This window comes from Salmonella bongori NCTC 12419, assembly GCF_000252995.1.
GTDB classification, from domain to species: Bacteria; Pseudomonadota; Gammaproteobacteria; order Enterobacterales; family Enterobacteriaceae; genus Salmonella; species Salmonella bongori.
Window position 1 is genome coordinate 1 of the sequence record NC_015761.1, and the last position, 230,686, is coordinate 230,686.

Consider the following 230,686-nt stretch of genomic DNA (forward strand, 5'->3'; position numbering starts at 1 on the left):
AGAGGTTACGTCTGGTTGCAAGAGGGCGTAACAGCGTCTATTGGTCGAAAATAAATATGTCGCCAGCAGTACGTGAGCAGAATGCGGAATGTGATCAATTTAAAAAATTATTGACTTAGCCGGGCAGATACTTTAACCAATATAAGAATACAAGACAGACAAATAAAAATGACAGAGTACACAACATCCATGAATCGCATCAGCACCACCACTATTACCACCATCACCATCACCATCACCATTACCACAGGTAACGGTGCGGGCTGACGCGTACAGGAAACACAGAAAAAAGCCCGCACCTGTACAGTGCGGGCTTTTTTTTTCGACCAGAGATCACGAGGTAACAACCATGCGAGTGTTGAAGTTCGGCGGTACATCAGTGGCAAATGCGGAGCGCTTTCTGCGTGTTGCCGATATTCTGGAAAACAATGCCAGGCAAGGGCAGGTAGCGACCGTACTTTCCGCCCCCGCGAAAATTACCAACCATCTGGTGGCGATGATTGAAAAAACTATCGGCGGCCAGGATGCTTTACCGAATATCAGCGATGCCGAACGTATTTTCGCCGACCTGCTCACAGGGCTTGCCGACGCGCAGCCGGGATTCCCGCATTCGCAGTTGAAAAGCGTCGTTGAACACGAATTTGCCCAAATTAAACATGTTTTGCATGGTATCAGCCTGCTGGGGCAGTGCCCGGACAGCATCAACGCCGCGCTGATTTGTCGTGGTGAAAAAATGTCGATTGCCATCATGGCGGGGCTACTGGAAGCGCGAGGACATCGCGTCACGGTGATCGATCCGGTTGAAAAATTACTGGCGGTGGGCCATTACCTTGAATCTACCGTCGATATCGCTGAATCTACCCGCCGTATCGCCGCCAGCCACATCCCCGACGATCACCTGATCCTGATGGCGGGCTTTACTGCTGGCAACGAAAAAGGCGAACTGGTGGTGCTGGGGCGTAACGGTTCCGACTATTCCGCTGCGGTACTGGCCGCCTGTTTACGCGCCGACTGTTGCGAAATCTGGACGGACGTTGACGGTGTGTATACCTGCGACCCGCGCCAGGTGCCGGATGCCAGACTGCTGAAGTCAATGTCCTATCAGGAAGCGATGGAACTTTCCTACTTCGGCGCCAAAGTGCTTCACCCGCGTACCATTACTCCCATCGCTCAATTCCAGATCCCATGTCTGATAAAAAATACCGGTAATCCGCAAGCGCCGGGCACGCTGATTGGCGCCAACAGCGATGAAGACGGGCTACCGGTAAAAGGCATCTCGAACCTCAATAATATGGCGATGTTTAGCGTCTCCGGTCCGGGAATGAAAGGCATGGTCGGGATGGCGGCGCGCGTGTTCGCCACCATGTCGCGTGCCGGGATTTCGGTAGTGCTGATCACCCAATCCTCTTCGGAGTACAGCATCAGCTTCTGCGTGCCGCAAAGCGATTGCGCTCGCGCGAAAAAGGCGATGGAAGATGAATTCTACCTCGAACTGAAAGAAGGGTTACTGGAGCCGCTCTCGATCATGGAGCGTCTGGCGATCATTTCGGTGGTCGGCGACGGTATGCGCACGCTGCGCGGCATTTCAGCAAAATTCTTCGCCGCGCTGGCGCGTGCGAACATCAATATTGTGGCCATCGCGCAGGGCTCGTCTGAGCGTTCTATCTCGGTAGTGGTCAGCAATGACGATGCCACGACGGGCGTTCGTGTTACCCATCAGATGCTATTTAATACCGACCAGGTGATTGAAGTCTTTGTCATTGGCGTCGGCGGCGTCGGCGGTGCGCTACTGGAGCAGCTTAAACGGCAACAAACCTGGTTGAAGAATAAGCATATCGATCTTCGTGTGTGCGGCGTGGCGAACTCAAAGGCGTTGTTAACTAATGTACATGGTCTGAACCTGGAAAACTGGCAGGCGGAACTGGCGCAAGCAAATGCGCCCTTCAACCTGGGACGCTTAATTCGTCTGGTAAAAGACTATCATCTGCTCAATCCGGTCATCGTCGATTGTACCTCCAGCCAGGCAGTAGCCGACCAGTATGCTGACTTCCTGCGTGAAGGATTCCATGTTGTGACGCCAAACAAGAAAGCCAACACCTCGTCGATGGATTATTACCATCAGCTGCGTTTCGCCGCTGAGAAATCACGACGCAAATTCCTGTATGACACCAACGTTGGCGCCGGTTTGCCGGTCATCGAAAACCTGCAAAATCTGCTGAATGCGGGCGATGAACTGCAGAAGTTCTCCGGCATTCTCTCCGGGTCGCTCTCTTTTATCTTTGGCAAACTGGACGAGGGGATGAGCCTCTCACAGGCAACTGCCCTGGCGCGCGAGATGGGCTATACCGAACCCGATCCGCGCGACGATCTTTCCGGTATGGATGTGGCGCGTAAACTGTTGATCCTCGCCCGCGAGACGGGCCGCGAGCTGGAGCTTTCCGATATTGTGATTGAACCGGTGTTGCCGGGCGAGTTTGACGCCTCCGGCGATGTGACCGCCTTTATGGCGAATCTGCCGCAGCTTGACGACGCGTTTGCCGCCCGTGTGGCGAAAGCTCGTGATGAAGGTAAGGTATTGCGCTATGTGGGCAATATCGAAGAGGATGGCGTGTGTCGTGTGAGAATTGCTGAGGTGGATGGTAATGATCCGCTATTCAAAGTGAAAAATGGCGAAAATGCGCTGGCATTCTATAGCCACTATTATCAGCCGTTGCCGCTGGTGCTACGTGGTTACGGCGCAGGTAACGATGTGACGGCGGCAGGTGTGTTTGCCGATCTGCTGCGTACCCTCTCATGGAAGTTAGGAGTTTAACATGGTGAAAGTCTATGCCCCGGCTTCCAGTGCGAACATGAGCGTGGGTTTTGATGTCCTGGGCGTGGCCGTCACGCCTGTTGACGGCGCATTGCTGGGCGATGTGGTATCCGTGGAAGCGGCAGACAGTTTCCGTTTGAATAACCTGGGGCGTTTTGCCGATAAACTGCCGTCGGCGCCGCGTGAAAATATTGTTTACCAGTGCTGGGAGCGTTTTTGCCAGGCGCTGGGGAAAGCCGTCCCGGTGGCGATGACGTTGGAAAAGAATATGCCGATTGGTTCCGGGTTAGGGTCCAGCGCCTGTTCCGTCGTTGCCGCACTGGTCGCGATGAATGAGCACTGCGGCAAACCGCTAAACGACACCCGCCTGTTGGCGATGATGGGCGAACTGGAAGGCCGTATTTCCGGCAGCATCCATTATGATAATGTCGCGCCGTGCTTTCTTGGCGGTATGCAGTTGATGATTGAAGAAAACGGCATTATCAGCCAGCAGGTGCCTGGTTTTGACGAGTGGCTGTGGGTGCTGGCTTACCCGGGAATTAAAGTGTCGACTGCGGAAGCGCGCGCTATTTTGCCTGCGCAATACCGCCGGCAGGATTGCATTGCTCATGGCCGGCATCTGGCGGGTTTTATTCATGCGTGCTACTCCCGGCAGCCGCAGCTTGCCGCCGCGTTGATGAAAGACGTTATTGCTGAGCCGTACCGCGCGCGTTTACTGCCGGGCTTTAGCCAGGCACGACAGGCGGTGATGGAGATTGGCGCTTTGGCGAGCGGGATTTCCGGTTCGGGTCCAACGCTGTTTGCACTGTGCGATAAGCCGGATACGGCGCAGCGGGTTGCCGACTGGCTGGGTAAACATTACCTGCAAAATCAGGAAGGCTTTGTTCATATTTGCCGGCTGGATACGGCGGGCGCACGCGTACTGGGATAATCAATGAAACTGTATAATCTGAAAGACCACAACGAGCAGGTCAGCTTTGCACAGGCCGTCACGCAGGGGCTGGGCAAACTGCAGGGACTTTTTTTTCCGCACGATCTGCCGGAGTTTAGCCTGACGGAAGTGGATGAGATGCTCAACCAGGACTTTGTCAGTCGTAGCGCGAAGATCCTCTCGGCATTTATTGGCGATGAAATACCGCAGGAGATTCTGGAGGAACGTGTCCGCGCGGCGTTTGCTTTTCCGGCACCGGTCGCGCAGGTGGAAAGTGATATCGGCTGCCTGGAGTTGTTTCACGGCCCGACGTTGGCGTTTAAAGATTTCGGCGGGCGTTTTATGGCGCAAATGCTGACACATATCAGCGGCGACAAACCGGTTACGATTCTGACTGCAACGTCTGGCGATACCGGCGCGGCGGTTGCCCATGCGTTTTATGGCCTGAAAAATGTGCGGGTCGTCATTCTCTATCCACGCGGCAAGATCAGCCCGTTGCAGGAAAAGCTGTTCTGTACGCTGGGCGGCAACATAGAAACTGTGGCGATTGACGGCGATTTCGATGCCTGTCAGGCGCTGGTAAAACAGGCGTTTGACGACGACGAGCTGAAAACGGAGCTGGGGCTGAACTCGGCTAACTCTATTAATATCAGTCGCCTGCTGGCGCAAATTTGCTACTACTTTGAAGCGGTGGCGCAATTGCCACAGGACGCGCGTAACCAACTGGTGGTCTCCGTCCCCAGCGGCAACTTCGGCGATCTGACTGCCGGGTTGCTGGCGAAGTCGTTAGGGCTGCCAGTGAAACGCTTTATCGCCGCCACCAACATTAACGATACGGTGCCTCGTTTCCTGCAGAACGGGAAGTGGGCGCCGAAAGCGACGCAGGCGACCCTGTCAAATGCGATGGATGTCAGTCAGCCGAATAACTGGCCGCGCGTGGAAGAGCTGTTCCGCCGTAAAATTTGGCGTCTGAGTGAACTGGGCTATGCGGCAGTAGATGATGCCACCACGCAACAGACGATGCGTGAGCTGAAAGCGAAAGGTTATATTTCGGAGCCTCATGCGGCAGTAGCGTATCGGGCATTGCGCGACCAGATAAATCCTGGCGAGTATGGCTTGTTCCTCGGAACGGCGCACCCGGCGAAGTTTAAAGAGAGCGTGGAGTCCATTCTGGGGGAAACGCTGCCGTTGCCTGAAGCGCTCGCCGAACGTGCCGATCTACCGTTGCTCTCACATCATCTGCCTGCAGATTTTGTCGCTCTGCGTAAACTGATGATGACCCACCGATAACCGTGATGCCCGGTGGCGTTGCCGCTGACCGGGCCTACGGGGCGTCAATATGCAAGCCGGATAAGGCGAAGCCGCCATCCGGCATTTCAGTTACTGCTCGTAGCGTTTAAATACCAGCGTATCTTGCGTGGAGGCTTCTTCATCAAAGAAATACCCTTCGCTGTTAAATGCGGTAAGTTGTTCCGGCTGCGTTAACCGATTTTCAATGATGAAACGGCTCATCAGGCCGCGCGCTTTCTTAGCGTAGAAGCTTACCACCTTAAACTTGCCGTTTTTTTCATCCAGGAACACGGGCTTAATCAGTTCGGCATTCAGTTTCTTCGGCTTTACTGCTTTAAAGTATTCCTCTGAGGCCAGATTAATGACCACCCGAGCGCCCTGTGCCTCAAGCGCTTCGTTGAGCTTATCGGTAATGGTGTCGCCCCAGAATTGATAAAGATCTTTGCCACGCGGATTCTCCAGGCGAATCCCCATCTCCAGACGATAAGGCTGCATTAGATCCAGTGGGCGTAATACGCCATACAAACCAGAGAGTATTCGCAGATGCCGCTGGGCGAAATCAAACTCCGCGTCACTGAACGTTTCCGCCTGTAAGCCAGTATACACATCACCTTTAAATGCCAGAATCGCCTGCCGTGCGTTGTCCGGCGTAAAATGGGGCTGCCAGTCATGAAAACGTGTGGCGTTGAGATCCGCCAGCTTGTCGCTAATCCCCATCAGCCTGGCAATTTGCGGCGCCGAAAGCTGTCGGGCTTCGTGAATAAGCTGTTGGCTGTGATCCAATAACTCCGGCTGGGTATAACGAGTTGTGACCAGCGGGCTTTGATAATCAAGCGTTTTTGCAGGTGAGATGAGAATCAGCATATCCAGTCCTTGCAGAAAATTTTCTGCGACTTTAGCAAAAAAACGCCACAGAGTTGACCGATGGTTGCGATTGCCAGCTTAATCGCACGATGACGCATCCCAGGTGCCTGGCGCAAGCTGCGGTTCGATATCCGGAAAGCGTTGTGAATCGAACTGCGGTCTGACGCCCAGTTTCCGTTGTCGCAGATAATCGTTGGCGAGGGTATAGACCACCGGTGAAAGCAGTAAAATCGCTGTCAGGTTGGTAATGGCCATACAGGCCATGATCACGTCAGCAAGCTGCCATATCAGCGGAAAACTGAGATGCGTACCGGCGACGATCATGCCAATTGTCGTAAGGCGTAATAACCAGATTGTCCTGGCGTTATGCAGGCGTAGAAAAAATAGATTGTTTTCGGCGTAAATATAGTTGGCGACAATCGAACTGAAGGCGAACAAAATCACGATAAGCGCGACAAAACTAGCGCCCCATCCGCCAGTAAGAGAAACCATGGCGTGCTGGATAAGCTGAATGCCTTCTGTTGAAGCGTGAGATGCGTGATTCCCCGCCAGCAGGATAATCATCGCGCTGGCGGTACTGATGATAATCGTATCGCTGAATACGCCAATCATTTGCACAATACCTTGCGCGACAGGGTGAGGCGGGTAGGATGCCGCCGCTGCGGCCGCATTTGGGGTTGATCCCATTCCCGCTTCATTGGAGAACATTCCCCGTTGAAAACCGCTGGTAATGGCCTGCGTAAGTGTATATCCGGCTGCGCCCGCTGCCGCTTCCTGCCAACCAAATGCGCTTTTCACTATGGAAGCGATAATCGCGGGCATTTGCTCAATATGCCAGAAGCAAATCATTATGCTGCCAGCCACCCATAGCAGCGCAATGAGCGGAATAAACCACTGCATCAGGCGTGCGACGCCTCTTATGCCGCGAATGATAATCAACAGTGAGCAAAACGCCAGCGCGATGCCAGAAATCAGCGGTGGGATATCAAAGGCAAAATGGAGCGCATGCGCGACGGAGTTCGCCTGCACGCTATTAAAAATCAGCCCATAAGCAACAAGCAGAAAGAGGGCGAAAACCACGCCCATCCAGCGCATACCCAACCCGCGCGCCATATACCAGGCCGGGCCGCCGCGGAACTGGCCTGTCGGGTCACGTTCTTTATAAAGTTGGGCAAGCGAACACTCGGCGAAGGAGGTCGCCATGCCAATAATGGCCGAGACCCACATCCAGAATACCGCGCCGGGGCCGCCTGCCGCGATAGCCAGCGATACGCCAGCCAGATTACCGCTGCCAATCCGCGCCGCGAGGCTGGTACATAGCGCCTGAAATGATGTCAGGCCCCCCGGTTGTGGGCTAAGACTCCCCTTCAGGCTACGGCTAAACTGACGAATATAACGAAACTGAATAAATCCGGTGCGCCAGGTAAACCAACATCCTGCGCCGAGCAGCAGGTAAATCATTACCGAGCCCCAGAGTATTTCGTTAATAAAGCTGAAAAACTCAGGCATTAACGTCCCTCTTGTTGATGCCGGCACGCTTTAATGATCCTGTATAAGCGCGCCCTATAATGACGATGACCTTGTCAGGCTAATATTAACGGAAGCTTACCATAAATCCGGCGCTATCTTTTAATTGCGCATAAATCACCGGAAGATACGCAATCAATGCAGAAGGGCAGTCAGGTGCATGTCGGCGGTTGCGCTGTGAGAGCGTCGTGTTATCATCAGGGTAGACCGGTTACATCCCCTAACAAGCTGTTTAAAGAGAAACACTATCATGACGGACAAATTGACCTCCCTTCGTCAGTTCACCACCGTAGTGGCCGACACCGGAGATATCGCGGCAATGAAGCTGTACCAGCCGCAGGATGCTACAACTAACCCTTCTCTCATTCTTAACGCAGCGCAAATCCCGGAATATCGTAAGCTGATTGACGAGGCTGTCGCCTGGGCGAAACAGCAAAGTAGCGATCGCGCTCAGCAGATCGTTGACGCGACTGACAAGCTGGCGGTAAATATTGGCCTGGAAATCCTGAAGCTGGTGCCGGGGCGTATTTCTACCGAAGTGGACGCACGCCTGTCTTACGACACCGAAGCGTCTATCGCCAAAGCAAAACGTATTATTAAGCTCTACAATGATGCGGGTATCAGCAACGATCGTATCCTGATCAAGCTGGCGTCCACCTGGCAGGGGATTCGCGCAGCCGAGCAGTTGGAGAAAGACGGTATCAACTGTAACCTGACGCTGTTGTTCTCCTTCGCGCAGGCGCGTGCGTGCGCTGAGGCGGGCGTTTACCTGATTTCGCCGTTCGTGGGCCGCATTCTTGACTGGTATAAAGCCAATACCGACAAGAAAGACTATGCGCCAGCTGAAGATCCGGGCGTGGTTTCCGTAACGGAAATCTACGAGTACTACAAACAACATGGTTACGAAACCGTCGTTATGGGCGCAAGCTTCCGTAACGTAGGCGAAATTCTGGAACTGGCGGGCTGTGACCGTCTGACTATCGCGCCGGCCTTGTTGAAGGAACTGGCGGAAAGCGAAGGCGTGGTTGAGCGTAAACTCTCTTTCTCCGGCGAAGTCAAAGCGCGTCCGGAACGCATTACCGAAGCTGAGTTCCTGTGGCAGCATAATCAGGACCCAATGGCTGTCGATAAACTGGCGGATGGTATCCGTAAGTTTGCGGTAGACCAGGAAAAACTGGAAAAAATGATCGGCGATCTGCTGTAATACAGCCAGCGCAAGCATGATAGCAGCCCGCTTTTCTCTGGAAAGCGGGCTATTTTTTTATTAATGCTGGCATGAAGGACACTCTTCTACACTAACGCCGGTTATTTCGAGGATATTGGCCGCAGGAATGCCTTTTTTAAATATTGCCCGGGTAATTTTACGCGGGGCCTCACGTTCGCCGGTTTGTATACCTTGTTGTATTCCTTCGATACGACCTTCCTGCTTCAGTGGGTCTGTTAATGTCATCAGTTTGTCTCCATATTGCGCCATTTCATACAGCAATGTGCAGGCATCCTGTGTCTCTCCCGCCTGAAGCATATCGTTGACCAGCGCAATAACCTGTTGTCTGCTAATGTAACGTGTTGGCGAATTTGTCAACAAATCGAGTGAGCTCACGCCCGGAAATCCGCTCGTTAACCCGTTCGGGATTTAGTATTACTGCCTATTCACGTGTATGATTCTGCATAACGCGACAGTTTTAACGGAATAATGATGAACACCTTACGTATTGGCTTAGTTTCTATTTCTGACCGCGCCTCCAGCGGCGTTTATCAGGACAAAGGAATCCCGGCGCTGGAAGCCTGGCTGGCAACGGCCCTGACTACCCCTTTTGAAGTGCAAACCCGTCTAATCCCGGACGAGCAGGCGGTCATCGAACAAACCTTGTGTGAACTGGTGGATGAGATGAGTTGTCATCTGGTGCTGACCACGGGGGGCACTGGCCCGGCACGCCGTGACGTGACACCGGACGCGACTCTGGCCGTCGCCGATCGTGAGATGCCGGGCTTTGGCGAGCAGATGCGCCAGATCAGTCTGCACTTTGTGCCAACCGCGATTCTGTCCCGTCAGGTAGGCGTTATCCGTAAACAGGCGTTGATCCTAAACTTGCCGGGGCAGCCTAAGTCGATCAAAGAGACGCTGGAGGGCGTAAAAAGTGACGAGGGTAAGGTGATTGTCGCGGGGATCTTTGCGAGCGTACCGTATTGTATACAGTTGCTTGAAGGACCGTATGTCGAAACCGATCCGCAGGTGGTCGCCTCTTTTCGTCCTAAAAGCGCAAGGCGTGAGAGTATGTCGGCCTGAGTGGGAAAGCGGCTTCACCCCACGTTTTTACGTTTCGTACAACACAGGCCTGATAAGTGAAGCGCCATCAGGCATTGCAAACTGGCGTTATTCCTCCCCGTGCAGGGAGGAATAAAAGCGATTTAGTGTGCCTCACCAATAGGCAGGATAGTACGGCCAAATTGTTCGTTTAGCACTTCCCCCATCGCCAGATAAATAGCGCTGGCGCCGCAAACCAGACCAACCCAGCCTGCGATATGGATAATCGCTTCGTTACCGCTGATATTGCCGACCGCCAGCAGAGCGAACAGTACGGTCAGGCTCAGGAAAACAAATTGCAGAGCGCGGGCGGCTTTCAGCGTACCAAAGAACATAAATAACGTGAACACGCCCCACAGCCCTAAATAGGCGCCGAGCAGCTGGGCGTCAGGCGCGTCCGTCAGCCCCATTTTCGGCATTAGCAGAATAGCGACCAGCGTTAGCCAGAATGAACCGTATGAGGTAAAGGCGGTTAAACCAAAGGTATTGCCTTTTTTGTACTCCAGCAGACCAGCAAAAATTTGCGCGATACCGCCATAGAAAATCCCCATCGCCAGAATAATACCGTCCAGGGCGAAAAAACCAGCGTTGTGCAGGTTAAGCAGAATGGTGGTCATGCCGAAGCCCATCAGACCCAGCGGCGCCGGATTAGCCAACTTAGTGTTGCCCATAATTCCTCAAAATCATCATAATTGAATGGTGAAATAGTTTCCCAAAATAACAAGTTCCGTATTCGGGCGCGGCATAATAATCAGGGGAAAAGGGGCTGTCTATGATCTGATGAGGGGGAAAAGAAAATATTTTCCCCTTTGAGGACGTTCACGCCTGAACAGCGACCATCATTCGTCGCAGGCAGGCGATTTGCAACACCGCCGGAATGGTTACCCGATACGCACTGCCGCTCATCGCTTTGACACCGTTTAAGGCCGCGCCAACCGGACCGCCAAGCCCCGCGCCGCGTAGCAATCCGTGTCCCAGGATGCTCATGGCGGCATGGGTACGCAAAATGCGAGTAAGCTGGGTGGAGAGCAGGTGGGAAACCCCTTTCGCCAAATGACGATCTTTCATCAGCAGCGGCAGCAGATCTTCCAGTTCAGAGACTTTCGCATCCACGGCTTGCAGAAATTCCTGCTTATGTGCAGTGTCCATCTTCTGCCACGTATGACGTAAAAAATGTTCCAGCAGTTGCTGTTCTATTTCAAACGTCGTCATGCTTTTATCCGCTTTGAGTTTTAGCCGTTTTGCGACATCCAGCAAAATCGCACGGTATTGCTTTCCGTGCCCGCGTAATTTGTTGGCGATACTGTCGCCGCCGTAATGCTGGAACTCACCGGCAATCAGCTGCCAGTTGCGTCGGTGTTGTTCCGGATGCCCCTCCATCGCTTTGAATAGTTCGTTATGGCACAGTACGCTCGACAAGCGAGTTTTGCCCTTTTCGTTATGCGTTAGCAAACGGGCGAAATCGGCGAGTTGTTCTTCGCTACAATGCTGAAGAAAGTCTAAATCCTCGTCGTGTAAATAGGTGACATTCATTTTCGATCTGGCTTTTTGAATAAAATAACGGGAATTAATCGTCGCCGATGACTTTAAGTCTCGCCATGTCGGAAGAGTTCACCGTATGGCCTGAGAAGGTCATTTTTGATACGCAGCGTTTGTTGTCATTATCACTATTAATCGCGATCCAGCCGGTGGTCTGGCCCTCTTTTATTGAGGACGGGACATTCAGGTTTTGGCTGGCGCTATGCGCGGTTTTAAAATAAACAGAAGCGCCGCTAAGCTCTACGTCGCCGTGATCTGCCGTAAGTTGAATACGCTTTACGATGCGGCAGACGGGTATTTTCAGTGTGAGATCGTTAGTTTCATTTCTGGGCATGACAATGACGCCCAACACTTTGTGATCGTTAGCGTGTGCGACGCTACTTAATGCCAGACCGAGAAACAGACTGGCGGAAATCGTTAACACAGATCGCATGGAATTTCTCTTTGACGGGTTCAATAATCAATGGTTGTCTATCATACTCTGCCCATGACAAGGATTCAGGTTTGTAATCTTTTCTTTTTATTACAATTTTTCCATGAATGATATTCATGGTTTGATATTTTTTGTGAATATATATCTGCCTGGTTTTCCGCCGCACCTTCTCACCTATAAAAAATTTTTTCATCTCCCCCTTGATGACGTGGGTTACGACCCCATCTTGTAGTCAACCGCAGTGGTGAGTCTGAAAAAAAACGATTCAGGGTAGTTGAAACCTTATGTTTCGCCCCTATTACAGATTCACAACCACATGATGACCGAATTTTTAGTGGAGACGTTTAGATGGGTAAAATTATTGGTATCGACCTGGGTACTACCAACTCTTGTGTAGCGATTATGGATGGAACGCAGGCACGCGTGCTGGAGAACGCCGAGGGCGATCGCACTACGCCTTCTATCATTGCTTATACCCAGGATGGTGAAACTCTGGTTGGTCAGCCGGCTAAACGTCAGGCAGTGACAAACCCGCAAAACACCCTGTTTGCGATTAAACGCCTGATTGGCCGCCGCTTCCAGGACGAAGAAGTTCAACGTGACGTTTCTATCATGCCGTACAAAATCATCGGCGCCGACAACGGCGACGCATGGCTTGATGTGAAAGGTCAGAAAATGGCACCGCCGCAGATTTCTGCCGAAGTGCTGAAGAAAATGAAGAAAACGGCAGAAGATTACCTGGGCGAGCCGGTAACTGAAGCGGTTATTACCGTACCTGCATACTTTAATGACGCCCAGCGTCAGGCCACTAAAGATGCTGGTCGTATCGCGGGCCTGGAAGTCAAACGTATTATTAACGAACCGACTGCCGCAGCGCTGGCTTATGGCCTGGACAAAGAAGTGGGTAACCGTACTATTGCGGTTTATGACCTGGGCGGCGGTACTTTCGATATTTCTATTATCGAAATCGACGAAGTTGACGGCGAAAAAACCTTCGAAGTTCTGGCAACCAATGGTGATACCCATCTGGGTGGTGAAGACTTCGATACCCGTTTGATCAACTATCTCGTTGACGAATTTAAGAAAGATCAGGGCATTGACCTGCGTAATGATCCGCTGGCAATGCAGCGCCTGAAAGAAGCGGCGGAAAAAGCGAAAATCGAACTTTCTTCCGCACAGCAGACCGACGTGAACCTGCCGTACATTACCGCAGACGCGACCGGTCCGAAACACATGAATATCAAAGTGACGCGTGCAAAACTGGAAAGCCTGGTTGAAGACCTGGTCAACCGTTCTATCGAGCCGCTGAAAGTTGCGTTGCAGGATGCTGGCCTGTCCGTCTCTGATATCAACGACGTTATCCTCGTTGGTGGTCAGACGCGTATGCCAATGGTTCAGAAGAAAGTCGCTGAGTTCTTTGGTAAAGAACCGCGTAAAGACGTTAACCCGGACGAAGCCGTGGCTATCGGTGCTGCCGTTCAGGGTGGCGTATTGACCGGTGATGTGAAAGACGTACTGCTGCTGGACGTTACCCCGCTGTCTCTGGGTATCGAAACGATGGGTGGTGTGATGACTCCGCTGATTACCAAAAACACCACCATCCCGACCAAGCACAGCCAGGTGTTCTCTACCGCGGAAGACAACCAGTCTGCGGTAACCATCCATGTGCTGCAGGGTGAGCGTAAACGTGCGTCTGATAACAAATCACTGGGTCAGTTCAACCTGGATGGCATCAATCCGGCGCCGCGCGGTATGCCGCAGATCGAAGTTACCTTCGATATCGATGCTGATGGTATCCTGCACGTTTCCGCGAAAGACAAAAACAGCGGTAAAGAGCAGAAGATCACGATCAAGGCTTCTTCTGGTTTGAACGAGGAAGAAATTCAGAAAATGGTTCGCGATGCCGAAGCGAACGCTGAATCTGACCGTAAGTTCGAGGAACTGGTTCAGACTCGTAACCAGGGTGACCATCTGCTGCACAGCACTCGTAAACAGGTTGAAGAAGCAGGCGATAAGCTGCCGGCTGACGACAAAACCGCTATTGAGTCTGCGCTGAGCGCGCTGGAAACGGCTTTGAAAGGCGAAGATAAAGCGGCTATCGAAGCGAAAATGCAGGAACTGGCGCAGGTTTCTCAGAAACTGATGGAAATCGCTCAGCAGCAGCATGCACAGCAGCAGGCAGGCAGCGCTGACGCTTCTGCAAACAATGCGAAAGATGACGATGTTGTCGACGCTGAGTTTGAAGAAGTGAAAGATAAAAAATAATCGCCCTTTGAACGGGTAATTACTGGCACGGGCGAAGAGGTTTCCTCTCCGCCCGTGCATGCATGTTAAGGGCAGATAAAAAAAGATGGCGAAAAGAGATTACTACGAGATTTTAGGCGTTTCCAAAACAGCGGAAGAGCGTGAAATCAAAAAGGCTTATAAGCGCCTGGCCATGAAATATCATCCAGACCGCAACCAGGGTGATAAAGAGGCTGAAGCCAAATTTAAAGAGATTAAAGAAGCCTACGAAGTGCTGACTGATGCGCAAAAACGCGCAGCCTACGATCAGTACGGCCACGCCGCGTTTGAACAAGGCGGCATGGGAGGCGGATTCGGCGGCGGCTTTAATGGCGGTGCTGATTTCAGTGATATCTTTGGTGACGTTTTTGGCGATATCTTTGGCGGCGGGCGCGGTCGTCAACGTGCGGCGCGTGGGGCAGATCTACGTTACAACATGGATCTCACCCTGGAAGAAGCTGTGCGTGGCGTGACCAAAGAGATCCGTATCCCGACGCTGGAAGAGTGTGACGTTTGCCACGGCAGCGGCGCGAAAGCAGGCACGCAACCGCAAACCTGCCCGACGTGTCACGGTTCTGGTCAGGTTCAGATGCGCCAGGGCTTTTTCGCCGTACAACAGACCTGCCCGCACTGTCAGGGACGCGGTACGCTGATTAAAGATCCGTGTACTAAATGTCACGGTCATGGGCGTGTTGAGAAGAGTAAAACTCTGTCCGTTAAAATCCCGGCGGGCGTGGATACTGGCGACCGTATTCGTCTGGCTGGTGAAGGCGAGGCGGGTGAGCATGGCGCGCCGGCGGGCGATCTGTACGTTCAGGTCCAGGTGAAACAGCATCCTATTTTCGAACGTGAAGGCAATAATCTTTATTGCGAAGTGCCTATCAACTTTGCGATGGCGGCGTTGGGCGGCGAAATCGAAGTGCCGACGTTAGATGGCCGCGTGAAGCTGAAAGTGCCGAGCGAAACGCAAACGGGCAAATTGTTCCGTATGCGTGGGAAAGGCGTGAAGTCTGTACGCGGCGGCGCACAGGGCGATTTGCTGTGCCGCGTAGTGGTTGAAACGCCGGTTGGCTTGAGCGAGAAGCAGAAGCAGTTACTGAAAGATCTTCAGGAAAGCTTTGGCGGCCCGACGGGCGAGAAAAATAGCCCTCGTTCAAAAAGCTTCTTTGATGGCGTAAAAAAATTCTTTGATGATTTGACCCGCTAACTGTTTTTCGTTGTACTTTTCTTCAGCCCGGATGTTTATCCGGGCTTTTTTGTGCCTTTATGCGCCAGAGCTTCTGCTAAACGCATCCTACGCTTTCATTTGTTGATGTTTTGTTTTTACTGATAAAGAAATTGATGTTAATCAGCAGCATTGCATCCACTCACTTTTAAAAAAATGTTATGCGATGACTTTAACGATTGCTTTTTTAGATACTGTGAATTGATTTATCTTGAGTATTAACTATATTGCTTTTTTCAGTTTCCGGAGGCAGGCAGCGCATGGGATCGAAAGGTGCCAACAAGAGCTTTGATTATAATTTAATCAAAATTCTTGATGCTGTTATTTTGTCTGGAAATGCGGCTATGGCGGCAAAAAAGCTAGGCATTACACCAGCCGCTGTTTCACTGGCTTTAAAGCGCTTGCAGAGTTATTACCCGGAAGAGTTGTTTAGCCGGGGGAAAGGGGGACTCATCCCTACGGCGAAGGCGGTCGACATTCATCAAAATTTCAGGCAGGTTATGAAACTGGTGGATGATACGTTTCTCAGTAAAAGTAAAAAAGATGAGGCATTACAGATCACGTTGTTAGGCAGTGATCTTGTTGAAAGCTATTACCTTTCTCAAATTTATAACAGCGACATTTTTGACCGTATTTTGATAAATCATTTCTCTGTCAGGAACATGAGTCGGGAGCATATCAGCGAGCTTCTGTTTACTGCCCAGGGCGACTTGTTGATTAGCGCTGAACCCTTGCTGGAGTCCGGTATTGAAAGTCAAATTATTGATAATTTCAAAACATTTGTTTGCATCTGTAGCAGTAACCATATGTTGGGTACTCTCTCACAGTTGTCGTTACATCATTTTTACTCTTCGCGCCATGCCTTATATCAGCCGGGTATAGGGTCTCCGGTAATATTTCATGATAGTGAATTATTTAAGAGTGAATTTTATTATACTGGCACGCGTCTTGTGGGATATCGCAGTGATTCACTTAATGGTTTAATGAGCATGATCGAACGAACCTCATTGATTGCGTTAATGCCATTAAAACTAGCGCTTTTCTATAAAAATCAACGAAAATATGATATTAAATTTATTCAGCCTCCGCCTGAACTGGCTTTTAAGTCAATTCAGGTCTATGCATCCTGGAATAAGAATAGTAGAAATATATCGATGATTAATGAGATGGTGAGTATGCTGCAAACGCTTTTCTCTTTTCGTCGCTAATACTCTTCATGTTGTCATCTTTGATGTAATATGGTTTTAAATGATGTACTTTGATTTCCTCCCCCCTGACAGGGCGCTTACACTCCTCTTGTTAATTATACATTTATAATGATTCAGGAGTGTTAAAATGTCTATTCCAAACCATGTCTCGACAACGGAAGTTGTGCTACTGGAGCTGGAAATCTTACTCACTATTATTGCGATAGGTGCGTGGGGGGGCTTTGTCAGCTATCTTTTACGTAAAGATAAAACAGAATATAATAGTTCACATCAAAGTATTAAGTATTGCCTGGCACAGATCATTATTTCCTGCTTTACCAGCTTTTTGCTAAGCGCGATTGCGATTGAAAAAGAATTCAGCTTTAATATCGTTCTGCTGGCGGCAGGCTTAGGCGGTGTTTTCGCTGGCCCCATCTTAAAAATTCTTGGCCAGCGTATTAAAAAAATTATCGAAGAGCATAATTCGGATTAATTATCCTTCGCGATATCAGGCTCATCCGTGAGCCTCTTATGCGCTTTTCTCCACCTGGGCTCAGGTCACTCTATTCTTGATCCAGCCATAAATAAATTGTTCGTTATTGTGGTTCTTCTCAGCAATATTTAAATAGTACGCACCCTGACTGCAATTGAGCGCTTTTACCAAAACGGTTTCCCCTTCCTGGCCTCGCCAGCTCAGATAATGTTCGAGAGCGGCAACCGTCCGCGGACCAATATTGCCATCTACATGAATATCCGGATAACGTTTACCTTCTTGATTAAAGACGTTCAACCACCGTTGCAGCCATACGCTGGGGTAGTAAGCGCCTATATTGACTGCCGCATCACACAGTTCGAATGAGAGTGGCCATGATAACGCAGAGATGTCATCAAAGCCTGGTTTTATCCAGTAATCTTCTTCGAGAATCGTGTAGGCTTCGGCGCGGGTGAGATCTCGCATATCGCCAGCATAACCATGTGCTCGCGCCGTTGCTTCGGTAATTCCCCAGTGGGTCGCGCCGCCTTTATCTTCAGGATTAAATACGTAACCACCTTCAAGCGCTATAATTCCATCTATAATTGGATTCATCTTCCTTTTCCTTCACTTAATGAATATGCAGATACATGAATGAACCTAACGTTACAGAGAATACGGTCGTCAGAGCGGCAATAGTTTGTCTTACAATCTGTTTTTTTCTTCCTTTTGTTTCGCTGTCCATCGCGGTAATAGATATCTCATTATTAACCTTGAGACCTTGTCTTGGAATAGTAATAAAAAGATCATGAATACCAAGTGTTTTAAGGTCACGTCTGATTAAATAGAGTATCTGCGTTAGATTGGCATCATTAACATAGTGGCTTCGACTTCCCCATAACGCGTTGGTTATTTTTTGTCGCTCGATAATCTCCAGATGAGCATTCTCGATGATGAAACTGAGACATTTGGCCCTCATCGCAGTCATCTTAATAACCTGTGAGTTTGAGGCCGTTCTCAGCTCATATTTACCTTCATTGTAAATGCAAGTGCTATTAATGATATAACTTTTCATAACGTCTTCCTTTAGAAATATACATCCTGGTTGTCTGTGGTGACTATATTGTATGAGAAATGTCTTAATCCAATAAATGTCACAGATTTTATTGTATTGTCATTGTCTATAGCGAGCGTAGTCACATTATTTCATTGTAATTAAATGATATTTAATTACATGATAAATGGTATTTAATATGCTTCCGTCAGGCTGAAGTAAAAGCATAGTGATATGTGCTGCTTTCTCTTTGGAAGACGGTGCTGTTAGAACTGATAAATCTCGTTTTTATAATTTTTATATCATCTAAAAACATGATGTTTTGTGATTAGCCATTTTTTGCGTCTGTAGCGATTATGAAGTCCGCAGAACGAGCTGCGACAATTTTTTAATGTAAAAGGAAATTTGAAAATGGCTACAAGTAAACTGATTCAAGGCGATACCCTTACTGAAACCAGTAATGCAGCAGATGGTTTTAACCCAGCTAAGGAAGACAGTAAATTTAGTTATACTTCTGCTCGTGTCGCGAAGCCGGTTTATAACAAGTACAAAGAGTCCGCCACCAAACCGAAAGTTTTCGGTTATTACACTGACTGGTCGCAGTATGACAGCCGTCTGCAGGGCGATGATGTGCCTGATCATCGCGGTCGTGGTTATGATTTAACCAATGTCTCTCCAACTGCCTACGATAAATTGATTTTTGGCTTTGTGGGTATTACCGGTTTTAGAAAAATTGATAAAGAAGATCGTGATGTGGTTGCTGAAGCGGCGGCCGCCTGCGGTAAAGTGAAATACGAACCGACTTTCCTCGATCCGTGGGGCGACTTCCAGTCTTATGTGAACCTGGGCTTTGATGTCAGCGGCTGGGATGTTGATCCAATGACGGTAACGCAGGCAAATGCGAAAGGTCTTCTGGGCGCGTTACGTGATATGCAGGCGAAAGCCAAAGCGGCAGGTCATACGCTGGCGCTATCAATGAGTATCGGTGGCTGGAGCATGAGTAACGGTTTCCATGAAACGGCGGCCTCTGACTCCTCCCGTAAAATCTTCGCCAAAGGCGTGGTGAAACTGTTCAAACAGTTCCCGATGTTCAGCGAAGTGGATATCGACTGGGAATACCCAAACAACGAAGGCGCGGGCAACCCGTTTGGCGAAGAAGATGGCGCTAACTACGCGCTACTGATAGGCGAACTGCGTAAACAACTGGATTCCGCTGGTCTGAGCAATGTGAAGATTTCTATTGCAGCCTCTGCTGTTACCAACATCTTTGATTACGCGAACGTGAAAGATCTGCTGGCTGCTGGTCTGTACGGTATCAACCTGATGACCTATGACTTCTTCGGTACGCCGTGGGCGGAAACGCTGGGTCACCACACTAATCTGAAAGCGCTGGAAGAGGGCGGCTGGTCTGTGGAAACCATTGTTGATCACCTGCTGGCAGAAGGTTTCTCCGCTGAACGGATCAACATCGGTTATGCCGGTTATACCCGTAATGCCCGTAATGTAGAAATTGACACTTTATCTCCTCTGAAAGGCTCTTATAACCCAGGTAAAAAACTGGCGAACGGCGAATATGAAACGACTACTGGTTCGTTTGAGTCTGGTACCAACGAATGGTATGACGTGATTTATAACTACCTGGATCTGGAAAACCAGAAAGGGCGCAACGGTTTTAATGTCTATACCGACCAGGTCGCTGACGCTGACTATCTGTATAACCCTGAGTCCAAACTGTTTTTATCTCTGGATACGCCACGCACAGTAAAAGCGAAAGGCGAATATGCGGCGAAACTGGGGCTGGGTGGTGTGTTTACCTGGACTATCGATCAGGATAACGGCGTGTTGGTTAATGCCGTGCGTGAAGGTCTGGGTTATGAAATCGAATCTGAAGTCATTGATATGGAGCCATTCTACTTCGACGGCATCAACGTAGAAGATGGTGAAGAGCAGAGCGACAGCGACGACGCGCAGAAGGTCAACCATGCGCCGAAAGCGGCGATTGAACTGCTGGTGGTCGGCGGGTCTACCGTACAACTGTCCGGCGCTGGTTCTTCTGACGAAGATGATGATGAGATCTCTTTTAGCTGGGGCGTACCTTCGCAAATCACAGTGGCTGATAAGAGCGCGGAAATCATTGAATTTGTCGCTCCGGAAGTGAGTGAAAAAACGATTTTCCAGTTCACACTGTTTGTGCGTGATTGCTACAACGAACCGTCTTCTCAACAGCGTTTTGTACTGACCGTTGTTCCTGCATTGTCTCCGGTGCAGCCTGAGCCGGAAGAGGACGAAATCGTTGTTCCGGTCGATCCTGAAGACGATGAGGCTCCGGCAGAAGATGATGTTCCGGCAGACGATAAAGTTGCGCCTTATGCACAGTGGGATGCTTCCACCGTTTATGGCGCGACCTGGGGTACTTTCGAAATCGTGAGCTGGAAAGGCCATAACTACCAGGTGAAATGGTGGTCTATGGGTGACCAGCCGGATTTGAACTGCAGTGCCGGCGGTGCATGGACCGATCTTGGCGCCTACTAATACACGCTATTAAACACGATGTATTGGGCTTCACGATTCAAGCCCCGGTTTTCCGGGGCTTTTTTCTACCAGGGACAGAGGAAGATTGACCATGACCATTTCCATCCACGCCAGCACATTTGACGTCAATAGCTGGTATCAAAAAATCACCCTAACCATGATCAATGAGAGCGGCAATCCGGTGGATATGAACCATGCCGCGATAACGTTTATGGCTTCCGGGCATGTTGATCCATGGGGAAATGTTGGCGGGACGCTTAAAGGGAATCAGCCGCTTACGCTGAATGATGTTGCGCAAGGCACGCTGGAGGCGAATGAGATCATCATTAATAACAGCGACAAATTACCGCTTTATCCAGGCGAAAGCGGGACGTTCTCTTTTAGCTTTGCGGCCACGCAGGTACCAGTAAAAATGTCCGCCATCACATTGACGCTGGCGTCATCCTCATCTGAAGATGCCGGGTCTGAAGAGATAGCTGATGGAGACACACCGGTGATACCCGCGGCAGAGGAACAACCTGCCGACCCCGATGAGCCGGAAAAGGATAACGATCTTCAGGAAGACGGTCTTGCGCTTAGCATAAGTGAGTTGAATACGACGAGTTGGTATCAACGTGTGATCTTTACGTTAACCAACCTCTACGCCCAGGCGGTAGATCTTAATCAGCTTATACTAAATTTTACGACCAGCGCGCACCCTGATCCCTATAGCCCGTTTCAGGGAGCGATGCTGGGCAACCAGGCGGTAACGCTGGCCAGTGATGGGGGATGGCCCATTGAAAAGAATACTCTTACCATTAACCATGATGGCGCATTGATGCTGGCGGCGGGGGAGGTTGCCGAACTCCAGTGTTATCTGGCCGCCACGCAGACGCCGGTTTTTGTCAGCGATTTGAGCGCGACGTTGGCTCATGACCCCGCCCGTCAGGGAAAAATCTGTGTTCACTTTCCTGCCATGGCACCGGGCATAATGCTAAAACCAGCCATTGAGGTGCTTTTTCCTTCCGGCGAAACTCGCTGTTTTGTCGGCGAATGGGACGACGTTCTGACGATCGGCGATCTTGGCGCGGGAATATATCAGCTTACTGTACCGGTACTGGCGAATGATGAGATGCAAATCGCGCCTGTCGACGCCTCTTTTACCGTCATACTGCAATCCAGCAAGGATACCGCGCAGATCCAGATACCTTATCTACCGCTTGTCCGTTATGCCCGCGCGCGCCTGATGATTGACGCGCCGGCGTTTGGCAATGCGAAAGTAACCGTTAATCTCACTGACGTCACACAAACGGATGCACATACCGTCACACTGATTGCCAACCAACCGCAATTCATTAATCGGCTACTGGCGGGGCGTCGTTATACGGTCAATCTGCAACCTGTGATGATTAATAATCGCGTTGTATCGACGCCCGTACATCCCACCGCTTTTAGCCCTGCCGCGGAGCAGATTGCTGAGGTTGCTGTCGCTTACCAACAGTCAGCGATCGACACCACGGGTTTCGTGACGGTGGACGTCACTATTCTGGGCCTGCCGGAAGGTGTTGCGCCGCAGCGTTATCTGTTCAGCAACGGTAAATATCAATACACATTAATGCTGGAGAGCGACAGCAAACAGCAGACGTTAGCGCTACGCTTCGCGCCCGGGCTGTATGAGGTTCAGACGGACGCTATTTTCATCAATAGCGTGCTGTGGTGCTGTGAACAGACCGGGCCGCAGCGGCTATTACAAAGCGTCAACCATGTCGCGCTGGAGTTTCAGCCAGGTGTGACGCTACAGGTAAAAGGCTGGCCTGATTACCTTGCGCATGGCGGTGTAACGGTTAACGCACCTGAGACGATTTCACGCTATCGCGATGTGCCGTTTAGCGCGCTATTTAAATACGACGGTTTTGACGGGGCCGGCGACTCGATTCCGGCAGCAGATGTTGATGTTAACAGAGATGGCTTCCTGGACTACGAGACATTACCTATTCATAAAACGGTGGCTCTGGTGCGGCAAATAGAAAAAGAAGCCGGTCGCGGCATAATGCCGGTCATGGTTATTTATACCGTGAACGCCAGTGGCGGTAGCGCGCTTGCGGATTTACAGGATGCGCAAAAATTGCGTAACCATTTTGGGCACTTTATTACCCAGTGTCTGGCTGCGCAGTCTTACAAAGATGAGACGCATCCAGTCCCGGCCACTTTTGTACTTAATCCAGATTTTCTGGGGGCGATACAACAGGAACCGTATGGCTACACCGCAGTACGGCAAAAAAACAGTGTGCAGGTCAATGTTCAGCTGGCGGCAGCTATACGGGAATTACCGGCTATGCCTGGTCTTATCGTGCCTTCATTGCCTCCGTTTAGCGATGATCTCTACGGCTACATTCAGGCCGTGAACTATCTTGTTCGCCAGTTTGCCCCTGATGTGGCGTTTGGCTGGCAGACGAATGTCTGGGCGACGGGGACAGCGGATTGGGTGTTGCGCGATACTGCTGACCCGGTTGCTGAAGGGCAGACGATCGCTGAATTTATTCATGAACTGGGTGTTTATAGCGGAGAATATGCGCCAGATTTTATTGCGTTTGATAAATTTGAACGTGACTGTTTTAGCCCTGATGCGCGTGCGCACTATAGCTGGAATGCAACTTGCTGGCTTAACTACCTGGCCATGGTGAAACAGGTGACGAAAGCGCTGCTGAAGCCCGCCATGCTTTGGCAAATTCCTGGTGGACATATGCCTACGGCAGAAGAGGGAGAGAGTAAAATCACGCCAGCGCATTTTGCCTCGGGCGGGACCTTTTTTATGGGGGACGCCCGCATTGGCAGCGATCCTGACACGATTTCTTTGCAGTTACTCAATACGGCATTACATCGTGCGACTTATGGTGTTCCCACCGTTGGCGATTTTTTGCGCAAAGATAAGGGGTATGACTGGAGTCAAATGCAGGCGCTGAATCTGCCGGACTTTAACGTCTTTTCTATCTTGTGGGGCGGCGGTTCCACTATCAGTATTACCACAATCCACTCGAACGGTGAAGACGGCGGCTGGCTGGCGGATAAAATGAGAGAGTATTATGCTGCCCCACGATACTTCAGATAATACCGCCACTTAGCAGTGTTTATCCGGAATATAGGTTTGAGATTCGCAAGCGATTTCTTTCGAATCTCTTTTCCTGCGCCTCTTCGTCTCTCATTCTTTTTATGTAATTTGTCATCACATACCCATAATCATTTTGTGTTAAGAATTATCTTAATCATAAAAATATTGCGTATTAGTGCTTTGTGGATACAGAAATACTGCATAGTGATGTTATTTATTATTAATTTAAGCGCTTTTTGAGAGGTTATACTGTGGCGCTACATTGGGTAGACAACAGTTAATGAAAAAATGATGAACGAATCTTTGGTTAAAGATAATAATGAGAATTTATTACATTCCTTTCTTTTTTCCCAACAGGCTAAGCCTTATGCAGCAATTGATGCCTTATTTTCGGCATTGTTGCCATTTGGCCAGCCGTTTGCGCTGGGTATCGGCGATGAGTTTTATTTACAGGCAAATGAGGAAAACTACATTGTATTACTGGAGTCAGGAATCGTTTCTTACTGCCGTAATGACAACCGACTCCATATAAGTTCAGCGTTTTCGCCATCAATTGTGGGGATGGTTGATAGTTATGGTGCCACCTATAATGTCCCGACGCGACCAGCGCATTTTCTGCTCGCAGAAACGGTCTGTACGGGTCGATTTGTCCGTTTACCTGATTTTATAAAAATTGTTAATGAATGCGATTTGTGGCACGACGTGGCTCGCTGTCTGGCTTATCGACTAATGGTGATGAGCGCCCGCGATCGGGAATTGGTCGGTGTCGATTCTTATCTTAAAGTCCGGGCGTTACTTATTGAAATCTGGGCTTATCCTCAGGTCTACCGGGAAAATATTATCGTACTGAACTTTATTCAGCAGCGAACGGGGATATCGCGTAGCCGGACCATGAAAATTTTGTCTGAACTGAAAAAAGGCGGCTATATCACTATCGATAATGGCCGACTGACAGCGCTTGGAAAACTGCCTGTAGCATATTGATTTACTTTTCAAAACTAAATTTTTACATATTTTAATGACGTGTGGTTTTTTCTGTTAATAAAATGTTTTAATATCAGTAGGGTTAAAGATTATTTTTAGAAAGTCAATACTGCTAAAGGTCGTAAGCCAGGTGGCTGATGTAAAGTTAATATAAAACAACGAGTTAAATTGGGTCCTTTAAAACCAAACGTCGATGATTGCAACTTGCCTTTGACTTACTAATAATTAATAACATCGTTATCTCATTATAGCGTAAAGATTAACGTATGACGCTGAGCGCTATTTTATTGATGTCTGAGATTTATATCAGAACAAAAAAATGCTTTTTTCGCATAAGAAAAAGTCGTGATATTGCTGCGAAGCAATATCTGCAGTCGTTTTGTGAAAAAACTGAGTACCCTCATTTTTATATTTAAAAGGAGCTTGAATGAAAAAGCATGTATTAGCATTAATGGTCTCTGCTATTGCCTTTGGCGGAATGATCTCTACTGCGCAAGCGGATACTGCGACCGTCTCTGGTGGTACGGTAAATTTTATTGGGCAGGTGGTGGACGCGGCCTGCTCTGTTTCCGCTGATTCTGTCGATCAGACTGTTACATTAGGTCAGGTTCGCGCCAGTAAATTAACCGACGCTGGCATGGTGGCGAATCAAAAAGAAGATTTCACCATAAAGCTGGAGGACTGCGATTCCCAGACCAGCCAGAATGCGGCAGTTATTTTTAATGGACAACAGGACGGTAACCAGCCGGGAGCGCTGGCGAATACCGCCGGGGCTGGTTCGGCAACGAACGTGGCATTACAGCTCTATGGGCCTGATGGTCAGGCACTGAACGTCGGTGAAACGTCCAGCACCGTTACCCTGAATGATGGCGAAAACGTTGTTCCGCTGAGTGTAGATTATATTGCTACAGGCGCAGCGACCGCCGGTAATGTTACGGCGACGGCAACGTTTAGCATGGTTTATTCCTGATTCCGCATCAGGTTTATTTCTTCGTCTATTGGGGGACGAGGAAGGGGCGTTACGCGCGTAATGGCGCGTAACAAACCAACGGCATCAGGATATTAAATAGATGAAAAAAACAGTATCGGTTTTTCTTCGACTATTGCTACTGCTGGTGGCGGCCGGTCTGACACCGGTTGCTCAGGCGGGAGGCATTGCGTTAGGCGCGACAAGAGTCATTTATCCGCAGGGAAGTAAGCAAACCTCTCTGCCGATTATTAATTCTTCTGACAGCAATGTCTTTTTAATTCAGTCATGGGTTGCGAATGCCGATGGCTCACGCTCAACAGACTTTATCGTCACGCCGCCCCTCTTTGTGATACAACCCAAAAAAGAAAATATATTACGGATTATGTATGTCGGACCGTCATTGCCGACCGATCGCGAAAGTGTATTTTATTTAAACAGTAAAGCGATACCCTCTGTCGATAAAAATAAACTGACCAGCAACTCTCTGCAAATTGCGACGCAAAGTGTAATTAAGCTCTTTATTCGCCCGAAAGATCTGGCGGAGGGGGCAACCCATGCCCCGGCGACGCTTCGCTGCCGCAACGAGAACGGCCAGTTAACGATCATTAACCCTTCGCCGTACTATATTTCGTTGGTAGAACTGTACAGCGCCGGGAAAAAACTGCCAAATACCATGGTACCGCCAAAAGGTGCGATCTCTATGCCCGCGCCCATCGGCCTGGTTTCTTTCCGCACGGTAAACGATTTTGGCGCCACAACGCCCTCCCGTGCCTGTTCCGCTTCATGATGTTATGCGAAATAAGCTGTTCATGACGCGATATTTCTTCGGGGGGGTGAAACCCGTGCTGACCGGGCTGGCGCTGGCTATGGCATGGGGGCCTGTGTCTGGTCGGGCGGAAAACTATTTTAACCCGGCATTTTTGTCTGACGACCCGTCGGCAGTGGCCGACTTATCGACTTTTTCCCGTAATGCCCAGGCGGCGGGAACGTATCGTGTCGACGTTTATCTGAATAATACGTTTCTCGCTGCCAAAGATATTGCTTTCCTGGCGGTGAAAACGTCAGGAAAAGGCGCAAAATCCGATGATAGCGGCTTGCGCGCCTGTCTGACGCCTGAAATGCTAAAAAGTATGGGGATAAACACCGGGGCGTTTCCACTGTTGGCTAAGGCAACTGCGGGAAGTTGCCCGGATGTTGCCAGGGCGATCCCCGCCGCCTATACGCGTTTTGATTTTGCGCAGCAACGTCTTGATATTAGCATTCCGCAGGCGGCGCTGATTGCCAGCGCCAGAGGATATATCCCGCCGCAATACTGGGATGAGGGTATTAACGCACTGTTATTGAATTACACGTTTACCGGGGCGAATAGCCGGGATCGCAGCGCAGACGACAGTGCGGAGAACAGCTATTTTCTTGGACTAAATAGCGGCCTTAATCTGGGGGCCTGGCGGCTACGCGACTATTCCACATGGAACGCAAATAGCGGCGATCAGAATAGCAACAGTGACTGGCAGCACATCAGTACCTATCTGGAACGTGATGTGGCCTTTTGGCAGGGAGAATTAACAGCAGGCGATAGCTATACCTCCGCCGCATTATTCGACAGCCTTCCTTTCCGCGGGCTACAGTTAGCGTCTGACGATAATATGTTGCCAGACAGCATGAAGGGGTTCGCGCCGACTATTCACGGTATTGCCAAAAGCAACGCGCAAGTGACCATCCGGCAAAATGGCTACATTATCAGCCAGCGTTATGTGCCGCCCGGTGCCTTTACTATCAATGATCTCTATCCCACTGCCGCCAGCGGCGATTTGACGGTTGAAGTCAAAGAGTCCGATGGCGCTATTAACCGTTATAACGTGCCTTATTCCGCAGTGCCTATTCTGCAACGAGAAGGACGGGTGAAATACGCGGCCACAGTTGCTGAATATCGCGGTGATAGCAGCCAGAAAGAGAAGATAAAATTTGGCCAGGCAACCCTGATATGGGGATTACCGCAGGGTTTTACGCTGTATGGCGGCACGCAACTTTCGAGTGATTATCAGGCGCTGGCGATCGGTAGCGGTGCGAATTTAGGTGACTGGGGCGCAGTGTCGCTGGATGTGACGCAGGCCGCCAGTACACTGGCGGATGGCAGCACTCACCAGGGGCAATCGTTACGTTTCCTGTATGCCAAATCGCTTACGCAGTTGGGAACAAATTTTCAGCTACTGGGTTATCGCTATTCAACATCAGGATTTTATACGCTGGATGATACGGCGTGGAAACACATGAGTGGCTATGACAATGACGATCGGACGGAGAGCGATAAGGCCAGGCCGGAATGGGCAGATTATTACAACCTGTACTATACCCGACGGGGTAAAGTACAGCTCGATATTAATCAGCAGTTAGGCGGGCTGGGATCGCTTTTTATTACTGGCAGTCAGCAAAGCTACTGGCACACTGATGAAACGGCTTCTTTGTTGCAGGTGGGGTACAGCGATACGCTGGCAGGCATTGCATGGAGCATTTCCTATAACAACAACAAATCCGCAGGTGATTCGGCGCGCGATGAAATTTTTGCGTTGAATATCTCGGTGCCGCTAACTCAATGGCTGCAGCACGACGATGCCGTCACGCGCCATCACAATATTTACGCCACCTTTAGCACCAGCACGGACAAACAGCATAACGTCACGCAAAATGCGGGGCTTAATGGCACGTTACTGGATGAAAATAATCTTAGTTACAACATACAGCAAGGTTATCAGAATCAGGGTGTTGGCGAAAGCGGCTCCGCCAGCCTGGAATACGATGGGGCGAAGGGTAATGCCAACATTGGCTACAACGTGAGCGATAACGGCAATTACCAGCAGGTGAATTATGGTCTGAGCGGCGGTCTGGTGGCGCATTCGCATGGAGTAACGCTAAGCCAACCGCTGGGCAATACCAATATCTTGATTGCCGCGCCAGGTGCAGCCAATGTCGGCGTTGTCGACCAGCCGGGTATTCACACGGACAGGCGCGGTTATGCTGTGGTTCCGTATGCGACCACGTATCGCCAGAATCGTATAGCGCTCGATGTCAATGCAATGGCCGATGATGTCGATATCGATGACGCAGTAACCCGTGTTGTGCCTACTGAGGGCTCGCTGGTTATGGCCCGCTTTAAAGCGCGAGTCGGCGCAAGAGCATTATTGACGCTGGATCATGAGGGTAAGCCGGTACCTTTTGGCGCGACGGTAACAGTGAACGATCGCCATGCGGAGGCGATCGTTGACGAGGCCGGGGAAGTTTATCTCTCCGGACTGGCAGCACAGGGTGTTCTGTATGCTCGCTGGGGTAACCTGCCGGATCAACACTGCGTCGCACACTATCAGCTTTCTTCCTCCCGTCAGACGCTGAGTCGACAACGTACGGAGTGTCATTAAATGAAAAGACTTTTTTTATTCGCTCTGCTGACGGGAGGGGGCGTATCGCAGTACGCGTTAGCTGACGTGTGTAAAAATGTTAATGGAACGCCTTCCAGCGTGAATTACGATTTAACGACGACTCTGACGGCAGAACAGAACCAGGTGGGGAAGACGGTCCAACTGGAAAAAAGCCAGGAGGTGAATGTGCAGGCGGTTTGTCCGGCAGGCGCGGCAACCTATAGCCAGACTTATCGCTCTTATGTGTCGCAGTATCCTGTTGTGGAAACGAGCGGTAACTGGAAATATTTAAAGCTGGACCCGGACTACCTTGAAGGCGGAATGCGGATTGTGGACTCCGCAGTAGGCGATATCTATCCGCCAATAAACAATGTCCTAATGGGATATGATGAAAATGTGAAAGCGGGTCAACCATTCTACGTTCGTGACTCAAATCTGGAGTTTCAGCTCAAAATTGTTAAACCGTTCGTCGGCACGGTGAATATTAGTCCTAAGACCATGTTCAATGTTTATGTCACGACTGCCGCAGGCGATCCGTTGTCAGACGTGGTGTACAGCATTATGTATAGCGGAACGGTGACGGTGCCGCAGAGCTGTGAAATTAACGCCGGGCAAACCATTCTTGTCAATTTCGGTTCTTTATACAGCGGCAGTTTCAACCATGCAGGACAAAAACCCAGGGGAACACGGGCGAAAAAATTCAGCGTACCGGTAAAGTGCAGCGGCCTGGATTCGCAGGTCAATTTAACGATGCGTCTTATCGCCATACCGGATAGCCATTTTCCCCAGGCAATCGCTTCGGATAATGCAGATGTCGGCGTGGTGGTCGAAACCGATGAAGGGAGCGCGCTTATTCCAAATGATGCGCAGAGCGTCGCGCCTTTTGTCACCGATAGTGCCGGACGCGCTAACCTCATACTGCAGGCCTACCCGGTGAGTACAACAGGGGAAACGCCCGCGGAAGGCGCGTTTACCGCCTTAGCCAGCCTGCGTGTGGACTTTGACTAAATGAACCGATCATATTTTGTTCTTTTTACCATGGGATTGATGCTGGGTCTGAACATCAATGCCAGCGCTGACAACCTCGCTTATAACCTGGAGTTTACCGGCGCTATTGTGGCGCAAACCTGTGACATAGATATTTCCAGTCTGAGTCAAAGTATTGATTTAGGGCAATTTTCTGTTGCTGATTTTCCTTCATCGGGAACGACGACAAAATTTAAGCCTTTTAATATCAACCTCAAAAATTGCTCCCGAGGGATTACCGGGGCGAAGATCTGGTTTACCGGCGAGCCCGATCCGGACAATCCCGCGCTGTTAGCGATCACCGATACCGGAATGGGAAGCGGAAGTATGTTGGCAAGCGGTGTGGGAGTAGAAATTCTGAATGATGATCAGGATACCGTCAGTATTAATAACGCCGACTCGGTGGTTTATCCGTTGAAAGCCGGACGCAACACGCTGTCTTTTTATATTCGCTATAAATCGACCCGGCCTACGGTCACGTCCGGGAACGCGACGGCGGTGATGTATTTCGATATGCAGTATGAATGAGGAGTCATTGTAATGATGCGTAACGATATCCTGTACGGCATCGGGATGCTGCTGGCGGCATCCGGCGTCCAGGCGCACGATGGCCGGGTCTATGTCTCCGGAACCATCACGGACAATACGTGTTCGCTCTCTCCTGGTTCGGAAAATATTAACGTGGCGATGGACGCGGTTTCTCAACGGCAGTTTTATCGCGCAGGCGACGGTTCCGCATGGCAACCTTTTGCTATCGATTTACAGAACTGCGGCAGCACTGCCAGCGGCGTAACGGTCAGTTTTAGCGGTGCGTCGGACCGTCATAATACGGATTTATTGGCGCTTACGGCGGGAGAAAGCGACGCTTCAGGCATTGGGATTGCGCTTTATGACCAGAATAAAACGTTAATCCCGCTGGGGCAGGAGAGTGATGTGGTCACGCTTACTCCGGGCCAGGCATCGGCGCATTTGCAATTTTATGCGCGTTATCTTGCCGATGGCGGCACGGTGGCCTCCGGTAATGCCAATGCCTCCGCAACCTTCATTCTTGCCTATGAATAAGTTTTTTTTACGCTGCGCGATATGCTGGCTCTTGCTTCCCGCATCGTTGGCGTGGGCTGGCGTGGTGATTGGCGGTACTCGCTTTATCTATCACGCGGACACCGCCGCATTAAGCATACCAGTCAGTAACCATTCAGACGCGTCCTGGTTAATTGATACGCATATTTTATCCGGCGGCCGCTGGCCCGGAACCAAAAACGAAGGGAATATCACGCCATTCGTGGTCACGCCGCCATTATTTATGCTTGCTGCGCGCCAGGAAAACTCAATGCGGGTGGTTTATACCGGCGAACCACTGCCCGCTGACAGGGAAAGCCTGTTTACATTGCGCATTGCCGCTATTCCCTCCGGTAAGCCGGAAGCGAATAGCGTACAAATGGCGTTCCGCTCTGCATTAAAGCTGATTTATCGCCCGGAGGGACTCGCTGGCACTCCACAGCAGGCTTATCGGCACCTGATCTGGTCGCTTACCCGCGATGGGGTGATGGTACGAAATCCTACTCCCTATTACGTTACGCTCTTTTTATTACGCGCTAACGAGCGCGCCCAGGACAACGCCGGGGTCGTGGCGCCTTTTGCAACGCGCCAAACGCACTGGTGTCGGCAAACGGTTCTCTGCACAGTGCGCTGGCAAAGTATTAATGACTATGGGCGGGTGATGCCAGTGCAGGCTGTGGATTTGACGCGTATGCCATAACGTATTTTTCCCCGAGTCTCCCGATGGCGGGAGACTTTTCACTTTTATCGAACGAGACATTTATTATGTATTACAACGCGTTAAAACTTTCCCGGCTGGCGATGCTGGCACTGGCAGGCATTGCGGTATCCGGCGCGGCAATCGCCGCCGATCCTGTATCAGCATCGCACATTGGGTCGACGGCGGAAGCCTACATTGTCAGTCATCCGGATAAAGTGGGGGAGGCGATGGCGACGTATCTGGCTGAACATCCTGAATTTTTGGTCGCCGCCAGCGAGACGTTGCATCAGCGTCAACAAATTGCTCAACAGCAGGCTTATGTTCAACTGGCATTACAGTATCGTACCGACCTGCTAAGTAACAATAGTCCCTCCGTTGGGCCCGCCGATGCAAAAGCGGCAGTAATCATGTTCTTTGATTATCAGTGTTCGTGGTGCAGTAAAATGGCGCCCGTAGTCGAGAATCTCGTCAAAGCGAATCCGGATACGCGCTTTGTTTTCAAAGAGTTTCCTATTTTTTCCTCCCGCTGGCCGGTATCCGGGCTGGCGGCCAGAGTGGGCGAGCAGGTGTGGCTCACCCAGGGCGGGGCGAAATATCTCGACTGGCATAATGCCCTGTATGCTACCGGCAAAGTGGAAGGGCAGCTTAGCGAACAGGATGTTTACACCCTCGCGCAGCATTATCTGACGCAGAAGCAAATAGCGTTAGTTAAACAAGCGCAACGCCGTGGTGCCATTCATGATGCGTTGTTAACCAACGAAGCGCTGGCTCAACATATGGATTTTACCGGTACGCCAGCCTTTGTTGTTATGCCCCAGCAACCGCAGCAAGAGGTGACGCGGATTACCGTTATTCCGGGTAGTACGTCGCAAGACATGTTGCAGATGGCGATTCAAAAAGCAAAAGGATAGTGTTCACTGGTCAGGAAGCGAAAGCTTCTCGTTATTAACCGCCACCAGAAGTGCAGGAAGGCTTATTATGCATGTCAGACACTATGTGACCCCCGCGTTGTGGTTGCCGCTCATGGTTATCGGTGCGGCGCAGGCGGGAAGCCAGATACGGTTTCAGGGAACGGTTGTTGAAGCAGGATGCTGGAATGAGACGGGGGTGCTGGAAGTGCGTTGCCATCGCCAGGACGGCATTGAGCGCCATATTATCGTGGAGAATATGGCTACGTCGATCGCTTCACCGTATGCGGTGGTGGAACCTCATTACCTGGATGAGGACAAACAGCTGACGCTGCTGCGGATTATTTATGACTGAACATAGTATGCCCATCTGAAGGAGGCATAATAACGGTGGTTACGTGCTCCGTTGCTTAAAAACAGAGATGATAACCACCGAAAATATCCGCTTAGTGATCGCCTTATTCTCTCGTACAGCGCTAGAGGCGTATTGGAAGATAAAATACGGCGAGTATCGCTAAAAGAATATAAATGATTACTGCGATGATATTTTTATGCCGGTGTGGTTTTTTACAGGTATAGGGCTGGGGAAGGTCGCTTGTATCAATAACAATGTTTTCATTTATTTTTATACCTTGCCTCGGTAAGGTCATAAATAATTCCTGTAAACCTATTTTTTTCAGATCGCGGCGTAATAAATAAATTAACTGTGTCAGGTTAGCATCGCTGATAAATTTGCCCCGTTCCCCCCAAACGGCGTACGCGACACCTTCACGGGTAATCAACTCCTGATGTGCGTTTTCTATTAAATAGCTCAGGCACCGGGCACGCATAAATGTCATTTTGACCGCTGCATTGCTGCGCAAAGAAGTGATTTCTCTTAATGATTCATTGTAAATAAACTCATTATTTATTTTATGCTGTCTCATGATTACTCCATTTGTGCTTTCAGGCATGACATCCCACTTGTTCCGTATAGTCAGCATCGTTGCAACGTGTCCGCTATGCTATGAGCAAGGATAGGTTGGGGCGACAGGCCTGAGAAATCAACTGTCATTAAATTGGCTAAATTGTTTAAGTGAGATAAATGTTATTGTTTTTGTGTTCTTTTTATGAGCATGTTGATTCTATTTTATCAATATTTAATGAGATATACATATAACGCGTCATTTAAGGATTCTCAAACCATGTTTTTGGGCGACAAATAATATGCATGTCATTATTTTTTATTCAAGTGATGAGAATTGTCTGTTGCGGTTTATTAATTTAAAAGTGCGGTTGGTCACAAAACAAAAAACATAAAAGCAATATTTTGCTTCCGTTTATGTTTAATTTTATTGAGTGTTGCTATAATTTTAGGTTAAGCGTTTTTTTATGTATTTGAATGATAATTTATGTTACCTGGCGTAACGTTTATTTTGGCCTGTTGGCCGGTCTTATGGATGCTATAGGATATAGGTAAAAAGAATTAGATAAATATTTGATAATGACTTGTTTTCTCAGAATGAAAGTTTATGAACCGATGGCGATGTAAAATATTTTTATGATTTGTTTTGTTATTGCGTTATACGTAATAACTATGCTGCACATCTTCGGAATATTACGTTGGACAGGTAGAGGAATTGTCTCTGCATTACAGAAGTCTCATAACGCATAGTCTGGAGATTATTATGAACGTAAACCAACAGTCCTCACTCACCATGCCTGCACCAAGAGCGCCGGTGAATCAGAAAATTGATACCGATAACGCGATGGTGCAAAACCATAACGCCATATACCAGCAGCTCCTCGCCCAAATTCGCGAGGACAATACCTATACACATGCCGTTATTACCCTTAATCCTTATGGCACCGCGCCGTTAAGCCTTTATCTTGGCGTTTGGGTAGAAACCAGTGAAGCGATTGATATTTGTGTGTTTGACAGTGAACAAACAACGGTACCGATTCTTTATCGATACGATGTTCATTTAGGGGCGAACCTGATTCCCGTCAGCGGGTTAGTAGCTGGAGTCAATAATAAAATCACGCTCACTACGGCATCGGGTGATGTCAATTCCTATGTTGTATTGACAGACCCGCTGCCTGCGTCAGATTCCGCAGACGTCACGCTGGGCTTTCCGATTATCAGAGTAACTCAGGCAGCTACCGACCCTGAGCTATTAGGCGATGGGTTATATTTTTCAACCTATTTTGATCGCTATAACCTCGCATTTGACCGCAATGGCATCGTGCGCTGGTATGTGGGCCAGGATATTCCTTCCTATAATTTTGTGCGTATGAATAACAGCCATTTTCTGGCCACCTCCCAGGCCAAAAACCACTGCAAAGATATGTATGAATTTGACCTTATGGGACGTGTCTATACCGTCTGGTTGCTGGATAACCAATGCCATCACTCTATTTTGCCGATCGAAAATAATCTTATCGTTTGTCCATCTGAATACAGTAACGGTCGTCCTGATGAATATTCGACAGGTAAAGATGGTGTTTCGATAATGAACCTGTCAACGGGGCTGGAAGTCGCTTATTACGATATGCTATATGTCATGGACTACTCGCGTGCTCCGCGTCCCTCCGGCAGTGCGCCGGGTCAGGATGTTACCGTCGACGACTGGTTGCATATTAATCAAAGCTATATCAACGAAACCAACAACCTGCTGGTGTGTTCCGGCCGCCATCAAAGCGCGGTGTTTGGCGTTGATGTTGATAGCGGCGCGCTGCGCTTTATTATGGCGACCCATGAGGACTGGTCGGAATCTTTTGCTGAGTATCTTCTTACCCCCGTCGATGAAGCGGGGATGCCACTGTATGATTTGACAACCGCCGAAGGAATTGAAGAAGCGAATAAGAACTTCTGGACCTGGGGGCAGCATAATATTGTGGAAATTCCGACCAGCGAACCGGGTATTGTGGAGTTTCTGGTTTTTGACAACGGTAATTACCGTTCCCGTGACGATGATAGCAGTCTGCTGCCGCCGGATAACTTTAGCCGTGTGGTTCAGTTCCGTATTGACCTGAAGACCATGACCGTAACGCGACCCTATGAATATGGCAAAGAGGAAGTGGGGAGCCGGGGATACAGCAGTTTTGTCAGCGCTAAACATCTGTTAAGTAATGGCAATCTGGTAATTCACTTCGGCGGTAGCACAGTAGATGAGTTTGGTCGTCCGATCTCCTGTCAGCCGGGATCCAGCGATCTCGTTGATCCGAATGAAGGAACGCAGGCGCTAGGTATTCTTGTCTTACAGGAAATCAACAAAGAGACCAAAGCGCTGTTATTTGAGGCGACGGTGACGTCAGGCTATTATAAAAATCAGGAAACCAATGGCGATAATTATCGTTATGATATTTCTGCCTTCCGGGTCTATAAATTACCGCTTTATGAGTAAAACAGATAAAAATGCGGCCGGGTAACGGCCGCATGAGAGTGTTTTTATTTACTGATGTCGTCAACGCGCATAGTATGATCCGGAACGATGTTTTTTACATGTTCCATATAATCAACGATTGCCTGCGAGGTTTGCAGTCCTTTAATGTATTTGACGTTTTTACCTTTCGTGAAGTCAAAGCCACCACCGCCTTTACCGATAAAGGAATCCAGCGCGACGGTATAGAATGTATTGTCTGCGACCGGTTTACCTTTGATATCAAATTCGACAATACGCTGTCCCAGCGGTTTTGTACTGTCGTATTTGAATTTGACCGTTTTCGACACGTGCAGCATGCCGTTTTTCAGGTCGGCGGCGTGAGACATAATCGCCTTCAGGTCTTTACCGCTAATTTCCACGCTCATGACGTCGTTGGTGAATGGATACATGCTCAGCACGTCGCCGTAAGTAATATTCCCTTTCGGCAGTTCGGTACGAATACCGCCAGCGTTATAGAACGATGCATCGGCATACGGCACTTTATACATCAGCGCATCGGTAATCAGGTTACCGGTTGGCGCGGATTCACCGTAGGAACGGGTCAGAATTTCCGGAGAGGTGGCAACCACTCTGTCGGTAATTTTCTTAACTTTGTTTTCCCACTCGTCAACTTTCGCCTGGGTTTGCGGATCCGGTTTATAGGTATCCTGATACATCGTGATCAGCTTGCCATTATAGCTGTCCACTTTTTTGGTTTGCGGGTTCCAGTCGAGAACCAGTTTACCCAGTTCAATGGTGTAGGCATCGGTAGACACGACCAGCGTATCGCCGACTTTAATCGGTTCCGGCGTGCCTTTGTGCGCATGACCCGTGATCAGCACGTTCAGGCCGTAACCGGAGAGGGTTTTGGCCATTTCAACATCGGTTTTCAGCGCACGGGCAACATCCGCTTCACCGGCGCTGGACTGCATACCCGGCACGCCTTCGTGGGCGAGCAGAACAGTAAGATCGACTTTGCCTTTCAGCTCTTCCAGCTGTTTTTTCACGTAGGGGACAGGATCGCGGCAATCGACACCTTCACGTACACCGGCAGCGATAGCTTCATAAAATGCGGAAACACCGTGCATACCGATTACGCCGATTTTGAAGCCGTCTTTTTCGACGATGGTATAAGGTGTTTTAATTAACGGATTATCGGTGCCGCTATAAAAGACGTTATCCAGCAGTACCGGGAATTTTAGTTTACTGAGCTGTTTAACCAGGTTTTGATGACCATGATCAAACTCGTGGTTACCAACGGATACCGCGTCATAAGGCATGGTATTTAAGATATCGACAATCGCTTCACCTTTAGTCAAGGTGCTGATGAACGGGCCGGTAAAATAGTCTCCGGCATCAAAGAAAAAGACGTCTTTTTCTTTTGCTTTGGCGTCTTTAACGATTTTAGAAATAGGGGCAAAACCACCTACCGGACGTGTTTTTGAAACATAAGGAATAATTTCTGGTGAGACGTGAGCATGTAAATCATTTGTGTAATAAATGGTAATGTCACGCGCATCAGCAGAAAAACTAATTGCAGATGACAACCCTATGCAGAGAGAAAGCAACGAGACCGAAAAGTTCTTTTTCATAACAACCATCCATTTATGCTACATTAAAGAATCACAACACACCTTATCCACAACGAAAAGGGAACCGGTGCAAGGGGAATTATCAGTGTTATATTTACAACAAATAACGCTTAGAACGAAAAGCCAATCAGGTAATTCATACGGTCGCCGTAACCATCATAGCCCAGCTTATTATTGAAATAGCGATAGGATACTGAAGCTGTCCATCTGGGCATAAATTTCCAGGTAAAGGTTACCGCGCCGTTTAGACCCGTATGTCCGCCTTGTTGCTCGGCATAGGCGTCATTACGATCGAATTCAACTTCGTTCCAGTTAGAAATAGCGAATGATTCGTTAAACATATCAAAATTATAGGAGGCCACCCAGCCTGCGACATAACCGTTAAAGCCGGTCGCTTGCCCATAGGTTTTTGACGTGTAGTCATTCGACAGGTTATGTACCGCCAGATATGGCTTGATAAACCATGATTTTTCCACCAGCCCCAGATAGCCGATGCCATATAACATATTCAGCTCGTCGCCAAACTTGTTTTCCATAGACATATAGAGTTTGGTCATCAAGGTAAAATCGTAGCCTTCAATCGGGCGATAATGGCCTAAAAATTGAGTAACGTGGTTACGTCCTTCTACCGGATGGTTAAGCACATTCATTTCATAAAAAGAAGCAAACTCACCTCTGTCGAATACAGCGCCAAAATCAGCTACAGCTTTCCAGACTTCGCCACGATCAACATTCACAAAGCCCTTATTCCAGTCACCGTATCCCAGGCTGATTTTGCCATATACGCGTTTTAACTCTGTTGCCTGGCTGCCGCAACAAGTAGCAAGAAGACATGCGCCAAGTATACTCTTAATATAAAGCTTATTTGCCATGCTCAACTCCATGAGGTAATAAAAAGGACAATGTAAATAGCGCGGCGTAGTCGCGACGCGTCAAAAATCGAAGTTTATGGTTTGCAAATTATTGTTTAGGTGATTGATGTCACAAGAATATCAGTCGTGAAATAATTCGTTCTGGGAATGTCATTTTTTGTTGTTTATGTTATTGCAGGCTTTTGATTTTAGGTGTTTTACGCTGATATAAAAATCACGCGCATTCAATAATACAACTGTTATTTTTGCAGGCTGGGCTTATATAAAAACTGTTGCTTATTATGAGGTTAGCCTTCACATATCAACATATAATGACATACTGATCTACGCATTAAAAAATGACAGGATATTTGCGATCTTCATCACTTGTTACGATTCTTTTTTTTTATACTCTTTTCGCTATTCGAGTTAGTCTCGTGGAAGTATTTATATCATTAATATAATACCTGTGAATATATTGCGATTTATATTCTGTCTTTATGATTTCATGCCTGTATGAACACAGCGGATTTCGTGTAAGTGTTAAAACTTTCGTCTATTGGCAAATATGTCGCAGGAAAGTTCTGCGATAACGCAAAGGAGTTGAAATGAAAAAAACAGTCATTGCCAGCATGATTGGACTGGCGCTTTGTGCGACAAGTACATTATCTGTCGCGCACGCGGCTGCCGAAAAACGCCCGAACTTAGTTTTTATTGTGGCAGATGATCTTGGCTATGGTGATTTGGCGACCTACGGGCACCAGATAGTAAAAACCCCGAATATCGACCGCCTGGCGAAAGAAGGGGTCAAATTTACTGAATACTATGCGCCGGCTCCTTTGTGCTCTCCTTCCCGCGCCGGGATGTTAACAGGCCGTATGCCCTTCCGCACCGGTGTACGCTCGTGGATCCCTGAAGGTACCAATGTTTCTATTGGACGTAACGAATTGACCATCGCTAATCTGCTGAAACAGCAGGGTTACGATACCGCGATGATGGGTAAACTGCATCTCAACGCCGGGGGCGATCGTACCGATCAGCCGCAGCCAAAAGAGTTAGGCTTTGATTACTCACTGGTGAACCCGGCTGGCTTTGTGACCGATGCTACGCTGGATAATGCCAAAGAGCGCCCGCGTTACGGTGTTGTCCACCCAACCGGCTGGATGCGTAACGGCAAACATATTGATCGTGCGGATAGCATCAGCGGCGAATTTGTCAGTTCTGAAGTGGTGAACTGGCTGGATAACAAGAAAGACGACAAACCGTTCTTCTTATACGTTGCCTTTACGGAAGTTCACAGCCCACTGGCCTCGCCGAAAAAATACCTCGATATGTATTCACAATACATGAGCGAATACCAGAAGCAACATCCCGATCTGTTCTACGGCGACTGGGCGGATAAACCGTGGCGCGGTACCGGTGAATATTACGCCAATATCAGCTACATGGATGCGCAAGTCGGTAAAGTACTGGATAAAATTAAAGCGATGGGGGAGGAAGATAATACCATCGTCATCTTCACCAGTGATAACGGCCCGGTAACGCGTGAAGCGCGTAAAGTCTACGAGCTGAACCTCGCAGGCGAGACTGATGGTTTACGTGGCCGTAAAGATAACTTATGGGAAGGCGGTATTCGCGTTCCGGCAATTATCAAATACGGTAAACACATTCCGCAGGGCGTCGTTACCGATACGCCGGTGTATGGTCTGGACTGGATGCCGACGCTGGCGAACATGATGGATTTCAAACTGCCGACCGATCGTACCTACGACGGGCAATCGCTGGTTCCGCTGCTGGAGCAGAAAACGTTAAAACGTAATAAGCCGCTGATCTTCGGTATTGATATGCCGTTCCAGGATGATCCGACCGATGAATGGGCGATCCGCGACGGTGACTGGAAAATGATCATCGATCGTGAAAATAAACCTAAATACCTCTACAACCTGAAAAAAGACCGCTTCGAAACACTGAACCAAATTGGCAAACAGCCTGAAATTGAAAAACAGCTGTATGGCAAATTCCTGAAAATGAAACAGGACATCGATAACGACGCATTAATGAAAGCCCGTGGCGACAAACCAACGCCGGTGACCTGGGGCTAAAAGGATAAGTATAAAAAATATTAAGTATGCCACTTAGGGCCCTGCCCGCCTGATTCAGCGCCTTCGTGCTGAATCAGGTTCTTTTATTTTAGGGATACGGAAAATATGCAACGGAAAAGCTGTCAGGTAATGATCAAACCGACCGGGTCAGTGTGTAATCTTGATTGTAAATATTGCTTCTATCTGGAAAAAGAAATGCTCTATCCCGATAGAAAAAGCCATTACAAGATGACGGAAGAAACGCTGGCGTTGTTTGTACAACAGCATATTGCGGCGCAGGATGTGGATGAGGTGATTTTTGCGTGGCAGGGTGGGGAACCGACGTTGATGGGGCTGCCATTTTACCGCCAGGCGGTAGCGCTTCAGCAACGCTATGCTAATGGAAAAGCCATCGTTAATACTTTTCAGACCAATGGCATTCTGATTGATGATGAATGGGCGAAATTTTTCAGGGCGCATGACTTTCTGGTTGGCATTTCTATTGATGGCGATGCGGCGCTACACGATGAATGGCGGGTAACTCGCGCAGGGCAACCAACCCATCATAAAGTTGAACAGGCGATAAAATGCCTGGTAAAGCATAGCGTTGAATTTAATACGCTCACGGTGGTGAGTCAGAGCAATATGCTGCATCCGCAGCGAGTTTATGCGTATCTGAAATCTATCGGCAGCCGCTATATGCAGTTTATTCCGCTAGTGGAAAGGGCGGCAAATAAAGACGGAATGCTGGCGCATCCGCAGGACGAACAAACTGCAGTGACTCCCTGGTCGGTGGACGGATTACAGTTTGGAAAGTTCCTGAATGCCATTTTTGATATCTGGATCCGCGAAGATATCGGCGATATCGGTATTCAACTCTTTGAACAAACGCTGGCGGCATGGTGTGGACTCCCCCCTCAAGTTTGCGTTTTTGCGCCCGTTTGCGGTAGCGCTTTTGCAATGGAAATGAACGGCGATGTGTATAACTGCGATCATTTCGTTTACCCGCAATATAAGCTCGGCAATATTAACGACACGCCACTGCGTCAGATGAATAATAGCGCGCAAAACCAGCAGTTTGGTCTCGATAAAAGCCGCGCGATGGCGCAGGAATGCCATACCTGCCCGTGGCAATTCGCCTGTTATGGCGGCTGCCCTAAACACCGCTTTTTGCCTTCGGCTTGCGGACCGATGAAGCAAAATTATCTTTGTGCCGGCTATCAGTGCTTTTTCTCTCATACCGCGCCGATGATGAAAGCGATGAAAACCCTTTACGAAAATAATCTGTCACCGGCGGAGATCCGGTCTGTTTTTTTTAAGTAATGCTCAAGGAGGAACGCATGTTTGCCAATATTAATGTGGACTGTTGTAAAACGCCGGGATGTAAAAATCTGGGCGTGTTGAACAGTCCGGATTATGTCCGCCAGGGAAAAGATGTTCTTTGTCGGGAATGTGGTTTCCTGTTTCCTGTTATTTCCGCCGGGGCGCTAAATCTTTTTCGCCACACGGTAAACCGGGGATGGAAAGGTCTGGTCAAACAGTGTCCTGCCTGTGGCAGCACCTCATTAAAGAAATACGGCTTCTCGACCCAGGGTGAACACCGCATGGCGTGTAGTCAGTGTCGGAAAACGTTTATCGTCCCCGAAAAAGCAAAAAGCGATCGCCGACAGGACGAGCTGGCAACCCTGATTGAAGAAGGAACGTCGCTTGCCGGGATCCGCTCACAGCTGAAATTAGACAGCACAGGCCTTAACCGGGCGCTGTTTAAACTATCCCGTCATGCGAACCTTGCCGAGCGATGCCAGCAGTTTCCGGCCTTCGATATCGCACTCAGCACCCGCGCTTTTCGGGTGAACTATAACGGTGGAGACAGCAGCCTGTATGTTCTGGTGACGGCAGAAGAACAAAGCGGAAGGGTGGTGGCGATTTCGTCAAATTATTCAGCACAGCCGCTGGATAAAGCCTGGCAGTATCAGTCGTATTATGAAGAACGGCTACCTCCGGGAACGCTGGCGCATATGGTGCAACGTAAGGAAGCGATTACCGCGCGCCGCGAAACATTATTTGATATCGATTACGGTCCGGCCTTGTTATATAAGAATGACCCCGGAATGATCGTAAAGCCAGTGTTGCCTGCCTACCGCCATTTTGAACTGGTGCGGATACTGACGGACGATCGCTCCTTAAACGTTCAGCATTACCTCGATCATGAATGCTTTATTCTGGGGGGATGCATGATGGCGAATATGCCGCATGTCCATCAGGGCCGTTGCCATATTTCGTTTGTCAAAGAACGCGGTACGACGCCGCCGCAAAAAGATATTCCGCCACGCCTGTTTTTAAGCGGCGGTATCCGTAACAATGTCTGGCGTACTTTTTCTACCCGCGATTATGCTATGGCGGTGTGTAATCTCACCGGTAATAAAAAAATTACCCAGCAACGTCATGCTACGTTACAAGGCGCGACGGCGTTCATTAATTATCTGTATGCGCATCCTTTTTTGGCGCAGCTTAATCGTCTGTCACCGGCAAATGTGACGGCAACGCTGGATTACCTGAAGTATGAATATAATCAATCCCGTAAGGCCGGATAACGCATCACATGCCGTGTGATAGAGCTGAGTTGATGGCTTTTGATTATCAGCCCACCCCTCTCCAGCGTATCTATGTCGTTGTTCCAGCAAGGAGCGACAACGATATACTGGAGAGATCATGGGTTCGTTCAAACATCAAAAGAATACACTTCCTGCTCCACGTCCTGCCGTCAATCAGGGGATTGATAAGCAAAATGCAGTGGTGCTCAACCATACGGCGATTTATGAGCACAGCCTCAGCCAGATTGCAGAAAGTAACACTGTACAAAATGCGCTGATTATTCTTAATCCGTTTACGACCGCGCCATTGAGCGCCTGGGCCGGTATCTGGAGTGCTGGCACCCGACGTCTGACGTTACGCATCGAGGACGTCGCGCAAACCGCCCTGCCGGTAGTACAGAATGTGACCCTGGCGGCTGGGGCAAACCTGTTACCGGTACTGGGGCTGGTGGCTGATACCGACAACCGCCTTACGATTCAGGAAGACGGCGTGGCGCTGGCAAGCTACATCATTACCACCCAGCCTCTGCCAGCCACCGATTCCGCCGAGGTACAGTTGGGGTTTCCTGTCATTAGCGTGACGCAACCGGCGACGGAGGCCGGGAAGATGGCGCCGGGCTGCTACTTTATTACCCACTTTGACCGCTATAACTACGCGCTGGACCAGAACGGTACGGTGCGCTGGTATGTTACCCAGGATTTTCCGTCCTACAATCTGGTGCGGCTCGACAACGGCCATTTTCTTGCCACCTCTGAAGCGAAAAATACCTATCTTGATATGTACGAATTCGACATGATGGGGCGGCTACATACTTTTTACGTCCTGGATAACCAGTTCCACCATTCTATCTGGCAGTGGGACAGCAGTACGATTGTCGCGCCGTCTGAATACACCGCCGGTCGACCTGACAATCTTAACACCAACGAGGATGGCGTTTCGGTGGTTGACCTCTCTACGGGGCTGGAAACCGCGTATTACGATCTGGCCATGGTGCTGGATGTCACCCGTCCATCGCGTCCTTCCGGCACCGCGCCGGGCGAAGATCCTGACGTTCAGGACTGGCTACACATTAACCAGAGTTATGTGAATGACACCAACAATCTGCTGGTGGCTTCCGGTCGTCATCAAAGCGCCGTTTTTGGCGTCGATCTGGAAACGCAGGCGTTGCGCTTTATTTTATCCACTCATGACGCCTGGTCGCAGACATATCAGCCTTATTTACTGACCCCCGTCGACGCAGAAGGGAATCCGCTCTATGACTTCAGCAGGCAGGAAGATATTGATGCCGCCAATCGCGATTTCTGGACCTGGGGTCAGCACAATGTGGTGGAAATCGCCAATGGTAAGCCGGGAATTGTTGAATTTATGGTCTTCGACAACGGTAACTTCCGCTCGCGCGATGACAGTAAAAGCCTGTTGCCACCGGATAACTTCAGCCGGATTGTGCACTTCGTTATCGATTTGAACACTATGACGGTAACCCGACCGTTTGAATACGGTAAAGAGCTTGGCGCGCGCGGCTACAGCAGTTGCGTTAGTGCTAAGGAAATTCAGGCTAACGGTAATATCGTGGTGCACTTTGCGGACTGTACGTTTGATGAAAACGGACGCGCCATTTCCTGCCAGCCTGGCGACAGTGATATGGTTGACCCGCAGGAAGGCACTCAGGCGATGGGCAATCTGATCCTGCAAGAGATTGACCCGACAAGCAAAACGGTGCTGTTTGAAGCCATGATGACGTCGGGCTACTATAAAAATGAAGCGCGCAACGGTGAAGGTTATCGTTACGATATCACCAGTTTCCGGGTGTATAAGATGGATTTGTACGCCTGAGCGTTATCTCGTCTGAGAAGATAGCGTCTACACTAAAGCCCGACACAGGCCGGGCTTTATTTCGTAAAAAGCGAGCTATCCATCATATATAATCTAATTTTAACGATGATTCGAACGGGGTAAGATAGTGGATTCGAAGAATTCACCTGATTGAGAGAATAAAAAGTGAAACATCTGCACCGATTTTTTAGCAGCGATGCCTCTGGGGGCATCATTCTCATCATCGCCGCTGCGCTGGCTATGCTGATGGCCAATATGGGCGCGACCAGTGGATGGTATCATCATTTTCTGGAGACGCCGGTTCAGTTACGGGTTGGGGCGCTTGAGATCAACAAAAACATGCTGTTGTGGATCAACGATGCCTTAATGGCGGTGTTTTTCCTGTTGATTGGTCTGGAAGTTAAGCGCGAACTGATGCAGGGCTCATTAGCCAGTCTGCGCCAGGCCGCCTTCCCGGTGATTGCCGCCATCGGCGGGATGATTGTACCCGCATTGCTCTATCTGGCCTTTAACTATGCCGATCCGGTCACTCGCGAGGGCTGGGCTATCCCTGCCGCGACGGATATCGCCTTTGCTCTGGGCGTACTGGCGCTGTTGGGTAGCCGTGTTCCGCTGGCGTTGAAAATTTTCCTGATGGCGCTGGCGATTATCGATGATCTGGGTGCCATCATTATTATCGCGCTGTTTTATACCAGCGATCTTTCAATGGCTTCGTTAGGCGTAGCGGCGTTTGCTATCGCTGTGCTGGCGTTATTGAACCTGTGTGGCGTCAGACGGACGGGCGTGTATATTCTGGTTGGCGCGGTGCTGTGGACGGCGGTCCTGAAGTCCGGCGTTCACGCGACGCTGGCAGGCGTTATTGTCGGCTTCTTCATTCCGTTGAAAGAAAAACATGGCCGTTCGCCAGCGAAGCGTCTGGAGCACGTTCTGCACCCGTGGGTGGCGTACCTAATCCTGCCGCTGTTCGCTTTTGCGAATGCTGGCGTTTCGCTTCAGGGGGTCACAATTGAGGGGCTAACCTCAATGCTACCGCTGGGGATTATTGCCGGTCTGCTGATTGGTAAGCCGCTGGGAATTAGCCTGTTTTGCTGGCTGGCGCTGCGTCTGAAACTGGCGCATCTGCCGCAGGGGACCACGTATCAGCAAATTATGGCGGTCGGTATTTTGTGCGGGATTGGCTTTACGATGTCGATCTTCATTGCCAGTCTGGCGTTTGGCAGCGTCGATCCGGAGCTTATTAACTGGGCGAAATTGGGCATTTTGATTGGCTCATTGCTCTCTGCCGTGGTGGGGTATAGCTGGTTACGTGCGCGTTTAAACGCGCCGGCATAATGGGGATAAGGGAAAGGGGAGCGATGTATCGCTCCCTCAGTGACTGTGAGCAGGGAGAGAAATGAGCATGTCTCATATTAACTACAACCACCTTTACTACTTCTGGCATGTTTATAAAGAGGGTTCCGTTGTGGGCGCTGCAGAGGCGCTTTTTTTGACGCCGCAAACCATTACCGGCCAAATCAAAGCACTGGAAGAGCGTTTACAGGGAAAGCTATTCAAACGTAAGGGACGCGGCCTCGAACCCAGCGAACTGGGCGAACTGGTTTTTCGTTATGCGGATAAAATGTTTACGTTAAGCCAGGAGATGCTGGATATCGTCAACTACCGTAAAGAGTCGAACCTGCTGTTCGACGTCGGTGTTGCTGACGCTTTATCCAAACGTCTGGTCAGTAGCGTTCTGGATGCGGCGGTGGTGGAGGACGAACCTATTCACCTGCGCTGTTTTGAATCGACGCACGAAATGTTGCTCGAACAACTTAGCCAGCACAAGCTGGATATGATTATCTCTGATTGCCCGATAGACTCCACGCAGCAGGAGGGGCTCTTTTCGGTGAAAATCGGCGAATGCAGCGTCAGTTTCTGGTGTACGAATCCGCTTCCCGAAAAAGCGTTCCCGGCCTGCCTGGAAGAGCGGCGGTTGCTGGTGCCAGGGCGTCGCTCGATGCTGGGACGCAAGCTGTTGAACTGGTTTAATTCGCAGGGGTTACAGGTTGAGATTCTCGGCGAGTTTGACGATGCGGCGTTAATGAAGGCGTTTGGCGCGACGCATAATGCGATTTTCGTGGCGCCGAGCCTTTATTCACTGGATTTTTATGCTGACGAATCGGTCATAGAGATTGGGCGCGTTGAAAATGTCATGGAAGAATATCATGCGATTTTTGCCGAGAGAATGATTCAGCATCCGGCGGTACAGCGGATTTGTAATGCGGATTACACGGCATTGTTTACACCGGTAAGCAAATAGAGCGTCTGTTACCGCTAGCGCGTTCAGTGCTGCCAGTAGATTTAACGCCGATATCCGGCGATATGGTGTTGCCTGATGGCGCTACGCTTATCAGACCTACGGACTATCGCTATTTTCTGTAGGCCGGATTAGGGGATTACGCCACCATCCGGCAGGCATAAAAAAACCCGCTTTCGCGGGTTTTTTCACAAAGCGTCAACAAGCGGCGATTAAGCCAGTTTGTTGATCTGTGCAGTCAGGTTAGCCTTATGACGTGCAGCTTTGTTTTTGTGGATCAGACCTTTAGCAGCCTGACGGTCCACGATCGGTTGCATTTCGTTAAATGCTTTCAGTGCAGCAGCTTTGTCGCCAGCTTCGATAGCTGCGTATACTTTCTTGATGAAAGTACGCATCATAGAGCGACGGCTTGCGTTGTGCTTACGAGCCTTTTCAGACTGAACGGCGCGCTTCTTAGCTGATTTGATATTAGCCAAGGTCCAACTCCCAAATGTGTTCTATATGGACAATTCAAAGGCCGAGGAATATGCCCTTTTAGCCTTCTTTTGTCAATGGATTTGTGCAAATAAGCGCCGTTAATGTGGCGACGCTCGTTACGTAGTGATGGCGCAGGATTCTATCAGCTTGGGGCCTGTGAATACAGCTTTTCCATGATAAAAATTGCATTAATCGCTGTGCTTTGGGGCCGGATTTGTCGCATGGCGATGAAAACCATCTTCTTTATGTTTTATCAGGGCAATCGCTGGTTAACCTTGACCGCTGTACAAGGTATACTCTTGCGATTTTCACTGTTTTGAGCCAGACATGAAGCTGATACGCGGCATACATAATCTTAGGCAGGCCCCGCATGGGTGTGTGCTGACCATTGGTAATTTCGACGGCGTACATCGCGGCCATCGCGCCTTACTGCAGGGCTTGCAGGAGGAGGGGCGTAGACGCGGGCTGCCAGTGGTGGTCATGATTTTCGAACCGCAACCTCTGGAGCTGTTTGCAACGGATAAAGCGCCGGCTCGCCTGACGCGTCTGCGTGAAAAACTGCATTACCTTGGGCAGTGCGGCGTAGACTATGTGCTGTGCGTGAGGTTTGATCGTCGCTTTGCCGCGCTTACGGCGCAAAATTTTATCAGCGACCTGCTGGTGGATCGACTCGGCGTCCAGTTTCTTGCCGTTGGCGATGATTTCCGCTTTGGTGCTGGCCGTGCGGGCGATTTCTTGTTATTACAGAAGGCGGGAGCGGAGTATGGTTTTGCTGTATCCAGCACCCAAACCTTTTGCGAAGGTGGTGTGCGTATCAGTAGTACCGCAGTGAGACAAGCGCTGGCGCAAGATAATCTGGCGCTTGCCGAAAGCCTGCTGGGACATCCCTTTACTATCTCCGGGCGTGTCGTTCATGGCGATGAATTGGGACGCACCATTGGCTTTCCGACGGCGAACTTACCGCTACGCCGCCAGGTTTCCCCAGTGAAAGGGGTCTATGCGGTGGAAGTGACCGGGCTTGGCGAGAAGCCGTTACCCGGCGTGGCAAACATTGGCACCCGTCCTACGGTGGCGGGTGTACGTCAACAGTTAGAAGTGCATTTGCTGGACGTTGTAATGGACCTTTATGGTCGCCATATAGATGTCATTCTGCGTAAAAAAATACGCAATGAGCAGCGATTCGCTTCGCTTGATGAGTTAAAAGCGCAGATTGTGCGTGATGAATTAACGGCCCGCGAGTTTTTTGGGCTATCAAAACCGGCGTAAGCCTACGTGATAAATACGGAAACGAGAATCTGATGAGTGACTATAAATCAACCCTGAATTTGCCGGAAACAGGGTTCCCGATGCGTGGCGATCTCGCCAAACGCGAGCCGGGAATGCTGGCGCGTTGGACTGATGATGACCTGTACGGCATCATTCGTGCGGCCAAAAAAGGCAAAAAAACCTTCATTCTGCATGATGGCCCTCCTTATGCGAATGGCAGCATTCATATTGGTCACTCGGTTAATAAGATTCTGAAAGACATTATCGTCAAGTCCAAAGGGCTTTCAGGATTTGACTCGCCTTACGTACCGGGGTGGGACTGTCATGGTCTGCCGATCGAGCTAAAAGTGGAGCAGGAGTACGGCAAGCCGGGCGAGAAATTCACCGCCGCTGAATTCCGCGCCAAGTGCCGCGAATATGCCGCCACTCAGGTGGACGGTCAGCGTAAAGACTTTATCCGTCTGGGCGTACTGGGTGACTGGTCGCATCCGTATTTGACGATGGACTTCAAAACCGAAGCCAACATCATTCGCGCGCTGGGCAAAATCATCAGCAATGGCCACCTGCATAAAGGCGCTAAGCCGGTACACTGGTGTGTAGACTGCCGTTCCGCGCTGGCGGAAGCAGAAGTGGAATACTACGACAAAACCTCGCCATCTATCGACGTAGCGTTCCAGGCGGCCGATCAGGATGCGGTAAAAGCGAAGTTTGGTCTGCCGGGCGTGAGCGGCCCAATCTCGTTGGTTATCTGGACCACCACCCCGTGGACGCTGCCGGCGAACCGCGCGATTTCTCTGGCGCCGGATTTCGACTATGCGTTGGTGCAAATCGACGGACAGGCGCTGATTCTGGCGAAAGATTTAGTTGAGAGTGTCATGCAGCGCATCGGCGTTGCCGATTACACCGTGCTGGGCACCGTTAAAGGCGCGGAGCTGGAACTGCTACGTTTTACCCATCCGTTTATGGGCTTCGACGTGCCGGCAATCCTTGGCGATCACGTCACGCTGGATGCCGGTACCGGCGCGGTACATACTGCGCCAGGCCACGGTCCGGACGACTACGTTATCGGTCAAAAATACGGGCTTGAAACCGCTAACCCGGTAGGACCGGACGGTGCTTACCTGCCGGGGACTTATCCGACCCTTGACGGGGTGAACGTTTTTAAAGCGAACGATATCGTCGTTGCGCTGCTGAGCGAAAAAGGCGCGCTGCTGCATGTCGAAAAAATGCAGCATAGCTACCCGTGCTGCTGGCGTCACAAAACGCCTATCATCTTCCGTGCCACGCCGCAGTGGTTCGTTAGCATGGATCAGAAGGGGCTGCGTGCGCAGTCGCTCAAAGAGATCAAAGGCGTGCAGTGGATCCCGGACTGGGGTCAGGCGCGTATCGAGTCGATGGTCGCCAATCGCCCGGACTGGTGTATTTCTCGTCAGCGTACCTGGGGCGTGCCGATGTCGCTGTTCGTACATAAAGAAACGCAGGAACTGCTCCCGCTTGAACGTACTCTGGCGGCAATGGAAGACGTGGCGAAACGCGTCGAAGTTGACGGCATTCAGGCATGGTGGGATCTCGACCCGAAAGAGATCCTCGGCGAAGATGCTGATCAGTACGAGAAAGTGCCGGATACGTTGGACGTGTGGTTTGATTCCGGTTCCACAAGTTATTCGGTAGTTGATGCGCGCCCGGAGTTTGCCGGTCACGCTGCCGACATGTATCTGGAAGGATCTGACCAGCATCGCGGCTGGTTTATGTCATCCCTGATGATTAGCGTGGCGATGAAAGGCAAAGCGCCCTACCGCCAGGTGCTGACTCACGGCTTCACCGTTGATGGTCAGGGACGTAAGATGTCCAAGTCCATTGGCAACACGGTGTCGCCGCAGGATGTCATGAATAAACTGGGCGCGGATATCCTGCGTCTGTGGGTGGCGTCTACCGACTATACCGGTGAAATGGCCGTTTCTGATGAGATCCTCAAACGCGCTGCCGACAGCTATCGCCGTATTCGTAATACCGCGCGTTTCCTGCTGGCGAACCTTAATGGCTTCAATCCAGCCACCGACATGGTAAAACCGGAAGAGATGGTGGTACTGGATCGCTGGGCGGTGGGATGCGCGAAAACGGCGCAGGAAGAGATTCTGAAGGCATACGACGCTTACGACTTCCATGAAGTGGTACAGCGCCTGATGCGTTTCTGCTCCGTTGAAATGGGCTCGTTCTATCTCGACATCATTAAAGACCGCCAGTACACCGCGAAGGCGGACAGTGTCGCGCGTCGCAGTTGCCAGACCGCGTTGTACCATATCGCAGAAGCGCTGGTGCGCTGGATGGCGCCGATCATGTCCTTCACCGCCGATGAAATCTGGGGCTATCTGCCGGGCGAACGTGAAAAATATGTGTTCACTGGCGAATGGTACGACGGTTTGTTCGGCCTGGAGGAGAATGAGGAATTTAATGACGCATTCTGGGATGATGTCCGCTATATCAAGGACCAGGTCAACAAAGAGCTGGAAAATCAGAAAGCTAATGGCATCAAATCGAATCTGGAAGCAAAAGTGACGCTGAAATATGCGGACGATGCTAAAGGTACGATCAAGAAGCTGAAACTGTTGGGTGAAGAGGTCAGATTTATCTTCATTACTTCCCAGTTCGTGATTTCTGAGCAAGCGGGGGGGATTGACGATGAGAATATCCAGTACAATGCTGGTAATACGACAGTTCAGGCCGTGGTAACGCGTGCCGAGGGTGAGAAATGTCCGCGTTGCTGGCATTACACTACTGATGTCGGCAAGGTGGCGGAACACGCAGATATCTGCGGACGCTGTGTCAGCAACATCGCCGGTACTGGCGAACAACGTAAATTTGCCTGATGAGTAAACCACTCTGTTCAACAGGACTACGCTGGCTGTGGCTGGTGGTAGTCGTGCTGATTATCGATTTGGGCAGCAAGTACCTGATCCTCCAGAATTTCGCTCTGGGGGATACGGTAGGGCTGTTCCCGTCGCTTAATCTGCATTATGCGCGTAACTACGGTGCGGCATTCAGCTTCCTGGCGGATAGCGGCGGCTGGCAGCGCTGGTTTTTTGCCGGGATTGCGATCGGTATCTGCGTGATCCTTGTGGTGATGATGTATCGCGCGAAAGCGTCGCAGAAGCTGAATAACATCGCGTATGCGCTCATCATTGGCGGCGCGCTGGGTAATTTGTTTGACCGTCTGTGGCACGGCTTTGTTGTCGATATGATTGACTTCTACGTCGGCGACTGGCATTTCGCGACGTTCAACCTTGCCGATAGCGCGATCTGTATCGGCGCGGCGCTGATCGTGCTGGAAGGCTTTTTGCCATCGAAAGAGAAAAAAACAGCCTGAGTGCTACCGGATATCGCTTATCAGGTTTGGTTATTTTGCAGGCCTGATAAGCGTAGCGTCATCAGGCAAACTTTGTGCCGGATAGCGCGAAAGCGCCTTATCCGGCACAAGGTTTTATCGTCCTTTGTGCCTTAGGGCAAAACACGTGAGCAATTTGCATGTCTAAATCCGTACAGAGCAACAGCGCGATCCTCGTTCACTTCACACTGAAACTGGATGATGGCTCAACGGCTGAATCCACCCGCACTAACGGTAAGCCTGCGCTATTCCGTCTTGGCGATACGTCGCTTTCCGAAGGGCTGGAGCAGCAGCTTCTGGGGCTGAAAGAGGGGGAAAAAAAAGCTTTTTCGCTGGAGCCTGACGCGGCGTTTGGCGTACCCAGCCCGGATTTAATTCAGTATTTCTCGCGCCGTGAATTTATGGCGGCGGGCGAACCTGAAGTAGGGGCAATTATGCTTTTTACCGCAATGGATGGCAGTGAAATGCCTGGCGTGATTCGCGAAATTAACGGCGATTCTATTACCGTTGATTTTAACCATCCGCTGGCCGGGCGTACCGTTCATTTTGATATTGAAGTGCTGGAAATCGATCCGGCGCTGGAGGCATAACATGCAGATCCTGTTGGCCAACCCACGCGGTTTTTGCGCCGGGGTAGACCGCGCTATCAGCATTGTTGAAAATGCGCTCGCCATTTATGGCGCGCCAATCTACGTTCGTCACGAAGTGGTGCATAACCGCTATGTGGTGGATAGCCTGCGTAAGCGCGGGGCGATCTTCATTGAACAAATCAGCGAAGTGCCGGATGGCGCCATTCTGATTTTTTCTGCCCACGGGGTTTCTCAGGCGGTGCGTAACGAGGCGAAAAGCCGCGATCTTACCGTTTTTGATGCGACCTGCCCCCTGGTGACGAAAGTCCATATGGAGGTGGCGCGTGCCAGTCGTCGCGGTGAAGAGTCCATTCTGATTGGTCACGCCGGGCATCCGGAAGTCGAAGGGACGATGGGACAGTACAGCAACCCGGAAGGGGGGATGTATCTGGTTGAGTCGCCAGAAGACGTATGGTCACTGAATGTAAAAAATGAAGGCAAACTCTCCTTCATGACACAAACTACACTCTCCGTGGACGACACGTCCGATGTGATTGACGCGTTGCGACGCCGCTTCCCAAAAATTGTCGGACCGCGCAAGGATGATATTTGTTATGCCACGACCAATCGCCAGGAAGCGGTGCGGGCGCTGGCCGCGCAGGCTGATGTGGTGCTGGTGGTTGGTTCGAAAAACTCCTCTAACTCTAACCGTCTGGCGGAGCTGGCCCAGCGAATGGGAAGAACCGCGTTTCTTATCGACGACGCGGCAGATATTCAGGAAGCATGGGTGAAAGAGGCTGCCTGTGTCGGCGTTACTGCTGGCGCTTCCGCACCGGATATTCTGGTACAAAATGTCATTGCGCGCCTGCGAGAGTTTGGCGGCGGCGAGGCTATCACGCTTGCGGGCCGTGAGGAGAATATTGTTTTCGAAGTGCCAAAAGAATTGCGCGTAGATGTTCGTGAAGTCGAGTAAAGATTCATAACTGTAAAGCCAGCAGAATAATTGCTGGCTTTTTTTTGGAGATGGTAAGCCGCATTATTACTGATGCACTATCCGGAGGGCATATTTAACATTTGCTGTCTGGTGATGATGGGTGGTTCCGCAGGGCGCGCCCCGAAAACCCTGCTTTGTGGCGCTGGACATTAACGTGGCCGGATCTCAACAGTGGGTGGTAGAGGTTCTGGCGCTGGCAACGTGATCCCCCCGCGTATAATTATATAACGTGACTCATTGCGTAACGCCATGCCTTTTACTGATATCGCTTGCTGTTTATCATTATTTTCTAATTATCGGCGATTTCAGATGACAGCCTCGTCAGAGGCTGGTTAATCTGAAAACGGTTTACATCATTTGAACGTAAGAGAATAACTATGCATGAAGCACAGATCCGCGTCGCGATCGTCGGCGCGGGAGGGCGAATGGGCCGTCAGTTAATTCAGGCCGCATTGCACATGGAGGGTATTCAGCCAGGCGCCGCGCTGGAACGTGAAGGGTCTTCTTTGCTGGGCAGCGATGCAGGCGAGCTGGCGGGTGTGGGGAAAACGGGGGTTATCGTCACGAGCGATCTGGCGTCGGTCAAAGATGATTTTGATGTGTTGATTGATTTTACCCGTCCGGCGGGCACGCTGGCGCATCTGGCATTTTGCCGCAAACATGGTAAAGCCATGGTGATTGGCACGACCGGTTTTGATGAGGCGGGTAAACAGGCTATCCGTGACGCTGCAAAGGATATAGCTATTGTTTTTGCGGCTAACTTCAGCGTTGGCGTCAATGTGATGCTCAAGTTGCTGGAAAAAGCGGCGAAAGTGATGGGCGACTATAGCGATATTGAGATTATTGAAGCGCATCATCGCCATAAAGTCGATGCGCCGTCAGGAACCGCATTGGCGATGGGGGAGACGATTGCCCATGCGCTGAATAAGGATCTGAAAGATTGTGCAGTTTACAGTCGGGAAGGACATACCGGCGAGCGTGTGCCAGGAACGATTGGTTTTGCGACCGTACGTGCGGGCGATATTGTCGGCGAGCATACTGCGATGTTTGCCGATATAGGCGAGCGCGTAGAAATTACGCATAAAGCCTCCAGCCGAATGACCTTTGCCAATGGGGCGTTGAGATCGGCATTATGGCTAAAAACGAAGAAAAATGGGCTTTTTGACATGCGGGATGTGCTGGAGCTGGATGTATTATAAGGACCAGATACCTTCGTGATGTGGTTATAGTAATCAAGATGAGTTGATTACAAAGGGCAATAATGCTATTGCCCTTATATTTTTTATCAGCGATTATTCAGTTAAATAAATAACACCTTTAGCCAGTAAATTTTCCATTGTTTCTTCGCTCAACATATGTTCTGCGGTAGTTTTAGCGTTGACGATGGTCAACTTAAAGACATCGCTGGCGGCAAGCGCGCTCAGCGAGGTACTTTGAGCAAAATCATCAGGCCCAACGGTAAATTCAGTAATATAACTACCGTTTTTATACAGACGGTAGGTTTGCTCGGCGGCGTCAACGGTTGTCTTAATGCCGTATTGATAATAGGCATAGCCATTCAGCGTTTGATCCAGATTGACCCAGAGCGGACGGGTAAATACAAACGGAACCGCCACCATTTCAATATTATCAATAAACATCGCACCGGCACCGACATCGCCTGGCGCCATAAAGGTAACGATAGCGTCGCCTGCGCTGGCCTGAGTGGAGAATTCCAGCGATTCGGTATACCAGTCGTCGCCGGGCGTCATATTGATCTCGTGCTCAAAAAAGGTAGTCGCGCCGTCTGCGGATTTAACGAAGAGCTTCCCGGCAATACTGCCTTTAATGGAAAACGCGAGCGCGTATGTCATAAACGTTTCAAGCGTAATACTCTGGCTTAATGCGTTTGCGCTGTCGATACGACAAAAATGATTGCTGTCGCTGGCTTCAACTTCTACCAGCGAGCCAATTTGCCATTGCTCGGTTAAGCCGTCTTCAAAAGAACCATCGACGATAATATTAGTAATGTCAGTCATGATATATCTCTTTAGATTAAAATAAATAAAATGGATACGTTATTTATCGTGAAATTATCACGTAACGTTATTCGATATTGCAGACGCCGGCGGCCATCAGCTGCTCATAGGTCAGCTCACACAGTAAATATTCTTTTGTTGTTAGCTCGTCATAAGCGCGAATTTGATATACATCGCCAGCGGCAAAAGCGGAGTAACCGCCCGTCTGGTTAAAATCATCCGGGCCAACCGCATCCATTAAAGCGGCATAACTACCGTTACGATAAATGCGGTTAATCTGGCCTTCCGGAGCATCGGTGCGGGTCATCAGGTTGATCTGGAAAAAATCTTTAGAGGTGCCCACATTGGTCATGTTGACCCACAGCGGCTTGCTGTATTCAAACGGCACCGCAACCAGGCTAATCAGGTCGATATCTACCGCTGCGCTCGCACTGTTCCACGGAATAGTGATCTGAAAGGCGGTACGCCCCGATTCAGACCCGGTTGTAAAGATATATTCCTCCAGATGCCAGTCAGTATTCAGGTTGGCATTGATTGTGGACTTAAAAGACGTTTTTATCGGAGATGGCTGGTAAATTGTGACGGTACCTTTAGCCGCCCCGCGCACGGCAAAGCTCAGGCGATAGGTCATCTCTGCTTCGATGGTAAAATATTGCGTAAGGGTGTTGGTGGGTTCAATGCGACAGTAGTGGTTATCGCCCGTTGCGCCATCTTCGACAAAAATAGCTGACTGGGAGGAGAGCACCCAGCCATCAAACCCATCTTCAAAGCCGCCATCAACAATGATATTACTTTCGGTAGACATATTTTTTCCTTAAATCAGTGGATTGAAAAACATCGTTCTTAAACGAACGGAACGATGATGACCCTCGCAGGACATACCATTTGTGGTGGATATCACGTTTTTTTCTCGTGTGATTTTTATTTATTTATTTAATTTCAATGGGTTATTTATTTTTGTGTGATAAAAGAGTGTGTATGATGGAAGTGATGTGATAAGACCAGGTATTACGTCAGGAAAAATATTTGAGGGGCTAATTCTTTATATGATTGATTATAATGGTTTTTTTGCATCTCACTGGCTGATGGTGTCATTTTTTTATTGGCGGTATTTTTATGTTTATCAATATCATCTTGTTGATTTGTAATATGAAAATATAAAATATTTAATTTATGAGATATTTATTGTTTTCTATATAGAAAGAACTCTTTTTGTTCTATTTTTATTAATATTTTGGTTTGAAAATTGTAAATTTTGACCAGATGGTCCACTTTTTTATCCGTTATTCACTGATTTTAAATTCTCCCTGTCACGCAAGCGTTTACTCACGCTATTAAGATGTTTTTTTTGCCTGTTAACTCACTTTATTTCATCATAAGTGGCAAAAAAAGATAAAAAATACCGCCTTTAAGTTGACTTTTATCTGTGTTGTCTCCAGAATGCCGCCGTTTGCCAGAAATTCGTCGGTAAGCAAATTTGCATTGATTCTCGTCATAGCAATGAATTAATATGCAAATAAAGTGAGTGAATATTCTCTGGAGGGTGTTTTGATCAAGTCAGCGCTATTGGTTCTGGAAGACGGAACCCAGTTTCACGGTCGGGCCATAGGGGCAACAGGTTCGGCGGTTGGGGAAGTCGTTTTCAATACTTCAATGACCGGTTATCAAGAAATCCTCACTGACCCTTCCTATTCTCGCCAAATCGTCACTCTTACTTATCCCCATATCGGTAATGTCGGTACCAATGAAGCCGATGAAGAATCTTCTCAGGTTCATGTGCAAGGTCTGGTTATTCGCGACCTGCCGCTGATTGCCAGCAACTTCCGCAGTACCGAAGATCTTTCTTCTTACCTGAAGCGCCATAATATTGTAGCGATTGCCGATATCGATACCCGTAAGCTGACGCGTCTGCTGCGTGAAAAGGGGGCTCAAAATGGTTGCATCATTGCGGGCGATAATCCGGACGCGGCGCTGGCGCAGGAATTGGCAAAATCCTTCCCTGGCCTGAACGGCATGGATCTGGCGAAAGAAGTCACCACGGCGGAAGCGTATAGCTGGACACAAGGAAGCTGGTCACTTAAAGACGGTTTACCGGAAGCGAAAAAAGAAGACGAACTACCGTTCCACGTGGTGGCCTATGACTTTGGCGCCAAGCGCAACATTCTTCGCATGCTGGTAGACCGCGGCTGTCGCCTGACAGTCGTCCCGGCGCAAACCTCTGCCGACGATGTTTTGAAGATGAACCCGGACGGCATTTTCCTTTCTAACGGTCCTGGCGACCCGGCTCCGTGTGATTACGCGATTACCGCCATCCAGAAATTCCTCGAAACCGACACCCCGGTATTCGGTATTTGCCTCGGTCATCAACTGCTGGCGCTGGCGAGCGGCGCGAAAACCATCAAGATGAAATTTGGTCACCACGGCGGCAATCACCCGGTAAAAGATCTTGATAAAAATGTGGTGATGATTACCGCGCAAAACCACGGCTTTGCGGTTGACGAAGCGACGCTGCCCACTAATCTGCGTGTAACTCATAAATCGCTATTTGACGGTACCCTGCAAGGGATTCACCGTACGGATAAACCAGCGTTCAGCTTCCAGGGGCACCCGGAAGCGAGTCCTGGCCCGCATGACGCCGCACCGCTGTTCGACCACTTTATCGAGCTTATTGAGCAGTACCGTAAAATTGCTAAGTAATCAGGAGAATTAAGACCATGCCAAAACGTACAGACATAAAAAGTATCCTGATTCTGGGCGCGGGACCGATTGTTATCGGGCAGGCGTGTGAGTTTGACTACTCCGGCGCGCAGGCGTGTAAAGCACTGCGTGAAGAAGGCTACCGCGTCATTCTGGTGAATTCTAACCCGGCGACCATCATGACCGATCCGGAAATGGCCGACGCCACTTATATCGAGCCAATTCACTGGGAAGTGGTACGCAAAATCATTGAGAAAGAGCGTCCGGACGCCGTATTGCCGACGATGGGTGGCCAGACGGCGCTCAACTGTGCGCTGGAGTTGGAACGTCAGGGCGTGCTTGACGAGTTCGGCGTCACCATGATTGGTGCTACTGCCGATGCTATTGATAAAGCGGAAGACCGTCGCCGCTTCGACATCGCCATGAAAAAAATCGGCCTCGATACTGCGCGTTCCGGTATTGCGCATACTATGGAAGAGGCATTAGCGGTCGCCGCTGATGTTGGCTTCCCATGCATTATTCGTCCGTCATTTACGATGGGCGGTACTGGCGGCGGTATCGCCTATAATCGCGAAGAGTTCGAAGAAATCTGCGAACGCGGTCTGGATCTCTCTCCGACAAATGAGCTGTTGATTGATGAATCGCTGATCGGCTGGAAAGAGTACGAGATGGAAGTGGTGCGTGATAAAAACGACAACTGCATTATCGTCTGCTCTATCGAAAACTTCGATGCCATGGGCATCCATACCGGTGACTCCATCACCGTAGCGCCAGCACAGACCCTGACCGACAAAGAATACCAAATCATGCGTAACGCCTCGATGGCAGTACTGCGTGAAATCGGCGTCGAAACGGGCGGTTCCAACGTCCAGTTCGCAGTGAACCCGAAAAACGGTCGTCTGATTGTTATTGAGATGAACCCGCGTGTTTCTCGTTCTTCTGCTTTGGCTTCAAAAGCGACTGGTTTCCCAATTGCGAAAGTCGCAGCAAAGCTGGCTGTCGGTTATACCCTCGATGAACTGATGAATGACATCACCGGTGGTCGTACCCCGGCGTCGTTTGAGCCATCCATCGACTATGTGGTCACCAAGATCCCGCGTTTTAACTTCGAAAAATTCGCCGGTGCCAACGATCGCCTGACCACCCAGATGAAATCTGTCGGCGAGGTAATGGCAATTGGCCGTACACAGCAGGAATCGCTGCAAAAAGCGCTACGCGGGCTGGAAGTGGGTGCCACCGGCTTCGACCCGAAAGTCAGCCTCGACGACCCGGAAGCACTGACCAAAATTCGTCGCGAACTGAAAGACGCAGGTGCTGAGCGCATCTGGTATATCGCCGACGCCTTCCGTGCCGGCCTGTCTGTTGACGGCGTGTTCAACCTGACCAACATCGACCGTTGGTTCCTGGTTCAAATTGAAGAGCTGGTACGCCTGGAAGAGAAAGTGGCGGAGTTGGGTATCAATGGCCTCGACGCTGATTTCCTGCGCCAGCTTAAGCGTAAAGGCTTCGCTGATGCGCGTCTGGCTAAGCTTGCAGGTGTCCGTGAAGCGGAAATCCGCAAGCTGCGCGAGAAGTCACAACTGCACCCGGTCTACAAGCGCGTGGATACCTGTGCAGCAGAGTTTGCCACTGGCACCGCCTACATGTACTCCACCTATGAAGACGAGTGCGAAGCGAACCCGTCTGTTGATCGCGACAAAATCATGGTTCTCGGCGGCGGCCCGAACCGTATCGGCCAGGGCATCGAATTCGATTACTGTTGCGTTCACGCCTCGCTGGCACTGCGCGAAGACGGTTACGAGACCATCATGGTCAACTGTAACCCGGAAACGGTTTCTACCGACTATGACACTTCCGACCGTCTGTACTTTGAGCCGGTGACCCTGGAAGATGTGCTGGAAATCGTGCGTATTGAGAAGCCGAAGGGCGTTATCGTACAGTACGGCGGCCAGACGCCGCTAAAACTGGCGCGCGCGCTGGAAGCGGCTGGCGTGCCGGTTATCGGCACCAGCCCGGATGCGATTGACCGTGCAGAAGACCGCGAACGCTTCCAGCACGCGGTTGACCGTCTGAAGCTGAAACAGCCGGCAAACGCCACCGTCACCACGATTGAGATGGCGGTTGAGAAGGCAAAAGAGATTGGCTACCCGCTGGTGGTACGCCCGTCCTACGTGTTGGGCGGTCGGGCGATGGAAATCGTTTACGACGAAGCCGACCTGCGTCGCTACTTCCAGACAGCGGTCAGCGTCTCTAACGATGCGCCGGTACTGTTGGACCACTTCCTTGATGATGCGGTTGAGGTGGACGTGGATGCCATCTGCGATGGCGAAATGGTGCTGATTGGCGGCATTATGGAGCACATTGAGCAGGCGGGTGTACACTCCGGCGACTCTGCTTGTTCTCTGCCGGCCTACACCCTGAGCCGGGAAATTCAGGACGTGATGCGTGAGCAGGTGCAGAAGCTGGCCTTCGAACTGCAGGTGCGCGGTCTGATGAATGTGCAGTTTGCGGTAAAAGACAACGAAGTCTACCTGATTGAGGTCAATCCGCGTGCGGCGCGAACTGTGCCATTCGTCTCTAAAGCCACCGGTGTACCACTGGCGAAAGTCGCGGCCCGCGTTATGGCCGGTAAAACGCTGGCACAGCAGGGGGTGACCAAAGAAATCATCCCGCCGTATTACTCGGTGAAAGAAGTGGTACTGCCGTTCAACAAGTTCCCGGGCGTTGACCCGCTGTTAGGGCCAGAGATGCGCTCGACCGGGGAAGTGATGGGCGTAGGGCGCACTTTTGCGGAAGCCTTCGCTAAGGCGCAACTGGGCAGTAATTCCACCATGAAGAAACAGGGCCGTGCGCTGCTCTCCGTGCGTGAAGGCGACAAAGAGCGCGTGGTGGATCTGGCCGCTAAACTGCTGAAGCAAGGCTTTGAGCTGGATGCCACCCACGGTACCGCGATTGTGCTGGGTGAAGCTGGTATCAACCCACGTCTGGTTAACAAGGTGCATGAAGGCCGTCCGCACATTCAGGACCGGATTAAGAATGGCGAATATACTTACATCATCAATACCACTGCTGGTCGCCGGGCGATTGAGGATTCCAGGGTAATTCGTCGCAGCGCATTGCAGTACAAAGTACATTATGACACCACCCTGAACGGCGGTTTTGCCACTACAATGGCATTGAATGCCGATGCCACCGAGAAGGTAACCTCGGTGCAGGAAATGCACGCGCAGATCAAAAAGTCGTAAACCAAGGGGCCGGCGGATATTGCTCTAACCGAACCTGTAATATAATTTTGAAAGGGTTTCTGTAAAGAAACCCTTTTTTATCTTGCGTGAGGTCATTCCTGGAGAAGTCCGTTTCCGTAACCACATTTTCAATGTAATAAGCACGATATTGCTCACACTAATCAATATTTAAGTCGCATACTATCTTGCATATCCACAATTTTAATATGGCTTAGTTTTTATTAATTTGGACAGGCCGTAGCCAGATTTTTAATTTGTGAAATGGTGTGTTTATGTGTGAAAAATATGTTGAAAGACCGCTTTATTTGTTAATTGCTGACTGGATGATGGCAGAGAACCGATGGATCACTGCCCGGGAGATTTCCCGTCAATTTGATATTGAACATTGCAAAGCAATTAATACGCTCTCCTATATTCTGTCAGAAGTGGGGGAAATTGTTTGTGAAGTGAAGATGATCCCTAACCAGATTGCAGGACGAGGCTGCCAGTGCCAGCGTCTGGTGAAAGTCGTGAGTATCGACTCTCAACTCTATCGCCGATTGAATCATAATTTGCAGGAAAGAAAAGTGAGCGTGGCGAAAACGCCGCGACTGTCTGCCGTTCCCCCAACAGAGCTAAACCGTGAGCAGAAATGGCAGATGATGCTCTCCAAGAGTATGCGTCGATAATTGTCTGTTTACCTGATGGCGGGGTAAACGGTAATTGACGCGTAGGCCGGATTAGCGTGAGCGCATCCGGCATCAATTACTGTGCTGATTTTGGCTTCACGTCCGTCGTGCCTTTCAGGCGCGGCCGGTTTTCTTCGACCTGCGTTAACGGCTTCGTTTCAGATAACCCCGTTCGACAACGGCTCGCAAGATCCTGATATTCTTTGGTGTTGAGGCGTTTCCAGTGCAGCTCCTGGTCCGTAACCTGGCGTAGTACACGCGCAGGTGAACTTACCAGCAGTTGCCTTGCCTCACCCTGAAATCCGGCTTTGACAAAACTCATGGCGGCGACAATGCTCTCTTCGCCAATCACTGCGCCGTCCATAATGACGCTATTCATGCCGACCAAAGCGTCCCGTCCCACCACGCAGCCATGTAGAATAGCGCCGTGGCCGATATGACCGTTCTCATGCACGATGGTATCGGTATCGCAGTAGCCATGCATAATGCAGCCATCCTGCAGATTAGAGCCTGCCTCCAGGATCAGGCGACCATAATCCCCACGCAATGACGCGAGTGGGCCAATATAAACACCGGCACCCACGATGACATCGCCAATCAGCACGGCGCTGGGATGGACAAACGCGTCCGGGTGCACCACCGGGATCAGTCCTTCAAAGGCGTAATAGCTCATGGTTGTACCTCGATTTTTTTGCCGGATGGCGGCATCCGGCCTACGGTTGCGCATGTGCTGTATGCCGGATAAGCGAAGCGCCATCCGGCATAGTCACATTAACGACCTTTCCACACCGGATCGCGTTTTTCGGCGAATGCCTGCGGTCCTTCGAGCGCATCTTCTGAATGCAGTACCGACGGATAATGCTTCAGCACGCCGCTGCGGATGTAGCGGTAGCCTTCTTCAACCGGCATTTCACTGGTCGCGCGATAAATCTCTTTCAGCGCCGCGATAGCCAGCGGTGCGCTATTGACCAGTTGTTGCGCCAGTTCGCGCGCGCTATCCATCAGTTCGCTCTGACTGACAACGCGGTTCACGATCCCCCAACGCAGCGCTTCTTCGGCGCGCATTCGTCTGCCGGTCATTACCATTTCGTTGACGATAGCCGGTGGCAACAGCTTAGGCAGGCGCAAAACGCCGCCGCTGTCAGGCACGATGCCGAGCCTGGCTTCCGGCAGCGCGAAGCTGGTGTTTTCGGCGCAGACAATAAAGTCTGCCGCCAGCGCCAGCTCAAAACCGCCGCCAAACGCGTAGCCGTTCACTGCGGCGATGACCGGCTTATCGAGGTCAAATATTTCAGTTAAACCGGCAAAGCCGCCGGGTCCAAAATCGGCATCCGGCGCTTCACCTTCCGCCGCCGCTTTTAAGTCCCAGCCCGCAGAAAAGAATTTCTCCCCGCCGCCGGTAATGATTGCTACGCGTAATTCCGGATCGTCACGGAAATTAAGGAAAGCCTGGCCCATTGCAAAGCTGGTTTTGGCATCAATGGCATTCGCTTTAGGTCGGTCGAGGGTAATTTCCAGGATCGGGCCGTTACGGGTCAGATGTAATGACTCACTCATAGTTCATCTCCAGATAAATAGTTTCCCGGCGGGAGGGATTCCTGCCGGAAGGTTTATTTCAGATTTTTTTTAATTATTTTTCCTGAACAGTTGCGCGGTAGGTCGGTTCTGATCTCCATAAAAGAGGGAACCTTGAACTTCGCCATATTGTTTTCGCAGAAGCTGAAAAACTCGGCTTCGCTTAATGTTTCACCTTCATTAAGGACAATAAACGCTTTAATGGCTTCATCACGGATCGCGTCTTTAATACCAACCACCACAATGTCCTGAATTTTCGGATGCGCAGAAATAATATTTTCCAGTTCGACGCAGGAGACATTTTCCCCGCCGCGTTTAATCATGTTGCAGCGTCTGTCGACAAAATAGAAATAGCCATCCTCATCCTGGTAACCCGAATCACCGGTATGTAACCAGCCCTCAGGTTCCAGCGCCCTGGCGTTTGCCTCCGGCTGCATGTAATACTCTTTGAAGATAGTCTTGCCGGGGATGCCTTTAATACAGATTTCGCCAATTTCTCCGGCGGGCAGCGGGCGATTTTGATCGTCGCGAATTTCAGCTTCATAGCTAAAGCCCACGCGACCAATGGAAGGCCAGCGTCGTTTGTCTCCGGGACGGTCGCCAATAATTCCGACAATGGTTTCAGTCATACCATAAGAGGTCAGCAGCCTGACGCCAAAGCGTTCGGTAAAGGCGTCTTTTTCCTGCGCGGATAGATTGAGATAGAACATCACTTCACGCAGATGATGCTGCCTGTCCGTTGGCGCGGCGGGCTGTACCATCAGCGTGCGGATCATCATTGGGATGCACTCGGTTACCGTCGCCTGATATTTACGTACCTGATCCCAGAAGGCCCTGGCGCTGTACTTCTCCAGGAGCACAAAGGTGCTGCCGGCGGAAAAGGCTGGCATTGCGGCGGTACACTGGCAGTCGATATGAAAAGCGGGCATCACCGTCATGTACACGTCATCATCGCGCAGGGCGATTTGCCAGGCAGAGTAATAGCCTGCAAAACGCAGATTATAGTGGGTAATCACCACCCCTTTTGGACGCGAGGTGGTACCGGAGGTAAACAGAATTTCCGCCGTATCGTCAGTGGATAACGCGGGCGTATAGCACAGCGTGGCCGACTGACGTGCTTGCAGTTGGACAAAGTGGCTCACGCCATCGTCAGCCGGAAGCTGTCCGCCAATCAGACAGATATGATTAAGCGGAGTGCTATTGTCCTGGCGTATTTCACGGTACATAGGATAAAACTGGGCGCTGGTAACCAGCAGACTCACCTGGCTGTTTTGCAGGATCCAGGCGCTTTCTTCGCCCAGTAAGCGGGCATTAATCGGCACCATAATGGCACCGATTTTTGCCAGTCCAAACCAGCAAAAGATGAATTCCGGACAGTTATCCAGATGCAGTGCGACCCTATCACTCTTGCGGATCCCTAGGGAATAGAAAAGGTTCGCCGTGCGGTTAATCTCTTCATTGAGCGAGGCATAGCTAAACTGCCGAACGATTCCCTCACAGGATTCGAAAATTAACGCCGTTTTATCTCCGTACACCCCGGCCAGGTCGTCCCACATCTGACGTAAGTTTTGTCCGCCAACGATATCCATATTGCTTTATCCACTGAAATCAGGCGTGAGCGCTAACCGGAAAACCGATTAGCGCATCGCGTTTAATCCTCAACTTTGGCCAGGCCTTTGCCGACCAGTTCCTTAATATCTGCTTCGCTATAACCAATGTTTTTCAGAATGGCGGCGGTATCCATGCCGTGTGATGGCATGCCACGCCAGATTTTCCCCGGGTTGTTTTTAAATTTCGGCATGATGTTCGGCCCTTTACAGGTGCGACCGTCCATTGTTTGCCACTGAGTAATCGATTCGCGGGCAACGTACTGCGGATTACTTTCCAGTTCCGGAATGGTGAGCACCTTCGCACAGGCGATATTCAGCTCAGCAAAGCGCGCCTGAACGTCGGCGATGGTGTGTGTTGCCAGCCAGGCGTCCAGTTTCTCTTCGACGAGCGGGCCGTAAGGGCATTCCACGCGATGAATTAGCTGGGTGCCTTCCGGAACTTCCGGCGTACCGAGAAGGTGGGCCAGGCCAATATCTTTAAAACACTCGTTGATTTGCGTGATGCCGACCAACTCCATGACGATGTAACCATCGGCGCATTTATACAGGCCACAGCCGGCGTAGTAGGGATCTTTTCCTTTCGTCATACGTGGACAGATTTCGCCGCCGTTGAAGTAGTCCATCATGAAGTACTGACCCATGCGCAGCATCACTTCGTACATGGCGATATCGATGCTTTCACCTTTACCCGTTTCGCGCACTTTGTGCAGGGCCGCCAGCGCCGCTGTTGTCGCGGTCATCCCGGAGAAGTAATCGGCGGTATACGGGAAGGCTGGCATCGGCTGATCAACGTCGCCGTTTTGGATCAGATAACCACTGAACGCCTGCGCGATGGTGTTATACGCCGGAAGATTGGTGTACTCCTCGGTACCATACTGGCCGAAGCCGGAAAGGTGGGCAATGACCAGTTTCGGGTTATGTTCCCACAGCACTTCATCAGTAATACCGCGGCGGGCAAAGGCCGGGCCTTTACTGGCTTCAATGAAAATATCGGTGGTTTCCATGAGTTTCAGAAACGCTTCACGACCTTCATCTTTGAAAATATTCAGCGACAGGGCGTGCAGGTTGCGGCGTGAGAGCTGCGGGTAGTTAGGCTGTACGCGGATGGTATCGGCCCATGCGACGTTTTCAATCCAGATAACCTCGGCGCCCCATTCGGCGAACATCTGTCCGGCGAATGGACCGGCGATTTCGATTCCTGAAAAAACAACGCGTACCCCAGCAAGCGGGCCAAAGGTTGGCATTGGTAAATGATTCATCATTTTTCTCCTGGCATTTTTTGCGGTATGTAGGCCGGATAAGCACAGCGCCATCCGGCATGATTGCCTGATGGCGACGCCCCGCGTCTTATCAGGCCTACAAGGGATCGATTAGCGGTATTGCTTAAGTACCGCACGACCCAACGTCAGGATCTGCATTTCGTCAGAACCACCAGAAACACGGTCAACGCGCAGGTCACGCCAGAAACGCGTGATGCGGTGGTTACCCGCGATACCAACACCTCCCAGTACCTGCATGGCGGTGTCTACCACTTCAAACGCGGCGTTGGCGCAGAAGTATTTGCACATTGCCGCGTCGCCGGAGGTAATAGTGCCGTTATCCGCTTTCCACGCGGCTTCCAGCAGCATGTTTTTCATGGAGTTCAGTTTGATCGCCATATGCGCAAACTTCTCCTGAATCAGCTGGAAACGACCAATAGCTTCACCAAACTGCACACGCTGATTAGCGTAACGCGCGGCGTCTTCAAAAGCGCACATTGCGGTGCCGTAATTGGTCAGCGCGACGAGGAAGCGTTCATGGTCAAACTCTTCTTTCACGCGGTTGAAGCCATTACCTTCCCGACCGAACATGTCTTTCTCGTCCAGTTCAACGTCATCAAAGGTGATTTCACAGCAGCTATCCATGCGCAGACCGAGTTTCTCCAGTTTGTTGACCTTGATACCCGCTTTGCTCATGTCCACAAACCACTCGGTGTAAACCGGTTTATCCGGCGATGCGCCGTCTCTCGCCATGACCACGATGTACGGGGTATAGGCGCTACTGGTGATAAAGCACTTACTACCATTAAGATAAACCTTACCATTTTTGCGTGTATAAGTGGTTTTCAGACTGCCGACATCCGATCCCGCTCCCGGTTCGGTGATAGCAGAGTTCCACATCTGCTTACCGGTGCCCCGGAACGCCATGATTTTATCAATTTGCTCCTGAGTCCCTTCACGCAGGAAAGTGTTAAAACCTCCCGGCAATTGGTACAACACGTAAGTTGGCGCGCCAAGGCGTCCCAGCTCCATCCAGACGGCGGCGACGGTAACAAAACCCGCTTCCAGACCGCCGTGTTCTTCCGGGATCAGCAGGCTATCAATACCCATATCCGCCAGCGCTTTTACAAAACGCTCAGGGTAGACGCTGTCACGATCGCACTCGGCAAAATAAGCTTCCCAGTTCTCACTGGCCATCAGTTCGCGAATACCGGCGACAAACAGCTCCTGTTCGTCATTTAAGTTGAAATCCATCTTTCAGCCTCTTGATCAATTGGGTTAATTAGAATTACTTGTCTTTCCAGTGCACTTTGGCGTCTTTAATAAAGGACAGCGTCACCATAATGTTGACGAAGAACAGCGGGCATCCTCCGGCGATAATCGCGGTCTGAATCGGCTTCAACCCACCCAGCGCCAGCAGAACGATACCGATGATGCCGACCAGAATGGACCAGCCGATGCGTACCAGCAGCGGCGGCTCTTCACCATCGCGAACTTCGCGACAGGTCGACATCGCCAGGGTGTAAGAGCAGGCGTTAATCAGCGTGACGGTGGCAATAAAGCAGAGGATGAAGAAGCCCCACATGGTGGCGGTGCTGAGCGGCAAAGCAGCCCAGGTTTCGATAATGGCGCGCGCCACGCCGTGTTGCTCAATCAGCTGCGGAATGTTGAGGATGTTTTTATCCATCAGCAGCAGCGTGTTACTGCCAAGAACAGTCCATAGGATCCAGGTAGACGCGGTCAGACCCAGCACCATCCCGAAGCACAGTTCACGTACGGTACGACCACGGGAAATACGGGCCAGGAAGATACTCATCTGGATGGCGTAAATAACCCACCACGCCCAATAGAAAACAGTCCAGCCCTGTGGGAAGCCGCCTTTACCGATGGCGTCGGTATAGAACAGCATCCGTGGCAGATGCATCAGCAGCATCCCGACGGAGTCGGTGAAGTAGTTCATGATGAAGCTGGCGCCGCTGACGATAAACACCCAGCCGAGCATCAGGAAGCTCAGGTAGCTACGCACATCGCTGGCGATTCTGACCCCTTTTTGCAGGCCGCAGGCCACGCAAATCGCGTTCAATATGATCCAGCAGGTAATGATGATGGCATCTAATTGCAGCGTATGCGGAATACCGAACAGCCATTGCATACACTCGGTGACCAGCGGGGTAGCCAGACCGAGGCTGGTGCCCATCGCGAAGATCAGCGCCACCAGGTAGAAGTTATCAACGATGGTACCGAACAACCCTTTGGCATGCTTTTCACCGACGAGCGGTACCAGCGTGGAGCTGGGACGGATGACATCCATCTTGCGTACAAAGAAGAAGTAGGCGAAGGCGACAGAAAGGAAGCTATAGGTTGCCCACGGCAGCGGCCCCCAGTGGAACAGGCTGTACGCCAGACCTATCTCTTTCGCGCCCGTGGAATTTGGTTCCAGGCCGAACGGCGGGGTGGAGATATAGTAGTAGATCTCAATAGAGCCCCAGAACAAAACAGCAGCGGATGTACAGGAGGCGAACATCATGAAAATCCAGCTGGCGGTGCTAAACTCCGGTTTTTCGTCACCTAATCTCTTTTTGGCATAGGGGCCAAAAACCAGCCAGAACCAGCCGAAGAGCATGACGACCATATACCATTCAAATGCCCAACCCCAGACGTTGGTGACATAACTGAATACCGCATTAATAACGACGTTAGCGGCATCAAGATCTCTGACTGTTAGCCAGCAAAGTATCCCGACAATTATTAATGGCGGAAAAAAAACCTTCGGTTCAATTCCCGATTTTTTCTTTTCATTTTTCATAAGTGAATTCCAGTGTGAAAACGAAATTTATTTAGCGTGCCAGTCCATGAACGTTTGTTTATTTATTATTAATGATTTGTTGATAAGTTTTTAACCTCTGGGACGCCTCAATGAGTAACTCATAATGGGTATTCATTTCGGGTGGTTCTGTTATCTTCGTCACACTTTTTTGCGCTGGTTGTTTTGTGTTTAAATGTCGACTTTTATTTTATAAATCATTATGTTGGTGCTGATTTTTTAACTTTTTTAAGTGTCTGGCGTTCAATATTGTTGAGCCAGCAAACAATATTGAAAATTTTCATGTTTGACATATTTTTTTCAATATTGGTGAGGTGCGTAACACTATTGAAAGTTACGAATATCAATGTGTGACATTTTCAATATTGGTGATTAAGGTTTTATTTCCGAATTAAAGAGCGTGATATCTGTATTTAATACCGCCGATATAAATACGTTTCCTTCATGATTTCTGGAGATGCAATGAAGATAATGACTTGCTACAAATGCGTACCTGATGAGCAGGATATTGCGATTAATAATGCTGATGGAACACTCGATTTCAGCAAAGCGGATAGCAAAATCAGCCAATATGATCTGAATGCAATTGAAGCTGCTTGCCAGTTAAAACAGCAGTTAGGAGACGTTCAGGTTGTCGCCATGAGCGTTGGCGGCAAAGCGCTGACTAATGCAAAAGGGCGCAAAGATGTCCTCTCTCGTGGCCCTGATGAACTGATTGTGGTGATTGACGATCAATTTGAGCAGGCGCTGCCGCATCACACCGCTACCGCGCTGGCCGCCGCCGCGCAAAAATCAGGTTTCGATCTGCTTATCTGCGGCGACGGTTCTTCCGATCTTTATGCTCAGCAGGTTGGTTTGCTGGTGGGCGAAGCGCTGAACATTCCGGCGATTAACGGCGTGAGTAAAATCCTCTCTCTTACCGACAGCACATTGACGGTAGAACGTGAACTGGAAGATGAAGTTGAAACGCTGAGCATCCCGCTCCCGGCGGTGATCGCGGTTTCCACTGACATTAACACCCCACAAATCCCTTCGATGAAAGCCATTCTGGGCGCGGCGAAAAAACCGGTTCAGGTCTGGTCGCCTGCGGATATCGGGCTGAACAGCGTACCTGCGTATTCCGTACAACAGGTTGCCGCACCGAAGCAGCGCGAGCGTCAGCGTGTGGTGATTGAAGGTGACGGTGAAGAACAAATCGCCGCGTTTGTCGAGAATCTGCGCAAAATCATTTAATTATCAGGGGATGTTATGAACAAATTTTCCAGTGTCTGGGTATTCAGCGATACCCCTTCTCGTCTGCCCGAACTGATGAGTGGCGCGCAGGCTGTAGGTGAAAAAGTTAACGCGTTCGTACTGAACGAAGCGGATAGCGCGACAGCCTGTCATTTGGGCGCGGATCATGTCTGGCTGCTCAGCGGCAAACCAGAAGACCGCATGATCGAAGACTACGCTGATGTGATGGCTGAGACTATTCGTCAGCAGCGCGAGGGCGGCGCGGTACTGCTGCCGAATACGCGTCGGGGCAAGCTGTTGGCGGCAAAGCTGGGCTATCGCTTGTCGGCTGCGGTTTCCAACGATGCCAGCGAAGTCGCCCTGCAGGATGGAAAAGCGGCGGTCAAACATATGGTCTACGGCGGTCTGGCGATAGGGGCAGAAACCATCGTTTCGCCGTTTGCCGTGATCACGCTCAGCAGCGGAACGTTTGACGCACAACAACCAGATACTTCTCGCAGCGGCGAGATGCACACCGTGCAGTGGCAGGCTCCGGCTATTGCCGTGACCCGCACCGCAACTCAGGCGCGTCAGAGCAACAGCGTCGACCTCGACAAAGCGCGTCTGGTGGTCAGCGTGGGACGTGGCATCGGCAGCAAAGAGAATATCTCGCTGGCCGAAGCGCTGTGCCAGACGATTGGCGCCGAGCTGGCTTGTTCTCGCCCGGTGGCGGAAAACGAGAAGTGGATGGAGCACGAGCGCTACGTCGGTATCTCCAACCTGATGCTCAAGCCTGAACTATATCTGGCGGTGGGGATCTCCGGGCAGATCCAACATATGGTTGGCGCCAACGGCGCGCAGACGATTTTCGCCATCAACAAAGATAAAAACGCGCCAATCTTCCAGTATGCGGATTTTGGCATCGTTGGCGATGCGCTGAAGATCCTGCCTGCGCTGACGGTTGCCTTAGCGCGATAAACCATTTCGGGCAGGATGCGAAGGTATCCTGCCGCTGACAGGAGTACGTATGTCCGAAGATATCTTTGATGCCATCATCGTGGGTGCAGGTCTGGCCGGTTCGGTTGCGGCGCTGGTGCTTGCTCGCGAAGGTGCACAGGTGCTGGTTATCGAGCGTGGCAATTCTGCTGGCGCGAAGAATGTCACCGGTGGGCGTTTGTATGCACATAGCCTGGAACGCATCATTCCCGGCTTTGCGGATCAGGCCCCCATTGAACGCATGATCACCCACGAAAAACTCGCCTTTATGACCGACAAAGGGGCGATGACGATGGATTATTGCAACGGCGAGGACGCCGCATCGTCGCAAGTTTCTTATTCCGTTTTGCGCAGTAAATTTGACGCCTGGCTGATGGAGCAGGCCGAAGAGGCGGGGGCGCAACTGATCACCGGTATTCGCGTGGATAATGTCGTTCAGCGTGATGGCAAAGTCGTGGGCGTGGAAGCCGATGGCGATATTCTGGAAGCCAAAGTCGTAATCCTCGCTGATGGGGTGAATTCTCTGCTGGCTGAAAAGCTGGGCATGGCAAAGCGTGTTGAGGCATCGCATGTTGCTGTCGGCGTGAAGGAACTGATCGAATTGCCGAAGTCGGTCATTGAAGATCGTTTCCAGTTACAGGGCAACGAAGGTGCCGCCTGTCTGTTTGCCGGGGCGCCAACCGATGGTCTGATGGGCGGTGGCTTCCTGTATACGAATGAAACAACCCTTTCCCTGGGGCTGGTCTGTGGACTTCATCATCTGAAAGACGCGAAAAAATCGGTCCCGCAAATGCTGGAAGATTTCAAACAGCATCCGGCAGTTGCGCCGCTGATCGCCGGTGGCAAGCTGGTGGAATATGCCGCACACGTTGTACCCGAGGCGGGCATGAATATGCAGCCTGAACTGGTGGGCGATGGCGTACTGATTGCCGGAGACGCTGCCGGCATGTGTATGAACCTTGGCTTTACCATCCGTGGTATGGATCTCGCCATATCCGCAGGCGAAGCGGCGGCGAAGACGGTGCTTTCGGCGATGAAGCGTGATGATTTTAGCAAGCAGTCGTTGGGTGAATACCGTCATCATCTGGGCGAAGGTCCGATGCGCGATATGCGCATGTATCAGAAACTGCCAGCTTTTCTTGATAATCCCCGCATGTTTACCGCTTATCCTGAAATGGCGGTCAGTATCGCGCGCGACCTGTTCACCGTGGATGGCTCCGCGCCGGTGCCCATGCGTAAAAAAATCCTGCGCCATGCGAAGAAAGTGGGCTTCATCAACCTGATGAAAGATGGCCTGAAAGGAGTGACCGTATTATGACATCTCCCGTCAATGTCGACGTCAAACTGGGCGTCAATAAGTTCAATGTGGATGAAGACAGCCCGCACATCATTCTCAAAGCCGATCCTGATAAACAGGCACTGGAGGTGCTGATTAAGGCCTGTCCGGCGGGACTGTATAAAAAGCAGGACGACGGTAGCGTTCGTTTTGATTACGCCGGGTGCCTGGAGTGCGGAACGTGCCGGATCCTCGGCCTTGATACGGCGCTGGAAAAATGGGAATACCCACGCGGGACGTTTGGCGTGGAGTTCCGCTACGGCTAATAAGTACGAGGTTGTGCCCCCGTAGGCCGGATAAGATGCGGTAGCGTCGCCATCCGGCAATCATGTGGCGCCAATGCCGGATGGCGGCGTAAACGCCTTATCCGCCCTACAGATGACGCTTTGCCCGTGTTGAAACAGGACATCACCATGCCGCAGCCCAGAAACTTTGACGACCTTAAATTCTCCTCCATTCATCGCAGAATTATGCTGTGGGGAAGCGGCGGCCCGTTCCTTGATGGCTACGTGCTGGTGATCATTGGCGTGGCGCTGGAACAACTGACGCCGCTATTGCACCTTGATGCTGAATGGATTGGCGCGCTCGGCGCGGCTACGCTTGCCGGACTGTTTATCGGCACCTCGTTGTTTGGCTATATTTGCGATAAAGTCGGGCGGCGTAAAATGTTCCTGCTTGATATTATCGCTATCGGCGCTATCTCCGTGGCGACCATGTTTGTTTCCACGCCGCTTGAATTGCTGGTGATGCGCGTTTTAATTGGCATTGTTATCGGCGCGGATTACCCTATCGCCACTTCCATGATTACGGAGTTTTCCAACACCCGCCAGCGTGCGTTCTCCATCGGTTTTATCGCCGCGATGTGGTACGTCGGCGCGACCTGCGCCAATCTGGTGGGGTATTGGTTGTATGACATGGAAGGCGGCTGGCGCTGGATGCTTGGCAGCGCCTTTATCCCGTGCTTAATCATTTTGATTGGCCGCTTTGACCTGCCGGAATCGCCACGCTGGCTATTGCGAAAAGGACGGGTAAAAGAGTGCGAACAAATGATGATCAAACTGTTCGGCGAACCGGTCTGCTTTGACGATGAGCCGCCGCAGGAGACCCGCTTCCTGCAACTGTTTAACCGCCGTCATTTCCCGTTTGTACTGTTCGTCGCGGCTATCTGGACCTGTCAGGTAATCCCGATGTTCGCTATCTATACCTTTGGGCCGCAGATCGTTGGGTTACTCGGCTGGGAACAGGGGCGCGACGCGGCGCTCGGCAATGTGGTGATTAGCCTCTTTTTTATGCTGGGCTGTATACCGGCGATGTTCTGGCTAAACAGTATTGGCCGTCGCCCTCTGCTTATTGGCAGCTTCGCCATGATGACTATCGCGCTGGCGCTGCTGGGGCTGGTATCAAATCTGGGCATCATACTGGTCGTGGTGGCGTTTGCGGTATACGCCTTCTTTTCCGGCGGACCGGGTATACTGCAATGGCTTTATCCTAATGAACTCTTCCCTACGGATATTCGCGCTTCAGCCGTGGGGGTCATCATGTCATTAAGCCGTATTGGAACCATTGTCTCCACCTGGGCATTACCGATTTTTATTACTCGTTACGGTATTAATAACGTCATGCTGATTGGCGCGTTGATTTCGTTAGTCGGGCTTGGCGTATCGGTGATGTTTGCTCCGGAAACCCGCGGCTTGACGCTAACCCAGACCGGAAACATGACTTTGCGCGGAACGCCATCGGATAATCCTCGTTAAGAGTGTTCTGCATTTCTCCCCGCTTTTCGCCAATAACGCTACAGTTAACAGTCACATGCTAAAAAAATTGAAAAGCAGGGAGAACACCATGCAAAAACGTCTTATGACCGCACTGTTTACCGCAGCAACACTATTCACCGTCGCAGGATGCTCTTCTAACCAGGCGGTTAAAACGACGGATGGCAAAACTATCGTCACCGACGGGAAACCCGAGGTCGATAACGATACCGGTATGGTGTCTTACAAAAATGCCGCCACCGGGAAAACCGAACAGATTAACCGCGATCAGCTGAAAAATATGAGCGAGCTGGATAATTAATCAATTTTTTCTGGTTAGCCGCGCAATAATATTCATTATTTATATGCATCCGTATCCGCACCATTCTCATGCGAATAAACGGATGCCTGAACAGGCAGGGACGCCGGAAAACGTCGAAATATGTTCGCCCGTTCGCCCGTGTTCCCGCTTTCCCCACCGCGTTCTCCGCTTATATGAGGTTACACTCATCGACATTTCTCTGAACCGCGGCTCAACATTTCCCGGAAAAAAACATATCGCAGAGCATTTATCCTTATGATTAGGTATGAGGAACAGGAGTCTGTGATGAAAATGAAACTGATACCCTTTTATTTGTTCGCGCTATTTTCCGCCGCCTCCGGGGCTACGGAGATAAAAGCCTGCAAAGACCTGATCGGAACATGGAAAACCACGGCAGGTAACCCACCTTATACTATGACTATATTGCCGCCGGTAGAAACCTGCGGGGAAAAATGTGTAAAACTGAACGTACAGTATGAACTCGACAAGCTTCACCGCAACGCGCTTTATTGCCATGAAGGACAAGAGGGGGTAAAAGGGCAAGGCCCCATGGTGATAGCATTTGAAGGGGCGTATGGTGGACACGCTATTGGAACTTATAATCGACAGTTACAATTACTTTGGGCTGGCGTAATACCAAAAAACAATCAAGGAAAATGGATAATGAAGATGGAAAATTACTGGTTCAGGCAGCTATAAATGCACGGTGTATTGTCTTAAAGTGGTCTTCGAAAAATGGTATTGCCAACATCAGGCTCTCCTGCATTTGTCGTTTCGCAGATTTGATAAAAAAGGAGGGCCAACATCTGTTTCCAGACGGCCCTGAGTGGATTGTGACACAACAAGACGCCTTCCCGGCGCTCTTTTATTATTTCATATCCTGTGTTATTACCGTTGCCACAGAGCAATCAATGCTTATTTATTTCGCTGCATCTTTATAAACTTCAGCAACAGCCTCAAAGTTTGGACCATGTTCGCGCGCAGCAATAATATGGTAGTATTTCCCCCCTTTCGCATCCGCTAATTCTGAAAGTTTTTCGCGTAAATCGGATGGCGAAGAGATTTGTCCACCACTCTGCGACACATTTATGGTGCCGACCTTAACCAGTTTGAAGTGGTTGATTTCTTCTTTAGAGACCTGATCGGCAGCAAGTGCGCTGAATGAAGAGACCGTGGCCAGTAACGCAGTGGCGATGATGAGTTTTTTCATAGTTCTGTTCCTGTTGTATTGACGATAATGTTTTTGCAATAGCAGTAATACATACCGAATTGATTTATGAACTCGATTAATTATTCGAAATAGACTTATTTGAAACAACTCTCTTATACCTTGTTATAGTCATTCTTGTGTGTTTTTGTCAATGTAAAATAATTACCTGAAGGCTTCCGCCAAACATAACTTACTGTAATTCCATGTTTTTTAAGTGGGTAATATCTGTAAGCGCTGAAGGTGTATTACTTTACGTCGATAAAATGACAATTTTTATCGATAAGAAATACAACTGAGTTGCATTATGTTTTAATTTACCAGCGTGATATTACCGGTTGTAATTTTACTGCTGCACTTCCTGTCCCTAACGTTATGTTTTCAGGGCTACAGTCTTATTAAAGATGGACTTATCAACAGCGTAATAAAAATGAAATATTCTCTGTCTGCCAGGGAAGCACCTGGAGAGGGGGCCTGATAACAAAGGATTAGAGGGCGGAAAGTGCTGTCATGGATGTTTAATAATGTATTTTTTTATTAAGTAATGTCTTGAGTTGTATCTCTAAAATAAAATCAATACACTTTTTTTTCTAAAAAAAACAGACAATCGTTGTCTTTTGTTAATGTATTTCCGGGCTGAAATAAAAGTTAATTTATAACACATATTCTTACCCGGAATGCATTGATACGCGTCCTCGCTTCCTCGTACAGTAATAATTGAATATGTGATAAGTTTACTAACTACAGGTATAATAATATGAGTGCTAAAAATAAACTGTCTACAGAAGAGACGGATCTTACGCGTAGAAAGTTGTTGACCAGCGCCGGTATTCTTGCCGCTGGTGGTATGCTATCCGGCGCAGTAAAGGCCGATGAAAAATGTGCTATTCAGGAGAAACCCGCGTGGGATAAACCGTTTACTGGAGAAATTCCTGAAAAATTACCGGAAGGATACAATATTCTGTTGGTTGTAACCGATCAGGAGCGTTTTTTTCCGACGTTTCCCTTCCCGGTCCCCGGAAGAGAGCGGCTAATGAAAACAGGAGTGACCTTCTGTAACCACCAGAACACCAGTAATGTCTGTACGCCTTCCCGTTCCGTATTGTATACCGGCTTACATATGCCCCAGACAAAGATGTTTGATAACCTCGGATTACCCTGGATGCCCTATGACCTTGACCCTGCGCTTGGAACCACAGGTCATATGATGCAAGAACTGGGTTACTATACGGCTTATAAAGGTAAATGGCATCTTACCGAAAAAATGGAGAAGCCGTTGCCTGATGAAAAAGATGAAGATATCGATGTCGGGAACATTCCTGAACCAGAATTACACAAAATTATGGAAAAATATGGTTTTTCGGATTATCACGGTATCGGCGATATTATAGGTCACAGCAAAGGCGGTTATTTTTATGATTCAACCACCACTGCCCAGACCATAAATTGGCTAAGATGCAAGGGGCAGCCTTTGAATGACAAAAATAAGCCGTGGTTTCTGGCTGTTAACCTCGTGAATCCTCATGACGTGATGTTTATTGATACGGACAAAGAGGGGGAAAAGGTACAGTGGCGTGGCGAGTTAGATCAGGATGATAATACCCTGGCGCCCACGCAGCCGCCTGAAAACGAGCTGTATCAGGCAAGCTGGCTGAATTATCCGTTGCCAGCTAACAGACATCAATCATTCAATGAACAGGGAAGACCGCCTGCGCATCTTGAGTACCAGATGGCACGCGCTGCGATGGAAGGTCAGTTTCCTGATGAGGATCGTCGTTGGCGTAAACTGCTCGATTACTATTTCAATTGTATTCGTGATTGTGATACTCACCTTGACCGGATATTAAACGAACTTGATGCCCTCAAGCTGACCGATAAAACGATTGTTGTATTTACCGCCGATCATGGCGAACTGGGCGGAAACCATCAGATGCATGGTAAAGGCGCCTCCGTTTATAAAGAGCAAATTCATGTGCCGATGATTATTTCGCATCCGGCGTATCCAGGTAATAAAAAATGTCAGGCGCTGACTTGCCATCTTGATGTCGCGCCGACCCTGGTTGGGCTGACCGGTTTGCCAGAAGAAAAACAACGGAAAGCGTTAGGCAACCGGAAAGGCGTTAATTTTAGTGGATTGCTAAAAAACCCGGAGGGGGTTACTGTCAATGCGGTGAGAAATGCCAGCTTATATTGTTATGGCATGATTCTGTATACTGATGCCCAATATCTCCACCGTGTTATGGCGCTACAAAGAGATAAGCAAAAAACGGTAGCACAAATCAAGCAGGAAATATCCCACTTGCATCCTGATTTCAGCCATCGCTCAGGAACGCGCATGGTGAATGATGGGCGTTATAAATTCGCGCGCTATTTCTCGCTCCGTGAACATAACACACCTGAAAACTGGGATGATCTTATTAAATATAACGATCTTGAGCTTTATGATCTTAAAAATGATCCAGATGAGAACCACAACCTTGCTGCCGATAAAGAGAAATATCGTGATCTGATTCTTATGATGAATGCAAAACTGAATAAAATTATCAAAGACGAAATCGGCGTGGATGACGGCAGCTTTATGCCTGGGGCCGCCAGCGAACCGTGGGATCTTACTATTGAGCAGTTTAACCGCATGGCGAAGGATTAAGCGCTTGTCCCATTAAACTTATTTATACGTCGGTGCAGAGTCGTCCGGCAAAATGGCCTTAAACCTGGTTGTTATCAGTTTAGGGCCATTATCATCAACGGTCTTTCCATACCGGCTTGCGTTTTTCCGCAAACGTCTGCGGTCCTTCGAGGGTATCCTCTGAGTGCAGAATGACGGGGATTCCTTGCTTAATGATTTTCATTGGACGCTTTGTTTTGCCGGAGTCGCCACGCGGGTTATTGCGAAAAGGACGGGTAAAAGAGCGCGAGCAAATGATGTCAAACGGTTCGGCATTGACGATGAGCCGCCACAGGAGACCCACTTCCTGCCGCTATTTCCGGCTATCTGGATCTGTCAGGTGAGCCTGATGTTTGTTATCTCTACCTTTGCCCGGAAACGCGCGGCCTGGCGCTAACACAGACCGGAAACATGACTTTGCGCGGAACGCCACCGGATAACCCTCGTTAAGAGTGTTCTGCATTTCTTCCCGCTTTTCGCTAATAACGCTACAGTTAACAGTCACATGCTAAAACAATTGAAAAGCAGGGAGAACACCATGCAAAAACGTCTTATGACCGCACTGTTTGCCGCAGCAACTTTATTCACCGTCGCTGGATGCTCTTCAAACCAGGCGGTTAAAACGACGGATGGCAAAACTATCGTGACCGACGGGAAACCGCAGGTCGATGATGATACCGGTATGGTCTCCTACAAAAATGCCGCCACCGGAAAAACCGAACAGATTAACCGCGATCAGCTGAAAAATATGAGTGAGCTGGATAATTAATTCAGTTTTTTCCTGTTATTCACTCAAGAATCTTCACTATTAGCCTGGCGAATTTGTCACTACACTTTGTGATAAAAAGCAGATAATCACAGGCTAATTATGATCCTCATTATTTATGCGCATCCTTATCCGCATCATTCTCATGCGAATAAACGGATGCTTGAACAGGCAGGGACGCTGGAAAACGTAGAAATACGTTCGCTGTATCACCTCTACCCCGATTTCAATATCGACATTGCCGCTGAGCAGGAAGCGCTGTCGCGAGCGAGTCTTATCGTCTGGCAGCACCCAATGCAGTGGTACAGTGTTCCTCCTTTACTCAAACTGTGGATGGATAAAGTTCTCGCCCACGGCTGGGCCTATGGTCATGGCGGTACGGCGTTGCACGGTAAACATCTGCTCTGGGCGGTAACGACCGGCGGCGGTGAAAATCACTTTACTATCGGTTCACATCCGGGATTCGACGTCCTTTCACAGCCACTACAGGCGACAGCGCTCTATTGTGGTTTAACGTGGCTGACGCCATTTGCCATGCACTGCACGTTCATTTGCGATGATGAAACATTACAGGCGCAGGCGTTCCTGTATAAACAGCGTTTACTGGCGTGGCAGGAGGCAAATCATGGATAGTCATACTTTGGTGCAGGCGTTGATCTACCTTGGCTCGGCGGCGTTGATTGTGCCGATTGCAATGCGTCTGGGCTTAGGATCGGTGCTGGGATATCTGATCGCTGGCTGCATTATCGGTCCCTGGGGGCTTAGACTGGTGACGGACGCTGTATCTATTCTGCATTTTGCGGAAATCGGCGTCGTGCTGATGTTGTTTGTTATTGGGCTTGAGCTGGACCCGCAACGGTTATGGAAGCTGCGCGCCTCGGTATTTGGCGGCGGCGCGTTGCAGATGGTGGTATGCGGTGGACTGATTGGTCTGTTTTGTATATTGCTTGGTCTGCGTTGGCAGGTGGCGGAATTGATTGGTATGACGCTGGCTCTGTCGTCCACGGCAATTGCCATGCAGGCGATGAACGAACGTAATCTGACCGTTTCGCAAGTGGGGCGTAGCGCATTTGCAGTGCTCTTGTTCCAGGATATCGCGGCGATCCCACTGGTGGCGATGATTCCGCTGCTGGCTGCCAGCGGCGCATCCACCACGCTTGGCGCGTTTGCGTTGTCGGCATTAAAGGTCGCTGGCGCGTTGGCGCTGGTAGTGGTGTTGGGACGTTACGTTACGCGGCCAGCGCTGCGTTTTGTCGCGCGTTCCGGTTTGCGGGAGGTGTTCAGCGCAGTGGCGCTGTTTTTGGTATTTGGCTTCGGCCTGTTGCTGGAAGAGGTTGGGCTGTCAATGGCGATGGGCGCGTTTCTGGCGGGTGTTCTGCTGGCAAGCTCGGAATACCGCCATGCGCTGGAAAGCGATATCGAACCTTTTAAAGGCTTACTGCTGGGGCTGTTTTTTATTGGTGTTGGCATGTCGATTGATTTCGGCACGCTGGTGGAGAATCCGCAGCGTATTCTTCTGCTGTTGGCCGGTTTTCTGGCAATCAAAATCGTCATGCTGTGGCTGGTGGCGAGGCCCCTGGGTGTTCCGGCAAAACAGCGGCGCTGGTTTGCCGTACTGTTAGGCCAGGGCAGCGAATTTGCGTTTGTGGTTTTTGGCGCGGCTCAAATGGCGGACGTGCTCGAACCGCAGTGGGCAAAAGCGCTGACGCTGGCGGTTGCGCTGTCGATGGCCGCGACGCCGATTTTTCTGATGCTGCTGACGCGTATGGAAAAAGCCGCGACGGGCGAAGCGCGCGAGGCGGATGAAATTGATGAAGAGCAGCCGCGGGTGATTGTGGCCGGGTTTGGACGATTCGGTCAAATCGCCGGGCGTTTGCTGCTGTCGAGCGGTGTGAAGATGGTGGTGCTCGATCACGATCCCGATCATATCGAAACGCTGCGTAAATTCGGTATGAAAGTGTTTTACGGGGACGCAACGCGGATGGATTTGCTGGAATCAGCCGGGGCGGCGAAGGCTGAGGTATTGATTAACGCTATTGACGATCCACAGACCAATCTGCAACTGAGCCAACGGGTGAAGACCCATTTTCCCCATTTGCAGATTATCGCCCGCGCCCGTGATGTCGATCATTACATTCGACTGCGTCAGGCCGGTGTGACGATGCCCGAACGTGAAACCTTCGAAGGCGCGCTCAAAAGCGGGCGGCAGGCGCTGGAAGCGCTGGGGTTGGGGCGTTATGAAGCCCGCGAGCGGGCTGACCTGTTCCGCCATTTTAATACGCAGATGGTAGAAGAGATGGCGAAAGGGGAAAACGATCCATTATCCCGCGCCGCCGCCTATAAACGTACCAGCGCAATGTTGAGTGAAATTATTACCGAGGATCGGGAGCATTTATCGTTGATTCAGCGCCACGGCTGGCAGGGAACGGTTGAGGGCAAACATAGCGGGGATATTGCCGATGAACCGGAGGTGAAACCGTCAATATAAAGTAAAAAGTGTGATGTTCTGCAAACTTTACTGCTAATTGGCTGTTTTTGAACTACTGTAATGCTGGCGCTCCACATCAAATGAGTGGCATCGCCAGCAGAACGAAAAATTTTCGTGCTCATCCTCTTTTCGTCAGTCGACGAAAGATTGCGCTTTACGTATAGTGGCGACAATTTTTTTGTATCAGGAAATAATCAATGATTAGTCTGATTGCGGCGTTAGCGGTGGATCGCGTCATCGGTATGGAAAACGCCATGCCGTGGAACCTGCCTGCCGATCTCGCCTGGTTTAAACGTAACACGTTAAATAAACCTGTCGTCATGGGACGTCACACCTGGGAGTCCATTGGGCGTCCGTTACCAGGGCGTAAAAATATTGTCATCAGTAGCCAACCGGGCACCGACGATCGCGTGCAGTGGGTGAGGTCTGTTGATGAGGCGATAGCCGCATGTGGCAATGCGCCAGAAATTATGGTCATTGGCGGTGGGCGTGTGTATGAGCAGTTTTTGCCCAAAGCGCAGAAGCTTTATCTGACGCATATTGACGCGGAAGTTGAAGGCGATACCCATTTTCCGGATTATGAACCGGATGACTGGGAGTCGGTATTCAGCGAATTTCATGATGCCGATGCGCAGAACTCTCATAGCTATTGTTTCGAGATTCTGGAGCGTCGCTAAAACTTTTGTTGGCCTGATAAGCAAAGCGCTATCAGGCGATAATGGTGATGTAAATGCCGGATGGCGACATCAATGCCTGATCTGGCTTACAAAACCGTAGGCCTGATAAGCGCAGCGCCATCAGGCGACACAAAACTCAACTATCCGTCAGGCTTTAACCGCTTCGCCTTCGTCCCTGTCCATCTGACGGTTCGAAGGCTGGACAAAGTATCGTTTATCTTCCCAACGTAAGCAGGTCAATTCTCCGCCCCAGCAGCAGCCAGTATCCAGCGCGTAAATACCCGCCGGCGTCCCTTTCCCTTCCAGCGACGCCCAGTGTCCAAACGCAATGCTGTAAGCCTCGCTCACGGGGCCTGGAATAGCAAACCATGGCTTCAGCGGCGCAGGGGCATTTTCCGGTGACGCTTTACTGTACATATCCAACTGACCGTTAGGAAAGCAATAGCGCATACGGGTAAAAGCATTGGTAATAAAGCGTAACCGAGCCAGGCCACTTAACTCCGGCGACCAGTTATTCGGCATATCGCCGTACATCGCGTCGAGGAAAAACGGGTAAGAGTCGCTCGATAACACGGCTTCAACATCGCGGGCGCACTCTTTTGCCGTCTGCAAATCCCACTGCGGCGTGATGCCCGCATGTGCCATGATCAACTTTTTCTCCTCGTCTACCTGCAACAACGGCTGACGACGTAGCCAGTTAAGCAACTCATCGGCATCCGGCGCTTCAAGAAGCGGGGTCAGCCGGTCTTTTGGTTTGTTGCGGCTAATCCCCGCGAAGACGGCCAACAGGTGCAAATCGTGATTTCCCAACACCAGACGTACGCTATCGCCAAGTGATTTGACGTAGCGCAACACGTCCAGCGAACCGGGCCCGCGGGCGACCAAATCGCCGGTTAGCCACAACGTGTCTGTTTGCGGCGTAAACTTCACTTGCTGTAATAAGGCGATCAGTTCGTCGTAGCAACCATGAACGTCGCCGATGAGGTATGTTGCCATTGCTATAGTTTTAGTGAATAAGTGTAGGGACGGCGAGTCGAAACACGGGGATGTCGATGGTAAAGGCGTCGCCATTTTCATCGATCATTTCGTAATGACCCTGCATGGTGCCCAGCGGCGTTTCAATCACAGCGCCGCTGGTATACTGATACTCTTCGCCTGGCGCAATGCGCGGCTGGACGCCAACCACCCCTTCGCCCTGGACTTCTGTCTCACGGCCATGACCATTGGTAATCAGCCAGTAACGGCCTAATAGCTGAACTGGCGCCCGGCCCAGATTGCGGATGGTCACGGTATAGGCAAAAACGTAACGTTCATCGTCAGGTGAGGATTGCGCCTCAATATAGACGCTTTGTACCTGAATACACACTCTGGGCGAATTGATCATGCTTAACTCTCCTTCAAAGGCGCGTTTTCCGACAGATAGTTGGCCATCTGGCAGTACTGGGCGACAGAGATATTTTCCGCGCGCATTGCCGGGTCAATCCCCATTTCCGTCAGCGTTTCAACGCTAAACAGGTTACCGAGACTGTTACGGATCGTTTTACGACGCTGGTTAAAAGCCTCAGTAGTAATACGGCTCAACACGCGAATATCTTTAACCGGATAAGGCATTATCGTGTGTGGAACCAGACGTACCACGGCAGAGTCCACTTTAGGTGGCGGTGTGAAGGCGGTTGGCGGCACTTCAAGCACCGGAATCACCTGACAGTAATATTGCGCCATCACGCTCAAGCGACCATACGCTTTGCTGTTCGGTCCTGCAACCAGACGATTTACCACTTCTTTTTGCAACATAAAGTGCATATCGGCAATGGCATCAGTATAGCTAAAGAGATGGAACATCAGCGGGGTGGAGATGTTATAGGGCAAATTGCCGAAAACACGCAGCGGCTGGCCCAACTGCTCAGACAGTTCGCCAAAGTTCATGGTCATGGCGTCTTGCTGATAAATGGTTAGCTTCGGCCCTAAGAACGGATGGGTTTGCAGACGCGCCGCCAAATCGCGGTCAAGTTCGATGACCGTGAGGTTATCCAGCCGCTCGCCGACTGGCTCCGTGAGTGCAGCCAGACCGGGACCGATTTCAACCATCGCCTGGCCTTTTTGCGGATTAATAGCAGAAACGATACTGTCGATCACAAACCGATCGTTGAGAAAGTTTTGCCCGAAGCGTTTACGGGCTAAATGGCCCTGATGGACTCGATTATTCATTGGGTATTAACAATCATTTTGATGGCGAGATTAAGCGCCGTAATAAAACTGCCGACATCCGCTTTTCCCTGACCCGCCAGTTCAAGCGCGGTGCCATGGTCAACGGATGTTCGAATAAAAGGTAGACCGAGTGTAATATTCACACCCCGACCGAATCCCTGGTATTTTAGCACGGGCAGGCCCTGATCGTGGTACATTGCCAGCACTGCATCAGCCTGGTCGAGATATTTAGGCTGAAACAGAGTGTCCGCGGGCAGCGGACCGGTGAGGTTCATTCCCTGCGCGCGCAGTTCGTCGAGCACCGGAATGATAGTGTCTATCTCTTCCGTCCCCATATGGCCGCCTTCACCTGCATGCGGGTTAAGACCGCACACCAGAATATGCGGATTGCTCAGCCCGAATTTTGTTTGCAGATCGTGATGTAAAATACCAATCACGTCGTGGAGCAACGCTGGCGTAATCGCATCTGCAATCGCTCTGAGCGGCAGATGCGTAGTTGCCAGCGCAACACGCAGCGCTTCGGTCGCCAGCATCATCACCACTTTTTTCGCTTGTGAGCGTTCTTCAAAAAATTCGGTGTGTCCGGTAAAGGAGATGCCAGCATCGTTGATCACCCCCTTATGCACCGGCCCGGTGATCAATGCGGCAAATTCATTACGCAGGCAACCGTCACAGGCTCGCGCCAGCGTTTCCACCACATAGTGGCCATTTTCTACCGTTAACTGTCCGGGAACCGCAGGCGCACGCAGCGATACCGACAATAAGGTCAGCGTTCCTGCGGGCTGTGGTACGGCAGGGATGTCAGGTGAGTATGGGAGAAGCGAAAGCGGCAGGCCGAGCAGGGCGGCCCGCTCCGTCAGGAGCGCGCCGTCCGCACAGACGACCAGTTCTACCGGCCACGCGCGTTGCGCCAGTTGGACAACGAGATCGGGGCCAATCCCGGCGGGTTCGCCGGGAGTAATAACAACGCGTTGCGCACAGCTCATTAGTTACTCAGAATCTTAACGTAAGCGCTGGCACGCTGTTCTTGCATCCAGGTCGCTGCCTCTTCGGAGAATTTACGATTCATTAGCATACGATAAGCACGATCTTTCTGCGCCGCGTCGGTTTTATCTACCTTACGCGTATCCAGCAATTCAATCAGATGCCAGCCGAAAGAGGAGTGTACCGGCGCGCTCATTTGGCCTTTCTGCAGCTTCATCAGCGCATCGCGGAACGCCGGATCGAAAATATCTGGCGTAGCCCAACCCAGATCGCCCCCCTGGTTAGCAGAGCCTGGATCCTGAGAATACTCTTTTGCCGCGGCGGCAAACGTGGTTTTACCGCTTTTGATGTCGGCCGCAATTTCTTCCAGCTTCAGACGTGCCTGCTGATCGGTCATGATCGGCGATGGCTTGAGCAGAATATGGCGAGCGTGAACTTCGGTCACGGAGATATTCTGGCTCTGACCGCGCAGGTCATTCACTTTTAGTATGTGGAAGCCGACACCGGAACGAATCGGGCCGACAATATCGCCTTTCTTCGCGGTGCTCAGCGCCTGGGCAAAAATACCTGGCAGCTCCTGAATGCGGCCCCAGCCCATCTGGCCGCCTTTTAAGGCCTGCTGATCGGCAGAATAGGTGATGGCCAGTTTACCGAAATCTGCGCCATTACGCGCTTCTTCAACAATGGTTTCAGCCTGACGTTGCGCATCGTTAACCTGCTCAGACGTTGGGTTTTCCGGGAGTGCAATCAGGATATGGCTCAGGTTCAACTCGGTACTGGCGTCGTTTTGGGTGCCAATCTGTTTTGCCAGTGCGTCAACTTCTTGCGGTAACACCGTGATACGGCGGCGGACCTCATTGTTGCGCACCTCAGAGATAATCATCTCTTTACGAATCTGGTTACGGTAGGTTGAATAGTTCAGCCCATCGTAAGCCAGACGGCTGCGCATCTGATCCATGGTCATATTGTTTTGCTTGGCAATGTTAGCAATAGCCTGATCCAACTGCTCATCAGTGATTTTCACCCCCATCTTCTGGCCCATCTGCAGGATAATTTGATCCATGATCAAACGCTCCAGAATCTGGTGACGCAGCGTGGCGTCGTCCGGAAGCTGCTGACCTGCCTGACCCGCGTTGAGTTTGACTGATTGCATTAAGCCATCAACGTCGCTTTCCAGCACGACGCCATTATTGACGACGGCTGCGACTTTATCGACTACCTGGGGGGCAGCGAAACTGGTATTCGCGATCATGGCGATACCGAGAAGCAGCGTTTTCCAGTTCTTCATACTTTTTCCATTTCAATTAACCGCAATGCGGATTACGTGGTAAATCAATCAGATTACATAGAGCTTTGATACGGCAGAATGTTGGAACGCAACATTTCTTGCGTGCCGAGGCCGTAGTTGGAGCTCAAACCGCGCAGCTCAATGTTGAAGCCGATCGCGTTATCATAAATCGCGTGTTGTTTATCGTTATCCCAACCGTTCAGCTTACGCTCGTATCCGACGCGAATCGCATAGCAGCAAGAGTTGTACTGCAGGCCGAGCATCTGATCTGCAGGTTTGCTCGAATTGGTATCAAAGTAGTACGCGCCGACAATCGACCAGCGGTCGGCAATGGGCCAACTCGCCACGGCGCCCACCTGGTTGATGCCGTTTTTATACTGCTCTGCCGTGGAATAATACGAAGGCAACGTGGCCTGAATATATTCCGGACTGGCATAGCGGTAGTTCAGCTGTACCAGACGATCCTGATCCCGACGGTATTCGAGACTGCTGCTGCTGGTGGCGACGCTATCCAGACGGGTATCATACTGAACTCCGCTACGCAGACCCCAGCGTTCTGAAATACGCCAGTAAGTATCGCCTGCCCAAACCAGCGAACCGGTTTTGTCGTCATTCTCCCATTTTATGTTGTCATCGCCAGTGCGAGACTCTGTGAAATAGTAGATTTGACCAACAGAAACGTTAAAACGTTCAACGGCGGCGTCATCATAAATACGTGTTGTGACCCCGGTCGTGACCTGGTTGGCGGAAGCAATACGGTCGAGACCGCCGTAGGTTCGGTCGCGGAACAGGCCGTTATAGTCGGATTGCAGTAAAGAAGAGTCGTAGTTATAGATGCCGCTCTGGTCGCGGTACGGTACATACAGATACTGCATGCGCGGTTCCAGCGTCTGGGTATACCCCGGCGCCAGCATCGCCATATCGCGTTCGAAAATGAGCTTACCGTCGACTTTAAACTGCGGCATCACGCGGTTAACCGAATCTTCCAGTTTATTTTTATTGTTTGGATCGCTGTTATAGCTGTCCAGATTCGTTTGCTGATAGTGCGTCGCCATCAGCTTCGCTTCGGTGTTCAGACTGCCCCAGCGGTTGGAGAGCGGCAAATTGATGGTTGGCTCAAGGTGAACGCGTGTCGCTTCCGGCATATTGTCTGTGGTGTTGACGAAATGTACCGCCTGACCGTAAATCCGGGTATCAAACGGACCGAGATCGTTATGGTAGTAGTTAACGTCTAACTGCGGCTCCGCAGAGTAGCTGCTGGTGTTTTGATCGTTAAAGACCTGGAATTGTTTGGTCGATACCGTGGCGTCAAAGTCTTGTACGGCGTAGCCGACGCTAAATTTCTGCGTCGCGTAACCGTCGGTACTGGAACCGTACTTACTGTCGAAATCATTAAAGTAGCTGGAGTCGCTGACTTTGGTGTAATCGACGTTAAAACGCCACACCTGATCCATCACGCCCGAGTGCTGCCAGTAGAATAACCAGCGGTGCTTATCGCCCTCTTTGGGATGATCGTCCTCGTAGACTTTATCAGAAGGCAGATAATCTAATTCCATCAACCCGGCGCCCGCCTGAGTGAGATAACGGAATTCGTTCTCCCACATAATGTTACCGCGGCGGTGCATATAGTGCGGCGTGATGGTGGCGTCCATATTGGGCGCGATATTCCAGTAATACGGTAAGTAGAACTCGAAATAGTTCTTGGTGGTGTATTTCGCGTTCGGGATCAGGAAGCCTGAACGACGCTTGTCACCGACCGGCAGTTGTAAATAGGGGCTATAAAAGATCGGAACCGGACCGACTTTAAAACGGGCGTTCCAGATTTCCGCAACCTGCTCTTCACGGTCATGGATGACTTCGCTCCCTACCACGCTCCAGGTATCGGAACCCGGCAAACAGGAGGTGAAGCTGCCGTTTTCCAGAATGGTATAGCGGTTTTCGCCACGCTGCTTCATGAGGTCGGCTTTGCCGCGCCCCTGGCGTCCAACCATTTGGTAGTCGCCTTCCCAGACGTTAGTGTCTTTGGTGTTCAGGTTCGCCCAGCCCTTCGGCCCTTTGAGGATGACCTGATTATCATCATAATGCACATTGCCCAGCGCATCGACGGTACGTACAGGTTCCGGCTGACCTTCCGCCTGTTTCTGATGAAGCTGTACCTCATCCGCTTGCAGGCGGCTATTCCCCTGCATAATGTCCACGTTGCCTGTAAAAACGGCATCGTCCGGATAATTACCTTTAGCGTGATCGGCATTGATAGTGACCGGCAGATCGTTTGTATCGCCTTTTACCAGAGGACGATCGTAGCTCGGCACGCCCAGCATACACTGTGAGGCAAGATCGGCTGCCAGGCCCTGGTGACTATAGAGGGCGGTGGCGATCATGGTGGCCAGAAGAGTGGGAATACGTTTTTTCATACGTTGTATTTATTGTTCCATCATCGGTAGCGTTGCGCGTGACAAACGGTCACAGCCTAACTTACTCAACTTCGCTGCGCCAGTGTTAATCCTGCCGTTTAGCGTCTGTGATGTTAGGCACGGCATTGAATGACAGGTATGATAATGCAAATTATAGGCGATGTCCCACAATTGACCGTAGCCTTCATTAGCGGAAAAGCACCTTATTTTGTGGGAGATAGCCTCACCGATAGCGTAACGTTTTGGGGAGTCTATGCAGTACTGGGGAAAGATCATTGGCGTCGCCGTTGCCCTGATGATGGGCGGCGGTTTTTGGGGGGTAGTTCTGGGGTTGCTGGTGGGCCATATGTTCGACAAAGCCCGCCGCCGAAAAATGGCGTGGTTTGCCAACCAGCGCGAACGACAGGCATTGTTTTTTGCCACCACCTTTGAGGTGATGGGCCATTTAACCAAATCAAAAGGGCGGGTAACGGAAGCGGATATTCATATCGCCAGTCAGTTGATGGATCGCATGAATTTGCATGGGCAATCCCGTACCGCCGCGCAAAATGCTTTCCGGGTGGGGAAAGCCGATAATTACCCATTACGTGAAAAGATGCGCCAGTTTCGCAGCGTTTGCTTTGGGCGTTTTGATCTGATCCGGATGTTTCTGGAAATTCAGATCCAGGCGGCGTTTGCTGATGGTTCGCTGCACCCTAATGAGCGGGAGGTGCTGTATGTTATTGCAGAAGAGTTAGGCATTTCCCGCACGCAGTTCGATCAGTTTCTGCGCATGATGCAGGGCGGGGCGCAGTTCGGTGGCGGTTATCAGCAGCAGTCAGGCGGCGGCTGGCAGCAGGCGCAACGCGGCCCAACGCTGGAAGATGCCTGTAATGTGTTGGGGGTCAAAACCACCGACGATGCCACCACCATTAAACGCGCTTATCGCAAGCTGATGAGCGAGCATCACCCCGATAAGCTGGTAGCAAAAGGTCTGCCACCGGAAATGATGGAGATGGCGAAGCAAAAAGCGCAGGAAATTCAGAAGGCGTATGAGCTGATTAAAGAGCAGAAAGGTTTTAAATGAGGCTATTGCCGGATGGCGACGCGAGTGGCTTATCCGGCCTACGAGGACATGTAGGCCGGATAAGCGAAGCGCCATAAGGTATTTTCGTTAAAAATCTGCTGGCGCTCTAAATGTCATGCTATTACCGTAAGCGGGATGGCTGATGGTTAGCATTTCAGCATGGAGCAATAAACGCGGCGCCCGCGCCAGTGCCTCTGGCGAGGCGTAAAACCTGTCGCCTAAAATAGGATGGCCCAACGCCAGCATATGCACACGAAGCTGATGCGAACGCCCGGTGATCGGTTTGAGCGTCACGCGGGCGGTATTGTCCGCCGCAAAATCCACTACGTCATATTCCGTCTGTGCCGGTTTGCCGGTTTCATAACACACTTTCTGCTTTGGCCGGTTCGGCCAGTCGCAAATGAGCGGTAAATCGACCAGCCCCTGTGCGGGAGATGGATGCCCCCATACGCGCGCCACATACTGCTTTTGGGGTTCACGCTCGCGGAACTGACGCTTAAGCTCCCGTTCCGCGGCTTTGGTCAGCGCCACGACAATTACCCCGCTGGTCGCCATATCCAGGCGATGCACCGACTCCGCCTGTGGATAGTCGCGCTGGATACGCGTCATAATGCTATCTTTGTGCGCTTCCTGACGTCCCGGCACAGACAACAGGCCGCTGGGCTTGTTGACCACCATAATGTGCTCATCCTGGTAGAGGATGACCAGCCAGGGCTCCTGCGGCGGATTGTAGTTTTCCATCCCCATGTACGGCTCCGTTATTGGTGCGTGACGACGATAAGACGCAAAGCGTCCAGACGCCAGCCCGCCTGATCCAGGCTTTCCAGTACCTGCTGACGGTTACTGTCGATAGCGGCAAGTTCATCATCACGAATGTTTGGGTTGACGGCGCGCAGCGCTTCCAGACGTGACAATTCCCCGGACAGTTTTTCATCAGCCTCGCGACGAGCGTTATCAATCAGTGCCCTGGCGGACTGTTCAATCTGGGTCTCGCCCAGTTGCAAAATGGCGTGGACGTCCTGTTGAACGGCGTTGACCAGTTTGCTGCCGGTGTGGCGATTAACGGCGCTTAACTGACGGTTAAAGGTTTCAAACTCAACCTGAGTGGCCAGATTGTTGCCGTTTTTATCTAACAGCATACGAACCGGCGTCGGTGGCAGGAAGCGGTTCAGTTGCAGTTGTTTCGGTGCCTGCGCTTCAACGACATAAATCAGTTCGACCAGTAGCGTACCTACCGGCAGCGCTTTATTTTTTAACAGCGAAATGGTGCTGCTGCCGGTGTCGCCGGACAGGATCAGATCCAGTCCGTTACGGATCAACGGATGTTCCCAGGTAATGAACTGCACATCTTCGCGAGACAGCGCGATGTCACGTTCAAACGTAATCGTGCAGCCATCTTCCGGCAGGCCCGGGAAATCCGGCACCAGCATGTGATCGGACGGCGTCAGTACAATCAGATTGTCGCCGCGATCGTCCTGGTTAATGCCGACAATATCGAACAGGTTCATGGCGAACGCGATCAGACTGGTATCATCATCCTGTTCTTCAATACTTTGCGTCAGCTGTTGCGCTTTTTCGCCGCCGTTTGAGTGGATCTCCAGCAGGCGGTCGCGGCCCTGTTCTAACTGGGCTTTTAGCGCTTCATGCTGTTCGCGGCAGGAGTTAATCAGATCGTCAAACCCTTCGGTTTCTTCAGGCGCGGCCAGATAATTAATCAGGCTGTGGTAGACCGAATCATAAATGGCGCGGCCGGTTGGGCAGGTGTGTTCAAAGGCGTCCAGTCCTTCATGATACCAGCGAACCAGCACCGACTGGGCGGTTTTTTCCAGGTACGGGACATGGATCTGGATATCATGCGCCTGACCGATACGATCCAGACGACCAATACGCTGTTCCAGTAGATCCGGGTTAAACGGCAGATCAAACATCACCAGATTGCTGGCGAACTGGAAGTTGCGTCCTTCGGAGCCGATTTCGGAACATAACAGCACCTGAGCGCCAGTATCTTCTTCGGCGAACCAGGCGGCGGCGCGGTCGCGTTCGATAATCGACATGCCTTCATGGAACACGGCGGCGCGGATCCCTTCACGCTCGCGCAGCACCTGTTCCAGCTGTAAGGCGGTGGTCGCCTTGGCGCAGATCACCAGTACCTTCTGCGAACGGTGGCTGGTCAGGTAACCCATCAGCCACTCAACACGTGGATCGAAGTTCCACCATGTACCGGTATCGCCTTCAAATTCCTGATAAATCTGTTCCGGATAGAGCATATCGCGGGCGCGATCTTCCGCGCTTTTACGTGCGCCCATAATACCGGAGACCTTAATGGCGGTCTGATACTGGGTCGGTAGCGGCAGCTTCACCGTATGCAGTTCGCGTTTCGGGAAACCCTTCACGCCGTTACGGGTGTTGCGAAACAGCACGCGGCTGGTGCCGTGGCGATCCATCAACATGGACACCAGCTCCTGTCGAGCGGCCTGCGCGTCATCGCGATCGCTATTGGCGGCCTGTAGTAATGGCTCGATATCTTGTTCGCCGATCAGATCGCCCAGCTTGTTCAGTTCGTCGTTGCTGAGTTTATTACCTGCCAGCAGCATTGCCACTGCATCAGCAACAGGGCGGTAGTTTTTTTGTTCTTCCACGAACTGCGCGAAATCATGGAAACGGTTCGGATCGAGCAGACGCAGGCGAGCAAAGTGACTTTCCATCCCCAGTTGTTCCGGCGTGGCGGTCAGCAGTAGTACACCCGGCACACGCTCGGCTAATTGTTCGATGGCCATATATTCCCGGCTTGGCGCATCGACGCTCCATACCAGATGGTGCGCTTCGTCGACCACCAGTAAATCCCACTCGGCGTCACACAAATGTTCCAGACGCTGCTTATTACGGCGAGCAAAGTCCAGCGAGCAGATCACCAGTTGCTCGGTTTCAAACGGGTTATAGGCATCGTGCTGCGCTTCGGCGTAGCGTTCGTCGTCGAACAGCGCAAAGCGTAGGTTGAAACGGCGCAGCATTTCTACCAGCCACTGGTGTTGTAGCGTTTCCGGAACAATGATCAATACGCGTTCTGCGGCGCCGGATAACAACTGTTGATGCAGGATCATCCCGGCTTCAATTGTTTTACCGAGGCCCACTTCGTCCGCCAGCAGCACGCGCGGCGCGTGACGACGGCCAACCTCATGAGCGATGTTAAGCTGATGCGGAATCAGGCTGGTACGCTGTCCGCGCAGGCCGCTGTACGGCATACGGTACTGCTCGCTCTGAAATTTACGGGCGCGATAGCGCAGTGCGAACCGGTCCATACGATCGATTTGACCAGCGAAAAGACGATCCTGGGGCTTACTGAAAACCAATTTACTGTCGAGCAGAACTTCACGCAGCATCACATTGGGCTCTTCGGTATCCAGTCGGGTGCCGACATAGGTAAGCAGACCATTTTCTTCTTTTACTTCATCGACATGTAACAGCCAACCTTCATGGCTTGTAATCGTGTCGCCAGGATTGAACATGACGCGGGTCACGGGAGAATCACTGCGCGCATACAGACGGTTTTCCCCTGTGGACGGAAAAAGTAGAGTGACGGTTCGTGCATCTATCGCAACAACGGTTCCAAGTCCCAGTTCGCTTTCTGTATCGCTGATCCAGCGTTGACCAAGTGTAAAAGGCATATTTTGTTAGGCTCTATATCTTTGATTGCAGGCATTACTCGTCATATCCCAGGCGACAGCGGCGGCATCGCCCGTCAGCGCTGAATGAATGAGAGTATACGACCCCGCTACCAGGCTAATGTGGTAGTGGCGTTAATCAGGTCCAGGAATGGAAAGGGCGCTATGGTACTGGAAGGCGACGCTTTCGTCACGCGTCAAAATAGCCCCAGTTGCCCGGTCAGTAGTGTAGCAAAATTATCCTCAATGAAGGGAAGAATTCCTTCCGCCACCGGTTGTAGCTGGCGGGTAAGATAATGATCGTAATCCAGCGGCGACTGCTGGTAATCCAGCGGTTCGGGGCCGTTAACGGTCCAGACATATTTTATGGTACCACGATTCTGATACTGCGCCGGACGGCCCCGTTTCAGGTTTTCTTCATCCGCCAGCCGGGCGGCGCGTACATGCGGCGGGACATTGCGCTGATACTCATTCAAAGGGCGACGCAGACGCTTACGATAAACCAACTGTGCATCCAGTTCGCCCGCCATCAGTTTATCGACCGTCCCACGGACATAGTCCTGATAAGGCTCATTACGAAAAACGCGTAGATACAACTCCTGCTGGAAGCGCTGTGCCAGCGGTGTCCAGTCGGTGCGTACCGTTTCCAGGCCTTTAAATACCATACGCTGGCTATCGCCTTCCTGAATCAGGCCCGCGTAGCGTTTTTTACTGCCGGTGTCCGCGCCGCGGATGGTCGGCATCAGAAAACGGCAAAAGTGAGTTTCAAACTCCAGTTCCAGAGCGCTGGTTAACTTTTGCTGTTGCAAGGTCTGCGACCACCACTGGTTTACGTGATTGACCAGAGAATGGCCTATTTTCGCCGCTTCTTCCTCGCTGCGCGCGCCTTTTAGCCAGACGAAAGTTGAATCGGTATCGCCATAAATCACATCATAACCCCGCGCCTCTATCAGCGCTTTGGTCTGACGCATGATCGCATGGCCGCGCATGGTGATAGACGACGCCAGACGAGGGTCGAAAAAGCGGCAGGCCGTCGTACCGAGCACGCCATAAAAAGCGTTCATAATGATTTTAAGCGCCTGCGAGAGCGGTTTATTACCCTGGCGTTTAGCTTCATCGCGTCCGTGCCAGATTTGAGTCACAATTTCCGGCAGACAGTGCTTTTCGCGTGAAAACCAGGCGTCAAGAAAGCCTTCGGTACTGTGTTGCGGATCCGGCTGCGCCATACCTTCGACCAGACCGACCGGATCAATCAAAAAGGTGCGGATAATTGATGGGTACAGGCTTTTATAATCCAGCACCAGTACCGAATCATATAACCCGGGACGTGAATCCATTACGTAGCCGCCGGGGCTTGCCAGCGGCGGCACTTCACCGAGATTGGGCGCGACATAGCCAGCACGGTGCATTCGCGGAAAATAGAGGTGCCCGAATGCGGCGACTGAGCCGCCGTGACGATCGACCGGCAGGCCGTTGATCGTTGCACGCTCCAGCAAAAACGGCATGATCTCGGTTTTATGGAAAATTCGTGTGACCAGCTCGCAGTCTTTCAGGTTGTAGGTAGCAAGGGCGGGTTTATCGTGGGCGAAGCGGCGATCGATCTCATCCATACGATCCCAGGGGTTATCAATGGATTTTCCTTCGCCGAGCAGCTCTTGCGAGACGGCTTCCAGTGAAAAAGACGAAAAATTCCAGAACGCGGATTTAAGCGCGTCGATACCGTCAATAATAACTCGCCCTCGGGCCTGGGCGAAAAAAACGCCGTTTTTAAAGCCGTGTTCGCGCCACTCCAGTTCGCTATTGTCTCGTCCCAAACGTAAAGGGATACGGTAGCGTTCTGCATGTTTTTGTAACATACGCAGGTCGAACTGCACCACATTCCAGCCGATAATGACGTCAGGGTCATGTCTGGCAAACCAGGCGTTCAGTTTTTCCAGTAGCTGTGGGCGGCTGGTGACATACTCAAGCTTAAAATCCAGTTGACGGCCATCGCCATTCGCCGGACCAAGCATATAAACGACACGTTGACCGCAGCCTTCCAGACCAATGCAATACAGTTCGCCGTGTCGTGTGGTTTCGATATCCAGTGATACCCATTTTAGCGGTGGTCGGTAATCCGGATGGGGCTTAAGGCGCGCATTATGGATGATGCCGTCGCGTAACTCGCCCTCTACCCAGACGGGCGAAGTGATAAAGCGCTCCATCAGGTAACGTTCCGGTGGCCGTACATCCGCTTCATAAACGGTGACACCATTTTCGCGCAGCAGCTTTTCTAACCGCATAAGCTGGCGATGGGTGCGGCAGTACAGGCCCGATACCGGCTGGCGATGAAAGTCTCGCAGCTGGAGCGGCGTCAGGCGATAGTCTTTTTCCATTTGTAGCAGCGAGGCGGCGTGGGAGGTCTGGTTGGTTGGAATAAATGCCACGGACTCCTGCGGCGACAGCGTCGCCTGCACTGGCCCCCTGTCCGTCGCCAGCCAGAAAGAGACTTCAGTCCCTTGCGGCGTATCCCGCCAGTGCCGGGTTAAAATAAAGCCTGCCTGCGCCACGCTGCTTACCCATCAAAAAAAACCAGAGATAATTATAACCTGGTTTATGGAGGAATACTGTTATTTTGTACAGGCGTGTGACGTAAAAAAGAACATCCTCTGGAAAATGAGTGTGAGATGATAAAGTGATATTTCATGAATTAGTTTTTTCCATTGATATTTTTAATGAATATTTAAAGGGTAAAAGGATTACCGTGTTTTTATATTTTTTCAGGAAGGAATATTTATCAATGTAATAATGCTGATGTATCCAGTAGATATCATTATTCTATAGCTGTTAATTTTGAATTGTGTATATTTAAGGTTGATATCTATAGGTTGGTTGTTTTGTGTCAAGTCTGTTTTCAGATATCTGATATTTTTCAGAATAGTGCTTGTTTGAATCTGTTAATTATTTCTCGGATTAACAAAAAAGCGATATTTTTTGTTTGTGTTAATTAATAGAAAATGTAAGAATTTTATTTGAAACATCCGCACCATCAGGTAGAAATATAATATTTTCAATTGACCGCTATGGTTAAATAAAAATGAATTACAGTACGAATTCGTCGGGAACTCTCTGCATAATTTAATTTTTATTTAAGAATATAATTTTATTTTCACTTCCAGGTGCGGGTGTTTTTATCAACATTATGGTGTTCAGGAATTATTATTTTATGAGAATGAATTTACAGGCACGTCTGGTGGGGTACGATCGCTATCTCTTCGTGAATACTCAACGCGCTAACGTTGCCATAAAAACCGTGAGTAAATTTTTTGAGTATAAAACATGGACAGATCAGATTTGGCGCACCGAGATTATTGAAAACGGCAATGCTTTTTTTCACTGGCAAGGACACGACAGAAAAAATGGTCACAGGGATACGATGATTAACTATCTGCTAAATGGGCAGCGCTGGCAGTCAACAATTGAGGATTACATTTTCTTCCATGCTCTGGAGGGAAAGATGCTTCAGGGGCATTACGATAATAGTATTGAATATGTGAGCTCTGATAATTACATATATCAAAGCGCATTTGCTGAAGATATCACTGACCAGGTTCATCATCGCGCCCCAAATGGGACGCGTCTTTAGATCATTACTGACCGTAATAGGCTTTTGCGCCATGTTTGCGCAAATAATGTTTATCCAGAAGTGTTTGCTGCATGTCGGGCAATTGCGGCGCCAGCTGGCGGCAGAAGATGCCCATATAGGCTACCTCTTCCAACACGATAGCGTTATGCACGGCATCCTCGGCATTTTTACCCCAGGCAAACGGACCGTGAGAATGGACAAGCACGCCGGGCATTTGGATGGCATCAATACCTTGTTTTTCAAAGGATTCGACAATGACATTGCCCGTTTCCCACTCATACTCGCCGTTAATTTCTGCATCGGTCATTTTGCGGGTGCAGGGAATTGTACCGTAGAAATAGTCGGCGTGGGTCGTGCCTGTCGCCGGAATTGGCTGACCCGCCTGGGCCCAGATAGTTGCGTGGCGTGAATGGGTATGCACAATGCCGCCGATAGTCGGAAATGCCTGATACAACAGACGGTGGGTTGGCGTATCGGACGAGGGCTTTTTCGTTCCCTCGACCACTTCACCCGTTGCGAGGCTAACCACCACCATATCGTCTGCTGTCATTACGCTGTAATCGACGCCGGACGGCTTAATCACCATGACGCCGCACTCGCGATCGATGGCGCTGACGTTACCCCATGTGAGGGTCACCAGATTGTGTTTTGGCAGCGCCAGATTAGCTTCCAGCACCTGACGTTTGAGATCTTCTAGCATGTTGACTCCTGTGTGCCGGATGGCGGCACAGAGACTTTATCCGGCCCGGGAACGGCTGTAGGACAGATAAGTGCAGCGCCACCCGGCAACAACATCATTAACGTTTTAAGCCGTAATACACATCGTTCCAGCGCAGCGTGTCTTTAAAGGCTGGCAGACGAGTTTCGTTGTCGATGACCGCAATTTCGATATCGTGCATTTCGGCGAACTGGCGCATATCGTTCAACTCCAGCGCGTGGCTGAAGACGGTATGATGCGCGCCGCCGGCCAGGATCCACGCTTCAGACGCGGTCGGCAGATCCGGCTGTGCTTTCCACAATGCGTTGGCCACCGGCAGTTTCGGCAGGTCGTGCGGGGTTTTTACCGTATCGATACAGTTGACCAGCAGGCGGTAACGATCGCCGAGGTCGATCAGGCTGGCGACGATCGCCGGGCCAGTTTGGGTGTTGAAGATCAGGCGAGCCGGATCTTCTTTGCCGCCGATGCCAAGATGCTGAACATCGAGGAGCGGTTTTTCTTCAACGGCAATGGAAGGACACACTTCCAGCATATGTGAACCGAGCACCAGATCGTTGCCCTTGTCAAAGTGGTAGGTGTAATCCTCCATAAAGGAGGTGCCGCCCTGCAGACCGGTTGACATCACTTTCATAATGCGAAGCAGAGCGGCAGTTTTCCAGTCACCTTCGCCTGCGAAGCCGTAGCCCTGCTGCATCAGACGCTGTACGGCCAGACCCGGAAGCTGTTTCAGACCGTGTAAATCTTCAAAGGTGGTGGTGAAGGCATGAAAGCCGCCTTCTTCCAGGAAGCGTTTCATACCGAGTTCGATACGAGCCGCTTCTCGCACATTCTGGCGTTTATCGCCGTGAATCTGGGTGGCTGGCGTCAGGATGTAGCTACTTTCATATTCGTCGATAAGGGCGTTAATATCGCCCTCGCTAATGGCATTCACCACCTGTACCAGATCGCCCACAGCCCAGGTATTGACGGAGAAACCGAATTTTATCTGGGCTGCCACTTTGTCGCCATCGGTCACTGCGACTTCACGCATGTTGTCGCCAAAGCGGCAGACTTTCAGATGACGGGTATCCTGTTTAGAGACCGCCTGACGCATCCAGGAACCGATACGCGCATGGGCCTCTTTATCCTGCCAGTGACCGGTGACGACCGCATGCTGCTGGCGCATCCGCGCGCCAATAAAACCAAACTCGCGGCCACCATGTGCGGTCTGGTTGAGGTTCATAAAGTCCATGTCAATGCTGTCCCACGGCAGGGCGGCGTTAAACTGGGTGTGGAATTGCAGTAACGGTTTGTTCAGCATCGTCAGACCGTTGATCCACATTTTGGCCGGAGAGAAGGTGTGCAACCAGACGACCAGACCCGCGCAGCGGTCGTTATAGTTGGCGTCACGACAAATAGCGGTGATCTCATCTGGCGTCGTGCCCAGCGGTTTTAAGACCAGTTTACACGGCAGTTTGGCTTCGGTATTCAGTGCGTTTACGACATGTTCAGCATGTTGAGTAACCTGACGCAACGTTTCAGGGCCGTACAAATGCTGGCTACCAATTACAAACCACACTTCATAGTTATCAAAAATCGTCATTGTCGTGTCCTTAATGAGTCAGGGTTGCCTGGTTGACCGGGGCTTTGTGCATCGGCGCGGCAGCCGGAAGATAGTGTTGTTCGGCACTTGTCGCCCATTGCTGATAGCGGCGATAGAGGTGTTCAAAGCGTTGGGCCTGTTTTGGGCAGGGGTGCAGTGTTCTTTCGATGCGGCTCGCCATTTTTTGCTGAGCAGCGGGAATATCGGCATAAACCTTCGCGGCGACGGCGGCAAAGATAGCGGCGCCTAATGCGCAACACTGGTCGGAAGCGATAATCTGTAGCGGGCGATTCAGTACGTCGCAGCAGGCCTGCATAATTACCGGATTTTTTCGGGCAATACCGCCCAGGGCCATGACGTTGTTAACAGCAATCCCCTGTTCGGTGAAGCACTCCATAATCGCCCGTGCGCCAAAAGCGGTAGCGGCGATCAGACCACCAAACAGCGCTGGCGCGTCGGTGGCAAGATTGAGATCGGTAATGACGCCTTTCAGACGCTGGTTGGCATCTGGCGTGCGGCGACCGTTGAACCAGTCGAGCACTACTGGCAGATGATCCAGCGACGGGGTTTTCGCCCATGCTTCGGTCAGTGCGGGTAATAACTGTTTCTGGCTGGCTTTAATCTGTTCTTTCAGCTCCGGATGCTGCGCGGCCAGCTGCTCCAGTGGCCAGCTAAGCACCCGGCCAAACCAGGCATAGATATCGCCGAAGGCGGATTGACCGGCTTCCAGACCGATAACGTTCGGCACCACGCTGCCGTCAACCTGACCGCAAATACCTTTTACGGCGCGATCGCCAACGCTCTGTTTTTCAGCCGTCAGGATGTCGCAGGTAGAGGTTCCAATGACTTTCACCAGCGTGTTAGGCTGCGCGCCCGCGCCAACGGCGCCCATATGGCAGTCGAACGCGCCGCCGGAAATCACCACACTTTCGGGCAGACCGAGGCGCTGTGCCCACTCCGCACATAGCGTGCCAACCGGCTGGTCGGCAGTGAAAGTTTCGCTGAATAAAGGGGAGGGCAAATGCAGGTTCAGGATAGGGTCAAGCTCGTCGAAGAAGGTGGCGGGCGGCAGTCCCCCCCAACTCTCATGCCATAAGGACTTGTGTCCGGCGCTGCAACGGCCACGACGGATAGCCTGTGGTCGGGTAGTGCCGGAAAGCAGGGCCGGTACCCAGTCGCACAGCTCAATCCATGATGCGGCAGCCTGCGCAACAGCGCTATCCTGACGGGTCACGTGCAGAATTTTGGCCCAAAACCATTCGCTGGAATAGATGCCGCCAATGTAGCGGGAATAATCTACCTTGCCCGGCGTGTGGCACAGGCGGGTAATCTCCTCCGCTTCTTCAACGGCGGTATGATCTTTCCACAGGACGAACATCGCGTTCGGGTTTTCCGCAAACTCCGGGCGCAGGGCCAGCACATTACCTTCGGCATCGATCGGCGCTGGTGTAGAGCCGGTGCTGTCAACGCCAATGCCAACGACATCTGCACGTTGCGCAGCGCTCAGTTGTGCCAGAGCGGTTTTCAGCGCCGCTTCCATTGATTCCATATAGTCACGCGGATGATGACGGAACTGGTTGTTCGGTCCGTCGCAATAACGGCCTTCTTGCCAGCGCGGGTACCACTCTACGCTGGTGGCGATCTCTTCGCCGGTGGCGCAGTCCACAGCCAGAGCACGCACTGAATCACTGCCAAAATCGAGGCCAATTGCAATTGCCATCGTCTTACTCCATCCAAAAAAACAGGTATGGAGAAACAGTAGAGATTGGCGGCAAAAAACGTCAGGCTGGATCCGCTAATCTTATGGATAAAAATGCTAATGCTTTGCAAAGTGTGATGCTGTGCAAATATTCAATGTGGACATTCCAGCCATAGTTATAGACACTTCTGTTACTTCATTTTATCGTCCGCATTGTGCGGCTTTGTTACAAAGCGCTTTTCACAAGCGGGATTGGTGCGTGCTTTCATCAGACGCAAGGACGTGCAAGCGGGAAGCGCTGTCGTCCTGGTCAATATGGACAATTTGTTTCTTCTCTGCATACCGGAGGGTAGGGAGATAATGGCTGAAACGCAAAATGATCCGCTATTACCGGGATATTCATTTAATGCTCATCTGGTCGCCGGGTTGACGCCGATTGAAGCGAATGGATATCTGGATTTTTTTATCGATCGCCCGCTGGGCATGAAGGGATATATCCTTAACCTGACTATCCGCGGAGAGGGCGTCATTAATAATAATGGCGAGCAGTTTGTCTGCCGACCTGGCGATATGTTGTTGTTTCCGCCAGGTGAGATCCATCACTATGGACGTCATCCGGACGCCAGTGAGTGGTATCACCAGTGGGTTTACTTTCGACCTCGCGCCTACTGGCAGGAGTGGCTGGCCTGGCCGACAATCTTTGCCCAGACGGGATTTTTCCGCCCGGACGAGGCGCGGCAACCCCATTTTAGCGAACTGTTCGGGCAGATCATTAGCGCCGGGCAGGGGGAAGGACGCTATTCTGAACTACTGGCGATCAATCTGCTCGAGCAATTGTTGCTCAGGCGTATGGCTGCGATTAATGAGTCGCTGCATCCGCCGATGGATAGCCGTGTGCGCGATGCCTGCCAGTATATCAGTGACCATCTGGCGGACAGCCATTTTGATATTGCCAGCGTCGCCCAGCATGTCTGCCTGTCGCCTTCCCGGTTGTCGCATCTGTTCCGCCAGCAGTTAGGTATTAGCGTTTTAAGCTGGCGCGAGGATCAGCGTATCAGCCAGGCAAAGCTGTTGCTGAGCACCACACGGATGCCGATAGCGACCGTCGGGCGCAATGTTGGATTTGACGACCAGCTCTATTTCTCACGGGTATTTAAAAAATGTACCGGTGCAAGTCCCAGTGAGTTCAGAGCAGGATGTGAAGAAAAAGTGAATGATGTGTCCACAAAGATGTCATAAGTCGTAACTATTCAGATAATTGACGGCTTGACGACGCGGGAAAGGGTAAGCAGAATCCCTGCTTCATCACGCTGACGGACACACTATGCAAGCACTGCTGGAACACTTTATCACCCAATCCGCTCTCTATTCGCTTATCGCCGTGTTGCTGGTCGCCTTCCTGGAGTCGCTGGCGCTGGTGGGGTTGATTTTACCCGGCACGGTGCTGATGGCGGGGCTGGGCGCGCTTATCGGCAGCGGCGAGCTCAATTTTTGGCATGCCTGGCTGGTGGGCATTGTTGGCTGTCTGATGGGCGACTGGATTTCGTTCTGGCTGGGGTGGCGTTTTAAAAAACCGCTGCACCGCTGGTCTTTTATGAAAAAGAACAAGTCGCTGTTGGATAAAACCGAACATGCGTTACATCAGCACAGTATGTTCACCATTCTGGTCGGGCGCTTTGTTGGGCCCACAAGGCCGCTGGTGCCGATGGTAGCAGGGATGCTGGATCTTCCCGTCGCAAAATTTCTTGTTCCGAACGTGATTGGCTGTTTGCTGTGGCCGCCGTTTTATTTTCTGCCGGGCATTCTGGCTGGCGCCGCTATTGATATCCCTGCCGATCAACAAAGCGGTAGCTTCAAATGGTTGTTACTGGCGACCGCCTTGTTGTTGTGGGTTGGCGGCTGGCTGTGCTGGCGATGGTGGCGCAGCGGCAAAGCGGCGACCGATCGACTCACGGCGTTTTTGCCGCGGTCCCGTCTGTTATGGCTGGCGCCGATGGTGTCTGGCGCGGGGATTGTCGCACTGGTGATGCTGATGCGCCACCCGCTGATGCCAATGTATATCGATATTCTTCACAAAGTCGTAGGCTTCTGATAATGCCTTAGCCGGCCTTATTGTGTCTGATGACGCTACGCTTATCAGGTCTGTAGGCCTATCGATCTGCACGATCAACCGTTAATCCCCAGCAACACTGAGGCGCTGGCCCTACCGCTAAGCAACTCCGTGGTCTTTCCTTGCCACGCGATACGTCCGTCGGCCACGACAACGGCGCGCGAGGCAATCCGCGCCGCATCCTCCACGCTATGCGAGACCATTAACAGCGTTAACTGTTGCTCGCGGCAGATATCGCTGACCAGTGTGAGCATTTCCTGGCGCAGCGCAGGATCGAGCGCAGAGAATGGTTCATCAAGCAGTAGTATCGGCTGTTCACGAACCAGGCAGCGCGCCAGCGCTACCCGCTGACGCTGACCACCCGATAACTCGCCCGGCAAACGCGTCATCAGACTCTCAATGCCCATCTGACGTGCGATAGCGTCCCGTTTTTCCCGCTGGCTGGCGTTGAGCGTTAACCCAGGGTTTAGCCCCAGACCGATATTTTGCTGCACATTCAGATGGCTGAATAAATTATTCTCCTGAAATAGCATTGAGACCGGACGGCGTGAGGGCGGCGTAAACGTATGATCCTCATCTGCAATCAGTAGCGTACCGCTGGCAGGTGCAAGAAAACCAGCAATTAAATTTAACAGCGTGCTTTTTCCGGCGCCACTAGGGCCGAGAATGGCCACCTGCTCGCCGCGTTCTATCGTCAGTGTAAAACGCATAGGCAAATGATGGTAAAGCCAGGTGATATCAATCAGTTTTAACATGGTGGCCCGGAAGTTTCTCAATGAGGGTAAATAGCGTAAAGCAGAGCAATAACAAAATTAGCGCGGTCACCGCACCGTCCTGACTACGGTAGGAACCAATTTGCTGATACAGATAAAACGGTAGCGTACGGAAATTATCGTTGCCGAAAAGTGCGACGACGCCGAAATCGCCGATAGAAAGTACGCAGGCAAACGCCAGCGCTTGCGCCAGTGGGCGCTTCAGGGCGCGCAGTTCCACGACCTTTAGCCGCGTTCCGCCCTCAATCCCTAATGATTGACACAACATTCCGTAACGGGTGGTAATATCACGCATTGGGGTTTCCAGTACTTTCAGCGCGTAGGGGATCGCCATGAGCGCATTGGTAAAAATCACGATGCCGTCAGCGGATTCCGGTAAGCCGATGCTATTATTGAGCAGTAAAAAGAAGCCCGTCGCCAGCACGATACCCGGCATTGCAAGGATCAACATCCCGCTGAGTTCCAGCGTTTGCCCGGCGAATACCCGCTGGCGCTGGCGGAGCTCGCGACTGCTCCATAACAGCATCATGGTCAGAATGATGCACAGGACTCCTGCCGCCAGCGCAATGCGTAGCGATGTCCAGATAGCCTGCCACAGAACGGGTTGCGCCAGCACTTCCGGCAGGCTGCGATTGATGCCATCTACCACCACGGCGAGCAGCGGCGGAAGCAACAGCAGCAGCGCCAGCATAATCAACAAGGCATCTGTCAGGCGGCTATGGAGACGATCGTCAGGATCGCGCCAGCCCTGCATCAGCGACATGCCCGGTGCGATCGCTTTGCTCAATCGCTGGCTTAGCAGCACCAGCGTCAGGCAGCAGATCATCTGAATTAATGCCAGCATCGCTGCGCGGGCGGGATCATAGTCGAAGCTCAGAGCCTGATAGATAGCCAGTTCGATGGTGGTTGCTTGTGGACCGCCGCCGAGCGACAGTACGGTAGCGAAACTGGCGAAACAGAGCATAAAAATCAGCGCCGCAACGGGGGGGATTTGCCGGCGTAGCCACGGCCATTCAACAAAACGGAAAAAATGCCAGCCACGCATCCCGAGCTGGGCGGCGAGCTGGCGCTGTTCGCCGGGAATACTTTCCAGGGACTGTAGCAATAAACGGCTCGCCATTGGCAGATTAAAAAAAACGTGCGCCAGCAAAATGCCCTGCAAACCGTAGGGGGAGAACGTCCACTCAAGCCCTAATGTTTGCCACAACGAGGCCAGCCAGCCCTGGCGGCCATACACGCTCAGAATACCGAACACCGCGACCAGCACCGGCAAAATCAGCGTCATGGCGCACAGACGCAGTAGCGTCTGACGTCCGGGGAAGCGGCGTCGATAAAGCGCGCGGGCGAGGAAAATGGCCGGAACCACCGACAGTACTGCTGACAGAAACGCCTGCCAGAACGAGAAGCGCACGACATGCCACAGATAGCTGTCCTGCCAGATTGCGGACCACGATGCTGGCGGCGCGTTCAGCCAAAGTGCTATAAAGGCCGCCAGCGCAACGGTTATCGTTAGCGTGGCGGCGCAAAGTCCCGGCATTAACCAGCCGGGTATTAACGGCTGACGGCGCGTTGCCATTCGCTAATCCATGCCTGACGTTGCGCGGCGACTTCTGCCGGGCTGAACTCCAGCGAGGTGGCAGGTTTGCTCAGTTTTTCGAATCCGGCGGGCAGGGGGACATGGGTTACCGGATACATCCAGTTGCCGGTAGGAATAGCATTCTGAAACGCCGGAGAGAGCATAAATTTAAGGAATTTCTCCGCCAGTTCCGGTTGCTTGCTGGCGGCGGTGCGCGCCGCCACTTCTACCTGTAAGTAATGGCCTTCGCTGAAGTTAGCGGCAGCGTAGTTATCCTTTTTTTCTTCAATAATGTGATATGCCGGAGAAGTGGTGTAACTGAGCACCAAATCGCTTTCACCTTTCAGAAATAAGCCATAAGCTTCGCTCCAGCCTTTCGTTACTGTAACCGTTTTGGCCGCCAGTTTGTGCCAGGCATCAGGCGCGTTGGCGCCGTAAACTTTTTGTACCCATAGCAGCAGCCCCAGCCCAGGCGTGCTGGTGCGCGGGTCCTGATAAATTACACGCCATTTTTGAGCGCTCTCGATCAGCTCTTTCAGGCTTTTCGGCGGATTTTTTAGCTTGTTTTTATCGTAGACAAAAGCGAAATAACCGTAATCGAATGGAACAAATGTGTCATTTTTCCAGCCGCCGGGTACGTTGATTGCCTCACTGTCCACACCGCTTTTCGCAAAGAGTTTCGTTTGCGTGGCGGCTTCCAGCAGATTATTGTCCAGACCCAGCACGACATCGGCTTTGCTGTTCTTCCCCTCCATTCGCAGGCGGTTGAGCAGCGAAACGCCATCCTCCAGCGCTACCAGTTTCAGCTCGCAGTTACAGTCAGCTTCAAACGCTTTTTTCACCGCCGGACCCGGGCCCCAGTCGGCGGCGAACGAGTCATAGGTGTAAACGGTGAGTACGGGTTTAGCAAACGCGGGCGCTGCGCACAGGAGCAGCAGAGGAAGACATTTTTTTAGCACTTTGCACCTCAATAGATGGGTGGCAAAGGATTTTGAGCGGTAGCCTCAAATCCCTTCGCCGGCGTTATCCGGATCAGGTTCGACGGGTATTTTCTCAGCGCACGCACAGGCGTGGCACCCCGTTGAGAACGCCATTAGTGTAGTGATTTTGTTGCCGGGCGGCAATCACGGGTCCGGCGGCGCAAACCAGGCCGATTTAAAATCGAACCAGCCGAGGGTGTTCATGCGCAATCCGCGCATACTGCGTTGTCCCTGAATAATTAGCCAGTGGTGGATCAGCGGCACAATAGCGTTGTTAGCCAACAGTTGCTGGCACCAGTTCGCCAGATTCATCTCGCCAGCGCGCCACTGCGTGGCGTCGCCCTGCCAGTCGCGCGGAATGCAGTTTTGTAAGAGTGGAACTTCGCACAGATGCGCGAACAGCGAGAAATCCAGCGGCAGGGTAAAGTTAGCGCTGTTGAGCCAGATATCGCTTTCGATCTCGCCGGCGTGCCATTGATCGTAATCGATCTCCTGAATATGCAAATGCACCTGATGCTCAGCCAGAAGCCTGGTCATGATACCGGCGATAACCCGATGCTCAATATGATCACGGTAGAACGTCAACGTGAGGGTTTCCAGACCGGCAGGTTTTTCTCTGCGCCCAGGACGGGCATGATGCCAGCGTGGTAGAAGCCCATAGGCAGGGAACCAAAGCTGCTGTAGCGGTATGTCTGCGTGATAGAGTAAATGGGTGGGGGAGAGTACGTGGCTCACCCACTCCCGGATCTGTGGATGCGCGCCGCGCGGCGTACGGGCATCGAATAGCAGATAATAGCAACCTTCTTCCAGTCGGCTTTCTATCGCTTTTTCGCCGCCTTGTATCGGCCCTTCCAGCATCAAGCCGCAGGCCGGTTCTTCACTGATATCCGGCAGTACCCAGACGTTCACTTCGTCTATCAACGCCCGATAGCCGAAGTAGTCATCGAAGGCGAGTATCTTGAGCTGGTTTGGCGTATTACGCCGCACGGCATAAGGCCCGGTGCCGATAGGGTGGCTGGCGAAATGCGTCAGCGTTTCCCACTCCCGCGGCAAAATCATCGCCGGGACCTGGCCCAGCAGCCACGGCAACCAGCGATCCGGCTGGGAAAGATGAATATCCAGCGTCCACGCGGTAGGGGAGTCTATCTTTGTGATGTGCGAGTAAAGCGGAAGCGTATTGATACGCGTCAGCGAGGTGATGACATCTTCCATCTCCAGCTCGCGGCCATGATGAAAATGAATGCCGGGGCGCAGGTAGAAGCGCCACAGTAAAGAGGAAATTTGCTGCCAGTGGTGCGCAATGTCCGCTTCCAGTTCCCCGTTTTCCTCATTTACCCGCGTGAGCGAACTGAAAATTTGCCGGGCAATATGAGTTTCCGAGCGACGTAATGCGGTTCCCGGCAGAAGATTGTGCATCGGACGATAGTAAAGAACCCGTAGAATATGCCGCCCCTGGCGGAAACTGCGTCCCAGATGAGAAATGAGCATCTGCCTGACGGCGCTTTTATCACCGACAAGTTGTACCAGCTGATCGATGCGATCCTGTTCCAGTAGATCTTCCGCTCGCTGCTGCTGCAGCGCCAGTCCGGTATACAGGAACGTCAGGCGTGAACGCTTGCCGCGTCCAACCTCGGCTTCCCACGTTAACCAGCCGCGCGCCTGCATGGTATTAAGCAGCGTACGCATATGGCGGCGCGAACAGTTCAGCAGATCCGCCAGCTCATTAAGCGTGGTGTCTTGCGTTTTACCGTCACAACATTGCCAGAGACGGATAAATTGTTGTTGCAGGCGACCTGAGGGCATAAAAGGGGAACTCCGACGGAAAACTCAGCAATTTTATTATCCCTATATTAAGCCAATAATAGCGTTCGATGAAGCAAGAGGAAGAGGTCGCTATGCGTCAGTTCTGGTTGAGGTATTTTGCCGCGACGGAAAATGTGTCCTGGCTGGCTTGCCTGAGCGCGCAGCAGCGCTTAAAAATGCTCGAAGAACTGATGCAGTGGGAGGCGGCCGATTGAAACCAATTGCAGACATCATGTGTGACTGAGTATTGGTGTGGGCTATAGCCTAAAATCACCCGCCAGCAGATAATACCTGCTGGCTTTTTTTGTTTCGGCTGCACTTAAAGGACTCTCTATGCTCTGGATTATGACGATGGGACGGCGTCTCAACGGAATTTATGCGGCATTTATGCTGGTCGCTTTTATGATGGGTGTTGCCGGCGCGCTTCAGGCACCGACGTTAAGCCTGTTTCTCAGTCGCGAGGTCGGCGCGCAGCCGTTTTGGGTTGGGCTATTTTATACCGTCAATGCTATTGCCGGGATTGGAGTCAGTCTTGCGCTGGCGAAACGCTCAGACAGCCGGGGCGATCGCCGGAAGCTGATTATGTTTTGCTGTCTGATGGCGATCGGCAATGCGTTATTGTTTGCTTTTAATCGTCACTACTTAACGTTAATTACCTGCGGCGTACTGCTGGCGTCGTTGGCCAATACCGCCATGCCGCAACTGTTTGCGCTGGCGCGGGAATATGCCGATAGTTCGGCGCGCGAAGTGGTGATGTTTAGTTCAGTGATGCGCGCTCAGCTTTCTCTGGCGTGGGTGATCGGTCCACCGCTGGCCTTTATGCTGGCGCTGAATTACGGGTTCACCGCTATGTTCTCCATTGCCGCCGTTATCTTTGCCGTCAGCCTGGTATTGATTGCCCTGATGCTGCCTTCGGTGGCGCGCGTCAAACAGCCTGTGGATGCGCCGCTCGCACAGGTAAGCGGTTGGCAGGATAAAAATGTGCGAATGTTATTTATCGCCTCCACGTTGATGTGGACCTGCAATACCATGTACATCATTGATATGCCGCTATGGATAAGCGCTGAGTTGGGCCTGTCGGATAAACTGGCCGGCGTATTGATGGGCACGGCGGCTGGGCTGGAGATACCGGCAATGATTCTGGCTGGTTTTTATGTGAAGCGGTTTGGCAAGCGGCGGATGATGATTACCGCTGTGGCGGCGGGCGTACTATTTTATGTTGGCCTGATCTTTTTCCACAGCCGGACGGCGCTACTGTCGCTGCAACTTTTTAATGCGGTCTTTATTGGGATTGTTGCCGGGATCGGAATGCTGTGGTTTCAGGATTTGATGCCAGGCAGGGCAGGGGCCGCCACGACGCTTTTTACTAATAGCATTTCAACGGGGGTTATTCTGGCGGGCGTGATTCAGGGGGCTGTGGCGCAAAACTTCGGCCATTTTGCCGTCTACTGGGTGATTGCGGCGATTTCTGTGGTCACGCTGGCCATGACCGGGCGGGTGAAAGACGTTTGATCCGGTGCCGGATGGTAATGCTGGCATGTTTTATCCGGCCTACGAATATTTCCGTAGGCCGGATAAGCGAAGCGCCATCCGGCGTCAGAGATTACTGCATAAACGCCGGTTGTTGATCTTCGTAGGCGGCAATCGCCTCTTCGTGCTGCAGCGTCAGTCCGATGCTGTCCAGGCCGTTCATCATACAGTGGCGACGAAAGGCGTCGATCTCAAAGGGATAGCGTTTATCGCCGGCTTTGACCTCCTGCGCTTCTAAATCCACCTCGAAGTGAATCCCAGGATTGGTTTGCACCAGAGTAAACAGCTCATCCACCTCTTCCTCGCTTAACTTTACCGGCAACAGCTGGTTGTTAAAACTATTACCGTAGAAAATATCCGCAAAGCTCGGTGCAATGACCACTTTAAAGCCGTAGTCGGTTAGCGCCCACGGGGCATGTTCGCGTGAAGAGCCGCAGCCAAAGTTTTCTCGCGCCAGCAGAATCGACGCGCCTTGATATTCCGGGAAGTTCAGGACGAAGGCCGGATTAGGCTGCTGGCCCTGTTCGTCCAGGAAACGCCAGTCATTAAACAGATGTGCGCCAAAACCGGTGCGGGTTACCTTCTGCAAAAACTGCTTGGGGATAATGGCGTCAGTATCGACGTTGGCGGCATCCAGAGGGACAACCAGGCCTGTATGTTGGATCAATTTCTCTGCCATGATTGCTCTCCTTATTTGATACTGCGAATATCGGCAAAACGACCGGTGACGGCAGCGGCAGCGGCCATTGCCGGGCTCACCAGGTGGGTGCGGCCGCCCCGGCCCTGGCGGCCTTCAAAATTACGGTTACTGGTCGACGCGCAGCGCTCGCCCGGGTTCAGGCGATCGTTATTCATCGCCAGACACATCGAGCAGCCCGGCAGACGCCACTCAAAACCCGCTTCAATGAAGATTTTATCCAGACCTTCCGCCTCTGCCTGTGCTTTCACCGGGCCGGAGCCGGGAACCACCAGCGCCTGTACGCCAGGGGCCACTTTACGGCCTTTGGCGATTTCCGCTGCCGCGCGCAAATCTTCAATGCGTGAATTGGTGCAGGAGCCGATAAAGACTTTATCGATCGCGACGTCCGTTAACGGCACGCCCGGCTGTAATCCCATATAGGCCAGCGCTTTTTCGGCGCTGGCGCGCTCAACCGGATCGCTAAAGGAGGCGGGATCGGGGATAATTTCGGAGACGGAAATCACCTGACCCGGATTGGTGCCCCAGGTGACCTGCGGCGCAATCTCTTCCGCCCGCAGGGTGACAACGGTATCAAACGTGGCGCCGTCGTCGGTTTTCAGGGTTTTCCAGTACGCTACGGCGTCGTCAAAATCTTTGCCTTTCGGCGCGTGCAAACGGTCTTTAACGTAGTTGAAGGTGGTTTCATCCGGCGCGACCAGACCGGCTTTGGCGCCCATCTCAATGGCCATGTTGCACAATGTCATCCGGCCTTCCATACTCAGCGCGCGGATCGCTTCGCCGCAGAACTCCACCACATGGCCGGTACCGCCGGCACTGCCGGTTTTGCCGATAATCGCCAGCACAATATCTTTGGCGGTGATGCCTGGCGCGACGGTGCCGGTTACGTCAATCTTCATGGTTTTAGCGCGACCCTGCTTCAGGGTTTGCGTTGCCAGCACATGTTCCACTTCAGAGGTGCCGATGCCGAACGCCAACGCGCCAAAGGCGCCGTGGGTAGCGGTATGAGAGTCGCCGCAAACAATGGTCATGCCCGGTAAGGTAACGCCTTGCTCTGGTCCCATCACGTGGACGATGCCCTGATACGGGTGGTTCAGATCGTACAACTCCACGCCAAACTCGTTGCAGTTTTTAATCAGTTCCTGCATTTGAATGCGCGCCATCTCGCCGGAGGCGTTAATGTCTTTCGTTTGCGTGGAGACGTTATGATCCATTGTCGCAAAGGTTTTACCCGGCTGACGAACCGGACGGTTGTGCGCACGCAGACCGTCAAATGCCTGTGGAGAAGTCACTTCGTGCACCAGATGTCTGTCGATATATAACAGCGGGGTTTCGTTTTGTGCTTCATAAACGACATGCGCGTCAAATAATTTTTCGTATAACGTTTTAGCCATAATTACACCCCTTCTGCGACATAACGGGCAATGATGTCGCCCATTTCATCGGTACTGACAGCGGCAGCGCTACGGGCCAAATCGCCAGTGCGGATGCCTTCTTCTAATGCGCGGTTAATCGCACGCTCAATGGCGGTTGCCGCGTCATCGGCGTCCAGGCTGTAGCGAAGCAGCAGAGCCAGCGACAGGATCTGGGCTATTGGATTAGCGACATTTTTCCCGGCGATATCCGGTGCGGAACCGCCAGCCGGTTCATACAGACCAAACCCTTGCTCGTTCAGGCTGGCAGATGGCAGCATCCCCATTGAGCCTGTAATCATGGCGCATTCGTCAGACAGAATGTCGCCGAACAGGTTAGAGCACAGCAGCACATCAAACTGCGACGGATCTTTGATTAACTGCATGGTGGCGTTGTCAATGTACATGTGCGCCAGTTCCACGTCGGGATACGCTTTCGCGACGTCATTGACGACATCACGCCACAGGATAGAGCTTTGCAGTACGTTGGCTTTATCAATAGACGTCACTTTACGGCGGCGTTTGCGTGCTGATTCAAAGGCGATACGGGCAATGCGTTCGATTTCAAAGCGGTGATAAACTTCGGTATCAAAGGCTTTTTCGTACTGACCGCTGCCTTCCCGTCCCTTTGGCTGGCCGAAATAGATCCCGCCAGTCAGCTCACGGACGCACAGAATATCGAAACCGTTAGCGGCGATATCGGCACGCAGCGGGCAAAACGCTTCCAGCCCCTGATACAGTTTCGCCGGGCGAAGGTTACTGAATAATTTGAAATGTTTACGCAGCGGCAGCAGGGCGCCGCGCTCTGGCTGGCTATCCGGGGGTAAATTTTCCCATTTCGGGCCGCCAACGGAGCCAAACAGAACGGCATCCGCATGTTCGCACCCTTCAACAGTGGCTTTTGGCAGTGGATGGCCATGATTGTCGATAGCAATACCGCCGACATCATAGCGGCTGGTGGTAATACGCATATCAAAGCGGCTGCGTACCGCATCCAAAACTTTCAGAGCTTGTGCCATGACTTCCGGGCCGATGCCGTCGCCCGGCAATACGGCAATATGATGGTTCTTCGACATTACACGGTTTCCTTGTTGTTCTCTTTATCGTGAGCTTTGCGTTGCAATTCTTTTTCAACTTCGGCGGCGCGCCAGATATTGTTCAGCACATGCACCATCGCTTTCGCGGAGGATTCGACGATATCGGTCGCCAGACCAACGCCGTGGAAGCGTCGGCCATTATGATTCACGACGATATCCACCTGGCCCAGCGCGTCTTTGCCCTGGCCTTTGGCGTTCAGGTCGTATTTGACCAGCTCAATGTCGTAGTTGGTGATGCGGTTAATTGCCTGATAGACCGCGTCAACCGGACCGTTACCGTTCGCTGCTTCAGCTTTTACCTCTTCGCCGCAGGCCAGCTTCACGGAGGCGGTAGCGATATCACTGGAGCCCGATTGCACGCTGAAGTAGTCCAGGCGGAAATGCTCTGGTTCTTCCTGCTGTTTATTAATGAACGCCAGCGCTTCCAGGTCATAATCGAAGACCTGGCCTTTTTTATCCGCCAGCTTCAGGAACGCGTCGTACAGGTGATCCAGGTTATAGTCGCTTTCCTGATATCCCATCTCCTCCATACGGTGTTTAACCGCGGCGCGTCCGGAACGAGAGGTCAAATTCAGCTGTACCTGGTTCAGACCGATGGACTCCGGAGTCATGATTTCGTAATTTTCACGGTTCTTGAGAACGCCGTCCTGGTGGATGCCGGAAGAGTGGGCGAAAGCGCCGCTGCCGACAATCGCTTTGTTGGCCGGAATCGGCATGTTGCAGATTTGGCTGACGGTCTGGCTGGTACGCCATATTTCGTTGTGATTGATGTTGGTGTGGACGTTCATAATGTCTTTACGTACTTTTATCGCCATGATCACTTCTTCCAGCGCGCAGTTACCAGCGCGTTCGCCGATACCGTTCATCGCGCCTTCAACCTGACGCGCGCCCGCATGAACTGCCGCCAGCGAGTTGCCTACTGCTAATCCTAAATCGTCGTGGGTGTGAACGGAGATAATGGCTTTGTCGATATTAGGAACACGTTCATACAGACCAGAAATGATTCCCGCAAATTCAAATGGCATGGTGTAGCCCACAGTATCGGGAATATTGATCGTTCTCGCCCCGGCGTTAATGGCGGCTTCCACCACTCGCGCTAAATCGTCGACAGGCGTCCGGCCAGCGTCCTCGCAGGAGAATTCCACGTCATCAGTGTAATTACGCGCACGCTTAACCATATATACTGCGCGCTCTATGACCTCATCCAGCGTACTGCGCAGCTTCGTGGCGATATGCATAGGCGAGGTGGCGATAAAAGTATGAATACGAAACGCTCCGGCGACTTTCAACGACGCCGCCGCGACGTCGATGTCTTTTTCTACGCAGCGCGCTAAGGCGCAAACGCGACTGTTTTTGATCGTTCGCGCGATGGTTTGTACAGACTCAAAATCACCCGGAGAGGAAACCGGGAAGCCCACCTCCATGACATCAACGCCCATACGCTCAAGGGCCAGGGCAATCTGCAACTTCTCTTTCACGCTCAGACTGGCCTGTAATGCTTGTTCGCCGTCGCGTAAGGTCGTATCAAAAATAATGACTTGCTGGCTCATGGTCTGGTCCTTGTCTTCTGAAGCGTCTTGCGTCGGGCATAAAAAAACCCGCGCAACGGCGCGGGTTTTTGTTTGACGTCGAGCTGACTTAATGCTGAATGTCGCCCACCGCTCTACCGCGCACAGTAAATGCGTTTAGTAGTAGTAGCCCGGTGAAACGAACGATATACGACATTAATTCAACTCCAGCGAATACGATATGCTTTTAGTGGTACTGGATATGCCGTTTGATGTCAACTCTGATTTCTGCCGGTATTGCATTTTGTTGGCGATATCCGGCTTCGTACTTTAGCTAATTGTGCTGGTCTGTACGTCCTATAAAGGATAAAACAATGGGTGGATATTCATACTTTTCATTGTTTGAAATATTTAGGCATTTTTGTTTGCAAATTGATGAGGCGCGTGGCCTGCGAAAGGTATGCTAAAGGTCAGGTTTATCTTTTTGATTTATTTTATTTTTTAACAAATACCCCTTCTCATATAATGGATAAGGGTAAGGTTATTGATAAATTAATGTTAACTTTTCAGGTATTAATAATATAAACATTTAATTGAAACTTAAACTATCATTCACTTGGTGTATGATTGTATATTCGTCATGGTTATGTTTATATTGCTTCCGTCATTTAAACATTATGAATCGCGGTGATGTGACTCAGGACACATTATGCTTGCGCTGGCATTTTATTTATCACTGTCAGCGTCTTTATGTTTTCCGAATTTTAACGCTATCCCTTTTTCTTATTTTATATGCATGGTAAATCATATTTTCAGGAATTATTTCTGCTTTCAGCCAGAAAAAGGGAGTTAAGCGTGACAGTGGAGTTAAATATGCCAGAGGTCAAAACCGAAAATCCGCCTCTTTTAGAGATGGGAAAACCGCAGCTTCGCATGGTTGATTTGAACCTGTTAACTGTGTTCGATGCGGTGATGCAAGAGCAGAATATTACGCGCGCCGCCCATACTCTGGGAATGTCGCAGCCTGCGGTCAGTAACGCCGTAGCACGCCTGAAGGTTATGTTTAATGACGAGCTTTTTGTTCGGTATGGACGAGGAATTCAGCCGACGGCCCGTGCATTTCAGTTATTTGGTTCAGTCCGTCAGGCGCTGCAATTGGTACAAAATGAATTACCAGGTTCAGGGTTTGAGCCGACCAGCAGTGAACGTGTATTCAATCTTTGCGTGTGCAGCCCGCTGGATAATATTCTTACATCACTGATTTATAATCGCGTAGAACAAATTGCGCCGAATATTCATGTCGTTTTTAAAGCTTCATTGAATCAGAATACTGAACATCAACTGCGCTACCAGGAAACCGAGTTCGTTATTAGTTATGAAGAATTCCGCCGTCCTGAATTTAGCAGTGTACCGCTATTTAAAGATGAAATGGTTTTAGTCGCCAGTCGGAAACATCCGCGTATTAGTGGCCCACTGCTGGAAAGTGAAGTTTATAATGAGCAACATGCCGTGGTTTCTCTTGAGCGTTATGCCTCATTTAGCCAGCCGTGGTATGACACGTCGGATAAACAGTCGTGTGTAGCGTATCAGGGTATGGCGCTTATCAGCGTCCTGAATGTAGTTTCGCAGACGCATTTGGTCGCTATTGCCCCACGCTGGTTAGCGGAAGAGTTTGCAGAGTCGCTGGATCTGCAAATCCTGCCGTTACCTTTAAAACTGAATAGCCGGACATGCTACCTCTCCTGGCACGAAGCGGCTGGGCGCGACAAAGGGCATCAATGGATGGAAGAGTTATTAGTCTCTGTGTGTAAGCGATAAAAGCAGGCAGAATAAATCGGGAATGATTTCTGGTTTATTCTGCTTTTTGCCGTGTATAGGAAATTTTATGCTGAATTAACGATTGGCGATGTTTTCCATTTCTGCGAAAAATAGATGAATTGCTGTTAGTTGGCATTTATAAGCGATTATTTATCACCCTGTGCGATTCAGGTGGAACATTTCTCCATTTCTTCTCTTCTTGCTTCCTTATTATCCTAATCTTCTCATCCTTTACGTCATTCCCCCCAATTGCCAGGTGCAATAGCGAGCGGTTAAGGTGTCCGTCAAACCGTGATGGCAGGTATAAAGTGGAGGCAAGCCGTGGAGATGTTGTCTGGAGCCGAGATGGTCGTTCGCTCGCTTATCGATCAAGGCGTAAAGCAGGTGTTCGGCTACCCTGGGGGCGCTGTGCTTGATATTTATGATGCCCTGCATACCGTCGGAGGAATCGATCATGTATTGGTTCGCCACGAGCAGGCCGCGGTACATATGGCGGACGGTCTGGCACGAGCCACGGGCGACGTTGGCGTGGTGCTGGTGACTTCCGGGCCAGGGGCGACCAACGCGATTACCGGGATTGCCACGGCCTATATGGATTCCATTCCTCTGGTAATTCTTTCTGGCCAGGTCGCTACCTCATTGATTGGCTACGATGCCTTTCAGGAGTGCGACATGGTGGGAATTTCCCGCCCGGTGGTCAAGCATAGTTTTCTGGTCAAACAGACAGAAGATATTCCTCAGGTACTTAAAAAAGCCTTCTGGCTGGCCGCAAGTGGGCGTCCCGGCCCGGTGGTGGTGGATCTGCCGAAAGATATTTTGAATCCGGCGAAAAAAATGCCATATGTCTGGCCGGAAACGGTCAGTATGCGCTCTTATAACCCCACAACATCAGGACACAAAGGGCAAATTAAACGTGCGTTGCACACTCTGGCCTCGGCGAAAAAACCGGTGGTCTATGTGGGAGGTGGAGCGATAAGCGCGGCCTGCTATGAACCACTGTACCAAATAATAGACGCCTTTAACCTGCCGGTGGTCTCTTCATTAATGGGACTGGGCGCGTTTCCGGCCACGCATCGCCAGTCGTTAGGAATGCTGGGAATGCATGGCACTTATGAAGCCAATATGACGATGCATAATGCCGATGTGATTTTCGCTGTCGGCGTGCGATTTGACGACCGGACAACGAATAATCTCGCGAAATATTGTCCAGATGCGACGGTATTACACATTGATATTGATCCTACTTCTATTTCTAAAACAGTTAACGCCGATATCCCGGTGGTAGGCGATGCCCGCCTGGTGCTGGAACAAATGCTGGAGTTATTGGCACACGATACGCCGACTCAGCCGCTGGACGATATTCGCGACTGGTGGCAGCAGATAGAGCGCTGGCGTGCTCGTCAGTGTCTGAAATATGACGTGGAAAGCGAGAGCATTAAACCCCAGGCGGTGATTGAAACTCTCTGGCGCCTGACGAAGGGCGACGCATACGTGACGTCCGACGTAGGACAACATCAGATGTTTGCCGCGCTCTATTACCCCTTCGATAAACCCAGACACTGGATTAACTCCGGCGGGCTTGGCACGATGGGCTTTGGGCTACCGGCTGCGCTGGGCGTCAAAATGGCCCTGCCGGAGGAAATGGTGGTCTGCGTTACCGGTGATGGCAGTATACAGATGAACATTCAGGAGCTGTCGACAGCATTACAGTATGAGCTGCCGGTACTGGTGTTGAACCTGAACAACCGCTATCTGGGGATGGTGAAACAGTGGCAGGATATTCTCTATTCCGGTCGCCATTCTCAGTCTTATATGCAGTCATTGCCGGATTTTGTGCGCCTGGCGGAAGCATATGGCCATGTCGGTCTCCAGATTAACCATCCGGATGAGCTGGAAAGCACGCTCAGTAAAGCCCTTGAGTATGTACGTAATAATCGACTGGTATTTGTCGATGTCACCGTTGATGGCCGCGAGCATGTCTATCCGATGCAAATTCGAGGCGGCGGGATGGACGAAATGTGGTTAAGCAAAACAGAGAGGACCTGATGATGCGCCGGATATTATCGGTATTACTGGAAAATGAATCAGGGGCGTTATCGCGGGTTATCGGCCTCTTTTCGCAACGCGGATATAACATTGAAAGCCTGACCGTCGCGCCGACGGACGATCCGACCCTGTCGCGCATGACTATCCAGACGGTGGGGGATGAAAAAGTGCTTGAGCAAATTGAAAAGCAGCTACACAAGCTGGTTGATGTATTGCGCGTTAGCGAGCTGGGGCAAGGCGCGCACGTTGAGCGGGAGATCATGCTGGTAAAAATTCAGGCCAGCGGTTACGGGCGCGAAGAGGTAAAGCGGAATACGGAGATTTTCCGCGGCCAGATTATTGATGTTACGCCGACGCTGTATACCGTTCAACTGGCGGGCACCAGCGATAAACTGGATGCTTTTCTGGCTACGCTGCGTGATGTGGCGAAAATTGTTGAAGTGGCGCGCTCGGGCGTTGTCGGGCTTGCGCGCGGCGATAAAATTATGCGCTAATTCGATTTGCTGGATGGCGACGTGGTCGCGTCTTATCCTGTCAGGGGAGTAATACTTTGCCCTGGTCTGATAAGCGCATCGCCATCAGGCAGGACTGACGGATGTCAGTTCATCAGAGAACTATCGCTTCCAACCCAATCTCACCGGTTGGGCTTTTTTTTGCGAAATCCGTGGTAACCCGGAATAAAAGCGGTTGCCGGAGTGATCAATCTGCGCTTAGATGTTAAAGATTTTAACCCATGCCGACATAAAGGTTATGGTTTGTACAATTTACACAAGGGGCAATTGTGAAACTGGATGAAATCGCTCGGCTGGCCGGTGTCTCGCGCACAACTGCAAGCTACGTTATAAACGGTAAAGCAAAGCAATACCGCGTGAGCGACAAAACCGTAGAAAAAGTCATGGCGGTGGTGCGTGAGCATAATTACCATCCTAATGCTGTGGCTGCCGGGTTACGTGCTGGACGCACACGTTCTATTGGTCTGGTGATCCCGGATCTTGAAAACACGAGCTACACCCGTATCGCAAACTATCTTGAGCGCCAGGCGCGCCAGCGTGGCTATCAACTGTTGATCGCCTGTTCTGAAGATCAGCCGGATAACGAAATGCGCTGCATTGAGCATCTTTTACAGCGTCAGGTCGATGCGATTATCGTTTCAACCTCGTTACCGCCGGAACATCCCTTTTATCAGCGCTGGGCTAATGATCCGTTCCCCATCGTCGCGCTTGACCGCGCCCTTGATCGTGAACATTTCACCAGTGTGGTTGGCGCCGATCAGGATGATGCCGAAATGTTGGCGGAAGAACTGCGTAAATTCCCGGCGGAAACGGTGCTTTATCTGGGCGCATTGCCGGAGTTATCCGTCAGTTTTTTACGCGAGCAGGGATTTCGCGCCGCGTGGAAAGATGATCCACGTGAGGTGAATTTCTTATATGCTAACAGCTATGAACGCGAAGCCGCCGCTCAACTGTTTGAAAAATGGCTGGAAACGCATCCTATGCCTCAGGCGCTCTTTACCACATCATTCGCGTTATTGCAGGGAGTGATGGACGTGACGCTGCGGCGTGATGGCAAATTGCCTTCAGATTTAGCCATTGCGACTTTCGGCGATCATGAATTGCTGGATTTTCTGCAATGCCCAGTACTGGCCGTGGCGCAGCGTCATCGCGATGTGGCGGAACGCGTGCTGGAGATTGTGCTGGCAAGCCTTGATGAGCCGCGTAAACCGAAACCGGGCTTAACGCGTATTCGGCGTAACCTGTATCGTCGCGGTATTCTTAGCCGTAGCTAGCGGAGTGGCGGTAAAAGACTTCTCTTTTGCCGCCGTCAAACAAAAAACGTATCAGCAAAAATATCCCTGGAATAATTAAGATTATTCCTTAAAGTTGTTCGAAACTTCTTTTTTATTACCTCTCTTTTGTCCGAAATTGGCTGCTTTACGCTAATTAAGACGTAACGATTGTTTTCCTTTGTCTTGTTTTGTTACAAGCAGGCAAGAAATCGTCCAATTAACAGCCACTTTTCTTTCAGGTGCAACAGTTGTCCCGCAGGCGCTGGTACAGCAGGCGCCGGACGCGTTAAACAGACACTGTTAACACAGTGCAATATGTCCTAAAATGCCGCTCGCGTCGCAAACTGACACTTTATATTTTTCTCGGATTATATGGAGTCCGTTTTAAACGGTGGTGGGTCTTTGGTTTTTTTCTTACAAATATTCATAACGTTAATTTGCCTGGTGCGCTGGATGGAAATTAGTCAACGCAGATATTAGCCATAAACATTGGTTTTTTTACTCTGGTAAGCGTTGTGACTTGCTTGACAAGCTTTTCCTCCGCTCCGTAAACTCCCTCGAGTGGGAATTTGTGGGATAAAGTGGTAAGAAGGGGGGAGACTGGCATGTTCCGGGGGGCAACGTTAGTCAATCTCGACAGTAAAGGGCGCCTGACCGTGCCGACCCGTTACCGGGAGCAACTGATCGAGAGCGCTACCGGTCAAATGGTATGTACCATTGACATCCATCACCCATGCCTGCTGCTTTACCCCCTGCCTGAATGGGAAATTATTGAGCAAAAATTATCTCGTCTGTCGAGCATGAACCCGATAGAACGTCGCGTACAACGTTTACTGTTGGGTCATGCCAGTGAATGTCAGATGGATGGTGCAGGTCGATTACTGATCGCGCCAGTTCTGCGGCAACATGCCGGACTGACGAAAGAAGTGATGCTGGTTGGACAGTTCAACAAATTTGAGCTGTGGGATGAAACGACCTGGTATCAACAGGTCAGGGAAGATATCGACGCTGAACAGTCCGCTACTGAAACGTTGTCGGAGCGGCTGCAGGACTTGTCTCTATAAGATGATGGAAAATTTTAAACACACTACGGTACTGTTGGATGAAGCCGTTAATGGGCTGAATATTCGTCCTGATGGTATCTATATTGATGGCACATTTGGTCGCGGCGGCCACTCGCGTCTGATCCTCTCGCAACTGGGTGAAGAGGGGCGTTTGTTGGCGATCGATCGCGATCCGCAGGCAATTGCCGTTGCGCAGGCCATTAATGATCCTCGCTTCTCCATCATTCATGGGCCTTTTTCCGCGCTGGCTGATTATGTGGCCGAGCGCGAGCTTACCGGTAAGATTGACGGAATCCTTCTCGATCTTGGCGTCTCTTCTCCGCAGCTCGATGATGCAGAGCGCGGCTTTTCATTTATGCGGGATGGTCCGCTGGACATGCGAATGGACCCGACCCGCGGGCAGTCTGCCGCCGAGTGGTTACAAACGGCGGCTGAGGCGGATATCGCCTGGGTGTTAAAAACCTTTGGCGAAGAACGTTTTGCCAAACGTATTGCTCGCGCCATTGTTGAGCGCAACCGCGAACAACCAATGACCCGTACCAAAGAGCTGGCGGAAGTGGTTGCGGCGGCGACCCCGGTAAAAGACAAATTCAAACATCCTGCGACCCGTACCTTCCAGGCGGTGCGCATTTGGGTAAACAGTGAACTGGAGGAGATAGAGCAGGCGCTAAAAAGCTCACTCAGCGTGCTGGCCCCGGGCGGTCGGCTTTCAATCATCAGCTTCCATTCGCTGGAGGACCGCATTGTGAAACGCTTTATGCGCGAGCAAAGTCGCGGTCCGAAAGTACCCGCCGGGATCCCGATGACGGAAGCGCAGCTCAGTAAACTGGGTGGCCGCGAGTTAAGAGCGTTAGGCAAGTTGATGCCGGGCGAAAAAGAGGTTGCTGAAAATCCTCGGGCCCGTAGTTCAGTTCTGCGTATTGCAGAGAGGACGAACGCATGATCAGCAGAGTGACAGAAGCCCTAAGCAAAGTTAAGGGGTCGATAGGAAGCAACGAGCGCCATGCTTTGCCTGGCGTAATCGGTGACGATCTTTTGCGGTTCGGGAAGCTGCCACTCTGCTTGTTCATTTGCATCATTTTAACGGCGGTGACGGTGGTAACAACGGCGCACCATACTCGTCTGCTCACCGCTCAGCGTGAACAGCTGGTTCTGGAGCGCGATGCATTGGACATTGAATGGCGCAACCTGATCCTTGAAGAAAACGCGCTCGGCGATCATAGCCGGGTAGAGCGGATTGCAACGGAAAAGCTGCAAATGCAGCATGTTGATCCATCACAAGAAAATATCGTAGTGCAAAAATAAGGATAAACGCGACGCATGAAAGCAGCGGCAAAAACGCAAAGACCGAAACGCCAGGAAGAACAGACCAACTTCATCAGTTGGCGTTTTGCGTTGCTGTGCGGCTGTATTTTACTGGCGCTGGTTTTTTTACTCGGGCGTGCGGCATGGCTACAGATTATCGCCCCGGATATGCTCGTGCGTCAGGGCGATATGCGTTCACTGCGTGTTCAGGAAGTCTCCACTTCCCGCGGTATGATTACCGATCGTTCCGGTCGTCCGCTGGCGGTCAGCGTACCGGTTAAGGCGATCTGGGCCGATCCAAAAGAAGTGCATGACGCAGGCGGCATCAGCGTCGGCGATCGGTGGAAAGCGCTTTCCACTGCGCTCAATATTCCGCTCGATCAGCTCTCCGCCCGTATCAACGCCAACCCGAAAGGACGTTTTATTTATCTGGCGCGCCAGGTCAATCCTGATATGGCGGACTACATCAAAAAGTTGAAACTGCCGGGGATCCATTTGCGTGAAGAATCACGCCGCTACTACCCGTCAGGAGAAGTAACCGCTCACCTCATCGGTTTTACCAACGTCGACAGTCAGGGGATTGAGGGCGTTGAAAAAAGTTTCGATAAATGGCTGACCGGTCAGCCGGGCGAACGTATCGTGCGTAAAGACCGCTATGGCCGGGTGATCGAAGACATTTCTTCTACCGACAGCCAGGCGGCGCACAACCTGGCGTTGAGCATAGATGAACGCCTGCAGGCATTGGTTTACCGCGAGCTGAATAACGCGGTAGCGTTTAACAAGGCGGAATCCGGCAGCGCGGTGCTGGTCGATGTGAATACCGGTGAAGTGCTGGCGATGGCCAACAGCCCCTCCTATAACCCAAACAATCTTGCCGGCACACCGAAAGACGCCATGCGTAACCGCACCATCACTGACGTGTTTGAACCGGGTTCCACGGTTAAGCCGATGGTGGTGATGACTGCGCTTCAGCGTGGCATCGTCAACGAAAATACCGTGTTGAATACCGTTCCTTACCGAATTAACGGCCACGAAATCAAAGACGTGGCGCGCTACAGCGAATTAACCCTGACCGGGGTTTTGCAGAAGTCGAGTAACGTCGGCGTATCTAAACTGGCGTTAGCGATGCCGTCCTCAGCGTTAGTAGATACTTACTCACGTTTTGGGCTTGGAAAGGCGACCAATTTGGGGTTGGTCGGAGAACGCAGTGGCTTATATCCTCAAAAACAACGGTGGTCTGACATAGAGAGGGCCACCTTCTCTTTTGGCTACGGGCTAATGGTAACACCATTACAGTTAGCGCGAGTCTATGCAACGATCGGCAGCTATGGCATTTATCGTCCGTTGTCGATTACCAAAGTTGATCCTCCTGTCCCTGGAGAGCGCATTTTCCCTGAAGCCACCGTGCGTACCGTGGTTCACATGATGGAAAGCGTGGCGCTACCCGGTGGTGGTGGTGTGAAAGCGGCAATTAAAGGCTACCGTATCGCGATTAAAACCGGTACGGCGAAAAAAGTGGGGCCGGACGGGCGCTACATCAACAAATACATTGCTTATACCGCGGGCGTCGCGCCTGCGAGTCATCCGCGCTTCGCGCTGGTTGTTGTGATCAACGATCCGCAGGCGGGTAAATACTACGGTGGCGCCGTTTCCGCGCCGGTCTTTGGTGCCATCATGGGCGGCGTGCTGCGCACCATGAACATCGAACCGGACGCGTTAGCAACGGGCGAAAAAAATGAATTCGTAATTAATCAAGGCGAGGGAACAGGTGGCAGATCGTAATTTGCGCGACCTTCTTGCTCCGTGGGTGGCTGGGCTACCTGCGCGAGAACTGCGAGAGATGACGCTCGACAGCCGTGTGGCTGCGGCGGGCGATCTCTTTGTGGCAGTGGTGGGTCATCAGGCGGACGGGCGTCGATATATCCCGCAGGCGATAGCGCAAGGCGTAGCTGCCATTATTGCAGAGGCGAAAGACGAGGCGACCGACGGCGAAATTCGTGAAATACACGGCGTACCGGTCGTCTACCTTAGCCAGCTCAACGAGCGTTTATCGGCGCTGGCGGGCCGCTTTTACCACGAGCCATCTGAAAACATGCGTCTGGTGGCGGTAACCGGCACCAACGGCAAGACCACCACCACCCAACTGCTGGCGCAGTGGAGCCAGTTGCTCGGCGAAACCAGCGCGGTGATGGGAACGGTAGGCAACGGACTGTTGGGTAAAGTGATCCCGACGGAGAACACGACCGGTTCCGCTGTGGATGTTCAGCATGTGCTGGCCAGTCTGGTTGCGCAGGGCGCGACCTTCGGCGCGATGGAAGTCTCTTCTCATGGTCTGGTTCAGCATCGTGTGGCGGCGCTGAAATTTGCCGCCTCCGTGTTTACTAATTTGAGTCGCGATCATCTGGACTATCACGGTGATATGCAGCATTACGAAGCCGCGAAATGGATGCTTTATTCAACCCATCGCTACGGTCAGGCGATTGTCAATGCTGATGATGAGGTTGGACGCCGCTGGCTGGCGTCGTTACCCGATGCGGTCGCAGTATCGATGGAAGGGCATATCAATCCTAACTGTCACGGTCGTTGGCTGAAGACGGTGGCGGTGAATTACCACGATAGTGGGGCAACGATTCGTTTTGCTTCAAGCTGGGGGGAAGGCGAAATCGAAAGCCGCCTGATGGGCGCGTTTAACGTCAGCAATTTACTGCTGGCATTGGCGACGCTGCTGGCGCTGGGCTATCCGTTAACGGATTTGCTGAAAACCGCCGCGCGTTTACAGCCAGTTTGCGGGCGGATGGAAGTCTTTAGCGCGCCGGGCAAAGCCACTGTCGTTGTCGATTACGCGCACACGCCTGATGCGCTGGAAAAAGCGTTGCAGGCGGCGCGTCTGCACTGCGCCGGAAAATTGTGGTGCGTCTTTGGTTGCGGCGGAGATCGTGATAAAGGTAAGCGCCCACTTATGGGTGCCATTGCCGAAGAATTTGCGGATATCGTCGTGGTGACTGACGATAACCCGCGTACCGAGGAGCCGCGCGCCATTATCAACGATATTCTGGCCGGAATGCTGGACGCCGGGCAGGTCAGGGTAATGGAAGGCCGTGCCGAGGCGGTGACTAACGCCATTATGCAGGCAAAAGATAATGACGTCGTGCTGATTGCAGGTAAAGGGCACGAGGATTACCAGATTGTTGGCACGCAACGTCTTGATTATTCAGACCGCGTGACCGCAGCGCGTTTGCTGGGGGTGATCGCATGATTAGCGTAACGCTCAGCAAAATTGCCGATGTCCTTGGCGCCGAACACCGCGGGGCGGATCTCACGCTCAATACGGTCATTACCGACACACGGAAAGTGACGCCGGGTTGCCTGTTCGTGGCGCTGAAAGGGGAACGTTTCGACGCGCATGATTTTGCCGATAAAGCAAAAGCGAACGGCGCTGGCGCACTGCTGGTCAGCCGTCCGCTGGATATCGATCTTCCGCAGGTAATAGTAAAAGATACGCGTCAGGCATTTGGCCAACTGGCCGCCTGGGTGCGTATGCAGGTACCGGCGCGGGTGGTGGCGTTAACCGGTTCGTCCGGCAAAACCTCGGTCAAAGAGATGACCGCCGCGATTCTTAGCCAGTGCGGAAATACTCTGTATACCGCAGGCAATTTTAACAACGACATCGGCGTGCCGATAACGCTGCTGCGCTTAAACCATGATTATGACTATGCCGTGATTGAGTTGGGCGCTAATCACCAGGGGGAAATCGCCTGGACCGTTAGCCTGACGCGCCCGGAGGCGGCGCTGGTCAATAACCTGGCGGCGGCGCACCTGGAAGGCTTCGGCTCGTTGGCCGGCGTGGCGAAAGCGAAAGGCGAAATCTATACCGGTTTGCCTGAGAACGGTATTGCGATTATGAATGCCGATAATAACGACTGGCTGAACTGGCAACGCATTATTGGCGATCGCCAGGTGTGGCGCTTCTCGCCGAATACGGCAGACAGCGACTTTACTGCCGCAAATATCCACGTGACGTCCCACGGTACGGAATTTACCCTGCAAACGCCGCAGGGCAGCATTGATGTGTTGCTGCCATTGCCGGGGCGGCACAATATTGCCAACGCGCTGGCGGCATCGGCCTTATCAATGGCGGTAGGCGCAACGCTTACCGCCATTAAAGCCGGGCTGGCGACATTAAAAGCTGTACCGGGGCGTCTGTTCCCGATTCCGTTAAGTGAAAACCAGCTGGTGCTGGATGACACTTATAACGCTAACGTTGGTTCGATGACCGCTGCAGTGCAAGTCCTCTCTGAAATGCCGGGCTACCGCGTGTTGGTGGCGGGCGATATGGCTGAGCTGGGCGCAGAAAGCGAAACATGCCACATCCAGGTTGGTGAAGCCGCAAAGGCGGCAGGTATCGATCGAGTGCTAAGTAGCGGAAAACTGAGTGAGGCTATCAGTCATACCAGCGGCGTCGGTGAGCATTTTGCCGATAAAGCTGCTCTGATCGCGCGTTTACGTGCTCTGATTCAGCAACACCCGATGATAACAATTTTAGTGAAAGGATCACGCAGCGCCGCGATGGAAGACGTGGTTCATGCGTTACAGGAGAAAGCTTCATGTTAGTTTGGCTGGCCGAGCATTTGGTCAAATATTATTCCGGCTTTAACGTCTTTTCTTATCTGACGTTTCGCGCCATTGTCAGCCTGCTGACCGCGCTGTTCATCTCTTTATGGATGGGCCCGCGAATGATCGCTCGTCTGCAAAAACTCTCCTTTGGCCAGGTTGTGCGTAACGATGGCCCGGAATCGCACTTTAGTAAACGCGGTACGCCGACGATGGGTGGCATCATGATCCTGACGGCGATTGTCATTTCCGTTCTGCTATGGGCTTATCCGTCTAACCCATACGTCTGGTGCGTACTGGTGGTGCTCATTGGCTACGGCATTATTGGTTTTGTCGATGACTACCGCAAAGTGGTGCGTAAAGATACCAAGGGGCTGATTGCGCGCTGGAAATATTTCTGGATGTCGGTCATTGCGCTCGGCGTGGCCTTTGCGCTTTATCTCGTCGGGAAAGACACACCTGCGACCCAATTGGTGGTTCCGTTCTTTAAAGACGTTATGCCGCAATTGGGGCTGTTTTACGTTCTGCTGTCCTACTTTGTCATCGTCGGTACCGGCAACGCCGTCAACCTGACCGATGGACTCGATGGCCTGGCGATTATGCCGACCGTCTTTGTTGCCGCAGGCTTTGCACTGGTAGCCTGGGCGACCGGGAACATGAATTTCGCCAATTACTTGCATATTCCGTACTTACGTCATGCGGGCGAGCTGGTGATTGTCTGCACAGCGATTGTCGGCGCAGGATTAGGATTCTTGTGGTTTAACACCTATCCGGCGCAGGTTTTTATGGGGGATGTGGGATCGCTGGCGTTGGGCGGCGCGTTGGGCATTATTGCCGTACTGTTGCGTCAGGAGTTTTTGCTGGTGATTATGGGCGGCGTTTTTGTGGTGGAAACTCTGTCAGTCATCCTGCAGGTGGGCTCCTTCAAACTACGCGGACAGCGTATTTTCCGTATGGCGCCTATCCATCACCACTATGAACTGAAGGGCTGGCCGGAACCGCGTGTCATTGTGCGCTTCTGGATTATTTCGCTGATGCTGGTGCTGATTGGCCTGGCAACGCTGAAGGTACGTTAATCATGGCTGATTATCAGGACAAAAACGTCGTCATTATCGGTCTGGGCTTGACCGGACTTTCCTGCGTGGACTTTTTCCTGGCCCGCGGCATCACACCGCGCGTGATGGATACCCGTGTGACGCCGCCAGGTCTGGATAAGCTGCCGCAAGAAATCGAGCGTCACCTTGGCGGTCTGAACGACGAGTGGCTATTGGCGGCGGATTTGATCGTCGCCAGCCCTGGCATCGCGTTAGCTCATCCCTCGCTTAGCGCTGCTGCCAGCGCAGGGGTCGAAATCATCGGCGATATCGAACTGTTTTGCCGCGAGGCGCAAGCGCCAATTGTGGCCATCACCGGCTCGAACGGTAAAAGCACTGTAACCACATTAGTAGGCGAGATGGCGAAAGCGGCAGGCGTCAATGTCGGTGTTGGCGGCAATATCGGTCTTCCGGCGCTGATGCTGCTGGATGCCGATCGCGAATTGTACGTGCTGGAATTGTCCAGTTTCCAGCTGGAAACCACGTCAAGTTTGCAAGCGGTGGCGGCAACGGTGCTCAACGTCACTGAAGATCATATGGATAGGTACCCGTTTGGTCTGCAACAGTACCGGGCAGCGAAACTACGCGTCTACGAGAAGGCGAAAGTGTGTGTGGTAAATGCTGATGACGCGTTAACCATGCCGGTACGCGGCGCTGATGAACGCTGTGTCAGTTTTGGCGTCAATATGGGTGATTATCACCTTAATCGTCAGCAGGGCGAAACCTGGCTGCGGGTTAAAGGCGAGAAAGTGCTGAATGTGAAAGAGATGAAGCTTTCTGGTCAGCATAATTACACCAATGCGTTAGCAGCACTGGCTCTGGCGGATGCTGCTGGCCTGCCGCGGGCCACCAGCCTGAAGGCATTAACCACATTTACGGGCCTGGCGCACCGCTTCCAGTTAGCGCTGGAACATAACGGCGTACGCTGGATCAACGACTCGAAAGCCACCAACGTGGGTAGTACCGAAGCGGCGCTGAACGGCCTGCACGTGGATGGTACGCTGCATCTGCTGCTGGGTGGCGACGGTAAGTCGGCAGACTTTTCTTCGCTGGCGCGCTATTTGACTGGCGACCAGATTCGCCTGTATTGCTTTGGGCGTGATGGCGCGCAGCTTGCCGCGCTGCGTCCGGAAATTGCCCAACAGACTGAAACAATGGAAGAGGCAATGCGCTTACTGGCGCCGCGCGTTCAGCCTGGCGACATGGTATTGCTGTCGCCTGCTTGCGCCAGCCTCGATCAGTTTAAAAGTTTTGAGCAACGGGGCGATGTCTTTACCCGTCTGGCGAAGGAGTTGGGTTAATGCGTTTATCTCTCCCCCGTCTGAGAATGCCGCGCGTACCAGGCTTTGGTCTCCTGGCCTGGCTGTTCGCGGCGCTTAAAGGCTGGGTGATGGCTTCGCGTGATAAAGACGCCGACAGCCTGATCATGTATGACCGCACGCTGCTATGGCTGACCTTCGGCCTGGCGGCGATTGGTTTTGTCATGGTGACGTCGGCCTCTATGCCCGTCGGACAGCGTCTGGCGAACGATCCTTTTTTGTTTGCCAAACGTGATGCGCTCTATATCTTTCTGGCATTTTGTCTGGCGATGGTCACACTACGTTTGCCAATGGCTTTCTGGCAAAAATACAGTACGACGATGCTGATTGCGTCGATCATCATGTTGCTTATCGTGCTGGTCGTCGGGAGTTCAGTCAACGGAGCATCGCGCTGGATTGCGCTGGGGCCATTGCGTATTCAGCCTGCGGAATTTACCAAGCTGTCTCTGTTCTGCTACCTCGCGAACTATCTGGTGCGTAAGGTCGATGAGGTGCGAAACAACCTGCGCGGCTTCTTAAAACCCATGGGCGTGATTCTGGTGCTGGCGGTTTTACTCCTGGCGCAGCCTGACCTCGGTACGGTCGTCGTCCTGTTCGTGACCACGCTGGCGATGCTGTTTCTCGCCGGCGCGAAGCTATGGCAATTTATTGCCATTATCGGTATGGGGATCTCGGCGGTGATTCTGCTCATTCTCGCCGAACCGTATCGTATTCGCCGCGTGACCTCGTTCTGGAACCCCTGGGAAGATCCATTTGGGAGCGGTTATCAGCTCACCCAGTCACTGATGGCTTTTGGTCGCGGTGAGATCTGGGGGCAGGGGTTGGGCAATTCGGTGCAAAAACTGGAATATTTGCCCGAGGCGCATACTGACTTCATCTTCGCCATTATTGGCGAGGAACTGGGTTATATCGGTGTGGTATTAGCACTTTTAATGGTATTCTTCGTCGCTTTTCGCGCGATGTCGATTGGTCGTAAGGCGCTGGAGATTGACCACCGTTTTTCCGGTTTTTTAGCCTGCTCTATCGGTATCTGGTTTAGCTTCCAGGCGTTGGTAAACGTTGGTGCGGCAGCGGGGATGTTGCCAACCAAAGGTTTGACGCTGCCGCTGATCAGCTATGGTGGGTCGAGCCTGTTGATTATGTCGACGGCCATTATGTTTTTATTACGTATTGATTATGAAACGCGCCTGGAAAAAGCGCAGGCGTTTACACGAGGTTCTCGATGAGTGGTCAACCGAAGCGGTTAATGGTGATGGCGGGCGGTACCGGCGGACATGTGTTTCCGGGACTGGCCGTTGCGCATCATTTAATGGCCCAGGGCTGGCAGGTTCGCTGGCTGGGCACCGCCGATCGTATGGAAGCGGATTTAGTGCCGAAGCATGGCATCGACATCGACTTTATTCGAATCTCGGGCCTGCGCGGTAAAGGGATGAAAGCGCTACTGGCGGCGCCGCTGCGTATTTTTAACGCCTGGCGTCAGGCGCGGGCAATCATGAAACGGTTTAAACCGGATGTTGTGCTGGGAATGGGCGGCTATGTTTCCGGCCCTGGCGGGCTTGCCGCCTGGTCATTAGGTATCCCGGTTGTCCTGCATGAGCAAAACGGTATCGCCGGGCTAACCAATCAGTGGCTGGCTAAAATTGCGACCTCGGTTATGCAGGCGTTTCCCGGTGCGTTTCCGAACGCGGACGTGGTCGGTAACCCGGTGCGTACCGACGTACTGGCGTTACCGTTGCCGCACATGCGTCTGGCGAGGCGCGACGGCCCGATTCGCGTACTGGTGGTCGGCGGTTCTCAGGGGGCGCGAGTCCTGAACCAGACATTGCCGCAGGTTGCCGCCAGACTGGGCGATGCAGTTACAATTTGGCACCAAAGCGGAAAAGGTGCGCAGCACACGGTAGAGCAGGCGTATGCCGGGGCGGGGCAACCGCAGCATAAGGTAACGGAATTTATTGATGATATGGCAGAAGCCTATGCATGGGCAGATGTCGTGGTATGTCGTTCCGGCGCCCTGACGGTGAGCGAGATCGCCGCCGCCGGATTGCCTGCGATATTCGTGCCGTTTCAGCATAAAGACAGGCAGCAGTACTGGAATGCGCTGCCGCTGGAAAACGCCGGCGCAGCTAAGATTTTTGAGCAGCCGCAGTTTACTGTAGAGGCAGTCGCCGACACGCTGGCGGGGTGGTCGCGAGACACTCTGTTAACCATGGCAGAGCGAGCCCGCGCGGTATCCATTCCGGATGCTACCGAGCGTGTTGCCAATGAAGTCAGCCGGGTTGCCCGGACGTAATTTGTGGCGGTGCTTTTTGCATCGCAGGGTTTTTCTACCCTCAATAATTTGGGTTGCAGGAAAGCCAATGCATCTGCAATTTGAAGTATGACGGGTACTGGAGTTAATGGCGTAAAGAATGAATACACAACAACTGGCAAAACTGCGTTCCATCGTGCCCGAAATGCGTCGCGTTCGGCACATTCACTTTGTCGGCATCGGTGGTGCCGGTATGGGCGGTATTGCCGAAGTTCTGGCTAATGAAGGCTATCAGATCAGTGGTTCCGACTTAGCGCCGAATCCGGTGACCCAGCAGTTAACGAGCCTGGGGGCGACGATTTTCTTTAACCATCGCCCGGAAAATGTGCGCGATGCCAGCGTGGTGGTGGTTTCCAGCGCGATCTCTGCGGATAACCCGGAGATTGTGGCGGCGCATGAAGCGCGTATTCCGGTCATTCGCCGCGCGGAAATGCTGGCGGAGCTGATGCGCTTTCGTCATGGCATCGCCATTGCCGGGACTCATGGAAAAACCACGACCACCGCGATGGTATCCAGTATTTATGCTGAGGCGGGGTTGGACCCGACTTTCGTGAATGGCGGACTGGTAAAAGCCGCAGGCGTTCATGCGCGTCTGGGCCATAGCCGTTACCTGATTGCCGAGGCGGATGAGAGCGATGCGTCGTTTCTGCACCTGCAGCCGATGGTCGCGATTGTCACCAATATCGAAGCTGACCATATGGATACCTATCATGGCGACTTTGAAAATTTAAAGCAGACGTTTATTAACTTTCTGCACAATCTGCCCTTTTATGGCCGCGCAGTAATGTGTGTTGACGATCCGGTCATCCGTGAGCTGTTGCCGCGTGTGGGGCGTCAGACGACGACCTACGGTTTTAGTGATGATGCCGACGTGCGGGTAGAAGATTATCAGCAGGCGGGGCCACAGGGACACTTTACGCTGTTGCGCCAGGGGATGCCGGATCTGCGCGTGACATTGAACGCGCCGGGTCGTCACAATGCCCTGAACGCCGCGGCAGCGGTCGCAGTGGCGACGGAAGAAGGTATTGAAGATGATGCTATCCTGCGCGCGCTGGAAAGCTTCCAGGGCACCGGGCGTCGCTTTGATTTCCTCGGCGAGTTTCCGCTTGAACCGGTAAACGGTAAAGCCGGTACGGCGATGTTGGTGGATGACTATGGCCATCATCCAACGGAAGTGGATGCGACGATTAAAGCCGCGCGGGCGGGATGGCCGGAAAAAAATCTGGTGATGCTGTTTCAGCCGCACCGTTTCACGCGTACGCGCGATCTCTATGATGATTTCGCCAATGTGTTGACGCAGGTAGATGCGCTGCTCATGCTGGACGTTTATCCGGCAGGCGAAACACCGATTCCGGGGGCAGATAGCCGCTCGTTATGCCGTACGATTCGCAATCGGGGAAAAATTGACCCGATTCTGGTTTCCGATCCGGCTCAGGTTGCGACAATGTTAGCGCCGGTGCTTACGGGCAACGACTTGATATTGGTGCAAGGCGCAGGAAATGTTGGCAAAATTGCGCGTTACTTATCTGAAATCAAGCTAAAGCCGCAAATTCAGGAGGAAGAGCAACATGGCTGATAAAATTGCAGTCCTGTTGGGCGGAACCTCTGCGGAGCGGGATGTCTCGCTGAACTCCGGTGCGGCAGTTCTTGCCGGGTTACGTGAAGGCGGCATTGATGCGTATCCCATCGATCCGAAAGAGATCGATGTCACGCAGCTTAAGGCAATGGGTTTTCAGAAAGTCTTTATCGCGTTGCATGGCCGCGGCGGTGAAGATGGAACCTTACAGGGAATGCTTGAGCAGCTTGGTCTGCCCTATACCGGTAGCGGCGTAATGGCCTCGGCGCTTTCAATGGATAAACTGCGCAGTAAACTGCTGTGGCAGGGCGCAGGCTTACCGGTCGCGCCGTGGGTCGCGCTGACACGCGCCGGGTTTGAAAACGGGCTTAGTGATGATGAAAAAGCGCGAATCTCGGCGCTGGGCTTACCGTTGATTGTCAAACCCAGCCGCGAGGGTTCCAGTGTCGGCATGACCAAAGTGGTAGAAGAAAATGCTTTACAGAGTGCGTTATCATTGGCTTTTCAGCATGATGACGAAATACTGATTGAAAAATGGCTGTGCGGCCCTGAATTAACAGTGGCGATACTGGGGGAAGAAATTTTACCGTCAATTCGTATCCAACCCGCAGGAACCTTCTATGATTATGAGGCGAAGTATCTCTCTGATGAGACACAGTATTTCTGCCCTGCCGGTTTAGAAGCGTCCCGTGAAGCCGCATTACAGTCGCTCGTCCTGCATGCATGGAAAGCATTAGGCTGTACGGGATGGGGGCGCATTGATGTCATGCTGGACAGTGATGGTCAGTTTTATCTGCTGGAAGCCAATACCTCTCCGGGTATGACCAGTCATAGCCTGGTGCCGATGGCGGCGCGTCAGGCGGGAATGAGCTTCTCGCAGTTAGTGGTACGAATTCTGGAGTTGGCGGACTGATATGTCGCAGGCTGCGCTGAACACGCGAAACAGTGACGAAGAGACGCCTTCTTCACGCCGCAATAATGGAACGCGTCTTGCAGGTATTTTATTCCTGCTGACGGTGCTATGCACCGTGTTTGTGAGCGGGTGGGTCGTGTTAGGGTGGATGGAAGATGCGCAGCGTTTACCGTTATCAAAATTGGTATTAACCGGCGAGCGTCACTACACGCGTAACGATGATATCCGCCAGGCGATACTGGCACTGGGCGCGCCCGGCACTTTCATGACTCAGGATGTGAACATTATTCAGAGTCAGATTGAACGTTTGCCATGGATTAAACAGGCCAGCGTCAGAAAACAGTGGCCAGATGAATTGAAGATTCATCTGGTTGAATATGTGCCGATAGCGCGTTGGAATGACCAGCATATGGTGGATGCCGAAGGCAATACCTTCAGCGTACCGTCAGATCGTATCGGTAAACAGGTTTTACCCATGTTGTACGGCCCGGAAGGCAGCGCGAGTGAAGTGTTGCAGGGATACCGCGAGATGGGGCAGGTGCTGGCTAAGGATAAATTCACTCTGAAGGAAGCGGCGATGACCGCACGTCGCTCCTGGCAGTTGACGCTTAATAATGGCATTAAGCTCAATCTCGGTAGGGGCGATACGATGAAAAGGTTGGCTCGCTTTGTAGAACTCTATCCGGTTTTACAGCAGCAGGCGCAAACCGATGGCAAACGGATTAGCTACGTTGATTTGCGTTATGACTCAGGGGCGGCTGTCGGCTGGGCGCCGCTTCCTCCTGAGGAATCTAATCAGCAACAGAATCAGGCACAGGCAGAACAACAATGATCAAGGCGACGGACAGAAAACTGGTAGTAGGACTGGAGATTGGCACCGCGAAGGTTGCCGCTTTAGTAGGGGAAGTTCTGCCCGACGGTATGGTCAATATCATTGGCGTGGGCAGTTGCCCATCGCGGGGTATGGATAAAGGCGGGGTGAATGACCTCGAGTCAGTGGTGAAATGCGTTCAGCGCGCCATTGATCAGGCGGAATTGATGGCGGATTGCCAGATCTCCTCGGTGTATCTGGCGCTTTCTGGAAAGCATATTAGCTGTCAGAATGAGATAGGCATGGTGCCTATTTCTGAAGAAGAAGTGACACAGGAAGATGTGGAAAACGTTGTGCATACTGCGAAGTCAGTGCGCGTGCGCGACGAGCATCGCGTGCTGCACGTAATTCCTCAGGAGTACGCTATTGACTACCAGGAAGGCATTAAAAATCCGGTAGGTCTCTCCGGCGTGCGAATGCAGGCGAAAGTGCATTTGATTACCTGTCACAACGATATGGCAAAAAACATTGTCAAAGCGGTTGAACGTTGTGGCCTGAAAGTTGACCAACTGATATTTGCCGGACTGGCGGCCAGCTATTCCGTATTGACGGAAGATGAACGTGAACTGGGCGTCTGTGTCGTGGATATCGGCGGTGGTACAATGGATATTGCCGTTTATACTGGCGGTGCGTTGCGTCATACCAAAGTGATCCCGTATGCGGGGAATGTGGTGACCAGCGATATCGCTTATGCCTTTGGTACGCCGCCGAGCGATGCCGAAGCGATTAAAGTTCGCCATGGTTGCGCGCTGGGCTCGATCGTTGGTAAAGACGAGAGCGTTGAAGTACCGAGCGTCGGCGGACGTCCGCCGCGCAGTCTGCAACGCCAGACGCTGGCGGAAGTGATTGAACCGCGGTATACCGAGTTGCTCAATCTGGTCAACGAAGAGATATTGCAATTACAGGAACAGCTTCGTCAGCAGGGTGTGAAACATCACCTGGCGGCGGGAATTGTATTAACCGGCGGCGCAGCGCAAATCGAGGGGCTTGCAGCTTGTGCTCAGCGCGTGTTCCATACGCAAGTCCGTATTGGCGCGCCGCTGAATATTACCGGTCTGACGGATTATGCCCAGGAGCCGTATTATTCAACGGCGGTGGGGCTGCTTCACTACGGGAAAGAGTCCCATTTAAACGGTGAAGCCGAAGTGGAAAAACGTGTTACGGCATCAGTTGGCTCGTGGATCAAGCGTCTTAATAGCTGGCTGCGAAAAGAGTTTTAATTTTTTATGAGGCCGACAGATATTACGGTCTCAGGCGACAGGCACATGACGGAGAGAGATTATGTTTGAACCTATGGAACTAACCAACGACGCGGTGATTAAAGTCATCGGCGTCGGTGGTGGCGGCGGTAACGCCGTTGAACACATGGTGCGCGAACGCATCGAAGGTGTTGAATTCTTCGCGGTGAATACCGACGCTCAGGCGTTGCGTAAAACAGCGGTTGGACAGACCATTCAGATTGGTAGCGGTATTACCAAAGGCCTCGGCGCTGGCGCGAACCCGGAAGTTGGCCGCAATGCGGCGGACGAAGACCGTGAAGCGCTGCGTGCGGCGCTTGAAGGCGCAGACATGGTATTTATCGCGGCAGGTATGGGCGGTGGTACCGGAACTGGTGCGGCGCCGGTGGTTGCTGAAGTCGCTAAAGATTTAGGTATTCTGACCGTGGCCGTGGTGACTAAGCCTTTCAACTTCGAAGGCAAAAAGCGCATGGCATTTGCGGAGCAGGGAATTACCGAGCTGTCCAAGCATGTGGACTCGCTGATCACCATTCCGAACGACAAGCTACTGAAAGTACTGGGTCGTGGGATCTCTCTGCTCGACGCCTTTGGCGCGGCGAACGACGTACTGAAAGGCGCGGTACAGGGTATCGCTGAACTGATCACCCGACCTGGCTTGATGAACGTTGACTTTGCTGACGTGCGTACCGTGATGTCTGAAATGGGCTACGCGATGATGGGATCTGGCGTGGCGAGCGGAGAAGACCGTGCGGAAGAAGCGGCTGAGATGGCTATTTCTTCTCCGCTGCTGGAAGATATCGATCTGTCCGGCGCGCGCGGCGTGCTTGTCAACATTACGGCGGGCTTCGACCTGCGTCTGGATGAGTTTGAAACCGTCGGCAACACTATCCGCGCCTTTGCGTCGGATAACGCCACCGTGGTTATCGGTACCTCTCTGGACCCGGATATGAACGACGAACTGCGCGTGACTGTAGTGGCGACCGGTATTGGTATGGATAAACGCCCAGAAATCACCCTGGTGACCAACAAACAGGTTCAGCAGCCGGTGATGGATCGCTACCAGCAGCACGGTATGGCGCCGCTGACGCAGGAACAAAAAACGGTCGCGAAAGTGGTTAACGACAATACGCCACAGGCGGCAAAAGAGCCGGATTATCTGGATATCCCCGCATTCCTGCGTAAGCAAGCTGATTAAGAATTAGCTGGAATTTGGGATTCTGGGCTCTTTGTGCTAAACTGGCCCGCCGAATGTATAGTACACTTCGGTTGGATAGGTAATTTGGCGAGATTATACGATGATCAAACAAAGGACACTTAAACGTATCGTTCAGGCGACTGGCGTCGGTTTACATACCGGCAAAAAAGTCACCCTGACATTACGCCCTGCGCCGGCCAACACCGGGGTCATCTATCGTCGCACCGACTTGAATCCACCGGTAGATTTCCCGGCCGATGCCAAATCTGTGCGTGATACCATGCTCTGTACGTGTCTGGTGAATGAGCATGATGTACGGATTTCAACCGTTGAGCACCTGAATGCTGCTCTGGCGGGGTTAGGTATCGATAACATCGTTATTGAAGTCGATGCTCCGGAAATCCCGATCATGGATGGCAGTGCCGCTCCGTTCGTCTACCTGCTGCTTGATGCCGGTATTGATGAACTGAACTGCGCCAAAAAATTCGTACGCATCAAAGAGACCGTTCGGGTTGAAGATGGCGATAAATGGGCTGAATTCAGACCGTACAATGGTTTTACGTTGGATTTCACCATCGACTTTAACCATCCGGCGATCGATTCCAGCAGCCAGCGCTATGCGATGAACTTCTCTGCGGATGCGTTCATGCGCCAGATCAGCCGTGCGCGTACCTTCGGTTTCATGCGTGATATCGAATATCTGCAGTCCCGCGGCCTGTGCCTGGGCGGCAGCTTCGATTGTGCCATCGTTGTTGACGATTATCGCGTATTGAACGAAGACGGCCTGCGTTTTGAAGACGAGTTCGTTCGTCATAAAATGCTCGACGCGATCGGCGACTTGTTCATGTGTGGTCACAATATTATTGGTGCGTTTACCGCGTATAAATCCGGTCACGCATTGAATAATAAATTGTTGCAGGCGGTCCTTGCAAAACAGGAAGCCTGGGAATTTGTGACCTTTCAGGACGACGCAGAACTGCCGTTGGCTTTCAAAGCGCCTTCGACGGTACTGGCATAACGACATACACTGTCGTATAAATTCGACTGGTAAACCTGGCACTCTCTCCGGCCAGGCGAGCCAGTCGTTTTTTTTACTATCCTTTATCTGCGCTTCTCTTAATACGGTCGTTTTGGCAGGGTTAACTCGAAATACGGCGCGTTCGCTGTTTTCTTAACCAATTTTCACTGTAGCTACGCGTCATTACTGCTGTTGCGTGTACGCTTTAATGATAAGATTTGTGCGCAAAATATTTTGATTTCGTAAGCCCATGAGGGGCATATCAGGTGGCAATGACGTGAGCGGAATACTGACGCGCTGGCGACAGTTAGGCAGACGATACTTCTGGCCGCATCTCTTATTAGGGATGGTCGCGGCGAGTTTAGGTTTGCCCGCGCTCAGTAACGCAGCCGAAACCAATGCGCCCGCAAGGACGACAGCCAGTAACCACAGCGCTGCGACTAAAGTTAACTTTAGTCACCTTGCCTTGTTAGAAGCCTCTAACCGTCGCCCCAATTTCACTGTAGATTACTGGCATCAGCATGCCATTCGTACGGTGATTCGCCATCTTTCTTTTGCCATGGCGCCGCAAACGCTGCCTGTTGCCGAGGCACCGTCGCCATTACAGGCGCATCATATCGCCTTACTGCATACGCTCAGCGCGATGCTTACGCAGGAAGGCACTCCCCCGGCGATTGTTCGTCAGGTCTCATGGACGTATTTCGCCCCGCAAACCGTATTTAGCACCCCGGCCTGGATAAGCCAGGCGCAGGGTATCCGCGCCGGTCCTCAACGTCTTAGCTAACGAAAAAAGACCCTTTAACTTTATTGTAGCTCCGCGGCGCGGGGCATTTGAGATTTTATTATGCTAATCAAACTATTAACGAAAGTATTCGGTAGCCGTAACGATCGTACTCTGCGTCGTATGCGTAAGGCCGTCAGCCTGATTAATGCGATGGAACCGGAGATGGAAAAGCTCTCCGATGACGAACTGAAAGCGAAAACCAACGAATTCCGTGCGCGTATCGAAAAAGGCGAAAGTGTTGAGAGCCTCATTCCGGAAGCGTTCGCGGTAGTACGTGAAGCCAGTAAACGCGTTTTTGGGATGCGTCACTTCGACGTTCAGCTATTGGGCGGTATGGTACTCAATGATCGCTGCATCGCGGAAATGCGTACCGGTGAAGGTAAAACCCTGACCGCAACGCTGCCCGCTTATCTGAATGCGCTATCCGGTAAGGGAGTTCACGTGGTAACTGTGAACGACTATCTGGCCCAACGTGACGCCGAAAATAACCGTCCGCTGTTCGAATTCCTCGGCATGTCCGTTGGTATCAACCTCCCCGGTATGCCGGCGCCAGCCAAGCGTGAAGCGTATGCCGCCGACATCACTTACGGTACCAACAACGAATACGGTTTTGACTACCTGCGCGACAACATGGCGTTCAGTCCGGAAGAGCGCGTACAGCGTAAGCTGCATTATGCGCTGGTGGATGAGGTCGACTCCATCCTGATCGATGAAGCGCGTACGCCGCTGATTATTTCCGGCCCGGCGGAAGATAGCTCGGAAATGTACAAAAAAGTGAACAAAATCATTCCGCACCTGGTTCGCCAGGAGAAAGAAGATTCTGACACGTTCCAGGGCGAAGGCCACTTCTCCGTTGATGAGAAATCGCGCCAGGTAAACCTTACCGAACGCGGTCTGGTGTTGATTGAAGAGCTATTGGTGAAAGAAGGCATTATGGATGAGGGGGAGTCACTCTACTCTCCGGGTAATATTATGCTGATGCACCATGTTACCGCCGCGCTACGTGCGCACGCGCTGTTTACCCGCGACGTGGATTACATTGTGAAAGACGGCGAAGTCATTATTGTTGATGAACACACGGGCCGTACCATGCAGGGGCGTCGCTGGTCTGATGGTCTGCACCAGGCGGTAGAAGCGAAAGAAGGCGTAGAAATTCAGAATGAAAACCAGACGCTGGCGTCTATCACCTTCCAGAACTACTTCCGTTTGTATGAAAAGCTGGCTGGTATGACCGGTACGGCAGATACTGAAGCCTTCGAATTTAGCTCTATTTATAAGCTGGATACCGTTGTTGTTCCGACCAACCGTCCGATGATACGTAAAGATTTGCCGGATCTGGTCTATATGACTGAAGCGGAAAAAATCCAGGCCATTATCGAGGATATCAAAGAGCGCACCGCGAAAGGTCAGCCAGTGCTGGTCGGTACCATCTCTATCGAAAAGTCTGAAGTCGTTTCCAGAGAACTGACTAAAGCGGGCATCAAACATAATGTATTGAACGCCAAATTCCACGCCAACGAAGCGGGTATTGTGGCACAGGCTGGTTATCCTGCGGCGGTCACTATTGCCACTAACATGGCGGGTCGTGGTACCGATATTATGCTGGGCGGTAGTTGGCAGGCGGAAGTTGCCGCGCTGGAAAATCCGACGGCAGAACAGATTGCGCAGATTAAAGCTGACTGGCAGGTACGTCACGATGCGGTGCTGGCTGCAGGTGGTCTGCATATCATTGGTACCGAACGCCATGAATCTCGCCGTATCGACAACCAGTTGCGCGGTCGTTCTGGTCGTCAGGGCGATCCGGGTTCTTCCCGTTTTTACCTGTCAATGGAAGATGCGCTGATGCGTATTTTTGCCTCCGACCGGGTTTCTGGCATGATGCGTAAGCTGGGGATGAAGCCTGGCGAAGCGATTGAACACCCGTGGGTCACTAAAGCGATTGCTAACGCGCAGCGTAAAGTGGAAAGCCGTAACTTCGATATTCGTAAGCAGTTGCTGGAATACGATGACGTCGCCAACGATCAGCGCCGCGCAATTTACACCCAGCGTAATGAGTTGCTGGATGTGTCTGACGTTAGCGATACCATCAACAGTATTCGCGAAGATGTCTTTAAGGCGACGATTGACGCCTACATTCCGCCGCAGTCGCTGGAAGAGATGTGGGATATTCCGGGGTTGCAGGAGCGTCTGAAAAACGACTTCGATCTGGAAATGCCGATTGCCGAATGGCTGGATAAAGAGCCGGAACTGCACGAAGAGACGCTGCGTGAACGTATTCTGGCGCAGGCCATTGAGGTCTATCAACGTAAAGAAGAAGTGGTTGGCGCTGAAATGATGCGTCACTTCGAGAAAGGTGTAATGCTGCAAACCCTTGACTCTCTGTGGAAAGAGCATCTGGCGGCGATGGATTATCTGCGTCAGGGTATTCACCTGCGCGGTTACGCGCAAAAAGATCCGAAGCAGGAGTACAAACGTGAATCCTTCGCCATGTTCGCCGCCATGCTGGAGTCGCTGAAATATGAAGTGATCAGTACCCTGAGCAAAGTTCAGGTCCGTATGCCGGAAGAAGTTGAAGCGATGGAGATGCAGCGTCGTGAAGAGGCGGAGCGTCTGGCGCAGATGCAGCAGTTAAGCCATCAGGATGATGATGCCGCGGCGGCGGCCGAGCTTGCGGCGCAAACGGGCGAACGTAAGGTTGGACGTAATGATCCCTGTCCTTGCGGTTCCGGTAAGAAATACAAACAGTGCCACGGTCGCCTGAACTAACGTTGGCCTGGCATTAAGCACAGATAAAAAGGCGCAGGCGACTGCGCTTTTTTTATGGATATAACACGATGAAAAAACTACAGATTGCAGTCGGAATTATTCGTAATCCGAACCACGAAATATTTATCACCCGGCGCGGAGCCGATGCACATATGGCGAACAAACTTGAATTTCCTGGCGGAAAAATTGAAGCCGGGGAAACACCTGAGCAGGCATTGATCCGGGAATTACAGGAAGAGGTGGGGATCACGCCCACGCAGGTAACCTTATTCGACTCTCTGGAGTATCAATTCCCGGACCGCCACATCACGCTATGGTTCTGGCTGGTAGAAAGCTGGGAAGGAGAGCCGTGGGGAAAAGAAGGGCAGGCGGGACAGTGGATAGCACAGCATGCACTGAAGGCGGACGACTTTCCGCCCGCGAATGAACCTGTTATTAGTAAATTACGCCAGATCGCGCAGTAATGGGGATCGCAACGCGACCCCCTCGATCTGATTATCGATTTAATGTGGACATAATTTCTGGCCAGTATCGGTCGCCGGCCGCAGCGTTGTAAGGGAAAACCATGTCAATCGCGGTCATCTCTTGCGGGCTGAGGGTTAGCAATAATGCGCCAAGATTATCATCCACTCTGGCGCAATGACGGGTGCCGGGAATGGGAACAATATGCTTGTTGCGGGCCAGCAACCACGCCAGCGCTAATTGTGCGGGCGTACAGCCTTTTTCGCGAGCCATCTGTTTTATTTTTTCAACCAGACGTAAATTACGCGAGAAATTTACGCCCATAAATCTGGGATTATTGCGACGGAAGTCATTCGCAGCGAAATCTTCTGGCGTTTGTATCGTACCGGTCAGAAAGCCGCGTCCCAATGGACTATAAGCGACGAACCCTATACCCAGCCGTTCACAGGTAGAAAGCGTTGAAAGTTCCGGTTCGCGGGACCAAAGCGAATACTCACTTTGCAGCGCAGTAATCGGATGGACATTATGGGCGCGCTCCAGCGTTTGCGTCGAGGCTTCTGATAACCCAAGATAACGAACTTTTCCCTCGCGTACCAGGTCAGCCATCGCGCCGACGGTCTCCTCTATAGGTACATATGGATCGATGCGATGTTGATAATACAGATCAATATGATCAACGCCCAGGCGTTGCAGGCTTTGTTCACAACATTGGCGGACATACTCCGGTCTGCCATTGACGCCGCGCGCCATAGGATTGGCCGGGTCCAGGACAATACCAAATTTTGTCGATAAAAATACCCGGTCGCGACGGTAGGCGATAGCTTTCCCGACTAATTGTTCATTGGTAAAAGGACCATACATATCTGCGGTATCGAGCAGCGTAATCCCCTGATCTAACGCATAGTGCAGCGTTTTAATCGATATGTTGTCGTCATGAGCACCGTAAAAAGCACTCATACCCATACAACCCAGCCCGATGGCCGAAACTCGCGGTCCGTTTGGACCTAATGTACGATAGTGCATAATGCCTCCATGGGAATCTTTGCGCATGGCAAGCAGTCTATACCTGGCGTATAACGTGAAAAATCAGGGGAATCAGCATGGTTTATGAAGGCTGGCTTAATAATGCGTCATGATGTGATGTCTATATTGCATGCTTTTTGCGTGATAGCTGAAAATCATAGCTTCACGCGAGCAGCGGCACAGTTAAATATTTCCACTTCGGCGTTAAGCCAGAATATGCGCCAGCTGGAGAATGAACTTGGCGTTAAATTGCTGAACAGAACCACCCGACGTGTTGGATTGACTGAAGCAGGACATGCCTTCCTTGTCGGTATCAAGCCCGCATTAACTCATATTAATAATGCAATGGAGAATGCCCGCCAGAGCCGCGATATTCCCGGCGGGACGTTACGACTGACCGTGCCACGTACGGCGGCTACGCTCCTGTTACAGCCTAATATCAGCGGCTTCATGCGCGATTATCCCGATATCCGCCTGGATATTGATGTGAATGACAGCTTTGTTGATTTAATTCACGAACGTTTTGATGCCGGTATTCGTTTTGGCGATGCGGTACAACGTGATATGAATGTCGTTCCGCTCGGTGAGCCTTTACGCCCAACGATTGTGGCATCGCCTGCCTATCTTGCGCATTTTGGCACGCCACAGCATCCTCAGGATCTTGTGAATCACCGTTGCCTTTGCCATCGTTTTACGCGTGATAGTGGAATGTATCGGTGGGCGTTTGTTCGTGGAACACAACAGCTGGAGATGACGCCGGACGCGGCATTAGTGGTGAATGATAAAGCGCTGCGCCTCTCTGCGGCGCGTGATGGAGCAGGATTAACCTACGTTTTCGCGCAGGATGTTCATGAAGACTTACGGGATGGGCGGTTGTGTTCCGTACTTGAAGAGTGGTTGCCTGGGGCGGACCGGTTTTATTTGTATTATCCCGGCCGCATGCATATGGCACCAAAACTACGCGTGTTTATTGATTATTTTTGTCACAAGGCAATATTGCCGTATCAAGAGAGGCATAACCGTTAGCGGTCTTCGCTCCAGTCGTCGCTATCGGACTGGTCGCCGCGACTGGCGATTCGCTTCTCTTCGGCAGCCCATTCGCCTAAATCAATTAACTGACAACGTTTAGAACAGAATGGGCGGAAAGGGCTGGTCTCTCCCCAGACGACTGCTTTACCACAGGTCGGACAGTTTACGACGGTCACGTCAGACATTTTTACTCCTTAACAACAGGCCAGTTCAAAATCAAGCCGCTCCGGTACCAGACCATGTTCACTATCCAGCGGCATAAAGCGGATGGCAAACCGGCTCTTATGGCCGGAAATTTGCGGATAAAGCTGGGAATCAAGCGTTAGTATGAGGCGCAGTAAGTCGGCGTCGTCCCCATTATCCTGATAAAAACCGTTCAGACTGGTTTGCTTACGGAAGGGCGCTGAATTACGAATCAGATCAAGAACCAGATTCAGCGCCTGTGTGAGGGGATTCAGACTGGCAAGCCAGGTTTCAACCTGGGCGTCGCGCTGCGGTTGTGGCAGATGTAACCAGATATGCAGCGTGGGCAAATCAAAACTGCAGCAGCCGCCCGGAATGCTTAAACGCTGGCGCACCAGAGCAATCAAGCGATCCTCTCGAAGTTGCTGACCAATTCTCGGTGCGGAGATCAGCACGCTGCCTGCGGATTTTAACTGTTGGCGCAGGGCTTCAATGCGCTCTTGATCAACACCGGGGACTTCAACCCAGGCCTGGAGTTTACGCTGTTGGCGCTCCAGTTCCTTCAACAGTTCGGTACGGACTTCGCCACGTTCGAACACATCCAGCAGGTCGCCGATATTACGGAAAAAATGCAATGCGCCAGCATGATCTGCGATTGGCAGGTTGATGGAGATCTGTTGGATCAAAAACTCTATGCGCAGCCACGTACGCATCTTCTCATTGAGAGGGTGTTCAAAAAGGACCTGGGTGTGCATTACGGTTTTTCCTGTGAGACAAACTGCGACGCGAGTTTAAGATAACTGGCGTGCAGGCGGGCAACATCTGATGCGATAGCATCCGGTGCGCCATTATTATCAATAACATCGTCTGCCACTGCAAGACGCGCTTCACGCGTCGCCTGGGCGGCAAGAATATGTTTAACATGCTCGCGCGTAACTTCATCGCGCTGCATTGTGCGCTTAAGTTGTGTTTCGGGCGTAACGTCAACCACAAGGACGCGGTTGGCTTGTTGATATAGCCCATTTTCAACCAGCAGGGGCACAACCCATAGCACATAGGGCGACGTCGCTTGTTGAAGCTGTCGCCGGGTTTCCTGCTGAATTAAGGGATGAAGCAAGGCATCAAGCCAGGCTTTCTCTTCCGGATGTGAAAAAATACGCTCACGTAGCGCCCGACGACGTAACGTGCCGTCGGAGGCGATAAGTTCAGAACCAAAATGTTCCGCTATCGCATTGAGGGCTGGCTGTCCTGGCTCGACCATCTGGCGCGCAATAATATCGGCGTCGATAACGGTGATTCCGAGGTCAGCGAATGCATCGGCAACGGTGCTTTTACCGCTGCCAATGCCGCCGGTTAAGGCTACGGTATACCTCATATCTCCAGCTTCCGGAATTTTAGTTTGATAATCAAAAGGTTAAATTTTGAACATGCTAAGACGATACGGTCTGAACATTAACCTACTCATCGCCAGGTAAATTTATGGGATTGTAACGTAAAAAAAGAGAATTTCGCAGTCTTGTACGACCATGATTAGTGCGTATGATAGCGTCACTGGAGTTGTGAGTTTCGATTTTTCGCCATTAACCCCAGGAATCCGCACATGCGTATTGAAGAAGATTTGAAGTTAGGTTTCAAAGACGTTCTTATCCGTCCTAAGCGTTCTACCCTCAAAAGCCGTTCCGATGTCGAACTGGAGCGTCAATTCACCTTTAAACACTCAGGTCAAACCTGGGCTGGCGTGCCAATTATCGCAGCAAATATGGATACCGTCGGGACGTTTGAAATGGCGCAGGCGTTGGCTGAATTCGATATTCTGACCGCCGTACATAAACACTATACCGTTGAAGAGTGGGCCGCTTTTATCAACAATGCTACGGCTGATGTTCTGAAGCATGTGATGGTTTCCACCGGTACTTCTGACGCTGATTTTGAAAAAACCGTCCAGATTCTGGCGCTGGATCCTGCGCTGAATTTTGTCTGCATTGATGTGGCTAATGGTTATTCAGAACATTTTGTCCAGTTTGTCGCGAAGGCGCGTGAAGCGTGGCCGACGAAAACCATTTGCGCAGGTAATGTCGTGACCGGCGAAATGTGCGAAGAGCTTATCCTCTCCGGCGCCGATATCGTGAAAGTGGGGATTGGTCCCGGTTCCGTATGTACGACGCGTGTTAAAACCGGCGTCGGCTACCCACAGTTGTCGGCGGTTATCGAATGCGCTGATGCGGCGCATGGCCTGGGTGGAATGATCGTCAGCGATGGCGGCTGCACCATGCCTGGCGATGTAGCGAAGGCGTTTGGCGGCGGCGCGGATTTCGTCATGTTAGGCGGAATGCTGGCGGGCCATGAAGAGAGCGGCGGTAAAATCGTGGAAGAAAATGGCGAAAAATTTATGCTGTTCTATGGCATGAGCTCGGAGTCCGCAATGAACCGTCATGTTGGCGGTGTTGCGAAATACCGCGCGGCAGAAGGTAAAACGGTTAAACTGCCGCTACGTGGGCCGGTGGGGAATACCGCGCGCGATATCCTGGGCGGTTTGCGTTCAGCCTGTACTTATGTCGGCGCGTCTCGCCTGAAAGAGCTGACCAAGCGCACTACCTTTATTCGGGTACAGGAACAAGAAAACCGTATATTCAATCACCACTAATATTTCGGCTGGCGTAATAGTGCGCCAGCCTTATCCCATTCCGCTCATCGCATCTCCCAGGTGAAAAATCGGCAAATACATCGCGACCACCAGCGTACCGATAATGAGGCCGGTAATGATCAATAAAGCGGGTTCCAGTAGTGACGCCAGATTGTCTGCCAGCGCCAGAGTCTGTTCACTGTGGTGACGGGCAAGGTTATGCAACATGATATCCAGTGAGCCGGACACTTCGCCCGTTCTGACCAGTTGTAGGCATAGCGGACTAAATTCTTGCGCATTTTTCATCGCCAGCCAGATCGGGTTTCCTGCACCGATCTCCTGATGTACCTGTGTTAAACGTTGCGACCAGTAAGGGCAGCCGAGACTGTCGATAGCGCTTTCCAGCCCCTGAAGAAAAGGAATGCCTGCGCTTTGGGTTAATGCCAGAACGGTAAATATTTGCGCTAATTTCTGTCCTCGCACCAGTCGCCCCATGACGGGAATCCGTAGTAGAAGACGCTGGCGCTGCGCCTGCCAGGTCGGTTTGTGTTTTATCATTTGGTAGGCAATAACAAAGACAACAGCCAGCAACAGGCTAAACCAGCCCCAGGACGAACACCATTGCGCTATTGTGATAATGCTGCGCGTCAGGAGAGGGAGTGGCGTATTGAAGCTACGGTAAATGGCGGCAAATTCCGGCAGAACAAAGTGCAACATAGCGAAAATGACCAGGGCGGCTAACGCCAGAATAATGGCGGGATAGCGTAGCGCCTTTTTAACGCTAACGGTAATCTGCCGTTGCGCTTTCTGCTGATGAGCCAGTTCAAAACAGCATTCAGCCAGTTTACCGGTCAGTTCTCCGGTACGAATCATTGTCTGGTAGAGCGGCGGAAATACTTGTGGCCAGGGTAACAATGTGCTGGAAAAAGGAACACCTTGTTCGAGATCGCGGGCCAGTGTGCGCAGCAGTGCTTGCCATTGTCGGTGGGGATGCTGTTCAGCAAGGAGTTCAAGTCCCTCAGAAAGTGTTAGTCCGGCATGAAGGAGCGTGGCAAGTTGATGAATAATTTCAGCGCTTTTTTCTTCTTTCCAGAGTGTAGTGTTAACGCCCAGACGTTTTAGGCGTAGCGGCATAATATGCTGGTGTTGTAGTGCGATAACCAGCGCGAGGCGATTATCCGCCCATAAGTCTCCCTGCTCCGGCTGGCCTTTGTCATTAATGCCTTGCCAGTGCCAAAGCTGTTTAACAGTCATGGGGCATCCCCAGAACGCGTACTATCTCTTCAAAGGAGGTGATGCCTTGGTCTACGGCGCGACAGCCATTTTCAAAAAGCGTTCCTGTACCGGTCTGTTGGAGGTGGGTTTCCAGTGCTTGCGCCGATGCGCCGCTGGCAATTAACTGGCGTAATGCCGGGGTAACGGTTAGCACTTCGAATAACGCGGTTCGGCCATAAAAGCCGTGGTAACAATGCTGACAGCCGCTTGCCTGCCAGCGTGGTAGCGCGCTGGGCCAGAGAGCAGGCGCCAGTATCACGGGATCATCCAGGCGCTGCTTGCAGTGTGGGCACAGCTTTCTTACCAGGCGTTGCGCTACTACCAGTGTAAGCGCCGATGAAATCATCCAGCGTGCTACCCCCATCTGTTGCAAGCGTATTAGCGTCTCGCTGGTGGAGTTCGTATGTAGCGTTGAAAGTACCAGATGGCCCGTTTGCGCCGCTTTAATGGCGATTTCTGCGGTGTCACCGTCGCGAATTTCACCCACCATGATGATGTCGGGATCCTGGCGTAATAGTGCGCGCAGTACATTTTGAAAGGTGAGCCCGGCCCGAGGATGGATTTGCGTCTGGTTAATACCGTCCAGCGGAATCTCTATCGGATCTTCTACGCTACAGAGGTTGATATCCGGTGTATTTCGGGTTTGTAGCGCGCTGTATAACGTGACTGTTTTTCCGCTACCGGTGGGCCCCGTCACCAGTACCAGTCCCTGAGGCTGCTGCAGGGCTTGCATAAAGGCGGTAAATTGTGCGGTGTGCATTCCCAGCGCGTCCAGCGCCAGCGTTTGATCAACCTGACGCAGTAAACGTAAGACGACTTTTTCGCCTTCTTTACAGGGAAGCGTGGCGATACGAAAAGAGATGCTGTCGCCCGTAAGTTCAACGGTAAACTGTCCGTCCTGTGGCAGTCGGTGTTCGGCGATGTCCAGATTTCCCAGGACTTTCAATCTGGCCGTCAGCGCAATGCCCCTCTCTTTGGCGATATCCTGCAGAATATGCAGAACGCCATCGATACGGAGCCTTATCCGGTAGCGGTTGGCGGTGGGTTCAAGATGAATATCGGAGGCGCGTTTCGCCATTGCTGAGCGTAATGTCTGATTGAGAAGTTGGGCGGCGGTTTCTCCATCTTTCGCGGCGTTTACCGAAGACATCTGATGCTGCTTATGTAAATGATTCTCCATTTGCTGGCGGGTCCAGCACACAATATCGATCTGTTTTTGCGTGGCGAAATGCAAGGCGTCGAGTAATTCATGAGAGGGGGCGTCGACCACTGCAACGGAGATGCTGCTATTGTCGCTGTTCATCAGTACGGCCTGATGACGTTGGCACAATGTGTTGAGCTGCGCGTCTTTCATTTTGTCTCCTTAGTTGGCGTCAAAACGAAAGACATCTTCACAAGCCTGTTGTAGTGCACTGTCACTTTGAATATTGCAGTTACGCGTCCAGCCAGTCATGCCGTTAGCGTTGTCCCAGGCAGGTGTCATGATAACGCTAAGTCCGTTCAGGCTCTCCTGGCCAGTAAGCGTGATGACGCCTTTTTCCACGCTCATACCCGAAACATAATGGGTGACGACGGGCGAGGGGATACCGTTGGCGCCTGCGTTACATGTGGTCGTTCCGCCATGCTCCAGCGCGCAGAGTTCGACGGCAGTACGGTAGGGGACAAAAGTTTGCAACATGTCCGTTAGCGCCGCTTTACGTAGATAGTTCTGGTAAGCCGGAATGCCGATAGCGCTTAAAATGGCGATGATGCCAATAACGACCATCAGTTCGATAAGCGTGAAACCGCGTTGTTTTTCCATTGTTCGCTCCTTGAGTTAGCTGGCGTTACTTTGGCAAATGCGGGAAAAACGGACGAGCGACAAAAAGTAAAACGGGAACGCGGATTCTGAAGATTTTCGTGGCGTTACATGATAAGACAACGGTATTGCGAGGCGTCACGACGATATTGCCGAATGACGATGTAGAACTGCGGGCAGGTGAGAGGTAGGCCCGACGGTGTAGCGCCATCGGGCGGTGAGGATCAACGAAAACGCATGGAGAGATCGAGCGCGCGTATGTGCTTGGTCAGCGCGCCAACAGAGATAAAGTCGACGCCGGTTTCGGCAAATTCGCGTAAGGTTTCCGCGGTCACGTTACCGGACACTTCCAGCCGCGCCTGGCCGTTGGCACGTTTCACTGCCTCGCGCATGTGGTCGGTGTCGAAATTATCCAACATGATGATATCCGCGCCCGCTTTCAACGCCTCGTCCAGTTCATCCAGATTTTCGACTTCCACTTCTACCGGCACATCCGGATGTAGCCAGAACGCTTTTTCCACCGCCTGACGGACAGAGCCGGAAGCAATGATATGGTTTTCTTTAATCAGGAACGCGTCAGTAAGGCCCAGACGATGATTGGCGCCGCCACCGCATAAGACGGCATATTTTAGTGCGGTACGCAGGCCTGGCAGCGTTTTACGCGTATCGAGCAACTGGGTTTTGGCGCCTGCCAAAAGCTCGACGTAGCGGCGCACTTCGCTGGCGACGCCTGAAAGCGTCTGGACAAAGTTTAACGCTGTGCGCTCGCCAGTCAGTAAGACGCGGGCAGGGCCGTCCAGTTCAAACAGTGTTTGATTGGCGTGTATGGCGTCGCCGTCCTCAACATGCCAGGTGAGACGTACATCGTCCCCCGCCAACTGGATGAAGACCTCTTCAACCCAACGTTTGCCGCAGAAAACGCCGTCTTCACGGGTAATCACCGCGGCATGAGAATGCGTATCCTCCGGCAAAAGCTGCGCGGTGATATCGTTGCCGGCATCGACTTCTCCACCTAAATCTTCACGCAGCGCCTGAGCGACGGCGGCAGGGATATCCAGATTAATGCGTTCCAGTAGCGCGTCACGTCGGTCGTCTGGGTTATAACGGCGAGGCGGCATGATAAAACTCCAAATTGCTAACGAATCATAAGGTGGAAACATGCTACTCTGAAGCAGCGATAAGCACCACTCAAAAGGAGGCTCCGTATGTTGCTAGATAAGGGTTGGTTGGTAGAGGCGCGGCGCGTCCCTTCTCCGCATTATGATTGCCGCCCGGATGACGAAATTCCTTCATTGCTGGTGGTGCATAATATCAGCCTGCCTCCCGGCGAGTTTGGCGGTCCGTGGATCGATGCGCTATTCACCGGAAAAATAGATCCTGACGCCCACCCTTTTTTCGCAGAAATCGCACATCTTCGCGTTTCGGCCCATTGTCTGATTCGCCGGGACGGTGAAATCGTCCAGTATGTGCCTTTCGATAAACGGGCGTGGCATGCGGGTGTGTCAAACTATCAGGGGCGGGAACGCTGTAATGATTTTTCCATTGGTATCGAGCTGGAGGGCACGGATACGCTGGCCTATACCGACGCGCAGTATCAGCAATTAGCCGCCGTGACGCGTACGCTTATCGCGTACTATCCGGCCATTGCCGACAATATGACCGGGCACTGTAACATTGCGCCTGACCGCAAAACGGATCCTGGCCCCGCCTTTGACTGGGCGAGGCTTCGCGCTTTGGTCGCCCCCTCGTCGCACAAGGAGATGACATGACGCTGTTTACGACATTACTGGTGCTGATTGTCGAGCGCCTGTTTAAACTGGGAGAACACTGGCAATTTGACCATCGGCTGGAAGCGCTTTTCCGGCGGATAAGGCGTTTTTCAATGTGGCGCACGATGGGGATGACGGCGGCGGCGATGGCGGTGACCTTTCTGCTGCTCCAGGCGTTAAAAGGGCTGCTATTTAATGTGCCGACTCTGGTGGTGTGGATTTTACTGGGCGTGCTGTGTATCGGCGCGGGTAAAGCGCGGGTGCATTATCACGCGTGGCTGAAAGCGGCGTCGCGTAACGATCCGCATCCTTGCGAGGCGATGGCCAGCGAGCTTACGCTGATTCACGGCGTGCCGCCGGAGTGCAATGAGAGAGAGTTTTTGCGCGAGTTGCAAAACGCGCTGTTATGGATAAATTTCCGTTATTACCTCGCTCCGTTATTCTGGTTTATCGTCGGCGGTCCGTGGGGGCCGGTGACGCTGGTGGGCTATGCATTTTTACGGGCCTGGCAGACATGGCTGGCACGCTATCAGACGCCGCACCAACGTTTGCAATCCGGCATTGACGCCATTCTCCATGTGCTGGACTGGATTCCGGCGCGTCTGGCTGGCGTAGTGTATGCATTACTGGGACATGGCGAGAAAGCATTGCCGGCCTGGTTCGCTTCGCTGGCGGACCTGCATACTTCGCAATATCATGTGCTTACGCGTCTGGCGCAATTTTCACTGGCGCGCGAGCCGCATACTGACAAAGTCGAAACGCCAAAAGCAGCGGTATCGATGGCGAAGAAGGCCTCGTTTGTGGTGGTGGTGATTATTGCGTTGCTCACCATTTATGGGGCATTAGTGTAGCGTTGTGCCGATGGCGCTAACGCTTATGCTGCCTACAATGGAAAAATCTGTAGGCCCGGTAAGCGTTAGCGCCACCGGGCAGTGCAACGGCTTAGATCGTATCGGCTGGCGGCACGCCAAAATCAGGCATCCCGTTTTCGTCCCAGCGCACCCGTTTCAGACGCGTATGGCGGTTGGGATCGTACAACGGATCGCCTTCAATTTCGGTGTAATTTCTCGCGTGGTACACCAGTACATCTTCACCTTCCGGCGTTTGCGTAAAGCTGTTGTGTCCCGGCCCATACTGGCGATTCTCATAGCTGGTGGTAAAGACCGGGCGCGGTGATTTATGCCAGTTGGCCGGATCGCGCGGATCGTCGTTTACGTTAATCCACAGTAACCCCATACAGTAGTTTTCATCGGTGGCGCTGGCCGAATAGCTGATAAACAGCTTGTCGCCATGTACCACGACGGCCGGACCTTCGTTAACCCAAAAACCCCGACACTCCCAGTCGTACTCTGGCTTACTGAGTCTTACCGGCTCGCCTTTAAGCGTCCACGGATTTTCCAGTTCAGCCAGATAAATATTTGAGTTACCGGCAATATCCGGCGCTTTTTGCGCCCACAGATACCACTGTTTTCCCTGATGATAAAAGGTGGTGGCATCCAGAGCGAACGTATCAAACGGCGTTTTAATTTGGCCTTTTTCATGCCAGATGCCGGTGAGCGGATCGGCATCGACGCACTCAAGGGCAAACATGCGGTGCTGGAACATATTCAGGTTATCCAGCGCCTGGGTATGCGCTGCGGCAAAGTATATGTACCACTTACCGTTGATGCGGTGAATTTCCGGCGCCCAGATCAGTTCGCTCATTGGGCCGGTTTCCGGCTTACGCCATACCACGACGGGGCTGGCGGCGCGCAACCCTTCCAGCGAATCAGCCCGGCGGATTTCCAGCCTGTTATATTCCGGCACGGAGGCAATAAAGTAGTAATTGCTGCCGTCGCGTAAAATAAACGGATCGGCACGTTGTTCAATAAATGGGTTTGGCCAGTTTGCCATTAGACATTCCTTACACGTTCAGCAGCGTTGAGTTCCTGCAACTCATTCAATTCACGGTAATTAGTGCGGCGTTTTTCCAGGTCGTCCTGGATTTTTTTCATCAGTTCACGGTCAACTTTCAGCAAACGAACTACGCCGGCGGTAATCAGATAGCCAACGCCGGGGATAACGGTAAAAAGCAGCATAATACCGTTCATCGCTGAGGCGCTTTGCGCTTTAGCGCTGGCGTCATACCCGTACCAGGAAAGCAAAAAGCCGACCATCGCCCCGGCAATCGCCAGGCCCAGTTTCAGGAAGAACAGATTACCGGAGAAGCTAATACCGGTAATGCGTTTGCCGGTTTTCCATTCGCCGTAATCATCGACGTCCGCCATCAGCGACCAGTGCAACGGGGAAGGGATCTGATGCAGAATATTGAGCAGGAAGTAGAGCGCCACTATCATCACGGTAGCTTTCGGATCAAAGAAATAGAACGCGCAGGAGAAAATCGCCAGCGCGATATTGGTCCAGAAAAATACCTTCAATTTACACCAGCGATCGGTTAAGACTTTTGCCAGCATACTGCCGATCATCATACCGACCACGCCAAGGCTAATAAAAAGCGTAGCGAAATGGGTGCTTTGTCCCATCACCCAGGTGACGTAATACATGGTCGCCGCCATACGGATAAACCCCGGGCAGACGTTACATAAGGTCAATAGCAGAATGCGTACCCATTGATCGTTTTTCCACACGTCTTTGAAATCATTCTTCATATCATCGTGCGTCGGAACGGCAGGGCGAACGCGTTCGCGGACGCTGGCAAAGCAGAACAGAAACATACCCATGCCGATAATTGCCAGCACGGTCATCGCCAACTGATAACCTTTGGCTTTGTTGCCGCCGCCAAACCAGTCCACCATCGGCAATAGCGTTAACGATAACAGCAGCGTCGCAATGCCGACTAACACAAAACGATAAGACTGACAGGCTACGCGCTCTTTCGGATCGTTAGTGATCACGCCGCCCAGGGAGCAATAGGGAATATTGATGGCGGTATAGGTGAGGGAAAGCAGAAAATAGGTGACGAAAGCATAGACAACTTTGCTGTTATAGCCCCAGTCCGGCGTCGTAAACATCAGAACGCTGAACAGCGCGTAGGGAAATGCAATCCACAGTAGCCAGGGGCGGAAACGACCATATTTACTTTGAGTACGATCGGCAAGCGCGCCCATCACCGGATCGGTAACGGCATCGATAACGCGTACTGAAAGGAGTAAAACACCGACTAACGCCGGGGCAAGACCAAAAATATCCGTATAAAAATAATTAACAAACAGCATGATAGCGCCAAAAATAATGTTACATCCGGCGTCGCCCATGCCATACCCGATTTTCTCTCTTACCGAAAGTCTGCCCTTATCCATTGAGACTTCTCCCCATCAGATGATGGCGGTAATTATTCGCCTGCGAGCTTTTTTTTGCGTAGCAGGATCACGCCGCTGATATGGATAAAATGGTTATACGTGGGAAACTGTGAGGCAGATAACACCCTCCCCGGACGGGGAGGGCGGAAAAGTAACGCCACGATCAGTGGGCTTTCACCGTTTTTGCCGTTTTTTCTTTACACAGGTAGCCGACGCCCAGGACAAGCAGCCATACCGGAATCAGCCACACCGAGATCGCCATACCCGGCGTCATCAGCATAATGATCAATACCGCCGCCATAAACAGCAGACAGAGAATGTTGCCGAGCGGATAAAACAGGGCCGGGAAGCGGGTTTTAACGCCCTGTTGCTGTTTCGCGCGACGAAACTTCATATGGGCAAGGCTAATCATTGCCCAGTTAATGACCAGCGCGGAGACCACCAGCGCCATTAACAGTCCGAACGCGGATTCCGGTGCCAGGTAGTTGATCAGGACGCACAACGCGGTGACGATCGCCGACACCAGTATGGTGTTGACCGGCACGCCGCGTTTATCGACGGACAGCAACGCTTTCGGCGCATTTCCCTGCTGGGCCAGGCCGAACAGCATACGGCTGTTGCAGTAGACGCAGCTGTTATAAACCGATAGCGCGGCGGTGAGCACCACGATATTCAGCGCATTGGCAACAAATGTATCGCCCAGTTCATGGAAGATAAGGACAAATGGGCTGGTGTCCGCTGTTACACGGGTCCATGGCAGTAGCGAAAGCAGAACCGCCAGCGAGCCGATATAAAAAATCAGGATGCGATAGATAACCTGATTGGTGGCTTTGGGAATGCTCTGTTCCGGGTTATCGGCTTCAGCGGCGGTGATCCCCACCAGTTCCAGGCCACCGAACGAAAACATAATAATGGCCATCATCATCACCAGGCCGGTCCAGCCATGCGGCAGAAAGCCGCCCTGTTCCCACAAGTTGCGTACGGTCGCCTGCGGACCAGCGGTATCGCTGAAGAGTAACCATGCGCCGAAAAGAATCATGGCGATGACGGCGATCACTTTGATAATGGCGAACCAAAATTCCATCTCGCCGAACACTTTGACGTTGGTCAGGTTAATGGCGTTAATGACGACGAAGAAAAGCGCCGCCGAGGCCCAGGTGGGGATTTCCGGCCACCAGAACTGAATATATTTACCGACGGCGGTCAGTTCCGCCATCGCGACGAGCACGTACAGCACCCAGTAGTTCCAGCCGGAAGCGAATCCGGCAAAACCGCCCCAATATTTATAGGCGAAATGGCTAAAAGAGCCGGCGACCGGTTCTTCAACTACCATTTCCCCCAGCTGACGCATAATCAGAAAAGCAATAAAGCCTGCAATCGCATAGCCCAGAATAATCCCCGGCCCCGCCGACTGGATAACGGAGGCGCTTCCCAGGAACAGGCCTGTTCCTATCGCGCCGCCCAACGCGATAAGCTGAATATGGCGGTTTTTCAGGCCGCGCTTGAGCTGCTCGCCGTGCTGCTGACTGTCCATCATAAAACCTCGTGTATGGTGCGCTGTTTATTCATGCCGCGCTTCTTTTGAACGATGCAGTAGTGCGTGTGTAAGTTTGCAATTCCGCCTTTTGTATTGATTTATTTACAGTGAAGTTTTATTAAATATCACTATCACTCTTTTGTCTTGGTAAGAATAATGGTATGTGACTGCGAATGCACCTGCTTTGTGCAGGGGTGATGACGAGTTGCGTAAAAAGAAAGCACTTGTAAACCCTTTTAGCATTACTCACTTTATTTTGCATAGCATGTGATGTGCGGAGAAATCTTAGCAGTGAGCAGACCAATAAATAGAATATTCAGAACGGTGTTATTTTATTGACATCGTCAGCGGGGGAGGCGTTTAATTTATATTCGGATGTCGTAAAATGGATTTTTATAAAGTGAGCGATCTGGTTTACCTGAGAATAACAGGTGAGAAACAAGGAGATATATCCTCTGGTTGTGGATCGTATGCGTCCATTGGAAATCGTTGGCAAATTGGCCATGAAGATCAAATTCTGGCATTCTCCTTACTGAATACGCTAGCCAGCACTGGTAATTCTGTTAACTTACAATGGCTTAAGTTTTTAAGCTTATCGATAAAAGCTCTCCTCTGCTCTGTAACGCGATAAATCAGAATGAGCGGTTATACATTGAAATAGATTTTTATCGGATAAACAGAACGGGCAGATGGGAACGCTATTTTTATATTCAACTGAGGAATGCATCGTTAACAAATATTCATACAACCGTCGCAAATAATAATTTTCACACCGAATGTATTACCGTCGCATATGAATATATTCTCTGTAAACATCTCATTGCGAATACTGAGTTTAGTTATCTGGCGTTTCCTGCTGACGATAACGGCATGTTTATTCCTCATAAGGTTATTCCCGCCCACAAGTCTGAACCTGACGTTAAGCCTGTTACGTCACAACCACCCTCACCGCCACGGATCACGCCAGTGTATGCCAAATCCTGCCTGAAAGAGAAAGGATGCACGGATGCCGGAACGACAGAAGAATCTGCTGAGAACTTTGGGCAGATAGCAATCTTTGCGCAACCCCTGGTGGATGATTGTTGCGGATATCGTCATCACCATGCAGATAAAAATATCGCGCACGCGACTGAAGCGGCCGCGCCGCTGGCGTTAAGCGGAACGCTTGCCACCCAGGTGTATGGTGAATGGTCGCTTAGCGGCGTACTCGGCGCGGCAAGAGGTGTGCCATACATCGGGGCGTTAGCCTCTGCGCTTTACATTCCGCTTGCAGGAGAGGGTAGCGCCCGAGTCCCCGGTCGTGATGAGTTCTGGTACGAGGAGGTACTACGTCAGAAAGCGCTGACAGGGAGTACTGCCACTACCCGGGTGCGTTTTTTCTGGCGGGATGATATTCACGGCAGACCGCAAGTTTATGGTGTACATACGGGGGAAGGAACGCCGTATGAAAACGTACGCGTGGCGAACATGCTGTGGAACGATCACGCGCAGCGTTATGAATTTACCCCGGCTCACGGTGGAGACGGGCCGCTGATCACCTGGACGCCGGAGAAGCCCGAAGACGGCAATGCTCCCGGCCATACTGGTAATGATCGACCGCCGCTGGATCAGCCTACCATTCTGGTGACGCCGATCCCGGACGGCACAAATACGTATACCACGCCGCCATTCCCGGCGCCTGATCCAGAAGATTTTAACGACTACATTCTGGTCTTTCCGGCAGATTCTGGTATTAAACCGATCTACGTCTATCTGAAAGATGATCCGAGAAAGCAGCCGGGCGTAGTGACAGGCAAGGGGGCTGAGCTATCGCCGGGAGCCCGATGGCTGGATATGTCGGTGACAAACCAGGGCGACGGCGCGCCCATCCCGGCGCATATTGCCGATAAATTGCGCGGACGAGAGTTTAAAATCTTTGATGATTTTCGAGAGGCGCTGTGGCTGGAGGTGAGTAAGGACCCGGTGTTAATGGAGCAGTTTATAAAAAGTAACCTGATGCCCTTAGACGAGGACGTTCTCCTTTCACATCTGCAGAAGGCTACTATTATGGTCCAAATGAAATCATTAATAAATATCAAATACATCATCTGGTTGCGATTGAGCATGGCGGAGGTGTATATGATATTGATAATTTAAGAATTGTCACACCTTTGCTACACGATGATATTCATTTCAGGAGATAAGCATGTTTAATTTTAAAGAAAAAATAGAAAATTATACAGAGATGGAATTTTTGGAGCTTCTCGGAGAGATTAGGAATGACACTCGTACAGAAAAATCATTGAAAGGAGATGAGCTAGAAAATTATATTGTTTCTATAGTAAATCACTTCATTCATATTACGGAACATCCGGCAAAGGGCGATCTCATTTTTTACCCTGAAAACCCGGGAGATGAGGAACCAGAAAAAATTTTGCAAATCGTCAGAGAATGGCGGCGCTCCCAGGGACTGCCTTTGTTTAAAGACTCAAAGTAAAGTGGATAATAAAAATATTGGGAACATCATCGTATCTGGCTAACCCGATGATGTTCCCGACAAGAGATAACACATTAACGTTTATAAAGAATTTTTAAGGTGCATTGAAATTCTGTTGCATTATTTTATCAGTCTTTGTTTTCATCGGTCGCTCACTGGCTGGATACGTCGGTGACCAATAACGGCAACGGCGCGCCGATCCCGGCGCATATTGCCGATAAATTATGTGGGCGGGAGTTCAAAAATTTTGATAATTTTCGAGAGGCGCTGTGGCTGGAGGTGAGTAAGGACCCGGTGTTAATGGAGCAGTTTTCGGAATTTAACCAGATACGTATTAGTCATGGTTTTACACCTTTCGTACCCGATAAAGGACATTATGTTGGCCCTAAAGAAATTGTTAAGAAATTTCAGATACACCATTTTATTTCTATTGAATATGGCGGTGGAGTATACAATATTGATAATTTACGAATTGTTACCCCCAAACTACATGATGAAATTCACTATAGGAGATAATTATGTTTAAAGAAAAGCTTGAGGATTATTCTGAGGTGGAGTTTCTTGATTTTTTAGGCGGGTTGAGATCATCTTTGAAAGATGGCAAACCTTTGAAAGGTAAAGCGCTGGAAATATACTGGGATTCATTAGTAGATCATTTTGTTGAAATTACACAGCATCCGTCAGGGAGCGATCTTATTTTCTACCCTAAAAATCAGGGAGATGATAAACCCGAAAATATTCTGAAAATCGTCAAAGAATGGAGACGCTCCTAGGGATTACCGTTGTTCAAAGATTCAGAATGAATACTAAACAGAATTTGTCACCTGAAAATCATCGCGTTGTCGCTAAGCAATGATTTTCGCGTCGAGGGGTGACGGTGAAGATCGCTGAGAGGATGATAAACAGTGTAAACAGAAAAGATGAGTAAATATTACCGTTCCCTCCTCCCCCAGTTTAGCCATTTTTACATTTTATGCAAAATAATGAATATTCATGCACATTTATGCATGTTGAATCGGTTCAAATTTAATATTTTTTCGTTTCAATTCCGTTAAAACTACCGCTTTCGTAGTAAATTTAACATTTGTGCGTAGTTACAATTTTGAAACATAATTTCTGTGAAATTGTTAAAATGTGCCGCCTTTACTGATTTCAATCAAAACCTGTATGGACAGAAGGTGAATACTTTGTTACTTTAGCGTCACAGACATGAAATTGGTAAGACCAATTGACTTCGGGCAAATGGCTTAAGACAGGACATCATGGCCTACAGCAAAATCCGCCAACCAAAACTCTCCGATGTGATCGAGCAACAGCTGGAGTTTTTGATTCTTGAGGGGACATTACGCCCCGGAGAAAAACTCCCACCGGAACGCGAACTGGCAAAACAGTTCGACGTCTCCCGCCCCTCCCTGCGCGAGGCGATTCAACGTCTCGAAGCCAAGGGATTGTTGCTGCGTCGTCAGGGCGGCGGAACCTTTGTGCAGAGCAACTTGTGGCAGAGCTTTAGCGACCCGCTGGTGGAGCTGCTCTCCGATCATCCTGAATCCCAATTTGACCTGCTTGAGACGCGCCACGCGCTGGAAGGTATTGCCGCGTATTACGCCGCATTACGCAGCACCGACGAAGACAAAGACCGTATTCGTGAGCTACACCATGCCATTGAACTGGCGCAAGAGTCCGGCGATCTGGATGCCGAGTCCGAAGCGGTACTTCAGTATCAAATTGCCGTCACCGAAGCGGCGCACAACGTGGTGTTGCTTCATCTGCTAAGGTGTATGGAGCCAATGCTGGCGCAAAACGTGCGGCAGAACTTTGAATTGCTGTATGCGCGCCGTGAAATGCTACCGCTGGTGAGTACGCATCGTACCCGTATATTTGAAGCCATTATGGCCGGTAAACCGATCGATGCGCGTGAAGCTTCGCATCGTCATCTGGCGTTTATCGAAGAGATTATGTTGGACAGAAGCCGTGAGGAGAGCCGTCGTGAACGCGCCTTACGCCGTCTGGAACAACGCAAGAATTAGTTTTTTCTGGCAGAACGTTAACCAGAAGATGTTGTTAAAAAAGCGCAAAAATGTGCGCGGCAACTAAACGCAGAACCTGTCTTATTAAGCTTTCCGGTGAAAGCTTAATGGGACAGGTTCCAGATAACTCAACGTATTAGATAGATAAGGAATACCCCCATGTCAGAACGTTTCCAAAATGACGTGGATCCGATCGAAACTCGCGACTGGCTACAGGCGATCGAATCGGTCATCCGTGAAGAAGGTGTTGAGCGTGCTCAGTATCTGATTGACCAGCTTCTTTCTGAAGCCCGTAAAGGCGGCGTGAAAGTCGCGGCAGGTACCGGGGTCAGCAATTACATCAACACGATTGCCGTTGAAGATGAACCGGAGTACCCGGGTAATCTGGAACTGGAGCGCCGTATTCGTTCAGCTATCCGCTGGAACGCCATCATGACCGTACTGCGTGCATCCAAAAAAGACCTTGATTTGGGGGGCCACATGGCGTCCTTCCAGTCTTCCGCGACGATCTATGAGGTTTGTTTTAACCATTTCTTCCGCGCGCGCAACGAACAGGATGGCGGCGACCTGGTATACTTCCAGGGCCACATTTCTCCGGGCATCTACGCTCGCGCCTTCGTGGAAGGCCGTCTGACGCAAGAACAGATGGACAACTTCCGTCAGGAAGTGCATGGCAATGGCCTCTCTTCCTATCCGCACCCGAAACTGATGCCGGAATTCTGGCAGTTCCCGACCGTGTCGATGGGACTGGGTCCGATCGGCGCTATTTATCAGGCTAAGTTCCTGAAATATCTGGAACACCGTGGCCTGAAAGATACGTCTAAACAGACGGTTTACGCTTTCCTGGGCGACGGCGAGATGGACGAGCCGGAATCCAAGGGCGCTATTACCATCGCGACCCGTGAAAAACTGGACAACCTGGTCTTCGTTATCAACTGTAACCTGCAGCGTCTTGACGGCCCGGTCACCGGTAACGGCAAAATCGTTAACGAACTGGAAGGTATCTTCGAAGGTGCCGGCTGGAATGTCATTAAGGTGATGTGGGGTGGCCGTTGGGATGAGCTTCTGCGTAAAGACACCAGCGGTAAACTTATCCAGTTGATGAACGAAACCGTTGATGGTGACTACCAGACCTTCAAATCCAAAGACGGCGCTTACGTACGTGAGCACTTCTTCGGTAAATATCCGGAAACCGCCGCGCTGGTTGCAGACTGGACTGACGAGCAGATTTGGGCGCTGAACCGTGGTGGTCACGATCCGAAGAAAGTTTACGCTGCACTGAAAAAAGCGCAGGAAACCAAAGGTAAAGCGACCGTTATCCTCGCCCATACCATCAAAGGTTACGGCATGGGTGACTCCGCCGAAGGGAAAAACATCGCCCACCAGGTGAAGAAAATGAACATGGACGGTGTGCGTTACGTCCGCGATCGCTTCAACGTCCCGGTTGCAGATGCGGATATCGAAAAGCTGCCGTACATCACCTTCCCGGAAGGTTCTGAAGAGCATAAATATCTGCACGAACGCCGTCAGGCGCTGCACGGTTACCTGCCGAGCCGTCAGCCGAACTTCACTGAGAAGCTGGAACTACCGACCCTCGAAGATTTTGGTGCGCTGCTGGAAGAGCAAAGCAAAGAGATCTCCACCACTATCGCTTTCGTGCGTGCCCTGAACGTGATGCTGAAGAACAAGTCGATTAAAGACCGACTGGTTCCTATTATCGCCGACGAAGCCCGTACTTTCGGTATGGAAGGTCTGTTCCGTCAGATTGGTATCTACAGCCCGAACGGTCAACAGTATACCCCGCAGGATCGTGAGCAGGTTGCCTACTACAAAGAAGACGAGAAAGGCCAGATTCTGCAGGAAGGTATCAATGAACTGGGCGCAGGCGCATCCTGGCTGGCTGCGGCAACCTCGTACAGCACCAACAATCTGCCGATGATCCCGTTCTACATCTACTACTCCATGTTCGGGTTCCAGCGTATTGGCGACCTGTGCTGGGCTGCGGGTGACCAACAGGCGCGCGGCTTCCTGATCGGCGGAACTTCCGGTCGTACGACCCTGAACGGCGAAGGTTTGCAGCACGAAGATGGCCACAGCCACATTCAGTCGCTGACTATCCCGAACTGTATCTCTTACGATCCGGCGTATGCTTACGAAGTGGCCGTCATTATGCATGACGGTCTGGAGCGTATGTACGGTGAGAAACAAGAGAACATTTACTACTACATCACCACGCTGAACGAAAACTACCACATGCCAGCCATGCCGGCAGGCGCCGAGGAAGGTATCCGTAAAGGTATCTACAAACTCGACACTCTGGAAGGTAGCAAAGGTAAAGTTCAGCTGCTGGGATCTGGTTCTATTCTGCGTCACGTCCGTGAAGCCGCAGAGATCCTGGCGAAAGACTACGACGTAGGCTCTGACGTTTACAGCGTAACCTCCTTTACTGAACTGGCGCGCGATGGCCAGGATTGTGAGCGCTGGAACATGCTGCATCCGCTGGAAACCCCGCGCGTACCGTACATCACTCAGGTGATGAACGATGCCCCTGCGGTGGCGTCTACTGACTATATGAAACTGTTCGCTGAGCAGGTTCGTACTTACGTACCGGCGGATGATTACCGCGTACTGGGTACTGACGGTTTCGGCCGCTCTGACAGCCGTGAAAACCTGCGTCACCACTTCGAAGTGGATGCGTCCTACGTGGTGGTAGCGGCCCTGGGCGAACTGGCTAAACGTGGTGAAATCGATAAGAAAGTGGTGGCGGACGCGATCACCAAATTCAACATCGATGCAGATAAAGTTAATCCGCGTCTGGCATAAGAGGTAAAAAAATAATGGCTATCGAAATCAAGGTACCGGACATCGGGGCAGATGAAGTTGAAATCACCGAGATCCTGGTCAACGTAGGCGACAAGGTTGAAGCTGAACAGTCGCTGATCACCGTAGAAGGCGATAAAGCCTCTATGGAAGTCCCGTCGCCGCAGGCTGGTATCGTTAAAGAGATTAAAGTCTCTGTTGGCGATAAAACCGAGACTGGCAAACTGATTATGATTTTCGATTCCGCCGACGGTGCAGCTGACGCTGCGCCGGCTCCGGCAGAAGAGAAGAAAGAAGCGCCGGCAGCGGCACCGGCGTCTGCGGCGGCAAAAGACGTTCACGTGCCGGATATCGGCAGCGACGAAGTTGAAGTCACTGAGATTATGGTCAAAGTGGGCGATACCGTTGAGGCTGAACAGTCGCTGATCACCGTCGAAGGCGATAAAGCGTCGATGGAAGTCCCGGCGCCGTTTGCGGGCACCGTCAAAGAGATCAAAATCAACACCGGCGATAAAGTGTCTACCGGCTCGCTGATCATGGTCTTCGACGTAGCGGGCGAAGCAGGCGCTGCGGCACCGGCTGCGGCGAAGGCCGAAGCAGCGCCGGCGGCAGCCCCGGCAGCCACTGGCGCGAAAGACGTCAACGTTCCCGATATCGGCGGCGATGAAGTTGAAGTCACCGAAGTCATGGTGAAAGTCGGCGATAAAGTGGAAGCTGAACAGTCGCTGATCACCGTGGAAGGTGATAAGGCGTCAATGGAAGTGCCGGCGCCGTTCGCAGGCACCGTAAAAGAGATCAAAATCAATACCGGCGATAAAGTAAAAACTGGCTCGCTGATTATGGTCTTTGAAGTGGAAGGCGCAGCGCCTGCCGCCGCTCCGGCTAAGCAGGAAGCCGCCGCTCCGGCGCCAGCTGCGAAAGCTGAGCAGCCTGCAGCGGCCCCGGTTGCCAAAGCGGAAGGTAAATCTGAGTTTGCTGAAAATGACGCTTACGTTCATGCCACTCCGCTGATCCGCCGCCTGGCGCGCGAGTTCGGCGTTAACCTGGCGAAAGTGAAAGGCACCGGTCGTAAAGGTCGTATCCTGCGTGAAGACGTTCAGGCTTACGTGAAAGACGCGATTAAGCGTGCGGAATCTGCACCAGCGGCTGCTGGCGGTGGTATCCCGGGCATGTTGCCGTGGCCGAAAGTCGACTTCAGCAAGTTTGGTGAAGTCGAAGAAGTAGAGCTGGGTCGTATCCAGAAAATCTCTGGTGCTAACCTGAGCCGTAACTGGGTGATGATCCCGCACGTTACCCACTTCGACAAAACCGATATCACCGATCTGGAAGCATTCCGTAAACAGCAGAACGCTGAAGCTGAGAAGCGCAAACTGGATGTGAAATACACCCCAGTGGTCTTCATCATGAAAGCGGTTGCCGCTGCACTGGAACAGATGCCGCGCTTCAACAGCTCTCTGTCCGAAGACGGTCAGCGTCTGACGCTGAAGAAATACATCAACATCGGCGTCGCGGTGGATACACCGAATGGTCTGGTCGTTCCGGTATTCAAAGACGTGAACAAGAAGAGTGTTACTGAGCTGTCTCGCGAACTGACCACCATCTCCAAAAAAGCGCGTGACGGTAAGCTGACTGCTGGCGAGATGCAGGGCGGTTGCTTTACTATCTCCAGCATCGGCGGCCTGGGCACCACCCACTTTGCGCCGATTGTGAACGCACCTGAAGTCGCTATCCTTGGCGTGTCCAAGTCGGCGATGGAACCGGTGTGGAACGGTAAAGAGTTTGTACCGCGTCTGATGATGCCTATCTCTCTTTCCTTCGACCACCGTGTAATCGACGGTGCTGATGGTGCACGTTTCATTACCATCATTAATAACATGCTGTCTGACATTCGCCGTCTGGTGATGTAAGTCAAAAAGCCGGCCTGACGGCCGGCTTTTTTCTGATAATCTCATGAAGTTTGTGAGGTTATTAGCGAAAGCGATAATTCGTGATCCGTTTGTTGTTTCAAAATTGTTAACAATTTTGTAAGATACGGGCGGATAGAACGACCCGGTGGATGATGGGCGATCAAGTACCCCGGACCGCCGGATACAAATAAAGAGGTCATGATGAGTACTGAAATCAAAACTCAGGTCGTGGTACTTGGGGCGGGCCCGGCAGGCTACTCTGCTGCTTTCCGTTGCGCTGATTTAGGTCTGGAAACCGTAATTGTAGAACGTTACAACACCCTCGGCGGTGTTTGTCTGAACGTCGGCTGTATCCCTTCTAAAGCTCTGCTGCACGTAGCGAAAGTTATTGAAGAAGCCAAAGCGCTGGCTGAACACGGTATCGTCTTCGGTGAGCCGAAAACGGATATCGACAAAATTCGTACCTGGAAAGAAAAAGTGATCACTCAACTGACCGGCGGTCTGGCGGGTATGGCCAAAGGCCGTAAGGTGAAAGTGGTTAACGGTCTGGGTAAATTCACCGGGGCGAACACCCTGGAAGTTGAAGGCGAAAACGGCAAGACCGTGATTAACTTCGACAATGCGATCATTGCGGCGGGCTCTCGTCCGATCCAACTGCCGTTTATTCCGCATGAAGATCCGCGTATCTGGGACTCTACAGACGCGCTGGAGCTGAAAGAAGTGCCGAAACGCCTGCTGGTCATGGGCGGTGGCATTATTGGTCTGGAAATGGGGACCGTGTACCATGCGCTGGGGTCAGAAATTGACGTGGTTGAAATGTTCGACCAGGTTATCCCGGCTGCCGATAAAGACATCGTGAAAGTCTTCACCAAACGCATCAGCAAGAAATTCAACCTGATGCTGGAAACGAAAGTGACTGCCGTTGAAGCGAAAGAAGACGGTATCTACGTTTCCATGGAAGGCAAAAAAGCACCGTCTGAAGCGAAACGCTACGACGCTGTGCTGGTGGCTATCGGCCGTGTGCCGAACGGTAAAAACCTCGATGCGGGTAAAGCGGGCGTGGAAGTTGATGACCGTGGCTTCATCCGCGTAGACAAACAGCTACGTACCAACGTACCGCACATCTTCGCTATCGGTGATATCGTCGGTCAGCCGATGCTGGCGCACAAAGGGGTTCACGAAGGTCACGTTGCCGCTGAAGTTATCGCTGGTCAAAAACACTACTTTGATCCGAAAGTGATTCCGTCCATCGCCTACACTGAACCCGAAGTAGCATGGGTAGGTTTGACCGAGAAAGAAGCAAAAGAAAAAGGCATCAGCTATGAAACCGCCACCTTCCCGTGGGCAGCTTCTGGCCGTGCTATTGCTTCCGACTGCGCAGACGGTATGACTAAACTGATTTTCGACAAAGAATCTCACCGTGTTATCGGTGGTGCGATTGTCGGTACCAACGGCGGCGAGCTGCTGGGTGAAATCGGTCTGGCGATCGAAATGGGCTGTGATGCGGAAGACATCGCGTTGACCATTCATGCCCACCCGACCCTGCATGAGTCCGTGGGCCTGGCGGCGGAAATCTTTGAAGGTAGCATCACTGATCTGCCTAACCCGAAAGCGAAGAAGAAATGATTTTCTGAGGGTGACAATACCGGGCGGGCGTAGTCTGGATAAGACGTCAGTCGCCCTCCGGCAATGCGCCATCCAGTGCAAAAAGCGGCTTTGCAGCCGCTTTTTTATGTCTGATAACCCAGATATGTCAAATGATGACCAACGTTAACGAAACGACAGAATTTATCTCTTCGGTAGTGATGCGTTTTGATACTTCAGGCCTTCAGTCGGATGTTTTGCGGCTATTCTCAAACAACTAATTGTTTCATAAGAAATACCTTTCCTTATTTTGTCATCACCTGGAAATTAGTAACTGTATAAAATAATAGTGAGCTAATTATGAGGTTTGATATATGAAACTTTTTCTGACGACAGCAGCGCTAACCGCGACGTTACTTTCTGGCATGGCATTCGCCAGCGATCCCGTCATCCCCTGGGCGACTAACAGCGGCGGTACGGAAAGTACGCATATTGCGGCAATGGGCGAGGATTTGAATGCGCAGCATCAGCAGATCACCCACACGCGTGAAGGGGTATGGGCGGCTAACTCCGGCAGTATTCAGGCTGATGAAGCCGCGTTGACCAGCAACAAGCCGCTGGTGCAGGGGCACCCGGAATTAATGCCGCATCAGGGCTAATGATCAGGCCTGGCGATAACGCCAGGCGCTTACGGGCTATTCGGCAACCTGCCACTGCGCGTCTGGCGCAAAACGCGTAATAGTCTGAACCTTACTTCCGGTGTCCTTTCCTAAATCCGCCTGATAAATACGATCGTCCTGATTCACCAGAAAACTCATCACCCCGGTTTCGCCGTAATGCATCGGCCAGGCCAGAAGCGCCGCGCCGTGGCCGTCGTTATCTTTAATAATACGGAAATGGTAGCCGTGATAACCCTGATCTGGTGCCGCAGGGCTAAAGTTTGGTCCTAATGGACTGGGTACTTCGCCCGATCTGGCCGGCCAGTACAGGCCATCTTTTTTGCCTTCGCTACTGATTATTTTGTGTGCCCAGCGATGGTATTGCAGGTAATAGTCCTGTTGCGCAGCTACGTAAGCGTGCATAGCCTGCAAAGTGGAAAGCTCGTTCCGTCCAATAGTGCGGGTGAGGATCTCATCCTGGGCAGCTGCCATATCAAAGCGCCAGCCGTCAGCCTCCTTTAGCATTGGCACCGGTAGCTGCCAGTCTTCTCGTCCGACATTCAGGTGCGCCGTATTGGCGTTTTGTACGATGCGGTGGCCTTCTCGCCAGTCCCGATTGAAACGGGCGACGGCCTCGGGATCCGCCCCCTCCGGAGGAAGAAATTGCCGCCAGTCATCACCCAATAAGGCGGTAAGCTGCGTTTCATTTTTAGTGACTACCGCCGCGGCGAAGGCGCTGGCGGCTGCTTCCGGGGAGGAGAACCGTTCCTGTGCGTAGCCCAGTAAAGGGAGCGACAGTAACAGAGCGCTTAACATGACCTTTTTCATTATCTGCTCCGGTTAACGGCGATGAAATTCATGGTGTTCAGAGAGACGTTCCCGTGCTGCGGCGCGCTGGTCAGTGTTTAAGTGACCTATCCGGCGGCTTTCCTGACCACGTAACTGTTGCGATTGCCACGACGGCGAGCGGCTGTCGTTCCCGCTAAACATATTGCTATGCATCTGCTGGAATGCCTGACGTTGCTGCAGCGTGGACGACGCGATGCGCTGATGCGCCGCGTTACGCTGTTGCTGCGATAAGGGATGCTGCTGCGTCCGGGATGTCAGCGCCGCGCTATGCTGCTGCGCCGTCTGCCGCCGCGCGCTATTATGTAGATCATCATAACCGCGATAATTGTTACGCTGGGCTATCTGATTTAACTGTTGGGAGGCCGCTTTTCGCTGGATATCGCGGGGGCTTGCAGTGGGCAGAGAAGCATCCGCTGTACGGCTATGCTGTTGAAATTGTGCCATTGCCGCCTGACGCTGGCTATCGCGGGACGCTGGGGCTGGCTGCGTCGCGCTGAGCCCGCCGCTGACGTTGGTCGGGTGGAGATGCTGCGCAACCGAATTATTCGGATAGGGTAGACCATTGCGATAACCTGGATTATGCTGCCAGCCCATCGTTTTACCGGGCAGATTTTGTCCAGATATCCGGTTGAAATTATTGACATTGATGTTGATATTATCGCCATTATGTTGATAACCATTACCGCCATGGTGGTCATCATCGTCATGGTGATGATCGTCATCATGGTGGTGATGATCGTCGTCATCCCAGTCGATGCTGCTGAATAAGGCATAGGTCGTCGCGACACCCAGACTATAACCAAAACCTTTCACAAAACTATCGGCAAATTGCTGTCCCGGAGGGGGCGGTAAGTACACCGGCGGATAAGCGGTATTGGGCCAGGCGCCATAAACTGTCGCGGGGTTATAGTTCGGTACGTAAACGACCTGCGGATTCGCGGGCTCGATTTTGATGACGCCTGAAGACGCGACAGGCGTACTGGCGGAGGTCGTGGTTGCCGCCGCGGTGGTGGAAGAAACACTCGTTTTTGGCACGCGGGTGACAGTTTGCTGTGGCGTGGATTTTAACGAGCCGGTTTGTTGGGCCAGCAGACGCAACCTTTGGACGGCATCCATCACATCCTGCGGCTGTGCTAAGAAGGCATCGCCCAGATTTTGCACCCATTGCGGATTTTCGCCCATAAGCGCCATCAACTGAGGAAAAGCGACCAGTGATTTTACACTGGGGTCCCAGGGCTGGCTTGCCACCGCCTGAATAGCGGTATCGCCCTGGAGCGTGGGGTTATCACGCGACCATTGTACGGCCTGAACCACGTTCGCCGGGTAGGTGGAGGCCATGAGTACCTGCGAAAGCAGGGGATCGGGATACAGCGCGACAGGCGCGACCCATTGATCGATTTGCGCGGTGGTAAAGGTGGTTTTCACGGCAGGCGCGGGAACGGGCGTTTGCGCTTGGTCAGCGGCTGGCGCTGCCGGCACAGGCACCTCGGGGGTACGGCTTTTTACATACAGCACACCCGAAGCGGCAAATAACCCAGCGCTGCATACAAGGGCGATGACATGGGGTTTGAAGGGCAACGTCATTTTATCTCTCCCGATTCCAGGGAATCGCTATGGTCATTATGCCTGCCGCCGACGGGGTGCAGTTTTGCGTGAGTATAAAGGGGCGATAGTTTAATTTTTAGCTAATGTTGGGATCGGTACTGCCACGTGATGATCACAGCACGAAATGAGGTAAGAATTTACCGCAGGAGTCGCCGTCTCAACGGAGTATTAGACCATCCTTAACGATTCAGCCACTTTTTTATGTTGCTTTTTTGTAAACAGATTAACACCCTACTAAAATCCTGCTATTCTGCCCGTTGCGGTACCCGGGCATTTACCCTACTAACTGCTGTCTCACAGGAGCGTGAAGAGAATCGCCCATACACAAAGCGTATGCCGCACTATGACAATGAGAGCGAGGAGAACCGTCGTGCTAGAAGAATACCGTAAGCACGTAGCTGAACGTGCCGCCGAGGGGATTGTGCCCAAACCTTTAGATGCAACCCAAATGGCCGCGCTCGTCGAGCTGCTAAAAAACCCGCCCGCGGGCGAAGAAGAGTTCCTGTTAGACCTGTTAACCCACCGCGTTCCCCCTGGCGTCGATGAAGCCGCCTATGTTAAAGCCGGTTTTCTTGCCGCCGTCGCGAAAGGCGAAACCACGTCTCCGTTAATTGCCCCTGAGAAAGCCATTGAGTTACTTGGCACCATGCAGGGGGGCTACAATATCCATCCACTGATTGATGCCCTGGACGACGCTAAGCTGGCGCCGATCGCTGCCAAAGCGCTGTCCCACACGCTGCTGATGTTCGATAACTTCTATGATGTGGAAGAAAAAGCCAAAGCCGGTAACGAATACGCGAAGCAGGTGATGCAATCCTGGGCCGATGCCGAATGGTTCCTGAGCCGTCCACCACTGGCGGAAAAGATCACCGTCACCGTTTTCAAAGTGACCGGTGAAACCAATACCGATGATCTCTCTCCGGCACCAGATGCCTGGTCTCGTCCGGATATTCCGCTGCACGCGCAGGCGATGCTGAAAAACGCCCGCGAAGGCATTGAGCCGGATCAGCCGGGCATTGTTGGCCCGATCAAGCAGATCGAGGCATTAGTACAAAAAGGCTTCCCGCTGGCCTATGTCGGCGATGTGGTGGGGACCGGTTCTTCACGTAAATCTGCTACCAACTCGGTGCTGTGGTTTATGGGGGACGACATTCCGTTTGTGCCGAACAAACGCGGCGGCGGTCTGTGCCTCGGCGGCAAAATCGCCCCGATCTTCTTTAACACTATGGAAGATGCGGGTGCGCTGCCGATCGAGGTTGATGTCTCTCTCCTTAATATGGGCGACGTGATTGACGTCTACCCGTATAAAGGCGAAGTTCGCCGCCATGAAACCGGTGAGCTGTTGGCGAATTTCGAACTGAAAACCGAGGTCCTGGTTGATGAAGTACGGGCTGGTGGTCGTATTCCGCTGATTATCGGTCGCGGTCTCACCACCAAAGCGCGTGAAGCGCTGGGCCTGCCGCATTCAGACGTTTTCCGTCAGGCGAAAGACGTGGCGGAAAGCCGCCGCGGTTTCTCGTTGGCGCAGAAAATGGTCGGTCGCGCCTGCGGTGTGGCTGGGGTCCGTCCAGGGGCGTACTGCGAACCGAAGATGACCTCTGTGGGATCTCAGGATACCACCGGCCCAATGACCCGTGATGAGCTGAAAGACCTGGCCTGTCTGGGCTTCTCGGCTGACCTGGTGATGCAGTCGTTCTGCCATACCGCGGCTTATCCGAAACCGGTTGACGTGAATACCCATCATACCCTGCCAGACTTCATTATGAACCGTGGCGGCGTGTCGCTGCGTCCGGGAGACGGGGTAATTCACTCGTGGTTGAACCGTATGCTGCTGCCGGATACCGTCGGCACCGGTGGTGATTCTCATACCCGTTTCCCGATTGGTATCTCCTTCCCGGCGGGCTCGGGTCTGGTCGCGTTTGCCGCCGCGACTGGCGTAATGCCGCTGGATATGCCGGAATCCGTACTGGTGCGCTTCAAAGGCAAAATGCAGCCGGGGATCACGCTGCGCGATCTGGTCCATGCCATTCCGCTATACGCGATTAAGCAAGGGCTGCTAACCGTGGAAAAGAAAGGGAAGAAAAACATCTTCTCTGGCCGCATCCTGGAAATCGAAGGCTTGCCGGATCTGAAAGTGGAGCAGGCATTTGAGCTGACCGATGCCTCCGCCGAGCGTTCCGCTGCGGGTTGTACCATCAAGTTGAACAAAGAGCCGATCATTGAGTATCTGACCTCCAACATCGTTTTGTTGAAGTGGATGATTGCTGAAGGTTACGGTGATCGTCGTACCCTGGAGCGTCGTATTCAGGGCATGGAAAAATGGCTGGCGGAGCCACAACTGCTGGAAGCCGACGCCGACGCAGAATACGCGGCGGTGATCGAGATCGATCTGGCGGATATTAAAGAACCAATCCTGTGCGCGCCGAATGATCCTGACGACGCGCGTCTGCTGTCTGACGTGCAGGGCGAGAAGATCGACGAAGTCTTTATTGGTTCCTGCATGACCAACATCGGCCACTTCCGCGCGGCCGGTAAGCTGCTGGATAATCACAAAGGCCAGCTGCCGACCCGCCTGTGGGTGGCACCGCCTACCCGTATGGACGCGGCTCAACTGACTGAAGAAGGTTACTATAGCGTATTTGGTAAGAGCGGCGCGCGGATCGAGATCCCGGGGTGCTCTTTGTGCATGGGGAACCAGGCGCGCGTGGCAGACGGTGCAACGGTGGTTTCCACCTCAACCCGTAACTTCCCGAACCGCTTAGGTACCGGCGCGAACGTCTTCCTGGCCTCGGCAGAGCTGGCGGCGGTGGCGGCACTGATCGGTAAGTTGCCGACGCCAGAAGAGTACCAGACCTATGTGGCGCAGGTGGATAAAACAGCGGTTGATACCTATCGCTACCTGAACTTCGATCAGCTTTCCCAGTATACCGAGAAAGCTGACGGCGTGATTTTCCAGACGGCGGTGTAATGCCCTGACGCATTTTGCCTAAAAATGCATCAATGCCCGGTGAACCTTGTGTCAGCGGGCATTTTTATTTCCGATCCTTCCGTCCGCCCCGCTTTTTTTCTCTGTTCAGGCTGCGATAATTACAGCAAGGCGCAATGCGGTATTGGCGCATTGCCGGGAGCAGAGGAACACATTATGGATTACGAATTTCTGCGCGATGTAACCGGGCGGGTTTTGGTACGTATGTCCATGGGCCACGAAGTGGTAGGGCACTGGTTTAATGAAGAAGTGAAGGAGAACCTGGCGCTGCTTGATGAAGTGGAACAGGCCGCGCATGCTTTGAAAGGCAGCGAACGTTCCTGGCAGCGGGCGGGTCATGAGTACACTATCTGGATGGACGGCGAGGAGGTGATGGTCCGCGCTAACCAGCTGGAATTCACGGGCGATGAAATGGAAGAAGGCATGAACTACTACGATGAAGAAAGCCTGTCGCTGTGCGGCGTGGAAGATTTTCTCCAGGTGGTGAAAGCCTATCGGCAATTTTTAGCGCAATCCTGAGCGATTTCAATCATTCATAAAGCCGGACGTTTACGTCGGGCTTTTTTTATCCCTGCATGAACACCCAAGAACCGATTTCGCATCCTTAGGAACAATGTTGGCAAAGAGGTCTACAAGCAGATAAGGATCTCAAGTGAGTAGCTCGGGATTGAAGTGGTAGAGCTGAATGTTCAGATAGATCATGTCCATTTACGCAAGACTGGCAGCCGTTGCCAGTGCTGGTGGTCGCGGGTTCGATGAACGAAGCCACGCGTCGTCAGGCGGATAATGCGCTGTGCCGGGAGCGGACGGAGGTTGTCGATATTGACGCTGCGCGGATGGTGTCGGATTGTGCTGAGCAGGAAATCGCATCTGTCGTAGAGCAAGCCTGCGCGCGGTTAAGTTAGCTGCGGCATACGATTTTACGCACCAGCCCGGCAAATTGAAGTGACCATTGTCGGTGGCCGTATCGATGACAGTAGCCAGTCCTGCATCGGTGAGCATGGGCGTAAGTTGTTGCGCAGCGTTTAGCCGAATATTGCTTTTATGAGCTGTAATTCGTGGGGCGTCCATACGGGCGTGACGACTCCGACGGAAGATAAGGCCGGGCTTAAGCAGGAGATTATTGCTAACGCGCTGCGTAAAGTGCTGCTGGCGGACAGCAGTAAATATGGCGCGCATTCGCTCTTTAATGTGGCGCCGCTTGAGCGTTTTAATGATGTCATTACCGACGTTAACTGCCGCTGTCAGCGCAGGCTGAACTCAAAGGACGCGCTTTTGCGCTAACGTTGGTGCAGCCGGACTGACAGCGCCGTTAAGCGCCGCCAGCGGTGAATCAGACCGCAGAAATATTGCGGCCATAATAAATCTCGCGCATCTCTTTCCATAGCGCGGCGGTGATCTCCTGACGTTCGGTTTCAGTAAGATCTTCCGGTTTGGTGTGAAACATATAGTGCTTAAGATCAAACTCCTTAAGCAGCATTTTGGTATGGAAAATATTTTCCTGATACACGTTTACATCCACCATGTCATACAGCGATTTCATATCTTCTGACATAAAATTCTGAATGGAATTAATTTCATGGTCAATAAAGTGCTTCATACCGTTGACGTCACGCGTAAAGCCGCGCACGCGGTAATCGATGGTGACAATATCGGACTCTAGCTGGTGGATCAGGTAATTGAGCGCTTTTAGCGGTGAAATCACCCCGCAGGTTGACACTTCGATGTCGGCGCGAAAGGTGCAAAGTCCGCCTTCCGGATGGCTTTCCGGGTAGGTATGCACGCAGATATGGCTCTTATCGAGGTGCGCTACCACCGTTTCCGGCAGTGGACCGGGATGTTCAGTTTGGTCGATAAGTTTTGGATCAATCGGCTCTTCACTCACCAGAATCGTGACGCTGGCACCCTGGGGTTCATAATCCTGGCGGGCGATGTTCAGGATGTTCGCGCCGATAATGGAGCAAGTTTCTGACAGGATTTCGGTCAGTCGGTTGGCATTATAGAGTTCATCGATATAGGCAATGTAGCCGTCGCGCTCATCTGCGGTTTTGGCGTAGCAGATATCGTAAATACAAAAACTCAGGCTTTTCGTCAGATTATTAAAGCCATGTAGTTTTAGCTTTTTCAATTTTTATCACCTCCTTAGCGTTACTGTGCGGACAGTACGTCATGCAGATATTGCGGTAGTGCAAATGCAGCGGTGTGAATAGCCGGGTTGTAATAGCGGCATTTGAGACCGGCGACATGAAAACGTGCCTGAATAATCTCGCTCGACAAGTGGCGAAGGGCGCCGTTGTCTGTTGCCCAGGCGAAGGTCATGATACCGCCATAATAAGTCGGAATCGCTGCCTGGTAGAAGCTGACGTCGCTGAAGTAATGGCTCAGTTTGCGGTGGCTATCAAGCGCTTCATCCTGTTGCAGAAAGCAAACGCCATTCTGAGCGACAAAAATCCCGCCAGGATTCAGGCAACGCTTACAGCCTTCATAAAAGGCGGAGGTAAACAGGCTTTCTCCGGGACCGATCGGATCAGTACAGTCGGAGATGATGACATCAAAGGTCTGGTGGGTCTGATTGACGAAATTCACGCCATCGTCGATCACCAGCGTAAAGCGCGGATCGTCGTAGCTGCCGGCATTGTGGTGAGGTAAATATTGACGACAAAATGCGACTACACCAGCGTCAATTTCCACCATGGTGATGGTCTCAACGCCTTTATGCCGCGTCACTTCTCGCAGCATGGCACCGTCACCGCCGCCGATGATCAGGACATGTTTCGCATGACCATGCGCCAGCAACGGGACGTGGGTCATCATTTCATGATAGATAAACTCATCGCGTTCGGTGGTCTGTACCACGCCATCCAGCGCCATTACGCGGCCAAACGCGGCGTTTTCAAAGATGATCAAATCCTGGTGATCGGTTTTTTCATGATACAGAACGTTGTCTACGGCAAAGTACTGACCAAACTGGTCGTGTAGCGTTTCATGCCACATCGTATTTTCGGCCATTGGCTGATACCTCCATTGTTAACACCCGTAAAAAAAGGGCGCAACATCATAGCTAACAATGACCACAGATGCACGGTCATTATTTCAGCAATATAATCTCATCATACTTCAAACGGCAGGTGTGTTGGCTTTACTTGCTTACCCCGCTCCCTTACAGGTGTAAGCTCTTGGGGATTCACTGCGTCGCCGCCTTCCTGCAACATGAATCATGTAAAGTATCTGGAGCGGAGGATTATTTAACGTAGGCTAACAGGCTGAGGGAATCGCGGGCCAACGCTTTGCATTTTTTAGCGACGGGGATACCGATACCGCTAAGATCACGGTAGCTGTCTTCGCCCAGTGATTTCATATCGAAAGTATCGTAGTTGCTGAGGTCCCACTGATTTTGCTGGGCAAAAAAGACCAGCGCACGCCGAATCTGACTGTTAGGTAAGTTCTGGTAACCACAGTCATTTTTCAGAAAAACGAAAACCGCCGTTAAATCGGCCATATCTTCAGCTTCGGACTCAGTAAGCGCATAGCTATTCGCACACAGGGCCATCAGGCTGCCAAACAACACGGGTCTGAAAAACGTCTTCATTGCTTCTACCACGGCATCAGGGAAAGTCAACGTTAGCACACTGTGGACGTAGCGACGACTTTTATTATCGCCTTATGGCGCGACGTCCTCATTCTTATTTGTATTGCTGTCAGGAACGGTAAAGACGTGTTGCTGGCTTGACCTTCCCGTTAGGGCAGGGTCTAAGCTTAGACACCCGCCTGTTCATTATAAGGAAATGATTATGTTACGCCGTGATTTCTTAAAATATTCTGTGGCGCTGGGGGTTGCATCAGCGCTGCCGTTGTGGAGTCGCGCCGCTTTTGCCGCCGAACGTCCCGCGTTACCTATTCCTGACCTGTTAACGGCAGATGCGAGCAATCGTATGCAGTTGATTGTGAAAGCCGGGCAGTCGACGTTCGCTGGTAAGAGCGCGACGACCTGGGGTTACAACGGTCATTTGCTGGGGCCGGCGGTACAGCTTCATAAAGGAAAAAGCGTGACCGTTGATATCCATAACCAACTGGCCGAAGACACAACGCTTCACTGGCATGGTCTGGAGATTCCGGGCGTTGTTGACGGTGGTCCCCAGGGGATTATTCCCGCAGGCGGAACCCGCTCGGTAACGTTCACGCCCCAACAACGCGCCGCGACCTGCTGGATTCATCCGCACAAGCACGGTAAGACCGGACGCCAGGTGGCGATGGGACTTGCCGGACTGGTGCTGATTGAGGATGACGAGATTCGCCGATTGCGTCTGCCGAAACAATGGGGTATCGACGATGTGCCGGTCATCATTCAGGATAAGCGTTTCTCCGCCGATGGCCAGATTGATTACCAACTGGATATTATGACCGCTGCCGTCGGCTGGTTTGGCGATACGCTCCTGACCAATGGCGCTATCTATCCGCAACATTCCGCGCCGAAAGGCTGGTTACGCTTGCGTTTGTTGAATGGCTGTAATGCGCGTTCGCTAAATATCGCCGCCAGCGATAATCGCCCGTTTTATGTAATAGCCAGCGACGGTGGCCTGCTGGCGGAGCCGGTGAAAGTGACTGAGCTACCGTTATTAATGGGCGAACGTTTTGAAGTACTGGTGGATATCAGCGACGGGAAAGCCTTTGATCTGGTGACGCTGCCGGTCAGCCAGATGGGGATGGCGATCGCTCCGTTTGATAAGCCGCATCCAGTGATGCGCATCCAGCCGTTGATGATTACCGCGTCCGGTACGTTACCGGATACGTTGACCACGATGCCAGCGTTACCGTCTCTGGAAGGGCTGACGGTGCGCAATCTTAAACTGTCGATGGACCCGCGCCTTGATATGATGGGGATGCAGATGCTGATGAAGAAATATGGCGCTCAGGCGATGAGCGGCATGGATCATGACAGCATGAACGCGCATATGCAGGGCGGAAATATGGGGCATGGCGAGATGGATCATAGCAACATGAATCACGGCGGGATGAATCATGGTTCGATGGGGAATATGAATCACGGCGGAAAATTCGATTTCCATAACGCTAATTTTATCAATGGCCAGGTATTCGATATGAACAAACCGATGTTCGCGGCGCAGAAAGGCCAGCATGAACGTTGGGTGATTTCCGGCGTGGGCGATATGATGCTGCATCCTTTCCATATCCACGGCACGCAGTTCCGTATTTTGTCAGAGAATGGCAAAGCGCCAGCGGCGCACAGAACAGGCTGGAAGGATACCGTACGCGTTGAAGGCGGCATCAGCGAAGTGCTGGTGAAGTTTGATCATGACGCGCCGAAAGAACATGCGTATATGGCGCACTGTCATCTGTTGGAACATGAAGATACGGGGATGATGCTTGGTTTTACGGTATAACCAATGTATCTGACGTAGGCCGGGCGCGCGAAGCGCCCCGGCAATATGCCCGGCACGCGCCGGGCTTTTCAGTTACTTCGCGTCGTCAGGTAAAGCGTACGCGACGATATAGTCGCCCATTTTCGTGCCAAACGAACCGTGTCCCCCCGCAGAGACCACAACATACTGCTTACCATTGACCTCATAGGTCATTGGCGTTGCCTGGCCACCGGCAGGCAAACGGCCCTGCCACAGTTTCTCCCCGTTGCTCATGTTATAAGCACGTAGATAATTGTCGGCGGTCGCGGCGATAAACAGCACGTTACCCGCGGTGGAGATGGGGCCTCCCAGCATTGGCATTCCCATGTTAAACGGCACCGGGACCGGCATCGGGAACGGCATACTGTCTCGCGGTGTACCGATCCGTTTCTTCCACACAATTTCATTGGTCTTCAGATCCAGCGCGGAGATGTAGCCCCAGGCCGGTTGTTTACACGGCAGGCCAAACGGCGAAAGGAACGGGTTCAGCGTGACGCCAAACGGTACGCCGTACTGTGGCTGAATACCAGCTTCCGTACCGGTGCCTTTCGCATCTTTCGGCGGCTCCATTGGATTGCCTGGACCTCGAGGAATAAGCCTTGAGACAAACGGCAGAGCCATCGGGTTAGCGATAGCGACCTGGCGGTCTGGATCGACAGAGATCCCACCCCACTCAAACATCCCCAGGTTGCCAGGAAATACCAGCGTGCCTTGCTCGGAGGGTGGGGTAAAGATACCTTCATAGCGTAACTGGTGGAACATGACGCGACACACCAGTTGGTCGAACATGGTCGCCCCCCACATATCCGCGCCGGAGAGATCTTTTTTCGGGCGGAACGTTAACTCCGAGAACGGCTGAGTTTTGGAGACGTAATCGCCTTTCGCCGCGCCTTGTGGTACCGGTTTTTCCGGGGCAGGCACGACCAGTTCGCCATTACGTCTGTCCAGCACAAAGATATTACCGGTTTTCGCTGGCGCATAGATAACGGGAACGGTTTTACCGTCGACGGTAATATCCGCCAGCGTCGGCTGTGCCGGCAGGTCCATATCCCACAGGTCGTGATGGACGGTCTGATAGCTCCATGCCAGTTTCCCGGTGGTGGCATTCAGCGCCAGGATGGAGCTGGCATAACGCTCCTGTTCCGGCGTGCGGTTACCGCCCCAGATATCCGGTGTGGTGACGCCCATCGGCAGATACACCAGGTCCAGTTTCGCGTCATAGGCGGCAGGCGCCCACGAGTTTGGCGAGTTAAAGGTAAAAGAGTGTTCATCGGACGGGATAGCGTTCGGATCTTTCGCCCCCGGATCAAAGGCCCACATCAGTTTACCGGTATTAACATCAAAACCGCGAATCACGCCGGAGGTTTCCCGGGTGGAAAAGTTATCCGTAACCGAACCCGCAATCACGATGGTTTTATCGGTGATAATCGGCGGTGACGTCGGCTCATATAGCCCCGGCGTAGTATCCGGCATATTGGTTTGCAGATTCAGGACGCCTTTGTTGGCGAAGGTTTCACACAGCTTGCCGGTTTCGGCATTCACCGCGAAAAGGCGGCCGTCATTGACCGGGAGGATAATGCGGCGCGGACAGTCGGCGATGACCTCCGGCGAGGCGGTATCCGCTTTGGCCTCATGATAAGAGACGCCGCGGCAGGTGACGTGCTGGAAAGACGAATCGGTCTTCAACTGCGGATCAAAATGCCACTTCTCTTTACCGCTGGCGGCGTCCAGCGCGAACAGCCGTTGGTGTGCCGTACACAGATAAAGTGTGTCGCCGACTTTAATCGGGGTCACTTCGTTGGTAATTTCGCCCGGATCGTTGGGTTGCTTCAGATCCCCGGTGCGGAAGACCCACGCTTCTTTCAGCTGGTGGACGTTATCCGCAGTGATCTGTTTGAGCGGCGAATAGCGTTGGCCTTCCTGATTACGCCCGTAGGCCGGCCAGTCCGCATCGGCGACCGACGAGATGGCATTAGCGGGTGTGGCATCAGCGCGAAGTGTACCGTTGATCTCTTGTGGGTCATTAAAGCCAGCCCAGGTCAGGATACCGCCGCTAATCAGCAGCGCCACAACCAGCGCCGCCACTGCGCCGCTGGAGGGCACCACCAGACGATGCCAGACAAACGGCAAGATTAGCCAGATGCCGAAGAAGACCAGAATATCGCTGCGCGGCGTGAGCGCCCAGAAGTCGAACCCGACTTCCCATACGCCCCAAATCATTGTCGCCAGCAGCAGGGCGGCATACAGCCACAGTGCGGCGCGTTTGCTGCGCCATAGCAATCCGGCCACGCCCAGCATCACGACACCCGCGATGGGGTAGTACCAGGAACCGCCAATGGCAACCAGCCAGACACCTCCGATAAGAAGATACAGCCCGCAAAGCGCGGCAAAGAGGGCCGTCAGCGTCACGAGTAATCGTGGCGATCGTGCGTTATTTTCTACCATAAAAAGACACCATCCCAAATTGTTAATTTTTTAGTTGCAATTAAGTATAGGAATTAACATGTGTGATCGACATCACAAAATGAGCTTTCTGATCAAATGCCGCGAATAGAGGCGTTTGCTGGTATACTGCGTGCCTTGCGCGTCAATGCGGCGTTATTATCAACCGGCATTGAGTGATTTGTTTTTAAATCATATGGTTATAAATATGAAACATACCGTTGAAGTCATGATCCCCGAAGCGGAGATCAAAGCACGTATTGCCGAACTGGGGCGTCTGATTACCGAACGTTATAAAGACAGCGGCAGTGAAATGGTGCTGGTTGGTCTGTTGCGTGGCTCATTTATGTTTATGGCAGACCTGTGTCGTGAAGTCCAGGTTCCTCATGAAGTCGATTTTATGACCGCCTCCAGTTATGGTAGCGGCATGTCCACCACCCGCGACGTAAAAATCTTGAAAGATCTGGATGAGGATATTCGCGGCAAGGACGTGCTGATTGTCGAAGATATTATCGATTCCGGTAATACTCTGTCGAAAGTGCGTGAGATTCTTAGCCTGCGCGAGCCGAAATCGCTGGCGATTTGTACGCTGCTGGATAAACCGTCTCGCCGTGAAGTGGATGTCCCGGTAGAGTTTATTGGTTTCTCTATCCCGGATGAGTTCGTGGTAGGTTACGGCATCGATTATGCCCAGCGTTATCGCCATTTGCCGTACGTTGGCAAAGTTGTGCTGCTGGACGAATAAGAACAGAAATGCCGGATTGCGGCGTAAACGTCTTATCCGGCCTACGGTAGTTGTTGTAGGCCGGGTAAGCGAAGCGACGCCGACAAAACCGCCGGATGGTGCCGTTAAAGCGACTTATCCGGTCTATAACGTTTCCATCTGGCCTGGTGGCTTATTCGTGGTTAATGTATTTCAGACTTAGGGCGGAAATCCCCTTGTGATAGCCGTTCTCCAGGGTTTCCCTGTTAGTGGCGGTGACGTCAAGATCGCGAAGCAGGCCATCATTGATGCTGTATGCCCAGCCATGAATGGTCACATTTTGCCCACGTTTCCACGCTGATTGCATAATGGTGGAGTGCCCCAGGTTATAGACCTGCTCCATCACGTTCAATTCGTAGAGCGCATCCAGACGTCGCTCTTCGGGCATTTCTCCCAATAGCGAGCTATGTTTAAGCCAGATATCGCGAATGTGCAGCAGCCAGTTATTAATCAACCCCAGCTCAGGGTTTTCTACCGCAGCTTTGATACCGCCGCAACCGGAGTGGCCGCAAATGATAATATGCTCAACTTCCAGAACATCTACCGCATACTGGACCACGGAGAGGCAGTTCAGATCGGTGTGAATAACCAGGTTAGCCACATTACGGTGAACAAATAATTCACCTGGCTCAAGTCCGGTTAAACGCTCTGCGGGAACGCGGCTGTCGGAACACCCAATCCATAGAAAGCGCGGTTTTTGCGCTTGCGCCAGTTTCTCAAAAAATCCGGGATCCTCTTCCACCAGCATTTTTGACCATAGTGCATTGTTGCTGATGAGTGTATCTATGTCTTTCATGGAGGTTAACGACCTGTAACCAAATAAGTGCGTTGAGCTAATATAGGGCAACTCCGTAATTATTTAAACCATGTATAAAGTGTAAGTACGTAAAGTAAGTGAGAATTTATGACCATTGCGTTGGAACTTCAACAACTTAAAAAAACCTATCCCGGTGGCGTTCAGGCGCTGCGCGGCATAGATTTGCAGGTCGAAGCGGGGGATTTTTACGCGCTTCTGGGGCCAAATGGGGCAGGGAAATCGACCACTATCGGTATCATTAGCTCATTGGTTAATAAAACGTCCGGGCGTGTTAACGTTTTTGGTTACGATCTGGAAAAAGATGTAGTCAACGCTAAACGACAGTTAGGGTTGGTGCCGCAAGAGTTTAACTTTAACCCGTTTGAAACGGTACAGCAGATTGTGGTGAATCAGGCGGGTTATTACGGCGTGGAACATAAAGAGGCGGTTTTACGCAGCGAAAAGTATCTAAAACAGCTTGATCTGTGGGAAAAACGTAATGAACGAGCGAGGATGCTTTCCGGCGGGATGAAGCGCCGTTTGATGATTGCCCGCGCTCTGATGCATGAGCCTAAGTTGCTGATTCTTGATGAGCCGACAGCGGGCGTCGATATCGAACTTCGCCGCTCAATGTGGGGCTTTTTAAAGGATTTAAACGCCAAAGGCACCACCATTATCCTTACCACTCACTATCTGGAAGAGGCGGAAATGCTGTGCCGCAATATCGGCATTATTCAGCATGGCGAGTTAGTAGAAAATACCTCCATGAAGAATCTGCTTTCTAAGCTGAAATCAGAAACGTTTATTCTGGATTTAGCGCCGAAAAGCCCGCTACCCAAGCTTGCAGGTTATCAGTACCGTCTGGTGGATACCTCGACGCTGGAAGTGGAAGTGTTACGGGAACAGGGAATTAACAGCGTCTTTAGCCAACTGAGCGAGCAAGGGGTGCAGGTATTAAGTATGCGTAACAAAGCCAACCGTCTGGAAGAACTGTTTGTGTCACTGGTCCATGAAAAACAAGGAGATCACGCATGATGCAGTTGTACTGGGTTGCGCTGAAAAGTATCTGGGCGAAAGAGATCCACCGCTTTATGCGAATTTGGGTGCAAACGCTGGTGCCGCCAGTGATTACGATGACACTCTATTTCATCATCTTCGGTAACCTGATTGGCTCGCGGATTGGCGAAATGCATGGCTTTAGCTATATGCAATTTATTGTGCCGGGGTTGATTATGATGGCGGTGATCACCAACTCTTATGCCAACGTGGCCTCCTCGTTCTTTAGCGCCAAGTTTCAGCGCAACATCGAAGAGTTGCTGGTGGCGCCAGTGCCGACGCATGTCATCATCGCTGGCTTTGTCGGCGGCGGTGTGGCGCGCGGGCTGTGCGTTGGTATCCTGGTGACGGCAATTTCGCTGTTTTTTGTGCCATTTCAGGTGCATTCGTGGATTTTTGTCGCGCTTACGTTGATCCTGACGGCGATATTGTTCTCGCTGGCGGGCTTGCTAAATGCGGTGTTTGCGAAAACCTTTGATGACATCAGCCTGATCCCCACTTTTGTGCTAACGCCGCTAACCTATCTCGGCGGGGTATTTTACTCGCTGACACTACTGCCGCCGTTCTGGCAGGGGTTGTCGCACCTGAACCCGATCGTCTATATGATCAGCGGCTTCCGGTATGGTTTCCTTGGTATCCATGATGTGCCGTTGGCGACGACGTTTGGCGTACTGGTGATCTTCATTATGGCATTTTATCTGCTGTGCTGGACGCTGATCCAACGTGGACGCGGTTTGCGTAGCTGAGACAATTCTCCTCTTCTTCTGGCGGGGAGAGGAGACTTTTGACGGCTGTCATCATTCTTAACTTATCACCCTGATAAACTACTTGTCTGCTAAGGAGGTAGGCTATGTTAGGCTGGGTGATTACCTGCCATGACGATCGCGCACAGGATATGCTCGATCGCCTGGAGAAAAAATACGGCCCGCTGGCGCAATGCCGGGCGGTCAATTTCTGGCGGGGTCTCAGTTCAAATATGCTGAGCCGTATGATGTGTGATGCGCTTCATGCCACAGACTCCGGCGAAGGCGTGATATTTTTAACCGATATTTCCGGTGCGGCGCCTTATCGTGTGGCATCGTTGATGAGTCATAAACATTCGCAATGTGAAGTCATTTCAGGTATTCGCTATTCATTGATGGAGGAGATGCTTCCACTGCGAGAGTCAATGAGTAGTTCGGCATTTCGCGATCACATCGTTGCGCTTGGCGCGCCGGACGTCACCAGTCTCTGGCATCAGCAGCAGAAGAACCCGCCTTTTTTGTTGCTGCATGATTTGTATGAGTATTAGTCATTCTTATTATGGATATGAATTGGTACAATCGTCGCGTTATTTTGTCCCGGTTATGATGAATGATGAAATACTTTTTTCTTCTGCTGCTGTGTTTTTCCACTGCGGTCAGCGCGCGTTATATGCAAACGACGAAAGACGCCGCCATCTGGTCGCAGATTGGCGACAATATGGTGACCGTGGGGAATATCCGCGCCGGACAAATACTTTCCGTAACGCCCATGGCGGCAGACTATTATAAATTTAACTTTGGCTTTGGCGTGGGGTTTATCGATAAAGGCCATCTCGCTCCCGTGCAGGGGAAACAGAAAGTGGAAGATGGCCTCGGCGACCTTAACAAGCCACTGAGCAATCAGAATCTGGTGACATGGAAGGATACGCGGGTGTATAACGCGCCGGATGCCGGCAGCGCCCCGTTTGGTGTGCTGGTGGATAATTTGCGTTATCCCATTATTAGTAAGCTGAAGGGCAGGCTTAATCAAACCTGGTATCAGATCCGTATTGGCGACAGACTGGCTTATATCAGCGCGCTGGACGCCCAGCCCGATAACGGAATTCCGGTACTGACCTACCACCATATTTTACGTGATGAAGAAAATACCCGTTTCCGCCATACGTCCACCACGACCTCGGTGCGTGCTTTCAGTAACCAAATGACCTGGCTTCGCGATCGTGGTTACACCACATTGACCCTGTATCAACTGGAGGATTACATCCATAACCGGGCTAATTTCCCGGCGCGCGCGGTGGCGATCACATTTGATGATGGCCTTAAATCGGTGAGCCGCTATGCATATCCGGTGCTGAAGCAATATGGTATGAAGGCGACGGCGTTTATTATCTCGTCGCGCATTAAACGCCACCCGCAGAAATGGAATCCGAAATCGCTGCAGTTTATGAGTGTGTCTGAATTGCGAAAGATGAGCGATGTTTTTGACTTTCAGTCGCATACCCATTTCTTACACCGGGTGGATGGGTATCGGCGGCCGATTTTATATAGCCGTAGTTATCATAATATTCTGTTTGATTTTGAACGCTCCCGGCGGGCGTTGGCGCAATTTAATCCGCACGTTTTTTATCTTTCCTACCCCTTTGGCGGCTATAACGTGACTGCTATCAAAGCGGCAAAAGAGGCCGGATTTCATATGGCGGTGACGACGGTAAAAGGGAAAGTAAAGCCGGGGGATAATCCATTCTTATTGAAACGCCTGTATATTTTAAGAACGGATTCGCTGGAAACCATGTCACGGCTGATTAGCAACCAGCCGCAGGGGTAAATAGGCTTACAGGTGGTATCAGGCAACCTGAACAGGAATCGCTTTCGCTGTGCGTTTCATTTCATTGTCGCCTTCGAAATAAGCCACATTAGGCCGCCAGGTACGTGCTTCTTCATCTGTCATGGTGACAAAGCTGGCGATAATCACAATATCGCCCACCGCCGCGCAGTGTGCCGCCGCACCATTGACGGAGATAATTTTCGAACCGCGTTCTGCCGCAATGGCGTAGGTTGAGAAGCGCTTGCCGTTTGACACATTCCAGATATCAATAGCTTCGTTTTCCAGAATACCGGCCGCATCAAGAAAATCCTGATCGATGGCGCAGGAACCTTCATAGTGCAGGTCCGCCTGAGTCACTTTTACGCGGTGGAGTTTGCCCTGCAACATCGTGCGAATCATAACGTTTACCCTTTACTCGTATCGACAGCCAAGCTGACTATAGCCAGCTTTAGGAAAATATTCAGGCAGTATTGCCCGATTTTTACGGGGTGTCTATACATCGAGTGTCGTTTCTCCGCTCAGTTTGCGTAATGCCACGCACAAGAGCATGTAACGCTTGTATAGAGTGAGTTTTTGTCCCTGCCCGCCTCGTAAAAACGCCAACACCCTGCTGACGCGGCGATATACCTCCCGGATACTGGTGTTATGGATGACGCCGCGTAGGTCAGGATGATGGAATCAGCAACAGGTACTCCGCACGATGCCGTTTTTAAACAATTTTTAATGCACGTCGATACTGCCAGGGATTTTCTGGATATTCACCTGCCTGTGGAATTACGTAAGATATGCGATCTTGATACGCTACAGTTGGCATCGGGAAGCTTTGTCGAAGAGAACCTGAAGGCGCAATATTCCGACGTGCTTTATTCGTTAAACATGCAGGGAGTGCCTGGCTATTTGCATATATTGATTGAGCATCAGAGCTCGCCGGATAAAAAGATGGCGTTCCGTATGATACGTTACGCGATTGCCGCGATGCATCGTCACATTGAGGCGGGCTACGAGCAGCTTCCGTTGGTGATCCCCATCCTGTTTTATCAGGGGAAAGCCAGTCCTTACCCGTTTTCATTATGTTGGCTGGACATGTTTTCCTCCCCGGCACTGGCGAAACGCCTCTATAGTCAGCCGTTTCCACTGGTGGATATTACCGTAATACCCGATGATGAGATTATGCAGCATCGGCGGATAGCGGTTCTGGAATTGCTGCAAAAACATATCCGTCAGCGAGATTTAATGCGGCTGCTGGATCAACTGGTAACACTGTTACGTGCAGAGTACACTACTGACAGTCAGATGATCTCGTTGCTGAACTATATGCTGCACAGCGGTCATACTGACCAACCAAAAGTATTCTACAGGGAACTGGCGAGCAGAACGCCGCAGGGGGAATCAATGATGACGCTGGCTGAGTGGTTTGAAGAGCAGGGAATGCAGAAAGGCATACAGCAAGGTATCCAAAAAGGCATACAGCAAGGTATCCAAAAAGGTGAAACAGAGGCGGCGCGCCGTGTTGCCGCACGGATGTTGAAAAACGGTATGTCGGCAGAACTCGTTGCGCAGATGACGGATCTTACGGCTGAAGAGATTGAGCAGCTCACTAACTGGCGCTAACTATCGTTAACGCCAGTCGTCGCCGATTAGTGTAGTTCTATAGTCAGATTATCGATAAGCCGCGCTTGTCCCAGCCATGCGGACATCAGGATCACTGCCCGTTGGCTACCCTCGGTCAGTTCGAGTAGTGTGTCAGCATCGCGTACCTGAATATCATCAGGGCGGAAGCCTTTTTCCTTCAATTCCTGGCCGGCAATGGCAATTATCTCTTCAAGGTTGCGCTCCCCGGCCTGCACTTTGTCGGCTAGCGCTTTCATTACTTTATATAAAACAGGCGCAATCTTACGTTGTTCCGCTGTCAGATAGCCGTTACGCGAGCTCAGCGCCAGGCCGTCTTTCGCGCGAACGATAGGCACGCCGACAATTTCAATATCGTAACCCATATCGGCGACCATCTTGCGGATCAGCGCCAGTTGCTGGAAATCTTTTTCGCCGAAGCAGGCTATATCTGGTTGTACCAAATTAAACAGCTTACTGACGATAGTCGAAACCCCGCGGAAGTGGCCTGGACGACTGACTCCCTCCAGCATCGTAGAAAGACCGGGCACGTCAACGTAAGTATGTCCTTCTGTCCCCTGCGGATAGAGCTGATCCGGAGCCGGGGCAAAGATGATATCGACTTTGCGCTTATTCAACTTCTCACAATCTTCCTGCAACGTGCGGGGGTAGCGCGCCAGATCGTCCGGGCGATCAAACTGCATCGGATTGACGAAGATACTGGCCACTACCACATCGGCGCGGTCTTTAGCTTCATCAATGAGTTTCATATGTCCATCATGCAAGTTACCCATCGTTGGCACCAGCGCAATACGTTTGCCTTCCAGGCGTAAACGGCGGATATGCTGGCGCAGCAGCGGCAGGGTTTCAATAATTAACACAATATAACTCCTTGAATTAACTGAGGGTATGCAGGCTGAATAAGACGCGTTACACGTCGTCATCCGGCGCAATGCCGCCTTCTGATGGCGCTACGCTTATCAGGCCTGCGTCCGGTTATCCCTCAGGTGTAGCATTAATGAAAACTATGTTCTTCGCCCGGATAGACGCCGGACTCAACTTCAGCCATATACTGCCGTACAGCGGCGCGCATGTCGCCTGCTTCAACAAGGAAATTTTTCGCAAATTTAGGGATATGACCGCCAGTAATGCCGAAGGCGTCATGCATCACCAGGATCTGTCCGTCGGTAACGTTGCCTGCTCCGATCCCGATCACTGGAATGGATAACGCGTCGGTCACCCGTTTCGCCAGTTCAACCGGCACGCACTCCAGCACCAGCAACTGCGCGCCTGCCGCTTCCAGCGCCAGGGCATCGCTGAGAAGCTGTTCGCCCGCATCACCGCGTCCCTGAACTTTGTAGCCGCCGAAAATATTGACCGACTGTGGCGTCAGTCCCAGATGGCCACACACGGGTACGGCGCGTTCGGTCAACATCCTGACGGTATCCACCAGCCAGGCTCCGCCTTCAATTTTGATCATGTTAGCTCCGGCGCGCATGACGATAGCCGCGTTCTCAAACGCCTGTTCCGGTGTGGCATAAGCCATAAACGGCAGGTCGGAAAGCAGCAGGCAGTTCGGCGCGCCACGACGTACGGCACGGGTATGATAAGCAATGTCCTCAACGGTAACGGGCAGGGTGGAGTCATGGCCCTGTATCGTCATGCCAAGAGAGTCGCCCACCAGCATGACGTTAATGCCTTCATCGGCAAACAGTTTGGCAAAGCTGTAATCGTAAGCGGTGATGGTGGCGAAGCGTTTCTTTTCCTGTTTGTATTTTTGCAGCAGGGCGATAGTGGTCGGTTTGCTCATAACTTCTCCCCTCATAATAAGAATGAATATAATGGGGGCATTGTAGGGGAAGATACCGGTAGGCGTTAGACTTTTGTGGGCAACCGTTATTGACGAGTGCCCACAACCGTTATCACGGGTAGTCGAAGGTAAAGATTCCGTTGGCTTTGAAGTTACCAGATCCGATTTTCTGGTTGCCATCGCGCTTTAACGTCGCCAGAAAATTGAGAGTCTGTGACTGAACCTGACCGTTTTCGCTGGTGCCGTAGATATTATCATCGCTTGAGGTATCGCGCTGATCGTTATACACCGAGGTGGTATCGTTGGGGATCATTACCATCTGCGAGTGGTAGTTATTGGCCGCGCCGCTAATCTCCACGCCCACGCCGGTGGCATGGTTGCTGGTCAGAATATTGCCAAGCAGGGTGGGGGAGCTGGCAACCGTGGTGGAGGTAAGCGTGACGTTAATATTGCGCAGCCCTTTACAGCCTGCCAGCTTGATGGAGAACGGCACGGCATTGACGCCTTTAATAATGTCGTTCGGGCTATAGCTTCCCAAATCGACGGTGGCTCCGCTCACGCTGCTACCGCTGGCGACGGGTTGTGTGGTGCAGGTAGGTTCGGCAACGGTGACGGCGCTGATATCAAAGGTGATTTTATCAGCATAGCTGTGAATGCCCGTTCCTGGATTTTCGTTCAAGAGGCGCAGGTGAAAGTCTCCCTTCTTTAAAAGCGTGATCGTGGCGTTACTGGGGGTATAGGTTTGATCGGTATAAAAGGTAATGGCGGCATAAAATCCAATCCCACCCATGGAAAAGTACTCTGAGCCATCCGGTGTGCCGGATCTGCGACAGCCGTCAGTATCGGTGAGCGTTATAACGTTGCTCATGGTTCCGTCCACGACGGGAAGCGACGAGGGGGCATCAACGTGGAGGCCATAGGCGCTAAAACTTCTTAGCGTCAGGGAAAAATAGAGCCCGGTAATGTTCGTCTTAAAAATACTGACCCCGCCGTAGGTGCCTGCTGAGACGAGGCCAGATTCGAACGACAGCGGGTTACTGGTGCCCGAACTGGAGGTATTGCAATACACACCAGAGTTGCCGGACGCCGAGCCGTGATTGCCGTTCCAGTTGATCGTGACGTTCGCAGGCGCCAGTTCGGATGTACGGCTAAAATAGACGGTTCGCCCGGCGGGATAGGTCATGGTAGTGGTGCTGTCGGTGGTTGGCCCATTAAACAAAGAATCGTTACCTTCACGGTAGTTGCCGAGCACAAAGGTTTGCGTCTCGGCGGCGTAGCTGGCAACAGAAAACAATGTTAGTGTGGCGAATAGCGCGGATAAAATAACGGAAAATGTGACTCGCCATCCTTTCTTGTTGCCATTTTGCTGCGGTGTGTTCCTTGTCATAGCCCTCTCCTTTTAAAAGCCCGTAAGTTTTTCTTATTCGTAATAAACCGATACCAGTACGCTGGACTTCACCGGGCCACTGCCGACGGGCTGACCGGACAGTACTTTCTGCATTCGGGCATAAAAAGCGTAGCGGCTGTCAGCATAGTTAGCGGAGGTCACGTCGTATTTACTGCGCGGCGTGCCGTCGGTGTTCATCACGTTGTAAGTGTTATTGACATCGTTGACGGAAAAGACCACCACGCCGACATTTGTTGCGCCGTCGGATTCCTCGTTGGCGAAAATTTGTGTTGAGCCAGGAGCAAAGCTGCCCGACAGCGGAGAGAAATGTAATACCAGCTTTGAGGGTTCTTTGCCGCTGACCGGCATACAGTCTTTTACATGCACATAAAAGGTGCTACCACCTTCATAAAGATCTTCTGCCGTCACGCCGCTGGTGAAGTAATCAAGCCCTTTGGTGCCTAAATCCACTAATCCGTTATTGTCCACTGAGACTTCACAGCTGGTATTCACAATATTGGCTCTGATCTCCACATCGGTATCGGCATGGCTTATCAGTGTGAACATTGATAAGCCGATGACTATTGCGCTGCATAATAACTTGTTCATCGCCGCTTACTCATAGTTAATGGTGAACAGGCCCTGAGTAGAAAATGAGCCAGTGTGTAAATCCGCGATAGTGCTACCGGAGGCAAGCACAATACGGGCGCTGAATGGTAAAACCACCGTGGTTTCGTCGCTAACCTGCGCCAGAGAGACCAACTGCTGCGTCGGGCTGGCGCAACTAAGTTGCTTGCTGCCGCTGCCCGCCGGTGTCGAGGTGGTCCAGATTTCTGCTGAAACGTTGGCGGCATCATCACTGCCGTTCAGCGCGTTGCGAAAACCGTTACCGCCACCAGAGGCACCATCGCAGCCGGTTTTTGCTGTCAGAGTGACGGTCGCCTGTTTTTTGGCCAGCCCAACACAGTTGCTGAATACCAGCGAAAAGGCGCGTGAATTGGTTTTATTCACCAGTTGTGAAATATAAACGTCACCCACATCGACAATGGAATTGGCCTTGCCGCTGTCATCGTGCAGGGTGGCCTGACAGGTTGAGGGCGTAATGGTGGTAGAAACTGTCATCTCCAGCGAATTTGTCCCGGCGTAGCCAGGTAAAGTGGTGAGAAGAAACGACAGCGCGCCACAGAACCGAACCAGATATCGCATCAACCTAGCCTCCCTGCTATTCATAGGTAAATGTAAAAGTCACTTTGGCCTGAAAATCGCCAGCCGTTGGCGTTAGCGAGGTGCTGGCACGGCGGAAAAAAGCGCTCAGGTTTTTACCGTTAGTAATTTCACTTTGTTCCCAGGCAATTTTTTGCGAGCCATCGAGCTTTAGTCGTTGGCTGTCATCAGCGCCATCTGGCTTAAAGCCGAGGCCGACGTTTTCGGCGTTCCCGCTGGTCAGGCTGTTTGCCAGCATGTAGTTGCTGTTGGATAGTGTGGTGCCTTTCATGGTCATTGAAATTGAGGAGATCTCGTTATTGCACTCTTTCGGCTGCAGTTTGAAGCTGCTTTCGGTATTGGCCGTGGTGTTAAGTAGCTCGGCAATCCCGATATTCGGGACGGTGAGCGCATACTGCGTGCCGCTGCCGCTGAGCGACGCGTTACTGAGACTGCTCACCATCATGACGCAGGTGGTTTCTTCAATAACGGCAGTGAAATTCAGGCTCAATCCCTGAGTGGCGGTAAAACCCGGCTGCGCCAGAAATGCTGTGGCGAGCGCTAACGAGCGGACTACGCGGTGTGTTCTCATCCTTTATCCTCGTAATCTATTGCATCTTGCAGAGAACGGCATTGAGCACGAGAGTTTTACCTACCGTTTTCTCATTGTCTGATGTGGTCTGGTAATGTACGCGGCAGCGCTGCATCTGGTTCTGCTGGCCCCAGCGAACCTCCAGTTCACCGCTTTCGCCGATGCCACGTATAAAAGCCTGACTCCCCTGGCCGACAGTGCCGAGCAGGTTGTTTTTCAGATCGTAAACTTCAGCGGTGAACGGGATCGGCTGATGATCGCTGCGTACCAGGTTCAGGATCGCGGATTGTCCCTGATCGGTGTCGAAATGACTCACCACTACGGCACCGCGCCTTGGGATCACGGTGGCGCTGGTGCTTTTCATTTCGATGTCATTGTCCAGACCGTTAATGTCAAGCGAGACGGTATTTTCCCGGTATGGCATTAACGAACTGCCGATGCCGTAGCCAAAGCGGTCAACAGTACTGTTACCGTAATCAATGCGTGCGCCTTTGGCTCCTGGGGCATCAATGAGCACCAGCGTATCGCTGTCGGTAAAGCTTTGGTTGCTAAAGGTCAGTCCGCCGCTGTGCAGCACAAAGCCGCCATCGGTATTTAATGAATACTGGCGAGAGCTATCGCTACTGGCCGATGCCGATGCGGCGATATTACCGTAGCTGGAGTCGTAGCTGACGTAGGTACTCACAGTGGAGAGATCTTTTTCCTCTTTCTCCATGTTGTACGCGGTGCTGACGCTATAGTTCCAGCGGTTGTCTGCGCTATAGCCGCTGGCGCTGGTGTTGAACTGGTTGCTGCCGTCAAAATCGCTACTCGCGCTGCTGTTTAAGGTTCGGAAGCCACCACTGTCTCTGTCGGTACCCAACAGTTTATCCAGCGGGATCGTAACGCTGAGATAAACGGAATCGTCGCGGTTATTGTCTTCGTCATAGGAGCGTTGCAGGTTGATGCTGTAAGTGGCCCAGCCCAGGCTATTGCTATAGCCCGCAGAGAAGCTGCTGCGGGAATCATTGGTGACCCAATAGTCGGCCCAACTGCCGTTGAGATAGAGTGAACCATAATTGATGTCCCCGCTTTTGAGACTTTGGTTGAGGCTAATGGTGAACTGGTTTTTCATCCTCGCATAGTTGTTCATACGATTGGCGGACTGTTCATTATTATGTTTAGCGTCATCAATAATGTTCAGCGCATCGCTCAACCCCAGATAGTCTTTCGTTGAGTAGCGATAGGCGGCGATATTCAACGAGGTGTCTGTTGGTGCGAAAAACTTATTCCACGATACGCGGTAGCTCTGGCCACGGTAGGTTTTATCCTGTGGAATATCCGCCTGCGATTGGGTGACGTCAAAAGAGATTGCGCCAATCAGCGTGTTCATTCCAAGACCCAATAAACCCGCAAAGTAGCCGTTATCAGTGGCCTGAATGCCGCTGAAACCGGTGAATGTGCTATTAAGGCCGTAGTAGAACGTACCCTGCGCCAGCCCCGGTTCGTCACGTAGGCTATCATCATTGACCTGGCCTACGCTGAGATCCCATTTGCCGACGCCGGGGTGCATCATTTGCACCAGCGATGAAAATGCCTGGCTAAAGCTATGTTTTGAACCGTCGGCTTCCGTAATGGTGACGATTAAGTCGGCGCCGTACCCAGAGGGCGAAAGATCGTCAATCACGAACGGCCCTGGCGGCACCGTGGTCTCATAAATTTTGTAGCCGTTCTGTGTAATAGTGACTTTAGCGTTGCTGTTGGCTACGCCGCGGATTGTTGGTGCATAGCTGGAAAGCTGCGGTGGCAGCATCTGTGATTCGCTATAGAGGCGAACACCGCGCAGGTTGACAGTGTCAAACGCTTCACCGCTGGTACCGGACTCACCGATGATCAATTGCGAGCGAAGCGCGGCGATATCGCGCTGAATATAACGGTTCTGATATTCAATACTGCTGCCGCCGTCTTTTTGCCAGGAGTAGTTACCCTGTGCGCGAAAATGCCACGCGCCAAGATTTATCCCGCCATTAAAGCCGGCATATACGCTGTTTTCAGTGCCATATGGGTTTTTGTTCTTCCAGGCACTGACGTTGTACGACAGCATGGCGGCAGGAATGCCGTCATCCCATAATGAGGGATCAACATAGTTGGCGAAGCCTTTTTGTACCCACATTTGCGGTACGCCAATATCCAGTCGTTGATCGCCACCGTCGAAGTGAACCGTGGAGAGAGGAATTACCTGCGGCAGATTAAGGCAGTGGTTGGTACTGTCTTCACGCTTAACCAGTATCGCTTTTTCAGGAATATCGTCAGGCAGACGAATATGCAACTGGCTTAGCATCCTGGGTGTAATACAGGCCTGCGTTTTACCATTTTTATCGACATCAACAAACTCGACCTTCAGCGTAGTAACCAGATCGTTATTGACGTAGCCGCTGGCATCGTAAACGCCGGGGGAAATAACGTTACCGTCAGCGTAGCGGCTGAGGTCGACTTTGCTGGAACCCGGCCCCATCAAAAACGAACTGTCAAACTCCAGCGTTTCGTTTTCGGCCCATGCAGAGACGCTGCCGGATAATAAAGTAAAAATAACAAAGCGGGCGAGAAAAGTGACCCTGAATTTTTTTGACAGTTGTGTCATTGGCGCATCCGAAAAGTAAAATGTAAGCGTTAAATATCCACCTTGCCGTTAATAGCGCCGCCAAAGTCATTAATCGCAATGTAATGAATGCTGGCTTTTGCTGGCGCGCTGGTTAAGCCGGAAATAATGAAGTCAGTTTCGCCTTTTGGTGCGACCATTGAGGAGTTTACGTCATGTTTTCGCCCGCCAACCGTCACCTCAACTTTATTAAATGAGACGAAATAACCGGTAGGGTTAATAACATGAACTACGGCCTTCCCCGATTTCTGCTGCATGCTCCATTTGAGTTTTTTGGGGGCTTCTGATGCGGTACCGTCAAGCCCTTCCGGGCGGTAGAACATTTTTATACGCGTGCGAAAAGCCAACTGTAGGATGTTTTTTTCTTTAACGTCGGCATCTTTCATTTTTGGCGGTACTTCAAGCACGTTAAACCAGTAAATGCTTTCACGGTCTTTAGGTAATACACGAGCGCCGGTATAGGTTAATTTTACCGTTTGCCCCCGACCCGCTTCGATGCGGGAAACCGGTGGCGTAGCGTTAAAAGGCACATTAATCGTGCTGGGATCGGCGTTTGGATCGCCGTCATCTAACCAGTTTTGTACCAGTGCAGGGCGCGAGCCTTTATTTTCCAGACGAATAGAGGTGTCTTTTTGCGCCTCTTTATACACAATACGCGTACCGGAAAGGACAATATCCGCCATTGCCGGTTGAATAACCGACAGTGTGACTATTACTGACAGGGTTAAAAAAAGAGAACGAAACATCCTGGTCATTGTTATTCCTCCATGGTAGATATTCAGGAGGAATACATACTGAATAACGTAATATTCCTCCCTCGTAAAACCCTGATGATTAGTTATAGGTCAGGGTGTATGCGGTATTTGATTTCACGTAACCCGCGGTGACCGGTACTGCGCTGGACTGTTTAACGTAAGAAACGACGAAATCAAATTTTGCTACGCCGTCAACGAAGGTGGATTCATGGATATCGCTGGGGTCATTCACTTTGACCTGGGTATAAGCCAGTGCAGATCCGGAGTCATCCACCTGGTGGATAGCCAGGTTAACACCAGCAGCAGGATCAGTGATGGAGTCATCGTTATTCAGGGTGCCGCTGCTATTACTGAAGAACGTAGAAGACATGCTCAATTGCGCTTTAGCGTTTGCACTACTCGTACCGCAGTCTACGGAGATGTAGAAAGATTCCGGCATTACACCGACAGCACTGGTCTGAACGCCTGGATCAGCGTCAACTGCCGCTTTGCTGGCGGTGTTGAGTTGTACCTGACCATCCTGGCTGCCACCATTAACATGTGGTGTACAGGTGTTATCACTGACCAGACCGGCAAAATCTACCTGACCGCCATCGAGTGCAAAGGCAGATGTGGAAGCCGCAGACACAACCATTGCTAAAGCAATTAACTTTAATTTCATGTTGAAATATCCTTGTTAGAAAATAATCGTCATTTCAGACGATCGCTATTATAGGACGTAGCCGAAAACTATAAAAATACCGTATATGGATATTTGCTTTTATTTAATTCATGAAATCAATGCTGCGTTGGGTTATTAGCGAAACACTTACCTGGAAGTGGATGTCACTTTTTTGGTTGTCTTTTTTCTATACATATTGTGTATCGCTAAGGTCAAAAGAAATCTTCCTATTCTTTTATTTTATAACTGATCTATATTTATCTGTTAACAATATATTTTATATTTATTTTTTTATGCTTTATTGTGCGTTTTTTATATGCTATTAAATATGCTGAAATCATTTTTAAGTAAATGTTAATGTGTAGCTAAGCAACCTCTGCTGGGTTTTAAAAGGAGTTACCAGACTGAACCCGGTAACTCCTGGGTATCAAGCATTAATTATAGGTAAGCGTATAGGCTGTATTCGATTTCACATAACCAGCGGTGACGGGTACAGCACTGGACTGCTTAACATAAGAGACGACGAAGTTGAATTTCGCCACACCGTTGCTGTCAAACGCCTGGCTATGGACGTTGCTGGCATCGTTAATCTTCACCTGAGAATACGCCTGCGCTGATCCTGAGCTATCTACTTCATGAATCGCCAGGTTAACGCCGGTCGCAGGTTCGGAGATAGAGTCATCGTTGTTCAGCGTACCATTGCTGTTACTAAAGAAGGTGGAGGACATGCTCAGGTTTGCTTTGGTGTTGGTGTTAGAAGCACCGCAGTCGACGGTAATGTAGAACGGTTCTGGCTGTACGCCAACCGCGCTGGTCTGGACGCCTGGGTCGGTATTCACCGCCGTTGTGTTAGCGGTATTGAGCTGTACCTGACCATCCTGGCTGCCGCCATTAACGTGTGGGATACAGGTGTTATCGCTTACCAGACCTGCAAAGTTTATCTGCCCACCGTCAAGAGCGAATGCGGAGGAGGAGATCAGCGCGGCTGAAAAAGCGGCTGACAGGGCGATGATTTTCTTTTTCACGACATAATCCTTTAATGAGGTTAATGTGATCAATAACAAAAATACTCAATATATCTATTTTATATTGTGCTGATGTATTAAACCTGATAGCCGTTGTCTTTGTAAAATACATTGGGTTTATGGTTTATGATTTTTAAATAGAAAATAAATATGCTATTTGAAATCGCTATTGGTCAATAAAATTAATCATCGAAATATTATTTGGAATAGTGATTTATTTTCGTAGGGTATAGGTTGTAACTTCATGATTATTTAATAAAATAAATGTAATAAATGTATTTTTTGCTCGGGTAAATCATTCGTTTTTATCCTTTTAAAATGATGGCTGGCATGGAGGGATAATGGTTTTCAATGTTTAATCTGTTTTTTATATGAAATAATAGCCATTAGATTTCCTACATATTAATTGTAAAAAAAATCAGCTCATAAAAATGGAGCATCTTTTATAATTTCATTTAAAACATATTGATTTTATTTAATATTAGTAGTTGAGCACTTTATCAATCCGCGGTGCGTCTTGTTAAGGATGGGTCATACGGCACGACTGTGCGGCGGAGCGTCGATTATGCCCGCCCCGGTGATTCTGTCAGCATGTTATAAGAAATCACTACCAGAGTAGAGGGCGAGGTGAAACCTGTTGCAGGCGTTCCGTCAACGGTTGGTGATCATCAGGAAAAATAAGATCCGGGGCGATCTCAAACAGCGGCCACAGCATAAAACCACGGTTTTTCATATCGTAGTGTGGGACGGTCAGCCGTTCAGTCTGAATCAACCAATCGCCAAACAGCATGATATCGATATCCAGCGTGCGCGGCCCCCAACGTTCGGCTTTTCGAACACGACCCTGTTGCAGTTCAATGTGTTGCGTATGGTTGAGAAGGATTTCTGGCGCAAGCGCGGTTTCCAGCGCCACGGCGACGTTCAGATAGTCAGGCTGATCCTGTGGGCCTAACGGCGGGGTACGGTAAAACGAAGAAACCGCGACGATATGGCTATCGGGGATATCGTCGATAGCCTTCAGGGCAGCATTGACCTGCTCAAGCGGAGAGGCCAGATTGCTGCCGAGCGCCATATACGCGACCGTCATGCAGCGCCCTCACGACGCGGTGCTCTCCGGCGTGGACGCGGACGACGACGGCGTGGAGCAGGGTCGTCGTCCAGCTCGTTGAGCATTCCTTTTTGTTCTGGCGGCGCGGAAACCTGAAATTCGCTCCACCATTTCGCCAGGCGTTGCAGTTCAGCATTGTTTTCCACCTGGGCGCGCAACTCCAGCAAATCAAACGCGGCGCGAAACTTAGGATGTTCCATCAGCTTCCAGGCGCGTTTGCCCTGGCGACGGGACATTCGTAGCTGTAGCTGCCAGATATCACGGGTCAGTGTAGTCAGCCGTTTGGGTATCGCCAGCGAACGGCAAGCTTCGTCTAATACTTCATTCATCGCCAGAGCGAAAGCATCGTAATAGGCAAGGCCGCTTTCCTGAGCGATTTTCTGCGCCATTTCCAGCAGCGGATACCAGAACATAGCGGCAAACAGGAATGCCGGGTTAACGCGCATCTCGTTGTGAATACGGGTATCGGTGTTTTTCAATACCTGCGCAATAATGCGTTCCATCGCGCTATCGCCATTTTCGGTGAAGTAACGCGTAATGGTCGGAAACAGCGGCTGGAACAGGTTGTATTCACGCAGCTTTTTATAGGTTTCGTAGCCATAGCCAGCCTGGAGGAGTTTGAGCGACTCTTCAAACAGGCGTGCCGGAGGGATATCGTTCAGCAGTGTCGCCAGACGCGGGATCGGCTCTGCCGTTTCAGGGCTGATGCGCATATTAAGCTTGGCGGCGAAACGCACGGCGCGCAGCATTCTAACCGGATCTTCGCGATAACGTGTTTCCGGATTGCCGATCAGACGAATTACGCCCTCTTTCAGATCCTGCATCCCGCCGACGTAATCGCGTACGGTAAAATCCGCCACGCTGTAATAAAGGCTGTTAATGGTGAAGTCGCGGCGCTGTGCATCTTCTTCGATAGAACCGAAGATATTATCGCGCAGTAGCATACCGTTTTGTCCACGCTGGGAGGTGGTACGGTCGCTTTCGCTGCCTTCATGATGACCACGAAACGTGGCCACTTCGATAATTTCCGGGCCAAACATAACGTGAGCAAGACGAAAACGGCGACCTACCAGACGGCAATTTCGGAACAATTTCCGTACCTGATCCGGCGTAGCGTTGGTAGTCACGTCGAAATCCTTCGGCTTTTTGCCGAGTAGAAGGTCGCGGACGCCGCCGCCGACCAGCCAGGCTTCGTATCCCGCTTTATTAAGCCTGTACATTACCTTCAGGGCATTTTCACTGATATCTTTGCGGGAAATAGCGTGCTGTTCACGCGGGATGATCGTCATATGTGGACGGGCGACGGCTTGTTCTGCCTCGCTCTCCTCGCGGCTTAACACCTTACGGCAAAAATTAGCGACTCGGGTAAAAATAGTGCACCTCGGTAGTGTCATACATTAATAAGATCAACTTACTCTATGTCTTTCGCATTACGGCAGACGGGCGTAAGAGAACAACGCGACCTGGGCTGTAAGCATCATTAACGCCGCAGCAATGCGAAAGACGATGAGTAAAAATAGCGGCTAATCATAGCTCAGCGAGACGCATTTGAGAATGCCGGATTTACATTAGCCGATGCGGGCACGGCTGCAAGCCTCCAGTGAGTCACTGCATCGCGCAGCAGTGCCCCGGTAGATATTTCTTGCCATGGTACGACGACCTGCTGGCCTAAAAAGCGTAATGCCTGGACAAGTACCGGGCGCGGGTCCCCTGCCGGAAGCGCAGGGGCATGATTTTGCTTGGAAAGCTTTGCGCCTTGTGCGTTAAGTGCCAGCGGGAGGTGAACGTAACCTGGCGCCCGCCAGCCAAACTGTTTATACAGTGAGAGTTGTCGTACTGTCGGTTCGATTAAATCCGCGCCGCGAACGATTTCCGTCACCCCCTGAAAATGGTCGTCGACTACAACGGCCAGATTATAGGCAAAAAGCCCGTCGCGACGGTGGATAATAAAATCTTCACAGGCCAGCTGTGGATCGGCCTGGATGTCGCCGCGCAATTCATCATGAAAGCGCATCACCGGGTGCTGCTGTTTAATTCTGACGGCGGCATTCTCCGGCCCGTGGCGTAATGTCCGACAATGGCCGTCGTAAATACCGCCCAGACGTTGAATACGCGATCGGGGACAGGTGCAGTAGTAGCTCAGTCCCTGCGCGTAAAGCCAGGCCAGCGCCTCGCGATAGGCCTCGTGACGCTGTGATTGCCATAAGACCTCGCCATCCCAGTGCAGGCCGTAATGTTCCAGCTGGCGCAGAATGGTTGCTGCGGCACCGGGAACTTCACGAGGGGGATCGATATCTTCTATGCGGACGCGCCAGACTCCGCCTTGCGCGCGGGCTTGCAGATAGCTTCCGAGGGCGGCTATCAACGAACCGAAATGCAGTTCGCCGGAAGGCGACGGCGCGAAGCGACCAATATAATGTGAGTCAGTCATGCTGTGGGTAATAAAGAATAAGGCGGGAAAACTCCCGCCTGTCGTAAATAGGGTAGAAACGAACGGGATTAACCCGCCATCTGTTTTTCGCGAATTTCAGCCAGCGTTTTGCAGTCGATGCACAGATCGGCTGTCGGACGCGCTTCCAGGCGGCGGATACCAATTTCTACTCCGCAGGACTCGCAGTAACCGAAGTCTTCATCTTCCACTTTCTTCAGCGTTTTCTCGATCTTCTTGATCAGTTTGCGCTCACGGTCACGGTTACGTAACTCCAGGCTAAACTCCTCTTCCTGCGCGGCACGGTCAACCGGATCGGGGAAGTTGGCGGCTTCGTCCTGCATGTGCGTCACAGTGCGATCGACTTCATCCCGGAGTTGATTACGCCATGCTTCAAGAATACGCTTGAAGTGCGATAGCTGGGCTTCGTTCATATACTCTTCGCCCGGTTTCTCCTGGTACGGCTCCACCCCAGCGATGGCGAGAATACTCAGGGACGATGTTTTACGGTTTTGCCCTTCTTGCATGTTGCTTCTCCTTAACACGCACTATCGATCCCCATGTTCGGGGGAAAATCAGGTCGCTATAAATAGCAGATGCTTTTCCGGATAGCAATTATCTAAACGTAACACTTGACAACCCTGTGAGGAAAAGCGTATTTACGCACGCGGCCAGAATACTTATTAATCAGGCTGTTATTCCATTACAACGTTATGGGTACAGATTCGTTAAGCTCCATTTTTGTGGCTGAAAGTTTTGCTTTATAAGCTAAAACTTCCACCCCTTTACTTTCAGCCTCGCTCAATAGCTGCGCGTATTTTATATCGATATGACGTGCGGGTGAAAAACGGGTAATGGCGGAGTGCAGCACCGCAAATAACATCACGGCGCGATGGCCTGCCGCCGCGACGCTCATCAATTCCCGAAGATGCTTTTGCCCTCGTTCGGTGATGGCATCGGGAAAATAGCCGTTCTCGTTTTCCGCTAACGTGACCGATTTCACTTCAATATAGCAGTCCGGGCGGAAATCTGCCTGTAACATAAAATCGATACGGCTGCGCTCGGCGCCATATTTAACTTCACTTTTCAGAATATTGTACCCCGCCAGTTCTGGCAGGCGATTCTCTTGTATCGCTTCTTTTGTTAACCGGTTCGCCCACAGCGTATTCACACAAATAAATGCGCCGGATTGCGTTTCAGTCAATTCCCAGGTGTGCGGATATTTGCGTTTAGTATTTTCTGATGTCGAATACCAGACAGTATCGCCGGGCATGGCGCAACCGGTCATTGCGCCCGTATTAGGGCAGTGTAACGTGAGCGCAATACCGTCAGGCGTAATTACATCGGCTAAGAAACGTTTATAGCGCTGAATAAGTATCGCGCGTTGTAAAGGGGGGGAGAACAGCATTGAAATTCCTTTATGGTTATTCGCCCAGTGTCCAGCGTTGGAGTTCGGCGTAGCGGGTGCGGCCTTGCCCGTATGAGGAAGCATAAAGCGCAAACGACGTGACTGGAAACGACCAGCAGAATCCGGGCGGCGGCATCGCCACCGCATGGCTGGCATCGCGCAGTAGCGTAATATGCGGGTGAAACGGCAGTGGGCTTTGGTAACAGCCGCTACGGGCAGCCTGCGCGCGAAGCATATTGGCCAACTGCAACAATCCTCGCGGCGACTGGCGCATTCCCAGCCACACGACCCGTGAGCGCAACCACTGGCCTGCGTCATTCAGATGCAGTGTAAAGCCGGGCTGACGAATGCGTCCGGCCAACTGGGCGAGCGCACGCTGTTTATCGTCACTGACATCGCCTAAAAAGGCCAGTGTCAGGTGCAGGTTCGCCGCCGCGACAGGGCGTCCGGCTTCCGACGCAAAATGGGTGGCGCGCCAGGCGATAATTTGTTCGCGTGTCTCGCAGGGTAAGTCAATGGCAAAGAACAGCCTTTTGGGCTCAGACATAGGGATACTCGGTTATGGATTAACACGATGCTACAATGCAGCGCAGAGAAAGTTAACCCCGTGGAGCCGTTTGTGACGTCCTTGCCCGTTGCCGCCGTATTGCCTGAATTGTTGACAGCCCTAAAAACCGCGCCGCAGGTCTTGTTGTCCGCGCCTACCGGGGCGGGGAAATCTACCTGGCTGCCGTTGCAACTCCTGCAACAAAGCCCGGTTGCTGGAAAAATTCTCCTGCTGGAACCGCGTCGTCTGGCGGCGCGTAATGTCGCGCAGCGTCTGGCAGAAGGGTTGAATGAAAAACCTGGCGAAACGGTAGGCTATCGGATGCGCGCGCAAAGCTGCGTGGGGCCGCGTACCCGGCTGGAAGTGGTGACCGAAGGCGTGTTGACCAGAATGATTCAGCGCGATCCCGAACTCAGCGGCGTAGGACTGGTGATACTGGATGAGTTTCATGAGCGCAGTCTCCAGGCGGATTTAGCATTGGCGTTGCTGCTGGACATTCAGCAAGGGCTTCGTGATGATCTCAAACTGCTAATCATGTCTGCAACGCTGGATAACGACAGGCTTTGTCAGCGACTGCCCGATGCGCCGGTAATCCTTTCGGAGGGGCGTGCGTTTCCGGTTGAGCGGCGTTATCAGCCGCTCGCGGCGCATTTGCGTTTTGAAGACGCCGTCGCGATGGCGACGGCGGAACTGTTGCGTAATGAAAGCGGTTCGTTACTGCTCTTTTTACCTGGTACAGGCGAAATTCAGCGCGTTCAGGAACATCTGGCATCGCGGGTAGGAAATGATGTCCTGCTTTGTCCGCTGTATGGCGCATTGTCCCTGGAGGCGCAGCGCAAAGCGATTCTTCCCGCCCCAGTGGGGATGCGTAAAGTCGTGCTGGCAACTAACATTGCCGAAACCAGTTTGACGATTGAAGGTATTCGCCTGGTGGTCGACAGCGCTCAGGAGCGCGTGGCGCGATTCGATGCGCGAACGGGACTGACGCGCCTGATTACGCAACGCATAAGCCTGGCCTCAATGACGCAGCGTGCGGGACGTGCAGGACGACTGGCGCCGGGCATCTGTTTGCATCTGCTGGCAAAAGAGCAGGCAGAGCGGGCGGCGGCGCAAAGCGAACCGGAAATCTTACACAGCGATCTCTCTGGTTTGTTGATGGAAATATTGCAGTGGGGATGCTCCGACCCGGCGTCACTGTTCTGGCTGGATACACCGCCGGAAGTAAATATTCAGGCCGCCCGTCGTTTATTAGTGATGTTAGGCGCGCTGGACGGCGAACAATTAAACGCACGTGGCCGGAAAATGGCGACAGCAGGCAACGATCCGCGCCTGGCGGCGATGTTAGTCAACGCCGACGAGGGCGATAGCGCCGCTACCGCCGCTATGCTCGCAGCACTTCTTGAAGAACCGCCGAGAGGTGTCGGTACGGATTTAAGCGTCGCATTTTCACGCAGGCAACCAGGCTGGCAGCAGCGCAGTCAGCAGCTTTTAAAACGGTTGAATATTCGCAGTGGCGAACCGGATAGCGCGCTTATCGCGCCGCTGCTGGCCAGAGCATTCAGCGATCGAATTGCGCGGCGTCGCGGTCAGGAAGGACGCTATCAATTAGCCAATGGCATGGGGGCGAGGCTGGATGCGGATGATGCGCTGGGACGCCATGAATGGTTGATTGCGCCGCTGTTGCTGCAAGGTAGCGCCTCGCCGGACGCCCGAATATTGTTAGCGCAGCCGCTGGATATGGCTTCGCTGGTTCAGGCGTGTCCTGATTTACTACAGCAATCCGATACGATTGAATGGGACGAGGCGCTGGGAACGTTGAAAGCGTGGCGCAGAATGCGTATCGGTCAACTGACGGTAAATGTGCAGCCGCTGGCGAAGCCATCGGAAGAGGAACTTCATCAGGCGATGCTGAACGGCATTCGGGATAAAGGCCTGGCGGTACTCGACTGGACGCCGGAGGCGGAACAGTTCCGTCTGCGTCTGCACTGTGCGGCGAAATGGCTGCCGGAATACGACTGGCCCGCGGTGGATGAGGCATCGCTGTTGGCGACGCTGGAACGTTGGCTGCTGCCGCACATGTCAGGCGTACAGTCGTTACGAGGGCTAAAATCTCTGAACGTTAATCAGGCGTTACGGGGACTGCTTGACTATCCCATGCTGCAACGTCTGGATAGTGAACTGCCTGGGCATTACACTGTGCCGACGGGAAGCCGAATAACGATTCGTTATCATGAAGATAACCCGCCCGTGCTGGCGGTCAGAATGCAGGAAATGTTCGGCGAGGCGAGTACGCCGACGCTTGCGCAGGGGCGAGTGCCGCTGGTGCTGGAACTGCTTTCGCCGGCGCAGCGGCCGCTACAAATTACGCGCGATTTAAGCGCTTTCTGGCGGGGGGCGTATCGCGAAGTGCAAAAAGAGATGAAGGGCCGTTACCCCAAACATGTCTGGCCGGACGATCCGGCGAATACGGCCCCAACGCGGCGCACGAAAAAATACTCGTGAGGCGTTATACGTTTCCTCTAGGCCGGATAAGGCATAGCTGCCCTCCGGCAAGAGGATAAATTGAGAGATTTCTTCTTCTGTCGCCTGGCGGAAGAATAGAGAATCAGGCCTTTGCGCCTGTACGTTGCGGAGAAAAAGCATGGCGGGGAATGACCGCGAGCCGATTGGACGTAAAGGGAAACCGTCGCGTCCTGTGAAACAAAAAGTGAGCCGTCGTCGGCAGTATGACGACGATTATGATGACGACTATGAGGATGAAAAACCGATGCCGCGTAAAGGTAAGGGCAAAGGGCGTAAGCCTCGTGGCAAGCGCGGCTGGCTATGGCTATTGCTAAAACTGTTTATCGTTTTTGTGGTGTTGTTCGCCATTTACGGTGTTTATCTGGATCAAAAAATCCGCAGCCGTATTGATGGCAAGGTCTGGCAGCTTCCCGCGGCGGTATATGGCCGGATGGTGAACCTTGAGCCGGACATGCCTATCAGCAAAAACGAGATGGTGAAATTGCTGGAAGCGACGCAGTATCGTCTGGTAACGAAGATGACGCGTCCCGGCGAATTTACCGTGCAGGCCAACAGCATTGAGATGATCCGCCGACCATTTGACTTCCCGGACAGCAAAGAAGGACAGGTGCGCGCACGGCTGACGTTCGATGACGGTCGACTGGAAACCATCGTCAATCTGGATAATAACCGACAGTTTGGCTTCTTCCGCCTCGATCCGCGACTCATCACTATGCTTTCTTCGCCAAACGGCGAGCAGCGTCTGTTTGTACCGCGTAGCGGCTTCCCGGATCTGCTGGTTGATACCCTGCTGGCAACCGAAGACCGCCATTTTTATGAGCATGACGGGATCAGCCTGTACTCGATTGGCCGTGCTGTGTTAGCGAACCTGACCGCGGGGCGTACGGTACAGGGGGCCAGTACCCTGACGCAGCAGTTGGTGAAAAACCTGTTCCTTTCCAGCGAGCGTTCATACTGGCGCAAGGCGAATGAAGCCTACATGGCGCTGATTATGGATGCCCGCTACAGTAAAGACCGTATTCTTGAACTGTATATGAACGAGGTCTATCTCGGACAGAGCGGCGATAACGAGATTCGTGGTTTCCCGCTGGCGAGCCTGTATTACTTTGGTCGTCCGGTAGAGGAACTGAGCCTCGATCAGCAGGCGTTACTGGTGGGGATGGTAAAAGGAGCGTCGATTTATAACCCGTGGCGCAATCCGAAACTGGCGCTGGAGCGTCGTAACCTGGTGTTACGCCTGTTACAGCAGCAGAAAATCATCGATCAGGAACTCTATGACATGCTGAGCGCGCGTCCGCTTGGCGTACAGCCGCGCGGCGGCGTTATTTCACCGCAGCCAGCGTTTATGCAGATGGTTCGTCAGGAACTGCAGGCGAAGCTGGGGGATAAAATTAAAGATCTTTCCGGCGTGAAGATCTTCACCACCTTTGATTCCGTGGCGCAGGATGCCGCAGAGAAAGCCGTTGTCGAAGGCATTCCGGCGTTGAAGAAGCAGCGTAAATTGAGCGATCTGGAAACCGCGATGGTAGTAGTGGATCGCTTTAGCGGCGAGGTGCGCGCAATGGTCGGCGGGGCGGAGCCGCAGTATGCCGGCTATAACCGTGCCATGCAGGCGCGCCGTTCCATCGGGTCGCTGGCGAAACCGGCGACCTATCTGACGGCGTTAAGTCAGCCGAACTTATACCGTCTGAACACCTGGATTGCCGATGCGCCGATTTCTCTGCGCCAGCCGAATGGTCAGGTCTGGTCGCCGCAGAACGACGATCGTCGCTACAGCGAAAGCGGGAAAGTGATGCTGGTGGATGCGTTAACTCGCTCAATGAACGTACCGACGGTCAATCTGGGGATGGCGTTAGGTTTACCGGCGGTAACCGATACCTGGACGAAGCTCGGCGTGCCGAAAGATCAGCTCAATCCGGTTCCGGCGATGCTGTTAGGGGCGCTGAACCTGACGCCGATCGAAGTGGCGCAAGCGTTCCAGACTATCGCCAGCGGCGGAAATCGCGCGCCGTTATCAGCGCTGCGTTCGGTTATTGCGGAAGATGGTAAAGTGCTGTACCAAAGTTATCCGCAAGCTGAACGCGCCGTACCGGCACAGGCGGCTTATCTGACCCTCTGGACGATGCAGCAGGTCGTCCAGCGTGGGACAGGGCGTCAGCTTGGTGCGAAGTATCCGGGTCTGCATCTGGCGGGTAAAACCGGGACGACAAACAACAATGTCGATACCTGGTTTGCCGGTATCGATGGCAGCCAGGTGACCATCACCTGGGTAGGCCGTGATAACAACCAGCCGACGAAGCTGTACGGCGCCAGCGGCGCGATGGCGATTTACCAGCGCTATCTGGCAAATCAGACGCCGACGCCTTTAGTGCTGACGCCGCCGGAAGATGTGGTGGATATGGGCGTGGACTACGACGGTAATTTTGTCTGCAGCGGCGGAACGCGAACTCTGCCGGTCTGGACGGACGATCCAAATACGCTGTGCCAGCAGGGCGAGATGATGCAGCAACAGCAGCCATCAGGTAATCCGTTTGATCAGTCATCTCAACCGCAGCAGCAGCCTGCGCAGCAACAGCCGCCAAAAGAAGAGAAAAGCGACGGCGTTGCCGGCTGGATTAAGGAGATGTTTGGCGGCAATTAATCGCTATAATAGTGCCGGGTGGCTAACGCTTACCCGGCCTACACCGTTACGACCCCATTACGCGCGACGCAGGCCGGATAAGACGCTTACGTCGCCATCCGGCAAATCCCCTATAAATAACATTTCAGTCTAATTTATTAACCCTTTCTTTTCATCTGGTTATTTATTAACCCCTTAGTTTTCGTAGGGGCGCGTATCGCTTGCCATTGCGGCGATATTTCGCCTATTATGCTGCGGTTATAATAATAATTCTCGTTTACGTTATCATTCACTTTTCATCAGAGATATACCAATGGCGCGTCTTAAAACTGCTCAGCCAAACTCCTCTCTGCGTAAAATCGCAGTTGTAGTAGCCACAGCGGTTAGCGGCATGTCTGTCTATGCACAGGCGGCGGTTCAACCGAAAGAAGAAACCATTACCGTAACCGCAGCGCCTGCCCCGCAGGAAAGTGCCTGGGGACCGGCGGCAACCATTGCTGCAAGACAATCCGCCACGGCAACCAAAACGGACACGCCGATTCAAAAGGTGCCGCAGTCTATTTCCGTTGTTACCGCCGAAGAGATGGCGTTGCATCAGCCAAAGTCGGTTAAAGAAGCGTTGAGTTATACCCCTGGCGTTGCCGTGGGAACTCGTGGCGCGTCCAATACTTACGACTACCTGATTATTCGCGGTTTCGCCGCTGATGGCCAAAGCCAGAATAACTATCTGAATGGCCTGAAAATGCAGGGCAACTTCTATAATGATGCGGTGATAGACCCTTATATGCTGGAACGCGCGGAAGTGATGCGTGGTCCGGTTTCCGTTCTGTACGGGAAAAGTAGCCCTGGCGGTTTGCTTAATATGGTTAGCAAGCGCCCGACTACGGAGCCGCTGAAAGAAATTCAGTTCAAGATGGGTACTGACAGTCTGTTCCAGACTGGTTTTGACTTCAGCGACGCGCTGGATGAAGAGGGCGTATATTCTTATCGTTTGACCGGTCTGGCGCGTTCCGCTAATGCACAGCAGGATCGCGCGGAAGAGCAGCGCTATGCGATTGCGCCAGCGTTCACCTGGCGTCCGGATGACAAGACGAACTTTACGTTTCTCTCTTACTTCCAGAATGAACCAGAGACGGGTTACTACGGCTGGCTGCCGAAAGAGGGAACGGTTGAGCCGCTGCCAAACGGTAAACGTCTGCCAACAGATTTCAACGAAGGGGCGAAAAACAATACCTATTCTCGAAATGAGAAGATGGTAGGGTACAGTTTCGATCATGAATTCAACGACATCTTTACCGTGCGCCAGAATTTGCGTTATGCCGAGAATAAAGTCTCGCAAAATAGCGTCTATGGTTACGGCGTTTGTTCCGATTCGGCAAACGGTTACAGCAAGCAGTGCGCGGCGTTAGCGCCAGCGGACAAAGGCCATTATCTGGCGCGTAAATATGTTGTTGACGACGAGAAACTGCAAAACTTCTCCGTTGATACTCAGTTGCAAAGTAAATTTGCCACCGGTGAGGTGGATCACACGCTGCTGACCGGCGTCGACTTTATGCGTATGCGTAACGATATCAATGCCTGGTTTGGCTACGACGATTCCGTACCTCTGCTTGACCTCTATAACCCGGTGTACACTGATTTCGACTTTGCTTCGCGAGATCCGGCAACATCCGGTCCGTACCAGATTTTGAATAAGCAAAAGCAAACGGGTCTGTACGTCCAGGACCAGGCACAGTGGGATAAAGTCCTGGTAACATTGGGGGGGCGTTATGACTGGGCCGATCAAGAGTCTCTTAACCGCACTACTGGCATCACATCTAAACGTGATGATAAGCAGTTTACCTGGCGTGGTGGCGTTAACTACCTGTTTGATAATGGAATAACGCCTTACTTCAGTTATAGTGAATCGTTTGAGCCAGCTTCACAGACGGGAGAGAATGGTAAAATATTTGCACCTTCGAAAGGTAAGCAGTATGAAGCGGGGGTTAAATATGTACCGAATGATCGGCCGATAGTCATTACTGGTGCGGTCTATCAGTTGACCAAAACCAACAACCTGATGGCTGATCCGGCGGGGTCTTTCTTCTCGGTTGAAGGCGGTGAAATTCGCGCCCGCGGCGTGGAATTAGAAGCGAAAGCGGCGCTTTCTGCAAGCATCAACGTCGTGGGTTCTTACACCTATACTGACGCCGAATACACGACGGATACGACCTATAAAGGTAATACTCCTGCACAGGTGCCAAAGCATATGGCGTCGTTGTGGGGCGATTACACATTCTTTGATGGCTCATTGTCCGGTTTAACGCTGGGGACCGGCGGGCGTTTCACGGGGTCAAGCTATGGCGATCCGGCAAACTCCTTTAAAGTAGGGAGTTATACGGTTGTCGATGCATTGGTACGTTATGACCTTGCACGCGTAGGCATGGCCGGCTCCAACGTTGCCCTCCATGTCAATAATCTGCTCGACCGTGAATATGTCGCCAGTTGCTTCCAGACCTATGGCTGCTTCTGGGGCGCGGAGCGTCAGGTTGTTGCAACGGCAACCTTCCGTTTCTAATTTCTTTTTGGGCACGGTTTACCGTGCCCGTTTTACAAGTTGGCTGCGATGCAGGAAAACCACATTCATTCCGATACCACCTTTGCGCTGCGAAGCGTCGCCTTTCGTGTGCCGGGCCGCACGCTTTTACACCCTCTCTCGTTAATGTTTCCCGCAGGCCGCGTCACCGCTCTTATCGGCCATAATGGCTCCGGTAAATCTACACTGTTAAAAATGCTGGGACGTCATCAGCCGCCTTCCGAGGGCGATATTGTGCTCGACAATCAGCCGTTGGCGAGCTGGAGCAGCAAGGCATTTGCCCGTAAGGTCGCTTATCTGCCCCAACAACTGCCACAGGCGGAAGGGATGACGGTGCGTGAACTGGTGGCGATTGGCCGCTATCCGTGGCATGGCGCACTGGGGCGTTTTGGCATTGCGGACCGGGAAAAAGTGGAAGAGGCGATTACACTGGTCGGGTTAAAACCGCTGGCACATCGTCTGGTGGACAGCCTTTCCGGCGGCGAGCGCCAGCGAGCGTGGATCGCGATGTTGGTCGCCCAGGACAGCCGATGTCTGCTGCTGGATGAGCCGACATCTGCGCTGGATATTGCCCATCAGGTCGACGTTCTGGCACTGGTACATCGCTTAAGCCAACAGCGTGGTCTGACGGTGATTGCTGTGTTACATGATATCAATATGGCTGCGCGTTATTGCGACTACCTGGTGGCACTGCGTGGCGGTGAAATGATTGCGCAGGGAACGCCTGTGGAACTGATGCGCAGTGACGTTCTGGAGCAGATTTACGGTATCCCGATGGGCATCCTTCCGCATCCGGCGGGTGCCGCACCTGTGAGTTTTGTGTATTAATGCGTGATTTACAACCTCTTACTCGCCGCCGTTTATTAACGGCGATGGCGCTCTCGCCGCTGCTTTGGCGAATGAATACCGCGCAGGCTGCCGCTATCGATCCCCATCGTATTGTGGCACTGGAGTGGCTACCGGTTGAGTTGCTGCTGGCGCTCGGCATAACGCCTTACGGCGTGGCAGACGTACCAAACTATAAACTGTGGGTTAGCGAACCGCCGTTGCCGGATTCGGTGATCGACGTGGGCCTTCGCACCGAACCTAACCTCGAACTGCTGACGGAAATGAAACCGTCGTTTATGGTGTGGTCGGCAGGTTATGGACCCTCGCCGGAGAAACTGGCTCGAATCGCCCCGGGGCGCGGATTCGATTTTAGCGACGGTAAAAAACCGCTGGCGGTGGCCCGACGCTCGCTGGTTGAACTGGCGCAGACGCTGAATCTGGAGGCCGCAGCGGAAAAGCATTTGGCGCACTATGATAGCGTTATCGCGAGCCAGAAGCCGCATTTTATCCGTCGTGGGGGGCGTCCGCTATTGATGACAACGCTTATCGATCCGCGGCATATGTTGGTGCTCGGCCCGAATTGCCTGTTCCAGGAGGTGCTCGACGAGTATGGCATCGTCAATGCCTGGCAGGGTGAAACCAACTTTTGGGGCAGTACGGCAGTTAGCATCGATCGGCTGGCGATGTATAAAGAAGCGGATGTGATCTGCTTCGATCACGGGAATAACACCGATATGAACGCGCTGATGGCAACGCCGCTGTGGCAGGCCATGCCGTTTGTCCGCGCCGGGCGTTTTCACCGGGTGCCCGCCGTTTGGTTCTATGGCGCGACGCTCTCCACGATGCATTTTGTCCGCATCCTGAATAACGTGCTGGGAGGAAAAGCGTGAGCAAACATATAGCGCGCCTCCCGGCCTTTCTGCTGGTGGGGCTGTTTGTCATCGCGGCCTGGCTTACCTGGACGAATCTCTCTGTGGCTCTGCCGCGTGATCAGTGGCGGCAGGCGATGTGGTCGCCGAGTGTTGATGCCATCGGGCAGATGGTTTTCCATTACAGTCTGTTGCCAAGGCTGGCGATTTCGCTGCTGGTGGGCGTGGGGCTTGGACTGGTAGGCGTCCTGTTCCAGCAAGTATTACGTAACCCGCTGGCGGAGCCGACCACGCTGGGCGTGGCGACCGGTGCGCAATTGGGAATTACAGTAACCACGCTATGGGCGATTCCCGGCGCACTGGCGACGCAGTTTGCCGCCCTGACGGGAGCCTGCATCGTCGGCGCGCTGGTGTTCGGCGTGGCGTGGGGCAAGCGCTTGTCGCCGGTAACCCTGATCCTCGCCGGGCTGGTGGTCAGCCTCTATTGCGGGGCTATCAACCAGTTACTGGTGATTTTCCACCACGATCAGTTGCAAAGCATGTTCTTATGGAGCACCGGAACACTGACGCAAACCGACTGGAGCGGCGTGCAGCGACTGTGGCCGCAACTGGTGGGTGGGGTGATGCTCACATTATTACTGTTACGTCCGATGACGTTGATGGGGCTGGATGATGGCGTCGCGCGTAATCTTGGCCTGGCGCTATCCTTAGCGCGTCTGGCGGTGCTGTCGCTGGCGATTGTATTGAGTGCGCTACTGGTGAACGCAGTGGGCATTATTGGTTTTATCGGTCTGTTTGCGCCGCTGTTGGCGAAAATGCTTGGCGCAAGGCGCCTGCTGGCGAGACTCATGCTGGCGCCACTCATTGGCGCGCTTATTCTGTGGCTGTCTGACCAGATTATCCTCTGGCTGGCCCGCGTATGGATGGAAGTCTCCACCGGGTCAGTGACGGCATTCATTGGCGCGCCGTTGCTGCTGTGGCTGTTGCCGCGTCTGAAAAGTATGAGCGCGCCGGATATGAACACCAGCGAGCACGTGGCGGCGGAACGTCGGCATGTCCTCGCTTTTGCCGTTGCCGGTGGCGCGCTCCTGTTGCTGGCAACACTGGTCGCGCTCTCTTTTGGTCGTGACGCGCACGGCTGGACGTGGGCGAGCGGTACGCTGCTTGAGGAGCTGATGCCGTGGCGCTGGCCGCGGATACTGGTGGCGTTAATGGCGGGCGTCATGCTGGCGGTGGCGGGCTGTATTATTCAGCGTCTGACCGGTAATCCGATGGCCAGTCCGGAAGTGCTGGGGATCAGTTCCGGAGCCGCGTTTGGCGTGGTGTTGATGCTGTTTTTGGTGCCGGGGAATGCTTTCGGTTGGCTACTGCCTGCCGGAAGCCTGGGCGCGGCGGCGACACTGCTGATTATTATGATAGCCGCCGGGCGCGGCGGTTTTTCACCACAACGGATGTTGCTGGCGGGGATGGCGCTCAGCACCGCGTTTACCATGCTGCTAATGATGCTCCAGGCGAGCGGCGATCCGCGGATGGCGGAAGTGTTGACCTGGATCTCAGGATCTACCTATAACGCCACTGGCGGGCAGGTTACGCGAACCGCGATCGTGATGGTGATTTTGCTGGCCATTGTGCCGCTGTGCCGCCGTTGGTTGACGATTTTACCGCTGGGCGGCGATGCCGCGCGCGCGGTGGGCATGGCGCTTACGCCGTCGCGTATCGCGCTGCTGGCGCTGGCGGCTTGTTTAACGGCAACCGCAACGATGACCATTGGGCCGCTGAGTTTCGTCGGACTGATGGCACCGCATATTGCGCGGATGCTTGGTTTTCGCCGGACGATACCGCATATGACCATTTCGGCGTTGGCGGGGGGCGTTTTGCTGGTCATTGCCGACTGGTGCGGCAGGATGGCGCTATTTCCGTATCAGATCCCGGCGGGACTGCTTTCAAGCTTTATTGGCGCGCCGTACTTTATTTATCTGTTACGTAAACAGAGTCGCTGAGTTTGCCGGATGGCGGCATAAATGCCTTATCCGGCCTACATTCTACACCGTAGGCCGGGTAAGCGTAAGCGTCACCCGGCAATTCATCCTTTACAATTTCGCGAACACCCGACGAGCGGCGTCAATAGTGTTATTAATGTCGTCCATGCTGTGCGCGACCGACATAAATCCGGCTTCAAACGCTGACGGCGCCAGATACACGCCTTCCTCCAGCATCAGGTGGAAGAAACGCTTAAAACGTTCAACGTCGCACGCCATTACGTCCTGATAGCAGGTGACCGATTCCGCGTCAGTGAAGAAAATCCCGAACATGCCGCCGACATGGTTGACAACCAGCGGGATCCTTGCGTCCTGCGCCGCTTCACGCAACCCTTCCGCCAGACGGGTGGTGAGTTCATCCAGCGTTTCATGAATACCGGGTTGGGCGACCTCATTCAGGCAGGCGAAACCTGCCGCCATCGCGATTGGGTTGCCGGAAAGGGTACCCGCCTGGTAAACCGGGCCTGTCGGCGCCACCGCATCCATTACATCGCGACGGCCACCGAATGCGCCTACCGGCATTCCGCCGCCGATAATTTTGCCAAGGCAGGTCAAATCCGGCACGACGCCGTAGTAATCCTGGGCGCCTGCCAGCGCTACGCGAAAACCGGTCATCACTTCGTCGATAATCAGCAACGCGCCGAACTCATCGCATAAGGCGCGCAGGCCAGGCAGGAATTCCGGCAGCGGCGGGACGCAGTTCATATTGCCCGCCACCGGTTCGACAATAATACAGGCGATTTCCTGCGGATATTGTTCAAATGCCGCACGCACTGAGGTCAGATCGTTATAAGTGCAGGTCAGTGTATGTTTCGCGAAATCTGCCGGCACGCCTGGGGAGTTCGGCTGACCGAGCGTCAGCGCGCCAGAACCGGCTTTTACCAGCAGGCAGTCTGCGTGGCCGTGGTAGCAGCCTTCGAATTTGATAATCTTATCGCGGCCAGTAAAACCACGCGCCAGGCGAATAGCGCTCATCGTCGCTTCGGTGCCGGAGTTCACCATGCGCACCATGTCCATGGTCGGCACCAGGTTGGTCACCAGTTCCGCCATTTTGACTTCCATTTCGGTTGGCGCGCCGAAGCTCAGTCCTCGTTCGGCAGCGTCAATCACCGCACTGCGGATAGCCGGGTGGTTATGTCCGAGCACCATCGGCCCCCAGGAACCGACATAGTCGATATAGGCTTTGCCATCGACATCATAAAGATAAGCGCCGTCCGCTTTTTCGATAAACAGCGGAGTGCCGCCCACGCCAGTGAAGGCGCGAACAGGGGAGTTCACGCCGCCAGGGATAAGCTCGCGCGCCGCGCTATAGAGATTTTCAGACTTACTCATGGAAGGGGTCCTGGTTCGTAGAAAAAGTGAATACCCGCTATTCTAAGTTATTCCGGGAAGGTTATGAAAGTTTTACGCATTTGAAACAATACGATTTGCAGGGGATTTTCGCGGCGTTGGCGAGTAGAATGCCGACTTTAGATTTGTATTACCAATTAATGATCTTTCGATGAAAACAGACACTTCCACCTTTTTAGCACAACAAAATGTGCGTTTACGCCGCAGGGATCAGATTCGCCGGTTAGTGCAGCGGGATAAAACGCCGCTGGCCATTCTGTTCATGGCGGCCGTTGTCGGTACGCTTACCGGGTTGGTTGGCGTCGCCTTTGAGAAGGCCGTTTCCTGGGTACAAAACATGCGTATTGGCGCGCTGGTTCAGGTTGCTGACCATGCGTTTTTGCTATGGCCGTTGGCCTTTATCCTTTCCGCGTTACTGGCGATGGTAGGCTACTTTTTGGTGCGAAAATTTGCGCCGGAAGCCGGAGGATCGGGTATCCCGGAAATTGAAGGCGCGCTGGAGGAGATGCGCCCGGTGCGCTGGTGGCGTGTGCTGCCAGTGAAGTTTATCGGCGGTATGGGAACACTGGGCGCAGGAATGGTATTAGGGCGCGAAGGGCCAACGGTGCAAATCGGGGGAAACCTGGGGCGCATGGTACTGGATGTATTTCGTATGCGCAGCGCCGAAGCGAGGCATACGTTGCTGGCAACCGGCGCGGCGGCGGGGCTTTCCGCGGCGTTTAACGCGCCGCTGGCTGGTATTCTGTTTATTATTGAGGAGATGCGTCCGCAGTTTCGCTACAACCTAATCTCCATTAAAGCGGTGTTTACTGGCGTGATCATGTCGAGCATCGTGTTCCGCATATTTAACGGCGAAGCGCCGATTATTGAGGTCGGTAAACTGTCTGATGCCCCGGTTAACACGCTGTGGTTATACCTTATCCTTGGGGTGATTTTTGGCTGTGTCGGGCCGGTATTTAATTCACTCGTGCTACGTACTCAGGATATGTTTCAGCGCTTTCATGGCGGCGAAATTAAAAAATGGGTGCTGATGGGCGGGGCGATCGGCGGCCTGTGCGGTATTCTGGGGTTGATTGAACCGGAAGCGGCGGGGGGCGGATTTAACCTTATTCCTATCGCCGCGGCGGGTAATTTTAGCGTTGGGCTGCTGCTGTTTATTTTTATTGCCCGGGTTATCACGACGCTGCTTTGCTTTTCTTCCGGTGCGCCAGGGGGAATTTTCGCCCCGATGCTGGCTCTGGGAACGTTGCTTGGTACGGCCTTTGGTATGGCGGCAGCTGTACTGTTCCCGCAGTATCACCTGGAGGCTGGAACCTTTGCGATTGCCGGGATGGGGGCGTTGATGGCGGCGTCGGTGCGCGCGCCGCTCACGGGGATTGTGCTGGTGCTGGAGATGACCGATAACTACCAGCTCATTTTGCCAATGATTATCACCTGTCTTGGCGCGACACTATTAGCCCAGTTTTTGGGGGGAAAACCGTTATACTCAACGATCCTGGCGCGCACTCTGGCGAAGCAGGATGCGGAACAGGCGGCGAAAAGCCAGAATGCGCCTGCGGGCGAGAATACTTGAACGAATTACCAGGGTATTAGATAATGACCGTCAATATTGGGTGGAAATTTATCCAATTACCGATGTCGTTTGGAGCAAAATATGAGTGATGACGTAGCGCTGCCGCTGCAGTTTACCGATGCAGCAGCGAATAAAGTAAAAAGTCTTATCGCTGACGAAGATAACCCGAATCTGAAACTGCGTGTGTATATCACCGGCGGTGGTTGCAGCGGCTTCCAGTACGGTTTCACCTTTGACGATCAGGTCAATGAAGGGGATATGACTATCGAGAAACAGGGCGTTGGCCTGGTCGTTGACCCGATGAGTTTGCAGTATCTGGTTGGAGGATCGGTCGATTATACCGAAGGTCTGGAAGGTTCCCGCTTCATTGTGACCAATCCGAATGCGAAAAGCACCTGTGGGTGTGGCTCTTCCTTTAGCATCTGATGCATTGCCGGATGGTGGCTTAACGCCTTATCCGGCCTACAAGTGACAACCATACTGTAGGACCGGTAAGCGTTAGCGCCACCGGGTAATGGGCTCGGTTTATCCGATCTGCAAATGACGGTTCAATTCTCATCTAAGGCAAAGGTCGGCAGCTTTAGATGCCAACGTATCGCTGCCAGCCGAATAAACAACGTGACGACCATGCCCATCATACTGGCGCTTTCCAGTGGGACTGAAAAGGTATAAAACGCGGTGGCGTGAACGATTCCACCAATAATACAGGCTGTGGCATAGATTTCAGTGCGTAGGATCATGGGAATTTCGCGTGCCAGTACATCGCGAATAATCCCGCCACCAACACCGGTAATTACGCCCATACACACTGCCACTAAGGGCCCCGTTTCGGCGAGAAAGGCCTTATTCACCCCGATACCGACAAACACTGCCAGCCCAACGGCATCCAGTACTGGCAGCATCCATTTCGGTAAGCGCCTTGGCTGGCGAACCAGCAGGATAGTCAGCATACTGGTGACCATAGCGACGACCAGATCGGTAGGATCCTTAACCCAGAATACCGGGCCGTTATCCAGCGCCATATCGCGGATGGTCCCACCGCCGACGGCAGTAACGACGCCGAGTACCAGTACGCCAAACGGGTCCATACGTAATTTCCCGGCCAGCAATACGCCAGAGATAGCAAATACAGCCGTGCCTACAATATCCAGCCAATAGACGAGCATTGTCGAATCCCCACTGAGAGCCTGGACAGGCCCTAATTCACCTGTGAAAGCGCATTACAGAGTTGTTTTGCGGCGAGGATAATACGCGGGCTTGCGCGTTCAAACCAGTCGCTATTGAGCGGTATAACCGGAATTTTTAGCAGGTTTCCCCAGTATTGTTCAATTTTGAGAATTTCGCCCGCTTTTCCGGCCACGATAATGGCCTGAGGATGCCTTGCCAGCACCTGCTCGCGGCTTACCTGCGGCCACGGTACGCGGCTGTCTGCAAAGACGTTTTCTCCGCCGCAGGTCGTCAGAATCTGGTGCTGAATTGACCCTTTACCGCTGGTAAACAAGGGATTCATGCCAAACTGAAGGAATACACGCTTTTTGGGCTTACTGGCATATCCGGCTTTGAGCGCGGCATACTCCTGCAGTAACGTTTGTGCCGCCTGGCGCGCTTTTTCTGGCTGTGGACTCCAGGCGGCCAACTGTCGGAGCGCGTCGGCAATCTGTTCGATAGTTACCGCGTCTACCCACATGACTTTAATACCTAATGAAGTCAGTTGGTTTACCTGGCGTTCCGCATTACCGCCGCGCCAGGCGACGACCAGATCCGGTTTCAGCGCTACAATGCGCTCCAGATTCATTCCCTGCCAGGTAGAGACCTGCTCAATTTTTTGCGCTTCAGGCGGGTAGTCTGAGTAGCTGCTGACGCCAACGGGTGTGATCCCGGCGGCAAAAGCGAGTTCCGTATTGGCGGGAGAGAGGGTAATTACGCGCGGCGCAGCGTAAAGCCACACCGGGAGCGTAAGCAGCAGGGCGACCAGCGCCCTGAATATTGGCTTAGCCATGCGCCAGTTTCTGTACCAGCGTTTCGACCATCAGAGTCGACTGTTTCGCCGCAATCGCAAGGAACTCGTCAAAGCTGAGGTGCGACTGCTGATCGGCCACGTCAGAGATAGCGCGTACCACCACAAATGGCACCTTGAAGTTATGGCAGACGTGCGCGATAGCAGTGGCTTCCATCTCTACGGCGACCGCTTCGGGGAAGTTATGCCGGATTTTCGCCAGCCCGACGGAGCCGTTAATAAACGCGTCGCCGCTAACAATAAGGCCGCGTACCGCGTTCAGATTCAGATCTCTGATACAGGATTCCGCGGCGGCGATCAGCTTATCATCGGCCTTAAATCCGGCCGGACAGCCCGGTAATTGCCCGTATTCATAGCCGAAAGCGGTCACATCAGCGTCATGGTAACGCGCTTCGTCAGAGACGACGATATCGCCGACCTTCAGCGTGGACGCCAGACCGCCTGCGGAACCAGTATTGATGATCACGTCCGGCTTGCAGTGTTCCAGAAGCAACGTTGCGCCCAGCGCCGTCGCGACTTTACCGATACCGGATTTCAGTAACGCCACTTCGGTGCCGTTTAATTGTCCGGTGTAAATTTCGCAGCCGCCCAGCGTGAGCGTCTGACGGTTGTCAATTTTGTCACGCAGTAGCGTAACTTCTTCTTCCATTGCGCCAATGATGCCGATTTTCATAGATTTACTCGCGATAAGTCAGTTTTGGGGGCATAGTTTAACATGCGCTTATGGGGAAGCGCATTTCTCAGGCGGGGAGAGGATATGGCATCGATCGATTTCCGAAATAAAATTAACTGGCATCGTCGTTATCGTTCACCGCAGGGTGCAAAGACGGAGCATGAGATCCTGCGGATTTTTGAAAGCGATCGTGGGCGGATTATCAACTCTCCGGCCATTCGCCGTTTACAGCAAAAAACGCAGGTTTTCCCGCTGGAGCGCAATGCTGCGGTACGTACCCGTCTGACGCACTCGATGGAAGTTCAGCAAGTGGGGCGCTATATTGCGAAAGAGATTTTAAGCCGCCTTAAAGAGCAAAACCGGCTGGAAGAGTACGGTCTGGATGCGCTGACCGGTCCTTTTGAAAGCATTGTGGAAATGGCGTGCCTGATGCACGATATCGGCAATCCGCCGTTTGGTCATTTTGGCGAGGCGGCGATTAATGACTGGTTTCGTCAGCGGTTGCACCCGGAGGATGCGGAAAGTCAGCCGCTCACGCATGACCGCTGCGTGATTTCTGCGTTACGGCTGCGAGAGGGCGAAGAGAGCCTGAACGATATTCGCCGAAAAATACGCCAGGATATCTGTCATTTTGAAGGTAATGCGCAGGGAATTCGGCTGGTGCATACGCTCATGCGAATGAATCTCACCTGGGCACAGGTCGGCGGGATTTTAAAATATACCCGCCCGGCATGGTGGCGGGGGCCAGTACCTGACTCCCATTGTTATTTAATGAAGAAACCGGGCTACTATCTTTCTGAAGAGAAGTATATTGCGAGGTTGCGTAAAGAACTTCAGTTAGCGACTTACAGTCGATTTCCATTAACGTGGATTATGGAAGCTGCTGATGATATTTCTTATTGTGTCGCCGATCTTGAAGACGCGGTGGAGAAAAGAATCTTTAGCGTTGAACAGTTGTATCATCATTTATATAAAGCATGGGGCCACCATGAGAAGGATTCGTTGTTTGAGCTGGTGGTGGGAAATGCGTGGGAAAAATCGCGTGCTAATACATTAAGCCGCAGTACTGAAGATCAGTTTTTTATGTATTTACGGGTGAATACGTTAAATAAACTGGTGCCGTATGCAGCACAGCGTTTTATTGATAATTTGCCGCAAATCTATGCGGGTAACTTCAATTATGCGTTGCTGGAAGATGCCAGCGGATTCAGTCGCTTGCTTGAATTATACAAGAACGTGGCGATTGAGCATGTGTTTAGTCATCCGGATGTGGAACAGCTTGAACTACAGGGATACCGGGTAATCAGCGGGTTGCTGGACATCTATCAGCCGTTATTAGCTATGTCGTCTGGCGATTTTCGTGAGTTGGTGGAAAAAGAGCGGTTAAAGCGTTTTCCGATAGAGTCACGGCTATTTCAGAAACTCTCCACGCGCCATCGTCTGGCCTACGTGGAGGCGGTCCGTAAATTAGCCGCGGATTCGGCAGAGTATCCGGTGTTGGAATATTATTATCGCTGTCGGCTGATTCAGGATTATATCAGCGGTATGACTGACCTTTATGCGTGGGATGAATATCGGCGCCTGATGGCGGTCGAACAGTAAATGGACTTTTGTAAAGATGGACAATAAATTTTTACTTTTTCCAGAAACTTTATTCCGGAACTTCGCGTTATAAAATGAATCTGACGTACACAGCAATTTTGCGTTACCTGTTAATTGAGACTGAAACACATGAAAAAAACCACATTAGCAATGAGTGCACTGGCTTTGAGTTTAGGTTTGGCATTGTCGCCTCTGTCTGCTACGGCGGCTGAGAGTTCGTCTTCAGCCATGACCGCCCAGCAGATGCCAAGCCTGGCGCCGATGCTCGAAAAAGTGATGCCATCGGTGGTCAGTATTAACGTAGAAGGTAGCACCACGGTGAATACGCCGCGTATGCCGCGTAATTTCCAGCAATTCTTCGGCGATGATTCCCCGTTCTGCCAGGATGGTTCGCCGTTCCAGAATTCTCCGTTTTGCCAGGGCGGCGGTAACGGCGGCAATGGCGGTCAACAACAGAAATTCATGGCGTTAGGCTCCGGTGTAATTATTGACGCCGCGAAGGGCTATGTCGTCACTAATAACCACGTTGTTGATAACGCCAACGTGATTAAAGTTCAGCTTAGCGATGGGCGTAAATTCGACGCCAAAGTGGTAGGCAAAGATCCGCGTTCCGATATTGCGCTGATTCAGATTCAGAATCCGAAAAACCTGACCGCGATTAAGATTGCAGATTCCGACGCGTTGCGTGTAGGGGACTATACCGTGGCTATTGGTAACCCGTTTGGGCTGGGTGAAACGGTCACTTCCGGTATCGTCTCGGCGCTGGGGCGTAGCGGCCTGAACGTTGAAAATTATGAAAACTTTATCCAGACCGATGCGGCGATTAACCGTGGTAACTCCGGCGGCGCACTGGTGAATCTCAACGGCGAGCTGATCGGTATTAACACCGCGATCCTCGCGCCAGATGGCGGCAACATTGGTATCGGTTTCGCTATCCCCAGCAATATGGTGAAAAACCTGACGTCGCAGATGGTGGAATATGGCCAGGTGAAACGCGGTGAACTGGGGATCATGGGGACGGAGCTGAACTCCGAACTGGCGAAAGCGATGAAAGTCGATGCCCAGCGTGGCGCGTTTGTCAGTCAGGTGATGCCGAACTCGTCCGCGGCGAAAGCGGGGATTAAAGCCGGAGATGTCATTACCTCCCTGAACGGTAAACCGATCAGCAGCTTTGCGGCGCTGCGCGCTCAGGTCGGCACCATGCCGGTCGGCAGCAAAATCAGCCTCGGCTTACTGCGTGAAGGTAAAGCGATCACAGTAAATCTGGAACTGCAGCAGAGTAGCCAGAGTCAGGTTGATTCCAGCACCATTTTCAGCGGTATTGAGGGCGCTGAAATGAGCAATAAAGGCCAGGATAAAGGCGTTGTGGTCAGTAGCGTTAAAGCGAACTCTCCGGCAGCGCAGATTGGCCTCAAAAAAGGCGATGTTATTATCGGCGCTAACCAACAGCCGGTGAAAAATATTGCCGAGTTGCGCAAAATTCTCGACAGCAAGCCGTCAGTTCTGGCGCTGAATATTCAGCGTGGCGATAGCTCTATTTATCTGTTAATGCAGTAATCACCCCGTTCCCCCTTCCAGCACGGAAGGGGGCGACATTTTTCTGTGAAGCTTTCCACAACTCCATACTTCTCTGTTCCGCTTTGTGCATTTGCACAATGTCGAGATCTGCCATCTTCCTTATGCTTGTGTTCTGCTCACAGGAGGGATTTATGGCTGGCTGGCATCTTGATACCAAAATGGCGCAGGATATTGTGGCGCGCACTATGCGCATCATTGATACCAATATCAACGTAATGGATGCTCGCGGGCGCATTATCGGTAGCGGGGATCGAGAACGTATTGGTGAATTGCACGAAGGGGCGCTGCTGGTGCTCTCTCAGGGACGGGTGGTGGATATTGATAGCGCGGTCGCGCGGCACCTGCACGGAGTACGTCAGGGAATTAATCTCCCATTACGCCTGGAAGGTGAAATTGTCGGGGTGATTGGCCTGACTGGTGAACCGGAACAGTGGCGTAAATACGGTGAACTGGTTTGTATGACCGCCGAAATGATGCTGGAGCAGTCGCGGCTAATGCACCTTCTGGCGCAGGATAGCCGTCTACGCGAAGAACTGGTAATGAACCTGATTCAGGCCGAAGAAAATACGCCGGCACTGGTGGAATGGGCGCAGCGTTTGGGGATCGATTTAAACCAGCCGCGCGTTGCGGCGGTGGTGGAGGTCGACAGCGGTCAGCTTGGCGTTGACAGCGCCATGACGGAACTTCAGCAGTTACAGAGTGCGCTTACCACGCCGGAACGTAACAACCTGATTGCCATTGTTTCTCTCACCGAAATGGTCGTACTCAAGCCAGCCTTAAACGCGTTTGGCCGATGGGATGCTGAGGATCATCGTAAGCGCGTGGAGCAACTGATCGCCCGTATGAAAGAGAACGGACAGTTACGTTTTCGGGTCGCATTGGGTAATTACTTCACCGGGCCGGGCAGTATTGCCCGCTCATACCGTACGGCGCGCACGACGATGATGGTGGGCAAGCAGCGGATGCCGGAAAGCCGAAGCTATTTCTATCAGGATTTGATGCTGCCAGTGTTACTGGATAGCCTGCGCGGCGGCTGGCAGGCCAATGAACTGGCGCGTCCGTTGATAAAACTTAAAGCCATGGATAATAATGGGCTACTGCGCCGAACGTTGACGGCGTGGTTTCGTCATAATGTACAGCCGCTGGCGACCTCTAAAGCGCTCTTTATTCACCGTAACACGCTGGAATATCGGTTGAATCGTATTTCGGAGTTGACTGGCCTGGATTTGGGAAATTTTGACGATCGGCTATTGCTGTATGTAGCGCTACAGCTGGATGAACAGCGTTAATTTCGGCAGCGTGGTTCTGGCATGAGCAGTCCGGATAAGGCGAAGCCGTCATCCTGCAAAGCAATTTTACAGCGCCCGAAGACGCTGTGATTGGGTAGGGTTAATGAGCCGCCAGGCGCTGCATCCCCCGCGCTGTGATCTGCCAGATAACCTGTTGCGGTTGCGACCAGCTTTCTCTGTTGAACGGATTGCTGATCACCGAGCAGTCTCCTCCTTCGGCATGAAAGACCTCAATCGTATAATTTTCCTCCAGCCTGCAGGTATCGACATAGCCGTTAAGTTGCACCGAACCTTTTATCGCCTGACGATAAACCACTGCACCGCGCGTATTGTAAATCGTCACTGCCGCGTATTCTGTTGCGAAACCACGATGTGGCGTAACTGGACTGGCAGTAAAGATAAAGTGTTTCGCGCCGATATCTATTTCCATACTGGCAAAAACGTTATCTTTTTCGCCAGTCAGTCGCCAACCGAACTTATCGCCGTATAATACTGCGGTATCGGGCGTCGTATCTTCCTGCGTGGGCGAGTCTGTCTCCAGTCCATCGCTCACCACACGCCAGCGATTATGCTTTTTCAGTATGATACGTTGATCCGTGGTTTCATTAATGGCGTTACAACGGTATGGCTCGTCACAGAACACGTCAATGAACATCCCTTCCTGCAGAACAACCGTATTGCTATCAGCCGGATAGTGAGTAACACCATCATAAGAACGGTTATAGACGGTCCCGCCAGATTTATCAGTTACCGTAATCGTACTATAGGTCCCGGTATAGTAAGGGTGAGGCTGACCAGCCAGCGTTTTCATCGTCATATGTTGCTGTCGATTATCATAAGCCAGCTGACAAAATACTCTGTCGCCTTGTCCTCGCAGATATAGCGTCACGCCTTTACCGATGAATTCGCCCGGCGCGAGGTTATCCGTTGGCAGGAGATCCGCGCTGGCGTTCATTAATACGCTCCGGGTCGGCTCTTCGAAATGGGAGAGCATGAGCCAGAGATCATTTTTGCTGGCGGCATAAGGTTGCGCCATTAACGAGGGGCAGGCGCGGATCGCGTCGGCGCGCAGATTGAACATTGTCAGTAAATCTGCAACAGGATCGTTGTTTAACGCAAAATTATACAGCCCTTCGCTATCAATACGCAGCAACTGGTACTTCGCTGGCGAAATTAACGAGAGTTCGGCAGGCAACGCTTTCAGACGGCCAGGCTCGGCATGGTAAATATAGAGATGGAAATAGCTGCTGAACGGTATGGTTGTTTTTCCTGTGGCGCAGTGAGTGCCGTTCATCTTGTGTTCAAAGATCTTTTCACCGCTGGCGGCTAAGACTGTAATACTGGCGTATAACGTATTAGCAAAATAGCTGTGCGGCGTGGCGTTATTAACATCCAGAATTAACTGCCGGGCCTCATAATCCACGACTAAGCGGGCGAAGGGCATATCGGCGTAGCCGAGGAAAATCAGCTGTTCGTTATGGGCCGCGCTATCCTGTAACGCCGTAAAGTTAACGGTAAGGGTATTTTCCCCGCTGCGAATGACGACATACTCCGCGTCCGGGCGGTATTTCTGTGATCGGCCTTTGGGCAACGTGAGATGATAAATACCAATAGGGATGGCATTTAGCGTGAGCGTATGGTCGTCTATCGTCAACGTATAGTGGTTTCCGGCATTGTCGTACAGCGTCAGGGGACGTCCATAAAGTTGCTCAGGCTGTTCGATATTGAGCGTCAGCGTGAGCGATCCTGTTTTGTTAAGCGGCGCCAGTTCGGCGTTTTCAACCAGCCAGACAAAAGAGTCCAGTCCCAACTGTTGGCGGGCATTTTCCCAGTCACGTTCCGGCAATAGATCGTAAAGGGGCCAGACGGGCCTGGTTGCCTGCGCGGCTATCTTCTCACGGGTAAACGTATCGGTCGTTAAGCCGCACAGATGAATAAATGGGGTAACATCATGGCCTGACGTGGTGGCAATGGCCTCTGCCAGCATATCGGTAAGATGATGTGCGCAGGGTAAAAACGTTTCACTGTCGCCCAGGACACGGTAGTTTTGGTTGAAGGTGCGGAAGGCCGCTGTTCCGGCTTTAAATAGCATCAGCATCAGAAACTGTAGGCGGGCACGAACGCCCCAGCTGTTCACGGGCGTGTGATTGCGGATATTCGTGATGAACTTCAGCTCCTGTTCCGGCTGCCGTCCATAATCGTAGAGCCAGCCGTCGGTATAAAGATGATGTTCCTGGCTCAGGTTACGCTGCTGGAAAAAAGCGGCGTAAATGTTGTTCCAGACTTCCCCGACGGGCAGGTCAGCATCACTCATAAAGGCACCCTGGTAGCCGTGGCCGATCTCATGCAGAATTGTCCACTGCGTGGCGACATTATCGATCCATCCCTGGCTTAGCGTTGCGGCGGTTTGCGCGCACCACCAGGGCAGATAGTAAGCCGAACCGACACCATGTTTATCAGCTCTGATGAAATAGCGGTTAGCGATATTCTGGTGAAGCGGTGAAACAGGGGTATCGCTGAGCCCTGTCCAGTCATTGTAGGTGTCGATCACTTGCGTATAGTAAGCATTCAACGCGGATATGCTGGCGTTGATGACATTGACGCGATCCGTCCTGGGGAGCAGAAAACGCACGCGATCCAGCTCCAGCAGTGCAAACGGAGAAGCCTGTTTTTCCCAGGAGAGGAAAAAGGTCTCCTCTGATTGCCCCTTACGCCACTGTGGTAAGTTTATGGTACTGGCCGGCTGTTGGTATATCACCGAAAACTCGCCGCCGTGTCCGAAAAAGAGTGTATCGATAAAGGGAACGGAATCCACGGTTGTGCTGATAGTTTGCCAGTTACTATTCAGTATGAGCGACTTTTCAACATCTGAGTCATTGCATAACAAACGGAGCCTGGCATTACCGGCATCATTTTTCGGCTGGCGGATCCGCAGTTGCGTATTGGCAGGCAAAATAAATCCTAGTGCCTGGCGGTCGTGCTCACGTCCTTTTTCAAATTTAATGTTATCCAGTCCGGGCGCGGCGGGCAGCGAATAACACATCAGTGTGATTTCCTGGGTCATATAACCTCCTTTGATAGGGAGGAGAAACATAGCGTCTTATTTTTAATAATAAATACAAATGGATAGCAAAATGACGGATATTGAGTCATCGTGAGGAAGATTGATAAAAAATGGGGGCGTAATAGCGGTTGCTGTGAGACGAATAAGACATCAGCAAAGGGAGAGGGGCCCGAAATGAAGCCCCGGCAGCGGGTTATTTGCGGGTGAGTTTTTCCAGATCGGATTCGATTTCGCTGATCTTATTCGCGACGACGCTTT

196 protein-coding genes, 9 pseudogenes, 1 riboswitch and 1 other annotated feature (1 of these 207 cut by a window edge) are annotated in these 230,686 nt (G+C 51.9%); of the genes and pseudogenes, 121 read left to right on the plus strand and 84 right to left on the minus strand.

Going from position 1 to position 230,686, the window contains the following annotated elements; all coding sequences use genetic code 11:
- Positions 1-189 precede the first annotated feature (189 nt).
- From thrL to thrC, 4 genes are all read left to right on the plus strand, one after another.
- Positions 190-267: a thr operon leader peptide gene (thrL, locus tag SBG_RS00010; protein WP_013991349.1), complete on the plus strand. Its 78-nt coding sequence runs from the start codon at positions 190-192 to the stop codon at positions 265-267.
- Positions 206-323, plus strand: a sequence feature (Thr leader region). It overlaps the preceding gene by 62 nt.
- A 26-nt stretch (positions 324-349) precedes the next feature.
- Positions 350-2,812, plus strand: a complete 2,463-nt coding sequence (gene thrA / locus SBG_RS00015) for a bifunctional aspartate kinase/homoserine dehydrogenase I (protein WP_001264664.1) — start codon at positions 350-352, stop codon at positions 2,810-2,812.
- Position 2,813: 1 nt separating this feature from the next.
- Positions 2,814-3,743 carry a homoserine kinase gene (thrB, locus tag SBG_RS00020; protein ID WP_000241693.1) on the plus strand — a complete coding sequence of 310 codons (930 nt, stop codon included), beginning with the start codon at positions 2,814-2,816 and terminating at the stop codon, positions 3,741-3,743.
- Positions 3,744-3,746: 3 nt separating this feature from the next.
- A complete protein-coding gene (gene thrC, locus SBG_RS00025; RefSeq protein ID WP_000781032.1) occupies positions 3,747-5,033 on the plus strand; it encodes a threonine synthase in 1,287 nt (428 codons plus the stop codon).
- 90 nt (positions 5,034-5,123) lie between these two features.
- On the opposite strand, the gene yaaA is transcribed toward thrC, so the two are convergent.
- Positions 5,124-5,897, minus strand: coding sequence for a peroxide stress protein YaaA (gene yaaA / locus SBG_RS00030; RefSeq protein WP_000906215.1), 774 nt, complete (start codon positions 5,895-5,897; stop codon positions 5,124-5,126).
- A gap of 78 nt (positions 5,898-5,975) precedes the next feature.
- Positions 5,976-7,406 carry an alanine/glycine:cation symporter family protein gene (locus tag SBG_RS00035; RefSeq protein ID WP_001113825.1) on the minus strand — a complete coding sequence of 477 codons (1,431 nt, stop codon included), beginning with the start codon at positions 7,404-7,406 and terminating at the stop codon, positions 5,976-5,978.
- 268 nt (positions 7,407-7,674) lie between these two features.
- On the opposite strand from SBG_RS00035, the gene tal reads away from it, so the two are divergent.
- Positions 7,675-8,628, plus strand: a complete 954-nt coding sequence (tal, locus tag SBG_RS00040) for a transaldolase (protein ID WP_000130180.1) — start codon at positions 7,675-7,677, stop codon at positions 8,626-8,628.
- A gap of 60 nt (positions 8,629-8,688) precedes the next feature.
- On the opposite strand, the gene SBG_RS00045 is transcribed toward tal, so the two are convergent.
- Positions 8,689-9,024 (minus strand): RpnC/YadD family protein, encoded by a 336-nt coding sequence (locus SBG_RS00045; RefSeq protein ID WP_013991350.1) that lies wholly within the window; start codon positions 9,022-9,024, stop codon positions 8,689-8,691.
- A 96-nt stretch (positions 9,025-9,120) separates the two neighbouring features.
- On the opposite strand from SBG_RS00045, the gene mog reads away from it, so the two are divergent.
- A complete protein-coding gene (gene mog, locus SBG_RS00050; RefSeq protein ID WP_001094674.1) occupies positions 9,121-9,711 on the plus strand; it encodes a molybdopterin adenylyltransferase in 591 nt (196 codons plus the stop codon).
- 122 nt (positions 9,712-9,833) lie between these two features.
- On the opposite strand, the gene satP is transcribed toward mog, so the two are convergent.
- The 3 genes from satP to SBG_RS00065 form a co-directional block, all read right to left on the minus strand.
- The gene (gene satP / locus SBG_RS00055) at positions 9,834-10,400 is read right to left on the minus strand and encodes an acetate uptake transporter (RefSeq protein ID WP_000528524.1); all 567 of its coding nucleotides are present in this window, start codon (positions 10,398-10,400) and stop codon (positions 9,834-9,836) included.
- A gap of 148 nt (positions 10,401-10,548) precedes the next feature.
- Entirely contained in the window at positions 10,549-11,262 is a 714-nt protein-coding gene (msyB, locus tag SBG_RS00060; protein WP_001103482.1) for an acidic protein MsyB, read from the minus strand.
- A 34-nt stretch (positions 11,263-11,296) separates the two neighbouring features.
- The gene (locus tag SBG_RS00065) at positions 11,297-11,701 is read right to left on the minus strand and encodes a DUF2541 family protein (RefSeq protein ID WP_001258088.1); all 405 of its coding nucleotides are present in this window, start codon (positions 11,699-11,701) and stop codon (positions 11,297-11,299) included.
- A gap of 348 nt (positions 11,702-12,049) precedes the next feature.
- Between SBG_RS00065 and dnaK the strand changes: the two genes are divergently transcribed.
- The 4 genes from dnaK (at position 12,050) to SBG_RS00085 (ending at position 16,889) form a co-directional block, all read left to right on the plus strand.
- Complete coding sequence (dnaK, locus tag SBG_RS00070; protein ID WP_000516126.1) at positions 12,050-13,966, plus strand: molecular chaperone DnaK; 1,917 nt, start codon at positions 12,050-12,052, stop codon at positions 13,964-13,966.
- An 85-nt stretch (positions 13,967-14,051) separates the two neighbouring features.
- Positions 14,052-15,191, plus strand: a complete 1,140-nt coding sequence (gene dnaJ / locus SBG_RS00075; protein WP_001119010.1) for a molecular chaperone DnaJ — start codon at positions 14,052-14,054, stop codon at positions 15,189-15,191.
- A 278-nt stretch (positions 15,192-15,469) separates the two neighbouring features.
- Positions 15,470-16,417, plus strand: coding sequence for a LysR family transcriptional regulator (locus SBG_RS00080; protein WP_000534898.1), 948 nt, complete (start codon positions 15,470-15,472; stop codon positions 16,415-16,417).
- Between the two features lie 127 nt (positions 16,418-16,544).
- Positions 16,545-16,889, plus strand: a complete 345-nt coding sequence (locus SBG_RS00085) for a phage holin family protein (protein WP_000026887.1) — start codon at positions 16,545-16,547, stop codon at positions 16,887-16,889.
- Between the two features lie 60 nt (positions 16,890-16,949).
- On the opposite strand, the gene SBG_RS00090 is transcribed toward SBG_RS00085, so the two are convergent.
- The gene (locus SBG_RS00090) at positions 16,950-17,483 is read right to left on the minus strand and encodes a glycoside hydrolase family 108 protein (protein WP_001068125.1); all 534 of its coding nucleotides are present in this window, start codon (positions 17,481-17,483) and stop codon (positions 16,950-16,952) included.
- A 16-nt stretch (positions 17,484-17,499) separates the two neighbouring features.
- The gene (locus tag SBG_RS00095; RefSeq protein ID WP_000844351.1) at positions 17,500-17,943 is read right to left on the minus strand and encodes a winged helix-turn-helix domain-containing protein; all 444 of its coding nucleotides are present in this window, start codon (positions 17,941-17,943) and stop codon (positions 17,500-17,502) included.
- A gap of 390 nt (positions 17,944-18,333) precedes the next feature.
- Between SBG_RS00095 and SBG_RS00100 the strand changes: the two genes are divergently transcribed.
- The 12 genes from SBG_RS00100 to SBG_RS00155 all read left to right on the plus strand — a co-directional run bounded on the left by SBG_RS00100 (position 18,334) and on the right by SBG_RS00155 (position 32,957).
- Complete coding sequence (locus SBG_RS00100; protein WP_000235820.1) at positions 18,334-20,454, plus strand: glycosyl hydrolase family 18 protein; 2,121 nt, start codon at positions 18,334-18,336, stop codon at positions 20,452-20,454.
- A gap of 91 nt (positions 20,455-20,545) precedes the next feature.
- Positions 20,546-23,542, plus strand: coding sequence for a hypothetical protein (locus tag SBG_RS00105; protein WP_000155816.1), 2,997 nt, complete (start codon positions 20,546-20,548; stop codon positions 23,540-23,542).
- 288 nt (positions 23,543-23,830) lie between these two features.
- The gene (locus SBG_RS00110) at positions 23,831-24,526 is read left to right on the plus strand and encodes a winged helix-turn-helix transcriptional regulator (protein WP_000980854.1); all 696 of its coding nucleotides are present in this window, start codon (positions 23,831-23,833) and stop codon (positions 24,524-24,526) included.
- A 427-nt stretch (positions 24,527-24,953) separates the two neighbouring features.
- Positions 24,954-25,496: a fimbrial protein BcfA gene (locus SBG_RS00115; protein WP_000716704.1), complete on the plus strand. Its 543-nt coding sequence runs from the start codon at positions 24,954-24,956 to the stop codon at positions 25,494-25,496.
- A gap of 100 nt (positions 25,497-25,596) precedes the next feature.
- The gene (locus SBG_RS00120; protein ID WP_000754469.1) at positions 25,597-26,283 is read left to right on the plus strand and encodes a fimbria/pilus periplasmic chaperone; all 687 of its coding nucleotides are present in this window, start codon (positions 25,597-25,599) and stop codon (positions 26,281-26,283) included.
- 4 nt (positions 26,284-26,287) lie between these two features.
- Complete coding sequence (locus SBG_RS00125; RefSeq protein WP_001244704.1) at positions 26,288-28,909, plus strand: fimbrial biogenesis usher protein; 2,622 nt, start codon at positions 26,288-26,290, stop codon at positions 28,907-28,909.
- A complete protein-coding gene (locus SBG_RS00130) occupies positions 28,910-29,917 on the plus strand; it encodes a fimbrial protein BcfD (RefSeq protein ID WP_000825341.1) in 1,008 nt (335 codons plus the stop codon).
- Positions 29,918-30,463, plus strand: coding sequence for a fimbrial protein BcfE (locus SBG_RS00135; RefSeq protein ID WP_001082149.1), 546 nt, complete (start codon positions 29,918-29,920; stop codon positions 30,461-30,463). It abuts the gene before it with no gap.
- 15 nt (positions 30,464-30,478) lie between these two features.
- Positions 30,479-30,997 carry a fimbrial protein BcfF gene (locus SBG_RS00140; protein ID WP_013991351.1) on the plus strand — a complete coding sequence of 173 codons (519 nt, stop codon included), beginning with the start codon at positions 30,479-30,481 and terminating at the stop codon, positions 30,995-30,997.
- Positions 30,963-31,694, plus strand: coding sequence for a pili/flagellar-assembly chaperone (locus SBG_RS00145; RefSeq protein WP_079775181.1), 732 nt, complete (start codon positions 30,963-30,965; stop codon positions 31,692-31,694). The genes SBG_RS00140 and SBG_RS00145 overlap by 35 nt, the downstream gene beginning before the upstream one ends.
- A 65-nt stretch (positions 31,695-31,759) precedes the next feature.
- The gene (locus SBG_RS00150; protein WP_000291657.1) at positions 31,760-32,605 is read left to right on the plus strand and encodes a DsbA family protein; all 846 of its coding nucleotides are present in this window, start codon (positions 31,760-31,762) and stop codon (positions 32,603-32,605) included.
- Between the two features lie 67 nt (positions 32,606-32,672).
- Entirely contained in the window at positions 32,673-32,957 is a 285-nt protein-coding gene (locus SBG_RS00155) for a hypothetical protein (protein WP_000558465.1), read from the plus strand.
- Positions 32,958-33,078: 121 nt separating this feature from the next.
- Here SBG_RS00155 and SBG_RS00160 read toward each other — a convergent pair whose 3' ends face one another.
- Positions 33,079-33,528 carry a winged helix-turn-helix domain-containing protein gene (locus tag SBG_RS00160; RefSeq protein ID WP_001248824.1) on the minus strand — a complete coding sequence of 150 codons (450 nt, stop codon included), beginning with the start codon at positions 33,526-33,528 and terminating at the stop codon, positions 33,079-33,081.
- A 741-nt stretch (positions 33,529-34,269) separates the two neighbouring features.
- Between SBG_RS00160 and SBG_RS00165 the strand changes: the two genes are divergently transcribed.
- On the plus strand, positions 34,270-35,988 hold the full coding sequence (locus SBG_RS00165) for an aryl-sulfate sulfotransferase (RefSeq protein WP_001102262.1): 1,719 nt from the start codon (positions 34,270-34,272) through the stop codon (positions 35,986-35,988).
- Positions 35,989-36,032: 44 nt separating this feature from the next.
- Here SBG_RS00165 and SBG_RS00170 read toward each other — a convergent pair whose 3' ends face one another.
- Positions 36,033-37,607: a bifunctional metallophosphatase/5'-nucleotidase gene (locus SBG_RS00170; RefSeq protein ID WP_013991352.1), complete on the minus strand. Its 1,575-nt coding sequence runs from the start codon at positions 37,605-37,607 to the stop codon at positions 36,033-36,035.
- A 101-nt stretch (positions 37,608-37,708) separates the two neighbouring features.
- Positions 37,709-38,470 (minus strand): outer membrane protein OmpK, encoded by a 762-nt coding sequence (locus tag SBG_RS00175; protein ID WP_001284572.1) that lies wholly within the window; start codon positions 38,468-38,470, stop codon positions 37,709-37,711.
- Positions 38,471-39,057: 587 nt separating this feature from the next.
- Between SBG_RS00175 and SBG_RS00180 the strand changes: the two genes are divergently transcribed.
- The 6 genes from SBG_RS00180 to nhaR all read left to right on the plus strand — a co-directional run bounded on the left by SBG_RS00180 (position 39,058) and on the right by nhaR (position 47,257).
- Entirely contained in the window at positions 39,058-40,551 is a 1,494-nt protein-coding gene (locus SBG_RS00180; RefSeq protein ID WP_000754365.1) for a sulfatase family protein, read from the plus strand.
- 105 nt (positions 40,552-40,656) lie between these two features.
- Positions 40,657-41,853, plus strand: a complete 1,197-nt coding sequence (locus SBG_RS00185) for an anaerobic sulfatase maturase (RefSeq protein ID WP_001189147.1) — start codon at positions 40,657-40,659, stop codon at positions 41,851-41,853.
- 17 nt (positions 41,854-41,870) lie between these two features.
- The gene (locus tag SBG_RS00190) at positions 41,871-43,124 is read left to right on the plus strand and encodes an IS1/IS1595 family N-terminal zinc-binding domain-containing protein (protein ID WP_000457888.1); all 1,254 of its coding nucleotides are present in this window, start codon (positions 41,871-41,873) and stop codon (positions 43,122-43,124) included.
- A 118-nt stretch (positions 43,125-43,242) separates the two neighbouring features.
- Positions 43,243-44,958: an aryl-sulfate sulfotransferase gene (locus SBG_RS00195; protein WP_000534443.1), complete on the plus strand. Its 1,716-nt coding sequence runs from the start codon at positions 43,243-43,245 to the stop codon at positions 44,956-44,958.
- 165 nt (positions 44,959-45,123) lie between these two features.
- Positions 45,124-46,290 (plus strand): Na+/H+ antiporter NhaA, encoded by a 1,167-nt coding sequence (nhaA, locus tag SBG_RS00200; RefSeq protein ID WP_000681345.1) that lies wholly within the window; start codon positions 45,124-45,126, stop codon positions 46,288-46,290.
- A 61-nt stretch (positions 46,291-46,351) separates the two neighbouring features.
- The gene (gene nhaR, locus SBG_RS00205; RefSeq protein WP_000062870.1) at positions 46,352-47,257 is read left to right on the plus strand and encodes a transcriptional activator NhaR; all 906 of its coding nucleotides are present in this window, start codon (positions 46,352-46,354) and stop codon (positions 47,255-47,257) included.
- Between the two features lie 209 nt (positions 47,258-47,466).
- Here nhaR and rpsT read toward each other — a convergent pair whose 3' ends face one another.
- Positions 47,467-47,730, minus strand: coding sequence for a 30S ribosomal protein S20 (rpsT, locus tag SBG_RS00210; protein ID WP_001518655.1), 264 nt, complete (start codon positions 47,728-47,730; stop codon positions 47,467-47,469).
- Positions 47,731-47,832: 102 nt separating this feature from the next.
- On the opposite strand from rpsT, the gene SBG_RS00215 reads away from it, so the two are divergent.
- The 8 genes and pseudogenes from SBG_RS00215 to dapB all read left to right on the plus strand — a co-directional run bounded on the left by SBG_RS00215 (position 47,833) and on the right by dapB (position 55,141).
- Positions 47,833-48,051 (plus strand): DUF2575 family protein, encoded by a 219-nt coding sequence (locus tag SBG_RS00215; protein WP_013991353.1) that lies wholly within the window; start codon positions 47,833-47,835, stop codon positions 48,049-48,051.
- Between the two features lie 7 nt (positions 48,052-48,058).
- Entirely contained in the window at positions 48,059-48,997 is a 939-nt protein-coding gene (ribF, locus tag SBG_RS00220; protein ID WP_000767304.1) for a bifunctional riboflavin kinase/FAD synthetase, read from the plus strand.
- A 32-nt stretch (positions 48,998-49,029) separates the two neighbouring features.
- Positions 49,030-51,864, plus strand: coding sequence for an isoleucine--tRNA ligase (gene ileS / locus SBG_RS00225; RefSeq protein ID WP_001286831.1), 2,835 nt, complete (start codon positions 49,030-49,032; stop codon positions 51,862-51,864).
- Complete coding sequence (gene lspA, locus SBG_RS00230; protein ID WP_000042742.1) at positions 51,864-52,361, plus strand: signal peptidase II; 498 nt, start codon at positions 51,864-51,866, stop codon at positions 52,359-52,361. Before ileS ends, lspA begins: the two co-directional genes overlap by 1 nt.
- A 158-nt stretch (positions 52,362-52,519) precedes the next feature.
- Positions 52,520-52,969, plus strand: coding sequence for an FKBP-type peptidyl-prolyl cis-trans isomerase (gene fkpB, locus SBG_RS00235; RefSeq protein WP_000047273.1), 450 nt, complete (start codon positions 52,520-52,522; stop codon positions 52,967-52,969).
- A gap of 1 nt (position 52,970) precedes the next feature.
- The gene (gene ispH, locus SBG_RS00240) at positions 52,971-53,921 is read left to right on the plus strand and encodes a 4-hydroxy-3-methylbut-2-enyl diphosphate reductase (protein WP_001166418.1); all 951 of its coding nucleotides are present in this window, start codon (positions 52,971-52,973) and stop codon (positions 53,919-53,921) included.
- 60 nt (positions 53,922-53,981) lie between these two features.
- Positions 53,982-54,059: pseudogene (locus tag SBG_RS23420) on the plus strand (hypothetical protein); the annotation flags it as partial.
- Between the two features lie 260 nt (positions 54,060-54,319).
- Complete coding sequence (dapB, locus tag SBG_RS00245; protein ID WP_000544041.1) at positions 54,320-55,141, plus strand: 4-hydroxy-tetrahydrodipicolinate reductase; 822 nt, start codon at positions 54,320-54,322, stop codon at positions 55,139-55,141.
- Between the two features lie 93 nt (positions 55,142-55,234).
- On the opposite strand, the gene SBG_RS00250 is transcribed toward dapB, so the two are convergent.
- Both SBG_RS00250 and SBG_RS21030 read right to left on the minus strand, forming a co-directional pair.
- Entirely contained in the window at positions 55,235-55,960 is a 726-nt protein-coding gene (locus SBG_RS00250) for a carbohydrate binding domain-containing protein (RefSeq protein WP_000129955.1), read from the minus strand.
- Positions 55,961-56,027: 67 nt separating this feature from the next.
- The gene (locus SBG_RS21030; RefSeq protein ID WP_000102777.1) at positions 56,028-56,765 is read right to left on the minus strand and encodes a hypothetical protein; all 738 of its coding nucleotides are present in this window, start codon (positions 56,763-56,765) and stop codon (positions 56,028-56,030) included.
- Positions 56,766-57,508: 743 nt separating this feature from the next.
- Between SBG_RS21030 and carA the strand changes: the two genes are divergently transcribed.
- The 3 genes from carA to caiF all read left to right on the plus strand — a co-directional run bounded on the left by carA (position 57,509) and on the right by caiF (position 62,570).
- Positions 57,509-58,657, plus strand: coding sequence for a glutamine-hydrolyzing carbamoyl-phosphate synthase small subunit (gene carA / locus SBG_RS00265; RefSeq protein WP_000597286.1), 1,149 nt, complete (start codon positions 57,509-57,511; stop codon positions 58,655-58,657).
- Between the two features lie 17 nt (positions 58,658-58,674).
- The gene (carB, locus tag SBG_RS00270; protein WP_001126301.1) at positions 58,675-61,902 is read left to right on the plus strand and encodes a carbamoyl-phosphate synthase large subunit; all 3,228 of its coding nucleotides are present in this window, start codon (positions 58,675-58,677) and stop codon (positions 61,900-61,902) included.
- 272 nt (positions 61,903-62,174) lie between these two features.
- Positions 62,175-62,570 (plus strand): carnitine metabolism transcriptional regulator CaiF, encoded by a 396-nt coding sequence (gene caiF, locus SBG_RS00275; RefSeq protein WP_000333325.1) that lies wholly within the window; start codon positions 62,175-62,177, stop codon positions 62,568-62,570.
- Between the two features lie 76 nt (positions 62,571-62,646).
- On the opposite strand, the gene caiE is transcribed toward caiF, so the two are convergent.
- The 6 genes from caiE to caiT form a co-directional block, all read right to left on the minus strand.
- On the minus strand, positions 62,647-63,243 hold the full coding sequence (gene caiE, locus SBG_RS00280) for a carnitine operon protein CaiE (RefSeq protein ID WP_000122866.1): 597 nt from the start codon (positions 63,241-63,243) through the stop codon (positions 62,647-62,649).
- Between the two features lie 98 nt (positions 63,244-63,341).
- Positions 63,342-64,127 (minus strand): crotonobetainyl-CoA hydratase, encoded by a 786-nt coding sequence (caiD, locus tag SBG_RS00285; protein ID WP_000004390.1) that lies wholly within the window; start codon positions 64,125-64,127, stop codon positions 63,342-63,344.
- Positions 64,128-64,180: 53 nt separating this feature from the next.
- Positions 64,181-65,734, minus strand: coding sequence for a crotonobetaine/carnitine-CoA ligase (gene caiC, locus SBG_RS00290; protein WP_000355820.1), 1,554 nt, complete (start codon positions 65,732-65,734; stop codon positions 64,181-64,183).
- A gap of 62 nt (positions 65,735-65,796) precedes the next feature.
- Positions 65,797-67,014, minus strand: coding sequence for an L-carnitine CoA-transferase (gene caiB, locus SBG_RS00295; RefSeq protein WP_001016214.1), 1,218 nt, complete (start codon positions 67,012-67,014; stop codon positions 65,797-65,799).
- A gap of 111 nt (positions 67,015-67,125) precedes the next feature.
- Positions 67,126-68,268, minus strand: a complete 1,143-nt coding sequence (gene caiA, locus SBG_RS00300; protein ID WP_000347134.1) for a crotonobetainyl-CoA dehydrogenase — start codon at positions 68,266-68,268, stop codon at positions 67,126-67,128.
- Between the two features lie 34 nt (positions 68,269-68,302).
- Positions 68,303-69,820, minus strand: a complete 1,518-nt coding sequence (caiT, locus tag SBG_RS00305) for an L-carnitine/gamma-butyrobetaine antiporter (RefSeq protein WP_000787070.1) — start codon at positions 69,818-69,820, stop codon at positions 68,303-68,305.
- Positions 69,821-70,300: 480 nt separating this feature from the next.
- Here caiT and SBG_RS00315 point away from each other — a divergent pair, with 480 nt between their 5' ends.
- The 8 genes and pseudogenes from SBG_RS00315 to SBG_RS00345 all read left to right on the plus strand — a co-directional run bounded on the left by SBG_RS00315 (position 70,301) and on the right by SBG_RS00345 (position 76,154).
- Positions 70,301-71,071, plus strand: a complete 771-nt coding sequence (locus SBG_RS00315; protein WP_000700027.1) for an electron transfer flavoprotein FixA — start codon at positions 70,301-70,303, stop codon at positions 71,069-71,071.
- Positions 71,072-71,086: 15 nt separating this feature from the next.
- Positions 71,087-72,028, plus strand: coding sequence for an electron transfer flavoprotein subunit alpha/FixB family protein (locus tag SBG_RS00320; RefSeq protein WP_001032205.1), 942 nt, complete (start codon positions 71,087-71,089; stop codon positions 72,026-72,028).
- 49 nt (positions 72,029-72,077) lie between these two features.
- A complete protein-coding gene (locus tag SBG_RS00325; protein WP_001287759.1) occupies positions 72,078-73,364 on the plus strand; it encodes an FAD-dependent oxidoreductase in 1,287 nt (428 codons plus the stop codon).
- Positions 73,361-73,648: a ferredoxin-like protein FixX gene (fixX, locus tag SBG_RS00330; protein WP_000203731.1), complete on the plus strand. Its 288-nt coding sequence runs from the start codon at positions 73,361-73,363 to the stop codon at positions 73,646-73,648. Before SBG_RS00325 ends, fixX begins: the two co-directional genes overlap by 4 nt.
- A 147-nt stretch (positions 73,649-73,795) precedes the next feature.
- A complete protein-coding gene (locus SBG_RS00335; protein WP_001136163.1) occupies positions 73,796-75,136 on the plus strand; it encodes an MFS transporter in 1,341 nt (446 codons plus the stop codon).
- An 88-nt stretch (positions 75,137-75,224) separates the two neighbouring features.
- Positions 75,225-75,455: a YgdI/YgdR family lipoprotein gene (locus SBG_RS00340; protein ID WP_001172092.1), complete on the plus strand. Its 231-nt coding sequence runs from the start codon at positions 75,225-75,227 to the stop codon at positions 75,453-75,455.
- 25 nt (positions 75,456-75,480) lie between these two features.
- A pseudogene (locus SBG_RS21185) lies at positions 75,481-75,582 on the plus strand (glutathione-regulated potassium-efflux system oxidoreductase KefF); the annotation flags it as partial.
- 164 nt (positions 75,583-75,746) lie between these two features.
- Positions 75,747-76,154: a hypothetical protein gene (locus tag SBG_RS00345; RefSeq protein ID WP_162007801.1), complete on the plus strand. Its 408-nt coding sequence runs from the start codon at positions 75,747-75,749 to the stop codon at positions 76,152-76,154.
- A gap of 220 nt (positions 76,155-76,374) precedes the next feature.
- On the opposite strand, the gene srfN is transcribed toward SBG_RS00345, so the two are convergent.
- Complete coding sequence (gene srfN, locus SBG_RS00350; protein ID WP_000733363.1) at positions 76,375-76,665, minus strand: DUF1471 family virulence protein SrfN; 291 nt, start codon at positions 76,663-76,665, stop codon at positions 76,375-76,377.
- 754 nt (positions 76,666-77,419) lie between these two features.
- On the opposite strand from srfN, the gene SBG_RS00355 reads away from it, so the two are divergent.
- Complete coding sequence (locus SBG_RS00355) at positions 77,420-79,309, plus strand: sulfatase-like hydrolase/transferase (protein WP_001274790.1); 1,890 nt, start codon at positions 77,420-77,422, stop codon at positions 79,307-79,309.
- 94 nt (positions 79,310-79,403) lie between these two features.
- Here SBG_RS00355 and SBG_RS22430 read toward each other — a convergent pair.
- Positions 79,404-79,487, minus strand: a pseudogene (locus SBG_RS22430) (carnitinyl-CoA dehydratase); the annotation flags it as partial.
- A 1-nt stretch (position 79,488) separates the two neighbouring features.
- Here SBG_RS22430 and SBG_RS21190 point away from each other — a divergent pair.
- The 6 genes and pseudogenes from SBG_RS21190 to folA form a co-directional block, all read left to right on the plus strand.
- A pseudogene (locus tag SBG_RS21190) lies at positions 79,489-79,697 on the plus strand (MFS transporter); the annotation flags it as partial.
- Positions 79,698-79,699: 2 nt separating this feature from the next.
- Positions 79,700-79,777, plus strand: a pseudogene (locus SBG_RS23535) (hypothetical protein); the annotation flags it as partial.
- Between the two features lie 88 nt (positions 79,778-79,865).
- The gene (locus SBG_RS00365; protein ID WP_001172086.1) at positions 79,866-80,096 is read left to right on the plus strand and encodes a YgdI/YgdR family lipoprotein; all 231 of its coding nucleotides are present in this window, start codon (positions 79,866-79,868) and stop codon (positions 80,094-80,096) included.
- Positions 80,097-80,195: 99 nt separating this feature from the next.
- Positions 80,196-80,726, plus strand: coding sequence for a glutathione-regulated potassium-efflux system oxidoreductase KefF (kefF, locus tag SBG_RS00370; protein WP_000600702.1), 531 nt, complete (start codon positions 80,196-80,198; stop codon positions 80,724-80,726).
- On the plus strand, positions 80,719-82,581 hold the full coding sequence (gene kefC / locus SBG_RS00375) for a glutathione-regulated potassium-efflux system protein KefC (RefSeq protein ID WP_000377179.1): 1,863 nt from the start codon (positions 80,719-80,721) through the stop codon (positions 82,579-82,581). Before kefF ends, kefC begins: the two co-directional genes overlap by 8 nt.
- A 197-nt stretch (positions 82,582-82,778) precedes the next feature.
- Positions 82,779-83,258 (plus strand): type 3 dihydrofolate reductase, encoded by a 480-nt coding sequence (gene folA / locus SBG_RS00380; protein WP_000624383.1) that lies wholly within the window; start codon positions 82,779-82,781, stop codon positions 83,256-83,258.
- Between the two features lie 147 nt (positions 83,259-83,405).
- On the opposite strand, the gene apaH is transcribed toward folA, so the two are convergent.
- The 6 genes from apaH to lptD are packed head-to-tail and all read right to left on the minus strand — an operon-like array spanning position 83,406 to position 90,152.
- Positions 83,406-84,254: a bis(5'-nucleosyl)-tetraphosphatase (symmetrical) ApaH gene (gene apaH, locus SBG_RS00385; RefSeq protein ID WP_000257214.1), complete on the minus strand. Its 849-nt coding sequence runs from the start codon at positions 84,252-84,254 to the stop codon at positions 83,406-83,408.
- Positions 84,255-84,264: 10 nt separating this feature from the next.
- Positions 84,265-84,642 carry a Co2+/Mg2+ efflux protein ApaG gene (gene apaG / locus SBG_RS00390; RefSeq protein ID WP_000610894.1) on the minus strand — a complete coding sequence of 126 codons (378 nt, stop codon included), beginning with the start codon at positions 84,640-84,642 and terminating at the stop codon, positions 84,265-84,267.
- 2 nt (positions 84,643-84,644) lie between these two features.
- Positions 84,645-85,466, minus strand: coding sequence for a 16S rRNA (adenine(1518)-N(6)/adenine(1519)-N(6))-dimethyltransferase RsmA (rsmA, locus tag SBG_RS00395; RefSeq protein ID WP_001065403.1), 822 nt, complete (start codon positions 85,464-85,466; stop codon positions 84,645-84,647).
- The gene (gene pdxA / locus SBG_RS00400) at positions 85,463-86,452 is read right to left on the minus strand and encodes a 4-hydroxythreonine-4-phosphate dehydrogenase PdxA (protein WP_001277514.1); all 990 of its coding nucleotides are present in this window, start codon (positions 86,450-86,452) and stop codon (positions 85,463-85,465) included. The genes rsmA and pdxA overlap by 4 nt, the downstream gene beginning before the upstream one ends.
- Positions 86,452-87,738 (minus strand): peptidylprolyl isomerase SurA, encoded by a 1,287-nt coding sequence (surA, locus tag SBG_RS00405; RefSeq protein ID WP_000800485.1) that lies wholly within the window; start codon positions 87,736-87,738, stop codon positions 86,452-86,454. Before surA ends, pdxA begins: the two co-directional genes overlap by 1 nt.
- A 53-nt stretch (positions 87,739-87,791) precedes the next feature.
- Positions 87,792-90,152, minus strand: coding sequence for an LPS assembly protein LptD (gene lptD, locus SBG_RS00410; protein ID WP_000746132.1), 2,361 nt, complete (start codon positions 90,150-90,152; stop codon positions 87,792-87,794).
- A gap of 253 nt (positions 90,153-90,405) precedes the next feature.
- Here lptD and djlA point away from each other — a divergent pair, with 253 nt between their 5' ends.
- The gene (djlA, locus tag SBG_RS00415; RefSeq protein WP_001200590.1) at positions 90,406-91,218 is read left to right on the plus strand and encodes a co-chaperone DjlA; all 813 of its coding nucleotides are present in this window, start codon (positions 90,406-90,408) and stop codon (positions 91,216-91,218) included.
- Positions 91,219-91,305: 87 nt separating this feature from the next.
- Here the strand turns inward: djlA and rluA are convergent, their stop codons facing one another.
- From rluA to polB, 3 genes are all read right to left on the minus strand, one after another.
- A complete protein-coding gene (rluA, locus tag SBG_RS00420) occupies positions 91,306-91,965 on the minus strand; it encodes a bifunctional tRNA pseudouridine(32) synthase/23S rRNA pseudouridine(746) synthase RluA (protein WP_000525203.1) in 660 nt (219 codons plus the stop codon).
- 11 nt (positions 91,966-91,976) lie between these two features.
- The gene (gene rapA / locus SBG_RS00425) at positions 91,977-94,883 is read right to left on the minus strand and encodes an RNA polymerase-associated protein RapA (RefSeq protein ID WP_001116959.1); all 2,907 of its coding nucleotides are present in this window, start codon (positions 94,881-94,883) and stop codon (positions 91,977-91,979) included.
- Positions 94,884-95,077: 194 nt separating this feature from the next.
- A complete protein-coding gene (gene polB / locus SBG_RS00430; RefSeq protein WP_000035730.1) occupies positions 95,078-97,429 on the minus strand; it encodes a DNA polymerase II in 2,352 nt (783 codons plus the stop codon).
- 656 nt (positions 97,430-98,085) lie between these two features.
- Here polB and SBG_RS00435 point away from each other — a divergent pair.
- Positions 98,086-98,505 carry a DUF4751 family protein gene (locus tag SBG_RS00435; RefSeq protein ID WP_001242657.1) on the plus strand — a complete coding sequence of 140 codons (420 nt, stop codon included), beginning with the start codon at positions 98,086-98,088 and terminating at the stop codon, positions 98,503-98,505.
- Between the two features lie 4 nt (positions 98,506-98,509).
- Here the strand turns inward: SBG_RS00435 and araD are convergent, their stop codons facing one another.
- From araD to araB, 3 genes are all read right to left on the minus strand, one after another.
- Positions 98,510-99,205 carry an L-ribulose-5-phosphate 4-epimerase gene (gene araD, locus SBG_RS00440; protein WP_000888648.1) on the minus strand — a complete coding sequence of 232 codons (696 nt, stop codon included), beginning with the start codon at positions 99,203-99,205 and terminating at the stop codon, positions 98,510-98,512.
- Positions 99,206-99,302: 97 nt separating this feature from the next.
- Complete coding sequence (gene araA, locus SBG_RS00445) at positions 99,303-100,805, minus strand: L-arabinose isomerase (protein WP_000151761.1); 1,503 nt, start codon at positions 100,803-100,805, stop codon at positions 99,303-99,305.
- Between the two features lie 10 nt (positions 100,806-100,815).
- Positions 100,816-102,525 (minus strand): ribulokinase, encoded by a 1,710-nt coding sequence (gene araB, locus SBG_RS00450; protein ID WP_000951829.1) that lies wholly within the window; start codon positions 102,523-102,525, stop codon positions 100,816-100,818.
- Between the two features lie 339 nt (positions 102,526-102,864).
- On the opposite strand from araB, the gene araC reads away from it, so the two are divergent.
- Positions 102,865-103,743, plus strand: coding sequence for an arabinose operon transcriptional regulator AraC (gene araC / locus SBG_RS00455; protein WP_000852389.1), 879 nt, complete (start codon positions 102,865-102,867; stop codon positions 103,741-103,743).
- 85 nt (positions 103,744-103,828) lie between these two features.
- A complete protein-coding gene (locus tag SBG_RS00460) occupies positions 103,829-104,596 on the plus strand; it encodes a DedA family protein (RefSeq protein WP_001148360.1) in 768 nt (255 codons plus the stop codon).
- Between the two features lie 74 nt (positions 104,597-104,670).
- Here SBG_RS00460 and thiQ read toward each other — a convergent pair whose 3' ends face one another.
- The 4 genes from thiQ to sgrR all read right to left on the minus strand — a co-directional run bounded on the left by thiQ (position 104,671) and on the right by sgrR (position 109,746).
- Positions 104,671-105,369 carry a thiamine ABC transporter ATP-binding protein ThiQ gene (thiQ, locus tag SBG_RS00465; RefSeq protein ID WP_000915984.1) on the minus strand — a complete coding sequence of 233 codons (699 nt, stop codon included), beginning with the start codon at positions 105,367-105,369 and terminating at the stop codon, positions 104,671-104,673.
- On the minus strand, positions 105,353-106,963 hold the full coding sequence (gene thiP, locus SBG_RS00470; RefSeq protein WP_000235725.1) for a thiamine/thiamine pyrophosphate ABC transporter permease ThiP: 1,611 nt from the start codon (positions 106,961-106,963) through the stop codon (positions 105,353-105,355). The genes thiQ and thiP overlap by 17 nt, the downstream gene beginning before the upstream one ends.
- The gene (thiB, locus tag SBG_RS00475) at positions 106,939-107,922 is read right to left on the minus strand and encodes a thiamine ABC transporter substrate binding subunit (protein WP_000913253.1); all 984 of its coding nucleotides are present in this window, start codon (positions 107,920-107,922) and stop codon (positions 106,939-106,941) included. The genes thiP and thiB overlap by 25 nt, the downstream gene beginning before the upstream one ends.
- Before the next feature lie 32 nt (positions 107,923-107,954).
- Positions 107,955-108,054: riboswitch (TPP riboswitch) on the minus strand.
- Positions 108,055-108,087: 33 nt separating this feature from the next.
- Positions 108,088-109,746 (minus strand): HTH-type transcriptional regulator SgrR, encoded by a 1,659-nt coding sequence (gene sgrR / locus SBG_RS00480; RefSeq protein ID WP_001139051.1) that lies wholly within the window; start codon positions 109,744-109,746, stop codon positions 108,088-108,090.
- A gap of 92 nt (positions 109,747-109,838) precedes the next feature.
- Here sgrR and sgrT point away from each other — a divergent pair, with 92 nt between their 5' ends.
- Together sgrT and SBG_RS00490 are read left to right on the plus strand one after the other, a co-directional pair.
- On the plus strand, positions 109,839-109,961 hold the full coding sequence (sgrT, locus tag SBG_RS00485; RefSeq protein ID WP_001248757.1) for a glucose uptake inhibitor SgrT: 123 nt from the start codon (positions 109,839-109,841) through the stop codon (positions 109,959-109,961).
- 118 nt (positions 109,962-110,079) lie between these two features.
- Positions 110,080-111,258: a sugar efflux transporter gene (locus tag SBG_RS00490; protein WP_000964397.1), complete on the plus strand. Its 1,179-nt coding sequence runs from the start codon at positions 110,080-110,082 to the stop codon at positions 111,256-111,258.
- 91 nt (positions 111,259-111,349) lie between these two features.
- Here SBG_RS00490 and leuD read toward each other — a convergent pair whose 3' ends face one another.
- The 5 genes from leuD to leuL form a co-directional block, all read right to left on the minus strand.
- Positions 111,350-111,955, minus strand: a complete 606-nt coding sequence (leuD, locus tag SBG_RS00495) for a 3-isopropylmalate dehydratase small subunit (protein WP_000818518.1) — start codon at positions 111,953-111,955, stop codon at positions 111,350-111,352.
- Between the two features lie 11 nt (positions 111,956-111,966).
- Positions 111,967-113,367: a 3-isopropylmalate dehydratase large subunit gene (gene leuC / locus SBG_RS00500; RefSeq protein ID WP_001140683.1), complete on the minus strand. Its 1,401-nt coding sequence runs from the start codon at positions 113,365-113,367 to the stop codon at positions 111,967-111,969.
- A 2-nt stretch (positions 113,368-113,369) separates the two neighbouring features.
- Positions 113,370-114,461, minus strand: coding sequence for a 3-isopropylmalate dehydrogenase (gene leuB, locus SBG_RS00505; RefSeq protein WP_000041784.1), 1,092 nt, complete (start codon positions 114,459-114,461; stop codon positions 113,370-113,372).
- Entirely contained in the window at positions 114,461-116,032 is a 1,572-nt protein-coding gene (gene leuA, locus SBG_RS00510; RefSeq protein WP_000082868.1) for a 2-isopropylmalate synthase, read from the minus strand. The genes leuB and leuA overlap by 1 nt, the downstream gene beginning before the upstream one ends.
- Before the next feature lie 88 nt (positions 116,033-116,120).
- A complete protein-coding gene (leuL, locus tag SBG_RS00515) occupies positions 116,121-116,207 on the minus strand; it encodes a leu operon leader peptide (protein WP_013991354.1) in 87 nt (28 codons plus the stop codon).
- Between the two features lie 656 nt (positions 116,208-116,863).
- Here leuL and leuO point away from each other — a divergent pair.
- The 23 genes from leuO (at position 116,864) to mutT (ending at position 144,166) form a co-directional block, all read left to right on the plus strand.
- A complete protein-coding gene (gene leuO / locus SBG_RS00520) occupies positions 116,864-117,808 on the plus strand; it encodes a transcriptional regulator LeuO (RefSeq protein WP_001115430.1) in 945 nt (314 codons plus the stop codon).
- A gap of 321 nt (positions 117,809-118,129) precedes the next feature.
- The gene (gene ilvI, locus SBG_RS00525; protein WP_000425618.1) at positions 118,130-119,854 is read left to right on the plus strand and encodes an acetolactate synthase 3 large subunit; all 1,725 of its coding nucleotides are present in this window, start codon (positions 118,130-118,132) and stop codon (positions 119,852-119,854) included.
- 2 nt (positions 119,855-119,856) lie between these two features.
- Positions 119,857-120,348: an acetolactate synthase small subunit gene (gene ilvN / locus SBG_RS00530; RefSeq protein WP_020842643.1), complete on the plus strand. Its 492-nt coding sequence runs from the start codon at positions 119,857-119,859 to the stop codon at positions 120,346-120,348.
- Positions 120,349-120,635: 287 nt separating this feature from the next.
- Complete coding sequence (gene cra / locus SBG_RS00535; protein ID WP_000762396.1) at positions 120,636-121,640, plus strand: catabolite repressor/activator; 1,005 nt, start codon at positions 120,636-120,638, stop codon at positions 121,638-121,640.
- Between the two features lie 605 nt (positions 121,641-122,245).
- The gene (gene mraZ / locus SBG_RS00540) at positions 122,246-122,704 is read left to right on the plus strand and encodes a division/cell wall cluster transcriptional repressor MraZ (RefSeq protein ID WP_000488292.1); all 459 of its coding nucleotides are present in this window, start codon (positions 122,246-122,248) and stop codon (positions 122,702-122,704) included.
- 1 nt (position 122,705) lies between these two features.
- Positions 122,706-123,647 carry a 16S rRNA (cytosine(1402)-N(4))-methyltransferase RsmH gene (gene rsmH, locus SBG_RS00545; RefSeq protein ID WP_000970431.1) on the plus strand — a complete coding sequence of 314 codons (942 nt, stop codon included), beginning with the start codon at positions 122,706-122,708 and terminating at the stop codon, positions 123,645-123,647.
- The gene (gene ftsL, locus SBG_RS00550; RefSeq protein ID WP_000625651.1) at positions 123,644-124,009 is read left to right on the plus strand and encodes a cell division protein FtsL; all 366 of its coding nucleotides are present in this window, start codon (positions 123,644-123,646) and stop codon (positions 124,007-124,009) included. The genes rsmH and ftsL overlap by 4 nt, the downstream gene beginning before the upstream one ends.
- Before the next feature lie 15 nt (positions 124,010-124,024).
- Complete coding sequence (gene ftsI, locus SBG_RS00555) at positions 124,025-125,791, plus strand: peptidoglycan glycosyltransferase FtsI (protein WP_000642239.1); 1,767 nt, start codon at positions 124,025-124,027, stop codon at positions 125,789-125,791.
- Positions 125,778-127,265 (plus strand): UDP-N-acetylmuramoyl-L-alanyl-D-glutamate--2,6-diaminopimelate ligase, encoded by a 1,488-nt coding sequence (gene murE / locus SBG_RS00560; RefSeq protein WP_000775078.1) that lies wholly within the window; start codon positions 125,778-125,780, stop codon positions 127,263-127,265. The genes ftsI and murE overlap by 14 nt, the downstream gene beginning before the upstream one ends.
- On the plus strand, positions 127,262-128,620 hold the full coding sequence (gene murF, locus SBG_RS00565) for a UDP-N-acetylmuramoyl-tripeptide--D-alanyl-D-alanine ligase (protein ID WP_000626647.1): 1,359 nt from the start codon (positions 127,262-127,264) through the stop codon (positions 128,618-128,620). Before murE ends, murF begins: the two co-directional genes overlap by 4 nt.
- Positions 128,614-129,696 (plus strand): phospho-N-acetylmuramoyl-pentapeptide-transferase, encoded by a 1,083-nt coding sequence (mraY, locus tag SBG_RS00570; protein WP_000964139.1) that lies wholly within the window; start codon positions 128,614-128,616, stop codon positions 129,694-129,696. Before murF ends, mraY begins: the two co-directional genes overlap by 7 nt.
- Before the next feature lie 2 nt (positions 129,697-129,698).
- Positions 129,699-131,015 (plus strand): UDP-N-acetylmuramoyl-L-alanine--D-glutamate ligase, encoded by a 1,317-nt coding sequence (gene murD / locus SBG_RS00575; protein ID WP_000796436.1) that lies wholly within the window; start codon positions 129,699-129,701, stop codon positions 131,013-131,015.
- Positions 131,015-132,259, plus strand: coding sequence for a cell division protein FtsW (gene ftsW, locus SBG_RS00580; protein ID WP_001239800.1), 1,245 nt, complete (start codon positions 131,015-131,017; stop codon positions 132,257-132,259). The genes murD and ftsW overlap by 1 nt, the downstream gene beginning before the upstream one ends.
- Positions 132,256-133,323 carry an undecaprenyldiphospho-muramoylpentapeptide beta-N-acetylglucosaminyltransferase gene (murG, locus tag SBG_RS00585; protein WP_000016609.1) on the plus strand — a complete coding sequence of 356 codons (1,068 nt, stop codon included), beginning with the start codon at positions 132,256-132,258 and terminating at the stop codon, positions 133,321-133,323. The genes ftsW and murG overlap by 4 nt, the downstream gene beginning before the upstream one ends.
- A gap of 118 nt (positions 133,324-133,441) precedes the next feature.
- Positions 133,442-134,917: a UDP-N-acetylmuramate--L-alanine ligase gene (murC, locus tag SBG_RS00590; protein WP_001096065.1), complete on the plus strand. Its 1,476-nt coding sequence runs from the start codon at positions 133,442-133,444 to the stop codon at positions 134,915-134,917.
- Positions 134,910-135,830, plus strand: a complete 921-nt coding sequence (locus tag SBG_RS00595; protein ID WP_000763902.1) for a D-alanine--D-alanine ligase — start codon at positions 134,910-134,912, stop codon at positions 135,828-135,830. The genes murC and SBG_RS00595 overlap by 8 nt, the downstream gene beginning before the upstream one ends.
- Position 135,831: 1 nt before the next feature.
- The gene (ftsQ, locus tag SBG_RS00600) at positions 135,832-136,662 is read left to right on the plus strand and encodes a cell division protein FtsQ (RefSeq protein WP_000075728.1); all 831 of its coding nucleotides are present in this window, start codon (positions 135,832-135,834) and stop codon (positions 136,660-136,662) included.
- Entirely contained in the window at positions 136,659-137,921 is a 1,263-nt protein-coding gene (gene ftsA, locus SBG_RS00605; RefSeq protein ID WP_000588463.1) for a cell division protein FtsA, read from the plus strand. The genes ftsQ and ftsA overlap by 4 nt, the downstream gene beginning before the upstream one ends.
- Positions 137,922-137,982: 61 nt before the next feature.
- The gene (ftsZ, locus tag SBG_RS00610; protein WP_000462789.1) at positions 137,983-139,134 is read left to right on the plus strand and encodes a cell division protein FtsZ; all 1,152 of its coding nucleotides are present in this window, start codon (positions 137,983-137,985) and stop codon (positions 139,132-139,134) included.
- 100 nt (positions 139,135-139,234) lie between these two features.
- A complete protein-coding gene (lpxC, locus tag SBG_RS00615; protein WP_000595471.1) occupies positions 139,235-140,152 on the plus strand; it encodes a UDP-3-O-acyl-N-acetylglucosamine deacetylase in 918 nt (305 codons plus the stop codon).
- Positions 140,153-140,429: 277 nt separating this feature from the next.
- Positions 140,430-140,936, plus strand: coding sequence for a secA translation cis-regulator SecM (gene secM, locus SBG_RS00620; protein WP_000014340.1), 507 nt, complete (start codon positions 140,430-140,432; stop codon positions 140,934-140,936).
- A gap of 60 nt (positions 140,937-140,996) precedes the next feature.
- Positions 140,997-143,702, plus strand: a complete 2,706-nt coding sequence (gene secA / locus SBG_RS00625) for a preprotein translocase subunit SecA (protein WP_000905761.1) — start codon at positions 140,997-140,999, stop codon at positions 143,700-143,702.
- Positions 143,703-143,770: 68 nt separating this feature from the next.
- On the plus strand, positions 143,771-144,166 hold the full coding sequence (gene mutT / locus SBG_RS00630; RefSeq protein WP_000736068.1) for an 8-oxo-dGTP diphosphatase MutT: 396 nt from the start codon (positions 143,771-143,773) through the stop codon (positions 144,164-144,166).
- A gap of 31 nt (positions 144,167-144,197) precedes the next feature.
- Here the strand turns inward: mutT and SBG_RS00635 are convergent, their stop codons facing one another.
- A complete protein-coding gene (locus tag SBG_RS00635) occupies positions 144,198-145,187 on the minus strand; it encodes an aldo/keto reductase (protein WP_000559373.1) in 990 nt (329 codons plus the stop codon).
- Positions 145,188-145,271: 84 nt separating this feature from the next.
- Between SBG_RS00635 and SBG_RS00640 the strand changes: the two genes are divergently transcribed.
- Complete coding sequence (locus SBG_RS00640) at positions 145,272-146,213, plus strand: LysR family transcriptional regulator (protein WP_013991355.1); 942 nt, start codon at positions 145,272-145,274, stop codon at positions 146,211-146,213.
- On the opposite strand, the gene yacG is transcribed toward SBG_RS00640, so the two are convergent.
- The 3 genes from yacG to coaE are packed head-to-tail and all read right to left on the minus strand — an operon-like array spanning position 146,210 to position 147,774.
- Complete coding sequence (gene yacG, locus SBG_RS00645) at positions 146,210-146,401, minus strand: DNA gyrase inhibitor YacG (RefSeq protein ID WP_001286415.1); 192 nt, start codon at positions 146,399-146,401, stop codon at positions 146,210-146,212. The genes SBG_RS00640 and yacG overlap by 4 nt on opposite strands.
- Before the next feature lie 9 nt (positions 146,402-146,410).
- Entirely contained in the window at positions 146,411-147,154 is a 744-nt protein-coding gene (gene zapD / locus SBG_RS00650) for a cell division protein ZapD (RefSeq protein WP_000557438.1), read from the minus strand.
- The gene (gene coaE / locus SBG_RS00655; protein ID WP_001270916.1) at positions 147,154-147,774 is read right to left on the minus strand and encodes a dephospho-CoA kinase; all 621 of its coding nucleotides are present in this window, start codon (positions 147,772-147,774) and stop codon (positions 147,154-147,156) included. The genes zapD and coaE overlap by 1 nt, the downstream gene beginning before the upstream one ends.
- 225 nt (positions 147,775-147,999) lie before the next feature.
- Here coaE and SBG_RS00660 point away from each other — a divergent pair, with 225 nt between their 5' ends.
- Entirely contained in the window at positions 148,000-149,043 is a 1,044-nt protein-coding gene (locus SBG_RS00660; RefSeq protein ID WP_001217355.1) for a GMP reductase, read from the plus strand.
- 30 nt (positions 149,044-149,073) lie between these two features.
- Here the strand turns inward: SBG_RS00660 and hofC are convergent, their stop codons facing one another.
- The 4 genes from hofC to nadC all read right to left on the minus strand — a co-directional run bounded on the left by hofC (position 149,074) and on the right by nadC (position 153,213).
- On the minus strand, positions 149,074-150,276 hold the full coding sequence (gene hofC, locus SBG_RS00665; RefSeq protein ID WP_000216786.1) for a protein transport protein HofC: 1,203 nt from the start codon (positions 150,274-150,276) through the stop codon (positions 149,074-149,076).
- Complete coding sequence (gene gspE, locus SBG_RS00670; protein WP_000650616.1) at positions 150,266-151,651, minus strand: type II secretion system protein GspE; 1,386 nt, start codon at positions 151,649-151,651, stop codon at positions 150,266-150,268. The genes hofC and gspE overlap by 11 nt, the downstream gene beginning before the upstream one ends.
- Before the next feature lie 9 nt (positions 151,652-151,660).
- Positions 151,661-152,098 carry a prepilin peptidase-dependent pilin gene (gene ppdD / locus SBG_RS00675; protein WP_000414992.1) on the minus strand — a complete coding sequence of 146 codons (438 nt, stop codon included), beginning with the start codon at positions 152,096-152,098 and terminating at the stop codon, positions 151,661-151,663.
- A gap of 221 nt (positions 152,099-152,319) precedes the next feature.
- Complete coding sequence (gene nadC, locus SBG_RS00680; protein WP_001135142.1) at positions 152,320-153,213, minus strand: carboxylating nicotinate-nucleotide diphosphorylase; 894 nt, start codon at positions 153,211-153,213, stop codon at positions 152,320-152,322.
- 87 nt (positions 153,214-153,300) lie between these two features.
- Here nadC and ampD point away from each other — a divergent pair, with 87 nt between their 5' ends.
- Positions 153,301-153,864, plus strand: a complete 564-nt coding sequence (gene ampD, locus SBG_RS00685; protein WP_000923238.1) for a 1,6-anhydro-N-acetylmuramyl-L-alanine amidase AmpD — start codon at positions 153,301-153,303, stop codon at positions 153,862-153,864.
- Positions 153,861-154,715, plus strand: a complete 855-nt coding sequence (ampE, locus tag SBG_RS00690) for a beta-lactamase regulator AmpE (protein ID WP_000172031.1) — start codon at positions 153,861-153,863, stop codon at positions 154,713-154,715. The genes ampD and ampE overlap by 4 nt, the downstream gene beginning before the upstream one ends.
- Before the next feature lie 91 nt (positions 154,716-154,806).
- Here ampE and SBG_RS00695 read toward each other — a convergent pair whose 3' ends face one another.
- From SBG_RS00695 to aroP, 3 genes are all read right to left on the minus strand, one after another.
- The gene (locus SBG_RS00695) at positions 154,807-155,757 is read right to left on the minus strand and encodes a glycoside hydrolase family 43 protein (RefSeq protein ID WP_000024789.1); all 951 of its coding nucleotides are present in this window, start codon (positions 155,755-155,757) and stop codon (positions 154,807-154,809) included.
- Positions 155,757-157,163, minus strand: a complete 1,407-nt coding sequence (locus SBG_RS00700) for a glycoside-pentoside-hexuronide (GPH):cation symporter (RefSeq protein ID WP_000357532.1) — start codon at positions 157,161-157,163, stop codon at positions 155,757-155,759. The genes SBG_RS00695 and SBG_RS00700 overlap by 1 nt, the downstream gene beginning before the upstream one ends.
- A 163-nt stretch (positions 157,164-157,326) precedes the next feature.
- On the minus strand, positions 157,327-158,700 hold the full coding sequence (gene aroP / locus SBG_RS00705; RefSeq protein ID WP_085928779.1) for an aromatic amino acid transporter AroP: 1,374 nt from the start codon (positions 158,698-158,700) through the stop codon (positions 157,327-157,329).
- A gap of 400 nt (positions 158,701-159,100) precedes the next feature.
- Here aroP and tssD point away from each other — a divergent pair.
- The 9 genes and pseudogenes from tssD to SBG_RS00750 all read left to right on the plus strand — a co-directional run bounded on the left by tssD (position 159,101) and on the right by SBG_RS00750 (position 170,173).
- A pseudogene (gene tssD / locus SBG_RS00710) lies at positions 159,101-160,883 on the plus strand (type VI secretion system tube protein TssD).
- Between the two features lie 2 nt (positions 160,884-160,885).
- Positions 160,886-161,176 carry a bacteriocin immunity protein gene (locus SBG_RS00715; protein WP_000481663.1) on the plus strand — a complete coding sequence of 97 codons (291 nt, stop codon included), beginning with the start codon at positions 160,886-160,888 and terminating at the stop codon, positions 161,174-161,176.
- A gap of 171 nt (positions 161,177-161,347) precedes the next feature.
- Positions 161,348-161,692: an HNH endonuclease signature motif containing protein gene (locus SBG_RS00720; RefSeq protein ID WP_231845619.1), complete on the plus strand. Its 345-nt coding sequence runs from the start codon at positions 161,348-161,350 to the stop codon at positions 161,690-161,692.
- A 2-nt stretch (positions 161,693-161,694) separates the two neighbouring features.
- Entirely contained in the window at positions 161,695-161,949 is a 255-nt protein-coding gene (locus SBG_RS00725; protein ID WP_000471922.1) for a bacteriocin immunity protein, read from the plus strand.
- Positions 161,950-162,438: 489 nt separating this feature from the next.
- On the plus strand, positions 162,439-163,203 hold the full coding sequence (gene pdhR, locus SBG_RS00730) for a pyruvate dehydrogenase complex transcriptional repressor PdhR (RefSeq protein ID WP_000331768.1): 765 nt from the start codon (positions 162,439-162,441) through the stop codon (positions 163,201-163,203).
- Positions 163,204-163,362: 159 nt separating this feature from the next.
- A complete protein-coding gene (gene aceE, locus SBG_RS00735) occupies positions 163,363-166,026 on the plus strand; it encodes a pyruvate dehydrogenase (acetyl-transferring), homodimeric type (protein WP_000003856.1) in 2,664 nt (887 codons plus the stop codon).
- A gap of 14 nt (positions 166,027-166,040) precedes the next feature.
- Complete coding sequence (aceF, locus tag SBG_RS00740; protein ID WP_000963576.1) at positions 166,041-167,930, plus strand: pyruvate dehydrogenase complex dihydrolipoyllysine-residue acetyltransferase; 1,890 nt, start codon at positions 166,041-166,043, stop codon at positions 167,928-167,930.
- A gap of 201 nt (positions 167,931-168,131) precedes the next feature.
- Positions 168,132-169,556, plus strand: coding sequence for a dihydrolipoyl dehydrogenase (gene lpdA / locus SBG_RS00745; RefSeq protein ID WP_020842665.1), 1,425 nt, complete (start codon positions 168,132-168,134; stop codon positions 169,554-169,556).
- A 332-nt stretch (positions 169,557-169,888) separates the two neighbouring features.
- The gene (locus SBG_RS00750) at positions 169,889-170,173 is read left to right on the plus strand and encodes a hypothetical protein (RefSeq protein ID WP_000765367.1); all 285 of its coding nucleotides are present in this window, start codon (positions 169,889-169,891) and stop codon (positions 170,171-170,173) included.
- 36 nt (positions 170,174-170,209) lie between these two features.
- Here the strand turns inward: SBG_RS00750 and SBG_RS00755 are convergent, their stop codons facing one another.
- Both SBG_RS00755 and SBG_RS00760 read right to left on the minus strand, forming a co-directional pair.
- Positions 170,210-171,001, minus strand: coding sequence for a DUF2950 family protein (locus SBG_RS00755; protein ID WP_000757459.1), 792 nt, complete (start codon positions 170,999-171,001; stop codon positions 170,210-170,212).
- A 12-nt stretch (positions 171,002-171,013) separates the two neighbouring features.
- Positions 171,014-172,606, minus strand: a complete 1,593-nt coding sequence (locus tag SBG_RS00760; RefSeq protein ID WP_000174541.1) for a DUF3300 domain-containing protein — start codon at positions 172,604-172,606, stop codon at positions 171,014-171,016.
- Positions 172,607-172,997: 391 nt separating this feature from the next.
- On the opposite strand from SBG_RS00760, the gene acnB reads away from it, so the two are divergent.
- The 5 genes and pseudogenes from acnB to SBG_RS00775 all read left to right on the plus strand — a co-directional run.
- Positions 172,998-175,595, plus strand: coding sequence for a bifunctional aconitate hydratase 2/2-methylisocitrate dehydratase (acnB, locus tag SBG_RS00765; RefSeq protein WP_000888942.1), 2,598 nt, complete (start codon positions 172,998-173,000; stop codon positions 175,593-175,595).
- 174 nt (positions 175,596-175,769) lie between these two features.
- Positions 175,770-176,132 carry a protein YacL gene (yacL, locus tag SBG_RS00770; RefSeq protein ID WP_013991356.1) on the plus strand — a complete coding sequence of 121 codons (363 nt, stop codon included), beginning with the start codon at positions 175,770-175,772 and terminating at the stop codon, positions 176,130-176,132.
- A 60-nt stretch (positions 176,133-176,192) separates the two neighbouring features.
- Positions 176,193-176,270: pseudogene (locus SBG_RS22990) on the plus strand (IS200/IS605 family transposase); the annotation flags it as partial.
- Between the two features lie 50 nt (positions 176,271-176,320).
- A pseudogene (locus tag SBG_RS21230) lies at positions 176,321-176,515 on the plus strand (nucleotide-binding domain containing protein); the annotation flags it as partial.
- Between the two features lie 16 nt (positions 176,516-176,531).
- Positions 176,532-176,917 (plus strand): annotated as a pseudogene (locus SBG_RS00775) (DeoR/GlpR transcriptional regulator); the annotation flags it as partial.
- Positions 176,918-176,946: 29 nt separating this feature from the next.
- Here the strand turns inward: SBG_RS00775 and speD are convergent.
- The 3 genes from speD to SBG_RS00790 all read right to left on the minus strand — a co-directional run bounded on the left by speD (position 176,947) and on the right by SBG_RS00790 (position 179,202).
- The gene (speD, locus tag SBG_RS00780; protein WP_000734271.1) at positions 176,947-177,741 is read right to left on the minus strand and encodes an adenosylmethionine decarboxylase; all 795 of its coding nucleotides are present in this window, start codon (positions 177,739-177,741) and stop codon (positions 176,947-176,949) included.
- A 20-nt stretch (positions 177,742-177,761) separates the two neighbouring features.
- Positions 177,762-178,622, minus strand: a complete 861-nt coding sequence (gene speE, locus SBG_RS00785; protein ID WP_000829962.1) for a polyamine aminopropyltransferase — start codon at positions 178,620-178,622, stop codon at positions 177,762-177,764.
- Positions 178,623-178,854: 232 nt separating this feature from the next.
- Positions 178,855-179,202: a YacC family pilotin-like protein gene (locus SBG_RS00790; protein ID WP_000846613.1), complete on the minus strand. Its 348-nt coding sequence runs from the start codon at positions 179,200-179,202 to the stop codon at positions 178,855-178,857.
- Between the two features lie 202 nt (positions 179,203-179,404).
- On the opposite strand from SBG_RS00790, the gene cueO reads away from it, so the two are divergent.
- Positions 179,405-181,015, plus strand: coding sequence for a multicopper oxidase CueO (gene cueO, locus SBG_RS00795; protein WP_000946064.1), 1,611 nt, complete (start codon positions 179,405-179,407; stop codon positions 181,013-181,015).
- 72 nt (positions 181,016-181,087) lie between these two features.
- On the opposite strand, the gene SBG_RS00800 is transcribed toward cueO, so the two are convergent.
- Positions 181,088-183,478 (minus strand): glucose/quinate/shikimate family membrane-bound PQQ-dependent dehydrogenase, encoded by a 2,391-nt coding sequence (locus SBG_RS00800; RefSeq protein ID WP_000230069.1) that lies wholly within the window; start codon positions 183,476-183,478, stop codon positions 181,088-181,090.
- A 205-nt stretch (positions 183,479-183,683) separates the two neighbouring features.
- Here SBG_RS00800 and hpt point away from each other — a divergent pair, with 205 nt between their 5' ends.
- Positions 183,684-184,220: a hypoxanthine phosphoribosyltransferase gene (hpt, locus tag SBG_RS00805; RefSeq protein ID WP_013991357.1), complete on the plus strand. Its 537-nt coding sequence runs from the start codon at positions 183,684-183,686 to the stop codon at positions 184,218-184,220.
- 151 nt (positions 184,221-184,371) lie between these two features.
- Here the strand turns inward: hpt and can are convergent, their stop codons facing one another.
- Positions 184,372-185,034 carry a carbonate dehydratase gene (gene can / locus SBG_RS00810; protein WP_000651587.1) on the minus strand — a complete coding sequence of 221 codons (663 nt, stop codon included), beginning with the start codon at positions 185,032-185,034 and terminating at the stop codon, positions 184,372-184,374.
- A 108-nt stretch (positions 185,035-185,142) separates the two neighbouring features.
- On the opposite strand from can, the gene SBG_RS00815 reads away from it, so the two are divergent.
- From SBG_RS00815 to SBG_RS00830, 4 genes are all read left to right on the plus strand, one after another.
- Positions 185,143-186,069 carry an ABC transporter ATP-binding protein gene (locus SBG_RS00815; RefSeq protein WP_000150623.1) on the plus strand — a complete coding sequence of 309 codons (927 nt, stop codon included), beginning with the start codon at positions 185,143-185,145 and terminating at the stop codon, positions 186,067-186,069.
- Complete coding sequence (locus SBG_RS00820) at positions 186,066-186,836, plus strand: ABC transporter permease (RefSeq protein WP_000983415.1); 771 nt, start codon at positions 186,066-186,068, stop codon at positions 186,834-186,836. Before SBG_RS00815 ends, SBG_RS00820 begins: the two co-directional genes overlap by 4 nt.
- A 104-nt stretch (positions 186,837-186,940) precedes the next feature.
- Positions 186,941-187,381 carry a PTS sugar transporter subunit IIA gene (locus SBG_RS00825; RefSeq protein ID WP_000901964.1) on the plus strand — a complete coding sequence of 147 codons (441 nt, stop codon included), beginning with the start codon at positions 186,941-186,943 and terminating at the stop codon, positions 187,379-187,381.
- A gap of 62 nt (positions 187,382-187,443) precedes the next feature.
- Positions 187,444-188,658, plus strand: a complete 1,215-nt coding sequence (locus SBG_RS00830) for a polysaccharide deacetylase family protein (protein WP_000978813.1) — start codon at positions 187,444-187,446, stop codon at positions 188,656-188,658.
- Between the two features lie 18 nt (positions 188,659-188,676).
- Here SBG_RS00830 and panD read toward each other — a convergent pair whose 3' ends face one another.
- A complete protein-coding gene (panD, locus tag SBG_RS00835; protein ID WP_000621521.1) occupies positions 188,677-189,057 on the minus strand; it encodes an aspartate 1-decarboxylase in 381 nt (126 codons plus the stop codon).
- A 270-nt stretch (positions 189,058-189,327) separates the two neighbouring features.
- Here panD and SBG_RS00840 point away from each other — a divergent pair, with 270 nt between their 5' ends.
- A complete protein-coding gene (locus tag SBG_RS00840; RefSeq protein ID WP_013991359.1) occupies positions 189,328-190,269 on the plus strand; it encodes an Rpn family recombination-promoting nuclease/putative transposase in 942 nt (313 codons plus the stop codon).
- Between the two features lie 26 nt (positions 190,270-190,295).
- Here the strand turns inward: SBG_RS00840 and panC are convergent, their stop codons facing one another.
- From panC to thpR, 16 genes are all read right to left on the minus strand, one after another.
- A complete protein-coding gene (gene panC, locus SBG_RS00845) occupies positions 190,296-191,147 on the minus strand; it encodes a pantoate--beta-alanine ligase (RefSeq protein WP_000905335.1) in 852 nt (283 codons plus the stop codon).
- Between the two features lie 134 nt (positions 191,148-191,281).
- Positions 191,282-192,076, minus strand: coding sequence for a 3-methyl-2-oxobutanoate hydroxymethyltransferase (gene panB, locus SBG_RS00850; RefSeq protein ID WP_000042999.1), 795 nt, complete (start codon positions 192,074-192,076; stop codon positions 191,282-191,284).
- A 112-nt stretch (positions 192,077-192,188) separates the two neighbouring features.
- Positions 192,189-193,463, minus strand: coding sequence for a fimbrial protein (locus tag SBG_RS00855; RefSeq protein WP_000197792.1), 1,275 nt, complete (start codon positions 193,461-193,463; stop codon positions 192,189-192,191).
- A 33-nt stretch (positions 193,464-193,496) separates the two neighbouring features.
- Complete coding sequence (locus SBG_RS00860) at positions 193,497-194,072, minus strand: fimbrial-like protein (RefSeq protein ID WP_001037617.1); 576 nt, start codon at positions 194,070-194,072, stop codon at positions 193,497-193,499.
- 6 nt (positions 194,073-194,078) lie between these two features.
- On the minus strand, positions 194,079-194,669 hold the full coding sequence (locus SBG_RS00865) for a fimbrial protein (RefSeq protein ID WP_001269944.1): 591 nt from the start codon (positions 194,667-194,669) through the stop codon (positions 194,079-194,081).
- A gap of 16 nt (positions 194,670-194,685) precedes the next feature.
- A complete protein-coding gene (locus tag SBG_RS00870; protein WP_001259013.1) occupies positions 194,686-195,258 on the minus strand; it encodes a fimbrial protein in 573 nt (190 codons plus the stop codon).
- A 16-nt stretch (positions 195,259-195,274) separates the two neighbouring features.
- Positions 195,275-197,878: an outer membrane usher protein gene (locus tag SBG_RS00875; RefSeq protein ID WP_000192781.1), complete on the minus strand. Its 2,604-nt coding sequence runs from the start codon at positions 197,876-197,878 to the stop codon at positions 195,275-195,277.
- 29 nt (positions 197,879-197,907) lie between these two features.
- Entirely contained in the window at positions 197,908-198,651 is a 744-nt protein-coding gene (locus SBG_RS00880; protein WP_000197655.1) for a fimbrial chaperone, read from the minus strand.
- Positions 198,652-198,730: 79 nt separating this feature from the next.
- A complete protein-coding gene (locus SBG_RS00885) occupies positions 198,731-199,312 on the minus strand; it encodes a fimbrial protein (protein WP_000768929.1) in 582 nt (193 codons plus the stop codon).
- A gap of 434 nt (positions 199,313-199,746) precedes the next feature.
- Positions 199,747-200,337 carry a fimbrial protein gene (locus SBG_RS00890; protein ID WP_000726821.1) on the minus strand — a complete coding sequence of 197 codons (591 nt, stop codon included), beginning with the start codon at positions 200,335-200,337 and terminating at the stop codon, positions 199,747-199,749.
- 607 nt (positions 200,338-200,944) lie between these two features.
- Positions 200,945-201,424: a 2-amino-4-hydroxy-6-hydroxymethyldihydropteridine diphosphokinase gene (folK, locus tag SBG_RS00895; RefSeq protein WP_000215164.1), complete on the minus strand. Its 480-nt coding sequence runs from the start codon at positions 201,422-201,424 to the stop codon at positions 200,945-200,947.
- Entirely contained in the window at positions 201,421-202,818 is a 1,398-nt protein-coding gene (pcnB, locus tag SBG_RS00900; RefSeq protein WP_205912097.1) for a polynucleotide adenylyltransferase PcnB, read from the minus strand. The genes folK and pcnB overlap by 4 nt, the downstream gene beginning before the upstream one ends.
- A 161-nt stretch (positions 202,819-202,979) precedes the next feature.
- The gene (gluQRS, locus tag SBG_RS00905) at positions 202,980-203,876 is read right to left on the minus strand and encodes a tRNA glutamyl-Q(34) synthetase GluQRS (RefSeq protein WP_000132294.1); all 897 of its coding nucleotides are present in this window, start codon (positions 203,874-203,876) and stop codon (positions 202,980-202,982) included.
- Positions 203,877-203,944: 68 nt separating this feature from the next.
- On the minus strand, positions 203,945-204,400 hold the full coding sequence (gene dksA, locus SBG_RS00910; RefSeq protein ID WP_001155232.1) for an RNA polymerase-binding protein DksA: 456 nt from the start codon (positions 204,398-204,400) through the stop codon (positions 203,945-203,947).
- A 176-nt stretch (positions 204,401-204,576) separates the two neighbouring features.
- The gene (gene sfsA, locus SBG_RS00915; RefSeq protein ID WP_000899403.1) at positions 204,577-205,281 is read right to left on the minus strand and encodes a DNA/RNA nuclease SfsA; all 705 of its coding nucleotides are present in this window, start codon (positions 205,279-205,281) and stop codon (positions 204,577-204,579) included.
- Positions 205,282-205,297: 16 nt separating this feature from the next.
- Complete coding sequence (thpR, locus tag SBG_RS00920; RefSeq protein ID WP_001294172.1) at positions 205,298-205,828, minus strand: RNA 2',3'-cyclic phosphodiesterase; 531 nt, start codon at positions 205,826-205,828, stop codon at positions 205,298-205,300.
- A gap of 72 nt (positions 205,829-205,900) precedes the next feature.
- On the opposite strand from thpR, the gene hrpB reads away from it, so the two are divergent.
- The 6 genes from hrpB to fhuB all read left to right on the plus strand — a co-directional run bounded on the left by hrpB (position 205,901) and on the right by fhuB (position 217,243).
- On the plus strand, positions 205,901-208,330 hold the full coding sequence (hrpB, locus tag SBG_RS00925) for an ATP-dependent helicase HrpB (protein ID WP_024134941.1): 2,430 nt from the start codon (positions 205,901-205,903) through the stop codon (positions 208,328-208,330).
- 139 nt (positions 208,331-208,469) lie between these two features.
- Positions 208,470-210,992 carry a bifunctional glycosyl transferase/transpeptidase gene (gene mrcB / locus SBG_RS00930; RefSeq protein ID WP_000918136.1) on the plus strand — a complete coding sequence of 841 codons (2,523 nt, stop codon included), beginning with the start codon at positions 208,470-208,472 and terminating at the stop codon, positions 210,990-210,992.
- 292 nt (positions 210,993-211,284) lie between these two features.
- On the plus strand, positions 211,285-213,528 hold the full coding sequence (fhuA, locus tag SBG_RS00935; protein WP_000113224.1) for a ferrichrome porin FhuA: 2,244 nt from the start codon (positions 211,285-211,287) through the stop codon (positions 213,526-213,528).
- A 48-nt stretch (positions 213,529-213,576) separates the two neighbouring features.
- The gene (gene fhuC / locus SBG_RS00940; RefSeq protein WP_001157195.1) at positions 213,577-214,374 is read left to right on the plus strand and encodes a Fe3+-hydroxamate ABC transporter ATP-binding protein FhuC; all 798 of its coding nucleotides are present in this window, start codon (positions 213,577-213,579) and stop codon (positions 214,372-214,374) included.
- Positions 214,374-215,264 carry a Fe(3+)-hydroxamate ABC transporter substrate-binding protein FhuD gene (fhuD, locus tag SBG_RS00945; RefSeq protein WP_001205312.1) on the plus strand — a complete coding sequence of 297 codons (891 nt, stop codon included), beginning with the start codon at positions 214,374-214,376 and terminating at the stop codon, positions 215,262-215,264. Before fhuC ends, fhuD begins: the two co-directional genes overlap by 1 nt.
- A complete protein-coding gene (fhuB, locus tag SBG_RS00950; protein ID WP_000033733.1) occupies positions 215,261-217,243 on the plus strand; it encodes a Fe(3+)-hydroxamate ABC transporter permease FhuB in 1,983 nt (660 codons plus the stop codon). Before fhuD ends, fhuB begins: the two co-directional genes overlap by 4 nt.
- Before the next feature lie 90 nt (positions 217,244-217,333).
- On the opposite strand, the gene hemL is transcribed toward fhuB, so the two are convergent.
- The gene (hemL, locus tag SBG_RS00955; protein ID WP_000045319.1) at positions 217,334-218,614 is read right to left on the minus strand and encodes a glutamate-1-semialdehyde 2,1-aminomutase; all 1,281 of its coding nucleotides are present in this window, start codon (positions 218,612-218,614) and stop codon (positions 217,334-217,336) included.
- A 169-nt stretch (positions 218,615-218,783) separates the two neighbouring features.
- Between hemL and clcA the strand changes: the two genes are divergently transcribed.
- The 3 genes from clcA to erpA are packed head-to-tail and all read left to right on the plus strand — an operon-like array spanning position 218,784 to position 220,631.
- On the plus strand, positions 218,784-220,205 hold the full coding sequence (gene clcA / locus SBG_RS00960; RefSeq protein ID WP_000845441.1) for a H(+)/Cl(-) exchange transporter ClcA: 1,422 nt from the start codon (positions 218,784-218,786) through the stop codon (positions 220,203-220,205).
- 23 nt (positions 220,206-220,228) lie between these two features.
- Entirely contained in the window at positions 220,229-220,294 is a 66-nt protein-coding gene (gene yadW / locus SBG_RS23425; RefSeq protein ID WP_350308605.1) for a small protein YadW, read from the plus strand.
- Complete coding sequence (erpA, locus tag SBG_RS00965; RefSeq protein ID WP_001278668.1) at positions 220,287-220,631, plus strand: iron-sulfur cluster insertion protein ErpA; 345 nt, start codon at positions 220,287-220,289, stop codon at positions 220,629-220,631. Before yadW ends, erpA begins: the two co-directional genes overlap by 8 nt.
- A 122-nt stretch (positions 220,632-220,753) precedes the next feature.
- Here the strand turns inward: erpA and SBG_RS00970 are convergent, their stop codons facing one another.
- From SBG_RS00970 to mtnN, 3 genes are read right to left on the minus strand one after another with little or no spacing between them, the layout of a single operon-like run.
- Complete coding sequence (locus SBG_RS00970; RefSeq protein ID WP_000964232.1) at positions 220,754-221,371, minus strand: TRIC cation channel family protein; 618 nt, start codon at positions 221,369-221,371, stop codon at positions 220,754-220,756.
- 32 nt (positions 221,372-221,403) lie between these two features.
- Complete coding sequence (gene btuF / locus SBG_RS00975) at positions 221,404-222,204, minus strand: vitamin B12 ABC transporter substrate-binding protein BtuF (protein WP_001118200.1); 801 nt, start codon at positions 222,202-222,204, stop codon at positions 221,404-221,406.
- Complete coding sequence (gene mtnN, locus SBG_RS00980) at positions 222,197-222,895, minus strand: 5'-methylthioadenosine/S-adenosylhomocysteine nucleosidase (RefSeq protein WP_000689830.1); 699 nt, start codon at positions 222,893-222,895, stop codon at positions 222,197-222,199. The genes btuF and mtnN overlap by 8 nt, the downstream gene beginning before the upstream one ends.
- An 84-nt stretch (positions 222,896-222,979) precedes the next feature.
- Between mtnN and dgt the strand changes: the two genes are divergently transcribed.
- The 3 genes from dgt (at position 222,980) to cdaR (ending at position 227,364) form a co-directional block, all read left to right on the plus strand.
- Complete coding sequence (gene dgt / locus SBG_RS00985; protein ID WP_000146441.1) at positions 222,980-224,497, plus strand: dGTPase; 1,518 nt, start codon at positions 222,980-222,982, stop codon at positions 224,495-224,497.
- A 129-nt stretch (positions 224,498-224,626) separates the two neighbouring features.
- Positions 224,627-226,054: a serine endoprotease DegP gene (degP, locus tag SBG_RS00990; protein WP_000753957.1), complete on the plus strand. Its 1,428-nt coding sequence runs from the start codon at positions 224,627-224,629 to the stop codon at positions 226,052-226,054.
- A gap of 152 nt (positions 226,055-226,206) precedes the next feature.
- Entirely contained in the window at positions 226,207-227,364 is a 1,158-nt protein-coding gene (gene cdaR, locus SBG_RS00995; RefSeq protein ID WP_000929460.1) for a DNA-binding transcriptional regulator CdaR, read from the plus strand.
- 100 nt (positions 227,365-227,464) lie between these two features.
- On the opposite strand, the gene SBG_RS01000 is transcribed toward cdaR, so the two are convergent.
- Together SBG_RS01000 and SBG_RS01005 are read right to left on the minus strand one after the other, a co-directional pair.
- Positions 227,465-230,428 carry a putative mucin/carbohydrate-binding domain-containing protein gene (locus tag SBG_RS01000; protein ID WP_000191136.1) on the minus strand — a complete coding sequence of 988 codons (2,964 nt, stop codon included), beginning with the start codon at positions 230,426-230,428 and terminating at the stop codon, positions 227,465-227,467.
- A 193-nt stretch (positions 230,429-230,621) separates the two neighbouring features.
- Positions 230,622-230,686 carry the final stretch of a DUF3461 family protein gene (locus SBG_RS01005; protein WP_000272194.1) on the minus strand. 322 nt of this gene lie beyond the right edge of the window, so the window shows 65 of its 387 coding nt (coding positions 323-387); its start codon lies off the right edge, out of view — the gene reads right to left on this strand; it ends in the stop codon at positions 230,622-230,624.

Bases quoted from the DNA above. Each gene is read 5' to 3' on its own strand.
- thrL (WP_013991349.1), top strand. From the start codon at position 190: ATGAATCGCATCAGCACCACCACTATTACCACCATCACCATCACCATC.
- thrA (WP_001264664.1), top strand. From the start codon at position 350: ATGCGAGTGTTGAAGTTCGGCGGTACATCAGTGGCAAATGCGGAGCGC.
- thrB (WP_000241693.1), top strand. From the start codon at position 2,814: ATGGTGAAAGTCTATGCCCCGGCTTCCAGTGCGAACATGAGCGTGGGT.
- thrC (WP_000781032.1), top strand. From the start codon at position 3,747: ATGAAACTGTATAATCTGAAAGACCACAACGAGCAGGTCAGCTTTGCA.
- yaaA (WP_000906215.1), bottom strand. From the start codon at position 5,897: ATGCTGATTCTCATCTCACCTGCAAAAACGCTTGATTATCAAAGCCCG.
- SBG_RS00035 (WP_001113825.1), bottom strand. From the start codon at position 7,406: ATGCCTGAGTTTTTCAGCTTTATTAACGAAATACTCTGGGGCTCGGTA.
- tal (WP_000130180.1), top strand. From the start codon at position 7,675: ATGACGGACAAATTGACCTCCCTTCGTCAGTTCACCACCGTAGTGGCC.
- mog (WP_001094674.1), top strand. From the start codon at position 9,121: ATGAACACCTTACGTATTGGCTTAGTTTCTATTTCTGACCGCGCCTCC.
- satP (WP_000528524.1), bottom strand. From the start codon at position 10,400: ATGGGCAACACTAAGTTGGCTAATCCGGCGCCGCTGGGTCTGATGGGC.
- msyB (WP_001103482.1), bottom strand. From the start codon at position 11,262: ATGAATGTCACCTATTTACACGACGAGGATTTAGACTTTCTTCAGCAT.
- SBG_RS00065 (WP_001258088.1), bottom strand. From the start codon at position 11,701: ATGCGATCTGTGTTAACGATTTCCGCCAGTCTGTTTCTCGGTCTGGCA.
- dnaK (WP_000516126.1), top strand. From the start codon at position 12,050: ATGGGTAAAATTATTGGTATCGACCTGGGTACTACCAACTCTTGTGTA.
- dnaJ (WP_001119010.1), top strand. From the start codon at position 14,052: ATGGCGAAAAGAGATTACTACGAGATTTTAGGCGTTTCCAAAACAGCG.
- SBG_RS00080 (WP_000534898.1), top strand. From the start codon at position 15,470: ATGGGATCGAAAGGTGCCAACAAGAGCTTTGATTATAATTTAATCAAA.
- SBG_RS00085 (WP_000026887.1), top strand. From the start codon at position 16,545: ATGTCTATTCCAAACCATGTCTCGACAACGGAAGTTGTGCTACTGGAG.
- SBG_RS00090 (WP_001068125.1), bottom strand. From the start codon at position 17,483: ATGAATCCAATTATAGATGGAATTATAGCGCTTGAAGGTGGTTACGTA.
- SBG_RS00095 (WP_000844351.1), bottom strand. From the start codon at position 17,943: ATGAAAAGTTATATCATTAATAGCACTTGCATTTACAATGAAGGTAAA.
- SBG_RS00100 (WP_000235820.1), top strand. From the start codon at position 18,334: ATGGCTACAAGTAAACTGATTCAAGGCGATACCCTTACTGAAACCAGT.
- SBG_RS00105 (WP_000155816.1), top strand. From the start codon at position 20,546: ATGACCATTTCCATCCACGCCAGCACATTTGACGTCAATAGCTGGTAT.
- SBG_RS00110 (WP_000980854.1), top strand. From the start codon at position 23,831: ATGATGAACGAATCTTTGGTTAAAGATAATAATGAGAATTTATTACAT.
- SBG_RS00115 (WP_000716704.1), top strand. From the start codon at position 24,954: ATGAAAAAGCATGTATTAGCATTAATGGTCTCTGCTATTGCCTTTGGC.
- SBG_RS00120 (WP_000754469.1), top strand. From the start codon at position 25,597: ATGAAAAAAACAGTATCGGTTTTTCTTCGACTATTGCTACTGCTGGTG.
- SBG_RS00125 (WP_001244704.1), top strand. From the start codon at position 26,288: ATGCGAAATAAGCTGTTCATGACGCGATATTTCTTCGGGGGGGTGAAA.
- SBG_RS00130 (WP_000825341.1), top strand. From the start codon at position 28,910: ATGAAAAGACTTTTTTTATTCGCTCTGCTGACGGGAGGGGGCGTATCG.
- SBG_RS00135 (WP_001082149.1), top strand. From the start codon at position 29,918: ATGAACCGATCATATTTTGTTCTTTTTACCATGGGATTGATGCTGGGT.
- SBG_RS00140 (WP_013991351.1), top strand. From the start codon at position 30,479: ATGCGTAACGATATCCTGTACGGCATCGGGATGCTGCTGGCGGCATCC.
- SBG_RS00145 (WP_079775181.1), top strand. From the start codon at position 30,963: ATGCCTCCGCAACCTTCATTCTTGCCTATGAATAAGTTTTTTTTACGC.
- SBG_RS00150 (WP_000291657.1), top strand. From the start codon at position 31,760: ATGTATTACAACGCGTTAAAACTTTCCCGGCTGGCGATGCTGGCACTG.
- SBG_RS00155 (WP_000558465.1), top strand. From the start codon at position 32,673: ATGCATGTCAGACACTATGTGACCCCCGCGTTGTGGTTGCCGCTCATG.
- SBG_RS00160 (WP_001248824.1), bottom strand. From the start codon at position 33,528: ATGAGACAGCATAAAATAAATAATGAGTTTATTTACAATGAATCATTA.
- SBG_RS00165 (WP_001102262.1), top strand. From the start codon at position 34,270: ATGAACGTAAACCAACAGTCCTCACTCACCATGCCTGCACCAAGAGCG.
- SBG_RS00170 (WP_013991352.1), bottom strand. From the start codon at position 37,607: ATGGTTGTTATGAAAAAGAACTTTTCGGTCTCGTTGCTTTCTCTCTGC.
- SBG_RS00175 (WP_001284572.1), bottom strand. From the start codon at position 38,470: ATGGCAAATAAGCTTTATATTAAGAGTATACTTGGCGCATGTCTTCTT.
- SBG_RS00180 (WP_000754365.1), top strand. From the start codon at position 39,058: ATGAAAAAAACAGTCATTGCCAGCATGATTGGACTGGCGCTTTGTGCG.
- SBG_RS00185 (WP_001189147.1), top strand. From the start codon at position 40,657: ATGCAACGGAAAAGCTGTCAGGTAATGATCAAACCGACCGGGTCAGTG.
- SBG_RS00190 (WP_000457888.1), top strand. From the start codon at position 41,871: ATGTTTGCCAATATTAATGTGGACTGTTGTAAAACGCCGGGATGTAAA.
- SBG_RS00195 (WP_000534443.1), top strand. From the start codon at position 43,243: ATGGGTTCGTTCAAACATCAAAAGAATACACTTCCTGCTCCACGTCCT.
- nhaR (WP_000062870.1), top strand. From the start codon at position 46,352: ATGAGCATGTCTCATATTAACTACAACCACCTTTACTACTTCTGGCAT.
- SBG_RS00215 (WP_013991353.1), top strand. From the start codon at position 47,833: ATGTGGCGACGCTCGTTACGTAGTGATGGCGCAGGATTCTATCAGCTT.
- ribF (WP_000767304.1), top strand. From the start codon at position 48,059: ATGAAGCTGATACGCGGCATACATAATCTTAGGCAGGCCCCGCATGGG.
- ileS (WP_001286831.1), top strand. From the start codon at position 49,030: ATGAGTGACTATAAATCAACCCTGAATTTGCCGGAAACAGGGTTCCCG.
- lspA (WP_000042742.1), top strand. From the start codon at position 51,864: ATGAGTAAACCACTCTGTTCAACAGGACTACGCTGGCTGTGGCTGGTG.
- fkpB (WP_000047273.1), top strand. From the start codon at position 52,520: ATGTCTAAATCCGTACAGAGCAACAGCGCGATCCTCGTTCACTTCACA.
- ispH (WP_001166418.1), top strand. From the start codon at position 52,971: ATGCAGATCCTGTTGGCCAACCCACGCGGTTTTTGCGCCGGGGTAGAC.
- dapB (WP_000544041.1), top strand. From the start codon at position 54,320: ATGCATGAAGCACAGATCCGCGTCGCGATCGTCGGCGCGGGAGGGCGA.
- SBG_RS00250 (WP_000129955.1), bottom strand. From the start codon at position 55,960: ATGACTGACATTACTAATATTATCGTCGATGGTTCTTTTGAAGACGGC.
- SBG_RS21030 (WP_000102777.1), bottom strand. From the start codon at position 56,765: ATGTCTACCGAAAGTAATATCATTGTTGATGGCGGCTTTGAAGATGGG.
- carB (WP_001126301.1), top strand. From the start codon at position 58,675: ATGCCAAAACGTACAGACATAAAAAGTATCCTGATTCTGGGCGCGGGA.
- caiF (WP_000333325.1), top strand. From the start codon at position 62,175: ATGTGTGAAAAATATGTTGAAAGACCGCTTTATTTGTTAATTGCTGAC.
- caiE (WP_000122866.1), bottom strand. From the start codon at position 63,243: ATGAGCTATTACGCCTTTGAAGGACTGATCCCGGTGGTGCACCCGGAC.
- caiD (WP_000004390.1), bottom strand. From the start codon at position 64,127: ATGAGTGAGTCATTACATCTGACCCGTAACGGCCCGATCCTGGAAATT.
- caiC (WP_000355820.1), bottom strand. From the start codon at position 65,734: ATGGATATCGTTGGCGGACAAAACTTACGTCAGATGTGGGACGACCTG.
- caiB (WP_001016214.1), bottom strand. From the start codon at position 67,014: ATGAATCATTTACCAATGCCAACCTTTGGCCCGCTTGCTGGGGTACGC.
- caiA (WP_000347134.1), bottom strand. From the start codon at position 68,268: ATGGATTTCAACTTAAATGACGAACAGGAGCTGTTTGTCGCCGGTATT.
- caiT (WP_000787070.1), bottom strand. From the start codon at position 69,820: ATGAAAAATGAAAAGAAAAAATCGGGAATTGAACCGAAGGTTTTTTTT.
- SBG_RS00315 (WP_000700027.1), top strand. From the start codon at position 70,301: ATGAAGATAATGACTTGCTACAAATGCGTACCTGATGAGCAGGATATT.
- SBG_RS00320 (WP_001032205.1), top strand. From the start codon at position 71,087: ATGAACAAATTTTCCAGTGTCTGGGTATTCAGCGATACCCCTTCTCGT.
- SBG_RS00325 (WP_001287759.1), top strand. From the start codon at position 72,078: ATGTCCGAAGATATCTTTGATGCCATCATCGTGGGTGCAGGTCTGGCC.
- fixX (WP_000203731.1), top strand. From the start codon at position 73,361: ATGACATCTCCCGTCAATGTCGACGTCAAACTGGGCGTCAATAAGTTC.
- SBG_RS00335 (WP_001136163.1), top strand. From the start codon at position 73,796: ATGCCGCAGCCCAGAAACTTTGACGACCTTAAATTCTCCTCCATTCAT.
- SBG_RS00340 (WP_001172092.1), top strand. From the start codon at position 75,225: ATGCAAAAACGTCTTATGACCGCACTGTTTACCGCAGCAACACTATTC.
- SBG_RS00345 (WP_162007801.1), top strand. From the start codon at position 75,747: ATGAAACTGATACCCTTTTATTTGTTCGCGCTATTTTCCGCCGCCTCC.
- srfN (WP_000733363.1), bottom strand. From the start codon at position 76,665: ATGAAAAAACTCATCATCGCCACTGCGTTACTGGCCACGGTCTCTTCA.
- SBG_RS00355 (WP_001274790.1), top strand. From the start codon at position 77,420: ATGAGTGCTAAAAATAAACTGTCTACAGAAGAGACGGATCTTACGCGT.
- SBG_RS00365 (WP_001172086.1), top strand. From the start codon at position 79,866: ATGCAAAAACGTCTTATGACCGCACTGTTTGCCGCAGCAACTTTATTC.
- kefF (WP_000600702.1), top strand. From the start codon at position 80,196: ATGATCCTCATTATTTATGCGCATCCTTATCCGCATCATTCTCATGCG.
- kefC (WP_000377179.1), top strand. From the start codon at position 80,719: ATGGATAGTCATACTTTGGTGCAGGCGTTGATCTACCTTGGCTCGGCG.
- folA (WP_000624383.1), top strand. From the start codon at position 82,779: ATGATTAGTCTGATTGCGGCGTTAGCGGTGGATCGCGTCATCGGTATG.
- apaH (WP_000257214.1), bottom strand. From the start codon at position 84,254: ATGGCAACATACCTCATCGGCGACGTTCATGGTTGCTACGACGAACTG.
- apaG (WP_000610894.1), bottom strand. From the start codon at position 84,642: ATGATCAATTCGCCCAGAGTGTGTATTCAGGTACAAAGCGTCTATATT.
- rsmA (WP_001065403.1), bottom strand. From the start codon at position 85,466: ATGAATAATCGAGTCCATCAGGGCCATTTAGCCCGTAAACGCTTCGGG.
- pdxA (WP_001277514.1), bottom strand. From the start codon at position 86,452: ATGAGCTGTGCGCAACGCGTTGTTATTACTCCCGGCGAACCCGCCGGG.
- surA (WP_000800485.1), bottom strand. From the start codon at position 87,738: ATGAAGAACTGGAAAACGCTGCTTCTCGGTATCGCCATGATCGCGAAT.
- lptD (WP_000746132.1), bottom strand. From the start codon at position 90,152: ATGAAAAAACGTATTCCCACTCTTCTGGCCACCATGATCGCCACCGCC.
- djlA (WP_001200590.1), top strand. From the start codon at position 90,406: ATGCAGTACTGGGGAAAGATCATTGGCGTCGCCGTTGCCCTGATGATG.
- rluA (WP_000525203.1), bottom strand. From the start codon at position 91,965: ATGGGGATGGAAAACTACAATCCGCCGCAGGAGCCCTGGCTGGTCATC.
- rapA (WP_001116959.1), bottom strand. From the start codon at position 94,883: ATGCCTTTTACACTTGGTCAACGCTGGATCAGCGATACAGAAAGCGAA.
- SBG_RS00435 (WP_001242657.1), top strand. From the start codon at position 98,086: ATGAGAATGAATTTACAGGCACGTCTGGTGGGGTACGATCGCTATCTC.
- araD (WP_000888648.1), bottom strand. From the start codon at position 99,205: ATGCTAGAAGATCTCAAACGTCAGGTGCTGGAAGCTAATCTGGCGCTG.
- araA (WP_000151761.1), bottom strand. From the start codon at position 100,805: ATGACGATTTTTGATAACTATGAAGTGTGGTTTGTAATTGGTAGCCAG.
- araB (WP_000951829.1), bottom strand. From the start codon at position 102,525: ATGGCAATTGCAATTGGCCTCGATTTTGGCAGTGATTCAGTGCGTGCT.
- araC (WP_000852389.1), top strand. From the start codon at position 102,865: ATGGCTGAAACGCAAAATGATCCGCTATTACCGGGATATTCATTTAAT.
- SBG_RS00460 (WP_001148360.1), top strand. From the start codon at position 103,829: ATGCAAGCACTGCTGGAACACTTTATCACCCAATCCGCTCTCTATTCG.
- thiQ (WP_000915984.1), bottom strand. From the start codon at position 105,369: ATGTTAAAACTGATTGATATCACCTGGCTTTACCATCATTTGCCTATG.
- thiP (WP_000235725.1), bottom strand. From the start codon at position 106,963: ATGGCAACGCGCCGTCAGCCGTTAATACCCGGCTGGTTAATGCCGGGA.
- sgrR (WP_001139051.1), bottom strand. From the start codon at position 109,746: ATGCCCTCAGGTCGCCTGCAACAACAATTTATCCGTCTCTGGCAATGT.
- sgrT (WP_001248757.1), top strand. From the start codon at position 109,839: ATGCGTCAGTTCTGGTTGAGGTATTTTGCCGCGACGGAAAATGTGTCC.
- SBG_RS00490 (WP_000964397.1), top strand. From the start codon at position 110,080: ATGCTCTGGATTATGACGATGGGACGGCGTCTCAACGGAATTTATGCG.
- leuD (WP_000818518.1), bottom strand. From the start codon at position 111,955: ATGGCAGAGAAATTGATCCAACATACAGGCCTGGTTGTCCCTCTGGAT.
- leuC (WP_001140683.1), bottom strand. From the start codon at position 113,367: ATGGCTAAAACGTTATACGAAAAATTATTTGACGCGCATGTCGTTTAT.
- leuB (WP_000041784.1), bottom strand. From the start codon at position 114,461: ATGTCGAAGAACCATCATATTGCCGTATTGCCGGGCGACGGCATCGGC.
- leuA (WP_000082868.1), bottom strand. From the start codon at position 116,032: ATGAGCCAGCAAGTCATTATTTTTGATACGACCTTACGCGACGGCGAA.
- leuL (WP_013991354.1), bottom strand. From the start codon at position 116,207: ATGTCGTATATCGTTCGTTTCACCGGGCTACTACTACTAAACGCATTT.
- leuO (WP_001115430.1), top strand. From the start codon at position 116,864: ATGCCAGAGGTCAAAACCGAAAATCCGCCTCTTTTAGAGATGGGAAAA.
- ilvN (WP_020842643.1), top strand. From the start codon at position 119,857: ATGCGCCGGATATTATCGGTATTACTGGAAAATGAATCAGGGGCGTTA.
- mraZ (WP_000488292.1), top strand. From the start codon at position 122,246: ATGTTCCGGGGGGCAACGTTAGTCAATCTCGACAGTAAAGGGCGCCTG.
- rsmH (WP_000970431.1), top strand. From the start codon at position 122,706: ATGATGGAAAATTTTAAACACACTACGGTACTGTTGGATGAAGCCGTT.
- ftsL (WP_000625651.1), top strand. From the start codon at position 123,644: ATGATCAGCAGAGTGACAGAAGCCCTAAGCAAAGTTAAGGGGTCGATA.
- ftsI (WP_000642239.1), top strand. From the start codon at position 124,025: ATGAAAGCAGCGGCAAAAACGCAAAGACCGAAACGCCAGGAAGAACAG.
- murF (WP_000626647.1), top strand. From the start codon at position 127,262: ATGATTAGCGTAACGCTCAGCAAAATTGCCGATGTCCTTGGCGCCGAA.
- mraY (WP_000964139.1), top strand. From the start codon at position 128,614: ATGTTAGTTTGGCTGGCCGAGCATTTGGTCAAATATTATTCCGGCTTT.
- murD (WP_000796436.1), top strand. From the start codon at position 129,699: ATGGCTGATTATCAGGACAAAAACGTCGTCATTATCGGTCTGGGCTTG.
- ftsW (WP_001239800.1), top strand. From the start codon at position 131,015: ATGCGTTTATCTCTCCCCCGTCTGAGAATGCCGCGCGTACCAGGCTTT.
- murG (WP_000016609.1), top strand. From the start codon at position 132,256: ATGAGTGGTCAACCGAAGCGGTTAATGGTGATGGCGGGCGGTACCGGC.
- murC (WP_001096065.1), top strand. From the start codon at position 133,442: ATGAATACACAACAACTGGCAAAACTGCGTTCCATCGTGCCCGAAATG.
- SBG_RS00595 (WP_000763902.1), top strand. From the start codon at position 134,910: ATGGCTGATAAAATTGCAGTCCTGTTGGGCGGAACCTCTGCGGAGCGG.
- ftsQ (WP_000075728.1), top strand. From the start codon at position 135,832: ATGTCGCAGGCTGCGCTGAACACGCGAAACAGTGACGAAGAGACGCCT.
- ftsA (WP_000588463.1), top strand. From the start codon at position 136,659: ATGATCAAGGCGACGGACAGAAAACTGGTAGTAGGACTGGAGATTGGC.
- ftsZ (WP_000462789.1), top strand. From the start codon at position 137,983: ATGTTTGAACCTATGGAACTAACCAACGACGCGGTGATTAAAGTCATC.
- lpxC (WP_000595471.1), top strand. From the start codon at position 139,235: ATGATCAAACAAAGGACACTTAAACGTATCGTTCAGGCGACTGGCGTC.
- secA (WP_000905761.1), top strand. From the start codon at position 140,997: ATGCTAATCAAACTATTAACGAAAGTATTCGGTAGCCGTAACGATCGT.
- mutT (WP_000736068.1), top strand. From the start codon at position 143,771: ATGAAAAAACTACAGATTGCAGTCGGAATTATTCGTAATCCGAACCAC.
- SBG_RS00635 (WP_000559373.1), bottom strand. From the start codon at position 145,187: ATGCACTATCGTACATTAGGTCCAAACGGACCGCGAGTTTCGGCCATC.
- SBG_RS00640 (WP_013991355.1), top strand. From the start codon at position 145,272: ATGAAGGCTGGCTTAATAATGCGTCATGATGTGATGTCTATATTGCAT.
- yacG (WP_001286415.1), bottom strand. From the start codon at position 146,401: ATGTCTGACGTGACCGTCGTAAACTGTCCGACCTGTGGTAAAGCAGTC.
- zapD (WP_000557438.1), bottom strand. From the start codon at position 147,154: ATGCACACCCAGGTCCTTTTTGAACACCCTCTCAATGAGAAGATGCGT.
- coaE (WP_001270916.1), bottom strand. From the start codon at position 147,774: ATGAGGTATACCGTAGCCTTAACCGGCGGCATTGGCAGCGGTAAAAGC.
- SBG_RS00660 (WP_001217355.1), top strand. From the start codon at position 148,000: ATGCGTATTGAAGAAGATTTGAAGTTAGGTTTCAAAGACGTTCTTATC.
- hofC (WP_000216786.1), bottom strand. From the start codon at position 150,276: ATGACTGTTAAACAGCTTTGGCACTGGCAAGGCATTAATGACAAAGGC.
- gspE (WP_000650616.1), bottom strand. From the start codon at position 151,651: ATGAAAGACGCGCAGCTCAACACATTGTGCCAACGTCATCAGGCCGTA.
- ppdD (WP_000414992.1), bottom strand. From the start codon at position 152,098: ATGGAAAAACAACGCGGTTTCACGCTTATCGAACTGATGGTCGTTATT.
- nadC (WP_001135142.1), bottom strand. From the start codon at position 153,213: ATGCCGCCTCGCCGTTATAACCCAGACGACCGACGTGACGCGCTACTG.
- ampD (WP_000923238.1), top strand. From the start codon at position 153,301: ATGTTGCTAGATAAGGGTTGGTTGGTAGAGGCGCGGCGCGTCCCTTCT.
- ampE (WP_000172031.1), top strand. From the start codon at position 153,861: ATGACGCTGTTTACGACATTACTGGTGCTGATTGTCGAGCGCCTGTTT.
- SBG_RS00695 (WP_000024789.1), bottom strand. From the start codon at position 155,757: ATGGCAAACTGGCCAAACCCATTTATTGAACAACGTGCCGATCCGTTT.
- SBG_RS00700 (WP_000357532.1), bottom strand. From the start codon at position 157,163: ATGGATAAGGGCAGACTTTCGGTAAGAGAGAAAATCGGGTATGGCATG.
- aroP (WP_085928779.1), bottom strand. From the start codon at position 158,700: ATGATGGACAGTCAGCAGCACGGCGAGCAGCTCAAGCGCGGCCTGAAA.
- SBG_RS00715 (WP_000481663.1), top strand. From the start codon at position 160,886: ATGTTTAATTTTAAAGAAAAAATAGAAAATTATACAGAGATGGAATTT.
- SBG_RS00725 (WP_000471922.1), top strand. From the start codon at position 161,695: ATGTTTAAAGAAAAGCTTGAGGATTATTCTGAGGTGGAGTTTCTTGAT.
- pdhR (WP_000331768.1), top strand. From the start codon at position 162,439: ATGGCCTACAGCAAAATCCGCCAACCAAAACTCTCCGATGTGATCGAG.
- aceE (WP_000003856.1), top strand. From the start codon at position 163,363: ATGTCAGAACGTTTCCAAAATGACGTGGATCCGATCGAAACTCGCGAC.
- aceF (WP_000963576.1), top strand. From the start codon at position 166,041: ATGGCTATCGAAATCAAGGTACCGGACATCGGGGCAGATGAAGTTGAA.
- lpdA (WP_020842665.1), top strand. From the start codon at position 168,132: ATGAGTACTGAAATCAAAACTCAGGTCGTGGTACTTGGGGCGGGCCCG.
- SBG_RS00750 (WP_000765367.1), top strand. From the start codon at position 169,889: ATGAAACTTTTTCTGACGACAGCAGCGCTAACCGCGACGTTACTTTCT.
- SBG_RS00755 (WP_000757459.1), bottom strand. From the start codon at position 171,001: ATGAAAAAGGTCATGTTAAGCGCTCTGTTACTGTCGCTCCCTTTACTG.
- SBG_RS00760 (WP_000174541.1), bottom strand. From the start codon at position 172,606: ATGACGTTGCCCTTCAAACCCCATGTCATCGCCCTTGTATGCAGCGCT.
- yacL (WP_013991356.1), top strand. From the start codon at position 175,770: ATGGATTACGAATTTCTGCGCGATGTAACCGGGCGGGTTTTGGTACGT.
- speE (WP_000829962.1), bottom strand. From the start codon at position 178,622: ATGGCCGAAAATACGATGTGGCATGAAACGCTACACGACCAGTTTGGT.
- SBG_RS00790 (WP_000846613.1), bottom strand. From the start codon at position 179,202: ATGAAGACGTTTTTCAGACCCGTGTTGTTTGGCAGCCTGATGGCCCTG.
- cueO (WP_000946064.1), top strand. From the start codon at position 179,405: ATGTTACGCCGTGATTTCTTAAAATATTCTGTGGCGCTGGGGGTTGCA.
- SBG_RS00800 (WP_000230069.1), bottom strand. From the start codon at position 183,478: ATGGTAGAAAATAACGCACGATCGCCACGATTACTCGTGACGCTGACG.
- hpt (WP_013991357.1), top strand. From the start codon at position 183,684: ATGAAACATACCGTTGAAGTCATGATCCCCGAAGCGGAGATCAAAGCA.
- can (WP_000651587.1), bottom strand. From the start codon at position 185,034: ATGAAAGACATAGATACACTCATCAGCAACAATGCACTATGGTCAAAA.
- SBG_RS00815 (WP_000150623.1), top strand. From the start codon at position 185,143: ATGACCATTGCGTTGGAACTTCAACAACTTAAAAAAACCTATCCCGGT.
- SBG_RS00820 (WP_000983415.1), top strand. From the start codon at position 186,066: ATGATGCAGTTGTACTGGGTTGCGCTGAAAAGTATCTGGGCGAAAGAG.
- SBG_RS00825 (WP_000901964.1), top strand. From the start codon at position 186,941: ATGTTAGGCTGGGTGATTACCTGCCATGACGATCGCGCACAGGATATG.
- SBG_RS00830 (WP_000978813.1), top strand. From the start codon at position 187,444: ATGATGAAATACTTTTTTCTTCTGCTGCTGTGTTTTTCCACTGCGGTC.
- panD (WP_000621521.1), bottom strand. From the start codon at position 189,057: ATGATTCGCACGATGTTGCAGGGCAAACTCCACCGCGTAAAAGTGACT.
- SBG_RS00840 (WP_013991359.1), top strand. From the start codon at position 189,328: ATGATGGAATCAGCAACAGGTACTCCGCACGATGCCGTTTTTAAACAA.
- panB (WP_000042999.1), bottom strand. From the start codon at position 192,076: ATGAGCAAACCGACCACTATCGCCCTGCTGCAAAAATACAAACAGGAA.
- SBG_RS00855 (WP_000197792.1), bottom strand. From the start codon at position 193,463: ATGACAAGGAACACACCGCAGCAAAATGGCAACAAGAAAGGATGGCGA.
- SBG_RS00860 (WP_001037617.1), bottom strand. From the start codon at position 194,072: ATGAACAAGTTATTATGCAGCGCAATAGTCATCGGCTTATCAATGTTC.
- SBG_RS00865 (WP_001269944.1), bottom strand. From the start codon at position 194,669: ATGCGATATCTGGTTCGGTTCTGTGGCGCGCTGTCGTTTCTTCTCACC.
- SBG_RS00870 (WP_001259013.1), bottom strand. From the start codon at position 195,258: ATGAGAACACACCGCGTAGTCCGCTCGTTAGCGCTCGCCACAGCATTT.
- SBG_RS00875 (WP_000192781.1), bottom strand. From the start codon at position 197,878: ATGACACAACTGTCAAAAAAATTCAGGGTCACTTTTCTCGCCCGCTTT.
- SBG_RS00880 (WP_000197655.1), bottom strand. From the start codon at position 198,651: ATGACCAGGATGTTTCGTTCTCTTTTTTTAACCCTGTCAGTAATAGTC.
- SBG_RS00885 (WP_000768929.1), bottom strand. From the start codon at position 199,312: ATGAAATTAAAGTTAATTGCTTTAGCAATGGTTGTGTCTGCGGCTTCC.
- folK (WP_000215164.1), bottom strand. From the start codon at position 201,424: ATGACGGTCGCGTATATGGCGCTCGGCAGCAATCTGGCCTCTCCGCTT.
- gluQRS (WP_000132294.1), bottom strand. From the start codon at position 203,876: ATGACTGACTCACATTATATTGGTCGCTTCGCGCCGTCGCCTTCCGGC.
- dksA (WP_001155232.1), bottom strand. From the start codon at position 204,400: ATGCAAGAAGGGCAAAACCGTAAAACATCGTCCCTGAGTATTCTCGCC.
- sfsA (WP_000899403.1), bottom strand. From the start codon at position 205,281: ATGCTGTTCTCCCCCCCTTTACAACGCGCGATACTTATTCAGCGCTAT.
- thpR (WP_001294172.1), bottom strand. From the start codon at position 205,828: ATGTCTGAGCCCAAAAGGCTGTTCTTTGCCATTGACTTACCCTGCGAG.
- mrcB (WP_000918136.1), top strand. From the start codon at position 208,470: ATGGCGGGGAATGACCGCGAGCCGATTGGACGTAAAGGGAAACCGTCG.
- fhuA (WP_000113224.1), top strand. From the start codon at position 211,285: ATGGCGCGTCTTAAAACTGCTCAGCCAAACTCCTCTCTGCGTAAAATC.
- fhuC (WP_001157195.1), top strand. From the start codon at position 213,577: ATGCAGGAAAACCACATTCATTCCGATACCACCTTTGCGCTGCGAAGC.
- fhuD (WP_001205312.1), top strand. From the start codon at position 214,374: ATGCGTGATTTACAACCTCTTACTCGCCGCCGTTTATTAACGGCGATG.
- hemL (WP_000045319.1), bottom strand. From the start codon at position 218,614: ATGAGTAAGTCTGAAAATCTCTATAGCGCGGCGCGCGAGCTTATCCCT.
- clcA (WP_000845441.1), top strand. From the start codon at position 218,784: ATGAAAACAGACACTTCCACCTTTTTAGCACAACAAAATGTGCGTTTA.
- erpA (WP_001278668.1), top strand. From the start codon at position 220,287: ATGAGTGATGACGTAGCGCTGCCGCTGCAGTTTACCGATGCAGCAGCG.
- SBG_RS00970 (WP_000964232.1), bottom strand. From the start codon at position 221,371: ATGCTCGTCTATTGGCTGGATATTGTAGGCACGGCTGTATTTGCTATC.
- btuF (WP_001118200.1), bottom strand. From the start codon at position 222,204: ATGGCTAAGCCAATATTCAGGGCGCTGGTCGCCCTGCTGCTTACGCTC.
- mtnN (WP_000689830.1), bottom strand. From the start codon at position 222,895: ATGAAAATCGGCATCATTGGCGCAATGGAAGAAGAAGTTACGCTACTG.
- dgt (WP_000146441.1), top strand. From the start codon at position 222,980: ATGGCATCGATCGATTTCCGAAATAAAATTAACTGGCATCGTCGTTAT.
- degP (WP_000753957.1), top strand. From the start codon at position 224,627: ATGAAAAAAACCACATTAGCAATGAGTGCACTGGCTTTGAGTTTAGGT.
- cdaR (WP_000929460.1), top strand. From the start codon at position 226,207: ATGGCTGGCTGGCATCTTGATACCAAAATGGCGCAGGATATTGTGGCG.
- SBG_RS01000 (WP_000191136.1), bottom strand. From the start codon at position 230,428: ATGACCCAGGAAATCACACTGATGTGTTATTCGCTGCCCGCCGCGCCC.